At 35.3% G+C, this 230,686-nt stretch carries 182 protein-coding genes, 6 tRNA genes, 1 other RNA gene and 34 pseudogenes (1 of these 223 only partly in view); 123 read left to right on the top strand and 100 right to left on the bottom strand.

The annotated features are described in order from the left end of the window. From ACJZL3_RS04305 to wmk (ACJZL3_RS04295), 3 genes are all read right to left on the bottom strand, one after another. Positions 1–715: the 5' portion of a hypothetical protein gene (locus tag ACJZL3_RS04305; RefSeq protein ID WP_419198625.1), read on the bottom strand. Its footprint begins 473 nt before the window's first position; only the first 715 of its 1,188 coding nucleotides appear in the window; it begins with the start codon at positions 713–715; its stop codon lies beyond the left edge, outside the window. A 103-nt stretch (positions 716–818) separates the two neighbouring features. Further along, positions 819–1,475, bottom strand: a complete 657-nt coding sequence (locus tag ACJZL3_RS04300; RefSeq protein WP_419198624.1) for a JAB domain-containing protein — start codon at positions 1,473–1,475, stop codon at positions 819–821. Positions 1,476–1,645: 170 nt separating this feature from the next. Then, positions 1,646–2,557 (bottom strand): WO male-killing family protein Wmk, encoded by a 912-nt coding sequence (gene wmk, locus ACJZL3_RS04295; RefSeq protein ID WP_419198623.1) that lies wholly within the window; start codon positions 2,555–2,557, stop codon positions 1,646–1,648. A 128-nt stretch (positions 2,558–2,685) separates the two neighbouring features. Here wmk (ACJZL3_RS04295) and ACJZL3_RS04290 point away from each other — a divergent pair, with 128 nt between their 5' ends. After that, the gene (locus ACJZL3_RS04290; protein WP_419198622.1) at positions 2,686–3,627 is read left to right on the top strand and encodes an Rpn family recombination-promoting nuclease/putative transposase; all 942 of its coding nucleotides are present in this window, start codon (positions 2,686–2,688) and stop codon (positions 3,625–3,627) included. Between the two features lie 340 nt (positions 3,628–3,967). Here the strand turns inward: ACJZL3_RS04290 and ACJZL3_RS04285 are convergent, their stop codons facing one another. Then, positions 3,968–16,828 carry an ankyrin repeat domain-containing protein gene (locus tag ACJZL3_RS04285; protein ID WP_419198621.1) on the bottom strand — a complete coding sequence of 4,287 codons (12,861 nt, stop codon included), beginning with the start codon at positions 16,826–16,828 and terminating at the stop codon, positions 3,968–3,970. Positions 16,829–16,856: 28 nt separating this feature from the next. Next, the gene (locus tag ACJZL3_RS04280) at positions 16,857–18,149 is read right to left on the bottom strand and encodes a hypothetical protein (RefSeq protein WP_419198620.1); all 1,293 of its coding nucleotides are present in this window, start codon (positions 18,147–18,149) and stop codon (positions 16,857–16,859) included. A 1,284-nt stretch (positions 18,150–19,433) separates the two neighbouring features. Between ACJZL3_RS04280 and ACJZL3_RS04275 the strand changes: the two genes are divergently transcribed. After that, positions 19,434–19,787, top strand: a complete 354-nt coding sequence (locus ACJZL3_RS04275; RefSeq protein ID WP_419198619.1) for a hypothetical protein — start codon at positions 19,434–19,436, stop codon at positions 19,785–19,787. Here ACJZL3_RS04275 and ACJZL3_RS04270 read toward each other — a convergent pair. After that, a pseudogene (locus tag ACJZL3_RS04270) lies at positions 19,762–20,594 on the bottom strand (IS5 family transposase). The gene ACJZL3_RS04275 and the pseudogene ACJZL3_RS04270 sit on opposite strands and share 26 nt — an antisense overlap. Positions 20,595–20,709: 115 nt before the next feature. Between ACJZL3_RS04270 and ACJZL3_RS04265 the strand changes: the two are divergent. Beyond that, positions 20,710–21,678, top strand: a complete 969-nt coding sequence (locus ACJZL3_RS04265) for a hypothetical protein (RefSeq protein WP_419198618.1) — start codon at positions 20,710–20,712, stop codon at positions 21,676–21,678. Between the two features lie 444 nt (positions 21,679–22,122). Here ACJZL3_RS04265 and ACJZL3_RS04260 read toward each other — a convergent pair. From ACJZL3_RS04260 to ACJZL3_RS04170, 19 genes and pseudogenes are all read right to left on the bottom strand, one after another. Next, positions 22,123–22,305, bottom strand: a pseudogene (locus ACJZL3_RS04260) (hypothetical protein); the annotation flags it as partial. Between the two features lie 50 nt (positions 22,306–22,355). Further along, the gene (locus ACJZL3_RS04255; protein ID WP_007552506.1) at positions 22,356–22,532 is read right to left on the bottom strand and encodes a hypothetical protein; all 177 of its coding nucleotides are present in this window, start codon (positions 22,530–22,532) and stop codon (positions 22,356–22,358) included. Between the two features lie 12 nt (positions 22,533–22,544). After that, positions 22,545–22,592 (bottom strand): annotated as a pseudogene (locus tag ACJZL3_RS04250) (hypothetical protein); the annotation flags it as partial. An 83-nt stretch (positions 22,593–22,675) separates the two neighbouring features. Continuing rightward, the gene (locus tag ACJZL3_RS04245) at positions 22,676–22,795 is read right to left on the bottom strand and encodes an ankyrin repeat domain-containing protein (RefSeq protein WP_353285524.1); all 120 of its coding nucleotides are present in this window, start codon (positions 22,793–22,795) and stop codon (positions 22,676–22,678) included. A gap of 9 nt (positions 22,796–22,804) precedes the next feature. Next, positions 22,805–22,945 (bottom strand): hypothetical protein, encoded by a 141-nt coding sequence (locus tag ACJZL3_RS04240; protein WP_353277769.1) that lies wholly within the window; start codon positions 22,943–22,945, stop codon positions 22,805–22,807. 149 nt (positions 22,946–23,094) lie between these two features. Next, entirely contained in the window at positions 23,095–24,345 is a 1,251-nt protein-coding gene (gene ltrA / locus ACJZL3_RS04235; protein ID WP_419198617.1) for a group II intron reverse transcriptase/maturase, read from the bottom strand. Positions 24,346–24,388: 43 nt separating this feature from the next. Further along, positions 24,389–24,511, bottom strand: coding sequence for a hypothetical protein (locus ACJZL3_RS04230; protein WP_419198591.1), 123 nt, complete (start codon positions 24,509–24,511; stop codon positions 24,389–24,391). Positions 24,512–24,864: 353 nt separating this feature from the next. After that, a pseudogene (locus ACJZL3_RS04225) lies at positions 24,865–25,305 on the bottom strand (major capsid protein); the annotation flags it as partial. 24 nt (positions 25,306–25,329) lie between these two features. Further along, positions 25,330–25,689 carry a head decoration protein gene (locus ACJZL3_RS04220; RefSeq protein ID WP_419198616.1) on the bottom strand — a complete coding sequence of 120 codons (360 nt, stop codon included), beginning with the start codon at positions 25,687–25,689 and terminating at the stop codon, positions 25,330–25,332. After that, complete coding sequence (locus ACJZL3_RS04215; RefSeq protein WP_419198965.1) at positions 25,686–26,744, bottom strand: S49 family peptidase; 1,059 nt, start codon at positions 26,742–26,744, stop codon at positions 25,686–25,688. Before ACJZL3_RS04215 ends, ACJZL3_RS04220 begins: the two co-directional genes overlap by 4 nt. Beyond that, positions 26,744–28,141: a phage portal protein gene (locus ACJZL3_RS04210; RefSeq protein WP_419198615.1), complete on the bottom strand. Its 1,398-nt coding sequence runs from the start codon at positions 28,139–28,141 to the stop codon at positions 26,744–26,746. Before ACJZL3_RS04210 ends, ACJZL3_RS04215 begins: the two co-directional genes overlap by 1 nt. Beyond that, positions 28,142–28,366 (bottom strand): gpW family head-tail joining protein, encoded by a 225-nt coding sequence (locus ACJZL3_RS04205; protein ID WP_191110931.1) that lies wholly within the window; start codon positions 28,364–28,366, stop codon positions 28,142–28,144. Next, the gene (locus ACJZL3_RS04200) at positions 28,356–30,191 is read right to left on the bottom strand and encodes a phage terminase large subunit family protein (RefSeq protein WP_419198614.1); all 1,836 of its coding nucleotides are present in this window, start codon (positions 30,189–30,191) and stop codon (positions 28,356–28,358) included. The genes ACJZL3_RS04205 and ACJZL3_RS04200 overlap by 11 nt, the downstream gene beginning before the upstream one ends. Further along, positions 30,188–31,132, bottom strand: a pseudogene (locus tag ACJZL3_RS04195) (ankyrin repeat domain-containing protein); the annotation flags it as partial. The pseudogene ACJZL3_RS04195 and the gene ACJZL3_RS04200, both read right to left, overlap by 4 nt. 76 nt (positions 31,133–31,208) lie before the next feature. Further along, positions 31,209–32,456: a group II intron reverse transcriptase/maturase gene (ltrA, locus tag ACJZL3_RS04190; RefSeq protein WP_419198601.1), complete on the bottom strand. Its 1,248-nt coding sequence runs from the start codon at positions 32,454–32,456 to the stop codon at positions 31,209–31,211. A gap of 43 nt (positions 32,457–32,499) precedes the next feature. Continuing rightward, entirely contained in the window at positions 32,500–32,622 is a 123-nt protein-coding gene (locus ACJZL3_RS04185; protein WP_419198602.1) for a hypothetical protein, read from the bottom strand. 380 nt (positions 32,623–33,002) lie between these two features. Further along, a pseudogene (locus ACJZL3_RS04180) lies at positions 33,003–33,548 on the bottom strand (ankyrin repeat domain-containing protein); the annotation flags it as partial. A 19-nt stretch (positions 33,549–33,567) separates the two neighbouring features. After that, positions 33,568–34,038: a hypothetical protein gene (locus tag ACJZL3_RS04175; RefSeq protein WP_236514593.1), complete on the bottom strand. Its 471-nt coding sequence runs from the start codon at positions 34,036–34,038 to the stop codon at positions 33,568–33,570. Positions 34,039–34,170: 132 nt separating this feature from the next. Then, a complete protein-coding gene (locus ACJZL3_RS04170) occupies positions 34,171–34,641 on the bottom strand; it encodes a hypothetical protein (RefSeq protein ID WP_015587746.1) in 471 nt (156 codons plus the stop codon). 882 nt (positions 34,642–35,523) lie between these two features. On the opposite strand from ACJZL3_RS04170, the gene ACJZL3_RS04165 reads away from it, so the two are divergent. The 5 genes from ACJZL3_RS04165 to ACJZL3_RS04145 all read left to right on the top strand — a co-directional run bounded on the left by ACJZL3_RS04165 (position 35,524) and on the right by ACJZL3_RS04145 (position 40,624). Continuing rightward, complete coding sequence (locus tag ACJZL3_RS04165) at positions 35,524–36,015, top strand: RNA polymerase sigma factor (protein ID WP_236514589.1); 492 nt, start codon at positions 35,524–35,526, stop codon at positions 36,013–36,015. Positions 36,016–36,066: 51 nt separating this feature from the next. Continuing rightward, the gene (locus ACJZL3_RS04160; RefSeq protein WP_419198613.1) at positions 36,067–36,864 is read left to right on the top strand and encodes an ATP-binding protein; all 798 of its coding nucleotides are present in this window, start codon (positions 36,067–36,069) and stop codon (positions 36,862–36,864) included. Positions 36,865–36,887: 23 nt separating this feature from the next. Beyond that, a complete protein-coding gene (locus tag ACJZL3_RS04155) occupies positions 36,888–37,376 on the top strand; it encodes a hypothetical protein (RefSeq protein WP_264337671.1) in 489 nt (162 codons plus the stop codon). Between the two features lie 179 nt (positions 37,377–37,555). Further along, on the top strand, positions 37,556–38,602 hold the full coding sequence (locus ACJZL3_RS04150; RefSeq protein ID WP_419198612.1) for an AAA family ATPase: 1,047 nt from the start codon (positions 37,556–37,558) through the stop codon (positions 38,600–38,602). A gap of 15 nt (positions 38,603–38,617) precedes the next feature. Beyond that, a complete protein-coding gene (locus ACJZL3_RS04145; protein ID WP_419198611.1) occupies positions 38,618–40,624 on the top strand; it encodes an AAA family ATPase in 2,007 nt (668 codons plus the stop codon). Between the two features lie 12 nt (positions 40,625–40,636). Here the strand turns inward: ACJZL3_RS04145 and ACJZL3_RS04140 are convergent, their stop codons facing one another. Then, positions 40,637–41,623, bottom strand: coding sequence for a hypothetical protein (locus ACJZL3_RS04140; protein WP_419198610.1), 987 nt, complete (start codon positions 41,621–41,623; stop codon positions 40,637–40,639). Positions 41,624–41,711: 88 nt separating this feature from the next. Next, on the bottom strand, positions 41,712–42,908 hold the full coding sequence (locus ACJZL3_RS04135) for a hypothetical protein (protein WP_419198609.1): 1,197 nt from the start codon (positions 42,906–42,908) through the stop codon (positions 41,712–41,714). Positions 42,909–43,256: 348 nt separating this feature from the next. On the opposite strand from ACJZL3_RS04135, the gene ACJZL3_RS04130 reads away from it, so the two are divergent. From ACJZL3_RS04130 to ACJZL3_RS04115, 4 genes and pseudogenes are all read left to right on the top strand, one after another. After that, a complete protein-coding gene (locus tag ACJZL3_RS04130; RefSeq protein ID WP_419198608.1) occupies positions 43,257–44,912 on the top strand; it encodes a recombinase family protein in 1,656 nt (551 codons plus the stop codon). A 180-nt stretch (positions 44,913–45,092) separates the two neighbouring features. Further along, positions 45,093–45,878, top strand: a complete 786-nt coding sequence (dapB, locus tag ACJZL3_RS04125; protein ID WP_010962542.1) for a 4-hydroxy-tetrahydrodipicolinate reductase — start codon at positions 45,093–45,095, stop codon at positions 45,876–45,878. Further along, entirely contained in the window at positions 45,875–46,633 is a 759-nt protein-coding gene (gene pstB / locus ACJZL3_RS04120; protein ID WP_006280935.1) for a phosphate ABC transporter ATP-binding protein PstB, read from the top strand. The genes dapB and pstB overlap by 4 nt, the downstream gene beginning before the upstream one ends. A 78-nt stretch (positions 46,634–46,711) precedes the next feature. Continuing rightward, positions 46,712–47,798, top strand: a pseudogene (locus ACJZL3_RS04115) (IS3 family transposase). Positions 47,799–47,934: 136 nt separating this feature from the next. On the opposite strand, the gene prfB reads toward ACJZL3_RS04115, so the two are convergent. Beyond that, positions 47,935–49,039, bottom strand: a protein-coding gene (prfB, locus tag ACJZL3_RS04110) for a peptide chain release factor 2 (RefSeq protein ID WP_141456981.1) whose coding sequence is annotated in 2 segments (ribosomal slippage) — positions 47,935–48,963 and positions 48,965–49,039 — 1,104 coding nt in all. Because the reading frame shifts where the segments join, the coding sequence is not laid out codon by codon here. Positions 49,040–49,192: 153 nt separating this feature from the next. On the opposite strand from prfB, the gene mgtE reads away from it, so the two are divergent. Beyond that, entirely contained in the window at positions 49,193–50,563 is a 1,371-nt protein-coding gene (gene mgtE / locus ACJZL3_RS04105) for a magnesium transporter (RefSeq protein WP_006280192.1), read from the top strand. Between the two features lie 255 nt (positions 50,564–50,818). Here mgtE and ACJZL3_RS04100 read toward each other — a convergent pair whose 3' ends face one another. Beyond that, positions 50,819–52,279, bottom strand: a complete 1,461-nt coding sequence (locus ACJZL3_RS04100) for a TrkH family potassium uptake protein (RefSeq protein WP_095742676.1) — start codon at positions 52,277–52,279, stop codon at positions 50,819–50,821. Between the two features lie 141 nt (positions 52,280–52,420). On the opposite strand from ACJZL3_RS04100, the gene ACJZL3_RS04095 reads away from it, so the two are divergent. Then, entirely contained in the window at positions 52,421–53,479 is a 1,059-nt protein-coding gene (locus tag ACJZL3_RS04095; protein WP_244226868.1) for a hypothetical protein, read from the top strand. 72 nt (positions 53,480–53,551) lie between these two features. Here ACJZL3_RS04095 and ACJZL3_RS04090 read toward each other — a convergent pair whose 3' ends face one another. Further along, positions 53,552–54,568 carry a substrate-binding domain-containing protein gene (locus ACJZL3_RS04090; RefSeq protein WP_419198607.1) on the bottom strand — a complete coding sequence of 339 codons (1,017 nt, stop codon included), beginning with the start codon at positions 54,566–54,568 and terminating at the stop codon, positions 53,552–53,554. A gap of 141 nt (positions 54,569–54,709) precedes the next feature. Between ACJZL3_RS04090 and dcd the strand changes: the two genes are divergently transcribed. Next, entirely contained in the window at positions 54,710–55,267 is a 558-nt protein-coding gene (gene dcd / locus ACJZL3_RS04085; protein ID WP_006280485.1) for a dCTP deaminase, read from the top strand. On the opposite strand, the gene ACJZL3_RS04080 is transcribed toward dcd, so the two are convergent. Continuing rightward, a complete protein-coding gene (locus ACJZL3_RS04080) occupies positions 55,268–56,278 on the bottom strand; it encodes a hypothetical protein (RefSeq protein ID WP_419198605.1) in 1,011 nt (336 codons plus the stop codon). Between the two features lie 281 nt (positions 56,279–56,559). Between ACJZL3_RS04080 and ACJZL3_RS04075 the strand changes: the two are divergent. The 7 genes and pseudogenes from ACJZL3_RS04075 to ACJZL3_RS04045 all read left to right on the top strand — a co-directional run bounded on the left by ACJZL3_RS04075 (position 56,560) and on the right by ACJZL3_RS04045 (position 66,687). After that, positions 56,560–59,895, top strand: a pseudogene (locus tag ACJZL3_RS04075) (baseplate megatron protein TIM-barrel domain-containing protein). Positions 59,896–59,952: 57 nt separating this feature from the next. Next, positions 59,953–60,768: a hypothetical protein gene (locus tag ACJZL3_RS04070; RefSeq protein WP_419198604.1), complete on the top strand. Its 816-nt coding sequence runs from the start codon at positions 59,953–59,955 to the stop codon at positions 60,766–60,768. A gap of 394 nt (positions 60,769–61,162) precedes the next feature. After that, positions 61,163–62,326, top strand: a complete 1,164-nt coding sequence (locus ACJZL3_RS04065) for a multidrug effflux MFS transporter (protein WP_419198964.1) — start codon at positions 61,163–61,165, stop codon at positions 62,324–62,326. Between the two features lie 133 nt (positions 62,327–62,459). Next, the gene (locus ACJZL3_RS04060) at positions 62,460–63,791 is read left to right on the top strand and encodes an ankyrin repeat domain-containing protein (protein WP_419198603.1); all 1,332 of its coding nucleotides are present in this window, start codon (positions 62,460–62,462) and stop codon (positions 63,789–63,791) included. A gap of 368 nt (positions 63,792–64,159) precedes the next feature. Then, positions 64,160–64,282, top strand: coding sequence for a hypothetical protein (locus ACJZL3_RS04055; RefSeq protein WP_419198602.1), 123 nt, complete (start codon positions 64,160–64,162; stop codon positions 64,280–64,282). A gap of 43 nt (positions 64,283–64,325) precedes the next feature. After that, on the top strand, positions 64,326–65,573 hold the full coding sequence (gene ltrA / locus ACJZL3_RS04050; protein WP_419198601.1) for a group II intron reverse transcriptase/maturase: 1,248 nt from the start codon (positions 64,326–64,328) through the stop codon (positions 65,571–65,573). Between the two features lie 49 nt (positions 65,574–65,622). Beyond that, complete coding sequence (locus ACJZL3_RS04045) at positions 65,623–66,687, top strand: ankyrin repeat domain-containing protein (RefSeq protein WP_419198600.1); 1,065 nt, start codon at positions 65,623–65,625, stop codon at positions 66,685–66,687. Between the two features lie 25 nt (positions 66,688–66,712). Here ACJZL3_RS04045 and ACJZL3_RS04040 read toward each other — a convergent pair whose 3' ends face one another. Both ACJZL3_RS04040 and tkt read right to left on the bottom strand, forming a co-directional pair. Next, positions 66,713–66,919 (bottom strand): hypothetical protein, encoded by a 207-nt coding sequence (locus ACJZL3_RS04040; RefSeq protein WP_138264940.1) that lies wholly within the window; start codon positions 66,917–66,919, stop codon positions 66,713–66,715. A gap of 17 nt (positions 66,920–66,936) precedes the next feature. Continuing rightward, on the bottom strand, positions 66,937–69,009 hold the full coding sequence (gene tkt, locus ACJZL3_RS04035; protein ID WP_419198599.1) for a transketolase: 2,073 nt from the start codon (positions 69,007–69,009) through the stop codon (positions 66,937–66,939). Between the two features lie 113 nt (positions 69,010–69,122). Here tkt and rpsD point away from each other — a divergent pair, with 113 nt between their 5' ends. From rpsD to ACJZL3_RS03995, 8 genes are all read left to right on the top strand, one after another. Beyond that, positions 69,123–69,737, top strand: a complete 615-nt coding sequence (rpsD, locus tag ACJZL3_RS04030; protein ID WP_010962555.1) for a 30S ribosomal protein S4 — start codon at positions 69,123–69,125, stop codon at positions 69,735–69,737. Between the two features lie 9 nt (positions 69,738–69,746). Continuing rightward, a tRNA-Leu gene (locus ACJZL3_RS04025) sits at positions 69,747–69,833 on the top strand. Between the two features lie 30 nt (positions 69,834–69,863). Next, complete coding sequence (gene iscX, locus ACJZL3_RS04020) at positions 69,864–70,064, top strand: Fe-S cluster assembly protein IscX (RefSeq protein WP_010962556.1); 201 nt, start codon at positions 69,864–69,866, stop codon at positions 70,062–70,064. Between the two features lie 446 nt (positions 70,065–70,510). Next, on the top strand, positions 70,511–70,852 hold the full coding sequence (locus tag ACJZL3_RS04015; protein ID WP_419198598.1) for a DciA family protein: 342 nt from the start codon (positions 70,511–70,513) through the stop codon (positions 70,850–70,852). Between the two features lie 37 nt (positions 70,853–70,889). Beyond that, positions 70,890–71,204: a 50S ribosomal protein L28 gene (gene rpmB, locus ACJZL3_RS04010; protein ID WP_006279619.1), complete on the top strand. Its 315-nt coding sequence runs from the start codon at positions 70,890–70,892 to the stop codon at positions 71,202–71,204. Next, complete coding sequence (gene lipA / locus ACJZL3_RS04005) at positions 71,197–72,060, top strand: lipoyl synthase (RefSeq protein WP_419198597.1); 864 nt, start codon at positions 71,197–71,199, stop codon at positions 72,058–72,060. The genes rpmB and lipA overlap by 8 nt, the downstream gene beginning before the upstream one ends. A 53-nt stretch (positions 72,061–72,113) precedes the next feature. Then, positions 72,114–72,830 carry a bifunctional demethylmenaquinone methyltransferase/2-methoxy-6-polyprenyl-1,4-benzoquinol methylase UbiE gene (ubiE, locus tag ACJZL3_RS04000; RefSeq protein WP_010962557.1) on the top strand — a complete coding sequence of 239 codons (717 nt, stop codon included), beginning with the start codon at positions 72,114–72,116 and terminating at the stop codon, positions 72,828–72,830. After that, positions 72,827–73,942, top strand: a complete 1,116-nt coding sequence (locus ACJZL3_RS03995) for an FtsW/RodA/SpoVE family cell cycle protein (protein ID WP_010962558.1) — start codon at positions 72,827–72,829, stop codon at positions 73,940–73,942. The genes ubiE and ACJZL3_RS03995 overlap by 4 nt, the downstream gene beginning before the upstream one ends. Before the next feature lie 370 nt (positions 73,943–74,312). Here the strand turns inward: ACJZL3_RS03995 and ACJZL3_RS03990 are convergent. The 7 genes and pseudogenes from ACJZL3_RS03990 to ACJZL3_RS03960 all read right to left on the bottom strand — a co-directional run bounded on the left by ACJZL3_RS03990 (position 74,313) and on the right by ACJZL3_RS03960 (position 80,271). Continuing rightward, a pseudogene (locus ACJZL3_RS03990) lies at positions 74,313–75,052 on the bottom strand (Rpn family recombination-promoting nuclease/putative transposase). Then, positions 75,049–76,596 (bottom strand): group II intron reverse transcriptase/maturase, encoded by a 1,548-nt coding sequence (ltrA, locus tag ACJZL3_RS03985; protein WP_006280223.1) that lies wholly within the window; start codon positions 76,594–76,596, stop codon positions 75,049–75,051. The pseudogene ACJZL3_RS03990 and the gene ltrA (ACJZL3_RS03985) overlap by 4 nt, the downstream one beginning before the upstream one ends. A 37-nt stretch (positions 76,597–76,633) precedes the next feature. Continuing rightward, on the bottom strand, positions 76,634–76,777 hold the full coding sequence (locus ACJZL3_RS03980; RefSeq protein ID WP_173862902.1) for a hypothetical protein: 144 nt from the start codon (positions 76,775–76,777) through the stop codon (positions 76,634–76,636). Between the two features lie 454 nt (positions 76,778–77,231). After that, positions 77,232–77,477, bottom strand: a pseudogene (locus tag ACJZL3_RS03975) (PD-(D/E)XK nuclease family transposase); the annotation flags it as partial. Positions 77,478–77,784: 307 nt separating this feature from the next. After that, positions 77,785–79,605: a glutamine--fructose-6-phosphate transaminase (isomerizing) gene (gene glmS / locus ACJZL3_RS03970; RefSeq protein ID WP_010962662.1), complete on the bottom strand. Its 1,821-nt coding sequence runs from the start codon at positions 79,603–79,605 to the stop codon at positions 77,785–77,787. Positions 79,606–79,685: 80 nt separating this feature from the next. Continuing rightward, complete coding sequence (gene yajC, locus ACJZL3_RS03965; RefSeq protein WP_010081840.1) at positions 79,686–80,057, bottom strand: preprotein translocase subunit YajC; 372 nt, start codon at positions 80,055–80,057, stop codon at positions 79,686–79,688. Positions 80,058–80,194: 137 nt separating this feature from the next. Then, a tRNA-Asp gene (locus ACJZL3_RS03960) sits at positions 80,195–80,271 on the bottom strand. 191 nt (positions 80,272–80,462) lie between these two features. Here ACJZL3_RS03960 and rpsB point away from each other — a divergent pair. The 7 genes from rpsB to ACJZL3_RS03925 are packed head-to-tail and all read left to right on the top strand — an operon-like array spanning position 80,463 to position 85,058. After that, positions 80,463–81,311, top strand: a complete 849-nt coding sequence (gene rpsB / locus ACJZL3_RS03955; RefSeq protein WP_010962661.1) for a 30S ribosomal protein S2 — start codon at positions 80,463–80,465, stop codon at positions 81,309–81,311. Further along, positions 81,292–82,152 (top strand): translation elongation factor Ts, encoded by an 861-nt coding sequence (gene tsf / locus ACJZL3_RS03950; protein WP_070356839.1) that lies wholly within the window; start codon positions 81,292–81,294, stop codon positions 82,150–82,152. Before rpsB ends, tsf begins: the two co-directional genes overlap by 20 nt. 16 nt (positions 82,153–82,168) lie before the next feature. Then, complete coding sequence (gene pyrH / locus ACJZL3_RS03945) at positions 82,169–82,906, top strand: UMP kinase (RefSeq protein WP_369800793.1); 738 nt, start codon at positions 82,169–82,171, stop codon at positions 82,904–82,906. Between the two features lie 7 nt (positions 82,907–82,913). Continuing rightward, the gene (gene frr / locus ACJZL3_RS03940) at positions 82,914–83,471 is read left to right on the top strand and encodes a ribosome recycling factor (RefSeq protein ID WP_010962658.1); all 558 of its coding nucleotides are present in this window, start codon (positions 82,914–82,916) and stop codon (positions 83,469–83,471) included. A gap of 5 nt (positions 83,472–83,476) precedes the next feature. Next, a complete protein-coding gene (locus ACJZL3_RS03935; RefSeq protein ID WP_010962657.1) occupies positions 83,477–83,740 on the top strand; it encodes a hypothetical protein in 264 nt (87 codons plus the stop codon). Between the two features lie 6 nt (positions 83,741–83,746). Further along, positions 83,747–84,442, top strand: a complete 696-nt coding sequence (gene uppS, locus ACJZL3_RS03930; RefSeq protein WP_006279327.1) for a polyprenyl diphosphate synthase — start codon at positions 83,747–83,749, stop codon at positions 84,440–84,442. Next, positions 84,432–85,058 carry a phosphatidate cytidylyltransferase gene (locus ACJZL3_RS03925; RefSeq protein ID WP_010082212.1) on the top strand — a complete coding sequence of 209 codons (627 nt, stop codon included), beginning with the start codon at positions 84,432–84,434 and terminating at the stop codon, positions 85,056–85,058. Before uppS ends, ACJZL3_RS03925 begins: the two co-directional genes overlap by 11 nt. A gap of 16 nt (positions 85,059–85,074) precedes the next feature. Here the strand turns inward: ACJZL3_RS03925 and ACJZL3_RS03920 are convergent, their stop codons facing one another. Together ACJZL3_RS03920 and coaD are read right to left on the bottom strand one after the other, a co-directional pair. Then, positions 85,075–85,266, bottom strand: coding sequence for a zinc-finger domain-containing protein (locus tag ACJZL3_RS03920; protein WP_006279326.1), 192 nt, complete (start codon positions 85,264–85,266; stop codon positions 85,075–85,077). A gap of 68 nt (positions 85,267–85,334) precedes the next feature. Beyond that, positions 85,335–85,841: a pantetheine-phosphate adenylyltransferase gene (gene coaD, locus ACJZL3_RS03915; RefSeq protein WP_419198596.1), complete on the bottom strand. Its 507-nt coding sequence runs from the start codon at positions 85,839–85,841 to the stop codon at positions 85,335–85,337. A 79-nt stretch (positions 85,842–85,920) separates the two neighbouring features. On the opposite strand from coaD, the gene ACJZL3_RS03910 reads away from it, so the two are divergent. The 3 genes and pseudogenes from ACJZL3_RS03910 to ACJZL3_RS03900 all read left to right on the top strand — a co-directional run. Further along, a tRNA-Phe gene (locus tag ACJZL3_RS03910) sits at positions 85,921–85,993 on the top strand. Between the two features lie 218 nt (positions 85,994–86,211). Next, complete coding sequence (locus ACJZL3_RS03905; protein ID WP_022626263.1) at positions 86,212–87,075, top strand: gamma-glutamyl-gamma-aminobutyrate hydrolase family protein; 864 nt, start codon at positions 86,212–86,214, stop codon at positions 87,073–87,075. 221 nt (positions 87,076–87,296) lie between these two features. Continuing rightward, a pseudogene (locus tag ACJZL3_RS03900) lies at positions 87,297–87,675 on the top strand (IS4 family transposase); the annotation flags it as partial. Positions 87,676–87,721: 46 nt separating this feature from the next. On the opposite strand, the pseudogene ACJZL3_RS03895 reads toward ACJZL3_RS03900, so the two are convergent. Next, positions 87,722–88,815: pseudogene (locus ACJZL3_RS03895) on the bottom strand (IS3 family transposase). Positions 88,816–88,900: 85 nt separating this feature from the next. On the opposite strand from ACJZL3_RS03895, the gene ACJZL3_RS03890 reads away from it, so the two are divergent. The 5 genes from ACJZL3_RS03890 to ACJZL3_RS03870 all read left to right on the top strand — a co-directional run bounded on the left by ACJZL3_RS03890 (position 88,901) and on the right by ACJZL3_RS03870 (position 94,006). Next, positions 88,901–89,452, top strand: coding sequence for a hypothetical protein (locus ACJZL3_RS03890; protein WP_419198595.1), 552 nt, complete (start codon positions 88,901–88,903; stop codon positions 89,450–89,452). A gap of 565 nt (positions 89,453–90,017) precedes the next feature. Beyond that, positions 90,018–90,152, top strand: coding sequence for a hypothetical protein (locus ACJZL3_RS03885; protein ID WP_010962423.1), 135 nt, complete (start codon positions 90,018–90,020; stop codon positions 90,150–90,152). A 37-nt stretch (positions 90,153–90,189) separates the two neighbouring features. After that, the gene (locus tag ACJZL3_RS03880) at positions 90,190–91,368 is read left to right on the top strand and encodes a ribonuclease D (protein WP_419198594.1); all 1,179 of its coding nucleotides are present in this window, start codon (positions 90,190–90,192) and stop codon (positions 91,366–91,368) included. Positions 91,369–91,663: 295 nt separating this feature from the next. Then, a complete protein-coding gene (gene coaE / locus ACJZL3_RS03875; protein ID WP_006280338.1) occupies positions 91,664–92,251 on the top strand; it encodes a dephospho-CoA kinase in 588 nt (195 codons plus the stop codon). Positions 92,252–92,602: 351 nt separating this feature from the next. After that, a complete protein-coding gene (locus ACJZL3_RS03870) occupies positions 92,603–94,006 on the top strand; it encodes an NAD(P)H-dependent flavin oxidoreductase (RefSeq protein ID WP_419198593.1) in 1,404 nt (467 codons plus the stop codon). Between the two features lie 48 nt (positions 94,007–94,054). On the opposite strand, the pseudogene ACJZL3_RS03865 reads toward ACJZL3_RS03870, so the two are convergent. The 8 genes and pseudogenes from ACJZL3_RS03865 to mutL form a co-directional block, all read right to left on the bottom strand. Continuing rightward, positions 94,055–95,132: pseudogene (locus ACJZL3_RS03865) on the bottom strand (IS3 family transposase). A 156-nt stretch (positions 95,133–95,288) separates the two neighbouring features. Continuing rightward, complete coding sequence (locus ACJZL3_RS03860) at positions 95,289–97,082, bottom strand: reverse transcriptase/maturase family protein (protein WP_253309139.1); 1,794 nt, start codon at positions 97,080–97,082, stop codon at positions 95,289–95,291. Between the two features lie 553 nt (positions 97,083–97,635). Beyond that, a complete protein-coding gene (ltrA, locus tag ACJZL3_RS03855; protein ID WP_419198592.1) occupies positions 97,636–98,886 on the bottom strand; it encodes a group II intron reverse transcriptase/maturase in 1,251 nt (416 codons plus the stop codon). A gap of 43 nt (positions 98,887–98,929) precedes the next feature. Further along, on the bottom strand, positions 98,930–99,052 hold the full coding sequence (locus ACJZL3_RS03850) for a hypothetical protein (RefSeq protein WP_419198591.1): 123 nt from the start codon (positions 99,050–99,052) through the stop codon (positions 98,930–98,932). Between the two features lie 507 nt (positions 99,053–99,559). Then, the gene (locus tag ACJZL3_RS03845) at positions 99,560–100,744 is read right to left on the bottom strand and encodes a hypothetical protein (RefSeq protein ID WP_419198590.1); all 1,185 of its coding nucleotides are present in this window, start codon (positions 100,742–100,744) and stop codon (positions 99,560–99,562) included. A 170-nt stretch (positions 100,745–100,914) separates the two neighbouring features. Beyond that, entirely contained in the window at positions 100,915–101,589 is a 675-nt protein-coding gene (locus ACJZL3_RS03840; protein ID WP_419198589.1) for a JAB domain-containing protein, read from the bottom strand. 171 nt (positions 101,590–101,760) lie between these two features. Next, on the bottom strand, positions 101,761–102,687 hold the full coding sequence (wmk, locus tag ACJZL3_RS03835) for a WO male-killing family protein Wmk (protein WP_419198588.1): 927 nt from the start codon (positions 102,685–102,687) through the stop codon (positions 101,761–101,763). Positions 102,688–102,754: 67 nt separating this feature from the next. After that, entirely contained in the window at positions 102,755–104,551 is a 1,797-nt protein-coding gene (gene mutL / locus ACJZL3_RS03830; protein ID WP_419198587.1) for a DNA mismatch repair endonuclease MutL, read from the bottom strand. A gap of 428 nt (positions 104,552–104,979) precedes the next feature. Here mutL and ACJZL3_RS03825 point away from each other — a divergent pair, with 428 nt between their 5' ends. From ACJZL3_RS03825 to ACJZL3_RS03780, 10 genes are all read left to right on the top strand, one after another. Continuing rightward, positions 104,980–107,580, top strand: a complete 2,601-nt coding sequence (locus tag ACJZL3_RS03825) for an ankyrin repeat domain-containing protein (RefSeq protein ID WP_419198586.1) — start codon at positions 104,980–104,982, stop codon at positions 107,578–107,580. Positions 107,581–107,675: 95 nt separating this feature from the next. Then, positions 107,676–108,755, top strand: coding sequence for an ankyrin repeat domain-containing protein (locus tag ACJZL3_RS03820; protein ID WP_174516910.1), 1,080 nt, complete (start codon positions 107,676–107,678; stop codon positions 108,753–108,755). Positions 108,756–109,127: 372 nt separating this feature from the next. Continuing rightward, a complete protein-coding gene (locus ACJZL3_RS03815; RefSeq protein WP_419198585.1) occupies positions 109,128–116,552 on the top strand; it encodes an ankyrin repeat domain-containing protein in 7,425 nt (2,474 codons plus the stop codon). Positions 116,553–116,932: 380 nt separating this feature from the next. Beyond that, on the top strand, positions 116,933–119,773 hold the full coding sequence (locus tag ACJZL3_RS03810) for an ankyrin repeat domain-containing protein (protein ID WP_419198584.1): 2,841 nt from the start codon (positions 116,933–116,935) through the stop codon (positions 119,771–119,773). Between the two features lie 442 nt (positions 119,774–120,215). Then, the gene (locus ACJZL3_RS03805) at positions 120,216–120,407 is read left to right on the top strand and encodes a hypothetical protein (protein WP_419198583.1); all 192 of its coding nucleotides are present in this window, start codon (positions 120,216–120,218) and stop codon (positions 120,405–120,407) included. Further along, a complete protein-coding gene (locus ACJZL3_RS03800) occupies positions 120,365–120,670 on the top strand; it encodes an Hsp20/alpha crystallin family protein (protein WP_419198582.1) in 306 nt (101 codons plus the stop codon). Before ACJZL3_RS03805 ends, ACJZL3_RS03800 begins: the two co-directional genes overlap by 43 nt. A 212-nt stretch (positions 120,671–120,882) precedes the next feature. Beyond that, positions 120,883–121,971 (top strand): hypothetical protein, encoded by a 1,089-nt coding sequence (locus tag ACJZL3_RS03795; protein ID WP_419198581.1) that lies wholly within the window; start codon positions 120,883–120,885, stop codon positions 121,969–121,971. Positions 121,972–122,369: 398 nt separating this feature from the next. After that, entirely contained in the window at positions 122,370–123,734 is a 1,365-nt protein-coding gene (locus ACJZL3_RS03790; RefSeq protein ID WP_419198580.1) for an ankyrin repeat domain-containing protein, read from the top strand. A 136-nt stretch (positions 123,735–123,870) separates the two neighbouring features. Then, positions 123,871–124,703, top strand: a protein-coding gene (locus ACJZL3_RS03785) for an IS5-like element ISWpi1 family transposase (protein WP_264374449.1) whose coding sequence is annotated in 2 segments (ribosomal slippage) — positions 123,871–124,240 and positions 124,240–124,703 — 834 coding nt in all. Because the reading frame shifts where the segments join, the coding sequence is not laid out codon by codon here. An 86-nt stretch (positions 124,704–124,789) separates the two neighbouring features. Beyond that, positions 124,790–125,622, top strand: a protein-coding gene (locus tag ACJZL3_RS03780) for an IS5-like element ISWpi1 family transposase (RefSeq protein ID WP_094189578.1) whose coding sequence is annotated in 2 segments (ribosomal slippage) — positions 124,790–125,159 and positions 125,159–125,622 — 834 coding nt in all. Because the reading frame shifts where the segments join, the coding sequence is not laid out codon by codon here. 196 nt (positions 125,623–125,818) lie between these two features. On the opposite strand, the pseudogene metK reads toward ACJZL3_RS03780, so the two are convergent. The 6 genes and pseudogenes from metK to pheS form a co-directional block, all read right to left on the bottom strand. Continuing rightward, positions 125,819–126,990: pseudogene (metK, locus tag ACJZL3_RS03775) on the bottom strand (methionine adenosyltransferase). A gap of 57 nt (positions 126,991–127,047) precedes the next feature. Then, positions 127,048–127,124: transfer RNA gene (locus tag ACJZL3_RS03770), tRNA-Ile, on the bottom strand. A 9-nt stretch (positions 127,125–127,133) separates the two neighbouring features. Then, on the bottom strand, positions 127,134–127,403 hold the full coding sequence (rpmA, locus tag ACJZL3_RS03765; RefSeq protein ID WP_010082252.1) for a 50S ribosomal protein L27: 270 nt from the start codon (positions 127,401–127,403) through the stop codon (positions 127,134–127,136). Between the two features lie 10 nt (positions 127,404–127,413). Beyond that, on the bottom strand, positions 127,414–127,716 hold the full coding sequence (gene rplU / locus ACJZL3_RS03760) for a 50S ribosomal protein L21 (RefSeq protein ID WP_010082251.1): 303 nt from the start codon (positions 127,714–127,716) through the stop codon (positions 127,414–127,416). Positions 127,717–128,736: 1,020 nt separating this feature from the next. Next, a complete protein-coding gene (glmU, locus tag ACJZL3_RS03755) occupies positions 128,737–130,029 on the bottom strand; it encodes a bifunctional UDP-N-acetylglucosamine diphosphorylase/glucosamine-1-phosphate N-acetyltransferase GlmU (protein ID WP_010962387.1) in 1,293 nt (430 codons plus the stop codon). Further along, on the bottom strand, positions 130,030–131,073 hold the full coding sequence (gene pheS / locus ACJZL3_RS03750; RefSeq protein WP_010082249.1) for a phenylalanine--tRNA ligase subunit alpha: 1,044 nt from the start codon (positions 131,071–131,073) through the stop codon (positions 130,030–130,032). It abuts the gene before it with no gap. Positions 131,074–131,219: 146 nt separating this feature from the next. On the opposite strand from pheS, the gene ACJZL3_RS03745 reads away from it, so the two are divergent. The 16 genes from ACJZL3_RS03745 to ispG all read left to right on the top strand — a co-directional run bounded on the left by ACJZL3_RS03745 (position 131,220) and on the right by ispG (position 142,565). Beyond that, positions 131,220–132,950 carry a hypothetical protein gene (locus tag ACJZL3_RS03745; protein ID WP_419198579.1) on the top strand — a complete coding sequence of 577 codons (1,731 nt, stop codon included), beginning with the start codon at positions 131,220–131,222 and terminating at the stop codon, positions 132,948–132,950. A 181-nt stretch (positions 132,951–133,131) separates the two neighbouring features. After that, positions 133,132–133,728 (top strand): riboflavin synthase, encoded by a 597-nt coding sequence (locus tag ACJZL3_RS03740; protein WP_010082169.1) that lies wholly within the window; start codon positions 133,132–133,134, stop codon positions 133,726–133,728. A 57-nt stretch (positions 133,729–133,785) separates the two neighbouring features. Next, positions 133,786–134,376, top strand: coding sequence for a CvpA family protein (locus tag ACJZL3_RS03735; RefSeq protein WP_010962383.1), 591 nt, complete (start codon positions 133,786–133,788; stop codon positions 134,374–134,376). Positions 134,377–134,500: 124 nt separating this feature from the next. Then, positions 134,501–134,840: a transfer-messenger RNA gene (ssrA, locus tag ACJZL3_RS03730) on the top strand. A 21-nt stretch (positions 134,841–134,861) separates the two neighbouring features. Next, positions 134,862–135,299 (top strand): ClpXP protease specificity-enhancing factor SspB, encoded by a 438-nt coding sequence (locus ACJZL3_RS03725; protein ID WP_006279412.1) that lies wholly within the window; start codon positions 134,862–134,864, stop codon positions 135,297–135,299. 200 nt (positions 135,300–135,499) lie between these two features. Next, positions 135,500–135,718, top strand: coding sequence for a hypothetical protein (locus ACJZL3_RS03720; protein ID WP_006279413.1), 219 nt, complete (start codon positions 135,500–135,502; stop codon positions 135,716–135,718). Continuing rightward, on the top strand, positions 135,687–135,992 hold the full coding sequence (locus ACJZL3_RS03715; RefSeq protein ID WP_310732675.1) for a type II toxin-antitoxin system RelE family toxin: 306 nt from the start codon (positions 135,687–135,689) through the stop codon (positions 135,990–135,992). The genes ACJZL3_RS03720 and ACJZL3_RS03715 overlap by 32 nt, the downstream gene beginning before the upstream one ends. A 98-nt stretch (positions 135,993–136,090) precedes the next feature. Next, positions 136,091–136,312, top strand: coding sequence for a hypothetical protein (locus ACJZL3_RS03710; protein WP_095742622.1), 222 nt, complete (start codon positions 136,091–136,093; stop codon positions 136,310–136,312). Then, entirely contained in the window at positions 136,293–136,604 is a 312-nt protein-coding gene (locus ACJZL3_RS03705) for a type II toxin-antitoxin system RelE family toxin (protein ID WP_419198578.1), read from the top strand. The genes ACJZL3_RS03710 and ACJZL3_RS03705 overlap by 20 nt, the downstream gene beginning before the upstream one ends. 83 nt (positions 136,605–136,687) lie before the next feature. Next, entirely contained in the window at positions 136,688–136,909 is a 222-nt protein-coding gene (locus ACJZL3_RS03700) for a hypothetical protein (RefSeq protein ID WP_006279415.1), read from the top strand. Beyond that, the gene (locus ACJZL3_RS03695; RefSeq protein WP_007550684.1) at positions 136,900–137,175 is read left to right on the top strand and encodes a type II toxin-antitoxin system RelE family toxin; all 276 of its coding nucleotides are present in this window, start codon (positions 136,900–136,902) and stop codon (positions 137,173–137,175) included. The genes ACJZL3_RS03700 and ACJZL3_RS03695 overlap by 10 nt, the downstream gene beginning before the upstream one ends. A 171-nt stretch (positions 137,176–137,346) precedes the next feature. Then, on the top strand, positions 137,347–137,625 hold the full coding sequence (locus ACJZL3_RS03690) for a YggT family protein (RefSeq protein WP_419198577.1): 279 nt from the start codon (positions 137,347–137,349) through the stop codon (positions 137,623–137,625). Then, entirely contained in the window at positions 137,626–139,740 is a 2,115-nt protein-coding gene (locus tag ACJZL3_RS03685; protein ID WP_010962378.1) for an FtsK/SpoIIIE family DNA translocase, read from the top strand. It begins immediately after the preceding gene. 155 nt (positions 139,741–139,895) lie between these two features. Continuing rightward, the gene (locus ACJZL3_RS03680; protein WP_095742623.1) at positions 139,896–140,441 is read left to right on the top strand and encodes a hypothetical protein; all 546 of its coding nucleotides are present in this window, start codon (positions 139,896–139,898) and stop codon (positions 140,439–140,441) included. 197 nt (positions 140,442–140,638) lie between these two features. After that, positions 140,639–141,259 carry a TRP75-related protein gene (locus ACJZL3_RS03675; RefSeq protein WP_070356736.1) on the top strand — a complete coding sequence of 207 codons (621 nt, stop codon included), beginning with the start codon at positions 140,639–140,641 and terminating at the stop codon, positions 141,257–141,259. A gap of 25 nt (positions 141,260–141,284) precedes the next feature. Further along, positions 141,285–142,565 (top strand): flavodoxin-dependent (E)-4-hydroxy-3-methylbut-2-enyl-diphosphate synthase, encoded by a 1,281-nt coding sequence (gene ispG, locus ACJZL3_RS03670; protein ID WP_419198576.1) that lies wholly within the window; start codon positions 141,285–141,287, stop codon positions 142,563–142,565. Between the two features lie 186 nt (positions 142,566–142,751). Here the strand turns inward: ispG and ACJZL3_RS03665 are convergent. The 3 pseudogenes from ACJZL3_RS03665 to ACJZL3_RS03655 form a co-directional block, all read right to left on the bottom strand. Next, positions 142,752–143,846: pseudogene (locus ACJZL3_RS03665) on the bottom strand (IS3 family transposase). 72 nt (positions 143,847–143,918) lie between these two features. Next, positions 143,919–144,563, bottom strand: a pseudogene (locus tag ACJZL3_RS03660) (IS630 family transposase); the annotation flags it as partial. 42 nt (positions 144,564–144,605) lie between these two features. Then, positions 144,606–144,880, bottom strand: a pseudogene (locus ACJZL3_RS03655) (transposase); the annotation flags it as partial. Here ACJZL3_RS03655 and ACJZL3_RS03650 point away from each other — a divergent pair. Continuing rightward, on the top strand, positions 144,776–145,075 hold the full coding sequence (locus tag ACJZL3_RS03650; protein WP_156768666.1) for a hypothetical protein: 300 nt from the start codon (positions 144,776–144,778) through the stop codon (positions 145,073–145,075). The pseudogene ACJZL3_RS03655 and the gene ACJZL3_RS03650 overlap by 105 nt on opposite strands. 348 nt (positions 145,076–145,423) lie before the next feature. On the opposite strand, the pseudogene ACJZL3_RS03645 reads toward ACJZL3_RS03650, so the two are convergent. The 5 genes and pseudogenes from ACJZL3_RS03645 to ACJZL3_RS03625 form a co-directional block, all read right to left on the bottom strand. Continuing rightward, a pseudogene (locus tag ACJZL3_RS03645) lies at positions 145,424–145,546 on the bottom strand (transposase); the annotation flags it as partial. Further along, on the bottom strand, positions 145,543–147,090 hold the full coding sequence (gene ltrA, locus ACJZL3_RS03640) for a group II intron reverse transcriptase/maturase (RefSeq protein ID WP_419198958.1): 1,548 nt from the start codon (positions 147,088–147,090) through the stop codon (positions 145,543–145,545). The gene ltrA (ACJZL3_RS03640) and the pseudogene ACJZL3_RS03645, both read right to left, overlap by 4 nt. A gap of 37 nt (positions 147,091–147,127) precedes the next feature. Further along, positions 147,128–147,271, bottom strand: coding sequence for a hypothetical protein (locus ACJZL3_RS03635; protein WP_173862902.1), 144 nt, complete (start codon positions 147,269–147,271; stop codon positions 147,128–147,130). A gap of 256 nt (positions 147,272–147,527) precedes the next feature. Then, positions 147,528–147,725, bottom strand: a complete 198-nt coding sequence (locus tag ACJZL3_RS03630; protein ID WP_419198957.1) for a hypothetical protein — start codon at positions 147,723–147,725, stop codon at positions 147,528–147,530. A gap of 582 nt (positions 147,726–148,307) precedes the next feature. After that, positions 148,308–148,380 (bottom strand) — tRNA-Gly (locus tag ACJZL3_RS03625). Between the two features lie 180 nt (positions 148,381–148,560). Here ACJZL3_RS03625 and ACJZL3_RS03620 point away from each other — a divergent pair. The 9 genes from ACJZL3_RS03620 to radA all read left to right on the top strand — a co-directional run bounded on the left by ACJZL3_RS03620 (position 148,561) and on the right by radA (position 155,671). Continuing rightward, positions 148,561–149,181, top strand: a complete 621-nt coding sequence (locus ACJZL3_RS03620; protein ID WP_010962900.1) for a ribonuclease D — start codon at positions 148,561–148,563, stop codon at positions 149,179–149,181. 127 nt (positions 149,182–149,308) lie between these two features. Continuing rightward, a complete protein-coding gene (gene trxA, locus ACJZL3_RS03615) occupies positions 149,309–149,632 on the top strand; it encodes a thioredoxin (RefSeq protein ID WP_010962901.1) in 324 nt (107 codons plus the stop codon). A gap of 42 nt (positions 149,633–149,674) precedes the next feature. Continuing rightward, a tRNA-Ile gene (locus tag ACJZL3_RS03610) sits at positions 149,675–149,751 on the top strand. Positions 149,752–149,821: 70 nt separating this feature from the next. Then, positions 149,822–150,478: a CADD family putative folate metabolism protein gene (locus ACJZL3_RS03605; RefSeq protein WP_022626367.1), complete on the top strand. Its 657-nt coding sequence runs from the start codon at positions 149,822–149,824 to the stop codon at positions 150,476–150,478. Positions 150,479–150,517: 39 nt separating this feature from the next. Continuing rightward, positions 150,518–150,904 carry a dihydroneopterin aldolase gene (locus ACJZL3_RS03600; protein ID WP_007548841.1) on the top strand — a complete coding sequence of 129 codons (387 nt, stop codon included), beginning with the start codon at positions 150,518–150,520 and terminating at the stop codon, positions 150,902–150,904. Continuing rightward, complete coding sequence (gene folP, locus ACJZL3_RS03595; protein ID WP_419198956.1) at positions 150,901–152,181, top strand: dihydropteroate synthase; 1,281 nt, start codon at positions 150,901–150,903, stop codon at positions 152,179–152,181. The genes ACJZL3_RS03600 and folP overlap by 4 nt, the downstream gene beginning before the upstream one ends. Then, positions 152,178–152,657 carry a dihydrofolate reductase gene (locus ACJZL3_RS03590; protein ID WP_038199174.1) on the top strand — a complete coding sequence of 160 codons (480 nt, stop codon included), beginning with the start codon at positions 152,178–152,180 and terminating at the stop codon, positions 152,655–152,657. Before folP ends, ACJZL3_RS03590 begins: the two co-directional genes overlap by 4 nt. A gap of 1 nt (position 152,658) precedes the next feature. After that, positions 152,659–153,396: a putative folate metabolism gamma-glutamate ligase gene (locus ACJZL3_RS03585; RefSeq protein WP_010081866.1), complete on the top strand. Its 738-nt coding sequence runs from the start codon at positions 152,659–152,661 to the stop codon at positions 153,394–153,396. Positions 153,397–154,327: 931 nt separating this feature from the next. Continuing rightward, positions 154,328–155,671 carry a DNA repair protein RadA gene (gene radA / locus ACJZL3_RS03580; protein ID WP_070356933.1) on the top strand — a complete coding sequence of 448 codons (1,344 nt, stop codon included), beginning with the start codon at positions 154,328–154,330 and terminating at the stop codon, positions 155,669–155,671. On the opposite strand, the gene ftsY is transcribed toward radA, so the two are convergent. Further along, positions 155,658–156,569 (bottom strand): signal recognition particle-docking protein FtsY, encoded by a 912-nt coding sequence (ftsY, locus tag ACJZL3_RS03575; RefSeq protein ID WP_419198955.1) that lies wholly within the window; start codon positions 156,567–156,569, stop codon positions 155,658–155,660. The genes radA and ftsY overlap by 14 nt on opposite strands. A gap of 191 nt (positions 156,570–156,760) precedes the next feature. Between ftsY and iscU the strand changes: the two genes are divergently transcribed. From iscU to hscA, 4 genes are read left to right on the top strand one after another with little or no spacing between them, the layout of a single operon-like run. Further along, entirely contained in the window at positions 156,761–157,144 is a 384-nt protein-coding gene (gene iscU, locus ACJZL3_RS03570; RefSeq protein ID WP_007548853.1) for a Fe-S cluster assembly scaffold IscU, read from the top strand. Between the two features lie 12 nt (positions 157,145–157,156). Beyond that, positions 157,157–157,570, top strand: coding sequence for a HesB/IscA family protein (locus ACJZL3_RS03565; RefSeq protein ID WP_038199190.1), 414 nt, complete (start codon positions 157,157–157,159; stop codon positions 157,568–157,570). Beyond that, a complete protein-coding gene (locus tag ACJZL3_RS03560; RefSeq protein WP_010962909.1) occupies positions 157,563–158,021 on the top strand; it encodes an iron-sulfur cluster co-chaperone HscB C-terminal domain-containing protein in 459 nt (152 codons plus the stop codon). The genes ACJZL3_RS03565 and ACJZL3_RS03560 overlap by 8 nt, the downstream gene beginning before the upstream one ends. Continuing rightward, positions 157,999–159,747, top strand: a complete 1,749-nt coding sequence (hscA, locus tag ACJZL3_RS03555; protein ID WP_010082333.1) for a Fe-S protein assembly chaperone HscA — start codon at positions 157,999–158,001, stop codon at positions 159,745–159,747. The genes ACJZL3_RS03560 and hscA overlap by 23 nt, the downstream gene beginning before the upstream one ends. A gap of 7 nt (positions 159,748–159,754) precedes the next feature. On the opposite strand, the gene lepB is transcribed toward hscA, so the two are convergent. The 4 genes from lepB to ACJZL3_RS03535 all read right to left on the bottom strand — a co-directional run bounded on the left by lepB (position 159,755) and on the right by ACJZL3_RS03535 (position 163,567). After that, positions 159,755–160,501, bottom strand: a complete 747-nt coding sequence (gene lepB / locus ACJZL3_RS03550) for a signal peptidase I (RefSeq protein ID WP_010962911.1) — start codon at positions 160,499–160,501, stop codon at positions 159,755–159,757. Positions 160,502–161,273: 772 nt separating this feature from the next. Continuing rightward, positions 161,274–161,405 (bottom strand): hypothetical protein, encoded by a 132-nt coding sequence (locus ACJZL3_RS03545; protein ID WP_255317428.1) that lies wholly within the window; start codon positions 161,403–161,405, stop codon positions 161,274–161,276. A gap of 45 nt (positions 161,406–161,450) precedes the next feature. Continuing rightward, positions 161,451–162,338: an aspartate carbamoyltransferase catalytic subunit gene (locus tag ACJZL3_RS03540; RefSeq protein ID WP_006280416.1), complete on the bottom strand. Its 888-nt coding sequence runs from the start codon at positions 162,336–162,338 to the stop codon at positions 161,451–161,453. A gap of 203 nt (positions 162,339–162,541) precedes the next feature. Further along, positions 162,542–163,567: a Fe(3+) ABC transporter substrate-binding protein gene (locus ACJZL3_RS03535; RefSeq protein ID WP_010082338.1), complete on the bottom strand. Its 1,026-nt coding sequence runs from the start codon at positions 163,565–163,567 to the stop codon at positions 162,542–162,544. A 497-nt stretch (positions 163,568–164,064) separates the two neighbouring features. Between ACJZL3_RS03535 and ACJZL3_RS03530 the strand changes: the two are divergent. Continuing rightward, positions 164,065–164,608 (top strand): annotated as a pseudogene (locus ACJZL3_RS03530) (DUF6444 domain-containing protein); the annotation flags it as partial. A gap of 7 nt (positions 164,609–164,615) precedes the next feature. Here ACJZL3_RS03530 and ACJZL3_RS03525 read toward each other — a convergent pair. Continuing rightward, positions 164,616–165,023, bottom strand: a pseudogene (locus tag ACJZL3_RS03525) (IS4 family transposase); the annotation flags it as partial. A 216-nt stretch (positions 165,024–165,239) separates the two neighbouring features. On the opposite strand from ACJZL3_RS03525, the pseudogene ACJZL3_RS03520 reads away from it, so the two are divergent. Then, positions 165,240–166,171, top strand: a pseudogene (locus tag ACJZL3_RS03520) (IS110 family transposase). 193 nt (positions 166,172–166,364) lie between these two features. On the opposite strand, the pseudogene ACJZL3_RS03515 reads toward ACJZL3_RS03520, so the two are convergent. Both ACJZL3_RS03515 and ACJZL3_RS03510 read right to left on the bottom strand, forming a co-directional pair. Beyond that, positions 166,365–167,347: pseudogene (locus tag ACJZL3_RS03515) on the bottom strand (IS4 family transposase); the annotation flags it as partial. A 25-nt stretch (positions 167,348–167,372) separates the two neighbouring features. After that, positions 167,373–167,762: a hypothetical protein gene (locus ACJZL3_RS03510; RefSeq protein WP_179943772.1), complete on the bottom strand. Its 390-nt coding sequence runs from the start codon at positions 167,760–167,762 to the stop codon at positions 167,373–167,375. On the opposite strand from ACJZL3_RS03510, the pseudogene ACJZL3_RS03505 reads away from it, so the two are divergent. The 5 genes and pseudogenes from ACJZL3_RS03505 to ACJZL3_RS03485 form a co-directional block, all read left to right on the top strand. Next, positions 167,658–168,508: pseudogene (locus ACJZL3_RS03505) on the top strand (IS5 family transposase). The gene ACJZL3_RS03510 and the pseudogene ACJZL3_RS03505 overlap by 105 nt on opposite strands. Before the next feature lie 7 nt (positions 168,509–168,515). After that, a complete protein-coding gene (locus ACJZL3_RS03500; RefSeq protein WP_231115842.1) occupies positions 168,516–168,854 on the top strand; it encodes a hypothetical protein in 339 nt (112 codons plus the stop codon). A 12-nt stretch (positions 168,855–168,866) separates the two neighbouring features. Continuing rightward, entirely contained in the window at positions 168,867–169,139 is a 273-nt protein-coding gene (rpsO, locus tag ACJZL3_RS03495) for a 30S ribosomal protein S15 (RefSeq protein ID WP_006279944.1), read from the top strand. A gap of 14 nt (positions 169,140–169,153) precedes the next feature. Beyond that, positions 169,154–171,427, top strand: coding sequence for a polyribonucleotide nucleotidyltransferase (pnp, locus tag ACJZL3_RS03490; RefSeq protein ID WP_419198953.1), 2,274 nt, complete (start codon positions 169,154–169,156; stop codon positions 171,425–171,427). 205 nt (positions 171,428–171,632) lie between these two features. After that, positions 171,633–172,016: pseudogene (locus tag ACJZL3_RS03485) on the top strand (IS66 family transposase); the annotation flags it as partial. A 28-nt stretch (positions 172,017–172,044) separates the two neighbouring features. Here the strand turns inward: ACJZL3_RS03485 and ACJZL3_RS03480 are convergent. Both ACJZL3_RS03480 and ACJZL3_RS03475 read right to left on the bottom strand, forming a co-directional pair. After that, positions 172,045–172,896 (bottom strand): annotated as a pseudogene (locus tag ACJZL3_RS03480) (IS630 family transposase). A gap of 89 nt (positions 172,897–172,985) precedes the next feature. Further along, a protein-coding gene (locus ACJZL3_RS03475; RefSeq protein WP_264374449.1) for an IS5-like element ISWpi1 family transposase occupies positions 172,986–173,818 on the bottom strand; the annotation gives its coding sequence in 2 pieces (ribosomal slippage) (positions 172,986–173,449 and positions 173,449–173,818; 834 coding nt in all). 57 nt (positions 173,819–173,875) lie between these two features. On the opposite strand from ACJZL3_RS03475, the pseudogene ACJZL3_RS03470 reads away from it, so the two are divergent. Next, positions 173,876–174,476: pseudogene (locus tag ACJZL3_RS03470) on the top strand (transposase); the annotation flags it as partial. A 117-nt stretch (positions 174,477–174,593) separates the two neighbouring features. On the opposite strand, the gene ACJZL3_RS03465 reads toward ACJZL3_RS03470, so the two are convergent. Beyond that, positions 174,594–177,392 (bottom strand): WPE palindromic element domain-containing protein, encoded by a 2,799-nt coding sequence (locus ACJZL3_RS03465; RefSeq protein WP_419198952.1) that lies wholly within the window; start codon positions 177,390–177,392, stop codon positions 174,594–174,596. 99 nt (positions 177,393–177,491) lie between these two features. On the opposite strand from ACJZL3_RS03465, the gene ACJZL3_RS03460 reads away from it, so the two are divergent. From ACJZL3_RS03460 to ACJZL3_RS03435, 6 genes are all read left to right on the top strand, one after another. Further along, positions 177,492–180,569 carry a phosphoribosylformylglycinamidine synthase subunit PurL gene (locus ACJZL3_RS03460; protein ID WP_419198951.1) on the top strand — a complete coding sequence of 1,026 codons (3,078 nt, stop codon included), beginning with the start codon at positions 177,492–177,494 and terminating at the stop codon, positions 180,567–180,569. Between the two features lie 95 nt (positions 180,570–180,664). Then, on the top strand, positions 180,665–181,177 hold the full coding sequence (locus ACJZL3_RS03455; RefSeq protein ID WP_022626376.1) for a hypothetical protein: 513 nt from the start codon (positions 180,665–180,667) through the stop codon (positions 181,175–181,177). 616 nt (positions 181,178–181,793) lie between these two features. Then, entirely contained in the window at positions 181,794–184,589 is a 2,796-nt protein-coding gene (uvrA, locus tag ACJZL3_RS03450) for an excinuclease ABC subunit UvrA (RefSeq protein WP_095742771.1), read from the top strand. A 27-nt stretch (positions 184,590–184,616) separates the two neighbouring features. Beyond that, positions 184,617–184,958 carry a hypothetical protein gene (locus tag ACJZL3_RS03445; protein WP_265023648.1) on the top strand — a complete coding sequence of 114 codons (342 nt, stop codon included), beginning with the start codon at positions 184,617–184,619 and terminating at the stop codon, positions 184,956–184,958. 227 nt (positions 184,959–185,185) lie between these two features. Further along, the gene (locus tag ACJZL3_RS03440; RefSeq protein WP_208571762.1) at positions 185,186–185,911 is read left to right on the top strand and encodes a ComF family protein; all 726 of its coding nucleotides are present in this window, start codon (positions 185,186–185,188) and stop codon (positions 185,909–185,911) included. A gap of 67 nt (positions 185,912–185,978) precedes the next feature. Continuing rightward, on the top strand, positions 185,979–186,833 hold the full coding sequence (locus ACJZL3_RS03435) for an ankyrin repeat domain-containing protein (RefSeq protein WP_182282677.1): 855 nt from the start codon (positions 185,979–185,981) through the stop codon (positions 186,831–186,833). A 1-nt stretch (position 186,834) separates the two neighbouring features. Here the strand turns inward: ACJZL3_RS03435 and ACJZL3_RS03430 are convergent, their stop codons facing one another. The 5 genes and pseudogenes from ACJZL3_RS03430 to ACJZL3_RS03410 all read right to left on the bottom strand — a co-directional run bounded on the left by ACJZL3_RS03430 (position 186,835) and on the right by ACJZL3_RS03410 (position 193,761). After that, positions 186,835–188,409, bottom strand: a complete 1,575-nt coding sequence (locus ACJZL3_RS03430) for a UDP-N-acetylmuramoyl-L-alanyl-D-glutamate--2,6-diaminopimelate ligase (protein WP_070356941.1) — start codon at positions 188,407–188,409, stop codon at positions 186,835–186,837. Continuing rightward, a pseudogene (gene metC / locus ACJZL3_RS03425) lies at positions 188,384–189,617 on the bottom strand (cystathionine beta-lyase). The gene ACJZL3_RS03430 and the pseudogene metC overlap by 26 nt, the downstream one beginning before the upstream one ends. A 7-nt stretch (positions 189,618–189,624) precedes the next feature. After that, positions 189,625–189,909 (bottom strand): BolA family protein, encoded by a 285-nt coding sequence (locus ACJZL3_RS03420; RefSeq protein WP_010962929.1) that lies wholly within the window; start codon positions 189,907–189,909, stop codon positions 189,625–189,627. 79 nt (positions 189,910–189,988) lie between these two features. Then, positions 189,989–191,911 carry a molecular chaperone DnaK gene (dnaK, locus tag ACJZL3_RS03415; protein ID WP_010962930.1) on the bottom strand — a complete coding sequence of 641 codons (1,923 nt, stop codon included), beginning with the start codon at positions 191,909–191,911 and terminating at the stop codon, positions 189,989–189,991. An 86-nt stretch (positions 191,912–191,997) separates the two neighbouring features. Then, the gene (locus ACJZL3_RS03410) at positions 191,998–193,761 is read right to left on the bottom strand and encodes an Rne/Rng family ribonuclease (RefSeq protein WP_095742804.1); all 1,764 of its coding nucleotides are present in this window, start codon (positions 193,759–193,761) and stop codon (positions 191,998–192,000) included. A gap of 149 nt (positions 193,762–193,910) precedes the next feature. Here ACJZL3_RS03410 and rpmG point away from each other — a divergent pair, with 149 nt between their 5' ends. Continuing rightward, the gene (rpmG, locus tag ACJZL3_RS03405; protein WP_010082633.1) at positions 193,911–194,111 is read left to right on the top strand and encodes a 50S ribosomal protein L33; all 201 of its coding nucleotides are present in this window, start codon (positions 193,911–193,913) and stop codon (positions 194,109–194,111) included. 73 nt (positions 194,112–194,184) lie between these two features. Beyond that, positions 194,185–194,412, top strand: coding sequence for a helix-turn-helix domain-containing protein (locus ACJZL3_RS03400; protein ID WP_264339655.1), 228 nt, complete (start codon positions 194,185–194,187; stop codon positions 194,410–194,412). Between the two features lie 188 nt (positions 194,413–194,600). Here the strand turns inward: ACJZL3_RS03400 and ACJZL3_RS03395 are convergent, their stop codons facing one another. Next, a complete protein-coding gene (locus ACJZL3_RS03395) occupies positions 194,601–194,891 on the bottom strand; it encodes a hypothetical protein (protein ID WP_233641017.1) in 291 nt (96 codons plus the stop codon). Here ACJZL3_RS03395 and ACJZL3_RS03390 point away from each other — a divergent pair. Continuing rightward, positions 194,787–195,630: pseudogene (locus ACJZL3_RS03390) on the top strand (IS5 family transposase). The gene ACJZL3_RS03395 and the pseudogene ACJZL3_RS03390 overlap by 105 nt on opposite strands. 224 nt (positions 195,631–195,854) lie before the next feature. Here the strand turns inward: ACJZL3_RS03390 and ACJZL3_RS03385 are convergent. Continuing rightward, positions 195,855–196,736: a zinc ABC transporter substrate-binding protein gene (locus ACJZL3_RS03385; protein ID WP_010962934.1), complete on the bottom strand. Its 882-nt coding sequence runs from the start codon at positions 196,734–196,736 to the stop codon at positions 195,855–195,857. On the opposite strand from ACJZL3_RS03385, the gene ACJZL3_RS03380 reads away from it, so the two are divergent. Together ACJZL3_RS03380 and ubiB are read left to right on the top strand one after the other, a co-directional pair. After that, positions 196,728–197,468: a metal ABC transporter ATP-binding protein gene (locus ACJZL3_RS03380; RefSeq protein WP_038199232.1), complete on the top strand. Its 741-nt coding sequence runs from the start codon at positions 196,728–196,730 to the stop codon at positions 197,466–197,468. The two genes, ACJZL3_RS03385 and ACJZL3_RS03380, sit on opposite strands and share 9 nt — an antisense overlap. Then, on the top strand, positions 197,465–198,895 hold the full coding sequence (gene ubiB, locus ACJZL3_RS03375; protein ID WP_070356945.1) for a 2-polyprenylphenol 6-hydroxylase: 1,431 nt from the start codon (positions 197,465–197,467) through the stop codon (positions 198,893–198,895). Before ACJZL3_RS03380 ends, ubiB begins: the two co-directional genes overlap by 4 nt. A 416-nt stretch (positions 198,896–199,311) precedes the next feature. On the opposite strand, the gene ACJZL3_RS03370 is transcribed toward ubiB, so the two are convergent. From ACJZL3_RS03370 to ACJZL3_RS03355, 4 genes and pseudogenes are all read right to left on the bottom strand, one after another. Further along, entirely contained in the window at positions 199,312–199,647 is a 336-nt protein-coding gene (locus ACJZL3_RS03370) for a transposase (protein ID WP_049973597.1), read from the bottom strand. A 167-nt stretch (positions 199,648–199,814) separates the two neighbouring features. Continuing rightward, entirely contained in the window at positions 199,815–200,162 is a 348-nt protein-coding gene (locus tag ACJZL3_RS03365) for an IS630 transposase-related protein (protein ID WP_022626382.1), read from the bottom strand. Between the two features lie 177 nt (positions 200,163–200,339). Beyond that, positions 200,340–201,953, bottom strand: coding sequence for a hypothetical protein (locus tag ACJZL3_RS03360; RefSeq protein WP_419198950.1), 1,614 nt, complete (start codon positions 201,951–201,953; stop codon positions 200,340–200,342). A 157-nt stretch (positions 201,954–202,110) separates the two neighbouring features. Continuing rightward, positions 202,111–202,518: pseudogene (locus ACJZL3_RS03355) on the bottom strand (IS4 family transposase); the annotation flags it as partial. A gap of 216 nt (positions 202,519–202,734) precedes the next feature. Between ACJZL3_RS03355 and ACJZL3_RS03350 the strand changes: the two are divergent. Beyond that, positions 202,735–203,666 (top strand): annotated as a pseudogene (locus ACJZL3_RS03350) (IS110 family transposase). A 193-nt stretch (positions 203,667–203,859) separates the two neighbouring features. Here the strand turns inward: ACJZL3_RS03350 and ACJZL3_RS03345 are convergent. Together ACJZL3_RS03345 and ACJZL3_RS03340 are read right to left on the bottom strand one after the other, a co-directional pair. Then, positions 203,860–204,842: pseudogene (locus ACJZL3_RS03345) on the bottom strand (IS4 family transposase); the annotation flags it as partial. A 25-nt stretch (positions 204,843–204,867) separates the two neighbouring features. Further along, complete coding sequence (locus tag ACJZL3_RS03340; protein WP_179943772.1) at positions 204,868–205,257, bottom strand: hypothetical protein; 390 nt, start codon at positions 205,255–205,257, stop codon at positions 204,868–204,870. On the opposite strand from ACJZL3_RS03340, the pseudogene ACJZL3_RS03335 reads away from it, so the two are divergent. After that, a pseudogene (locus ACJZL3_RS03335) lies at positions 205,153–206,003 on the top strand (IS5 family transposase). The gene ACJZL3_RS03340 and the pseudogene ACJZL3_RS03335 overlap by 105 nt on opposite strands. A 348-nt stretch (positions 206,004–206,351) precedes the next feature. Here ACJZL3_RS03335 and ACJZL3_RS03330 read toward each other — a convergent pair. The 4 genes from ACJZL3_RS03330 to rlmB form a co-directional block, all read right to left on the bottom strand. After that, the gene (locus ACJZL3_RS03330; RefSeq protein WP_419198949.1) at positions 206,352–207,329 is read right to left on the bottom strand and encodes a quinone oxidoreductase family protein; all 978 of its coding nucleotides are present in this window, start codon (positions 207,327–207,329) and stop codon (positions 206,352–206,354) included. Between the two features lie 170 nt (positions 207,330–207,499). Beyond that, positions 207,500–208,036: a cytochrome c oxidase assembly protein gene (locus ACJZL3_RS03325; RefSeq protein WP_010082343.1), complete on the bottom strand. Its 537-nt coding sequence runs from the start codon at positions 208,034–208,036 to the stop codon at positions 207,500–207,502. Continuing rightward, complete coding sequence (locus ACJZL3_RS03320; protein WP_419198948.1) at positions 208,037–208,759, bottom strand: Bax inhibitor-1/YccA family protein; 723 nt, start codon at positions 208,757–208,759, stop codon at positions 208,037–208,039. Between the two features lie 79 nt (positions 208,760–208,838). After that, the gene (gene rlmB / locus ACJZL3_RS03315; protein WP_038199241.1) at positions 208,839–209,603 is read right to left on the bottom strand and encodes a 23S rRNA (guanosine(2251)-2'-O)-methyltransferase RlmB; all 765 of its coding nucleotides are present in this window, start codon (positions 209,601–209,603) and stop codon (positions 208,839–208,841) included. Between the two features lie 92 nt (positions 209,604–209,695). Between rlmB and ACJZL3_RS03310 the strand changes: the two genes are divergently transcribed. Next, on the top strand, positions 209,696–210,196 hold the full coding sequence (locus ACJZL3_RS03310; RefSeq protein ID WP_010082340.1) for a Smr/MutS family protein: 501 nt from the start codon (positions 209,696–209,698) through the stop codon (positions 210,194–210,196). A gap of 812 nt (positions 210,197–211,008) precedes the next feature. On the opposite strand, the gene ACJZL3_RS03305 is transcribed toward ACJZL3_RS03310, so the two are convergent. Beyond that, positions 211,009–212,043 carry an aspartate-semialdehyde dehydrogenase gene (locus ACJZL3_RS03305; RefSeq protein WP_010962945.1) on the bottom strand — a complete coding sequence of 345 codons (1,035 nt, stop codon included), beginning with the start codon at positions 212,041–212,043 and terminating at the stop codon, positions 211,009–211,011. A 140-nt stretch (positions 212,044–212,183) separates the two neighbouring features. Between ACJZL3_RS03305 and ACJZL3_RS03300 the strand changes: the two genes are divergently transcribed. Together ACJZL3_RS03300 and ACJZL3_RS03295 are read left to right on the top strand one after the other, a co-directional pair. Continuing rightward, entirely contained in the window at positions 212,184–212,636 is a 453-nt protein-coding gene (locus ACJZL3_RS03300; protein WP_015589289.1) for a hypothetical protein, read from the top strand. A 320-nt stretch (positions 212,637–212,956) separates the two neighbouring features. Next, a pseudogene (locus ACJZL3_RS03295) lies at positions 212,957–213,917 on the top strand (IS110 family transposase). Between the two features lie 213 nt (positions 213,918–214,130). On the opposite strand, the gene ACJZL3_RS03290 reads toward ACJZL3_RS03295, so the two are convergent. Then, positions 214,131–215,405, bottom strand: coding sequence for an APC family permease (locus ACJZL3_RS03290; RefSeq protein ID WP_010082345.1), 1,275 nt, complete (start codon positions 215,403–215,405; stop codon positions 214,131–214,133). Positions 215,406–215,540: 135 nt separating this feature from the next. Between ACJZL3_RS03290 and ACJZL3_RS03285 the strand changes: the two genes are divergently transcribed. Continuing rightward, positions 215,541–217,007, top strand: coding sequence for a hypothetical protein (locus ACJZL3_RS03285; RefSeq protein WP_419198946.1), 1,467 nt, complete (start codon positions 215,541–215,543; stop codon positions 217,005–217,007). Between the two features lie 114 nt (positions 217,008–217,121). On the opposite strand, the pseudogene ACJZL3_RS03280 reads toward ACJZL3_RS03285, so the two are convergent. Then, positions 217,122–217,298 (bottom strand): annotated as a pseudogene (locus tag ACJZL3_RS03280) (WPE palindromic element domain-containing protein); the annotation flags it as partial. A gap of 135 nt (positions 217,299–217,433) precedes the next feature. On the opposite strand from ACJZL3_RS03280, the gene ACJZL3_RS03275 reads away from it, so the two are divergent. The 5 genes from ACJZL3_RS03275 to ACJZL3_RS03255 all read left to right on the top strand — a co-directional run bounded on the left by ACJZL3_RS03275 (position 217,434) and on the right by ACJZL3_RS03255 (position 219,617). Beyond that, positions 217,434–218,600 carry an aspartate kinase gene (locus tag ACJZL3_RS03275; protein WP_419198963.1) on the top strand — a complete coding sequence of 389 codons (1,167 nt, stop codon included), beginning with the start codon at positions 217,434–217,436 and terminating at the stop codon, positions 218,598–218,600. Positions 218,601–218,691: 91 nt separating this feature from the next. Then, a complete protein-coding gene (locus tag ACJZL3_RS03270) occupies positions 218,692–218,895 on the top strand; it encodes an IS5 family transposase (RefSeq protein WP_007549940.1) in 204 nt (67 codons plus the stop codon). A 33-nt stretch (positions 218,896–218,928) separates the two neighbouring features. Next, positions 218,929–219,057, top strand: a complete 129-nt coding sequence (locus ACJZL3_RS03265) for a hypothetical protein (RefSeq protein ID WP_255317429.1) — start codon at positions 218,929–218,931, stop codon at positions 219,055–219,057. Further along, on the top strand, positions 219,000–219,311 hold the full coding sequence (locus ACJZL3_RS03260) for a transposase (protein ID WP_081420825.1): 312 nt from the start codon (positions 219,000–219,002) through the stop codon (positions 219,309–219,311). The genes ACJZL3_RS03265 and ACJZL3_RS03260 overlap by 58 nt, the downstream gene beginning before the upstream one ends. A gap of 162 nt (positions 219,312–219,473) precedes the next feature. Next, positions 219,474–219,617, top strand: coding sequence for a Putative reverse transcriptase (locus tag ACJZL3_RS03255; protein WP_022626389.1), 144 nt, complete (start codon positions 219,474–219,476; stop codon positions 219,615–219,617). A 223-nt stretch (positions 219,618–219,840) separates the two neighbouring features. Here the strand turns inward: ACJZL3_RS03255 and ACJZL3_RS03250 are convergent, their stop codons facing one another. Beyond that, on the bottom strand, positions 219,841–221,757 hold the full coding sequence (locus ACJZL3_RS03250; RefSeq protein ID WP_264338041.1) for an ATP-dependent helicase: 1,917 nt from the start codon (positions 221,755–221,757) through the stop codon (positions 219,841–219,843). Positions 221,758–221,884: 127 nt separating this feature from the next. Next, positions 221,885–222,313, bottom strand: coding sequence for a WD_0964 family protein (locus ACJZL3_RS03245; protein ID WP_010082321.1), 429 nt, complete (start codon positions 222,311–222,313; stop codon positions 221,885–221,887). Positions 222,314–222,525: 212 nt separating this feature from the next. Between ACJZL3_RS03245 and ACJZL3_RS03240 the strand changes: the two genes are divergently transcribed. Genes ACJZL3_RS03240 through ccmE form a run of 8 tightly spaced genes read left to right on the top strand, consistent with a single transcriptional unit; the run spans position 222,526 to position 229,642 of the window. Beyond that, a complete protein-coding gene (locus ACJZL3_RS03240; protein ID WP_010962952.1) occupies positions 222,526–223,113 on the top strand; it encodes an NADH-quinone oxidoreductase subunit J in 588 nt (195 codons plus the stop codon). Next, complete coding sequence (nuoK, locus tag ACJZL3_RS03235) at positions 223,104–223,412, top strand: NADH-quinone oxidoreductase subunit NuoK (protein ID WP_010962953.1); 309 nt, start codon at positions 223,104–223,106, stop codon at positions 223,410–223,412. Before ACJZL3_RS03240 ends, nuoK begins: the two co-directional genes overlap by 10 nt. A 4-nt stretch (positions 223,413–223,416) precedes the next feature. Next, a complete protein-coding gene (gene nuoL / locus ACJZL3_RS03230) occupies positions 223,417–225,264 on the top strand; it encodes an NADH-quinone oxidoreductase subunit L (protein ID WP_022626390.1) in 1,848 nt (615 codons plus the stop codon). A 3-nt stretch (positions 225,265–225,267) separates the two neighbouring features. Next, positions 225,268–226,710, top strand: coding sequence for a complex I subunit 4 family protein (locus ACJZL3_RS03225; RefSeq protein ID WP_010962955.1), 1,443 nt, complete (start codon positions 225,268–225,270; stop codon positions 226,708–226,710). Further along, the gene (locus ACJZL3_RS03220; protein WP_419198945.1) at positions 226,707–228,071 is read left to right on the top strand and encodes an NADH-quinone oxidoreductase subunit N; all 1,365 of its coding nucleotides are present in this window, start codon (positions 226,707–226,709) and stop codon (positions 228,069–228,071) included. Before ACJZL3_RS03225 ends, ACJZL3_RS03220 begins: the two co-directional genes overlap by 4 nt. A 17-nt stretch (positions 228,072–228,088) precedes the next feature. After that, positions 228,089–229,132 (top strand): biotin--[acetyl-CoA-carboxylase] ligase, encoded by a 1,044-nt coding sequence (locus ACJZL3_RS03215; RefSeq protein WP_419198944.1) that lies wholly within the window; start codon positions 228,089–228,091, stop codon positions 229,130–229,132. After that, positions 229,129–229,266, top strand: a complete 138-nt coding sequence (locus tag ACJZL3_RS03210; protein ID WP_010962957.1) for a CcmD-like small membrane protein — start codon at positions 229,129–229,131, stop codon at positions 229,264–229,266. Before ACJZL3_RS03215 ends, ACJZL3_RS03210 begins: the two co-directional genes overlap by 4 nt. Beyond that, complete coding sequence (gene ccmE, locus ACJZL3_RS03205; protein ID WP_010082373.1) at positions 229,250–229,642, top strand: cytochrome c maturation protein CcmE; 393 nt, start codon at positions 229,250–229,252, stop codon at positions 229,640–229,642. Before ACJZL3_RS03210 ends, ccmE begins: the two co-directional genes overlap by 17 nt. A 72-nt stretch (positions 229,643–229,714) precedes the next feature. Here ccmE and ACJZL3_RS03200 read toward each other — a convergent pair whose 3' ends face one another. Beyond that, positions 229,715–230,089: a hypothetical protein gene (locus tag ACJZL3_RS03200; RefSeq protein WP_010082372.1), complete on the bottom strand. Its 375-nt coding sequence runs from the start codon at positions 230,087–230,089 to the stop codon at positions 229,715–229,717. Between the two features lie 97 nt (positions 230,090–230,186). Beyond that, complete coding sequence (locus tag ACJZL3_RS03195; RefSeq protein ID WP_010082371.1) at positions 230,187–230,672, bottom strand: hypothetical protein; 486 nt, start codon at positions 230,670–230,672, stop codon at positions 230,187–230,189. Positions 230,673–230,686 lie beyond the last annotated feature (14 nt).

Below are 230,686 nucleotides of genomic sequence, written 5' to 3'. Positions count from 1 at the left end.
TATACGATGTTGTATTATCTATCTCAACATCTATTAATTCTCCTTCTTGCACAGCACTTTCGCCAGCCTTCTCTAGTTCTTCTAGTCTCTTATCTATCTGTGGCTGAACTTCTGGCTGTAGCTCATTATAGATTTCACCTATTAGTTTATTCTGCAATAAAGTATCATGAAAATCTGCACCACTTAGCATTAATTTACGCATTATCTTTTTTCGATCAGTCTTATCAAATTTATGAAAATGTATACCCAATACTACATACTCTGCAATGCTCCATTCCCCATCGTTATATGCATTTATTCTTGCTCCAGAAGCTAGTACTTGGTCTATAGTTTTGTGCAATTCATTTACGTTTTTTGCCTCTACCACTTCACTTTTAAACCAGCTCAACTTTTCGCTTTCGCTTATACTTGGCTTTATTTTTTGCAAAGCTGAAGCAAATGGATTTTTATCTTCTTGATCATTTAAAGGTTTTGTACCATATATGTAGTCGAGCCCTTTTCCGTAGTTGATTTGAACGTCTCTATCAGGGGAGGGCACTTCTCCAAGCTTTTTAGCCTTATTAATTTTGCTCACAAAGGTAGGCTGCTGGCTAGTACGACCAATACCTCTAATAGAATTTGATATTTCACCCTTCGATAATCTATCAAGATCAATGTTTAACTCGTAAGTACCTCCTTCTTGATCATCAAAAGGTACAATTATTTTCTTACCCATATTATCCTCACTATTAAAAATACTTTTTAAGTATATAAACCTTAGTTTATATATTCTATTACTCATTATAAATTATAGTGAGTAGATTTGCAAATACTTTCTACTATAACAATCCGTTTTCTCTAAAGCTAAAATAACCACCACTTGTGATGATAATGTGATCAAATAATCTAACGCTTACAGTACTACACGCTGCTGCTAAGCCCTTTGTTACTGCTTGATCTTCTTCTGACGGCTCTAAGCTTCCTCCAGGATGGTTATGTGACATTATTATTAATGTTGCATTTTTTATTAATGCTTTTTTTATAATCTCCTTTATGTATACCGGTGCTTTTTCCATTTCACCAATATAGGATTCTTCTCCGATTAATTGGCGCCTTTTATTCAAGTACAGTATTTTTACACATTCCCTTTCTGAGTGTCCTATACTTACGTTCAAATATTCTACTAGCCCTTGTAAGTCCATTATTGGCTCACTTTTGAGCTTTTCTCTCAGTACCCTTTCTAGTGTTTCCTTAACACACATAATCATTGCTACTGCAGAATCAGTTACTCCTTCTATAACTTTCAGGTCATCCATTTCTCGGCCTAAAATCCTTCCTACTCCCGTATAAGTATTCACCAGATTTTTAGCAATTTCTTGAGCTTGCGGCCTTTCATGTACTGCACTTAGAAACGTTTCCATTATTTCACGATCAAGTAGTGCTTTGCCTTTGCTTTCTAATATTCTGAATTCGATTTCTTCTTTACTTTTATTCATATAATTTACCCTTCACTAACAACAAACTTTTTTTAAATATTTACTGCTGTTTTTTTATCAGCATTGGCATAGAGCCATAGCTTCCGAGTGAAGTCAAATCAATTTTTCAATCTTTTTTACTTATTTTTTCATCAAAAAGTAAAGATGTTAATAGATACTGATTTTTTTACTTAAATTTGTTGAATTTCGTCTAAAGAGATGCCTATTGTTTTTAAAATAATATTGATAGAAATTCCTTTTTTTACTAAGTCTTTTGCAATTTTGATCTTTTCTGCTCTTTTCACTTTTTCTTCGCAAATCCGTATGCCTTCAAATAGAGATCTTATTAATGCATTACGTAGTTCTTGACTTTCAATCTTTTTGTATTCTTTTATTAAATCAGGTAGTTCATTTTCTACTATCTCATCTTCTGCTATGAGCAGATCTGTAATGCTAATTGATAATGTTTCTGCTATTGCATATAATTTTTCCAGTGGAATGGCCACACGTCCTTGCTCATAGTTGCTTATTTCATCACGTGTTGTACTCATTTTTTCTGCTAAATCCTTCTGAGTATATTCCCGCACTAGTCTCCATTCTTTTATCTTTTTTCCTATTTGGTAGTAGATAGAACCCGTTTTTTCTTCAACACATTCATCAGCAGATAGACCAATTGTTTTTGAAACAGTATCAACAGAAACTCCTCCTTTAACCAGACCTTTTGCAATTTTTATTCTCTCCGTTTTTTTACTACTTTTCTCACTAATTTGAACAAACTTGGTTAGTAAACAAAATATCTTACGTAACTCTTGATCATTAATCTTTTTATATTCTCTTACTAAATTTAATATTTCCTCTCCCTTATCTTCAAAACAGATTTTTTCATTTGATACAGGAATAAGATCCTTAATATTAATTGATAATACCTCTGCCATAGAGTATAACTTCTCAATCGAAATTTTTTGTGTTCCTTTTTCATATTGTAGTATTACCTGATATGTTACACCGATTTTCTCCGCTAAATCTTTTTGAGTATAACCTCGCTTTAACCTCCAGCTTCTTACTTTTTGTGCTATCTGATACCTTATTGAGATGTTTGCCATAAATATTATATAGGTTAATACTACAAAATAAAGATATACAAAAGGGATGCTTCTTTCTATGTTTGAATTTAGTTGAATATTTCTTCACAATTGTGTATAATAATTAATGCTTTTTATCTTACTTTCTCATGGCTCTTTCCAAGTTTCTCGATCCAAAAAATGATGTTGCGTTTCGGCGTATCTTTGGTACTGAAAAGAATAAAGATATCCTCATTCATTTCCTCAATGATATTCTGAGCTTTACTGGCAAAAACGCAATACAGGATATAGAGTTTTTAAGTACTATTCAAGATCCTGATATTGCCTCTAAAAAACAAAGTATTGTTGATGTCCTCTGTAGAGATTCTTCAGGTGTTCAGTACGTTTGCGAGATGCAGGTCGCTAAAACTAAGGGCTTTGAAAAACGTGCCCAATACTATGCTGCTAAGACTTACTCAAGACAGGCTGATAAAGGTGATCAATATCATGATCTTAAGGAAATTATCTTTATTGCTATAGCAGATTGTATCCTATTTCCTGATAAGTCCGAGTACAAATCAAAGCATACTATTCGCGATGAAGATACTAATGAACATGATCTGAAAGATTTTTATTTTATATTTATTGAGTTGCCTAAATTTCCAAAAACCAAAGAGGGTCAGCTTTCAAATATAGTTGAAAAGTGGGTCTACTTCTTTAGATATGCAGATGAAACTAGTGAAGAAGAGCTAGAAAGAATAATAGGAAGTGATCTAATAATCAAAAGAGCATATGAAGAACTAAATAGATTCAACTGGTCTGAAAAAGAATTTATCGCTTATGAACAGGAAATAAAACGTATTCTTGATGAAAAGGCTATCCTTGCTCAAAAACTCGATGATGCTACTCAAAAAGGTAGACAAGAAGGCATCCAAATCGGCCATGAAAAAGGTAAAATTGAAGGTAAAATTGAAGGTAAAATTGAAGGTAAAATTGAAGGTAAAATTGAAATTGCAAAAAACTCACTTAAGGCCGGTGTATCTATAGATGTTATAGCTCAAATTACCGGTCTCTCTCATTCTGAAATTTCACAACTCAAAGAAAAAGCATAATATCCCTACTTATTCACTTCAACATTTATGAAAACCCTCTCTAAGTTAGACATATCCCCTAATTAAGAATCTAGTGAACTGTCTAAAATGGCTATAAAGATTGCACATAGAATTATATAAATTACTATCATAACGTTACCCAAACTTCTATATCAAAGCTACGTGCTGTAAGCTCAATATGGAAAACACATCAACCATTTAGCATTTAATGTCTACTTCATCCATTTTAGTATTAAGACTATCAAACTTGCTACTGGTTGTTTCCCTAATTATTTTGGCTACCCTCACTTTAAATTTTCCACTACTTGGCATATTATAGCTCCACCTCTTATATTATAACCTACCTATTGAGATTACCTCCAAGCTTGGTTACTCCTATCTCAGAAAGACAAGTTGATACTTTATCCTTTGGTAGAACATTTGTACAAAAGCACTTCTTGCACTTTTCTAAAACATTATCTAACCCAACATTACCACTAAATTCAACTCCTCTTTCAAGACTTGCTATTATTTCTGGATACGCACCTTTAAGTTCAACACGTATTCTAGCTTGTTCTTTTGAGTCTAGGTTTCTTATTTTACCTTCTACAAATGAATCAAATTTCCTAAGAGCAAACTCAACTGCAACTGTTCTACTTGGTATAACTTCTATTCCTTTACTTATTAAATTTTGATAGCGTCTACTTGGAGTATTATCTAACGCATCGGCAACACAATTCGCAAGAGCAATATTTTCATTATTTAGGAAATTATTCCAACCAACAGATGATGTACTTTTTGGTATGTTTTTATTATCACTTTTTACATTATTCTTATCTGCAATGTTGTATTGAGTAGGTAATCCAGGAATTATAGAAAAAGTGCTAGCTGCTAAGTTTTTTGCCCAAGAAATACAACTACCCATCCATGAAGATGGTCTTATGCCACTACTTGCTGCTATCTCAGGTTGATCACTTAAATCCACGGCAAGACGACGGAGTTTGCGTTGCGCAGGGCTTCCTCTTTCTTGATTAAGCTCTTTCTCTAAATAATTGATAACATTATTATGTCCTCTATCTCTAGCAATATCTAGCGTTGTTTTACCAGCCTTGCACTTAGCATTAATGTTGGCTCCCTTACTTATAAGGTATTTTACTACATCTAAATAACCAACAGCAAGGTGCAGAGGGGTATCATCATTGTTATCTTTAACATTAACATTAGCTCCCTTGCTTATCAGATCTATAACTTTATTAAGATCACCACCTTTTGCTGCGATTAACAATTCTTTATTCAAATCTAATTGTGCTTGTTCTAGATATTTTACAACATCATTATGTTTTTGATCGATAGCAACATTTAACGGTATTTTACTGCTCTTATCTTTGGCATTAATATTAGCCCTTTTATCTACAAGATACTTTGCTACATCTAGATGACCACCCCAAGAAGCCCAATGTAGTGGTGTCCAGTAACCATTATCTTTTATATTAACATCAACTTTCTCTTCATCTATAAAATACTTTACCATATCTAACTTACCGTTGGAAGCAGCACAGTGCAGGGGAACTCTACCACTATTATCTCTAATTTCTAAAATATTTCTATTACCTATAGAACATTTCATTACATGTAAATGATTCTTTAAAGGAGCATTACATGGAAGAGTGCTACCATTATTGTATTTAAATATTGAATTAGCATATTCTTCTATCAAGAATTTTGCAACCTCTAAACGCCCTCTCCATGCAGCATAGTGCAGTGGTGTGTAACCTTGCTTGTCAGTATCATTAATACCTACTCCCTTGCTAAGAAAAAACTCTATGATATCTTTACTATTATTCTCAGCAGCAACATGTATAGGCTTTTTACCATAAGGGCCTTTATCTGCAGCATTAATATCAGCGCCTTTTTTTATCAAAAACCTTGCAATTTCTAAATGATCTTTAAATGTAGCCCAATGTAGTGGTGTCCAACTGTATATATCTGTAGTATTAACATTAGCATTCTGACTAACAAGATCCTCAACTTCATTGAGATTACCATCTCGTACTGCAGTCAACAATTCTTCATCTAAATCTGATTGTCTTTGTTCTATCATTTGTACTATGTTTGTGTAACCTTCTTGCTTAGCTAAATCTAAAGGTGTCCTATTACGGCTGTCTTTAACTTCAATACGAGCACCCCTATTAAGAAGAAGCTTGACTGTACTTGGTTTATTTCCTTGTGTAGCTACATGCAAAGGTGTTGAACCATTATTATTTACATCATTAATGCCACTAGCATTTTTATCTAAAAGAAATTCGACTATTTCAAGCTTACTATCATACTGAGCAGCCACATGTAAAGGTGTATTGCCATACACATCTTTAGCTTTGATATTAGCGTTCTTATCAAGAAGAAACTTAACTATGTCGAACTTGTTGCTAGAAGCAGCAAAGTGTAAGAGTGTCCAATCATTATTATCTTTAGTATCCAAGCTAGCACCTCGATTTGCAAGGCCTTCAACTTTATTGAGATCTCCATCTTGCACTGCAGTCAATAATTCTTTGTCTAAATCCAACTGTGCTTTTTTCAAAAATTCTATTGTATCTACGCAATTCTTTTGAACGGCTAATTCTAAAGATGTTCTACCGTCAGCAGTTAAAGCATTAATATTAGCACCTCTCTCAACAAGATACTTAACTACATCTAATGAACCCAATTGAACAGCCCAATGAAGAGGCATCCAACTTTCATTATCTTTGGCATTAATATCAGCACCGTTATTTACGAGAAGTTTAACTATATTTAAATTATTCTTTTGAATTGCCCAGAACACAGAGGCCCAACCCAGCCTACTTTGAGCATTAATATTAGCACCTCGTCTGATATTGTCTTTAACTTTGCCAAGATCTTCTTTTTCTACAGCAATCAATAACTCTCTATCCAGATTTAATTGTGTTTGTTTTAAAATTTCTACTATATCTGTGTAACCCTTTTGCTCAGCCAACTCTAAAGGTATTTTACCATCTTTATTTTTAGCCTTTAAACTAGCTCCCTTGTCGATGAGATATTCTACTACCTTCAAGTGACCATTACTACAAGCATTATGTAAAGCAGTATTATCGTTAGTCTCTAAGTTGGCACCTTGAGCGATAAGATCTTTTACTTTATCAAGATTACCACCCCTTGCATTAATTAATAACCCTTGATCCAACTCCGCCTTCTTCAAAATTTCTATCATATTTCCTTTAGTAGCTAAACCTAAAGGCGTTTGGCTATTCATGTCCGTAACGTTGACACTAGCACCTCTATCAAGAAGGAGTTTGACTACACTCAACCTGTTCGCATCAACAGCAAGATGCAAAGGCTTTTTATTATCTTTGTCTTGAGATTCAGTGTCAACACCTTCATCAAGAAGAAATCTGACCATATCTAAATTACCCTCTTGCACAGCAAAATGTAAAGGCGTTCCTTGAATCGTTATTTCATTATTAAATTTAGCACCGTTACTAACAAGAAATTTTACCACATTCCATTTACCTGACTGAGCAGCATAAAGTATTGGTGTCCAAGCAAGCTTGTCTTGAATTTCAATATTAGCGCCTCTGTCAAGAAGGAATTGAACCATATCTAAATTATTCCCTGACGCAGCAAAGTGTAAAAGTGTTTGACCTTTCTCATCTTGAGCATCAATATTAGCACCTCTATCAAGAAGAAGTTCCACTATACTCCATTTACCTGACTGATTAGCAAGAAATATTGGTGTCCACCCAAATTTATCTTGAACTTCAATATTAGCATCTCTATCAAGAAGAAGTTTGACCTTATCAAATTCACCCGCCTCGGAAGCAAGATGCAACAGTGTTCTGTCAAATTTACCTTGAGCATTTATGTCTCCACTGCTTGGAACCTCTAAATGTGTAGAACTCTCTTGTGAATTAACAATAGAACTCACATTATTTAATTTATCAATACTATCTGAATTATTTATTTTATCTATTTCGTTACTTAATAATATCTCTTTGTCAGTAAATTTTATAGTTAATGTTTTCATTTTAGATTCTTTATAGAAATCCTTAAACCGTATAATACATAACTCGCTTGCTTCTACACCAGCATTAAAGGCATTGGTAACTATCAAGTCGTACTTATCATGAAGATAGGTATACTGCCCTGCTTTTTTAGATATTACTAATTTATTCTTTTCTTCTATGTCTTGAGGTGCTACTACAATAATTTTTTCATCAGAAATAAAGAACGAAGACTTTAAACCTAAACTATCATCGATTTCCATCGGTGCATTATCAAAAATAATTTGTAATTTTTTATACCACTTATTTACAAGTGCATCTTTCAGCCTGACTGTTATTACATCTTGCTGTAAGCCAGTAGCTGATATAGATAACTTAATTAATAAATCACTTTTGCCTTTAATAACTGTTGGTATCGGTTTTATACTCAAATCCCTATTTATCTGCTGCACCAAATGATGTAGGTCTAATGTACTTCTTAAACTTTTCTTCCCATCAGCATCATCATTAATCACTACTTCTTGAATAGGGAAGTTTTCAATATCAAGCGTTTCATGACCTGAAGTAATTGCACATACATCGTTTCCGCTTAGAACAATATTTCTTCTTCCATTTGCATTGAGTTCACTACACGCATCTCTCCTCATAGAATCTGCAGCATTGCTTCTCCCTCTATTATTTAAATAACTATCTAAATCTAACTTATTTTTTGACTGATTTAAAAAGGTTTGCCTTTCAACATCTTCAACTATAGCAGATATTCTATTTGCTATTTGTTGACTATCTTCTTCAGCCAATACCGACTTATAGTCTACTACAGTTTGATTATAACCACTTGACTCTTGTATACTACGCCTATTGCGAGTAGATCCACAATTTTCAAACTTCCACTTAAATTGACCACTCCCTCCATTTGAAGGCCAGGTAAATACATACCGCCTGTCACTGTCAAATTGGAAATTACCAGCACTATTAGGTGAATATAAGTACCTTCCATGCTTAACATTCCGTAGATACACATTATCGCCATTAAGCTCAACTTTCCACTTACCATCGTCTCCCACTTTTGAAGACCAGGTAAACACATAACGCCTTTCATCGTCAAATTGGAAATTACCAGCACTATTAGGTGAATATAAGTACCTTCCATACTTAACATTCCGTAGATACACATTATCGCCATTAAGCTCAACTTTCCACTTACCATCGTCTCCCACCTTTGAAGACCAGGTAAACACATAACGCCTTTCATCGTCAAATTGGAAATTACCAGCACTATTAGGTGAATATAAGTACCTTCCATACTTAACATTTTTAATACATACCGCTGATGAAAATACTGCATTTCTGACTGATTCTGGTAATTTGTTTTTTAGCTTTTCAAGATCAGATTTCTCTTCTGAATTGACCCTAGGCATTTTCATGGTTTCTCTAATAGAGCAAGCTAATTTAAACATTGCACCATCATTCTTTGGTATTTTGTCAAACACAGCTATGTAACCTGGAATAAACTGACCAATATAATGGTGACTGCGTATAAACCTTAATACTTTTTCTACACCTACTTGCCAGTATACGTCATTTACAGCTTCCTTAATTGCCTCACCAAATAACTTTTTATCAAAATTATACACTCCATCCACAAGTTTAATGGTTGAAGCATTAAGATCGTTTAGCATACCGTCCTTTAGCACCTTTTTGGCTGCATTTTTTATTGAATCTCTTAAACTACTTATACAAGACTCTACCGATCTTTTTGCATTAGATGGAATATTTGCTTGGTTAACAACTTCCTTCTTTAAAAATTCAACCTGTTTTATCATTTTAAATGCATCATTACTTTTAGCCTTGATCCTGTTATAAAGAAGCTTGATTATATCTGAGTCATTATTGTAAGCAGCTAAGTACAGAGGTGTTCTACCATCGTTGTTTTTAGCCTCGATATCAGCACCTCTATCAAGAAGAAGATTAATTATGTTTTGCTTGGCTTCTTCAACAGCCAAATGCAGGGGCGTCTTACCCTCCTTACTTCTAATTTCAATATTAGCACCTTTATCTATAAGAAAACTAACCATATCAAAGTTGCTGTAATGAACAGCATAGTGTAAAAGTGCCCAATTATCATCGTTGCAACTAGTTAAGGCATTAATGTCACCTTTCTTCTCTAAAAATGACTTAAATAGACTTTCACTTAATTTCACATTACCGTTGTAAATAGCATAATGCAAAGGCGTCCATTTCTGCGAACACTGATTTTTATGTTCAATATCAACATTACTTTTTTTAGCAGTTTTATCAAGAAGAGTTTTAACTTCATCCCATTTACCTTCATAAATTGCCGTGCTTACCAATGGTTTTAATACCCCCAATCCTGAAGTTATCATCCACTTATTGCACTGATCTATTATGTTTGAATCATAACCATTCAGCAAAAGGTTGTTTTCTAACTTTTCAAGCAATGTTAAAATCTGATTACTATTTGACGTCATATTTTTGAGTTCCTCAATTTGCTCTAAACTACAGGAATTTTCTGTAAAGCTAACCCGGTCTTGCAGTGAAGGAAAACCAAGACATTGATGTGCTGGGTCTCTATTTTCTCTTTCAAAATCGTCAACTGATATTAAACATTTAAAGTCATTTTCTACCTTAGGGGTATATTTACTTCTATTTTGATAATTTTCTGAAGCTTTATCAATTAAAGCTTGTATTTTTCTTACCTCAGGCAAACTAAACCTATCTAACTTACGGATTGTTATTGGTTCTAAACCCAGATCGAATTCCAATGTGGAAATTCTATAAGATTCAGAATTATTCCAATTGTTTATGTTGATCGTATGATTAGACTTCTTATCACGAAATATCAAATCTGTACCACTACTAGAAACTTCAACCTGATCCGGAGTAATATTTTTTAGTACCATTACTCCTATTTGTTCCTCATCTTGTTCCACAGAAGTAGAGATATTTTTTTCTAATTTTTGATTGTGCTGAATGATACTAGTAGAATCACTAAAGTCTTCAATATATTCTTTTACAATTCTTTCATAATCACCTCTAAGTTTATCCTTATACTCCACTACATTATCAACATTTTCTAATAAGCCAGAAGATAGGAAAAGGTCATTATTATTCCATAAAGAATAAGAAATATTTTTCCATTTATTTCGGTTAGTATAAAACCCTTCTATTCTAATAATAAAAGGAATTTCATTTTCTCTCCTTTCTCTTATTAATAAGAGGTCATCTTTATCTTTATATTTTTCAATATCTTCAAGACGGGAATCTATTACTACATGATCACCTTGAAAATCTTTAGGTAACAAAAACATATTCTGAGTTTGTGTAGCCTGTAAAAAAGGAACTAATTTACCCTTTCCCGAAGAAGAGGGAGAACAAAGCATTGATTGTATATTGGGGATAAAAGTTTCTCCTTTTTTGTTCATAATTATAAGATGCCTATAATTAGGATCTTGAAAGTAGTTTTTCACTCGAATGCTACTATTATTATATTTTAAATACAGATCACATTGCTGGATTGAAAAATCTTTCTCAACTGCCGACATAAATAGTGTATCTAGTTTTTTATCACTTGAGTTATTATCAATTTTAACTTCTCTACTATTTATATCATTGCTAATAAAATACACATCACTTCCTCCTCCTCCCCTAGCAAACATAGTTCCTTGATCGAAGTTTATTACATCATTTTCCAGAGAACCAAAAACCATATGTGGAACTGCACTATTACCCTGATTCTGTACTCTATCTCTGATAACACTAAAGACTTTGTAATCCTTGTTATTGTTTAGAATTTTCTTATAATGACTTGCAACATCGTCAAAATTATCTAAGGAATGTTCTGAATGTAATTCAAATGAAGTAATTTTTATAGTTGATGAGTCTGATCTTTCAATCTTAGGAACAATATTACTACCATTTTTGTCTATTAGTGCAAAGTGAGGTTTATTACTGCTTTGCTCGACATAATTTTTTACATCAAGAGTAAATTGATTGTTTTGACCAAAATTTATTTTTAAAGATAAAGTATTACTATTTGTAGAGTAAGCTATTTGATCACAATCACCTAATAAATCAATTTCCGGAAAAATTACAGTTCCTGTTCCATCTACATCAATTTCTGAATATAAACCCTTACCTTTGTATTCTGCAGCTTTTACGTAAAAAGTATAATTGCTCTTTCCACCCTTAACTGTAGTATACGGCGAAATAATTACTTTTTTACAATTTTCAACTACATCTTTCTCATTTTTATTATAACCACCACTACTATCTATGATAACGTCACGATCATCAATTCCTGTAAAGTGTTCAGAGTAACCCATGCACGAAATCTCATCCACCTTGTTCTTTCTTCCAACATAGTAGTAATTAAAAATGCCATTATTATCAATTTGATCATTGATTAGCCAACGACCATTTACTCTTGCCTTTAATGACCCAGAGGCACTAGGCTTAAAACGATAGTTAACATTCACTCCTATAACTGTATCTTTCAATTGGCTCAAATCAAGTATATTAACAGAGTTACTTCCACCAATAATTTTACCTGAGAAGTCAACGTTATTTACAACAAACCTATTTACTACCTTATTACTACCACCAGTTATGTTTGCTGTACCTGAGCCAATTAAAAAATTATTGTTCCACTCGTTACTTCCAACGATGGTACCTCTGTCCACATTGCTTAAATCATAAATAATTGTTTTGTCCTTTTGCATCATATTTACTCTCTTATCATGGCTAATAACCATTGCATTATCACAATAGTACTTAGCCGATGGAACTGAGCTTTTAATACCCTTTTCGTAATCTTGACTAGTACTGTGTGGCAAACAAATCATGCTAGCACCTTCAATATAATCAGGTATAACACGCGAAAGATTTCTTGTATTGGCATTTTTCCCATTCATCATAATCGTTGCATAATCTGGACGAGGAGTATTACCGTTTATTTTTCCAAGGCCAATACCATAAGCAACAACATTACTAGGATCATTATTTAAAGTGTGCCAAACTCCTTTAGCTAGACTATTAACCATTTCCTTTCTAGCTGCAAGATGTTGTACATCTTGTGGTATAGGTTGAAAAGCAAATATATGCCAAAAAATACGCCAATTTTCATCATGGGTTGTATCATACTTTTTCTCGTACTCCACGATATTGCTAACACCACTATAAACCCCAGAAGCTACCATCAATGCAACTCCAACTGCAATGCCGATTCCAGGCATGCCAAGTGCTGTAAGAGCAACACCAGACACAAACGACATAGTGGAAAAAGATATAGATGCTATATTATCTCTTATTTCTTTCTCCCCACATGGATTATCACTATTCTCTCTTTTTTTACAATCAACAAGATTACTTGCTGACATACCTATCTCAACAATATCAAAAACACCAGCTATAGCTCCTGCTGTACCTTTCGCTATTGTACTTCCAAATTTTACTCCTGCAACTCGAATAGCAAATTTTGTCTGTTTACCTAAAGCACCTGGTATAACTTTTCCTACAACCTTTTCAGCTGATGTTACAACTCTTGGAGTAATTTTAACCATTACATTCTCAATTGGTTGAGATGCAAAAGACCATCCTATTCCGCCTAGATTCAATCCACAATCTGTGGCTGTTCCATCCTTACAAGACACAATGGCACCATGGATTCCTCTTATTAATTGTATCCCACCTGCAGCATTCATTAACCTGCCTTTTAATTTTGAGCCTTTTGTTGCACTGCTGGCCTGCTGTGAAATGTCACCGTGCGAATTCTTAATACGTTCATTTTCAATATAACGTCCGTACCCTTGGTCTTTAACTATCTTATCAAATAAGTACTTATGATTACCTTCGATATTTTTATCTCCAACGAACTCTATTAGCTGAGCATTTTTCCCTTCATTTTGACTACTTTTAACATAAGTTAGGAACTTTTCACTATCAACTATAATCTCATCTATATTATTTTCATCTACCTTTCCCTTACTAAACTTTTCTACATCACCCTTTGAAAATAAACAAGGATTAATACTTCTTCTACTTCTACCTCCTCCTATGCAATTATTTGGGTCAAATTTTGGTTGTTGTGTTTCAGCAAGTACAGCCTCTAAGTTAGCTATACGTTGTGGATCTATACTTAATGTGTTTGAAATACCTTCTCTCATACGTATAAAATGATTTTCTCTTCTTTGAATTCGCAGATGGTTACGTATTTCATCAGGAATATTACTTAATCTATTTCCTTGCAACACAGTATTAATATCTCTAGCGTTTTCTAACGCCCATAAGCCGCAATTATAACCATCTCTTTGTTGAGTAACAGAAACATCATTAATGGTAATTTGAGCCTGTTGTAAAACTTGACGAATATTATCTGGAACATTATTACCCAACGAGTCTACATAGTATCCATTATACTGCCCATTTTGGTGGGCGATGACTAACGTAACCCAGTGATTATTATCTAAATTAACAATTAAAGTTAATGGCCTTCTTTCACCTCTTGTTGTTACGCTATTCTGAAACTGTTGCAATTGATTAACTACATGTTCTGGTGATCCCGCTATTTCAAACAATGTATCAGCTCCATCAATTCCATAACCATATTTTATTCTTGCAATATCAGCTATATCATGTTGCTGCAGCCAATAATGATAATCTTGTTCTGCTGTTGCAGATTCTAATGTACGTAGATTCTCCTCTTGTATACCAAGATTTTTCAACTTCTGGATTACTTCTTGTCCTCCTCTTAAATGTTCTCCCTTAGATATATCAATAGATTGTGCTACTTGATCAGTAGGAATCACATGTACAGAACTGTGCACTACTATAACAGGAGTGAACTCATCTTTGCTTCCCAGAATAAGAGAATTTGCACTATTTGCTCCTTTATCGAATACAACACCCATAAAATCCACTTCATTCCCATCTGTAAGCGTTTTATAAGTAACACCCTTCGTATACTCATCAGCGATTTGTCTATTTGCCTCATCTTTTAACGCATCAGCTGTCTTGCCTTCCCTTGGTCCTTTAAGCTCTAACCCTACAGGAGTATATTCCTTAGCATTGCTATCATCACCTGCGAACTTAATACCATGAACTAGCATATCAATACGTTTTCCCCTTCCAGTTTGAAACTCTGTTAATACTAACGCCCTGTTTTCTTGTGATCCTCCTAGATTTATATCACTATAGTGGCTAAATGCTCCATGAAACACAGCTTGAGTATGTGCTTCTTTTTTTATTAAATCTTTAAAAGGTAATATTGCCTCGCCTACTTTGCCAAATAACTTCTTGTACTTACCTATTGATGAAGATTGATCTTGTAAAGAAGCAAGCTGAGATACTAGTACTTCATCAAATGTTTTCTTAAAATCCTTAGGGTAAGGAACATTCTTAAAATCACCTTTAAACTTATCAGATTTTTTACCATTATACTCTCCTAGAGAAATAGGCTCATTAACTTCAACACTAAAATATTTTTTAAAATCTGATTTTTGTTCTTTTATATTAAAATTAAGATTTAATTCTACTACCTTTCTATTTCCTATCTTTTGTTCAAGTTTATTAAGAGGAATGCCTTTTTTTAATATTTCAGCTCTTCCATCTGATTCAACAATATTCATTACATAAACTAATCTCTCATCATTTTCCGGAACAAATACCATTGTTACAACTGCATGGCTTTCATCAAGCTTGTTCGACTCAGCTAATTTTTTACCGGCTTCCTTAGCTGCTTGACGTTGAGGAACACCCCTTCCACTACCTTCAGAACGAGTTTCGGTAGGTATATTTTCACCATAAATAAAAACATGCTTTTCGAAATCGCTTTCCAAAGCTTTAACTTCGTTTAACAGTAATGATTGGCCTAATAAAAACCTACTGAAATAATGATTATCTCCCTTCTCTCCCGTACCAGGAAATGTATGATAGATACGCTCTATATTTTCTTGAATTCGTGTTTCTAATTGTTCTTGTGTAATCTCACCATTATTTCGTCCATCAATAGATATCAATATTTGGTTAAAAAGAGGAATTATTTTTTGATTGCGTGACTTATCCAAAATATCTGAAATAGGAGATGGATGGTCAAGATTTACACCAACACACAGAATATCATTTGCAGTAGTTAAAACTCTCATTACATTCGGTTGAAAATCTTTTGTATAATCCTCAGCTTGCTTTAAAGCAGCAGTTGGTGTAGTTCTACTCTTTTCTCCTATTTTACCTTCTTTTAACTCTGCTTTAGTAGCAGCCTTCATCTCTATAATAATAGGAACGGCATTCAATGACCTATCCTTACCACGAGGCACTAGAACAATATCAGCGTAACCTCTTCCTGCAAATTGCTCTAAGTAAACCCTAAGATTGTGTCTATAGCGGAAATTCACAAGAGCTCCTGCTATAAACCCATGATGTGCTGCTTCTCTTGTTTCTTGAGCACAGGTAAGTGAATTCTTATATTCAGAGTGAATTTTACTAACTTTTTTTAGAATATTTTCAACAGGCTTTTTCACTTTTTCCACATCAGGATTAGTCAGCTTAGCTATATCACTTTCTGGATTATTCCATAACCCCTTTTTTATTTCCTTAAACTCATGTGTTGCAGAAGTATTCTTATCCAACTTGTCATCTTTTACTTCAACAGATATTTCCCCTGTGGCTTTAACAATTTTTACTAATTTAACTTTAAGATCATCTTTAGCACTTCTCACATGTTCATTCTGTGCAGGTAAATTTGATTGACCCAGTATCTCTTCTAGCTCACCATAGGTAAATTTTTTACTCTTACTATCATTCTTACCAAACTCTGAAATCACAAAAAGATTTACCTTCTCAATCGCGCTTTTCTGATTTGTAATACCACCTTTTCTTATAACAGCCACTTTCAGAGTTTTCGAACCATCAAAACTAAAATATATTTTTTCAATATCTAGCTTTTTCGCAATCTCTGTATCTATCAAAGTAGAAAAGCTTCCTAAAAAGAAATGCGGAAAAAACCCTTCTTTACCTACTGAATGTAAATATGATGGAATTTGATCGATATATGACTGAAACCTTGCTTTGAAAGATTCAAAATCACTTCCTTGTTGAGTTGAAGTACTTGGGCTAGCTCCTGCATTTGAACCTACTTCTCGAATCAACAACTCTATTAATTCAAAACCTTGTGGTTTCTCTTGATTTGGCACAAAATCCTCCAACAATATATAATGTTTTTTACTTGCCTAGTCTTACATTGGACTTACCATACGTTTTTCTAACTTCTACTTCAACTAAATCACCACTTGGACCAGGTTTGTTCTTTTTATCAAGCCCTTTATCAGCAGACTTACCATAGGCTAAAAACTTACTTAATGATTCATTATCTCTTTGCTCTAATATAGAACGTATATCATTTGCTTTTTCGGAAGACATGAACTCCTTGATTTGTCTAGAACTAGCCTTATCTAACATTGCCCATACTGGCTCCATAAAACCTTTTTCAACCAAATGCACTGAAAATTTTCCTTGAAAAGAAGAATCTTCCATCATTTCCTCGTCCAATGTGAAAGTACGATGATTATCAAATCCTTCTTTTTTCCACATATGCATAAAAACTTCCACACCAGCACCTAAATAATGCTCTGGACAGTCCTTTATCATGAATTTCAACCAAAGAGAGTAATCATCTTCTGAAATTTCACTTGATTTTAAACAATCAAACAATTCCTGAAATTTACCAAAATTGGGCATGTCTTTCATTTTATTCAAAGATCCATAATGACGATTTTTCTCTAAATCTCTTCTTAAAAGCTCTGGATATCTATTAGGACTTACCTGACTCAGAAAAAACTCAAATATATCAGGATAAATGCGAAAACTAGATCCTGCCGTATAAGCTGCATTTTTCATCAAGATCTCATCCTTCTTTTGAACACTTATTTCATCTTCAGGCAAAGATTTTATCTTATTCCAAAAGAATTCCACTGCTTCTACTCTTTGCCAATCTACTGCACAATCAAGCCCATACTCATATGGATGACGGTCCCTCAAATCCAGTTTATCAAGATACCCACTAATGAAATGTGACCAAAATTGAGCTAAAGGACCTTCTCCATAGCACTTAACTAAGCGGCGATACTCAAGCAAACTGCCACCACCTTTAGCAGACAATTTCTCTTTTCTTTCCTCAAATATAGCTCGTATTTCATCCTCCAAACAACACTCACATGCAATTTGGTATCTAACAGTACCAAAAGGATTTGGATTACTATCTGAACTGGGTGCAATTAATTTTCTGCCTACCACTTGTCTATTAAGCTTCACTCCATGCAAATTATTGACTTCTTCCCAGCAATCTTTACTAGATAACACTCGTGCAAGAAAATTATTTCTTATTTCACCATACCCCTCATGTATCATCCAATGTGCATAGCACCAACGCTCAATCTGAAGGAGCTTAGATGCCCTATGAGGATCATCTTCCTTAATAGACGAAAACAAAACTTCTGAAATATCCCGACGGTCCATAATTACCTCCTTTTGAACAATGAAAGAATGTTGTACTCTTCACGTACCATAATGAATAAGTCCAATATATTTTGGGTATATTATCCCACCTTTAAAACTTGTCAATTACTATTTTAGAAAAATTTTCTAACCTAAAGTGGTTTTTAGTAAAAGGCTCTTAATAGGCTTATATAAGGTCTTTTGTTCACTTTTAAATTCTGTTTTTTATAAGTCTACCTTAATTATTATTCTAAAATAAACTGGTATTAATTTAACAATATATGTCATTAATAACTTAAATAATATGATCACTTCCGGCAACCAAAACCAAGGGCAGTGAGAAGTGTTTTTCTTGGAATCGGTTGGTCTACCATGTGTACCATACGAACTTTTTTATATGGTGATTCTACCATACGCTAAAATCAGCTATATTAGCCTACTTCATCCATATCTACATACGAACTGTTTTGCCTAAGCTTATGGAAATAATTTAAATCTTCTATTTTTATAACCTTATTTTTACGCAACTTGTTCTCAAAAATATACGATCTTTTTTGAAGGAGTAAATAATTCAATTCTTTATAACACTAGCTAGCATGGTATCTTCACTAAAATATTTTTTGAAAAAGTTAGTTGACTTATAAATAATTCTCTATTAATATTGGCATGTGTTTATTCATTTTGCTGAAGTTGCTCCTTACAAGTTTGTTGTAAAAAAACTTCAGCAGTTTCCGTACTCCTTTAAAGCATAATCCATCATGCTCTTATAGTAGTGATATCAAATATAGGTCTTAACCATGTTAATTTATAGTAAAATTAGCTCAAATTTGGAGTCATAAGCAACTTTTAACCTATCTACATACTCCATTGTTACTCACCATAAAAACTTAACAAAAATATAAGTAGTAAAAAGATTATGGTTATTGATTTAATGTTATATATTGCATATAATGTATTATTTATGTTTAGAGGGGTAAGTATGGGTGAGTCTACTGGAATGATAAAATCTATCATCATCTTTAATAGGCAACCATTTGCTTGTAATGTGTTGGCTTTTGTACTCTACTTTATCTCTTAGTGAAACTTTAAGTTCCATATCCTGCACACAAAGAAATCCATATTTATACCAACATTCGTTATGGGGAACACAAATGATAAATTTATTTAACTTCGCAATTATAGGCAAAAACAGCTCTTTTTCATGTGTTTCATAACTAACGGAAATTTGTATTAGAAAAATTATGCTTGCATCAGCCTTTATTCATGCTAGTTATTGTACATAATGTATTTATAGATTGAGGGAATATGGTGTTAGAATATATTTTAGATACTAAGCAAGTTTATAAAAAAAAGCCATTTGGTCAGTTAGCTGATGAAGAACAGCATACAGAACGTTTTGGTCAGTACACCATTGAAGGTAATGCATCATCGTTAAGTCAAGAACAAAGTGATGATGACTGGCATGAGTCCGTTATTGAAGACAAAAATACTGTTGTTGAAAGTTCTTTTATTCCAGAAAACTCAATTTTGATGAATTTAGCAAATCTGTTAACTGAGAGCGAAAAAGTTTCGATTGATGAATTTCATGAAAAGATGGAAAGTATAATGAGAGGTTGTCCGGAAACTAGTAAATTCAAGCATATTCCCTCTTTAACATAACCCTACTCATAGCTAGGTATATGAAATTCTCAGTGGATGTTGTGAGTAAATCATACTCCTTCGATAGCCTTCTATTCCTATTAACCCAAGCAAAAGTCCTTTCTACAACCCATCTTCTTGGCTGTACTTTAAACCCTTGTTCTCTTGTTGGTAGTAGCTCAGGTGGCGTATCTTTGTGCACCCAAAATCTACATGGAGGCCTTTTAACAATTTCAATATCTATGTCATATTCTTCCTTTATGTGATTCTTTAAATTTCTTCCTTGGTATCCCATGTCAGCCCACATTTTTTTAACTTTAGTATATTTTGTTCTCATATTGTTTAATGCTATTTTAATACCATCTCTATCATTTTCGTTAGCAGCGCCTACGTAACAACCTAGTATAAAACCCTGAGTGTCTGTAATTATATGCCTTTTTCTACCCTTTACTTTTTTACTTCCATCATAGCCTTTGATCCCCCCTTTTCTGTAGTCTTTACAGATTGACTATCTACTATACAGGCACTCGGCTGCTCATTCCTTCCTATTTTTCTTCTACTATATTTTGTAATTTCATAATTCATTTTCTCAAAAATTCCCTGCTTCTTCCATTGCCTGAACTGCTCATACACAGTCTTCCATAGCGGAAAATCATTTGGTAAATACCGCCATTGACACCCTGTACGCAATACATAGAAAATTGCTTCTAATATTTCTCTTTTGCTATACTTTGGCGGCCTTCCTCCTTTCTTGTATGATACTCTGAAGTGTTTTTCTATTCTTGCCCATTCCCTTTCGCTTAGATCTGTTGGATACTTTTTTCTCATCTTTACCCCGTACTAAAATTTCAGATATTATAGCCTTTTACTTGTTTCCGGACAACCTCTGAAACGGTTTCATGAAAATAGATACGAAAATTCTGCAAAGGTAACTCTAGAAAAGATGGAACGTTTAATAGATGAATATTTGAAAAGAAAAATAAAGCTAAATTTACGCTGTGATCAATATGAATGCACTGTGTCAAATTTTGTATTCAAAAAAATAATTGATATTGCTAATGCCAGTAGTGTTATGCGTATAACGCCTACTACTAGATCACGGTATAAAAATGATAGAGAAGAGGCAATAGATGAGTGGGAAGAAGCTTTAGAACCTTTATTCAATATTGTCAATAAGCTACTATCAGCAGGTGCAAAAATAGAGTCTGATTTTTACAATGATAGAATGATAGATGAAATTATGTGGGGAAGTGATGAGCCTATTTTTACAGAGTGTAAAAAAATTAAGGACAAACTGAAAAGTATCGCATATGAAGGTTTAATAAATAAGAATGAACAAGTTCAAGATGATGATCTGAAAGTAGAAGTAGATAACAATCTTGTTTTTTTCAGATGGCCACAAAATAGTATCGTTGAAGTTACAAAGGTTATGAATAGTAAGGTGAATGAAAATTTCAGTATAGAAAGTAGCATCTTACAGATCGGGGAAAGTATAATAAGAGTTGAAAGCATAGGAAGAAAAAGAAATTATACAGATGTCTTAGGAGGTGGCATTGAAATGTCCTTTATCACTGAAGTAGGCAAGATTAGTATTCATCTATGTCCTAGTGATGAAGGTAGTAATATAATAAAAGTAAATCTTGATGAAGAGAACCAGGAGAAGTTTGACAAATTAAAAGATCAATCAAGTTTAGGGGAAAGCTGCCTTTTAGGAGGGAAAAGTGTTCTACAAGCTATAAAAGATAAAGGTTTTGAAAGAAACGGTCAAATACTTATAGAGTTAGCTGAAACTATTAAACAATCAGATTTTGTAGTGAAAGAATCAGGTATTCCATCTACTCTTATGAGGCCAATCAATAGTTTAGACCAACTGCAAAAGATGGGGGCTTCGAAAGAAATAGCAGTGTGTTAATAAAGTCAACTAAAATTATTAAACAAAAGAAAGATCTTGGAGGGTAAAAAAATTGATGTATCTTCAAAGCAAGATTTTTTGAGGTATAAACCATACGCTCAAGGTGAGGAGAAATAGTAGGGGAATAAGTGTTGAGTTAATAATTTAGAGGTTCTTCTAAAGAAATTATTTTCCTTTCTTGGTATTTATTCTTTTATAGATATAGCCTTTTGTGTTTGATTCAAAAAAGACTGACTGCTCCACACTTTCTACTTTCTCGAATTTTGTGTTTGATTGAATTGACTTTTATGATATCTACAGAATTTCCTTTATCAAACCAACTACATGATTCAACGGAAGAAGGGCTATCAGAAACATTAGGCTGTTACGCAATAATTTTGAAACTCTGAGGTCGTTTCACATGTAAGTTAAGATTATCACTATTTTCATTATACAATTAAGCTTTTAACACTGATTTTCCTCAATTTCTAGCACATCTATCTCCTGTTGCTTTTGTAAATTAAGACCATAAAATTTCTCTAATTGCTCACTCCACAACACCGGTATTTCTCTCAAATCAACTAATTTCAAATTTCTTGGCTGCCTCCCATTTACTATATCTTCTTTAATCTTTGGTGCTAAATAATTTCACCTTTTCTTTCCCTATTAAGAACTTCACAAACTCAAGATTTTCATGGTTATAACTGACAGCATGGTGCACAGCCATCTTCTCGACGTACATAATTAACATTAGCCCCTTTATCAAGTTGAGCTTCTACTCCACTGCGGTCTTTTCTCTTGACAGCATCAAGAAGTAATTCATTTCTTAGTAAACTTTCAACTTCTTCATGTCCTCCATCATTTGCAAGTTCCAATGGTGATCTATTATTGGAATTTTTAATATCAATTCTTGCTCCTTTTTCTATGAGAAACTCTACAGCTGATAAATGTCCTTCCTTGGCAGCATAGTAGACTGATCTGTGGTTTTAGAATTAATAAATGATTCTTGTTGTTGCTTTTATATTAGAAGCTTTACAATCCCTAGATATCCTTTATTGGTAGCATAATGCAAAGGAGTCCAATTGTTTTTACCTTTTGTACCAACTTCTACTCCCTTATTAAGAGAAAACTTTACAATATCGATATTTCAAAAATCAGCTGCAATATGAATAGGCTTGTTTTCGTCATTAGTTTTAGTGTTAAACCCTACACCTTTATTATTTACTAAAAATTTTGTTACTTCTAAGCTATCAAACTTAGCTGGATGGTGCACAGCCATCTTGACCAAAAAATCATCCCCCTATCGCGTTCTTATCATTATGCCTTATACCCTGTATTACACCTTCAGATATAGTCATTTGGAGAGTAGACCGGCGGAACTTCCCCACCAGTCTCTCGCAGAACTGTGCATGAACCTCGCGACTCACACAGCTCCCATTATTCAGTCTTTTGACCTAAAGCTAGTGTCCAGTGGTAAAAAGTATTTGTCCCTTCTTTCCTCATTTTTCCTAGAAGTTGCCTCGCTAGTCTTCCATGATTTCGAAGCTTCTTATACTTTCTTCTGACCCACTTTTCTAGGTGCTGCTCTATGTTTCTCAGAGGTTTATATATCTCTTTCCTGTAAAACCTGCCATAGTACTGATACCAGCCTCTGACTATTGGATTTACTGTCTTTGATATTTCCTCTAATGTTTTGTGTGTATTTCGTAGTATTTTCCAGGACCTTATGGTTGTAGTAATATTTTTCTTGGCCTTGTTGCTAATTGCGGGAAGAAATGAAACAAAATGCTTTCCTATTTTATTTCTTGCTAACCTGGGTCTAAATGTGTAACCCAGAAAATCAAAACTTTGTTTAGGAAATTCATTTTTCCTATTGTCATCCTTGCAGTACACAATTTGTGTCTTTGCAGGATGTAATTTTAGCTTATACTCAGCCAGTCTTTCTTCAATTGCTACCCTCATAAATTCCGCCTGTCTACTACTCTTGCAGTGCACTATCGCATCATCTACATACCTCTCAAATGGTATTGTTGGGCACTTTCGTCTCATCCACTCATCAAATACATGATGCATAAATATGTTTGAGATCAGCGGGCTTATTGAACCTCCTTGCGGAACTCCTTTATCCCTAACTACCTTACTTCCATCTGCTTGCTGAATTGGCGCTTTCATCCATCTTTCAACATACAGTATGACCCATTTGCAGTCTGTGTGCCTTTTGATAGCTCGCAATGCCAACTCGTGGTCCAAATTGTCGAAAAATCCTGCTATATCAAGATCTATCGTCCAATCGTACCACCAGCATCTTTTCCTCGCAGTTCCTACCGCATCCAGTGCAGATTTGTTTGGTCTATAACCATATGAATCTTCATGAAACTTCGGGTCTACTAACGGTTCTAGATACATTGTAGCTGCTGTCTGCGCTATCCTGTCCGATACTGAAGGGACACATAAAATTCTTTGTCCCCCTTCTGTACCTTTTGGTATTGCTACAGCTTTTACAGGCTCTGGAAAATAACTTCCAGATGACATTCGATTCCATAGCTTGTACAGATTATCTTTTAGATTTTCTTCAAACTTTGTTATCGTAACCTCATCTACACCAGCAGCACCCTTATTTTTCGATACTTGTTTATAAGCTCTCCAAATAACTTGCTTCGGTATATCAAAAGACTTTGTTTTACTCATTAACTCCTCCCTTTCGGTTGATAAATAATTAAAACTGAATAACTCAGCCCCTTCGCTCCATTTCCATTACAGAAATTTCTTCACTACTACGAGCTGATCCGCCCCTGTTCTTCGCATCGGTACTCTCATCCTTGAAGTTTAGCTTCTTGGATTTCTCCCTTATCATCGAAATGACAGGTTCCCGCAGTTCTACACAATAGCCCAAAATGGATCCGCGCCACCTATATGCCGGACGCCATCTATCCAGTAAACAAGTTTCCGATAGATTTATCCCAGGTTAGGCTAGAACACCTGGTTTTGACATCTTCTATGAAGTTTCGACACTTCATCAGTGGTTCATTTGCATTCGCCTCTCCATTTTACACATGACGCATAATTGCGCCTTTTCCATAACGCTCACTACCATGGCTCTTTACCAAAGCAGCTTATGGCTGTTTGAAGCCTGCTCTTGTAAACCGGCTCCGAGGGACCTACCCTCATCTATTGTGCAGCTTCAACTGATCGCTTCTACGGCACACCTGACCCATCAGCATCTAAAATTATTCCTTTGAGCGCTCCCATCCGCAAATGTTCTAATGTTATCGCATGTTTGTTTCTCATTAGCTGTAAATGGTCGGTTATTACATCTGCCAGCGCTTTAAGTTCACTTTCTGATCCAAATGCCCTTATTCCTTGTACTTCTTCTGGCAGCACCACATCATCATGTGGAATATGTGGAATCGTAAATGTTCTTACCTTTCTTTTTCCTCTTTTTCCTACTGTTGCTGGTGCTCCTGGAACTTGTGTTGGTAATAGACTTAAAACTCCGTTATGTTCTTCTATGGTAATATGTCTAAATCTTACTGACCTACTTGGAAATAAATTTAAATTTTCAACACGTCCATAATTTATCGGCAATATATTCATCGCATTTGTTAGTGCCGTCATGCTAAATGCTGTATTTGTAAATGGATTTTGCATTCTTTTTCTCCTTATTAATTTTAGTTAAACTCCTTTGCGGATAATGATCCCTCGTCCTTCAAGTTGCTTTATTGCTGCAGTTTTCTGCTCTTCAGTGATATTTGCTGGCCAGACAACTGCATGATCAGCTAGCATTGCTATACGTGTAATGATTACTGCTTTGGTGTTTTCCGTTGCGTTTACATCACTTGTTATTACACCTATCGCTCCATCTGTGGCAGTTGGATTTATTATCTTAACCATGCTATCTTTATCGAGAGCCACTACTGTACCAAGCTTTAGGTTCTGCCCTTTTGCTACTGTTATCTGATCTCTTGAATATAGACTTGACACCTCATACTTTAATAGGTCACCAAGGTTATTTTGTTCTGTTATACTACTCATTTTGCTTTTCTCCCTTTGTTTAAATGCCTACGACTTTTTGCTACTTCCATCATCAAATCTTCTGATGAATTCTGTGGTATTGCACTCAGTATTTCTGTCTTCTTCGTTCGCTCTGCAAGTAACTCCATTAAAACTTCCCTGGCTTGCTCAACACTTACGCTTTGCTCAATAAATTCTCCTATCTTTTCTGGCATCTTCGATAAATTACATAAACGTATTAATTCAAGAACTTCATTACGATACTTAGTCAAATTATCAGTTTCTAGGTCAGTTGTAGTTTGTTCATTCATAGTAATACTCCTGTTTTTATTAATAGATGAAAGAATTGTCATTCCGTCTGCAAGACCAATATCCACAGCGTTCTTGCCAAAATATAGCCCTGCCTTTGTTGATCGAATTTTTTCAATTGAAAGACCTCTGTTCCTTGCTATTAGCCGCACAAACATTTCATATAGTCGGTCTACTTCTTTTTGTAAGCTTTCCAGACTTTCAGACGTCACTGGCTCATGCGGATTTAAATCATTTTTTCTACTTCCTGCAAATACTGTGGTATATTTTATTCCACATTTTTCATCAAATCCACTTTGATCTATATGACTTGCTATTACTCCTATACTTCCTACTCCTGAAGTTCTACTCAAAAATACCTTTTCAGCGCTTGAAGCTATAGCATATGCAGCAGAGTATGCATCATCATTTGCTATCGCTATTATCCTCTTTTTTCCTCTTGCACTATAGATAAAATCAGCCAAGTCGAAAATACCGTTTACTTCTCCTCCTGGGCTATCTATTTCCAGTATAATTGTCTCTATACTACTATCTGCTAATCCTTGTGTAATTTGTTCTTCTATTTGCTCATATGATGTCATCCCGAGCATTTCATCAAACGCACCTGGTTTTTTCGTCAAGATTCCATGAATTGGTATAATTGCAGTTCTTTCTACGTTACTTTTGATGGAGTGCTTTATGTTTTTAAACGTGGGATGTTTTTGATTGCTCAATGACAATAGCTCAAAACTTCTTGGCTCAAGCATTAATGGTTTTCCTAAGAGCATCATAATCCTTTACAATCAGAGTCAAACATTAAGTTGAGACTATTTGCACGTTTTTGATCTTCTGCTATTTCTTGGTCAATTTCTTCTACATCGTAACCCATTTCTGATACTACTTCTGCTCGACTCTTAAATCCATTCCTTACTGCCATCTGTTGTGCTTGCTGGTCTTTGAGTGGATCCACCCAATCAAATCCCTGTGGTATCCATTTTACATCTTTAAATATTTGATTATCTGTTGTAGAAAGCTCTCCAGATAAAGTGGCAAGTTCTAGCCATCTACTCCATACTGGTCTGCAAAATTGGAATACTATAATGTTGTGTTGCAGCATAGCACATCGACGACGAAACTCTATTAATCCCGCTCTGATTGATGAATAATTAACACCGGTTAAATCTCCTGTTAGTTGCTCATATGTTATCCCTGTACCAATCGCTATTGCCCTCAGTTGCTGTCTCATAAACGCTTCATAACTTCCTCCAACATCTGACGGTTCTGAAAATTTTATGTCCTCACCTGGGTCTAAAAGCTGCATTGTTCCAGGTTCCAGGCCAGATAGTGCTACTCCTTGCTCGTTTGATTCAGATTCTCCCATTATATTTGCTTCAGGGTCGAGCCTGGTAATAAATCCTGCAAACATTGCTGCTGTTTTTTTTCTTACCAGCTCTGCATCATCGTATTGATCAAGTTCGTAGAGCTTTAGCAGTATATTAGAAAGCCATGGCTCTCCTCTAATTTGCCCAGGTCTCAGTGGTTTATAGATATGTAAAACATCATTTGCTGGCACTCTCACTGATTCTCCAAACATACTTTCACCAGGGTGTTCTTTAAATAGGTAGTATGCTTCTCTTTGCCCAAGTCTATTGAACTCAATCCCGTTTCTTATTACATTACCATTGGCTAGTGTTTGATTACCCTTATTATCTAAATGCTCTGATTCCAGTACTTGCAATTGTAATGGTACAGAAAATCTATCTTCCAGCTTTCTTGTTCGGAGTCGTACAAAACATTCTCCTCCTTCTATCATGCTCCTACATACTAGAGCTTGTAATCCATAAAAATCACTTATTCCGCTGCTGTCTGCTTCATCTGTCCATTTTAGCCATAATTCTTGTACTTTCTTTCGAAATTCTCCATCCCTTGCTTTTGATTGCGGTTTTATTCCTGTTCCAATAGAGTTACTTACTATTGTATCAATGATATTTGCTGCATATGGGTTTTTTCTCACCATATCACGTGATCTACTACGTAAAGTTTCAAGGCTTTGAGACAGCAAATTGTTTATACTTCCTAACTCTGGTTGAAAGTGAAAAAATCTTCTTCCTGAGCCTGCTGCATCCCATGCAGAGCTTTTTATCTTTGGTTTGTTAAATAATTGCTTGAAGGTTTTGAGCAGCATTTATAAAATTCCTTTACTCGTTGAAAAAACAATTTTCCTCTTTGGCCTCATGCCTGCAACTTTTAACCCCGCTTTTATTCGTTGCCTGAGCTCCAATAAATCCTTTATTTGAACTTCCCCGTACCGCACAACATGGTCACCATATGCAATTGAGACAACTCTTTCTCCGCTTTGCAGTTTTTGAATTGCTTTCTCAACTTGAGTTAAATATTCTTCACTGTACATTTTGATTACCAAGCCACTTACTCTGTCTTACTTTTTTAGGCTTTTTGCTTTCCATTTTTCCACTCAAACTATTCCATTTACTCTCTGGCCAACGATCAATTCCAAGCGCAATAGATGCTGCTCTCGCATAAATTCGGCAATCTAGTACTTCATTTCTTTCTCTTACCTTTTGCCACTCTTGTTTGGTGTATCCTTTTACCACTTTGCTGACTAATTGTTCTGCCGTTAGCTGCTTAAAATATTCAGGTGCATACTCAGGAAAATGACAGTATCCAGGTAGAGCTTTTCCTTCTTCTTTCAAAATATTAAGTAGCTGAAAAAGCTCTGACTTTAATATCGATACTCCTACTGGCCAGAGCTTTATTCCTCTTTTCAGCTTTTGACCACCAACTGTTATATCTACTCTACTTGGGCTACTAAGTGGTACTAACGCTTTATTTACACCTTTCACTGCCATTACTCTTCCAGATCCTTGATGACCTCTTACCCAATTGTATACTTCCTGCGTCGCATACCCAGCATCAACCGCCATCATACTTATCATATATTCAAGCCCATTTTCACCGATAAAATGATGATTTAAGAGCTCAGAGAGTTTTCCCCATACTTCCCTACCTCCTGTATCTCCTTCAAATACTCGGTAGTCTATTGACCAACTTTCACGGCTTTTTCCCCATGCTACAACTTCTACTTCTAACCGATCTTTTTGTACATCTACTCCTGCTGTGAGAACTACTTCACCTTTTGGTACTGTGCCTACGGGAAAAAATTCTCTTCTGTTAAATAGTTGCTTCCAGTCCGGTACTTCTCCTTTATCTACCCAAGTTTCTCCAAGCGTTGTATTTATCCAAACTTTCAGTAATTGTTCACTCTCTTTTGCATGCAGAAAATCCTCTACTGCTTGTTGCCAACTATACCAACCTACTGGACTATAAAGACTTGAAAGATGAAATCCTTTTTTTTCACCTTTTACTCTATTAGTAGGTCTCCATTCTCCACGTTCAAGCATCTCTGTCTTTTGATGATTTTCTATCTTTTTACCACATTCTATACATATATAGTGTGCTGTATTTGGATTTTTATCTTCCCATTTTATTTGTGACCATTTTAAAATTTGGTAATAATTACAATACGGACATGGTACAAAAAAATATCTCTTATCTGTTGCTTCAAATTCTTTCTCAATTCTGCTTATTCCATGAATCGTTGGTGTTGACACTAAAAAAATCTTTCGCCTTGCAAAGGTATTAGTTCGAGCAATACTGAGCAGCACTGGATCTCCTTCTCCTCCTGAATCTCCTGGATAAGCATCAATCTCATCAAGAAAGAGATACTTTACTGGCATAGATCTCAGTCCTACACTGCTGTTTGCTCCAGTTATTACTACTATTCCACCTGGAAATTCCTTACTTTGTACAGTATTCCCTGAATCTCTTGATCTTGGGTCTTTTACTTTACTTTTTAAACATGGTGTACTTTCTATTAACGGCGCAAATCTTCCTTTTGACCAACGCTTTCCCATTTCAACTGTTGGCTGTACTACCAGCATTGGTCCTGGTGTCTGATCTATGATATAGCCAATCCAGTTATTACCAGCTTCTGTTCCCCCAATCTGCGCTCCTTTCATGAATACTACTTTTTCTGCTGGTGAGGACGGAGAAAGTGAATCCATGATTTCTTTAAGGTATGGCGTTCTTTCCGTTCTCCATTTACCTGGCTCTGATGCTGCAGTTGCTGCTAGAACTCGATACTCATTCGCCCACTCTGATACTTTAAGTTGCGGGTCTGGTCTTAAACCTTCAGAAAAAGATTTGGCGTATATCATTGTCTGCATCTACTCATAATTGGTTCTAACTCAACATCATTAACAGTAGAACTTATTTCTCCAGACTCCTCCAGTTCCATAAACATCTTTTTCTGAAATTCGTTTTCTATATATCTTTTGCTCATCTCACTTATGATTATTGCTATAATAAGCGCAAATATTCCTGTTATTGTTGCAAAAATGATAGCATTTCCCATTGTTGTTATTAACCCTATATATACTGCTACTGCTATTGCGCTGGCTGTAATGTAGATGCAGATAATATTGTTATGTTTTTTCATTCTTTTATCTGCTATTTCTCTCTGTACTATATATTTGTTATGAAGGGTTGGAAAATTAACAACGGTGTCTCTGCAGAGTAACGCTCCATTTTTTTCAGTAAATAAAACTTTAAGTAACTCTAAATTATTTGACTTGATTGCTAAATGTAAAACAGGTGTATAATTTGCTCCTTTTTTCAGTAGTAATTTTACTACATGTAAATGTCCTTTTTCTGCAGCAAGGTAAATTGGTGATAGACTTTTATTGTTTGAAATATCAATATCGATTTCTTCTTTTAAAATTGCATCTACAAGCTCAATTTCTCCTCTTTGTGCAGCTAAATGTAGTAGACTATTCTTCTCAGAACCATATTTATTACTCATCAAAGCCTTCTTTATCTCAGGTTTAGCATAATCGAATGGTGTCTTGCCGCTATCGTCTTTTACCAGAGGGTCTATATCTTCTCGCGTCAGTAAAACTTCTATTGTTTTAAGTCTTTCAGCGTAATGTAGTGGCGTTTTATTTTCGTAGTCTTGTAGATTCACTTGAGCATTAGGCTCCTTTATTAAGCATTTGAGGATATCAAGACATAAGTCTCTTTCATCATAATTAGTATTACTTACAGCTATATGAACAGGTGACAATTTCATTGAGTTTTGTCCCATGCGTGCGCTATTTAGGAGAGTAGACCAGTGGAACTTCCCCACCAGTCTCTCGCAAAACTGTACGTAAACCTCTTGATTTATACAGCTTCCATTATTCAGCCTTTTGGCCTAACCCTAGTGTCCAGTGATAGAAAATATCCGGAGACCTCTTTCTCACCTTTCCTAGAAATTGTCTTGCTAGTCTTCCGTGACTCCTGAGTCTCTTATATTTCCTTTTCACCCACTTTTCTAGATGCCGCTCTATATTCTTTAGAGATTTGTATACTTCAGTTCTGTAAAATTTGCCATAGTACTGATACCAGCCTCTGACTATTGGATTTACTTTTCCTGACATCTCCTCTAATGTTATATGCGTATTTCGTAGCATTTTCCATGACCTTATGGTTGTAGTAATCTTTTTCTTGGCCTTGTTGCTAATTGCTGGGAGAAATGAGACAAAATATTTCCCTATTTTATTTCTTGCTAACCTGGGTCTGAATGTGTAACCCAGAAAATCAAAACTTTGTTTAGGAAATCCACCACTCCTATTGTCATCCTTACAGTACACTATCTGTGTCTTTTCAGGATGTAATTTCAACTTATACTCAGCCAATCTTTCTTCGATCATTACTTTCACAAACTCTGCCTGTTTCTCTGTTCTGCAGTGCACTATCGCATCATCCACATACCTCTCAAATGGTACCGTCGGGTAGTTCTTTTTCATCCATATATCAAACACATGATGCATGAATATATTAGAGATGATTGGGCTAACTGAACCTCCTTGCGGAACTCCTTTATCCCTAACTACCTTACTGCCATCTGCTTGCTGAATGGGGGCTTTCATCCACCTCTCAACATACAGTATGACCCATTTGCAGTCTGTGTGCTTTTTGATAGCTTGCAATGCCAAGCCGTGGTCCAAATTGTCGAAAAATCCAGATATATCAAGATCTATCGTCCAATCGTACCTCCAGCATCTTTTACGAGCTGTATCTACCGCATCCAGTGCAGACTTATTTGGTCTATAACCATATGAATCCTCATGAAATTTTGGTTCTACCAGCGGCTCTAGATACATAGCAGCAGCCGTTTGCCCTATCCTGTCGAATACTGAAGGAACACATAAAATTCTTTGCCCTCCTGTATCTTTTGGTATCGCAACAGCTTTTACCGGCTCTGGAAAATAACTTCCGGATGACATCCTATTCCATAGTTTGTACAGATTATCTTTTAGATTTTCTTCAACCTTTGTTATCGAAACCTCATCCACACCAGCAGCACCTTTATTTTTCGATACTTGTTTATAAGCTCTCCAAATAAGTTGCTTTGATATATCAAAAGACTTTGTTTTACTCATTAACTCCTCCCTTTCGGTTGATAAATCATTAAAACTAAATAACTCAGCCCCTTCTCTCGATTTCCATTACAGAAACTTCTTCACTACTACGAGCTGATCCGCCCCTGTTTTTCGCATCGGTACTCTCATCCTTAGAGTTTAGCTCCTTGGATTTCTCCCTTATCATCGAAACGACAGGTTCCCGTAGTTCCACACAATAGCCTGAAATGGATTCATGCCACCTTTATGCCGGACGCCATCTATCCAGTAAACAAGCTCCCGATAGATTTATCCCAGGTTACAAACGACCCCCTGGTTTTGACGTCATTTAAAAGGCTTCGACACTTCATCAGTGGTTCACTTTCGTTCATCTCTCTATTCCTTACATGACATATAATTATGCCTTTTCCATAACGCTCACTACCTTGGCTCTTTACCAAAGCAGCTTATGGTTGTTTGAAGCCTGCTCTTGTAAACCGGCTCCGAGGGACCTACCCTCATCTACTGTGCAGCTTTTGCACTTAGTTTGCTCTTACTTGAACATTCTTTGTATCTCTACGGCACACCATCTGCTCCTAGCTTGAGCAGTAACTTTACTATCTCCAATTTTTTATTATTAACTGCATAGTGCATTGGTGTCTGATTTCGTGCATCAAAGACATCAATTTCAGCGTTTCCTTCTTTTACTAAAATTTTAACAACATTTCCATGTCCTATGCCTGCTGCTAGATGTAATGGCGTATGATGCAAAGCATTTCGTACATTAACGTCAATACCTTTTCCTATCAAATATTTAACTGCATTAACTTCACCTATCATTGCAGCTAAATGAAGTAAACTATCTTGTTCTGACCCGTACTTGTTATTAATTAGCGCTTGTAATATTTCTGCTTTTTTCCCTTCTTTGGCGTAATCAAGAGATGTTTTACCTTCATTATCTTCCACAAAAGGATTAATATTCTTCTTCGTGAGTAATAAATCCACCATGCTTAACTCGTCAAACTCTATAGCGCAATGCAGTGGAGTTTTTCCGTTTAACCCTCTGACATTAACATCTAATCCAGGTTGATTAATGAGGCATTTTATTAACTCTAAACTTAAGTTATCAGCCATTTTATATTCAAAATCTTTTTTATATTTGAAATTTAGTATTAGATAATTCTTGTAATGAGTTTGTAATCTCTTCGGTTAGCGCCATATGAATCTTTTCAGTGTCACTCAGTGATGCAAGCAATGCTGAAACTCTATTTGGAATATTAAGCAAATTATTACGAACAACTCTTGCTACGTTAAATGCTTCAGTTTTTACCTCTTCAATTGACACAAATTTGCCTATTTCAGCTTTCACTTTAGCTTCCAAAAGTTTACCACGCTCCGTTTCATTTTTTATTCGCGTTTTTAGCAATATCGTTGAAAGTTTTTCTCCGCGCTCTTTTCTCCTAAGTGGTTGACTTGGATCTCTTATTGCTGCTACCGCTTCATTTGCTTGTTCTCGGTCAATAAGTCCATCTTCCAGCTCAACTATTCCTTTTTTTACTAAAGAACAGACATATTGCCTCGAAAACCCTTTTTCCCTTGCCCACTCTGCTTGCGTAATTCTCACCTTTTTTTCTCCTTTTTAGCACTGCTCAGCTATAATTTCGTAAGTAGTTAACATTTGAAATATGTCTAACGCTAAAGAAGGCCTGAGGTCAGGACCACCAAATCCTCCAGCCTAGCTGAAAGGACCCACTTTTTATGATATTTCCAACGTATTGAAATCTTTACTAAAATTCATAACATAGAACATTAATGCTAAAGAATCTGCTTCATTATCATCTGTTGGACAAAAACCCTTTTCCTGCACTGCTTCAATTACATCAGCTTTACTTGCATTGCCCTTGCCAGTTATAAAACGTTTAATAGTCTTAACCGAAACACCTTGATAGGGAATATTACTTTCTTCGCACCAAGCAGAAAGGTGTGCTAAAAACCCTCCATAGATATGTGCAGCATCAGTTCCCAAGTGTCTTCTCACTTCTTCAAAGTATACAACTTCAATGCCTGGAAATTTATACTTAAGTGAATTAAGCCAATTACGAAAATTTAAAAACTGCATTCCACCACCACTAAACCTGCTAACATGAAAACTCTTACTTCCACTTTGCACTATTCCATCATTTAAAATAGTCCAGCCGGTTTGTTTGCCAAGATCTAGGGTGAGCATTTCCTTTCAATTGCCGAGTACATATATATACAAGATTTGAAAAAATTACGTCCAAAAAATCTTTAATTTTCGAAATTTAACAACTAACATAAAAACTCTTTTACAGCCAGTTTGTTTACCAAGATCCAGTGAGCTTTCAATTGTTGTGTACATATATACACAAGATTTGAAAAATTTTCGTCCAAAAAATCTTCAAATTTTTAGGAATTTTTTTTATAATTCTTGAATTTGAAGACCTTTCAAACGGGTTTCTCTACTTTTAGAGGTTTTTATTATTCTACTCTTATATTTTATATGTTTTTATATATGTGTATATTTTTATATATGTATTATATATATATTATATATAAGGGTTTCAGGAAGCTAGAATCCTCCATATTGGAGGACTTCAGATATGCCGTTCCTAGGAACGGTTTTAGGAACGCATGGTGAAAACCTGCCATACAGGCTAATTCTAGATTCCTGATTCCTAATTCCTGATTTAGGAAGCCAGTAATTAGGAACGGAACTTAAGGTTATAGAGAGCATACTTTTCAACTATTTTCCTCTTAAAAATTTAAGCTATTCTTTTAATAGCGAAATCCACATTTTTAGCTCTTTAGGTGATATTGAATTTCAAAATATGAAATTCTTATATATTTTTAATATAACTTTAGGAAGCCTGAGCTACCCATTCTTAAAAATATTGAAATCCATTTAAAATAGATTCCAAAAACCTAAACTGTATTATTTTAAATTGCATCAGTATTATTCTCAAAAAAAAATAACAGAATATCAATAGATTAAAAATCGCATCAGTATTATTTATTTTTGCTCCTGTCCTACATAATAGCATTAATAACTCTCATCCTTAAAAGCATCAATTTGTTTTTAAGGAAAGTTATGAAATTACAAAACTACCATATAGTTATTAAAAATGTAAAATATCAAGCTTATAGACTGAAACTTGCTAAGTGCTTTATTAATGAAGCTCACGAAGATCTTGAGCAAGAACTCTTCTGTGAAATTTGGCCATATCTTGACCAGTATGATGAAGACAAAAGTAGCTTTAATACCTTTGTAGCAAGATTAACTGAAAATAAAGCTATTAACTTGCTAAAGAAACAGCGATGTGCAAAACGTGATATCAACAATTACATTAGTATTGATGTAACAGAGCTATTTGAGGGTGAAATAACAAAACGCATTGATGTAGACTATATGATCTCGGTTTTACCAAAGGAATGGCAAAATATATGTGAGCAACTTAAATTTTTTAACTTACATGAAGTTGCCAAAATGAACAACGTTTCAAGAACCACTTTAAACAATATTATCAAGAAGATACGTGCCAAACTTTCTCCTATTTACTACGAAGGCAAAAAGAAAAATTGAACAAAATTTTTGCCTTTCTTGTATATATATACATCGTAGCATGGATAAATAATGGTTCTTAAAATTTTGAATAATAATGAAAGATTGCAAACAATATCAACTGTAAAAATGGTCATCTTTGGTCCTTATGGTATTGGTAAAACAAGTCTCCTAAAGACCATAGATGAACCAACACTTTGTCTTGATTTTGAAGCAGGGCTTCTTGCTGTTCAGGATTGGAAAGGAGATTCAACTGAGATTCGCACTTGGAATGAGGCCAGAGACATTGCTTGTCTTATTGGTGGTCCTAATCCTGCGCTGAAGTCTGATCAAGCATATAGCCAAAGACACCATGAACATGTATCTGGTAAGTACAAAGATCTTTTCTCTGAGTTTTCTAAATACCGATGCATTTTTGTAGATAGCATAACCGTTGCTTCACGTTTATGTCTTTTATGGGCAAAAATGCAACCTGAAGCTTTTTCTGAGAGATCAGGAAAACAGGACATGAGAGCTGCCTATGGATTACTTGCTCAAGAGATGATGGCCTGGCTCAATCAGTTTCAACATATCAGAGACAAAGACATCATCATAGTTGGGACATTAGGTCAATATCTCGATGACTGCAATCGTCCAACCTGGCTGCCTCAATGTGAAGGGGCTAAAACTGCTAGTGAGATTCCAGGTATTGTTGATGAAGTAATCAGTATGGTTGGAATCAAGAAAGATGATGGAACGGAGAAGCGCTCTTTTGTTTGCCATACTCTAAACCCTTGGAGATACCCAGCTAAGGATCGTAGTGGACGTCTGAGTATGGTTGAAGAACCACACTTAGGTAAGCTGCTTACAAAGATTAAAAGCAAGTTTTAAAATTTAAACATGGAGAGTGATATATGTTACAAAACCTATTAACTGATTTTAACACTGTAAAACCGCAAAGTAGACTAATACCTAAAGGTACAATAGTAAAGGTAAAAATGACAATCAAGCCTGGAGGTTATGAGCATTGGTTTACTAAAAGCCCCACTACCGGTAGCATTTATTTAAATACAGAATTTACCGTTATTGAAGGTCTATATGAAAAGCACAAGATTTACCAAATAATTGGTATTAAAAGTAGTAAAGCAGAAGATACTTGGGGAGAAATGGGTCGCTCTATGCTTCGCAGTATCTTGGAATCTGCGCGTGATATTCATCCACATGATAACTCAGAAAGTGCAATCCTTGCTCGTAAGCTAAATTCAATTGCAGAGTTAAATGGTTTGGAATTTACAGTAAAGGTAGGTGTTATAACTGATGAATATGGAGAGAAGAACAAAATTGCCTCAGTAGTTACTCCAGAATACCGCAAAAATTATGAAATTGACAGAGTACCATTTTGAAGTACGACGAGGAAAAGCTTTGGTCTGCTGTCGTTACTAGAGGTATTCAGGACGCAGTAGGAAAAAACCCAAAGCTAAGAGAAGAAGCAATTAATTGGCTGAATTCAAAATCTTTTGAAACTGTTTGTGAGCTAGCTAATCTCAACTTTACACGTATGAAAAATATGTATGGGAATTTTATGTCTAAAAAGCAAAAAGAGTTAAAGATGTTATTGATTGATAATATCAAGGAGTGTGTTTCTTACCTACTTCCAAATGGTGAGTTTTACCGAGAAAAAACTTATATTGGAGACTTAAATGGAAATACAATTACAGTTAAAATAGTAGGTGATGAAGCTGGTGATTGGCGTAATTTTATTGAAGGAACTGGTGGTGATATTATTGATCTTTGGGTTTTAATTAAAGGCGATATATATTCTGCTAGAAAGTGGCTCAATAAGAAATCACAAGGTGAAAAAGAAAGAGAGAAAAAGAGCGAAAAGATATTTTCTGTAAGGCAATATTTGAGTGATCAATCACCAATACCAGAAGATATAATAGCTCCACGAATTCTCACTCCAGGTGGTCTTTTAGTCATTGGTGGTACGCCAAAGGTTGGCAAAAGTTATTTTCTTCTCTCTTTGCTTGCACATCTTGCAGCAGGAGTGTCGTTTCTTAAGATGAAGTCAGCAAGGCCACTAAAAATAATCTATCTGCAAAATGAGATGGAGTACAATTACATCAGGGAACGCATACAGCAAATCATAACTAATCAAAGGCTACCAAATCTAGCAGAAGAAAACTTGATTGTTACCACAAAGATGAGATTAACTTTAAATGATGAAGGTATAGAGAAAATAAAAGATATTATACAAGAAAAGTTTGATATCAAAATGATAGACCTTATCGTTTTGGATTCTCTTGACTATGAAAATATATTTTCTGGCCTGCAAAGCAGAATAGAAAAACTACGTTCTGTAATTAATCCTACGGCTGGAATAATTATCACACGTCATACCAGAAAAGTATCCACAGCTACACTCGCAAAAAGTCCTTTTCAAGCTTTAATTGGTGCTAATGCTTTAAGAAGCTTTTATACATCTGGTATTGTAATGTTTCAACCAAGTAAACGTGCAAATGTCTTGCAAGTAGTATATGAGCTAAGAAACGGTAAATCAATACCAGCAAAATTTATTAGCAGAGTAAATGGGCGTTGGCAGAATTCTAAAATTATAGCTACGACTTAATTTGTCTGCAAAAACGTGAAAACTCAGCTTCTGCAAAACATCAGATCTTGTCTTTTTCACCTACTACCAAGAGGAACATTTCGTGGCGATAAGTTTTATGTAGGTGATGTACAGGGTAACAAAGGCAAAAGCACGGTAATAGAGTTAACAGGTGAAAGAGCTGGATTATGGAAAGATTTTGCAACAGGAGAAGGTGGTGACATTATTGACCTTTGGGCAACAGTACACGGGAAGAATGCGAAAACAGAATTTCCTGAAGTAATGCTCTCAATAAGTGAATGGCTTGGCATCAAAGAAAAAAATAATATTAGAGATCTAGAGCAATACCTGACTTGTAGTTGGAACTACTACGATGAAAATAACCAATTGATTGTAATAGTCTACCGTTATGATCCTCCTTTAGAGAAAAAACAGTTTAAACCATTTGATGTTAAAAAACAAAGATTCAAAGAGCCAGAGATAAGGCCACTCTACAATATTCCGGGTATTTTAAGGTCCGATAAAGTTATTCTTGTAGAAGGAGAAAAATGTGCAGAAGCACTTATAGAGAAAGTAATTACAGCTACAACTGCGATGTTTGGAGCAAATGCGCCTATTGATAGAACAGATTGGACTCCGCTTAGAGGTAAACATGTTATCATTTGGCCGGACAATGATGAAGCAGGTAATAAATATGCCAAAAACGCTGAAAAGAAGCTTTTAGAACTTGGTGTTGCATCACTTGCTACGCTTAGGGTTCCACCAGATAAACTAAGGAGTTGGGATGCTGCTGATGCTGTACAAGAGAATATAGATATTTTTGACTTCATCGAAAAAAACTCAAGAAAAATAATTATTAAATCACCGCTTGATATTTTTAGCTGGAGTGTGGAGCGTTTTGTAGGTCCAGTACCAAAGCAAATATTCTTAGTTGAAGGATTATTTCCTTTGGGTGTAACCTCCATTTTGGCTGCAATGGGAGATACAGGCAAAGGTATGCTTCTTCTTGACCTAGCCCTCAAGGTTGCAAGTAGCATAGACCAGGTGTGTGGATTTGGCCCACCTGTTACTGAACATGGTTCTGTGGTGGTATTTTCCGCAGAGGATGATACAAATGAAATACATCGTCGCTTAGAACGACTTGATCCAAAATGCGAGAGATTAAAATATAAAGATAGGCTATTTATTGTACCATTGCCAAATATAGGAGGATCATTTACCATACTGAAGAATGTTCGGGGTAAAGTTGTAGAAATCTCTCCAGAATTTGAGTCGGTAATGAAGCAGCTGAGCAGAATAAAGGATTTAAAGCTCATTATATTTGATCCCCTTGCTTCTTTCATTCATGCAGATTTAAACGCTGATCCAGCAGTAGGGGATTATCTCATGTGTTTATTATCTGATTTAGCATGTAGCACTGGAGCTTCAATAATTACTGCACATCATATGAGAAAGCTGAAGGGAGAAAAGCCTATATCAACAGTAGAGCAAGCACGAGATGCTATTCGAGGTACTTCTGCTCTCGTAAATGGAGTCAGGTGTTCTTTTGCTTTTTGGCCTGTTGAGGATATTACTAAACCAATGATTTTTAGGTCAGTTGGAAAAATTCCAAGACAAAATGCCTTATTTTATGGAGCAGTTGTTAAAGCAAACGGCCTAGCTGATCGTACCATACGTACTTACCTAAGAAATGAAGAAACAGGGCTATTGGAAGACATTACTGAACAATTAAAAGCTCAAAATATTAGCGATAAAGATCTTAAAATATATCTTATTGATTCAATTGCGCGAGCTGCTAGTTCAGGACATCCATTTACTCACACAGGAAGTGCAGGAATACATAAACAACGACATAGACTGCCTGAAGTTTTTCATAGTATGGGAAGAGATAGACTAGAGCGTATAGTTCAAGAGCTTTTACAAGCAAAGCAAATAGTTAAAGGAATGGCTAATGGTTCAAAAGAAGATAAATGGCTTGATGTCAAAACAGGACCATTTGCACGTGGAGTTGGAAAATTTACTCATGGAGCTGAAAATTTTTAAAATCAGGAAATTCTATTTTTTTATAGTTAAAGTAAAAGGATTAATACGATAACCATGTGATGATCTTTGCCAACCAAGTGTTTGTATTACATCATCACGTTCAATACTTAATCCTAATTTCTCAGCAAGCGTAGCTTTGATTGTTCTTTGCATTTTATTTAATGGTTTTCTGATTTGATGTTCTAAATCTGCTTCTAAACTAAGTCCCAAGAGTTTTTCTAACTGATTAATATTGAGAAGTGTATGTTTTTCAGGTGGTAATTCTTTCTCACAGTCATGTAAAAATTGCTTGAACAATATTCGAAAAATATTAAGGCATGATGCAGCTTTTTTATTTATAACTTCAATACTATTAACATATACCATACCTTTAACTACTTGTAACTCCAAAAGTTTTGTTGGTATAATTGGTTCAACACGTTTAAGCGAAATATATGAAGCTGGTAAAACTTGCAAAGAAGTATTTTCTACTACCTCTGGTACTCCTTTTTTAGCTGCCTCTTGGAATATCTCAGTTACAGTCTTAAGCTGACAAAACAGTTTCACCATTGGCACTACATATAGATTCAGTAATAGATTTGGTATATCTTTTTTTAGAGTGATGAGAACTGTAGGGTGAACTCTAAGTTTATCTATAGTTAAAAATATCGCATCAGTACAAAAATCAAGGATTATTAGGTTTACAATACGACCTTGATTACAAATGTAATAAACTCCTTTTTCCACTTTTTCCCACATAAGTCTTGAATCATTCAACTTTGCTTCAAACCATTCTATGATTCTCTCTGTATTTAAATATATCGATAAAAGATGAAATCTCTGTTTTTGATAAGTATTAGGCAAAATATGACGAGAGCAGTTTTCACAAATAGCGTCATCACATGCTTCATCAAAGTCTGAATCGATGAAAATCTCATTGCTACAACTTGGATCAATTACATTTGGCCAATCAAGATGATCTTCTTCATGAGAGCAAACAATATAGTACCTTTCTTGCATTTTTATCAATCCAAGATCGAATAAGTATCTTGCTGCTTTAATATGGTTTTGACTTGGATTGACCCAGGAATTATTGGAACTTAAAAGATCAGCAATTTGCTCGTGAAAGGATTTTAAGACCATAAGATTGTTCCATATATTTCTTTAGGTACTCTCTTTCTTTTTTATTGAGCGGATGCTCTGAATAATAAATTTCCCCACTTGATTTGAAAGAAAATGTTACCTTTTTGTTTTGGAACATTACTTTAGCTGATTGAATAGATTGTAGTACGTTGCCAATAGATGGCTTCAAAATATGTAACTCTGGTGCGATAGGATCATACGGCTTTACACTTAAAGTAAGATATGTATTACTATTTTTAAAATAATCTGACTTAAAATTTAACTCAAATATACAAATATTAGGATCAGAGCCCTCTATACATGTTTGAAGAAACTTGTGCACTTGTAGTGGAAAGTTCTTATCTTGTATATTCACAAAAGTACATTCGCAGTTAAAATACCCGCTTATAATGCTATTTGCTATTTCCACAGCTTTATTAGTATTTTTAGCACATAGATTCACCTCTGTACCATCGAGCGAAAAGTCTAAAATTATCCACTCAGGCTTATGACCATGAACAACTTTGTTTGAATTAAGTAGTAAATCCATGTCACTTCCTCGGCGTACAAACATATATATTCGATCTTGGTGATGAAAAAAACCCTGCAATTGGTTATCATCCCTAAGTATCTGCTCTACCGCTTCTGGTGACATAAATTCCTTAAATGAAGTTTTTATTTGTCTTGGTGGTTTCTGTAGAGCAAATGATACGAAACCTTTCTTTTGCACTTTATCAAAGTGATAGACAGATTTTAGAAGTTCACAATTTATGTGAAATAGTAAAAACAATAAGGATCTTTTATCATACTTGGTATTATTTTTTATCAGATACGACCTCATTAACTCTTGAGTCAGGGCAAATCTTGCTACTTCACTGACTGTAGCTTCAAGTTTTGTACGATCAAAGTAGCTAATGAGATAATAGTTAAAAAGAGAGCCAGAGTAACTAGCAAGCATCTTACGTTTTTGTTGAGTGGATCTGTCATCGTAGTCTCCATCTTGAAAAAGTTGTCCATTTAAATGATTTTTAAAGCAATGCTGAAAAATAATGCTCAGTTGTTTACCAGAAAGGGAATCTAACCAAGACTGACGTATATTAGAATCCTGAAAACGATCTAGTAAAAGGTTAACAGGAATTTCTAAATCGCTTTCCCAGAATTCATGGCTTGGATGAACATTCATATTACATAAAATAAGCTATATTATACATAATATGACAATTCAAGCAAAGATTTTTTGGACATAATTTTTTCAAATCTTGTATATTTAATTAGGGAGAATTTGTGTGAACTAGACAGCTACTTTGAATAAGGTATCCATTGATTTAGTTTAAAATGGCAAACGTTTTCTTTTAGCTGGTGATAAGAATTCTCCTAACCTATAAGAAAATTCACAGGAAGAAAAACATGCAAAAAGGGGATTTAACTATTTATTGCCGTTATGAGCCCAGTCGGTTGGCAGGTACATATTTGGCAGATGCTTATGAACAATTGTTGAAATATAAAACAAAGGAGGTAGAAAAAGATGACAATGGTAAGCTTGTATGTAAGAGTTTCATCAAGACAACAGGCACAGGAGAATACAATAGAGAGTCAGATTGTAGAATTGGAGCGTCGCATTGGTAGTGATGGATATGAGTTATTAGATGAGCACAGGTTTGTTGATAATGGCTACAGTGGATCAAACTTAGAACGTCCTGGTTTAGAGAGTTTACGTGATAGAGTAGCAGAAGGTAAGATTGATAAGATATACATTCATTCACCTGATCGGCTATCACGAAAATCTGCATACCAAGCGCTCTTACTCGAAGAGTTTAGAAAAGCAGGCTCAGAGGTTATTTTCTTAAATCATAAATTTGAGGATAATCCAGAATCCAATATGTTTTTAGGGATTCAAGGATTAGTAGCAGAGTATGAACGTGCAAAAATTATGGAACGTAATCGTAGGGGAAAACTTCACGCAGCTAAAACTGGCCGTATAAGTGTAATGAGTAATGCACCTTATGGTTATCGCTACATAGCAAAACATGTAGGTGAAGGAAGTGCTCAGTTTGAGGTTAATCAAGAAGAAGCAGATGTAGTGTACAAAATATTTAATTGGATTGGTCAAGAAAGAATGAGCATCAATGAAGTTATACGTAGACTTAGCGAGATACCAGTAATAACACAAACAGGAAAAGAATATTGGAAAAGAAGTACTATCTGGAAAATGTTAAGAAATCCAGCTTATATAGGACAAGCAGCTTATGGTAAAACTAAAGCATGCTCGAAGCCACAAGTAAGGAAATCAAAAAAAGGAACTTGTGGTAAACTTAAAAATGGTCATTTTAGTAATGATAAAGAAAACTGGATTTACGTTCCAGTGCCAAAAATAGTTAACGATAATTTATTTGATTCAGTGCAAGTACAGCTAACTGAAAATAGACAAAGGGCAAGAGCCCGAGAAAGAAAAGAAACGTTTTTGTTGCGAAGTTTAACAGTATGTCAGCGTTGCCAATATACTTATTGTGGTGCATATAGTAGAAATAAGCGGTATTCTTACTACCGTTGTTCTGGCTGCAGATTTAATGGCAACAGAGTATGTGACAACAAGTCAATACGTACTGATGTACTAGACACAGTTATATGGGAAGAAGTTAAGAGTATATTAAAAGAGCCAGATAGGATTGCAAATGAATATCAACGTAGATTATCAGAGAACAAAAAACCTTTACATAATCAAACACGTGAAAAGCAAGAAAGTAAGCTAAAATTAAGTATCAAAAAATTTATTGATAGCTATGCCAAAGGGTTTATAAGCCAAGAAGAATTTGAACCAAGAATCACAACAATGAAACAGCATTTAAAAGAAATTGAGGAGGAAAAAGAAAAAGTACTTGATCAAAAGAAATTACAACAAGAATTGAGCCTTGTTACAGATAACTTGAAAAACTTTTCCTCAAGCGTTGAGTCAAAGCTTGATCAAGTGGATTGGCAGACTAAACAAAATATTATTAGAATGTTAATTCATCAAATTGAAATCAATCACAATCACTTGTATATAGTGTTTCGCATAAAAAGTCTTGCAAATTTTGATCAAAATAGCCATAATAAAATTATGCAATGTTGTACTAGGAGTTCAGACACTGGGATCCAGAAAAGTTTGCTTGTAAGCAAGCAAACTAGCATAGAAAAACGTTTTCGATGAGATTGCAGAAAGGCTAGATTCCAGACTGGAATGACATCGTTCACTATGTACCATATTGCAATAGTTGTGGTCAAGGCACTGGGATCTGAAATTGCAGTGTTCGTACAGCTATAGAATATAGATCAGAAGTGACAGAGCTTAAAAAAAGGCCTAACATTCTTAATAAACGTAAAAAGCTTTATGAAAATCAGAGTTGGAGTAATAGGCTGCTTAGGCAGAATGGGCAAAAAAATACTCAATGAATTAATTACAAATACCAAAGTGGAAATAGCAGGTGCTGTTGCCCGTTCAGGTAGTAAGTACATAGATTCAGATATTGGACCAATTATAGCCAATCTAGGAATTAAAGTTACAAGTTCTATTAGTGGCATATTTGAGTCATCTGACGTTGTAATAGATTTTACAACTAAAGAATGTATGTTAGACTGCCTTAAAGCAGCTGTAAAATTTAAAACACCGCTGGTTAGTGGCACAACTGGAATAGAAGGTGTCGATTTGAAAGAATATGCTGCTGAAGTTCCAATATTATGGTCAGCAAATATGAGTGTTGGGGTTAATGTGTTGCTGAAATTGGTAAAAAAAGCTGCTGAGCTTTTAGGTAATGAATATGACGTTGAGATTTGGGAAATGCATCATAACTTAAAAAAGGATTCACCATCTGGAACAGCTATAGAACTTGGCAAAACAATTGCTAACGCTTCAAAAGTGGATTTTCAGTCCAATCAATATTTACATAGTGGTTCAAACATAAGGAAAAAGGGGGGAATAGGTTTTGCAGTATCTCGTGGAGGTGGAGTAATAGGAGATCACAGCGTGATGTTTGTTAATTCTGATGAACGGATAGAACTAAACCACAAAGCAATTGATCGCACAACATTTGCTAGAGGAGCTGTTCAAGCAGCAGTATGGCTATACGAAAATAAAAGAGAAATTCCGGGGCTCTATTCAATGCAGGATGTGATATGAGCAATACACGTGCCTCTGTTAAAGATTTAAATCTCTGGTACGGCTCTAAGCAAGTTTTATTCGATATAAATTTGAATATTTATAAAAGAAAAGTTACTACTTTTATCGGACCATCCGGGTGCGGTAAATCAACATTTTTGCGTTGTTTTAATCGTATGAATGACTATGTACCAGGTTGCAAAACTGTTGGTGAATTAGATATCGATGGGCTGGGTGATATATATTCACGCGATATGGATGTTGTACTACTTAGAGCAAAAGTTGGTATGGTATTTCAAAAGCCAAATCCTTTTCCAAAATCAATATATGATAATGTTGCTTGTGGGCCAAAATTGCATGGTATGGCGAAGGATAAGCAAAAATTGAATGAGATGGTGGAAAATAGTTTAACCAAGGTTGGTTTATGGGAAGAATTGAAGGACAGATTGCAAGATAGCGCACTCAATTTATCCGGTGGCCAACAACAGAGGCTATGCATCGCTCGCGCAATTGCAGTGAAGCCAACTATTTTATTAATGGATGAACCGTGCTCTGCTCTTGATCCGATGGCAACCAATGCAATCGAAAATCTTATACAAGAGCTAAAATTAAGATTTACTATAATTATGGTGACTCATTCAATGAAGCAAGCTAAAAAGTTATCTGATAGTGTAATTTTCTTTCATAATGGCAGAATTGTTGAGTCTGGAAGCACTCAAGAAATATTCGAAAATGCTCAATCTCCCTTAACAAAGGAGTATATCCTGGATCATTAAATTTCTGACCTTACCCAGAAAAAGTGGAGAGAAAGAAAAGAGTTTTTTTGGGTAAAATAAAATTTTGGAGGATTAGAAATGGTAAGAGAATATACGGCAGAATTCAAATTGGAAGCTGTTAAGCTGGCAAATGAACAAAGAAAGGTAGGTCAACCAGTTGCAAAAGTAGCAAGAGATCTAGGAATAAGGGATAGTGTATTAGGAAAATGGATGAAGAAATATAACGAAAAAAAGTCAGCGGCAAATGCATTTCCAGGTAGAGGTAACATGGCTCCTTACGACAAAGAGAGGTTTGATTTACAAAGCAAGAGTAACAAGGGAAAGAGACATTTAAAAAAAAGCCCTGGCCAGTCAAAAAGAGTAAAATATTTTTTTATATAGTAACTGCTATAAAGTACAGGAATTATGTAGGATTTTCTGCTAGTGGCTACTATAAGTGGACCACAAGAAAAATAAGCAGTAGAGAATCAGCAAATAAAGAGCTACTCGCAGCTATTCAAAAAATATATCAAGTTTCTAAATGTAGATATGGAGCTCCTAAAATTCATGCTGAATTGAAGGCTTTGGGTAAAAGTTGCAATTTGAAAACGGTGCAAAGTATTATGCAGAAAAATGACATCAGGGCTATACTGAGAAGAAAGTTTAAAATTAAAAAACAACAAGCAGATAATAGAGCTGTAGCTCCCAATATACTAGATCAAAACTTTATTGTTGATCAACCAAATAAAGTATGGGATTACTTACATCAAAACCAAGGAGGGATGGCTATATTTGGCAGCAATAATTCTCACGTATGGTAGTTAATGAGTAGTGCAATAAATAAACAATTGGTTATGAACTCTTTATTAATGGCCATTAATAGGCGTAAACCTGTTAAAAATCTACTGCTGCACAGTGACCAAGGTTCACAATATACTGCGCAAGGGTATCAATATCTCTTAGCTGTAAAGAATATAGATGAGTAATAAAGGCTGTTGTTACGACAATTCTGTTGCAGAAAGCTTCTTTAGCTCATTGAAAAGAGAAATACTTATTGATACTTCACAACACTCTGCTCAACAAACTAGAACTGCAATATTTGAATACATAGAAATTTTTTATAACAAACAACGTCACTATTAACTATTGCATTCCAGAACAATTTGATGCATCATTCTTTTTGTAAAAAACATTCCACACTTTCTCTCCACTTTTTCTGGGTAAGGTCACTTTTCCACTGATCATATTTAATCGCCATAACTTTACTCCTACTTTAACAATATTTTAATTATCATATATTATGGCAAGAAAGTCAACCCTACCTAATTTTGCTTAGTAAGCACACTAACTATGAAACAATCTATATTACCATCAAAAACAGAATTTATATTGCCCACTTCATGTCCGGTTCTTAAATCCTTCACCATTTGATATGGATGCATAACGTACGATCTGATCTGATTGCCCCAGCCTATATCGCATTTTTTACCATATTCTTCAGCCATTTTCTGTTCTTTTTTTTCCAGTTCAATTTGGTATAAACGTCCTTTAAGTAATTTTAACGCCTCATCTTTATTTCTGTGTTGAGAACGACCATTTTGGCATTGAACTACAACACCAGTTGGAATATGCGTAATGCGTACCGCACTTTCAGTCTTGTTCACATGCTGACCGCCTGCTCCGGAAGCACGATAGGTGTCGATCTTTAGATCCTTTTCATCCACAGCAATATCAATTGAATCTTCTATCACTGGAGTTACTCCTACACTTGCAAAACTGGTATGACGTTTACCATTTGCATCAAATGGCGATATTCTAACCAGCCTGTGAATTCCACTTTCACTTTTTGCCCACCCATAAGCTTTTTCTCCAACGATTTTTATCATTGCAGACTTTATACCAACTGACTCTCCTTCTAATTTTTCTACAACTTCAACTTTAAAGTTGTGATAAATTTCTGCCCACCTTATATACATGCGCATCAGCATTTCAGCCCAATCATTGCTCTCGGTTCCGCCAGCTCCTGAGTGGATTTCTAAAAAGCAGTTATTATTATCTGCTTCACCAGTAAATAAGGACTCTGTTTCTTTATACTTGATTAATTTCTCTAGCTTAGCTAATTCATTTTCAACTTCAGAGAAAAATTCTTCATCATTTTCATCAATAGCAGACTTCATTAAGCTGATGGCATCGTTGTAATCGCTTTCCAGCTTTAAAAACGACTCTACGTCATTCTTAATTTTAGAACGTTCTTTTAAAACTTCTTGTGCTTTTTGGTTATCTTGCCATAGGTCATCATTCGACGCTTGGGAGTCAAGCTCTTCAAGACGCAACTTTAATTTTTCTATGTCAAAGACACCTCCTGATAAGAGAAATACTTTTATTTAAGCTTTGAAAGTGTTCAAGAATTTCTGGATAAGTTTTCATTATACTTTAGATTTTAATATATTTACTATCAATAACAATAACAGTAAACAAAATAGAAATTTAACCATATGATAGTTAATTTAAATAATTTCATTATACTTTAATGTTTAAGGAAATCAAGCGCGTATATTTATTAAAAAACAAGGTAAAGTAATGAATATTGAAATAAGTTCCCATTATGGTTTAGACAAAAAGGCTATTGATGACTTAATAGAGTCACTTGATAACGAGGAGCTAGAGAATGTTCGTAATATTGTAAAAACGATAGACAGTGTTCAGTTAGCTTATTTTTTATCTACTTCGATCAGTGATCACAGGGAGAAATTAGTTAATATCCTCGATCAACATTTGTTAAGTGATGCCCTAGTGCATGTAGTGCCAGATTTACAAATAGAGATCATAGAAACATTGGGAATAGAAAATACAGCAAAGTTACTAATGCTCCTTGATGTAGAAGATATAGTAACCATAGTGAAAGATTTAGATAGAAAGTCTGTAGAAAATATACTTTACTATTTGCCCAGCAAAACTCAGAAATCGGTAGAGGAGTTGCTATCATATCCAGAAGAAAGTGCAGGAAGGTTAATACATAAAGATATGGTTATAGCTCCATATTATTGGACAATAAATCAACTGACAGAATTTGTGTGCAACTATAAAAAAATACCAGAAAAATTTCACCAGATATTCATTATCAACTCAAAATTAGAGCCTATAGGCAGTGTTAATTTAAATAAGGTAATATCTCACTCAGGAGACACAATAATAAAAGAGATAATGGATCATGACATAAAAATCATTAAAACTGGAATAGACCAAGAGGAAGTAGCAAGAATATTTAAAGATTACTCTCTATTATCGGCTCCGGTAGTAAATAAGAATGGTAAAATTATTGGTGTGATCTTAATTGAAGATGTGATAAAAGTTGTTCAACAAGAAACAGAAGAGGATGTACTCAAAATAAGCGGTGTATCTTCTAAAGCCGATATAAATGCCCCTATACATAAAACTATAATTAAAAGGCTACCTTGGTTACTGTTTAACCTCTTAGCTGCAACAATGTGTTCCATAGTAGTTGGCTTTTTCGATGATGTAATAAAAAGTTTTATAGTGCTGCCAATAATCATGCCGATAATTGCATCAATGAGCGGAAATGCAGGATCCCAAACAGTAACGCTAACCATCCGGGCAATCGCAACAAAATATCTAACTGAGCAAAATGCAAAAAGAATACTGATGAAAGAATTTTTAATAGGTCTTATAAACGGGGTGATCTTATCTACTATTTCATTAGTAGTGTTAGCAATAAGGTTTCACAACTTCAAAGTGGAGATGATTTTTGTGGTCTCCATGATTATGATGTCAATTATTGCAACGTTCATCGGAACTTTCATTCCTATAATGCTTCATCGCTTAAAGTCTGACCCTGCCGTTTCTTCTTCAATCCTAACATCGGCAACAACTGATATTCTCTCAGCTTTTATATTTCTTGGTTTAGCTACGATCTTTTTATTAAATAGCTAATACTATCTATAGCTATACCGCCGCGAACCGTCATGCCGCGATTCATTCGCGGTATCTCTTAGCATAGATCCCGCTAACAAGTAGCGGGATGACGAGAAAGGGGCTACTTGGATGACATTCTTCTTGGTGTGCCCAAATCACAATGTTCGTACATCTGTGGATTTATTCGCGGTATAGATATCGCTAACGAGTAGCGGAATGACGGTTTTTCAAATTGTCGTAAGTCAGTTTAGCTATAATATCAAGTTTCACCAACTATTTCTCTCTATTAAATAAGAATAAATTACCTATACAAAAATAGATTGGCAATATTTCAAGTCTGCCAAGCAGCATTAAAAACGATAGAAATAATTTTACTTCATTACTGAAAGAAGAATAGTTACCTGAAGGACCTATTAAGTTGCTGAACCCTGGACCAGAGTTTGTAAGCGTTGCAGAGACTGAACTGACGCTAGTTATAAAGTCTGCATTGCTTAAGTAAGACATCACTATTGATGAAATGGTAAACGTTAACATGAAAATTGCAAAAAATATAAAGACAGAGTGAATTTCATCATTCTCCAGGGTTTTTCCATTGAATTTTACTCCATTGTCTGCATCAGGGTTTAATAAAAGGTAAAAGTAATTTCTTATAGACCTTAAAAGAACAATCAAGCGGAAGATTTTGACACCACCACTTGAAGAACCACTACATCCACCAACAAAGGTGAGAAAAAAAGCTAAGACTGAAATGAAACTCCAATCTATATGATTACAGATTGCATAACCAGTTGACGTAATCAAGGAAGTGATGGTAAATGTGCTGCATCTAAATGATAATGACACTCCTAAATCAACATTTTTATACAACCAAAAACAAGCAAATAAAGATGAGATAGTAGCTATCTTAACAAAGTAAGAGACCTGTTCATCATAGCAAATGTCTAACCGTCTTATAATTTTTAAATAGCTAAGAAAAGGCAGAGAACCCAAAATCATAAAAATGATCGTTATGACTTCTAACATAGGGTTATTATAGTGCCCTATAGAATCATTATAGTTAGCAAATCCACCAGTTGATACAGAGGACATTCCGTGGCATATTGCATCAAACAGTGGCATACCAGCTAGATAATAGGAAAATATACATAACAAAATTAAGCCATAATATATTGCCGTAACATGAATCACTACGCTTCGCGTATTCGGCAACTTCCTTTTGGTAGCATCTGAATACTCAGAATAAAGTAAATTATTTAGGCTGAGAACCTTAAACATAGGAAAAACTGCAATTCCTAAAGTGATTACACCAAAACCCCCCATGCCATGTAGCATTGCTCTCCATAGCAGTATTCCTGGAGATTGTTTTTCAATATCATTAAATATAGTTGCTCCTGTGGTTGTGATGCCAGATATCGTTTCAAACAATGCATCAACATAGCTCAGATTATCAAAATAGAAAGGAATAGCTGCAAACAGAGACAAGGCAATCCAGGTGCAACTAGTAATCGCAAAAATTGCTGGCATTCCATGCAATCTACTTAATTTACCGAGTAAAATAAAAATTGCGCCAGATGTGCAGGTAATTATGAATCCAGCGAGGAAATTTTTCCATTTGTAGCTGAGACATTTATTAGTAATAGCAGGAATAAGCATTGCTAAGCTAAACAGCAATAGGAATATTCCCACAATAAATACAATTGAACGCAAATTTTGTAAACGTTGATGATTTTTCATAGAATTACTTCCTCGCTATACAAAGCCATAAAAGCTACTCTAACGTCAAGCATTTTGTTGGCCTTTATTAACAGTTATTAACAATATACTTGATTTACTTGTAAATATGTGTGATAATTAAATTTTTATTAGAGGTAAGATATGGTTGAATTAACTGATATACAAAAAAAAATTCGAGCTTCATTAATTATAGCAATTAGCAATAACTACCCTCAAAAGGTCCAGGGCATATTCGACAATAATGAATGTGATAATATACAAGCAGTTTTGAACCACGAGGGGATTGGGGCTGGTTACAAAGATAATTTTTTAGATTTTGCTATTATTGGTCTTGACGCTGGAGTTAAAGTTCAAGGAGAAATTGGAGAAAACGTAGAGATCATTAAACAAATTTGGAAAGTTGCTAATCAGAAAACTCGTGATTTTGTGTGTTGTCGTGCAATAGAGAGTTTTCGAGGATTTGGCCTTTATAACATACCTGCTCTTAAAACAGTTATTCAAGAAATAGAAGAGCACAAGAGGGTAATGGATCTTGATATGGCACTAAGGCGTGCAATAAGAAGTCTTAATGTTGATCAAGTTAAAACAGCACTAGAGAATTGCGGTGAAGATGTAGAAAGTGTTTTGACGCGAAATGTATATTGGAGTGATGCTACTGATATTGATTGCTTGTTAATTTATCCTCTGATGGTTGACTATGAAAGAAATCTTGGCAAAGAAGAATTTGAAAAGATAAAAGAGATCACTAAACTTCTTTGGGATAAAGCTTCCCCTGATGTTCGTAACTTCTGGCTTGAAGACCACATGGTTAATAGAGAAGGTCAAAATACAGAAGATAACTATATAATAGGTTCTCTTGAAAAGCAACAAAAAGAGTATGCTAATATAGCTGGTGAGGGATGGCTTGAAGACTTTATTCAAGAAGTTAAGGGTTATAAAAAGGACAGAGAAATAAAGCTTAATGAATACAAAGGGAAGATCGCTCTAGGCGTTGTTGGACTATGCGTAGTTGGTGCTATTGCAGCCTATGTGCTGGCATATCCTGTAGTTGCATTAGTTTTAGAAGTTTCAGCAGTTTCAGCATTGGCTGTACTAGCTTATATTGGAGGAGTTTGTGAGAAATCAGAAAGTCCAAATACGAAAAGTTTGAACCCGGTTGTTTCTGGGTGTTGCAACAACGCAGAACTGCCTAATCAGTAATCCATTGTCATCCCAGCGCGCCGCGCTGGGTCTGACTACGCTAGAACAAAGAATATAAAAGAAACGTTGCCGTCACGTTATATCATAAACCTTTGCTGAAGCTTTCTTTATATCTTCACTTGAAAGTGGAATTAGACCAAGCCTAGATAGGTACCCATCTTCAATGCCGATCGAATCTATAATTTCTTTTACGAATTCTCTTAATCCATCAACAGTATCCAAGTGTTCCCTCTTTATGTAAAGGTATAGAGGTCTTGCTAATATATATTTTCCCGATGATATATTTTCGTAAGTTGGCTCAATTCCTGCAATTGTGCTCCCTTGTATTTTATCTTGATTCCTCATTAAAAAGCTGAAACTAAATATCCCTAAGGCGTTCTTGTTACTTTTCAATTTTTGTATTATTATATTTTCATTAATTCCAACTTCTATATACCTTCCGTCATCCCTTATATTACCACATGCTTTCTTTCTTTCTTCCTGATCTTTATAATTCTCTTTGAAAATTCTCGAGTTCATGCATGAATATTGATCAAGCATAATAGAATTAACCAAAGTTTCGTATGTACCTGTATTTTGATGTGGACCATAAATTTCAATTTCTGTTTTTGGTAAGGCTTGATTGACATTAGACCAAAACTTCTTATTATTTTTTACTAATTTATCATTTTCTTGAGAATATGCAGATAAAGTTTCAAATAAGTCCTTCTTTGTGAAATCAAATCTATGGCTTTGATTTGAATTTGCAATGACAACTCCATCATAGCCAATGATGATTTCTATCACTTCATTAATTTTATTCCTTTTACATAGTTCTCTTTCTACTTCCTTCATAGGGCGAGATGAAGTGGTGATGTCTGGAGTCTCTTCCCCTATTCCTGAGCAAAACATTTTGAATCCTGATCCACTTCCTATCGATTCCACAACTGGAGTCTTAAAGGAGAATACACGGTTGAACTCTTCGGCTATAAACGAGATAAAAGGAAAAACAGTTGAAGATCCAACAATTCTGATGTATTTCCTGGCATCAGCATTTGATAGCGGCGTGAATAATACGAATACAAAAATCAGGAGAAAGTTTCTAAGCATTATTTTTAGTTAAGAACATAAATCTAATTATTGTAATAAAAAATCAAACTGAAAAGCTTTAATTGCATGACAAAAGCTACAGTTTACATTTAAATTTTATTTTATATTATTGTAAGTATTACACAACTTTAAGGGGCAATTATGGCAGTTATGCCAGATAAATGGATAAGAGAAAAAGCTGAAAATTTTGGAATGATAGAACCTTTTGTGAACCACAAAAGCAGCAAAGGTGTTATATCTTTCGGACTATCATCTTATGGTTACGATGCAAGAGTGGATAATAAATTTAAAATTTTTACTAACGTTAATTCAGCCATCGTGGACCCTAAAAATTTTTCTGAGAATAGTTTCATAGATAAGGAAACAGACGTATGTATAATTCCACCAAATAGCTTTGTGCTTGCAAGTACAGTGGAATATTTTCGTATACCAAGGAATGTACTGGTCATTTGTGTTGGTAAATCAACTTACGCAAGATGTGGAATTATAGTAAACGTTACTCCCTTAGAACCTGGATGGGAAGGTCATGTCACACTCGAATTCTCAAACACCACTCCACTTCCTGCGAAAATTTACGCTAATGAAGGCGCATGCCAATTCGTATTTTTAAGCGGCGAAAGTGAATGCGAGAAATCATATGATGATATGAAAGGAAAATATATGAATCAGCATGGTATTACTTTGCCGCTGGTGAAATAATTACTGCTTTCGTTGTGAGCTACCAAACTGCTCTATAGACAATATTCCACTATCACCAGATAGCAAAGTTCGCGCTGATTCACTTTGCTTAAGATGTTTAATTGCTTGCTTTTTGTCAGTTCCAGTGCGCATACTGCAGCCAAGTTGGAAATCTATTCCATTTTCAACAATGTTACATGAAAACCCCATAGCAGTAGCGAAACCTTCTTGTTTATTAGTAGCATTTCCGGTAACAACAACACAAGCAGTGAAGTTACGATCATTTCCAACTGTTCGCATCATCATTCCACCATCTCGTATACCATCATTATTTATATCCTTTGCTATAACAGTCTGGTCTACAAATCGCGTATTACCCACTTCTCGAGATATTACTTCTACAGTCGGTTGATTATGTAGTTGACCATTACTTACTAATGCTTGATTATATGCTGAATGGTGTTGTTCTGAATTACTTTGACTATTACTCCTTAGTTCATTTTGCTCGTGCTCTTCATTATTTTGATGTTGGTCAGTTCCTGATATGCTAGCTTCTTTTTCAACACGCTCATTGTATTCTTTATCATTACTTATCTCAACTTTATTTACTGGTTGACCTTGACTGTTTTCTATGTCTTTTTGACTAAACATGTCTTTATTAATGTAATAAAAAATAAGACCAGGTATCAGTGAAATTATTAGATTTAATACAATGCACGGAATTAAAACCACGGTAGCAGCTATATAGATTAGAGAGCTAACTATAAACTTTATTACTTTAGATAATTTAGAATCATCTTTTTGAACATTAACAGCATTCAAAAAAAGCATAGTTAAGCTAAGAGATAATGCTGTTATAGCAGTAGGCACGATGATTGGAACAAGTAAAAAAGCATTGATTAATTTTTTTCCAGAACTAGTTGGTTTAGTGCTATTATTCAGTGATGTAAGATAGTTTTGACCAACATTAGTAATCCATTTTGTACCAGACAAGACTCTTTTACTATTTTCTTCCGACATTTCAAATTTCATTGGCACCCCCAGATTATAATGCTAAATTGTACTAAAAATTAATATAAAATCAACATAAATTTTTCACTTCCGCACTTTTTCATTGTTGCTTACAATAACTATAGCTACACGATTTACTTGTGTGCTTTTCTTAATTAAAAACTTCAACTATCCATTGTAAGCTGCTGAATTTCTTATCATAGTATCTGTCATCCCAGTACCACTTTCTTGTCATCCAAGTAGCGTGACACTTGGATCTTCTCTCAACAATTTCAAAAAAATCTATCAAAAGGAGGATTACCATGTCTACAATAATTTTATCATCAATTTTTGGTCAAGCAGGCAGCATTTTTGGTCCAATTGGCCGGATTATCGGCTCAGAACTCGGTGCTCTTCTTGGTGCACAGCTAGATGGGGCAATGTTCGGCCTTGATGCCGAGCAAAAAGTAACGCATGGTGCGAGACTAAAAAATCTGCAAGTTCAAACCTCAACCTACGGCAGAACGATTCCAATTATCTATGGCACTGCTCGTGTTGCAGGGAACATTATTTGGTCACAGCCAATAAAAGAAGAGGCGATAACCACCAAAAGCAAAATTGGAAGAGGTATGAACGTTACATATAATTACTACGCAACGCTTGCAATTGCGATCTGCAAGGGGAAAGTAGAAAAATTAAACAGAATCTGGGCAGATACAACATCACTTAGCTTTGATGAAATAGATTATACTTTTTACAGCGGCAGAGAAGACCAAAATCCTGATCCATTTATGTCATCAATTGAAGGAGAGGGGAATGTGCCGGCTTATAGGGGAATATCTTACATAGTCATCAAGAATTTTCCTTTAGCAGACTATAACAATCGCGTCCCGATATTTACATTTGAAGTGCGAACTGCATTAAAGCCCGTTGGGTTTTCAATAGCGGAAAATATTCGGAATATCAATATCATACCAGGTTCAGGTGAGTTTGTATATGATACAAAAATACAGAAGAAAATCGCGCAAGAGAAAATAAGCAGCAACCAATATATCCCATATGGGCTGGCGCAAAGGGTAAATCACAACAACCACACTAAAAAGAGCGATGCAATGCTTTCTTTGGATCAATTAAAAGAAGATTTGCCAAATGTTGAGTTGGTGTCGGTGGTAGTCAATTGGTTTGTGAATGATCTGAACATTAAAGATTGTAAAATATATCCTGCAGTTGAATTTCAAGATGATTCCGCAATATTACCTGATGATTGGCAAGTAGGGGGTGTAACCAGAGATAATGCTCAGCTAATTTCAAAAGATGCGAGTGGAAACCCAAGGTATGGTGGCACAGTTAGTGATGCAGCGTTGATAAGATATATAGAAGAGCTACACAGCAGAGGCTACAAGGTGATGCTCTATCCAATGCCCTTACTTGACACAAAGAACAAAGAGTGGCGAGGAAAATTGAGCGGGACCCCTGGGGATATAAGTGATTTTTTTGAGAATCAATATAACAAATTTATAGAGCATTATGCAAGCATTGCCAAACAAACTAAAGTGGAAGGGTTTATCATCGGATCTGAATTTGCGCAACTTACCAAAATCAGGGATGAACAAGGGAATTACCCTGCCGTTATAGAGCTAGTTAAGCTTGCAAAGCGAATAAAACTTCAGCTTGGAAAAGAAGTAACGGTAACTTACGCTGCTGATTGGAGTGAATACCATTCATATGATGGTTGGTATAATATGGATGAGCTTTGGTCTTCAGAGTACATCGACGTTATTGGCATAGATGCTTATTTTCCACTGACTGATGGTCCAGAGCCTCCTTTTGGTTATTCCGCGGAAGATGTAATGGGTGGTTGGAGCAGTGGAGTGGGGTATGATTATTTCTATGATTACTCAAAGAGTGAACCTGAAAAAGTAAAGTATAACGACAGCAGGTATGCGTGGAAAAATATAGAGAAATGGTGGAGTGAAACTCACATAAACCCCAGTGGTAGTAAAACGAAATGGCAACCAAAAATGAAAAAAATATGGTTTACTGAGTATGGATTTCCCAGTATGAACGGCTGCACTAATGAGCCAAATGTGTTTGTTGATAAAGGCAGCATAGAGAGCAAATATCCACGATATTCAAACGGAGAGGTGAGCTTTCTTTCGCAAAAAATTGCAATTGAAGGAACGCTAAAGAAGTGGCAAAGCTCGGAAATGGTAGAAAAAATGTTTCTCTGGGCATGGGATGCAAGGCCATTTCCTTATTTCCCCAATTTGTGTGATATGTGGACTGACTGCCATAATTGGCAGACAGGACATTGGATTCAGGGAAAGCTTTCACAGCTTAATATTTCCGATGTTTTATCGGATCTATTACAAAAAGCAGGTTTAAAAAGCGATCAGTTCGATACGAGTGATGTTAAAGGATTATTGTCTGGATATGTAATAAATGACCAGCAATCGGTACGTTCAATTATTAAAATGCTGCAAAGTTGCTATTTTTTTGATGTGGTTGAACAGGACTCTAAACTGAAATTTGTCCAAAAGGGCAGGGGAGTTACGACTGAAATACCAATTGGTGAAACGGTTTTCAGTAACAATTCAAAACTTGCTAATATCAGTCAATTAGATTTAAACAATAAAGTTAACGTCGTTTATTTTAATCGCAATTTTGGCTATCCAATTGATGTTAAATATGCTGAGTTGCCAAAGCAAGGCGCTGCTATAACAGTTGAAATACCGCTCATTATGGAGGAGGGAGAGGCGCAAAATATCGCTGAGGTTTTACTTTATTCTTCGTGGCAAGAGAGAAATATATACAATTTCAAGCTACCGATAAAATATGCGTGGCTTGTGCCAAGTGATGTAATAACGATTTTAGACAGTGAGAAAAAACATACGGTGAGAATTATAAAAACGAAATTTGAAAGCATGTCCATTCAAGTAATTGGCGTTGGTTATGATCACTCTATATATAAGCTTTCTTTTCCTTCAACAAGGTCACTTATGCTGAAGGAATACCCTCCTTCTCATATCAGCAAAACCATCGTAGAAATGATAGATTTACCGGATATTAAAGGTAATAGTGCAAGCTTTACTTTAATTAGTGAGGAAAAGAATTGGAAAGGAGCAACACTCTTTATTTCGTACAACGATAAGGATTATAAGCCTATCGCAAACACAAACAAGCAGTCTACTTACGGATATGTAATGGAATCTACCGACGAGGGGCTTATAGTAGTGTTACGTTTTGGTGTATTGAGTTCTTCATATAACCATTATTTAAGTGATGGTGTCATTCCAGCGCTTGACCATATTTCTCCTGGATCCCAGTGTCTAGGCACTGGGATGACAGAAGAGGGTTTTACAAGCACTAATGTTAGTACTATAAATGTAAGCAATTTAGCACTGGTTGGAAAAGAGATAGTAAAATTTCAGAGTGCCTAACTTATAGATAAAAATAAATATAAGCTTAGCAACCTAATTAGAGGGCAAGAGGGCACCAAAGAGTATCAGCACACCGCAGGTGAAAAATTTACTCTGCTTGATGATTCAGTAATATCTTTCGAAGTGCAAAGGGGAAAAAAGTTTTACCTAAAAGCAGTGACTTACGGTGACTCGCTGGAAAATACGGAAGTGAAAGTGATAAATTCATTTAGTAATTGAAATTTAATAAAGTAAGTGCTAGAATTAATATACAGGTATTAATGGTAGAGATATAACATGTCAAAGGAAATGGTCAATGCGTTGAAAGCTGAAGTGAAGAAGCTCAAATATGCTGATTTCAAAGCTAACACTTGGGACGAAGTAATTTCTGGTGAGGGAACATATAAGGATCTTAATAGAACACACGGCCTTGCTATTAACGGACAAAAAATAACTAACGAATTTATTAACAATCTGTATTCAAAACATAAAAATCTAATTCTACGGGATGAAAACGGAAAAGGGAATTATCGTCCATTTCTCAGACAAATTTTTACAGAAATGTTTAAACACGTTGGTGCAACAATTCCCAATAACTCTATTATTGAGGAGTTAATAAATAACTATTATCAGGGCGGATATACTCATTTTCTTCCTAATGATATGAGTCAAGCTTTTGGATCTTTTCATTTGTCAACGCAAAGCAACTGTATGACAAGAGAGTATATTATGGATTGTCGTGAACCCAATTGTATAAAGCTTAGTTTTAGCATGAAATATACAAAAATGCTTAACTATGATGATTGTACATATATCGAAACACCAGGTTTTTGCAGTTCAGCGGAGTTTAAACTGAAATGTGAAGATAAAAATGTAACATATGAAGATGGTAAAGTACTTCTTACCATTCCTAAAGAGCTAAAAAACTACAAAGTAAGTGGTAAGAATTTGTTTGATGTTATTGTTGAATATTTTCAGAAGCTTTGCGAAAAATTGGGCTTTAAATTTGAGACAAAAGTGGAACATAGCCTTGGTGAACCACTAAAGGTAGTAAGTGAGGCAAATGCATCTTCTGTTCAAGACTTAAAGCTTAAAGTGAATAATCAAAGGTAAGATATTGAAATTCGTGCTTTTCATGATTTTAGCTTAAGATTTCAGTGTCAAAGCACATAACTGTACGAACATTGTGATTTGAATCCACTAGGAGGGTGTCATCTAAGTAGCCTCCTTCTCCTGTCATCCCAGTGCCATGACTACTTGGATCCAGAAACTTAATTGCAAGTAAGTAAACTGCTTTGATGAAATTGTATAATGGAAACTAGATCCAAGTAGTCATGGCACTGCCCTACTGGATAGAGCCTTCACAGGCTTTTTCTTGAATAGCTACTCTTAATTTCAGTAGTTAATTTAATATACTAATGAAAAAAATACATTATAATTAAGTATATTTAATCCAGTAAATCATTAAGTGAAAACAGCTCTTTCGCAAAATATCATCTCTCTTATTATGATATTGTCTGTAGCAATTGTCGATATGGCAACTGACCTATACTCAGTTGCACTACCAAGCATTGCCAATTATTTTAAAGTAGAAGGCAGTGTAGTGCAGCTTACAATTAGCTTAAATCTAGTTGGATTTGCGGTATCTGGCTTAATTTATGGTCCATTATCGGACCATTATGGTAGGCGTCTAATGATGCTGATTGGTATGACAATTTTTACTTTGGCAAGTGTCATGTGTTATATAGCCGACAGTATTATGCTCTTGATACTAATTCGCTTCATACAAGGGGCAGGAGCTGGTGTTGCAGGTGTTGTTGGGTATGCAGCAATAAGGGATATGTACTCGGGTAGTGAATACTCGAGAGTAATTTCAAAATTAAATATGGTTGTGGCACTCTCACCTGGAATAGCTCCAGTGGTGGGCAGTTATATAATTTCACATGGGTATCATTGGAAATTTTTGTTTTTTATTATGTCACTCGCGGCAATTGCTATACTTATTTTTATCTACTTTAAGTTACAAGAAACACTCACTGTAAATAAAAATGAAACCAGTATAACTAACATAACTACTAATATCTTCAAGCAATATATATCAATATTTAGAAATTATCGTTTCCTTGGGTTTTCAGCCATTCATGGATTAACTTTCATGTGGCTTTGGGCATACATTGCTAACTACCCGTTCATATTTGAATCGATGGGCATTGAAGTACAGTATTTTGGCTACCTCATATCGATCATAGTCATATTCTACATAATTGGAACTTTAATTAATAGAAGGTATGTACCAAAAGTAGGGGTTAGCAAAATGCTAATAATAGGTTTGGTGTTACCGATAATATCCGATAGTTTATTGGTATATTTTTATTTCGCGGACAAGTTGAATATATTCATTCTTCAAACTGCTTGGATTCCAGCCAATATCGGACTTGCATTAATAATAAGCAATAACGTAACTTCTGCTTTAGAAACGATCAAAGGTATAGGGCTTGGTAGTGCAGTCCTCTCATTCTGCAATATGATGTTTGGGGCTATTGGAATATATATAGTAGGAAAATTTTTTCGCTATGGTATTTTACCAAATTTACTATTAACAATAGCATGCTCTACAATTGCGATTCTTATGTACAGCCAGCTCAAATGTACTGAAAAACACAGGGAATAACCATTATTTGCGTGATCCAGAGCTCATGGGTTATTAATGACTTTATCATGATAATATAATTTTACAGGGGGTGAGAGCTCATAGATTATTAACGACTTTATCATAACAATATAGTTTTACAAAGAGGTGTAGGATGAGTAGTTCACAAAGTAGAGATAATTTTTTTAAGGCTGTTGAAAGAGGTGATATTGATGCAGTAAACCGTCTAATAAGTGAAGGAGCAGATGTTAAGGTAGAAAATGATAAAGGAGAGACTCCTTTACATATTGCTGCTGTATGGGGCCATAAAGAGGTAGTAGAAGCTCTATTGGACAAAGGGGCAAATGTTAATGCAGAAGATGAAGAGGGAAACACTCCCTTAGTTTTAACTACTGACGAAGAAATAAAAACTCTATTACAAAGCACAGCTAAATTACTTGAGGTTGCTAAAAGCGGTAATATTCAGGAAGTAAACAGTCTAATAAGTGAAGGAGCAAAGGTTAATGTAAAAGATCAAGATAACAAGACTCCTCTACATTGGGCTGCTGAAAAGGGCCATAAAGAGGTAGTAGACGCCCTACTGAAAGTAAATGGAATCAATGTTAATGCAACAGATTGGTCGCAAAAGACTCCTTTACATTGGGCTGCTGTAGAGAGCCATAAAGAGGTAGTAGAAGCCCTACTGAAAGTAAATGGGATCAATGTTAATGCAACAGATTGGTTGCAAGAAACTCCTTTACATTTAGCTGCTGTAAAGAACCATAAAGAGGTAGTAGAAGCCCTATTGGGAAAAGATGGAATCAATGTTAATTTACCAAATAACAAGAAAGATACTCCTTTACATTCTGTTCTTAAAAAGGACAACATAGATATAAATGTATTGAACGCTCTACTGGGAGCAGAAGGAATCAACGTTAATGCACAAGATGAATATGGCGAAACTCCTTTACATTTGGTCCTTAAAAAGGGCAATATAGACATAAATGTATTGAACGCTCTACTGGGAGCAAAAGAAATCGATGTTAATGCACAAGATGGAGATAGGGCTCCTTTACATTTGGCTGCTGAAAAGGGCCATAAAGATGTAGTAGACGCCCTACTGCAAGTAAAAGGGATCAATGTTAATGCAACAGATTGGTCGAAAAGGACTCCTTTACATATTGCTGCTGTATGGGGCCATAAAGAGGTAGTAGAAGCCCTACTGCAAGTAAAAGGAATCGATGTTAATGCAACAAATCAGCAGAAAGAGACTCCTCTACATTGGGCTGCTGAAAAGGGCCATAAAGAGGTAGTAGAAGCTCTATTGGACAAAGGGGCAAATGTTGATGCAGAAGATGAAAATGGAGACACTCCTTTAGATTTAGCCACTACTCAAGACATACGAACTCTATTACAAAACACAGATGAATTACTTAAGGCTGCTGGAAGAGGTGATATCGATACAGTAAACGATCTAATAAATCAAGGAGCAAGTGGTGTGCCGTAGAGATACAAAGAATGTTCAAGTAAGAGCAAACTAAGTGCAAAAGCTGCACAGTAGATGAGGGTAGGTCCCTCGGAGCCGGTTTACAAGAGCAGGCTTCAAACAACCATAAGCTGCTTTGGTAAAGAGCCAAGGTAGTGAGCGTTATGGAAAAGGCATAATTATATGTCATGTAAGGAATAGAGAGATGAACGAAAGTGAACCACTGATGAAGTGTCGAAACCTTTTAAATGACGTCAAAACCAGGGGGTCGTTTGTAACCTGGGATAAATCTATCGGGAGCTTGTTTACTGGATAGATGGCGTCCGGCATAAAGGTGGCATGAATCCATTTCAGGCTATTGTGTGGAACTACGGGAACCTGTCGTTTCGATGATAAGGGAGAAATCCAAGGAGCTAAACTCTAAGGATGAGAGTACCGATGCGAAAAACAGGGGCGGATCAGCTCGTAGTAGTGAAGAAGTTTCTGTAATGGAAATCGAGAGAAGGGGCTGAGTTATTTAGTTTTAATGATTTATCAACCGAAAGGGAGGAGTTAATGAGTAAAACAAAGTCTTTTGATATATCAAAGCAACTTATTTGGAGAGCTTATAAACAAGTATCGAAAAATAAAGGTGCTGCTGGTGTGGATGAGGTTTCGATAACAAAGGTTGAAGAAAATCTAAAAGATAATCTGTACAAACTATGGAATAGGATGTCATCCGGAAGTTATTTTCCAGAGCCGGTAAAAGCTGTTGCGATACCAAAAGATACAGGAGGGCAAAGAATTTTATGTGTTCCTTCAGTATTCGACAGGATAGGGCAAACGGCTGCTGCTATGTATCTAGAGCCGCTGGTAGAACCAAAATTTCATGAGGATTCATATGGTTATAGACCAAATAAGTCTGCACTGGATGCGGTAGATACAGCTCGTAAAAGATGCTGGAGGTACGATTGGACGATAGATCTTGATATATCTGGATTTTTCGACAATTTGGACCACGGCTTGGCATTGCAAGCTATCAAAAAGCACACAGACTGCAAATGGGTCATACTGTATGTTGAGAGGTGGATGAAAGCCCCCATTCAGCAAGCAGATGGCAGTAAGGTAGTTAGGGATAAAGGAGTTCCGCAAGGAGGTTCAGTTAGCCCAATCATCTCTAATATATTCATGCATCATGTGTTTGATATATGGATGAAAAAGAACTACCCGACGGTACCATTTGAGAGGTATGTGGATGATGCGATAGTGCACTGCAGAACAGAGAAACAGGCAGAGTTTGTGAAAGTAATGATCGAAGAAAGATTGGCTGAGTATAAGTTGAAATTACATCCTGAAAAGACACAGATAGTGTACTGTAAGGATGACAATAGGAGTGGTGGATTTCCTAAACAAAGTTTTGATTTTCTGGGTTACACATTCAGACCCAGGTTAGCAAGAAATAAAATAGGGAAATATTTTGTCTCATTTCTCCCAGCAATTAGCAACAAGGCCAAGAAAAAGATTACTACAACCATAAGGTCATGGAAAATGCTACGAAATACGCATATAACATTAGAGGAGATGTCAGGAAAAGTAAATCCAATAGTCAGAGGCTGGTATCAGTACTATGGCAAATTTTACAGAACTGAAGTATACAAATCTCTAAAGAATATAGAGCGGCATCTAGAAAAGTGGGTGAAAAGGAAATATAAGAGACTCAGGAGTCACGGAAGACTAGCAAGACAATTTCTAGGAAAGGTGAGAAAGAGGTCTCCGGATATTTTCTATCACTGGACACTAGGGTTAGGCCAAAAGGCTGAATAATGGAAGCTGTATAAATCAAGAGGTTTACGTACAGTTTTGCGAGAGACTGGTGGGGAAGTTCCACTGGTCTACTCTCCTTAATGCAACAGATCAAGATGGAAAGACTCCTCTACATTGTGCTGCTAAAAATAGCCATGAAGAGGTAGTAGAAGCCCTATTGGGAAAAGATGGAATCGATGTTAATTTAGCAGATAAGAATAAAGATACTCCTTTACATTCTGTTCTTAAAAAGGGCAACATAGATATAAATGTATTGAACGCTCTACTTAGAAAAGAGGGAATTGATGTTAATTTAGCAGATAAGAATAAAGATACTCCTTTACATTCTGTTCTTAAAAAGGACAACATAGATATAAATGTATTGAACGCTCTACTGGGAGCAAAAGAAATCAATGTTAATGCACAAGATAAAGATGACAGGACTCCTTTGCATTTGGCTGCTAAAAAGGACAACATAGATATAAATGTATTGAACGCTCTACTGGGAGCAGAAGGAATCGATGTTAATATAAAAGATAAACTTGCAGAACAGACTCCTTTACATTGGGCCGTTGTAAAGGGCCATAAAGAGGCAGTAGAAGCCCTATTGGGAAAAGATGGAATCGATGTTAATATAGAAGATAAACATGGAAACACTCCTTTCAAATTAGCCACTGATGAAGGAATAAAAACTCTATTGCAACCCGCAGAAAAATCTGATGATGGTTCAGCGGGTGGATCATCGACAGATAGTGAAGGGGGTCAAGAGGAAGAAAAACGAGTAGGTGATGATACTGAACTACAATCAGATAATAGCAAAGAAGGGGAAAAAACCAGCACCACCAGTGCAGAACAAGGAACTGATGTACAAGACAACGATGTAGGTCCTGTTGCTTCCACAGAACCTGCACAAACAGAAGAACAGCCGAGCTCTTTTTTTGGTAGTTTGTTTAGTATACTTATGAAGCCTTTTTCATTAATTGCATCATTTTTTGGTGGTTTTTTTTCATGGTTGTTTGGGTCTGACGAAGAAAAGTCTGACACACAACCTTATGATGATTCTTCTTCACCTGGGGTCGATCAATCAGTTGAACAAAATAATGGTGATCATAATGACCAGAGCAATGTGATTTGATAGTGATCTTCTACCGGAAAAGGTGTCATCCCAGTGCTTGACACTGGGATCCAGGAAACTTAATTGCAAGTAATGCATTGGGTTTGGTGAGTATGGGTTTTGCGTTATAGAATGAAGCACTTTTGGTGAATTTGTAAAGAAAACTAGATGCCAGTGTCAAGTGCTGGAATGACATCATCTTGGATGGAAATAACGTCACGTACTGGGATGACAAAGAAGAGTGGGCTTTCATATGGTTATGCAAGAAGTCTACTGAATGTAAACCAGTTTCTCACACACACATTTTACCACATGATCTGCGCTGATATTAAAATGCTCATAGAGTGTTTTATAAGGTGCTGATTCTCCGAAGCTTTTCATGCCAATAAATATACCGTTTGAACCTATATATTTATGCCAACCCATTTCACTTCCGGCTTCAATTGCAACTTTAATGCTGTCATTATTTAATATTGCCGCTTTATATTCATCGCTTTGCTCGTCAAAAAGCCTCCAGCATGGCATAGAAACAATCCTTGTACCTATACCCTTTTCCTGCAATTTCTCCCTTGCTTCAACTGCAATTTCAACCTCGGACCCCGTAGCAAATATCGTCACTTTTAATTCTTTTGAACATTCACACAAAATATATGCACCAAACTTCGATAAATTAGCAGATTGATCGATATCAGAGTAGAACTTGCGCATGTAACTTACGTTTTGCCTTGAGAGCGCAAACAGTGCTGGAGATTCTTTCTTTTCGAGTGCAATGCTAACACACTCCAGAGTTTCAACTGCATCGGCTGGCCTAAAAACATATAGATTTGGTATAGCACGCAAAGAGGCTAAATGCTCTATTGGCTGATGAGTCGGGCCATCTTCTCCCACTCCAATTGAGTCGTGAGTCATGACATACATAACCTGCTGCTTCATCAGAGCTGAAAGACGTATAGCAGGACAACAATAGTCGGAAAATACCAAAAAAGTGCCGCCATAAGGAAGAATCGCGCCGTGAAGTGCCATACCATTCATACATGCTGCCATAGCGTGCTCTCTCACTCCATAGTGGACATAAGAGCCACTATAATTATTGCTATTTATTACCTGCATGTGCTCATATTTAGTGCAATTTGACCCGGTAAGATCAGCAGAACCGCCGATTAATTCCGGCATAGACTCAGTTAAAAGTTCCATTACTCTGCCGAAAGAAGATCGAGTAGCTTCGTTTGGCATTAGCTCACATATTTGTTTCTTCAGGTCAGCTAAAACACCAGCGATATTATCTGGTAGATGTTTATCTAACCGTCTTTGAAGTTCTGCATGATACCCTGTCATCCCAGCATTCTCTTCTGTCATCCCAGTACTCTCTCTTGTCATCCCAGTGCTTGACACTGGGATCCATTCTTTTTCTTCTTTCCTGGATTCCAGCGTCACGCGCTGGAATGACATCGTGTAGTTTTGTTTTGCTCTCTCAACAGTTTTCTTCCAGGCATTTTTCACATCTTCTGGTACATGGAATGGTTCATAATTCCAGTTTAATTTCTCTCTCATCTGTTTTATGTCTTCCTCCGAAAAAGCACCACTGTGAGCAGAGGATGTGCCAGCACGGCTTGAAAATTTTCCGATAATAGTTTTGCAGCAGATCATTGTAGGTTTATCAGACTTTTTTGCTTGCTCTATTGCAAGGGATATGGCATCAAAATCATGGCCATCAATTTTGTCAACATTCCATCCATACGCTAAGAAGCGTTTCTCTACATCGTCAGAACAGGAAAGGCAAGTAGCGCCATCTATAGAAATATCATTATCATCAAAAAGAGCTATAAGCTTATTCAATTTAAGATGCCCAGCAAGTGATGCTGCTTCATGGCTTATTCCTTCCATAAGACAGCCATCCCCTAGCATCACATAAGTGTAGTGATTGATTCTAAACTGCTTTTCAAGTATCGATTCAGCAAGTGCCATGCCAACAGCAGCGGCAAACCCCTGACCGAGCGGGCCTGTTGTTGCCTCTACCCCGGAAGTCAAGCCGAACTCTGGATGACCTGGGGTCTTGGATCCCATTTGTCTGAAGTTTTTTAGCTCATCTACGCTAATATAACCTGTCAAATATAATATTGAGTATAGTAACATTGACCCATGACCGTTTGATAAAACAAAGCGATCTCTATTGAACCATTTAGAATCATCAGGATTATGATTCAGATATTTAGCAAACAAAACAGTTGCAACATCTGCCATGCCAAGTGGCATACCTGGGTGTCCAGAGTTTGCTTTTTGTACTGCATCAATTGATAAAAAACGGATGGCGTTTGCCATAGATTTTAAATGTGAATGATTCATGTGTTAATAGAAAAACTTAAAAATGAAGTATAAAAGATTATATCAGCAAAAACAAGTTGACACTGAGTGCTAAAATCCTTAATAATCTAAAGTTAAATCGTGAGAGTTTTTATATGACAACTGTTATCACTAGAAAGTATAGGATTAGCCGTAGACTTGGTGTAAATTTATGGGGTAGAGCTAAAGACCCAGTAAACAAAAGGAAATACCCTCCAGGTCAACATGGTATTCTTGGATTCAAGAAGTTATCCGACTTTGGTAAGCAGTTTGCTGCGCATAAGAAATTTAAGTTTTACTATGCGATTTCAAGTAAGCAGCTCAGACGTACATTTTTAGATGCTTATAACAGAAAGGGTTATACGGCTGATAATTTTATCGGTATCTTAGAATCGAGATTAAGTTCTGTTTTATACCACTCTGGTCTTGTTCCAACAATTTACTCAGCAAAGCAGCTCATATCTCACAAGCACGTTACAGTTAATGATAAGGTGGTTAACATATCGAGTTATCGAGTGAAGCCAGGTGATATAATAAAAATAAGAGAAAGGGCAGCAAAAATCCCTGTAGTAGTAGAGGCTGAACAAAAACAAGAGCGCAAGGCTCCGGATTATTTAGAAGCAGATAGTAAAGAGCATTCAGTGAAGTATTTGAGGTCACCTCAATATTCTGAGGTTCCTTATTCAGCAGACATGGAAGTCAATTTAGTAGTAGAGTTTTACTCTAGATAGATAAAAAAAGCCCGTGTGGCGGAATCGGTAGACGCAGCGGACTTAAAATCCGTGGGTTTTGCGACCTTGGGAGTTCAAGTCTCCCCATGGGCACCAATTTAACTTAGCAGATAAATACAAAAAAGTATGAAATGGCTTGATATAGAAGATATTGTAGAAGCTCTGGAAGAAAAATTTCCAGATGAGAATATAATTAGTATTAGATTCACTGAGCTTAAAAAAAAGGTATTGAGTTTAGAGGAATTTGATGATGATGAAAAACGCTGTAACGAAAAAATACTCGAAGCTATTCAAGCAGCTTGGATTGAGGAAAGATTAACTGCATAGCAATAAACCATACGCAAACGTGATTTCTATTGCAATTTGCATATTGATTATGCTATTTTTTGGATCTAGCCTGGCAAGTTAATAATAATTTAACCAATTACAATTAAAACAGCTATAAGGTTAATTATGAGGCAAAACAAAAATTTTTGAATGGAACGATCTTGACAAGTGCTACGTTGAGATAAGTTTTGCATAAAAATACTGCTTTTACGGTGTGAAGCCAGAGGGTAGAGCCTTTGTAAAGCAGTTAGAAGGTTGTCATCTAAGTAGCGTGACCAGAGCTAGATTCCGCGAACACGCCGCGGAATGACGACTATGCAATATGCGTTGCGGAGTGACGATTATGGTCATACCGTCACGGTATCTCACAAACATGTAGCAGTAATGACAAAATCTCAAGTTATATGTATACTTTTATATTATCTACTTACTAAAAAAACAGAAAAATGCTCAAACGTAGCGGTCCAAAAAAATTAAAGTCTATAATTGAAAACTATGCATTAAAATGCATGAAAAATAAGATTAGTAAAAATGAAATACGTCTTATTTTACACTGGCGAAATATAGTAGGGAAAGAAATAGCAGAGTGTACAAAACCGAAAAAGATCTCATATGCACAGAATATAAATTCGGGTGTGTTGCATCTGGTAGTAACAAATGGCAGCAAAGCATTGGAAATTCAGCATATGATTTCTCTTATAATAGAAAAAATTACGATATTTTTTGGTTATAAAGCAGTATATGGTATAAAAATTAAGCAAGAGAGTATTGACTATTTGACTATATAAGGTAATCTAAGTACATAGAATAATTTGGTATATTGAAGTGAGTAGAGTTTGTGAATTAACAAATAGAAAAAAATCTTTTGGTAATAAGGTATCACATTCGAATCGTAAAACAAAGCGTACCTTTCTTTTAAATTTACATAAGGTTACGTTGACAAGTGATATATTGAATAAAAAGTTTAGATTTCGTGTGGCAACAAGAACTTTGAGAACTATAGATTACAAAGGTGATTTAGATGCTTTTTTGCTCAACACAAGAACGATTAAACTAAGTGAGAAAGCGCAGAAGATAAAAAGAAGGTTGAAAAAAGTTTTAGTAAAGCAAGAGGTAGAGTTAGCAGTTTCAGATGCATAGCAAACCTCAATGGCTCAGAGTAAAAGCTCCGACCGGTGAAGTATTCAATGAGACCTTAAACATCGTTAAACTGCATAACTTGCATACAGTGTGCGAAGAGGCTGCATGTCCAAACATTGGTGAATGTTGGAATAAACGTCATGCTACTGTGATGATTCTCGGTTCTGTTTGCACTCGTGCTTGTGCATTTTGCAACGTTGCAACTGGCATTCCTGATAAACTAGATCCTCATGAACCAGAAAATTTAGCAAAAGCAATAAAAAAGTTAAACTTAAAACATGTTGTCATTACTTCCGTTGATCGTGATGATTTGCCAGATGGTGGCGCAAATCAGTTTATACAGTGCATAGAAGAAATTAGAAAGATAACTTCAGAAACAACAATAGAGATTTTAACTCCTGATTTTTTAAATAAGAAAGGAGCATTTGAAGCAATCGCTGTTGCATCACCTGATGTCTATAACCACAATATTGAAACAGTGCCGAGATTGTATGCAAAAATAAGACCACGAGCTCGCTATTTTCATTCACTATATTTGTTGAAGATGGTAAAGCAGATTAATCCTAAAGTTTTCACAAAGTCAGGGCTTATGGTTGGTCTTGGAGAAACAAAAGAGGAAATACTTCAGGTTATGGACGATTTGCGCAGTGCTGAGGTTGATTTTATTACAATTGGTCAATATCTACAACCAACTCCAAAACATGCAAAACTTGATAGGTATGTTACCCCAGAAGAGTTTGAGCATTATAAATACATTGCTTACTCCAAAGGTTTCTTAGTGGTTGCATCAAGCCCACTAACTCGGTCATCATACCACGCTGAAGAAGATTTTAACAGGCTCAAGGCCTGTCGTTGACATTTGTGTTAATTCAAATTAATTTTTACTAATTATAAAGGAGTTTTTACGTAATGTCTACTATAAAAATCGAGAAGAAATCACAATTAGTTAAAGAGGTATTCGATTCCGTGGCAAGTCGCTACGACACCATGAATGATATAATGAGCCTCGGAATGCACAGATTATGGAAAGATAAGATGGTAAATAGTGTGCATTTTACAAAAAACTCTAAGGTTTTAGATGTTGCTGGAGGAACTGGAGATATAGCAATAAGAGTAGTAAGAAAAGAGCCAAGTGCTAAGGTTACAGTATGCGATATAAATCAAAACATGCTAAACAGAGGACGTGATAAAGCTATAAATTCAAACCAAATTAATTTTGATTGGGTATGTGCAAGTGCAGAAAGTTTACCATTTGAAGACTCCGAATTTGATTATTGCACAATAGCTTTTGGCATTCGAAATGTTTCTGACCGCAAGAAGGCTTTAAATGAGGCGCACAGGGTATTAAAACCACATGGGAAATTTATCTGCTTAGAATTTGCCCCTATGCACTATCAAAATGAGATATTTACCAAACTTTATGACTTATATTCATTTAAAGTAATTCCTAAAATTGGCAGCATAGTTGCTAAAGACAAGAGTTCTTATGAATATTTAGTGAGGAGCATTAGAGAGTTTCCAACTCAGGCTGATTTTAAAATGGAAATTGAAGAGGTAGGCTTTAAGAATGTTGAGTTTCATAATATGAGCTATGGAATAGTGGCATTACACATTGGAACAAAATGAATATTAAACTCTGGTATAGAACGCTGGATTATTATCTCATCCTTCCAGTGTTTTTTTTGCTCACTATAAGCTTCATTCTTGTTTATTCAGCAAGCCCTGTAATTGCGCAGCGTCTTTCTCTACCACAGGATTATTTTATACGGCGCCATACAATTTATATAGTCCTGTCACTAATTACCTTGGTGACATTTTCTTTTCTCAACACAAGAACTATACTTAACCTCTCATTCGCAGGTTTCGCTTTATTTACTATTCTAGTAGCAACTGCGATAATACTTGGTATAGAGGTAAAAGGTGCGAAACGATGGTTACATATTGTCAAAATTTCTGTTCAACCATCTGAGTTCGTAAGGCCATTTTTTTCTGTTGTTATAGCTAGTATCTTGGCCAGCGAAATGAAGTTTAAAATACACATATCAATCATAATATTTCTGTTAGTTTTTGTGTTGTTACTTTTGCAACCTGATTTCAGTATGTCTATGCTTTTAACATATTCTTTTATCGGTCAAATGTTTATTGCATGTATACCATTTTTATACTTTCTATGCATAATAGGAATGGCCACAACTGGAACTACAATAGCTTACTTATGCCTCCCACATATAAAGCAAAGGATTTACAATTTTGTCTTTTTTACGCAGCGCGATAACTTTCAAGTCACAAAATCATTAGAAGCATTCAAAAGAGGTCAATTAACTGGAGTTGGACCTGGTGAAGGTAGCGTAAAAGCCTCTCTTCCTGATTGTCATACAGATTTTGTGTTTTCTGTTTTAGCAGAAGAATTTGGTTTGATTACGTGCTTAGCCACATTGATGTTATTTGGCATCATTTCCGCCCGCTTGCTTTACATTGCATATAGGGAAAATGAATTATTTAATCTGTTGGTGATTCTCGGTATCTCAATGCAATTCATCACACAATTCATAATAAACATAGGGGTAACATTGAGTGTTTTTCCTACCACCGGCATAACCCTGCCGTTACTTAGCTATGGTGGTTCTTCTCTTTTATCTTCGAGCATCGCACTTGGCATAATGCTGTCTTTCAGTAGAAACCAAGCTATCGCATTAAAGTTTCGTGAGCGTGTTATGCTTGGAAGGTATATGGACTAAACTTGTACCGCTCACAACTATTATTGGTATCCCTCCAAAATGGGTATCTGTTCAGATGAGTGGCAAAATAAGGTAGACGAGAAAAGCAACTATAGGAACAAATGGGTGTCATGCAAGTAGCTGACACTGGTATCCAGTCCTTTTGCACAGTTCCATCAAAAACGTTGTAAAGCGCTTTCGTGTTTACCAACTTAGTGCCCAATCTGGATCCCAGACTGGGATGACAAAAAAAGGAGCACTGGAATTTTTGTTTCAGCATTAGCCATGCATCTGAACAGATACCAGAAAATATTCCACTGACATGCTGAACAACAAATACATCACTATGTCGTTTATCGCAAAAACTTATATTTTTCGTAACCATTCACACTTAATTCTGCAATTCTTTGATCTCACTCATAGAAAGACCAGTAGTTTGAGCTATAATATTAAAAGAAACACCTGCTTTAAGTAGATTCTTTGCGACTTCAATTTCCCTCTCTTTTCTACCTTCCTCTTTAGCAAGATCAAGTCTGTATTCAAGAATGGCTTCTTCTTTGCGCAGATCCATTATTCTTTCTTCATAAGTTATTAGATCTTTTTCATTCCAGTGAAACTTATCTAATTCATCATATGCTAGCTTTATTATTGGTGATTTTTCCGCAATTTTTCTGAGATCTTCGTCCGTTGTTTCATCTGCATATTTGAAAAAAATAGCCAACGGTCTACTACACTTTCTAGTTGTTCTTCTCTACTCTTAGGAAATTTTGGCAGCTCTATGAAGATAAATTGAAAATCTTTTAAGTCATGCTCATTGGTTTTTTCATCTCTTATGGTATGGCTAGATATATAGTCAAGCTTATCAGGGAATAAGGTACAATTTGAAATCGCGATAAAGAAAATCTTCTTTAAATCAACGTATTTACCAGATTTATCAGCTTGTCTTGAGTAAGCCTTAGCAGCATAAAGTTGTGCGCGTTTTTCAAAGCCTTTATCACGAGCGAGCTGGTTAGGTAAGGAAGTAGTATTGCTACTACTCCCTCCCTTAGAAACGCAGCATGCAGGTTTCCCCACACTACGCTTGAGCCCCTTATCTAAGTCCTTCTTTTCTCGAACCGGCTTGTCCTTCATGATTCCTCAGAAAACATCATTCTTAATGGTGACACCAACAGTAGAGAACCTTCTCTTGAGAAAGAGCTTGCTAACATTTTTGTTTGTTTCACTCTTTCATCAAAATACTTTTTCCATTTTAAGTCAAGTGGATTTGCATCCGCCCTGATTTTAACATGTCGTCTGATAGGTATATCAATCAACCTAAGCAGTCTTAAATACCTTATCTCTTTCGGTTTGTTCTTGCATATGGGTGCAGCAAAGACCCATTGGCGTTGTTTCATTACCTTGAAGTAACGATTCTTTATCCAACGTAATCCTTTACGAGGATGTCTTTTCTTTGCCCATTTCCATAGAGCACACATAATTTCATGGTCTATTTTGTTAAAAGCTCTTTTCGCACACACATGGCTGTAGTAATTTCCCCATCCCCTTAATAGGGAATTGAGCAACTTGATTAGTACGGCCTGAGTGTTCGCTATGTTTGCCTTTATCAATGTACGTGCTTTATTAAGAAGTTTCTTAATACTTTCTTTTGAAGGTTTTATAATTAACTTCTTATTATACCTGCGTACATTACAACCAAGAAAGTCAAACCCTGTTGTAATAGATGTAATTTTTGTTTTCTCTTCGGAAAGGATAAGACCTCTCTCCTGAAGAAAGGACGATACTAGAGGTTTTACTTCATTTTCCAGTACTTCACGTGTGATTCCTGAAATGATAAAGTCATCTGCGTACCTGATTACATTTACTCCACTTCTGATTTTGCTTCTTCTTTTACTGCCAAGTTTACCAAATTGACTTTCCAATGATTTTTCAAGTCCATTTAGGGCTAGATTTGCTAGTATTGGAGAGATGATACTACCTTGTGGGGTACCTGCAGTTGTGGAATACAGAGTTTTTGATTCTAGGAAGCCAGCTTTTAACCAGCTATGAAGAATTTTCTTCTCCATAGGAATATGCTTCATGAGCCATTCATGGTTAATGTTATCAAAACACCCTTTAATATCACCTTCGAGTATCCATTGTAGTTGGTTACGGCTTGCCAGTAACAAGTGACAAGCCACAGTAGCGTCTGCGCAGGATCTTTTTGGTCTAAAACCATAAGAGTGACGATCACTGATCGTTTCAGCTATCGGTTCCAAAGCAAACAAGTATAATGCTTGCATGGCTCTATCTTTTATCGTAGGGATTCCAAGAGGTCTTCTTTTGCCATTAGACTTACTGATGTATATCCGTTTTAGCGGAGAAGGTTTGTATCCTCTTTGTTTTAATAGCTTTATTCCTTGAAATTTTGTGTTGCAAGTTGACCATATTTGACGATCTACACCTGCTGTGTTTTTTCCTTGGTTTTCAGTTACTCTCTTAACCGCCAAAGCTTTGCCGCTAAAAGAGCGTGTGAGAAGGTGTTGTAAAGTTTTCACCTTACCCCATCTGCCTTGTTGGACAGCCTTAACAATACGCCTCTGTAGCCTCATAACAACTTTTTGGCATTTCTTCCAGGGTAACTGGTTCCATGCTTCGGAGTTATTGGTAGGTGCACTTACAGTTGTACTTGTAATCATCTGCTTTCCTACCTTAAGTGGTTAACAAAGTTTCTTGTCATGAGGGACCAAATGGAAGTCTGCTCGTTTTCACGCGAATTAATGTTACAAATTCTATCCATTTCGTTACAAAATGGCATTCGCTTTCTCCATTATCCTTTACCTGCACATCCATCAGCATTCCTTGCGGGTTGCCTGCCATATAGGCGAAAATACAGGCTTATCCTGTTCCTTTTGTCATACAATAGTGGGTTAGGTGGCTTCTCTATACCGGTGGAATTATTATTTGCGTACATCCAGAAATGAAAAATGTAACTCATCCACATTACCTTTTGGTCGGAGCTTATCAGCATCTTTAGCTCTTTAATCGTTACGATACTTATGAAGCTTCACTTACGTTCACCATACCACTAAGCCTAGCCCTCCAACCACATGATGCTTGTAGTTTATGCTTTCTCTCACGATTGAGCATCTTCTTTATCAAGAGGAGGTTCATTGTCCGCGTCGCTCGGCACCAACTGGTTACCCAATTCGCACTGATGCGTAGACTCAGATGGCAAAACATCTGGTTCAATAAGCTTTAGAATCCTTTCAGTTTCTTTCTGAATGAATTCCTCTCCTTTTAAACAATATGACCGAAGGCTTTCAGGTCGCACCATTTCAATCACATACCTAGCCCCACTAGAGTCCCTGCAAAGAACATCAACTATACTTTGCTTATCAGAGGCAATTTCAGGATCCATTATAGTACTGAGGAATTCCACTTCTTGTATAGTATTTATCTCGGTAAACCCTAAAATATCATTCAAAAAATGTATGAGAATATTCTTATTTTTTTCAGTGCCAAATATTTTTTTGAAGGTTAAATCCAGCTTAGGGTCGAGAAACTTAGATAAAGCCATAGCCAAAGTGCTTAAAAATATTAATAATTATACACTATTATTAACAATTATTCAACCATATTTTTGAAGATAGCTATGCCGCCGCGAACCGTCATACCGCCGCGGTATCTCTAGATCCCGCTAACAAGCAGCGGGATGACGAATTACTTAACCGTCATACCACCGCGAACCGTCATACCGCCGCGGTATCTCGGCATAGATTCCGCTAACAAGTAGCGGAATGACGATTGTGTATCGTGTTTTGCTAAAAATCACAGAATGCAGTCTGGTCACCTTAATTAGAAGTTTAGCTTTAACTTTAAATGGACTACTCAACCGTGACAGACTTAGCTAAATTTCTTGGACAATCTGCATCTAACCCTTTTTTTGCTGCAGTAAAGTAAGCAAGGAATTGCATAGCAACACTGTAGATGATTGGAGAGATAAAATTATCAGTGTCTGGAAGTTGCACCACATCTGCGCAAACTCCCCTTAGGAATGGCGCTCCTTGTTTATCACTGAAGGCAATTACTTTGCCTTTTCTTGCAATAATCTCTTGTATATTAGATAGCGTTTTAAAGAATAAATCATCATAAGGGATAATTGCTATAACAAGCACAGTAGAGTCTATTAAAGCAATAGAACCATGCTTCATTTCTCCCGCTGCAATACCAGTTGTATTGATATATGAAAGCTCTTTTATTTTCAATGCGCCTTCCATTGCAACTCCGTATGAACTTCCTCTGCCGATTAAAATAACGTTATTGTGTTCTAATATACTGTCCGATATATGTTGTATTTTCATCACATTCAAAACGTGCTCAACATACTCGGGAATAGAGTTAATAGCGTTGCTTAGCTGTTTTATTCTCTCTCCACCCAGTACACCTTTTATTTTTCCAAGCTCCACGGCAAAGCATGCTAAAGTTGCAAGTTGCGCAGAAAAGGTTTTTGTTGAAGCAACACCAATTTCTGGCCCAGCAAGAGTATGTAACACAATATCTGAGATCTTTTCAATGCTGCTGCTAAATGTATTAGTTATACTAATGATTGTTTGCTTCTGTGATTTTGCATAACGCAGCGCTTCTATGGTATCTGCAGTTTCACCAGATTGAGAGATAAATAACCCAATGCTGCCTTCTTCCAGCTTGACGTTGCTATACCTAAATTCTGATGAGATTTCTAGATATACTCGAACTTGAGCGACATTTTCCAGCCAATACTTTGCTATTAGCCCAGCAAAATAAGATGACCCGCATCCAACTATAGTAATGTAACTCAGCTCAGAAAACAATTTTTTGTTAGCAAATATTACCTCTTTATATTGCTTGTAAAATTGATTTATTGTTTTGTTTAATGCACGCGGTTGCTCAAAAATCTCTTTTAACATGAAGCTAGGGTAACCATTTTTGCTAATTAGAAAATCACTTGGACTACTATTTTCTATACTGCGTTTAACTTGTGTACCATTGTTGTATATACTAACTCCACTAGATTTTATCACTGCAATGTCATCATCTTCCAAATGCGATATTCTTTCCACAAATGCACTTAAAGCATTAGAGTCAGATGCAGCAAACACTGTGTTACAGTTATAGCCTATTGCTAAAGGCAAATTTCTCTTCGCAACAAATAAGGCGTCTGGATATTCTGCAAATAATAAGACCAAGGCAAATGAGCCATGTAAGTTGTTTAAACACTTAAATAGAGAATCAATTGGCGACAATCCTTCATCAAGATATAAGGTTAGCATGTTTGGTATGATCTCTGTGTCAGTGTCAGTATGGAATGACATGCCCCTTTCTTCTAGACCCTTTTTTAGCAGATTGTAATTCTCAATTATGCCGTTATGAGCAACAACAACATTATTTGTACGAATGGGGTGAGCATTTTTAAGGCCTGGGACTCCATGTGTAGCCCAGCGAGTATGTGCTATACCAACTGTACTGTGAGACATCTTGCTGTCATCAACAACTTCACATAACCTTTCGACTTTACCTTCTGATTTTTTGACTTCTATCTTACCTTCGTTATTTATGATTGCTATACCTGAGGAATCATATCCCCTATATTCCAATTTTTGTAACCCAGTTAGTAAGGTTGGTATTACTGAATCACCGCTACTTACTACACCAAATATTCCGCACACAAATGGATCACCAAACAAACTTTTTTCTAAACATGTTAAGCATTTTTGCCTTTATTACTGGTTGATTTATATTCTTTTTATCATTCTTTCGATTTTACCTTTTTAATTGGTTTAGCTGCTACTTTTTGAGTTTCTTTGCTTAAAACCTCAGATATAGCGGACTTTAGAACTTTTATCTCAACTTTTGGTGCTATTTCTATTATAAATTGTGCATTTGCCTCATCAACTTTATTAACTTCACCTATTATTCCACCAGAAGTAATGACTGTATCACCACGTTTTATTTGATCTATCATCTTTCTATGTTCTTTTAGTTTTTTTTGTTGCGGGCGAATAATGAGAAAATAAAATACCACAAATATTAAAATCAGTGGAATAAAACTAGCAAAAGATGCGCCGATACTTGATGTATTGCTAGTTGCATCTGCTGCAAAAACTTCAGAAATGAGCATATTTAATCCTAATTGTTAATGATAAAAACAAACCTATTTAAGTATTAATTACAATACCATGCCATGTCAAGTTTGGTGAAGGCGTTTCTCAATACCGGCAATAATACTGCGAATTCTAAGTTATGCTAAAACTAACATGGCGGGAGTGATGAGACTTGAACTCACGACCTCATGCGTGACAGGCATGCGCTCTAACCAACTGAGCTACACCCCCCTAATTTCTTTTTAGCATTTTCGGGCTTCAACTTTAAAGCTAATAAACATGTTGCCCTTTGTCAATATTTTTTGTTTGCGCTTTGCTGTCTTTTCTATTACTATGTAAATAATTTAATTTCACACATGGCTTGTACAAGTAGTCCCATTAGGGTTATGCCATGGAAGATAAACTATTTGGAGGAATGATATATGACAAATTTGCCTAAAGTCACTGTGCGTGATTTAGCTGAATCTGGTGTACATTTTGGTCACAAAATTAGTCGCTGGAACGCAAAAATGGCTCCATACATATATGGAGTGCATCAAGAAAATCGTATACATATAATTGATTTGCGAAAAACACTACCATTGCTACAGGTGGCCATGAAGGCTTTATATGACGTTGCATTTCAAGGTGGTCGCATTCTATTTGTTGGTACAAAGTTTCAAGCTTTTGATATTATTGCAAGTGAAGCGATTCGTTGTGGTCAATATTATGTGAATCATCGTTGGCTTGGTGGTATGCTTACTAATTGGGGCACTGTTTCTTCTTCGATAAAAACCTTGATGCAATATGAGAAAATATTAAATGACGAGGATAGCATTTTAACAAAGAAAGAATTGGGAAACATTGAAAAGAAAAAGCAAAAGCTTGATAAGGCGCTTGGCGGTATTAGAGAAATGGGAGCAATTCCTGATATCTTATTCATCATTGATACTAATAAAGAGCATATAGCGGTTAAGGAGGCTAAGAAGTTAGGAATTCCAATAGTTGCAATACTTGATACTAATTCTGATCCAGATGGTATTACTTATCTAATACCTGGAAATGATGACTCAAGAAAATCAATAGAGCTCTATTGTAAATTAGCTACCGACTCTATATTAGCTGGAATAGAGTCTAGTCTAGCAAAATCTGGAGTTAAGATTGATGATATAAGGGGTGATGAGTTTATTCAAGAAAAAGAAGATGGTATTGTGCAAACTAAAAGGAGACGTAGTAAAGTTTACAAAGAAGAAGAAAGGGAGGTAGTAACAAATGAAGATGAATCCAGATGATATAAGAGAATTACGTGATAGAACAGGGCTTGGCTTAAGTGACTGTAAAAAAGCATTAGAAGAATGTGATGGTGACATTAAGAAAGCCGTTGATAAGTTACGTACAATAGGTCTTGCTAAAGCTGACAAAAAATCTGATAGAGTAGCTTCAGATGGGCTCGTTGCTATGTGTTTGACTGAAAATTGTGGTGTATTGATTGAACTCAATTGCGAAACCGATTTTGTCGCAAGGAATGAGAAATTTATAGAGTTAGTTTTAAATTTAGCATCAATTGCTCATCAAGAACGCTGTACTAGCGTTGATGAGTTAAAAAATGCCAAGTATGAAAGCATTGGCACAGTGCAGGAAGCTATTATGAATGGTACGTCAGTTCTTGGTGAGAAGCTAGAGTTAAGCAAGCTTTGTTACTTAGAAGCTAAGGATGGAGTTATTGCTGGCTACGTACATGGTGATGTGTGTGGCTTAGGTAAGATTGGTGCTTTAATTGCATTGCAATCATCTGGTGATAAGGCGAAGCTACAAGAGATTGGGAAACAAATAGCTATGCATGTAGTTGCTATGAAGCCTGAAGCTTTGTCTATAGATGATTTAGATCAAATGAAGTTGAACAACGAACGTTCTATAATTGAAGAGCAAGTGAGGAGCTTAAATAAACCTGAAGAAGTAGCAAAAAAAATAGTAGATGGACGAATGGCTAAGTACTATGAAGAAGTTGTTTTACTGGAGCAAAAATTTATAAAGGATGATAAGATGAAGATTTCTGATTTTATAAAATCAAGCGAGTTGAGTGCTGTTAAACTCTCTAATTACAAGTTACTTGTTTTGGGTGATGCAGATTAAATAGCAAAAAATGTTTATTTCAACAAATGAAAAAAGCGAAATAAAATATTCCAGGGTGTTATTTAAAATCTCTGGTGAGGCTTTGATGGGATCAAAGCAATTTGGTCACGATATGGAGACTATAGGTGAGTTATCTAAAGGCATAGTTGAAGTTTGTAATCTTGGAGTTCAGGTATGTATTGTTGTTGGTGGTGGTAATATCTTTCGTGGCACATCTGCGTCTTTAAGTGGTTGTGAAAGAGCAAGCAGTGATTATATTGGAATGCTTGCAACTATAATCAATGCTTTAATTTTACAAAACTTTTTAGAAAAAAATTTAGTAGCTTCTAGGGTATTATCTGCAATACCCATGGCCACTGTATGCGAACCTTACATCAGAAGGAAAGCTATTCGTCATTTAGAAAAAGGTAGAGTGGTAATTTTTGCAGCAGGCACAGGCAACCCATTTTTTACTACAGATACAGCTGCAGCCTTACGTGCTGTTGAAATGAATTGTGATGTTATTCTAAAGGGTACGCAAGTAAATGGTGTATACTCCGCTGATCCGAAAAAAAATGAGGATGCTGTAATGTATGATAGGCTTTCTTACACGGATTTATTGACTCGTGATTTAAAAGTTATGGATGCATCAGCAATTTCACTTGCTCGTGAGAATTCTATTCCAATTATAGTTTTTTCTTTGAAGGGAGAAAAAATAGTCAATATTATTAAGGGTCAAGGTACTTATACTATAGTTTCAGATTGTAAACAGTAGGTAATTTATGTTAAATGAAATAAAAGCTAAAACAAAAGAAAGAATGCTAAAAACTATTCAGTCCTTTCATGATGATATTAAAGGCGTACGCACTGGTAGAGCTAGTGCATCTTTGCTTGATGGTATAGTTGTAAACATCTATGGTGGGCATCAAAAGTTAAATCAAGTTGCAGGCGTTTCGGTTATAGATAACAAAACCCTATCAATTAAAGTTTGGGACATTAGTGTTGTAGGTGAAGTGAAAAACGCTATATTAAATGCTAACCTGAATTTAAATCCTGTTGTCGAGGGTAGCACCATACGTATAGCTCTTCCGGACTTGACACAAGAAACCCGTGAAAAATTAGTGAAATTATTGCATCAGTTTGCTGAAAATGCACGGATTGCCATTAGAAATATACGTAGAGATATTATGGAAGAAACAGAAAAAATGAAGGAAAATAAAGAAATCTCAGAAGATGATTTTCATGGTGCTAAGAAGGAAATACAAAATATTACTGATGATAATATAAAAAAGATTGATGGTGAATTGTCCATCAAAGAAAAGGATATACTGAATCACTAAATGATATGGAGAAAGCTTACATAGCAAATGATGTCATTCCAGTGTTTGACACTGGAATCCAGTCTTTACTATACAACTATCTGATGCACTTGTTTGAAATCAAATTTCCTGGATCCCAGTGTCGGAGCACTGGGATGACACCAATTTTGCATTCAAGTATCAACTATTGGTGTCACTACAGTAACTCTCTTCCTGTCATGCAAGTAGCTGACACCTTCCAGGTGTCCATTGAAATCCAAAAAATTTCACTCAAGTCAAAATTAGGTTAAATTTAAATGTTGAATCAAGAATCTTTACCGAAACATTTAGCAATTATTATGGATGGTAATGGTAGATGGGCGAACAATCAAGGAAGGGTAAAAATTGATGGTTATAAAAAGGGCAGTGAAGTTGCATACGATATTGCCAAGTATTGTACGGACTTAACTATACCCTACTTAACTTTGTATGCATTCTCTATGGAGAATTGGCTTAGACCTAAAAACGAAACTGACTGTCTATTTGATTTATTTTACTCCGTTTTAACTAATGAAGATAAAGTCAATTTCATTTACAATTGTAACATTAAGTTGAATTTTATTGGCAATTTAAGTCTGTTACCCAGTAAAATATTGGATCAAATTAAAAAAGCAGAAGAAATGACACATAAGAACGATGGTTTATTACTCACTGTGGCAGTCAGTTACGGAGCAAAGCAAGAAATTACACAAGCTATAAGCAATATTATAAAAGAAAATATTGCTTATGTATCAGAAGAGGAATTTGAAAAATTTCTGTATACTAAAGATTTGCCAAAATTGGATTTATTAATTCGCACTGGCGGCGAAAAAAGGTTAAGCAACTTTTTATTATGGCAAGCAGCTTATGCTGAATTGTATTTTTGTGATACTTTATGGCCTGATTTTTCTTGTCAAGATTTGAGTAAAGCATTAGAAGATTATACAAAAAGAGAGAAAAAATATGGTAGATAATAATTTTATAATTAGAATGTTGTCCTCAATAGTAATATTATTCATATTTTCCTTTGCTACATATTTCAGTGATTTATCGTTTTACCTATTGATTTTTTCGATAGCAGTTTTATCTTCTTTTGAATGGTATAATCTAACCCAGGGAAACAAAATTTTATACGTTTTTGCATTATTATTGATTGCACTACCAAGCGCCTCATTAATATATTTATATAATCTACCACAGGGAAAATACGCATTAGTATGGTTCGTCTTAACCATTTGGGGAATTGACGTTACTGCCTACCTGTTTGGCAAGAATTTTGGTGGAGCTAAAATTTGCCCAATTATTAGCCCTGGAAAAACTTGGGCAGGACTTCTTGGTGCGATTTTAGCTGGAGTAGTGTGCACAATTTTTGGATCAATATTTTTTGGTCTATTTTCAATTTTTTATTCTCCAATCATTGGCCTTGCAATTGCTATTCTAGCGCAACTTGGCGATTTCACTGAGTCGCTTGTTAAAAGAGCTTACGGTGTTAAAGATAGTGGAAATATGATACCTGGCCATGGGGGAGTGCTCGACCGTATGGACAGTTTCATTTTTACTGCCCCTCTTATTGCTATTTACATAAGCTAAGTCTGCAGAAGTGCCATTAGAGCTCATCCCTAGTCAGCTCCCCAACCGCTTCTACAGTGCAGTCATGGACAAACGTCTTTTCACAATAAGGGCAGGCTATTTCCTCTTCTTCTCCCATATCTAAATATATTAATGGATGGCCGGAACCCTCATCATTCTCATCACCATGACAACAAACTTTTCTATTATTAACCCTCACTTTTGACATGCTGCTCCTTTAGCTTATAACATTTTATATATTGAATATACCCATTCAGAAATAAAAAACAACAAGCACTATTCTCCATTTTTTATCCTATTCAGGTTAATCAATTCGTTTTGAACACCTTTTGATACAAATTTGCTAACATCTTCTCCTAATCTTGCTCTTTCCTTTACAAAGCTTGATGAGATAAATTGAGTATCTTCAGAAGCAGGAAGAAATATGGTTTCGATTTCAGGAAGAAGTTTATAATTTACCCAGCTCATTTGAAACTCGTAATCAAAATCCGATACTGCTCTTAATCCCCTAATAATAACAGAAGCATTCTGCTCTTTGGCAAACTTCACTAGCAACCCATTAAAAGATATAACATCTGCATCAATTCCTAGCCCTTTGATTTCATTTTCAGCCATGCTTGTGCGTAGCTTTGTGTCAAAGGCAGTATGCTTATTAACGTTTTCTGCAACTCCTATTATTAATTTATCGACTAGTTTACACGCTCTTTTGATTATGTCAAGATGCCCAAAAGTTATAGGGTCAAATGTGCCAGGGTAGATTCCTATTTTGTCATTAATGTTCATCCTTTATTTTTATAAACTACTTTAAAAACTTTTGATAGACATAATAACATTTTTTATCTAAAAATAAAAGTATACAGTTGGCCTGATAGCTCAGTTGGTAGAGCAAAGGACTGAAAATCCTTGTGTCGCTGGTTCGATTCCTGCTCAGGCCACCTTCTCTTTCTTGGCAAACTTGCCTTTTTGTTATAAAATACTCTATATCGTAATATAAATATTAGGGAGGCAAGTCATAGTATATAAATATTATAATAAACTATTTAATATCTTATTAATTATAGTTCTATTATTAAGCAATATTACTTATGCTGGCGTTAGTGAAAAACCGGCATCTCAACATGTAACCAGAAAAGAAGAACCAGCGTCAACTGTCTTGACGGCAGAAAATACAGTAAATAATGACATAGTTGTTGGTTTGTTGAAAACGGAAGAAGCACATGAGCTTGGGCTATCTCAAAATATCTACGAGATGTTTAATAACTTTGGAGTTAAAACCGTACTCATTGACTACAATAAAATAATTAACTTAAAAGAAATCCAAGAAAAGTCGCTTATCTTTGCAAAACAAGATGAAACATTGGCAAAGAAGCTAACATTAGACCGAATAAAAGTTGAAGTTGCAAAGTTTGTTAAAGAGCACAAAATAAATAGAATATTTATTCCGGATAATTTACACTCAGCACCCACTCCTTGTCGCCAGCTTGTTACTGAAGCAATTGTAAAAATAGTGGATGATAACCCTGCAATTCATTTACTTGGCATATGTGAAGGCATAATGAATGCAAAGGGAATTGAAGTAGTGAGTGTTGTGAGTGATGAAGAGAAACGAAGATCTCATTTAAAATCAGCACCTAATCCACAGAAAGAGGATCTACCTCTCCAGCAGATAAAGATCGTTCCAAATAGTCGTTTAGCAGAAGTAGTAGCCAAATTCCTAATACCTAATGAAAATGGCTGGTTTTCAACATATTTTCCAGATGCTCATTCAGGAGCAGTAAGTAATACACCAGAAAATAGAAGAAAATTGGAGTCACTTGGATATAAAGTTGCAGCATTTTCCAGTGAGGGGGTAATAGAGGCTATTGAAGATAAGCATGGTAATGTTCACTTTCAAAGTCATCCAGAAGCCCTTGTTGTGAAGTCAGATAAAAACCTCTATTTATCAAATCACAAGGAACGTCAAGTGTCTACACTAGTTGCTATAGCGATTATGAATGATTTTCTTTATCGTGCTTAATGGCTATAGCTTTAGGCTTACCGACGATTTGATAAACGATAGATTTGTCATGTATCCGTTCAGGCAATGGCGTCAACTTAAGGAAAAATATCAGCGATAGTGTATAAAATTTCTCTCCAAATTTTTTATCATTAAATTATCCAAAGAGTGCAAGGGACAGCACTTTTGTTTCTATTTTATTGCAACAAAAAAGTTTAAAATGTGTCTTTTTTAGGTGAGGCATGCAAAAAGGAAAAGATCTTATCTTACAAATTAAAAATGCAATATACTCGAAAACTTTTCAGAAAATCCATTGTGTTGAGTTTTACACGAACAAGAAAACTTCCTTTTTCGACAGTATTTTCTATGATTTTAAAGTTAGTTAAAAAAAGTTTGGGAATAGAATGTGAACTTATGGAGCCATTGACATGTACCCTCAAAGCAAGCTTTTTCTAAAGCAAGGTATAAGATTTGCCATACAGGCTTTCAAGAATTTAAGCATCCAAACAGCCTATCAGGATGAACCTGAGTTGGAGAGGCTATAGACTTATTGCAGCAGATGGTTCTGGTATGAGATTACCCAGCTCTGGGGAAATTGTATCCGAGTTTGAACCAAATGGAAACTGACCTTACCCAGAAAAAGTGGAGAGAAAGTTTGGAATGTTTTTCACAAAGAGAATGATGAATCAAAATGCTCAGGAATGCAATAGTTAATAGTGACGTTGTTTGTTATAAAAAATTTCTATGTATTCAAATATTGCAGTTCTAGTTTGTTGAGCAGAGTGTTGTGAAGTATCAATAAGTATTTCTCTTTTCAATGAGCTAAAGAAGCTTTCCACAACAGAATTGTCGTAACAACAACCTTTATGACTCATCTATGTTTTTTATGGATAAGAGATATTGATAACCTTGCGAAGTATATTGTGAACCTTGATCACTATGTAATAGTAGATTTTTGGCAGGTTTACGCTTGTTAACGGCCATTAATAAAGAGTCCATAACCAATTGTTTATTTATTGAACTGCTCATTAACTACCATGCGTGAATATAGATCGATTATTGTTGCCAAATATAGCCATCCTTCTTTGGTTTTTATATAAGTAATCCCATACTTTATTTGGTTGATCGACAATAAAGTTTTGGTCTAATATATTGGGAGCTACTGTCCGTTTGTTGTTTCTTAATTTTAAATTTTCTTCTCAATATAGCCTGAATACCATTTTTCTGCATAATACTTTGCACTGTTTTTAAGTTGCAACTTTTACCCAAAGCCTTTAATTCAGCATGAATTTTAGGAGCTCCATATCTACATTTAGAAGCTTGATATATTTTTTGAATATCTGCTAATAACTCTTTATTTGCTGATTCTCTACTGCTTATTTTCCTTGTAGTCCACTTATAGTAGCCACTAGCAGAAAACCCTACATAATTCCTGCACTTTATAGTGTTTACTATGCTCTTTTATGAAAAAATATTTTACTCTTTTTGACTGGCCAGGGCTTTTTTTAAAATGTCTCTTTCTCTTGTTACTTTTGCTAACTCTTTCTGTAAATCAAATCTCTCTTTGTCATAAGGTGCTACATCTGGAAATGCATTTGCCGCTGACTTTTTTTCGTTATATTTCTTCATCCATTTTCCTAATACACTATCCCTTATTCCTAGATCTCTTGCTACTTTTGCAACTGGTTGACCTACCTTTCTTTGTTCATTTGCCAGCTTAACAGCTTCCAATTTGAATTCTGCCGTGTATTCTCTTGCCATTTCTAATCCTCCAAAATTTTATTTTACCCGAAAAAACTCCTTTCTTTCTCTCCACTTTTTCTGGGTAAGGTCAGTATGGGAAAAGGTGAAAGATGTACTAAAAAACCCAGAGATGATAAAAAAGGAATACCAACGTAGAGTATTAGAAAATAAAAATGATGAATCATCAGAGAAAAAGTTTGCAAGAAGAGAAAATCAAATAAAAGAAGGTATCGAAAAATTAATGGAAGATTATTATAGTCAAGAAAATGCAGGAGAGAAAGGATATATAAGCGAGGAAGAATTTAAACAGACAATGAGAAAAATGAAAGAACGCTTACAAGGGATAGAAGAAGAGAAAAAAAAGGTAGTTGATCAGAAGGCAGTAGAAAAAGGAATAAGTCTTATTATAAATAGCATAAAGAATTTTTATTCTAGTGTAAAATCGAACCTGGAACAGCTAGATTGGCAAACTAAGCGCGGCATTATTAAAGCATTAATAGGACAAATTAACATTGGTTGTGATCAGGTAGAAGTAGGATTTCAGATCGAAGAACCAGCACAGGATGGGGGAATTCTTAATTTGTATCATTGTACTACACATCATGATAGTGAAGCTATTGTATTTGCTTTCGCCAATCTGCAGATTAAAAGGTAAGGATTACTTAATGTATCGGCGTCTTATGTTCAATTTTTTGCAGTATATAGATACTGTATGTCTTTACAAAACTTCATCTACATCTAGATTTTTATCTAAATAAGCTGAACGTGCTTATAAAGCGTTACAAGACATCAAAAAATGCCAATACTCGACAGAGATAGTAAAAGACTAGCTAACTCGGGGATTCTTTGTCTTTTTTTCTGCTTAGTAAATTTCTTAAACATTTGCAGCGTAAGTTAGTTGCAATTAAAAGCAGCTTAATCTTGCTTGTCAAGCGTTTAAAACATAAAAAACGCCAATATTTTAAAGCGGATAATAACCCCAGGGCTTCTTTTGCCTTTTTTTTTATTTGGTAAATTTCTTAATATTTATAGCTAAACGACAATCGTCATCCCGCTACTTGTTAGCGGGATCTAGAGATACCGCGGCGGTATGACGTAGGACTGCTGTCATCCCAGTGCTCCTTTTTTTGTCATCCCAGTCTGGGATCTATTTTGCATGTAACTCCAATTGTGTTTTGGCATAAAACGCGACGCGTATTAGACTTATTTGCAAGCAAAGCTTGCTAGATCCAAGTAGTCAGGGCACTGGGATGACAGGAGAAGGAAGCACTGGGATTGGGATGGAAAAGGCTATTTGTGTGATGCCAATGAGTGATAGAAAGTTCTGCAAGAAGTCATTAATTGCAAAAATTTAATATAAATTATAAAATAAATCCACTGAATAAAAAATATATGCTAATTAGTACAACATCAGAACTGGAGAATACATGTGAAGAGTTAATAGCAAAAAAGCCGAAATTTATAGCAGTTGACACGGAGTTCATTAGAAATAATTTAATCTACTACCCAAAATTATCGTTAATTCAAATTTCTTACGGAGAGAAGAGTTTTATTGTAGACGCATTAGTGCCAGAAATTGATTTATCATTCATTAAGAAAATAATGCTAAATCAGGGGATAACCAAAGTGTTTCATAGCTGCCGGCAGGATATAGAATCCTTACTCACTGTGTTTAAATGTATTCCCACTCCCATTTTTGATACCCAAGTTGCTGCTATGTTTTGTCATTATTATCATGACTTTATTGGTTACTCAAAAGTAGTGGAGCAATATCAAGGAATAGCACTGGATAAAATTAAAGCTAAAAATTCAGATTGGTTAAGGCGTCCGTTGTCCGAAGATCAGTTAGATTATGCAGTAAACGACGTGGTACACCTATATGACCTATACCAAATATTGTGCAATAAACTTGAAGAAAATAATAGGATGGGTTGGTTTCAAGAAGAGATGGAATCAATAGTTGATATAAATAAGTATTTACATAGCCCAAAAGATGCATGGAAGAGGATTAAATTTAATTATGAAGTAAATCCAAGATTGATACTAACTGTTAAAGCAGTTAGTGAGTGGCAAGAAACCTTAGCACAGCGCTATAATATGAACCGTAATAAAATAATCAATAATGCTGTAATAGCTGATTTTATTGAAAAAAATGTAGAGCATGTTGATGAGATTTTAGATGATCTCAAGAGGAATACAAAAAATATAAAAGATGCGGATTTACTAGAGTTTGTGAATATTTTTAATGAAAATGAGAGAAATTGGATGCAGCAAAACAACACCTTATCGAGTAATTATGACAAATCTGTACTTGATATACTCTCAATTATTTTAGATAGTAAATGTAAAGAAAGTAACATATCAAGGAAATTAGTTTCTTCAAAAGATGAGTTAACCGGGTCAATATCTGGACAGACAGATAAATTATTCAAGGGATGGAGATATGATTTTTTTGGCAGGTCAGTTGAATCATTTTTGAACACAAGCTCAAAACTTGAGATTTCAGCAGTGAAATCCGCAAATAATATAACCAAAATTCAGAGTAATTTAGTGGAGAATAACTGTTGCTAAAGTAACTTAGATTTATCGACAATCGTCATCCCGCTACGTGTTAGTGGCTAAGAGATACCGCGGCGGTATGACGGTTAAGTAGGGTGTTATCCAAGTAGCCCTGACTACTTGGATCCAGGAAAATTGATTGTGCACTATACAACATAAAAGCTAGATTCCAGACTGGAATAACACCACCTACAAATTGCAATGTTCGTATAGTTATGTGCTTGACACTGAGATCTAGAAAATCTAGTTAATATATATAGAGAAACCTTAGCTATAGTTTCAAAAGAAGTCGAATGTATTTTGTTATATGATTATAAGTCTAACAGGCGGAATTGGGGTAGGAAAGAGCTTTGTAGCTAATTGCTTTCAAGAGTTTGGTGCTGTTGTATTTGATGCTGATTCTGTTGTACACCAACTTTATAAAGTGGATAAAAGCATAATAAGTTATGCAGAGAAAAATTTTCCTGGAGTGGTAGTAAATGGTGAAATAGATAGAACAGTACTGTCTAAATATTTCTTAGCCTACGATGAAAATTGGAAACAATTTCAATCTTTGGTTCACTCTGCTGTGCTGCGTGAATTAGAATTTTTTATTGCCAAGGAAAAAAAGATCGATAGAAAACTTTTAGTTTTAGATGTGCCACTTCTATTAGAAACAAAATTTTATTTATATTGCGACCTTATTGTTTTTGTTCATGCAGATAGCGTTGTGCAAGCTCAAAGACTTAACGAACGCAACATAGATAAAGAAAAGCTTAATCTAATCTCCGATGTTCAGTTATCTATTGAGGAGAAAAGGAAGATGAGTGACTTTATTATCGATACCAGTGTAAGCAAAGAGTATGTTTTTTCTCAAGTAAAAGATATAGTGGATTCATTAAACCTAAACACGTAGCTCTACGTCATACCGCCGCGGTATCTCTAGATCCCGCTAACAAGCAGCGGGATGACGGTTGTCAGGATCCCAGCAGCCTCCCTCCCCTGTCATCCAAGTAGCCCCCTATGGTGTCATCCAAGTAGCCCAGACTACTTGGATCCAGGAAAATTGATTGTGCACTATAGCAACATTTTTGATCAAAAACTGGATTCCAGTGTCAAGCACTGGAATGACACCCTTCCGATGGGAACTGCTCTCAAACTACAACAGCATGAGTAGCTACAGAAGCTTTAATGATACAAGAAAAAATAAACAGCTATCATTTTTTTAGTAATTAAGTAAAATAGAGTGAAAGATTGCGAGGAAGTTTTGAAAAATAAGATAAAAAAGATAGTAATTTCAGGAAAGGAAGTGTGGCCAATCATCGAAGGTGGTAAAGGCATTGCAGTTAGTGATGGGAGATCAAGCGGAGCATTTGCTGCAGCAGATGCTGTGGGTACATTTTCTGGTGCAAATGCTAAGCTTATTGATGATAATGGCGAGTTAGTGCCACTAATTTATAAAGGCAAAACAAGAAATGAAAAGCATAGTGAATTGATTGAGTATAGTATTGAAGCTGGAATTAGTCAGGCAAGAATAGCAAATGAAATATCAAAAGGTCATGGAAGAATACACATGAATGTACTTTGGGAGATGGGAGCAGCAGAACGCGTACTTCATGGCATATTAGAAGGAGCGAAAGGTTTGATTCATGGTATTACCTGCGGTGCTGGTATGCCTTATAGGCTTGGAGAAATTGCAGCTAAATATCAGGTTTATTATTACCCTATTATCTCATCGGTGCGTGCTTTTAAAGCATTATGGAAGCGTGCTTACCAAAGAATATCTTCCTATTTGCTTGGTGGAGTAGTGTATGAAGATCCATGGCTTGCTGGAGGGCACAATGGACTGAGTAACAGTGAAGACCCAGAGCTACCACAGGCTCCATTTGAAAGAGTTGCAGAGCTTAGATCTTTCATGAACGAGATCGGTCTTTCAGAAACACCAATTGTTATGGCAGGAGGAGTGTGGCATTTGAAAGATTGGGAACATTGGTTTGACAATCTGCAAATTGGACCAATAGCTTTTCAGTTTGGCACTCGTCCACTTTTGACGAAAGAAAGCCCAATTTCTGCAGAGTGGAAAAAGAAGCTACTCACTTTAGAAGAAGGTGATGTATTTTTAAATAAATTCAGTCCAACAGGGTTTTACTCATCTGCGGTGAGGAATAATTTTATACGTGAGTTACAGGAACGAAAATTACATCAAGTAAATTTTTCAGAAAATGCCAGCGAAGAATCCAATAGTGAATTTGCAATGGGTAGCAGAGGTAGGAAGATCTACCTTACTGCAAAAGACAAAGAACTGGCAAATACATGGACTAAAGCAGGGTACACAGAAGCAATGAAAACCCCAGATTCAATTGTTATTTTTGTGACGCCAGATAAATTTAAACAAATAAGAGAAGATCAAATCAATTGTATGGGATGTTTGAGCCATTGTTTGTTTAGCAATTGGAAAGATCATGGTGACCATTCAACAGGACGAAAGCCAGATCCGCGTAGTTTTTGCATACAAAAAACACTGCAAAACGTTATACACGATGGTGATATTGAGAACGAACTCATGTTTTCCGGGCACAATGTGTACAAATTTAAGCAAGATCCATTTTATGAGAATGGCTACGTACCGGCAGTAAAAGAACTGGTGGAAAGGATATTGACTGGGTATTGAGTCAGTGACCTTACCCAGAAAAAGTGGAGAGAAAGTGTGGAATGTTTTTTACAAAAAGAATGATGCATCAAATTGTTCTGGAATGCAATAGTTAATAGTGACGTTGTTTGTTATAAAAAATTTCTATGTATTCAAATATTGCAGTTCTAGTTTGTTGAGCAGAGTGTTGTGAAGTATCAATAAGTATTTCTCTTTTCAATGAGCTAAAGAAGCTTTCTGCAACAGAATTGTCGTAACAACAGCCTTTATTACTCATCTATATTCTTTACAGCTAAGAGATATTGATACCCTTGCGCAGTATATTGTGAACCTTGGTCACTGTGCAGCAGTAGATTTTTAACAGGTTTACGCCTATTAATGGCCATTAATAAAGAGTTCATAACCAATTGTTTATTTATTGCACTACTCATTAACTACCATACGTGAGAATTATTGCTGCCAAATATAGCCATCCCTCCTTGGTTTTGATGTAAGTAATCCCATACTTTATTTGGTTGATCAACAATAAAGTTTTGATCTAGTATATTGGGAGCTACAGCTCTATTATCTGTTTGTTGTTTTTTAATTTTAAACTTTCTTCTCAGTATAGCCCTGATGTCATTTTTCTGCATAATACTTTGCACCGTTTTCAAATTGCAACTTTTACCCAAAGCCTTCAATTCAGCATGAATTTTAGGAGCTCCATATCTACATTTAGAAACTTGATATATTTTTTGAATAGCTGCGAGTAGCTCTTTATTTGCTGATTCTCTACTGCTTATTTTTCTTGTGGTCCACTTATAGTAGCCACTAGCAGAAAATCCTACATAATTCCTGTACTTTATAGCAGTTACTATATAAAAAAATATTTTACTCTTTTTGACTGGCCAGGGCTTTTTTTTAAATGTCTCTTTCCCTTGTTACTCTTGCTTTGTAAATCAAACCTCTCTTTGTCATAAGGTGCTACATCTGGAAATGCATTTGCCGCCGACTTTTTTTCGTTGTGTTTCTTTATCCATTTTCCTAATAAACCACCCTTTATTCCTAAATCTCTTGCTATTTTTGTAATTGTTTGACCTGCCTTTCTTTGTTCATTTGCCAGTTTAACAGCTTCCAATTTGAATTCTGCCGTATATTCTCTTACCATTTGGAGAGTAGACCGGCGGAACTTCCCCACCAGTCTCTCGCAGAACTGTGCATGAAGTAGAGTGGGCAGCCAGCGAGTTACTTGTTAAGTACTTTTCCAACAACCCCTCTCCGAACCACGCATGATCGTTTCCGTATCACGTGGCTCTCCAATAATCTAACGTTTTAAGGAGTCACCATCATATTTTCCATATTGGATTTTCTTATGGCATTCATGACAAACAACAAGAGTCTTCCTCTGTCGTTCAATCATTCTCTTTTTCCATTTCGGTAGCTCAGTATTACGTTTACCTAGCAAATCAGCAAGTTTACGTACGTGATGTACTTCAATCTGCTCTTGTGATTTACATAATTCACAAGTTTGTGCCAATAGTCTTTGCTCTATTTCACTACGCTTATTCCATATTGGTATAAGGTTATCACTTATACTTACCCATTTATTCCATTTTAGTGACACAGCACCAAAGTGTGTAATTAATGGTATCTTTGATGGTAAACGATCTACTCTGACTTGGATGACTTTTCGTTTTTCACCTTCGTCGTTTTCAATCATTGCACCAAATTTTCTATAAATTTTCCTGCAAGTTGTTTTGTATTTAGATGCTAAAGTCTTTACTAATGATACTTCCATCACATACTTCAAATAACTTAGTGTGTGAAGGTTGTAGGCCATTTTGTAATATTGTACAATTCCTCGATATTCAGTTTGATACTGAGCAACAATACTGTAAGCTGTATCAAGTGTACGTTGAGGTAAATGTATAGGCTTTCCACAACGCATATATTCAGAACACTTTTTCTGCTTTATATGATGTGGTACACGTAACCCAATACTACCGTTAATACATCGTTGTGTCCGATGATCATGTTTATCATCTGCATGCAAGACGTGTATTTTATAACCTAAAAAATTGGCTTTGCTATCACACGCGTGTGTAATAAGCGTTTTATCTTCATTAAGCATAAGTTTGAGCTCCTCATTGAGGAATTTAGCAATCTCATTTTTAATTTGTTCAGCTTCATTTTTTGGTCCTGCAAACCCTACCAGAATATCATCAGCATACCTAACATACCAAAGACGTCGATAATTTAGATCACAAGAATCCTTAGATGGCATACCCTGCACTAATTGACGCAGTTGTTTTGCTTGATCCCAGTTCCCTTGTTTTCTCATCATCGATACTTGCATGGTTAACCTTAAATATTTTGGATTTGTCTTTCTTCGCTTACCTCGGTTATTTGCTGGTATTAGTATATGTTCCACATGTTTATCTAACCGATCGAGTAATATGTTACTCAAAATTGGACCAATAATAGAACCTTGTGGTACCCCACTATGACTCTTATTGTACTTCCAATTTTCCATATATCCTGCTTTTAGCAGTCGATTGATTAGCTGAATAAAACGGTTATCTTGGAAGCTTTCACTCAGTATTTTCAACAACATAGTATGATCAATTGAGTCATAACATGCACTGAGATCTCCCTCTATAAACCATTTTGTACCTCTGCCTTTTTGCATTACTGCTCTTAATGCAGTGTGGCATCCACGCTTTGGTCGAAATCCATGTGAACATTCACTAAATTTAGGCTCATAGTAGGCTTCCAATATTAATCGGATTACTTCTTGAAGTAACTTATTTGACCATGTTGGCAATCCTAACGGCCTGCGTTTACCACTCTTCTTTAAAATATAGATACGTTTTACTGGTGTCCACCGATATCGCTCATAGCGTAAATCCTCTATGATTTTATCGATTTTCTCCAAAGACATACCATCAACTGTTTCAGTTGTCACACCTTCTGTCATAGCACCTTTATTACGACAAAGTTTGCCATACGCTCGAAGGTAAAGATCACGCTGATAAAGTAGGCGATATACGTTTTTAACCGGCAAATTTCTTTGTCCACGTTCACGTATAATGTTAAGTATTGTTTCAGCTTTCCGCATCTTGCGTACCTCCCAATTTCAACATTCAATTATCTGTCACCCTTTGCCCTGTATGTGGCTTTCCCACGCTCCCCGGTGATTCGTTACTTTCACGACTACTACGATGACTCCGTAACCATAGAACTCGCGTTCCTTAGGTCATCCCATGTTCCGTCACTAAGAACTGTTCTAGATCAACTTAGGTTTTCCATTCATCCTCTTAAATAAGTTCACTACTTATCGTTCTACAGCCAGAATGTCACACAAACGAAAGTTTAATCTGTGCTTACCGTAGACATGGGGTTTTAAATGCGATACCCATGGATGTGAAGTCCCACCCCTGAAGATTAGAATTCAAGCAGTTTAGCTTTAACCATATTGATCAGGTGTTGCAAGCCGTTATCTTACACATCTTCAGATAACTCTCGCTTTACATACATGCTCTTGTCCTCCTTCCCTTTCGGGTTAAAGTTAGTTGTTCACCTCGAGGCCATTTATTCTGAACCCCGCTTAGCTCTGCTAAGTATTTCTTAATGCGTACCACGGCGCACCCTCGCGACTCACACAGCTCCCATTATTCAGTCTTTTGACCTAAAGCTAGTGTCCAGTGGTAAAAAGTATTTGTCCCTTCTTTCCTCATTTTTCCTAGAAGTTGCCTCGCTAGTCTTCCATGATTTCGAAGCTTCTTATACTTTCTTCTGACCCACTTTTCTAGGTGCTGCTCTATGTTTCTCAGAGGTTTATATATCTCTTTCCTGTAAAACCTGCCATAGTACTGATACCAGCCTCTGACTATTGGATTTACTGTCTTTGATATTTCCTCTAATGTTTTGTGTGTATTTCGTAGTATTTTCCAGGACCTTATGGTTGTAGTAATATTTTTCTTGGCCTTGTTGCTAATTGCGGGAAGAAATGAAACAAAATGCTTTCCTATTTTATTTCTTGCTAACCTGGGTCTAAATGTGTAACCCAGAAAATCAAAACTTTGTTTAGGAAATTCATTTTTCCTATTGTCATCCTTGCAGTACACAATTTGTGTCTTTGCAGGATGTAATTTTAGCTTATACTCAGCCAGTCTTTCTTCAATTGCTACCCTCATAAATTCCGCCTGTCTACTACTCTTGCAGTGCACTATCGCATCATCTACATACCTCTCAAATGGTATTGTTGGGCACTTTCGTCTCATCCACTCATCAAATACATGATGCATAAATATGTTTGAGATCAGCGGGCTTATTGAACCTCCTTGCGGAACTCCTTTATCCCTAACTACCTTACTTCCATCTGCTTGCTGAATTGGCGCTTTCATCCATCTTTCAACATACAGTATGACCCATTTGCAGTCTATGTGCCTTTTGATAGCTCGCAATGCCAACTCGTGGTCCAAATTGTCGAAAAATCCTGCTATATCAAGATCTATCGTCCAATCGTACCACCAGCATCTTTTCCTCGCAGTTCCTACCGCATCCAGTGCAGATTTGTTTGGTCTATAACCATATGAATCTTCATGAAACTTCGGGTCTACTAACGGTTCTAGATACATTGTAGCTGCTGTCTGCGCTATCCTGTCCGATACTGAAGGGACACATAAAATTCTTTGTCCCCCTTCTGTACCTTTTGGTATTGCTACAGCTTTTACAGGCTCTGGAAAATAACTTCCAGATGACATTCGATTCCATAGCTTGTACAGATTATCTTTTAGATTTTCTTCAAACTTTGTTATCGTAACCTCATCTACACCAGCAGCACCCTTATTTTTCGATACTTGTTTATAAGCTCTCCAAATAACTTGCTTCGGTATATCAAAAGACTTTGTTTTACTCATTAACTCCTCCCTTTCGGTTGATAAATAATTAAAACTGAATAACTCAGCCCCTTCGCTCCATTTCCATTACAGAAATTTCTTCACTACTACGAGCTGATCCGCCCCTGTTCTTCGCATCGGTACTCTCATCCTTGAAGTTTAGCTTCTTGGATTTCTCCCTTATCATCGAAATGACAGGTTCCCGCAGTTCTACACAATAGCCCAAAATGGATCCGCGCCACCTATATGCCGGACGCCATCTATCCAGTAAACAAGTTTCCGATAGATTTATCCCAGGTTAGGCTAGAACACCTGGTTTTGACATCTTCTATGAAGTTTCGACACTTCATCAGTGGTTCATTTGCATTCGCCTCTCCATTTTACACATGACGCATAATTGCGCCTTTTCCATAACGCTCACTACCATGGCTCTTTACCAAAGCAGCTTATGGCTGTTTGAAGCCTGCTCTTGTAAACCGGCTCCGAGGGACCTACCCTCATCTATTGTGCAGCTTCAACTGATCGCTTCTACGGCACACCTAACCTCCAACTTTTCACTTTTTGCCCTACTTCATAGTCTAGACTTTTTTCCATACAAAGAACCATACATATAATATCTTCTACTATAGCTCAAAGGCTCCAGATATAACGGCAAGAAAAAACCTCTGGAACCTTAAAGTTGGCTGTAGACGCATTAAAGTTCTCTAAAGGTTTCTTTACTACCTGCACGTATTCTATTTACCCACGGAGACAATACTTCATTATTGCTAACCTCTTTTATAGCATACTTTTCATTCCATATGCCACATCTAGTGAAATTACCTTTCTCTACTGCTTCTTGAAGTTTCACTCCTCCAAAAAGACAATTTTTTCCTATTTCTTCTCCTCTTTCTTGTAATTTAGACCACATTTCCTTGTTTTCTACTCTGACTTGTACTTGATCATATTTTTTTACATCGTGGTACAATATAATATTTAGCTTACCAATGCTTGTAGGAAATTCTAACATGACAGAGCTGCCATCTGAAATATCGGTATAGTTTCTTATACCTCCCTTCTCACTTTTAACCTCAACTGCATCATTACCAATTTTTAAAATATTACTTCCTAACTCTCTCAGTATTTTGGCTACCTCTACCTTACTATTCCCAGAAAATTCTATGTACGATGTTGTATTATCTATCTCAACATCTATTAATTCTCCTTCTTGAAGAGCACTTTCGCCAGCTTTCTCTAGTTCTTCTAGTCTCTCATCTATCTGTGGCTGAACTTCTGGCTGTAGCTCATTATAGATTTCACCTATCAATTTATTCTCCAATAAAGTATCATGAAACTCTGCACCGCTTAGCATTAATTTACGTATTAGCTTTTTACGATCAACCTTATCAAATTTATGAAAATGTGTACCTAATACTACATACTCTGCAAAACTCCATTCCCCGTCATCACATGCATTTATTCTTGCTCCTGAGGCTAGTACTTTGTCTATAACTTTATGCAATTCATTTACATTCTTTGCCTCTACCACTTCACTTTTTAACCAGCTCAAAGTTTCTGCACTCGGCTTTATTTTTTTCAAAGCTGAAGCAAATGGATTTTTATCTTCTTGATCACTTACAGGTTTTGTGCCATAAACATAGTCAAATCCTTTCCCATAGTTGATTTGGTTTTCGCGAACTTCTCTACCAGGGAAAGGTGCTATTTCTTCAGGCTTTTTAGCCTTATTAATTTTGCTTACAAAGGTGGATTGCTCCTTAGTACGACCAATTCCTACAATAGCATTTAACACCTCACCTTTCGATAATCTATCAAGATCAATGTTTAACTCGTAAGTACCTCCCTCTTGATCATCAAAAGGTACAATTATTTTATTACTCATATTAGCCTCCGCTATTAAATATACTTTACTAAGTCTATAACCGACTTTATTACTTTATTATTAATTCAATATATACTTTTTCATTAATTATAAGCAATGATTAATGTATTTGCAAATACTTTCTTCATTCAAGTAGTTAAACAACTCATGAAAATCTTCAAACATCTCCTTTATAACAGTCCTTGCTCTTTAAAGCTAAAATACCCAACACTTGTGATGATAATGTGATCCAGCAACCTAATCCCTATAGTCTGACAAGCTTTAGCCAAGTCTTTAGTTACAGCTTCATCCTCATCAGATGGCTTTAACCTTCCTTCTGGGTGGTTATGCGATATTATTATTGACGTCGCTTTTCTTATTAATGCTTTTCTTGTTACTTCTCTTATGTAAAAAGGTACCTTATCCACTGTACCAGTAAACACTTCTTCCCCCTTTAAACGGCACTTTTGATCAAAATATATTATTTTCATCTTTTCCTCCTCTGAATAACCAATACTCACCCTTAAATATTTTACGATGGTTTCCAAGTTATCCATTACAGGTCCTTTTTTTAACTCTTCTCTTGGTACTCTTTTTGCAGCTTCCTTTAGGCATAAAATTACTGCTACTGTAGAGTCAGTTATCCCTTCTATAGTTTTTAAGTCATCTATTTCCTGACCTAAAATTCCTCCTATTCCAAAATTATCCATTAGCTTTCTAGCAATAACTCGAGCTTCTTCCCTGTCATGCACTGCACTTAGAAACGTTTCTATTACTTCACGATCAAGTAGAGCTTTACCGTTGCTTTCTAATGCTCTGAACTCTATTTCTTCTCTACGATCTCTACTACTTTTCTTATTATTCATAAAAATTACCCTTCACTAATAACAAAATGTTTTTATATATTTACTGCTGTTTTTTTGTCAGCATTGGCATAAAGCCATAGCTTTTAAGTGAAGTCAAATCAATTTTTAAATCTTTTTTACTTATTTTTTCATCAAAAAGTAAATATATTAATATGTACTGATTTTTTTATTTTAAATTTGTTGAATTTCGTCTAAAGAGACACCTACTGTTTTTAAAATAATATTGATAGAAATTCCTTCCTTAACTAAATTCTTTGCAATTTTCATCTTCTCTACTTTCTTCACTTTCTCTTTGCAAATTTGTATGCTTTCAAACAGAGATTTTATTAGTACATAACGTAGTTCTTGGCTTTTAATCTTTTTGTATTCTTCTATTAACCTTGATAGCTCTGCTTCACTATTCTCATTTTCTGTTGTTTCTGGAAGCAGATCTGTAATATTAATTAATAGTACCTTTGCTATTTCATCTAACATTTCAAGTGAAACAGCAGACCGTCCTTGTTCATATTCATATATTCTTTGATTTATTACGCCCACTTTGCTTGCTAAATCTTCTTGTGTGTATCCTCTTCTCAACCTCCATTCTTTTATTCTTTGACCTACTTTATACGGAATAGAAATTTTTTTCTCATCATTATCATATTCATCAATAGATAAACTGGTCGTTTGAGAGATAACATGAGCAGAAACTCCTTCCTTAACTAAACCCTTTGCCACTTCTATTTTTACTGCCTTTCCACTTTCTTCCTCACTAATACGGATGAATTTAGTTAATAAATAAAACGTTTCACGTAATTCTTGATCCTTAATCTCTTTATGTCTTCTTACTAGATTTAATACCTCTTCTTCCTCATTTGATACTTCTTGTTCGCAAGCTAGATCTCTAGCAGTTGTTGATAATGCTTCTGCTAATTCATATAACTTCTTAATTGAAATTCTGCGCGTTCCTTTTTCATATTGCAGTATTACCTGATATGTTGTTCCGATTTTTCCCGCTAAATCTTTTTGAGTATACCCCTTTGCTATCCTACAACTTCTTACTTTCTGTCCTACTACTTTATAATATAAAAAATTAGAGTAATTATTCTCTTTTTTCACATTTTATACTCATAATCAGAAGAGCCGTTACGTATACCTAATTGGGAACCTTTTTGACAAACTGAACTCATCTCCTTTCAAACAATTTTTCTATATCACTTAGTTTCATTTCTATATACGTTGGTCTTTCATGACCAGAATATGGAGTTTTCTCAATTTGTCTTAGTATCTCATTCATCTCTTCCAATTTCATTTTTCTTCCTGCTCCATGGCAAGCGATTGTGGCTGATATTTTATTCACCTTATCCTCTATTGGCAACGTATCTTCCATTTCCATTAACTTATCTACTATATCAACTAGCATCTCTTTTATATCTATTGTTCCCAAGATTGCAGGTATTTCTTTTATCGTTACTTTATCTTCTGATTGTATTTCAATATCAAAACCCATTTCAAAAAGCTCATCTTTATAAGTTTTAACCATCCCCATTCCAGCTTGGTTTTTAATTTCAACTGTTTCAGGAAGAAGTTTTTGTCTTTTTATGCTTGATTTTTGCTTTAAGCACTCGTACATCAACCTCTCATAGGCTGCATGTTGATCTACTATAATCAGCCTATCTCCAGCCTCAGCAATAATGTAAGTATTGTGGACCTGACAACGTGCATATCCTAGGGGATGATCCTCTACCAAATCAATTTGCTTCCTTTCTAGAACTATCGCTTCCTTTTGGGGTGGAGATTCTCCATACTTAAACGTTTCTGGTAAGCTTTGCCTTCTTTCATCTGGTGCATTGAATTCTTTCATTAGACGATTTTCTAAAAGACTTGGTCTCTTTTCATAAAACTCTTTTTGATCTTTTTTCTCTTGACTATCAACCTGCTCTTGGCTTTTACTATCATTAAAAATTAGCTCCTCTTCAATACCTTGATCACCCGCTGCAAATCTCGTTGATAGTGTTTTTATTATCCCTCTTCTCACTATTTCATATATTAACCTTTTATTCTGAAATCTTACTTCCGATTTATTTGGATGCACATTTACATCTACTTGGTCATATGGTACTTCTAAATGCAACACTGCAAAAGGATACCTATTGTTTGGAATAAAATCGTGATACGCATATCTAATTGCACCAACAAGTAGATTGTCTTTTATTGGTCTTCCATTAACAAACGTATAGATTTGAGTTGAATTGCCACGACTAATAGTTGGTTTACAGATGTGTCCCGTAAGTTTGATGCCGTCTTCTTCCTCTTTAACTTCCAGCGAATTGCTCTGAAATTCTTCTTCTATTTCACATAATCTGTTGAACAGCGAAGTTTGCTTAACATATTTTAAGAGCTTTTTATTACCAGAAGTGAGAGTAAACCCAATACTATAATTAATCATCGCTAAGTTATTCACAATATCAACAATACTTTGTGTTTCTGCCCTTTCGGTTTTTAGAAACTTTAGTCTATTTGGTGTAGCAAAAAATAAGTCACGAACTTCAATATATGTACCTTGCACCAAAGAACAAGGGGTAATCTCTCTTATTTTTTCTCCTCCCTCATACCTTATAGACCACGCTTCCTTTGCTCCACTTGCCTTAGACGATAATGTCATTCTACTGACTGCTGCAACTGAAGGTAGAGCTTCTCCTCTAAATCCGAGATGCTTGATTTCTATTAACTCACTATCGCTTAATTTTGAAGTAGCGTGGCGCATAAATGCAAGTTCCAAATCTTCCTTTTCTATTCCATTTCCATCATCTATCACAGTAATGAGGTTACGCCCACCACTCTCTATCTTGATCTCTATTTCTGCACTTCCAGCATCTATTGCATTTTCTACTAATTCCTTTACTACACTTGCTGGCCTCTCTATTACCTCTCCCGCTGCTATACGATTTATAGTTTTTGTGTCTAAAAGAATTATTGCCATATTTTCAACTCTCAGTCTGATCAGTTTAATATCAATTAAAATCAGATTGTCTATTAAATTCTATTCTAAGCCCTTTCATGAAGATCATTAGAATTATGTATAATTATTAATGCTTTTTAAGTGGATTTCCTATTGTTCTTTCTAAGTTCCTTGGTGCACGTAACGATTATTCTTTAAAAAGAATATTGGCTACTGAGAAGAATGAAGACATCTTCATCAGAAAAAAAAGGGGCAAAAACAGAGAAAATTGATGTAACTACTTAAGGAAGGTGTCTCTATTGCAGATGAGACAGCTGATCACTCATGATCAAATAAAAAAGTTATAAGCACACAGATTGGATTACAGTATCTTTTTTAAGAAGAAGATTTATCTTGCTTAAAAACTTGTAGATACTATATTTTACATAAATTCTTCATGCGAGGCCTTTATGTTTACTAATAGAATATCTAATAATCTGGATCAGCTACAATTTTTTGTAGAGTTTTTAAATGAAAATTATGAAACTCAGAAACATCTTAGTCTTACACCACTACATTTAGCAGCAGGAAATGGTCAGTTGGATTTAGTCAACACTTTATTAGGAGAGGGTTTAGATATTAACTCAGAGATTAAGTACGATGGCTTTACGCCACTGTATTTTGCAATTGCAAAAAATCGCTTAGAGATGGTTAACTTTCTTATTGCTCATGGAGCAGATGTAAACCATAAGACCATTCTAGGCTTTACACCTTTAAGTTTTGCATCCCAGCAAGGATATTTAGATATAGTCAACACCTTGATTGCAAATGGAGCAGATCTTAGTACTAAAACAGATAAACTTAATACACCTTTACACCTAGCAGTAGAGAATGGTCATCTAGATATAGTAAATGTTTTTATTGAAAAGGGATTAGATGTTAATGCTGTAAATAATGATCGAGCAAGACCTTTGCATTCTGCAGTACAAAATGGTAACCTCGAAATAGTTAAAGCTCTTATTTCACAAGGGTCTGACATTAACGCTGGATCTTCAGGCATAGGTAATCGTAAAGTTGATGCAAACATTACACCCTTACATCTGGGAACACAAACTGGTAGGTTAGATATAGTTAAAGTTCTTCTTGAAGCGGGAGCAAACGTTAATGCAAAAACAGATGATAAGATTACACCTCTACATTTAGCGTCTCAAAATGGCTTTTTAGAGTTAGTAGACATTTTACTAAAAGCAAAATCTAATGTTAATGCTAAGGATTATGAGAATCTTACACCTCTGCATTTAGCAGCAGAACGTAATCACTTTGGAGTAGTTAAGTCTCTTCTTCTCGTAAAGGGAATTGATGTTAATGCTAAAGGCCACGATAATTCCACAGCTTTACATATAGGATCTCAGAATGGTCACTTAGAAGTAGTGAAGCTACTAATAGAGAAAAAAGCCAATGTTAATGCTAAAAAAAACGAAGGTTTTACACCTTTGCATCTAGCAATGCAGCAAAGTCATTTCGAGGTGAGTGATTTTTTAATTAAAAATGGAGCAAACATTAACACCGTGGATGATCAGAATTGGACTCCTTTACATAATGCAGCATATAATGGTTTTTCTTTAAAAATAGTAGAGAGCTTAATTGCAAAAGGAGCAAATATAAATGCAAAGATGGATGATGGTAGAAGAGCTCTACATTTAGCAGCAGAACATAATCACTTGGAAATAATGAATTTCTTGATTGAAAATGGAGCAGATATTAATGCTCTAGATAACAGAAGTTGGACTCCTCTACATTGTGCAGCATATGATGGTAATTTAGAAGTTGCTAAATCTTTGCTTGAGAAAGGAGCAGACATTAATGCTAAAACAGTTAAAAGTACTACACCTCTACACTTTGCAGTAGACCATGATCATTTAGAGGTGGTTGAATTGCTCTTAGAAAAGGAAGCAGATATTAATGCTCTAGATCACACAAATTGGACTCCTTTACATTTTGCAGCAGAAAAAGGTTATGATCAGATAGCAACCATTCTATTGAAACATGGTGCTGATGCAAATGTAAAAGAAAATCAAAATAAAGGCACAGCCCTACATCTTGCAGCTCAATATGGTCATCCTAAGGTAGTCAAAACCCTTATTATAAGTGGAGCAGATGTTAATGCAAAAATGGATAAAAATGCTACACCTTTACACTTAGGGGCACAAATTGGTAATTTAGATATAGTTAGGTCTCTACTTATGAGCGGAGCATACTTTAATGCTAGAGCTGAAGGAGGTAGATATGTTTTACCATTACACTTTGCAGAAAGAAGAGGAAACCCAGAAGTAATAAAATTACTAAAATTGGTTGAGAAGTTATTTAAGGCTATAGAAGATAATAATTATTTAGGAATTGAGAGTTCCATTAGAGATGGAGCAATCATTGATTCGAAAAACGTGGATGGAAGAACGCCATTACATTATGCTGTTAATAATGGGCACATAAAAGTTGTAAATATCTTGCTAGCAAATGGAGCTGATGCTACTAAAGTTACTAACAAAGGTAATACACCATTACACACTGCTGCTTCCAAAGGTCATAAAGAAATTATTGAAGCTTTGTTACAACGTGTAAGCCACAATAAATTGAGTGATTTTATTAATGCTAAAACAATAGTTAAAGGCACTACATCGTTGCATGTTGCTACTGAAAATAGCTTTTTTGAAGCTGTAAAGTCTTTGTTAAAACATGGTGCAATTTATAACATTAAGAATAAAGAAGGTAAAACACCACTTGATCTTTCTCGAGACCAGAATATTACTAACCTATTGAAATTAGTAGAAGAGCTATTTGAGGATGCAAAAAATGGTAATGTTGAAATTATCAGTAAGCTGAAAGCAATAAAACCCGATGAGTGCGTAGCTGTAACAAATGCTCGTGATGATCAAGGCAAGTCATTAGTCCAGGTTGCAGTAATCAATAAACACTCAAACCTTGCAAGTAGATTATTAGAAATATTAAAAAGTCCAGATCAGAGTTTACAAGATGTCAGCGTAGAAAATCGAGTAAAGAGTTTGAAGTTATAGCTTTCTTAAATGAAACTCTAATGAGGGTGCCAAGATCTAGAAAATATACAAAAATTTTGTTACAAAATAGTGAAATTTAGGAGGATTTTAAAAATATGCTAAATAATAATATTAACAAAGAATTAGAAAAAGCAGTCTATGAACGAAACTTAGAAAAAGTTAAAGCTCTTTTGTCTGCAGGTGCTAATGCTAACCTTAGAGTAGAAAGGAATAGAGATACGTTACTTCATACTACTAGTAGTGTAGAAATTACTAAAGAGCTTTTGTTAGGTGGTGCCGAAGTCAATTCAAGAAACATGTATAGTGAAACTCCACTACATTCTGCTATAACACTGGGGAAGGAATTAGAATTAGTTAGAGAACTTCTGAAACATGGTGCTGATGTAAATGCAACAAACCGTAAAGGCAATACTGCACTGAACCATGCTGTAAAAAAAAGTGGTAAAAATCTGGAAGTAGTTAAAGAACTATTAGAATATGGAGCTGATATTAATATAAGAAATCGTGAACGACGGCTTTATGATAATTGTTCCACATCTTTAGATAACGCTGTAAGTGATCTAGCATGCGCTAAATTGTTGATTAAATTTACTTTAGTAAGGAACTTCAATAAGGATTACGGAAAAATTATTGACTTATCTCCTTATAAAGGATGCAGTAATTACAGTAAATTATCAAGTTATCTAGATGACTGTGTTTGTGAAATTCTTCAAATGAAAACAGATGAAATAAAAGATAGCCTTCCACTATATGAATTTGTTACAAATAATTTCAACATACATGTACTATATAATAATCAATTATCTGTAAGACTAGCAAAAATTGATTATTCCATACGCTATCCTATATATAATGATATCATATTAGATAAGGTAAAACCTTTTTTAGAAAGAGCAGATTTGTTAAATAAGTTAAGTAAGATACAATTTTATACTAAATTAGATGTGGCAGATCAAGATGCCAAAGAAAAGAAAATTATTCTGGATCATGATTCTACATATAATATAACTGAATATCTATCTAATGATAACTTGTTAAACTTTATAGTAGCGTTTGATGATTCCAATAAACGTACTTTTCAATCTTTAAGTTCCTTAAATAATCTCGTAGAGCCTGGTACAAGACTTTATGAAACTTCTATAAGTAATGATACCAAACGTGCAAGATTAGAATAAATACATTTTTTGTCAGTACTAGAGTTTTTTATGAACAACAATTAGTCGTATGGTTCCAGAGAGGTGATACATAAGAGATTGCTATAATGCCAAAACACTAAACTTAGTGCTTTTTTATGTAAGTTGATCATCATTTCTCTTTGTTGTTTTCAAACGGGTTATTATTAGTAGGTGTTACTAAAAATTTAAACAACCAACACATTTCCCACACCCAAAATCAAATGTTGTGAAGGCTTTTCGTCCTGAAATTGCAGAATTAGTAGATATTCTCTCAAAAATATTTTATTAACAAAAGATGCTATTTTAATTTTTGCCATATTAAGTAAACTTTGCTATTCTAATACTGGTGTAAATATATCTCAGAGAGGGTTTATGCATGTACCTAAACAACAAACCAGTTTTTATCAAGAAGATAAACAGTTTTTATCACGTTCTTACACATCAAAAGAGGAGTTTATTAGAGAATATAAAAAGCTCTACCGCAGAAAAGCAAAAGCTGAAGAACTTTATCTCCTGGTTTTAACTGAACTCGAAGAGGCAATATCAGATGGTAATGTCGACAGCTTAAAAAAATTAAGCAATTTTATTGATTACATAAGTGATGCAGAAGATCAAGTAACTTTGAGAGACTATTATGATAATGCTAACAATCCTGTTAAGAGTACTAACTTAGTTATCTTAGCTTGTAAACACAATAAGGTAAAGATTTTAGAATACCTACTTGGCAATAATAGTAAAATTCTCAGTAATTTATCTGTTGGCATCAGAGAAACTACTATATTACCAGATGATGAGGATGAAACATGCCATAATGCGTTTTATTATGCTATACGTTCAGGTAATGTTGAACTTCTTGATACACTCATTAATAAATGGCCAGGCAATTATTTTGCTGTTCATTTCAGGGAATTAGATGAAATTCTTTCACGAGCTTATGAGGAATTAAAACTAAAGAACGTATTCTTGTCAGAAGAGATAGAAATTTTTGTTGAAAATAAGTTGATAAACCTCCGTTTTTTCTCTAGTGCTTCTGGACAAGATCAGAATGTGAAGAGTTATCTTAATAACATAAGAGAGCGGATTGAGTTAGTACTTCAAAATATTAGCCTGTTAAAGGCAGAGTATTCAAACACAGAAAAAGTAGATGAAAAGTTTTTATTCATAGCAAAGTTTATTGCACAAAATATTCATATATTAAAGCGGCAGTTGAAATCAACCTACGATAGACTACCTTGGGAAGAAATGGAATTTTGTTTGATCAGTTTTGTTTCTTCTCACATAAAACGACAGGAAATGAATCTATTCTATAATGCCACATTGAATAAAAGTAAAATACTAAACCACTTAGAAAATTTTGCAAAGAAACTTAAAGAAGAAAAAGATATTATAGAAGGTGTGGACATTGGTAAATTTGCTGATCTCCCAAAGTTAAAACGTGAGAGGGTTGTTGCAGAGATCGTTAGAAATTATCCTCAATTTGGAGAGTTGTATAGCGATTATCAACAAATTAGAGATATTCATTCTTTAGAGAAAATAAGTGATTATATAAAGTTGGCGTTATCAGCTGATCCTAAACAAAGGGAAGGGCAGTTAATTATTACAAGGGTTTTACAAGTTATTGGTGAATATTTAAAAAACACCCTAGAATCTCCTAAGTTATCTAGCACTACAAGCGAGCTTCTTCTACTATCATTACCAAAGAACACAAGAGAAGTCATTATAGATTTACGTAATTCACTATCACATGCTTACTCGCTCTCTAAGAGAACAGAGATTGAAGAAAATACAGATGTTAGCTTTTTTATTGGTGTTCAAAATAATACTAAAAGGATCGATAATGTAATTACTGGCATTCTTTACAATAACAAGATTAAAATAATCATAATGTTGCTAAAGAAAATTACCAGTAGTGAAAACTTAGACGAGATAAAAGAAGTTGCTGGAATATTTAGTAACGTTGAATTAGATGAAATGATTACAGAGAGTTTTAAAGTGATGGAACATGATAAGCTTGAAAAACTCATAAAAGAATTAAGCAATAATATAACTGACAAGACGAATTATGAAAAGGAGCTGTTTAATAAAATTGATAACATAATCAATTTTGCAAAAACTAAATCAAAAAATATCAGAACTGATTATGTTACGGCGTTTATATCATTAAAGAGCTTAGATGTTGGTTTGAATGACAATAAGATTGACCATAATGTTATTAGAGGAATAAAATTCTTTGCTAATAAAGCACTAGAGAATATTCCTTTCCAAATAGAGTCTCACAATCTTAAAGAAATAGCCGAACTATCAATGAAAATTTCTCATAGTGTTAGGTCAAGAATACAGGATGACAACCTTGATAAAGTAAATAGATTAACTTGTGAGATTTTTTACATTGCTGAACTTGGAACAGGTGACCTTAAATGGATTGAGGAATTAAGAAACAAGTTGAATGAGAAAGGTGCGTTTATTCCTACATATAAACAAAGGAAGGCTTACAACATAACAGAAGAAAAATACAATAACCAGCTTGAACTGAAGTTATCTGAACTGAAAAGTATTTTGAGGAATAACGCATTAAGTGGCAAGTTAACTGAAAAGCTCCCTTCCTACAAGAGGAATAAAAAGTTGCAAGCAGTAGTAGAAATGCTTGTTCTGGATATAATGTCAATCTTAGGTAGATCAGAGAAGCATCTAGAAAACAATCTACTTTTTTTAGATGATAACACTCCTTTATTAACTGGAAAATGTTTGCGTAATCATTTAGCACACGATAATACCTTAGTTGATGTATTGTTATCTGATCCCTCAATAGCAGTTATCTTGAACGCTAAAAAACTTATTTCAGAAAATGTAATAAAAAGTAAGAAGAAAATTGGCAAGTCGGTAAGAGATGATCCTTCCAAGCTGAAAGATAAATACGATCAAAACCTTATCACTATTACTAATCAGGAAAAAATGTTTGCTGCGTTGGAAGAAGGAAATCTTGAAGACTTAAAGAGTTATCTCAAAAAAGGAGCAGACATCAATGCTAGAAGTATTAACTCATGGACTACATTACATTTTGCTGCTAAGGGACCTAGTCTTGAAATTATAAAATTTGTTCTTAATCAAAATTTAGACGTTAATGTTAAAGATATTAATGGTCAAAGCCCACTACATATTGCTGCTGCATATGGAAGGAAAAATATTGTGGAATTTTTTATAGGAAAAACAGGTGTATATGTTGATGATCTAGATAATAGTGGCAAAACATCACTACATATTGCAGCTAAAAATGGTCACAAAGATGCTGTTGAAATTCTACTAAAAAATAATGCTAATACTAATACCAAAGATATAGCTGGTTTTTCACCTTTACACTATGCAATAAAAAACAATCATATTGATGTTGCTAAGATTATGCTGGAAAAAGAAGCGAATGTTGACATCAACGAAACTATGGGTGGCTTTACTTCACTACATATAGCTGCAGAAAGTGGTTATCTAGAGCTAGTTAATTTTTTACTGAAAAATGAGGCAAATGTTAATGCAAGAAACGATAAGGAGGGAATACCATTACATACAGCAGCACTAAATGGCCACCTAGAAGTAGTGAATGCTTTAATTCTCAAAGGAGCCGATGTTAACTCCAGAGTTATAGATGGTTGTACACCATTACACTATGCAATAGAAAACGGTCATGAAAAGATAGCTAATATTTTATTGAAGCATGGAGCTAATGTTAATGTTGTTGACAAAACCTATAATAACACACCTTTGCACTACGCAGCAAAAGATGGACATGAGAAAATTGTTAAGGCTTTACTGACAAATAAGGCAAATGCTAGTATTGCCACTGTGGAAGGTATAACCCCACTACATTTTGCAGTGCAGAGTGGCCACTTGAAGATAGTTGTTGCTCTTCTCGAGCATGGGGTTAACATTCGCGCTAAAGATAAAAATAATGCTACGCCATTACACTATGCAGCAGAGAGTGGTCATAAGGCAGTTGCTGAGCTTTTAATAAAAAATGGAGTAGAAATCAATGATAAAGCCAATAATAATCTAACACCATTACATGTAGCTGCTCTGAAAGGTCACAAAGATATTATTGAACTCCTAATAAGAAATAAAGCTGAAGTTAGAGCTCAAGACATTAAGGGTAGTACACCATTACATGCAGCTGCGATGAATGGTAGCAAAGATATTATTGGTCTTCTAATAAAAAATAAAGCTGAAGTTGATGCTAGAACTAATGATGGCATGACGCCATTGCATGTAGCTGCTCTAAGTGGACATAAAGACGTTATTGCTTTTCTAATCAAAAGTAAAGCTGAAGTCAATACTAGTGCTAATTATGGTCTTACACCTTTACATGCAGCTATTGTAGGGGGTCACAAAGATATTGTGAACCTTTTAATAAAAAATGAAGCCAAAGTTAATATGGAAGGTATTGCAGGTAGTACACCATTACATGTAGCTGTGGAGGGAGGTTATAAAGAAATCGTTGGAATTTTGGTAGCAAATAGAGCCAATGTTAATGTTAAGAGTAACAACCTAACACCATTGCTTTCTGCTATTAAGCATAATCATAAGGAAATCGTTGAAGTTCTTGTAGAAAATGGAGCTAGTGTTAATGCAGAAGGTGGTGAACCTTTATCATTAGCAGTGCTCGCTGGTTATAGGGATATTGTAGAGATTTTGCTAAAAAACAAGGCCCGTATTAATATGAAAGGTCCTGAAGATGCTACACTATTACATTTGGCTGCTAAAAGAGGTCACAAGGAAATAGTAAATGCTCTGATAGCAAGGGGAGCCAATGTTGATGCTATGACTATTAATAGTACAACACCATTGTATCTTGCGGCACAAGAAGGCCATGAAGAAGTTGCTGAAATTTTGATAGCAAACAGGGCTAACGTTAACGTTGTAAATGTTGAAGGTGCTCCACTACATATAGCTGCAGGACACGGCCATGTTAATGTTATTGAAGTCCTATTAAGTAATGGAGCAAAAGTTAATGTTAAGGACAATAAGAGCAGAACACCTTTAGAATTAGCAGTTGCACATGGTCATTTGCAAGTGGTGAAAATGTTACTGCAGTATAAAAAAGTAGATATGAACGCTAAAGGCAACGATGATTGGACGATACTGCACATTGCTTCACAGGAAAATAACTTAGAAATGGTAAAATGTCTAGTAGATGAAGGATCTAATATTAATGCTAAAAATGCCTCTGGATCAAAGCCTATACACATTGCAGCTAGAGAAGGTTATAAAGATACCGTAGAGTTTTTTCTTAGCAAGGGGTTGAGTATTAATGAGCTTGGTACAGCTAACCAGACATTACTACACTATGCTGCAATGAAAGGTCGGTTAGAAGTTGTAAAGTATTTGATAGCACAAGGTGCTGACGTTAATGCTAAAGATACTAATGGCTTAACCCCTATGCATATTGCTGCTAATTTTGGTTATAAAGACGTTATTGAAGTTTTATTAAAAAATGGTGCAGTTTATAACGCTGTTGACAAGCTTTGTAGAAGACCATTAGAAATGACTAACGATAAAGACGTTATCAATCTATTAGCATCAACTGAGAAATTATTTGAGGCTGTAAAACGTAATAGCTCTTCAGAGGTTGAGAATTACATTAAAGCAGGAGCGTTTGTTAATGCCAAAAATGCTGATAGTGTAACACCATTATATTATGCTGCATGGAAGGGCTATGATGGAGTTGTCAATATTCTATTACAAAATAAAGCTAATCCTAATGTGGTTGGTAACAAGGGATTTACTCCTATACATTATGCTGCTAAGTTCTCACATTTAAAAATTGTAAAAGCTTTACTGTCCCATGGTGCAGTATATAATGCTGTTTCTGACAGCGGTAAAACACCATCAGACTTCACTGTAGATAGAGATATAACTAGTTTATTTAAGTTAATTAGTGAATCATTTAAAAAAGTTAAAGAAGGTAATGCTCAAGTTATTAATGACCTAAATAAGATAAAGGATATTGATACAGTAAAAGCAGTGATGAGTGCTCGTAATAGAGAGAACAAAACGTTAGTAGTTGCTGCAGTACATAGTAACTTTTCAAAAGTCGAGCAGTTAAAGCAGATATTGCAAAGAGACGTATCTGCTCAGATTGATACAGCTTTAGTGCTCTTGAATCAAGGTAATTACCAAAAAGCCTTAAGTATTTTCAGAAGCGCATTTGAAAGAAGAAAAGAAATACTAGGACCAGACAATCCTGGTACTTTAGATATTCAGACATATATAGCCAAAGTGCTATATAAGCAAGGAATTTATCAAGAAGCTTTAAGTATGCTTGAAGAGATTTTTCAGAAACAAAAAGAAATTCTGGGTTTAAACGATAAGGATACTTTAAGTACAAGAAGTACAATCGCTTTAGTGCTGCATAGACAGGGGAAAGATGAAGAAGCTTTTAATATTTATCAAGAAGTCTATCAGAGACAAAAGGAAATACTAGGGTCAAATCATTCAGATACCTTAAATACTCAGTTTCACATGGCATTAGTATTAGATAAACAGGGAAAATATGAAGAAGCGTTAAATATCAATAGGGCAGTTTTTGAAAAGAGGAAAGAAACACTAGGTACACATGATCTAGCCACTGTGAGTGCCAAAAATAATATAGCAATGGTACTAGCTAACCAAGGTAAATACGAAGAGTCCTTAAAAATCTATAAAGAGGTTTTTGAAAAGAAGAAAATAATTTTAGGTATTAATCATGCTGATACCTTGAGAACGTTACATAACATTGCTGGGGTACTCTTCAATCAAAATAAATATCATGAAGCCTTGAAAGCTTTTCAAGAGGTTTTAAATATCCAGAAAAAAGCTTTACAACAAAATCACCCAGAAACCTTGAATACTCAATACAACATAGCAAATGTACTTTTTGCTCAAGGGAAATGGATCAGCGCACTTAAAGTCTACAGAGAAAGTTTTGATCAAAGAAAAGCTGTTTTTGGACCAAGTCATCCGAGTGTTTTAGATATTTTAAAAAAGATAGAGATGATTAATTTTAGATTTAAGCTTGAGGGTAGCGAAGCATCAGAGGTTCTCCAGCATCTGCAGAAAGATATCAACATTGCTGCTAGTAAAGGTGATATACGAACTGTTCAGCGTCTGTTAAAAGATGGAGCTGATGCCAACGATAAAGATATTGATGGAAGAACACCGTTGCATTACGCTGTTAGCAATGGACACATAGATATTGTAAACATCTTACTAACAAATGGAGCTAATGTTAGTCAAGTTACTAATAAAGGTAATACACCATTACACACTGCTACTTCCAAATGTTACAAAGAAATTGTTGAGGTTCTGTTACAACATATCAGTCATGATAAATTAAATGACTTTGTTAATGCTAAAACTACTTCTAGTGGTACTACATCACTTCATGTTGCAGCTAAAGGTGGCTCCTTGGAAGTTGTAAAATCTTTATTAAAACATGGTGCAATTTATAACATTGAGAACAAAGAAGGTAAAATACCTATTGATCTTTCTAAGGACCAAAAAGTTACTAACCTACTGAAATTAATTGAAGAATTGTTTGGAGATGCAAAAAAAGGTAATGTTGAAATTATCAGCAAGCTTAAAGCAGTAAAACCTGATGAGTTTATAGCTGTAACAAATGCTCGTAATAATCAAGGGAATACATTATTGCAAGTTGCTATAGCCAATAAACATAAGAATATTGCAACTAAATTGTTAAAAATGCTGAAGGAGCCAGATCAAAATTTACAAGACGTCAATATAGAAAGTGGAGTTAAAAGTTTGAAACTTTGAATAATACTATTGAAATATTTATATATAACCTAAGTTAATATTATACTTAAATCAGTTACAATATCTGAGTTTCAGCAAGCCATAGAGTCAAATTAAGGAAAGTAGATATAGAAAAAAGTACAAATTTTTGGTACATGGGCTACTTTATACTCCACATCACAGCTACAAGTTTACCATTTTATTCTATTAGACATATTTATTGCGTTAAAGGAGAGTATATGTAAACACCTGGATTTATTACAGAAACTAAAACACTGCAAGATAGTAAAAATATTATGTTTAAACTAGTTTGACTTATATTATATACTGTGGATAATATATCATCTATTTATGATTATATTAATATAAGGAAAATGTTATAATCTGGAGGGTAAGTAGTTATGCTAGGCAATGATAATACAAGCTACAGTTTAATTTCTGCAGTTCGTGAAGGAAGACTAGAAAGAGCAAGGGAGTTAATTAATTCTTTTGGACTATCTTATTCACAAGCATGGTCAGAAGGATATGTTTTACTTCGTGATGCTATTGAGAATAAACATACAGCGGTTACTAAACTACTTTTAACAAACGGTTCTAAAGTTAACAGCAAAAACAAAAGACCTTCTAATACTCCACTTCATTTTGCTGCTATAAATGGTGACATAGAAATTGTTAAGATGCTTCTAGACAGAGGTGCTAACATTGATGCTAAAAATCAGTATGGCAGAACTCCGCTTCACAATGCGATTGAAAATAAGAAAATGGAAATTACTAAACTACTTTTAAATCGTGGAGCTAACATTAACGTCAGAAGCAATGATGGTATCACTCCTCTTCATATTGCAGCTGAGAGAGAGTATTTACAGATTGTTGAGCATCTTTTAAAATATGGAGCTTATGTTAATTGTGTGTGTACTTCAACATGGAAAAAAGGTTATGCACCACTGCACTTTGCTGTTGAAAAAGGTAGTAAAGAAGTTATCACGTTGCTTTTAAGTAGAGGTGCTAATGTTGATGTTAAAGGGGAAGATAGTATAACCCCTCTTCATATTGCTGCTAAGAAAGGATATATGCATATTGCCGAAGATCTTCTAAACCATGGTGCTTGTATTCATTCTTTCACATTGAAGGAAGGATATACGCCACTACATTTTGCTTCTGAACTAGGCAATGAAGAAGCTATGAAATTATTCTTAAATAAAGGTGCTGATATTAATGCTAGCACAAATAGTAATTTAACGCCACTTCATATTGCTACCAAAACAGGACGTAAAACAGTTGTAAAGCTGCTCTTACAACATGGAGCTAAAGTTGATAATCAGGACAAAGATGGCAAAACCACACTACACCTCGCTGTTGAAAAAGGATATTTAATGATTGTTGAGGATGTTTTAAAGTATTGTCCTGATATTAATCATCAAAGTAACAGAAGCTCTCTTAAAATCGCAGTGCACGGCTATGGAGAAGAGTATAAAAAGATAGTTGAGGCTCTTCTAGAATATGGCCTTATTGTTAACCCAGAAGATGCAAATAATCCTAAGTTATTACATGCTGCTGTTGAAAAAGGATATTTGAAAATTATTGAAGACCTATTAAAGTATGGTGCTGACGTTAATACGTTATACAATTCAACATTTAAAGAAGGTTTTACACCTTTACATAGTGCAGCCAAAAACAAACAGGAAGAAGTAGCTAAATTGTTGATAAGCTATGAAGCTGACATAAATGCTCAAGATAAAACCGGAAAAACTCCAATATTTTATGCTATTGAGAATGCTGATTTAAAAATTACCAAGCTACTTTTAACTAATAGAGCTAATATAAAAGATAGTCCTGATCTATTGAATATTGCTGTTAAGAAGGAATGCATAGAAATCGTTGAAGCTCTTTTGCAACACGATACTGATATTAACGCTAGTGATAAATATGGAAGAACAGCATTGCATTTTACTGCTTTAAGTGAGAGTGAAGGTTTTTTTGGATTTCTTACTAATGAAGATCCTGATATTAATATTAAGGGAGAAATTGCTAAACTGCTTCTAAGTAAGGGAGCTAATATAAATGCTCAAACCAAAAATGGTATTACGACGCTTCATGCTGCTGCTCAGAAAGGATATACGAAAGTTGTTGAAGCTCTTTTAGAATATAATGCAGATGTCAATTCTACAGTTAAAAGTGATATAACACCTCTCCATCTTTCTGCTCAACAAGGAAATGAAGTAATTAGCAAAATGCTCTTGAACAAAGGAGCTAACGCAAACGCTAAGCAAAAAGATGGAATAACTGCACTTCATATTGCAACTCAAAAAGGCCATAAAGAGGTTGTAAAAGTATTGCTAGAATGCGGTGCTAAAGTTGGTTCTAAAATTAAAAGTGACATAACACCACTGCACCTGGCTGCTCAAAAAGGTTACCAGGAAATTATTGAGACTATCTTGAAATTTGGTGCTGATATTAACTCTAGGGATGAGTATGGCAGAACAGCACTTCACATTGCTTCTAAAGAAGGACATGAAGAAGTTGTTACAACTCTTTTAGAATATGGCTCTGATATTAATATTACGAGTAGAAATAATCATACACCACTTGATTCTGCTATGGCTGGTATAAGGTCATTCTATAGTCAACTCAACAACTATGACTCTGATGATGATGGTTATTACGATCCTGATCGTGGTGTCTGTTCGTGTGAAGTAACTGCTGAAGCTCTTAAACGCCACATAGTTAAAATGAAAACCGCAAATTTATATGTGAGTGAAAAAAATTTACTATCAATGAGTATCAGTGGTGAAATAAGTGGCTTTCAGGATGAATGTGAGGAAGAAATAGCAAGGATGAAGAGTGAGAAGATTAATAATCCTAACATTTCATTTTATGATATCTTGGCAAAAGGTACAAGCTCATTAGCAATATATATGAGGAATAAAAATATAGTGCAGGTTTTAAAATCAGACGACTATAAAACAAAATTTCCAATATATGCTAGTATGATCGAAAGTCATTTCAGAAAGGGTATGGAAAGAAAAGAGTTACTTGAACAAGGCAATAAAATTTTCCATTTTCTCTTTAACAATTTTCCTGAGTTACCATATGACTGTACTGAAAAAATATTTAGTTACCTGAGTAACGAAGACTTAAGAATTTTGATAGATGCTTGTAAATCTCTTAGCATCAGTAATCCTAATACTAATATTAACAATGTAGTGATTACCTCAAGTACATCTCAAGTACAGTACGTTTAAGTTAAGGAAAAATAGCAGAACAAGCTACTTTCAACATTAAGTAATGGCTTTAGTAATTTAAAGATTATTTTAAAGGTTTTATGGGAATATTCAAAAAAGTATACGTGTCAAGTTAAGGGAAAATGAGCAAATTTAGTGCACTCAAAGTTGGGGAATATTAAATAAATCATTGGAGGTAAGTTTGGAAAGTAAAATACTTATCAAATGAAGATGAAGAAAATAATCGCAGAAATGGGAGGAATGCAATAACTCTACGTACTACAATTAATCTAGTTTATAGCATTACCCATGGTAATCCAAATAAGATTTTTTTCTCATAATCAAGTCATAGTAAATTGGAACAACTTTTCATATCTAACAAAAGCTCTGACTTTAGATTTAGGATTGAAATTAGTAAGTAGAATGATTATGTAATGCATATATTAGTGAAAGGAGGTACAACATGAGTAATATAGTTCATTCAAATAAAAACAATAACTGTGATAACTTTAGTGTAAGAGGACTACAAAGAGCCGTTGATAACATATTTGATAGCTTCTTTACAGGATGGGACTCAGAGCTTTCAAGAAGAGGTAGTAGTCTATTACCAGCTTGCGATTTTATGAAACAAAAGAAAGCTATTGTCTCTCGCTAGAGCTACCAGGTATTTCCAAAGAAAGCATAGACATTAGTATATCTGGCGACAGCTTAATAGTGAAGGGTGAAAAGACGTGTAATAACGAGTCAAAAGATAAGCAGTTTTACCATCGAGAAAGATACTATGGATCTTTCTATAGGTCTATTCAGCTTCCAGTAAATGTAGAGCAAGATAAAGTGTCTGCTAATTTTTCAGATGGAATATTGCACGTAACCATACCTAAGTCGGAGAAACATATCAAGAGAATTGATGTAAAGTAACCAGTAAGTAATAGCAGGCTTCTAGTTTGAGGCTTGCTACTTTAAATTATTATAGATGGAATGTAATAAAGTTCAATTATCTTTTCTAGATCTAAATTTTTGTCTTAGCGTATTTATTATACAGATAGTGTAAAGCCTTTGTTAAGCTTACATATTGTCAATAATCTATTAATAACTCTTATGGTATAATTGACTTTGAAGAAAGAGGGAGTATGAGTGAGGCAAATCCAATAGTTACATTGAAGGCTAAAATTAAAGAATTTGGTTTTAGTGAATTAAAGGCTGGTGAGAGCAATAAATCAGCAAACTCTGGTGAAACAATGTATTTCGATTTTCCAAGAATGAACTTTGTTATTAATGGAAAAATTATAGATACAGTTTTAACCTTTGCATTAATTGAAGGAGCTCAATATCGCAAAAGCAACCTTTTTAATAGTTATGATATATACAGTAGTGAAACCGCAAGAGAAAAACAAAGAGAAATAGATACAGATTATGGTAGAGCTTTTGTTGATTCAGTCCTCAAGGATCTTGAAAAGGAACTTGCACATAATGCGTTATGTGAATTATGGAAAAGTCACTGCAAAAATTCTGAAATTCCTGATTATCAGAAAACCACCTCATATGGGAAAGATTTTGAGAGATTTTACAATGCTGGAAGAGAGCATCTGCATCTATTACTAAAAGTAGGAGATGAGAATAAGAACTATCGCCCATTTGTAAAAGAAGTCTTTAAGGAAATGTTCCAATACGCAGAAGCAAGTGTTCCGAATGACCCTATTTTAGAAGAAATAATCACTAATTGTAACCAAGCGGGGTATGAATTTGCTGTAAGCATCCCTATTCTTGAAAGTTCACTCTTGGAATATGGATTAAAAGGGGAATATAGCAAGAATAAAACAATGTGTATTGATTGTGCTGATCCAATCAGTACAAAAGTAAAATCTGATATGTTAGTGTTCGTAACGAAGTTTGATAACCCAGGAGAAAAAATATTCGATCTATCGACTTCACTTGAATTTGTACTTGAGTCTCAAGATGGTAAAGATGGTGTAACCTATAAAGATGGCAAATTATTACTTACTATTCCTAAGGAACTAAAAAATTATAAAGGGGAAAGTAGAAACTTGTTTGATGTTATTAAAGAATATTTTCAAAAATTCTGCGAAAAATTAGGATTTAAATTCGAGATAAAAACACAAAAAATAGAGCATGATTTGGACGATTCGCTGAAAGTAAATAGTCATCTTGAAAGCCTAAGACCACCTATTTGTAGTAATAATTATGCTCTTGGTCATTAAGTACTTTAAACCATAAGCTCAAGTTAGAGAGAATGGCACAAATGTTATTAAACAATAAAAGTTATAGTTGTATCTGGTTACTTAAGTTAGCTATAGAATGCCTTTTGTGTATATTAAAAGGGTATTTATTTTGTTATTTAAGTTTCCTCTTTTGGAACATAGAAACATCCTAGGAATAATCCTACTGAATTCTATGATATTATTTTTTGTAACATTGTTATATACTTCATGATAAGAGGGCTGGCGGAGTTTGTCAAGTAAGTTTTTCGTTTCATCCAATGCGCTGCCAAAAGTTTGTTATGCAAGAATGCACTAGCCATTTCTCACAGATTCATTTAAACTTAATCAAGTAGGAGTATTATTAACGCGAAAAGAGTTTAATTAGAGATTTAAGTGATATGGCGCGTGAGGAAGATATAAACCAATTAGTAGAAAATGGATTTGATATTAACTCAAAAGATGCAAGTGGAATCACTCTCTTGCATAAGTTCACAAAAGAAGGCGATTTAGTTGGAGTAAAGTCATTACTAGAGCACGAAGCTGATTTCAATGTCGTAGACAACGAAAATAGAAACCCTCTGCATTACGCCATTATGCATGGACACAAGAAAGTTGCTAAACTTTTTGTTAACCAACTGACAATTAATTCCAAGGATAAAAATGGATTCACTCCACTGCACCTTGCTGCACTACAAGATGACACGGAATTAATAGATTTTTTGATAACAAAAGGCGCAAAAATTAATGAAAAAGATGCCAAAGAGGGCTATACTCCTCTTCATATAGCTTCACTATACGGTTCTAAAAAAAGCGTCCAAATTTTAATTGATAGCGGAGCAAATCTCGAATGTGAAGATAACAATTTTCGTACTCCTTTGTTTTTAACCATTTATCAATGCACCGCACATTATGACAGCAGAGCAGAAATTATAGAATATCTGATAAAGAAAGGTGCAAATATAGAAGCCAAAGATGCAGAAAATAACACTACGCTTTTCCTAGCAGCGTATAACAACAAAATGCAAATAGTAAAACTTATTGCAAAAAAACAGCAAGCAAGTAACGATAAAATTAAACTTAAAGAGTTTTTTTGCACAAAAAACAACCATGGTTTTGATGCGTTAGATTGCGCTATTGAGCATAATAATAGAAAAATGGTAACATTTCTTGTTTCAAAGGGAATAGAAGCAAACGATCAAGATTTTAATGGTAACGCTAGGCTGCATAAAGCTAGCCATAATGGTAACACTAAAACAGTTAAGCTCTTATTGAAGCTTAAGGTAAACGTTAATGCTGTTACTAAATGTAACAGAACTCCCTTGCTACTCGCAGTTAAAAAAGGCCATACACAAATTGTGAAAATGTTATTGGAAGTTAGAGCCAATATGAACATTTGTGAGCAACAAGGTTTTGCACCTCTACATCTTGCTGTTCAAAAGGATTATTTTGATATAGCTCAGTTGTTAACAGAAAAAGGTGCAGACCTTAACATTAAGTGCAATAACGGTCATACCGCAATAGATATGTTCATTAGCAAGGCTCATAGCAAAAAAAACATCGAAGAAAATTACAAAAAATTTTGTAGATTTTTGATGCTTTATCTGAAAGAGCTACATAGTAAACACAAAGCCTGTTGTATACTTTCAACCCTAGCTCTAAGCTTAACAATTATAGGCTTACCATTTATTTTCAAGCCTATTATTAAATACAGAGAAAGAAATACAATATATAAAAAAATTAGGGCTATGCTGGTCTACATTTAAGTACAAGAAGAGTATACAAAAAATACATAGCCAAAGCTAATACACGACAATTATCTGCTCGATGAAAATGAGATTAAGAGGTTGTCCGGAAACAAGTAAAAGGCTATAATATCTGAAATTTTAGTACGGGGTAAAGATGAGAAAAAAGTATCCAACAGATCTAAGCGAAAGGGAATGGGCAAGAATAGAAAAACACTTCAGAGTATCATACAAGAAAGGAGGAAGGCTGCCAAAGTATAGCAAAAAAGAAATATTAGAAGCAATTTTCTATGTATTGCGTACAGGGTGTCAATGGCGGTATTTACCAAATGATTTTCCGCTATGGAAGACTGTGTATGAGCAGTTCAGGCAATGGAAGAAGCAGGGAATTTTTGAGAAAATGAATTATGAAATTACAAAATATAGTAGAAGAAAAATAGGAAGGAATGAGCAGCCGAGTGCCTGTATAGTAGATAGTCAATCTGTAAAGACTACAGAAAAGGGGGGATCAAAGGCTATGATGGAAGTAAAAAAGTAAAGGGTAGAAAAAGGCATATAATTACAGACACTCAGGGTTTTATACTAGGTTGTTACGTAGGCGCTGCTAACGAAAATGATAGAGATGGTATTAAAATAGCATTAAACAATATGAGAACAAAATATACTAAAGTTAAAAAAATGTGGGCTGACATGGGATACCAAGGAAGAAATTTAAAGAATCACATAAAGGAAGAATATGACATAGATATTGAAATTGTTAAAAGGCCTCCATGTAGATTTTGGGTGCACAAAGATACGCCACCTGAGCTACTACCAACAAGAGAACAAGGGTTTAAAGTACAGCCAAGAAGATGGGTTGTAGAAAGGACTTTTGCTTGGGTTAATAGGAATAGAAGGCTATCGAAGGAGTATGATTTACTCACAACATCCACTGAGAATTTCATATACCTAGCTATGAGTAGGGTTATGTTAAAGAGGGAATATGCTTGAATTTACTAGTTTCCGGACAACCTCTAAGAGGTTGTCCGGAAACAAGTAAAAGGCTATAATATCTGAAATTTTAGTACGGGGTAAAGATGAGAAAAAAGTATCCAACAGATCTAAGCGAAAGGGAATGGGCAAGAATAGAAAAACACTTCAGAGTATCATACAAGAAAGGAGGAAGGCCGCCAAAGTATAGCAAAAGAGAAATATTAGAAGCAATTTTCTATGTATTGCGTACAGGGTGTCAATGGCGGTATTTACCAAATGATTTTCCGCTATGGAAGACTGTGTATGAGCAGTTCAGGCAATGGAAGAAGCAGGGAATTTTTGAGAAAATGAATTATGAAATTACAAAATATAGTAGAAGAAAAATAGGAAGGAATGAGCAGCCGAGTGCCTGTATAGTAGATAGTCAATCTGTAAAGACTACAGAAAAGGGGGGATCAAAGGCTATGATGGAAGTAAAAAAGTAAAGGGTAGAAAAAGGCATATAATTACAGACACTCAGGGTTTTATACTAGGTTGTTACGTAGGCGCTGCTAACGAAAATGATAGAGATGGTATTAAAATAGCATTAAACAATATGAGAACAAAATATACTAAAGTTAAAAAAATGTGGGCTGACATGGGATACCAAGGAAGAAATTTAAAGAATCACATAAAGGAAGAATATGACATAGATATTGAAATTGTTAAAAGGCCTCCATGTAGATTTTGGGTGCACAAAGATACGCCACCTGAGCTACTACCAACAAGAGAACAAGGGTTTAAAGTACAGCCAAGAAGATGGGTTGTAGAAAGGACTTTTGCTTGGGTTAATAGGAATAGAAGGCTATCGAAGGAGTATGATTTACTCACAACATCCACTGAGAATTTCATATACCTAGCTATGAGTAGGGTTATGTTAAAGAGGGAATATGCTTGAATTTACTAGTTTCCGGACAACCTCTTACAATTACGTTGTACAGTTCTCCTTCTATTTCGTTATACACTTTATAAGCCTCACAATAAAAATTGAATATAAAAAAAATTATTACTAATATGGTATAATTATTATGAAAAAGCGTGCTATGCTTTAACAATAAGCTAGTATATAAATATGGGGCTGTAAATCAAAAATTTTAGCAATCTAAAGAAATTTTACTATTACCTTCTATATTGAATTCTCTACGAAGATCAGCAGACAAGTTTATGCTTTCCCAAGAAAATCCACCGTCACTTTCTGACTCTTTACCAAAATGTCCATAACAGGCTGTACGTTTATATATAGGATGATTAAGCGATAAATGCTTGATTATGCCTTTTGTTGATAAATCTATATTATTCTCGATAAACTTTTTAATTACTCTTTCCTCTACCTTATTCGCACCAAATGTATCAATATAGAATGAAGTAGGTTTTGATACACCAATTGCATAAGAAAGCTGCACAAGACAACGTTCAGCCAAACCTGCAAAGACAATATTTTTAGCAAGATATCTTGCCATATAAGCCGCAGATCTATCAACTTTGGTTGCATCTTTTCCGGAAAACGCTCCTCCACCGTGTGGAATATAACCTCCATAAGTATCAACCATAATTTTTCGTCCGGTTAATCCACAATCACTAACCGGTCCACCAATAACAAATCTACCAGTTGGATTGACTAAGAGATTTTCCTCAGGACACATCCATCCTTCAGGTAAAGATGAAACTATGTAAGGGTAAATTATTTCTTTTACTTTTGATTGATCCAAATCCTCAGGGTGCTGTATTGAGACAATAATACTTTCAGCACGTACCGGGAGGTTATTCTCATATGCCAAAGTGATTTGTGACTTTGCATCTGGACCAAGTTTTGCTTCTTTAACTGCGCTCATGATATTTTTCAGAATCGAGTGTGCATAAAAAATGGGTGCCGGCATAAGGTTTTCTGTCTCTGTTGTTGCATAGCCATACATTATGCCCTGATCTCCAGCACCTTGATCCAACCCTATTGCAATGTCATTTGATTGCTCATGCAGCAATATATTTACTTTCACTTTTCTCCAGTGGAACCCATCGTGCTTGTAACCAATATCTTTTATTGTATTCCGTACAATACTTTCATCCTGCTATTTTTGATGTTAGGCCCAAACACTTCCCCAGCTATAATAACGTTATCTTTGGTGACTAAAGTCTCTATTGCAGCTCGCGCAAAAGGATCAGTAAAAAGGTACTCATCAAGTATTGCATCTGAAATTTGATCTGCTACTTTACCTGGATGACCAGCCGCCACTGATTCACTGGTTACTAAATTTTTATATAAACTCATGTTTTTGCTTATACAATATCAAAACCGCTATAGAAAACACAGTTAGTAACTACTAAATGGTGGGTCTGGGAAGAGTTGAACCTCCGACCTCACGCTTATCAGGCGTGCGCTCTAACCACCTGAGCTACAGACCCCTGATTTATTCAAGCTGAAGCTTTCATATTATCTGTAGGCAAGATATCAATAAAAGTCTTTTTATTTGCTGATCTTCTAAAGCTGACCCAGCCTTCTATTTTAGCAAAAATCGTATGATCTTTACCTATACCAACATTCTTTCCAGGATGGAATTTTGTGCCTCTTTGGCGCACAATTATGTTACCAGGAATAACCTTCCCATTCTTCTTTATTCCTAACCTACGACCCGCTGAATCTCTACCATTACAGGAACTACCACCTGATTTTTTAGTTGCCATATCTTACCTCTTACTTTTGAAGACTAATTTCATTTATACGAAGAACAGTTATATACTGCCTATGACCAGTTTTCCTACGGTAATTTTTTCTTCTTTTCTTCTTAAAGATTATAATTTTTTCCCCCCTGCACTGCTCCAACACTTCAGCTTTAACAGTAGCATTAGATGAATAAGATAAGCCACTATTTGAAATACAAATCACCTTATTGATTTCCACCTCTTTTTTTTCTTCAGCTTCTAACTTCTCTACCTTTATTATACTACCTTCTTTTACTAAATATTGCTTTCCACCAGTCTCAATTACTGCAAACATGATAAATATAAATTATTGTTATTAACTTTAATCGTAAACGATGTCATATACGCTGTCAATATAAATAAAAAGCATGACTTAACGTTCTTTTTGAGCTACTAAAATACTTCTATCTGTTTTCATCTTTTATCTACCTTTTCTCAGACAGTAGACTTCTTGCATAACCTAAGCAGAAAAAAGGCAAATAGTTATTATAGCTCTAAGTTTACCGACACCGTCATGCAAGTAGCCCCTTCTCCTGTCATCCGAGTAGCTTGACACTGGTTCCTTTATGACGATGTCATCCAAGTGTCAGCTACTCGGATGACAAAAAAAGGAGCACTAGGATGACATCATCCTTTTTTGGGATTCCAGTGTCACGCACTGGGATGACAGCAGTCCTACGTCATACCGCCGCGAACCGTCATACCGCGATTCATTCGCGGTATCTCAGCAATAGATCCCGCTAACAAGCAGCGGGATGACGATTGTCGTTTAGCCATAAACATTAAGGAATTTACCAAATGAAAAAAAAGGCAAAAGAAACCCTAGTCATTGTCTATTTTCAGTATTGGCGTTTTTTAAGTCTTAAACACTGCAATTTAGCTGCTTTTAATTGCAACTAACCTACGCTGCAAATGTTTAAGAAATTTACTAAGCAGAAAAAAAGACAAAGGACCCCCGAGTTAGCTAGTCTTTTACTATCTCTGTCGAGTATTGGCATTTTTTGATGTCTTGTAACGCTTTATAAGCGCGTTCAGCTTATTTAGATAAAAATCTAGATGTAGATGAAGTTTTGTAAAGACATACAGTATCTATATACTGCAAAAAATTAAACATAAGACGCCGATACATTAAGTAATCCTTACCTTTTAATCTGCAGATTGGCGAAAGCAAATACAATAGCTTCACTGTTATGATAAGGGGGCTGGCGGAGTTTGTCAAGGAAGTTTTTTTGTTTCTATTCCCAATAAAAGTTTGTTATATGGTTATGCAAGAAGTCTAATATTAAAAATGACACAACAACATAATTAAATTAGACTACTTTATTCTCTTAGTTACTTGCTTTTCTCTTGCTATTGCAAGGCTTTTTTCTGGTACATCCTCAACTATAACACTACCTGCTGCAATTACAGATTCATCATGAATATTAAGCGGCGCAATTAGTGAGCTATTGGCGCCAACAAAGCAATTGCTCCCTATATTCGTTTCATGTTTATTTTTCCCATCATAATTACAAACAATAGTGCCTGCTCCTATATTACTCTCCTGCCCTACTTTAGCATTTCCTATATAACTTAAGTGTTTTATTCTAGTGTTTTGACCAACTTCACTTGTTTTCACTTCCACAAAATTTCCTATTTTTGCCTTATTACCAATTGTTGTGTTTCCGCGTATTCTGGTAAATGGACCGACCTCAGCATTACTTTTAATTAAGCAGTTTTCTAAATGCGAAAATGGCAGTATTTTCGCACCAGACTCTATTTTCACTCCAGTACCGAAAAAAACATATGGGTAAATAACTGAATCTCTGGCAATTTGCGTATCAAGAGAAAAGAAAACAGTCTCTGGTGCAACAAGCGTTACTCCGGAGTCGGTAAAAATTTTTCTTTTATTTTCTTGAAAGTAAAACTCAGCTTTTATAAGGTCATTTCTGTTATTTATTCCCGTTGCTTCTTCTCCACCGGTAATAACGTAACCGACATTTAAATTACTCTTCACTGCAATGGAAACTATATCGGTCAAGTAATATTCATGAGTTGAGCTATTGCACTCTATTTTCTCCACCAATTCACGTAAATTCTTTGCACATGCAACCATTATTCCAGCATTTGCAAGAAATTCTTCATGATTATTTTTATCACTCTTTGCTTCTACGATTTCTCTTAAGGAACCATTCTCAATAATTAACCTACCGTATTCTTTATTGCTTGTCCTAAAACCTAGGCAAACTAGAGCCTTGCCTTCTAAATAACTAATCATTTTAGTTATTGTGCTGCTTTTTATGAGCGGAGTATCCCCATACTGCACAACAACTATGCTTGAATCTGGCAATTCTCTTAGGTTTCTCATCGCAGTTTTGACCGCATCTCCCGTGCCAAGTGTTAATTCTTGTGTAATTAACTGTATATCCTTAAAACACTTTAGTCTTTCAATTAAAGGCTGATCAACTACAACAGCAATATTTTCAGGATTTAACTGTTTTGCATTGTAAATGACATGCTGGAGCATGGAAAAACTGCCTATTTTGTGTAGGACCTTAGGCAAATCTGAATTCATCCGCCTGCCATGCCCTGAAGCAAGTATAACGAACGTATGAGTTTTACTTATCACTTATCTTAAAGATGAAAAATGAAAACCGTAATGATCAAGCCAGCTGATTTTGTTGTCATAAAAGCTCCTCAAGTCGCTAATTTGATATTTTAGCATTGCAAGCCTTTCTATACCAATGCCAAACGCAAAACCGTTGTATTTAGTATGGTCTATTCCAACATTTTGAAATACATTTGGATGCGTCATACCGCATCCCAGTACTTCTATCCATTTACTACCTTTATAACTTATGTCCACTTCCGCAGAAGGCTCGGTAAAAGGGAAAAAACTATTACGAAAACGTATCTTCAGCCCTTTATCGCCAAAGAACTTATTAAGGAAGTGATGAATAGTAAATTTTAACTGGCCCATATTGACATTCTCATCGACATATAACCCCTCTATTTGATGGAACATAGGGGTGTGAGTTGCATCAAAGTCGTTTCTGTATACTCTACCTGCGGCTACTATTTTAATTGGGAATTTTTTTGTTTTTTCCATGGTTCTAATCTGTACAGATGAGGTGTGAGTGCGCAGTACCATTCTTTTATCATCTATTTTATTCTTTAAGTAGAAGGTATCTTGCTCCTCTCGTGCAGGATGATGACTTGGAGTATTCAGTGCATCAAATACATGAAATTCATCTTCAATGTCAGGGCCATCAACTGCCTTAAAACCCATATGTGCAAAAATAAGCTTTACTTCATTTAGAACCTTACTGAGTGGATGGACCTTGCCAATTTTTTCTGGCCTCGCAGACAACGTGATATCAACTGCCTCGTTCTGCAATTTAAAGTTAACTTCTTCGGCTTTTAGTATATTCTCCTTATTCATTATAAGCTGATCTAGCTTATTACGTAAAACGTTGATAACTTCGCCTAAATTGCGCTTTTTTCCTGCGTCTTCTATCTCTTTTAAGTTGTCAAAATAAGCTTTAATTACACCCTTTTTTCCCAAATATGATAGCCTAACTTTTTCTAAATCTTGTAAAGAAGAAGCATTCTCAATTTCGGAAACTGCTTTATCTTCAAGTGAAAGTATGTCATCTAATAACTCTTTATTCATCTTAAAAACGCTGGCTTAAACTTTCATTATAGTGAAATTTTAAATATCATCAACAATCCGAAAAATTGCCCTATTCTGATTATTAATTTATTGACTGATTAATCTTTTTTATTTACCTTTGCGTTGATGAATTTGCTGTATCAACTATGCACAACAGTAATACTGAAACTAAGAATAAGTATAAAATAGAGGATTTACCTAAGCTCTTTAAGGAAAAATCCAGAAACATAAGTAAAGCATTTTCTAGCGAAACAATTAAGATCAGTACTATTCGCTCGAGAAGTATTGAAAGTAATATACAAGAATTTTCATTTGAGCTAACAGCAACAGATAAAGACACCTTTAATATAAGATTATTTCGAATAAACTCTTTAATTAATTTTTTCAAAATCTGCCTTTCCCGGGAAAAAAATTTTACAGCCAACATAAAAGTGCCCAAAGAAAGCAGTGAACTATATAATAACTACTGTAAAACTAACAGTTATAAAACTGTAGAAGAATTCGTAAATAGTGCTCCGCCTCAAATCCTTCTGCAGGGCACAACGATAACGCTACAAATAGACGTTGAAAACATTAACCTGGACAACTTGTACCAAATCGAGTTATTTCTAAATGAAAAGCTACAACATGCAGAAAAAACTGAAAATGAAGACAAAAAAGAACAGAGTGAAACTAACCAAAAAAATGCACAAAATAAACAAATCGTACCAGTTACAGGCTCATTTGGCTTCGATGTAACAAATAATGGAAAACAAGTTACACGTGTTTCGATAGTAGTTGCTGCAATGCATGAAAACGTTTTCTGGTTTAGATCTTTTTTCTGTCTACCCAATTTTTTTAATACGTCACAATTCTTTTCCCAACAATTGCCAAAATTTTCTATACAGAGCAACAATATACCATTTGGTGTTATTCCAGCGTTTGACCAGGAAAAAAGAAACATGGATCCAAGTAGTCAAGCTACTCGGATGACAGGGGGTAGTATAGAAAATCCAATACCTCAAGAAGCAGAACAGAATGTAGGTCAAACTACTTCGCACACAGAGTATTTTAAGGCTAACAGAAAAAAGAAGTCAAAAAAGCAGACCAAAGAACTATCAGAGAAAGAAAAACCATTAGCCATAAAACAAGCACAAAATGATGCTAGAGTAGCTATGATAGATAACCAAATTGAGCACAGGGGGAAAAAACTCGATAAAATATTTATTGAAGTGATGAGTGGATACAAAAATCAAGATCCAGAAACATTTTGCAATATTTTCAGCTCAGTATTCAATATTGTTTACTTTCAAGATAAACAATTACATGCAATATTAGAGCCAGGCGAGATATCAGAAGTATTACAGATACTCGAAAGGCCACAACCTCTTAGTAACTCACTTTTAGGTAAAGAATATTTACAAAAACAAGTATATAGAAAAAAAGAGCAATTGCTTAAATTAGTTTCAGGTGTTTATATACAACAACCTTCTCCACAACATGAAAATACTCCTCATAAATCTACAAACCCTTTACCAATTAAAGATCTTTCACCAGCAACAAATGAAGCTAAAACTCTACCACCTACTAACATTACACTCAAATCATCATTAAAAACTGTATTTTCCTCAAAAAAGGCTTATTTTTGTCTATTTATAATAGTAGCATCTGCATCAACACTTTGCTTATGGCATTTTCCGTTAGGAAAAGTGTCAATGTTAAAAGGATTAGTGCCACCAGAAAAAAGAGAAAGTATTGGGCTAGCATTGAACATAGGGTTACCAATATTAACTGCATTATGTGTTCTGAGTTTGGCTTATTTCATATATTCTGAATATTCTATAGAATCTATTGAACAAGTAAGTGAAAACGATCCCCTTTCTCGCGCCTATAGCTAGTGCAGGCTCAGTTTTCCTACGTCATACCGTCACGGTATCTCTAGATCCCGCTAACACGTAGCGGGATGACGAATTTGTCGTTTTTTAAATTGTCGGTAAACCAGAATTACTTTAGCTATAACAAAATAGAAATAAGTTGTTGTAAAAAATTTTTCATGGTAAAATTATTTATTTTCACCATATGTTTAAAGGAATTATCACGGATATCGGGACTATAACTGATACTACCACTCACTCCAACTCTGATCAAATTTTCCATATCAAGACACAAAATTTATCCTCTATAAATAAAGGAGATTCAATAGCTTGCTCTGGTGTGTGTTTAACTGTTGTTGATATAATGAGCGATACATTTACAGTCCAAGCATCTCAAGAAACTATGAAGGTTGCTAACTTAAATACGTGGAGAATAGGAAAAAAAATAAATCTCGAACAAGCAATGAGATTAAGCGATAAGATCGATGGCCACCTGGTTCAGGGTCATGTTGATGGGATAGTAAAATTTTTAACAATTAATCAAAATTTAGATTCTCATGAAATCAAACTATCGTGCCCACAAGAATTAATTAAATTTGTTGCAAAAAAAAGCTCCGTTACACTAGATGGGGTTTCCCTCACAGTGAATTCAGTTATTAATCAGGAATTTACAGTAAATATCACTCCCTATACATGGGAAAATACAACTTTTCAGTACAACAAAGTAAATGATTATTTGAATTTAGAAATTGACATGATCGCTAGGTATTTAGATCAATTGATGCAGCATAAATACAATTAATTTTACAACCTTGTTATTTACAACTATTATATCTTGAAAACCATATAGATATAAAACATGCTTTTCGATAGCCTAATTATCTTCATTGTTGTTCTATGCGTAATAATCTCGGTAACTAGAGGCTTTATAAAAGAGCTATGCGCACTAATGTTTCTATTTTTATCGGTCTTTCTGACAGCTAATCACTATGATTTTTTCGCTCCAAATTATAGTAAATATTTTGATTCTAAAGTTACACTAAACATACTTTCTACAATCTCTGTATTTATTATACTTAATCTTATATTCATGATAATAAATAACTGGCTAATGTACATATTATCACCCATAAGGTTGGGGTTTATCGATAGAGTTACTGGAATCTTTCTCGGAGTGCTTAAAGGAATATTGCTCTCTTATGTATTATTTTTTGCTGTGCACTTATATTGCTACACAGTATATGACAAAAAAGAGGGAGAGTATAAAATAGAAGCAGAAGACATATTGCCTAATTGGATAATAAATTCACACTCTTATCAGGCTTTATTTGTGACAGCAGAAGAAGTAATTGACATGTATGTACCAGAGTCGTTGATACTAAAAATAAAAGAGATCGGTGGAGAAATGGTTGATCAAGAAAAACCTAAAAACAATAAAAAAGAAGAGTAAATATTTATTTATAAATATTTTCATTGGGAGTATTCAAAAAGCCATATGTGTCAGGTTAAGAGCACAGAATTTTTTACTGGAAATATTAATTTTGTTTTAGCAATAAATCAACTTAAGGTCATAATATCTTGACATTTATTTAATGTTGCTATATAATAGCTATGTACATTTTGTGTACTATAGCAATAAAATTACCTTGTAATAGGTGTATTGGACCCGAGGGCAGTACTCGGCGTCTCCACCATGTTTTTTAATTTATATGGGGACGAATAAGGATCGACATGCATAGTAAAGATGGTAGCTTTGCTCGGTTAGACACCACCGCTAAGAGTTCATAATTTAAATGCAAACGATAATTTTGCTGCTGAAGACAATGTCGACGCAATAGCTGCTTAATTTAAGCACTATAACTTCATTGCTATAAGCACGGTTCAGGGAACGCCGGGTAACAGAAGTTCCCCAAAATTTACGTATGTGAAAGTTATATGGAGCAAACAGATTACAAAAAACTGCTTAATTCTGCTAAGTTTCAAGTTATCAAAAAGACTTTAGATGTTATATCAGGTAATGGTTTTATCCCTCACTTAGAAATATTATTTTTCACATATTTTAATGGTGTGACCATGCCAGATCGTTTGAAAAAGTCATACCCTACTCAAATGCTTATTATATTACAGCATCAATTCTATGATTTAAAAGTTTCTGAGGATAAATTTAGCGTCAGTTTGAGTTTTCAAGGAAAACAAGAGCGAATTACTATACCGTTTTTTGCTATTAGTGAGTTTCGTGATAAAATTTCAGGAGATGTTTTAATATTTGACAAAATCAGTATCGACTCTGATAAAGAATACAAAAGTGAAAAATGTACTGAAAAACTATCAAACGGTAGTATTATATCCATAGATCAACTGCGTGATGAGTAACTGCTCATCTTTATAAACAAAAAATATTAATAGAAAAAAGTGGTCTAACTTAAGTAATAGAATAGAGGGTAGATAAATATGCTAAATCTTTAATTATTTATTAACGCAGGTGGCAAAATTTTTCTTACATATCATCAACTTCCTTTATTGAAAAATTCAGAAAAATGTTGTATAATTATTAGTAGACTTTGGTAAAACATATGACAGATTCAGGAATTAGTATAACTTTTGACCCAAAAACTTCACATAACCTTACTAAGTTAGCTGAAATCACCAAGGAATCCGTTCAAGAACTAGCAAAAAGGTTAGTCATCGAAGGAATCGAGTGCGAAGTAGAAGATATTGCGTTATATAAAACTATTAAGGAATGTGAGGATGTAGACTGGAATACAGTACTATCTGAAAGGGAGAGGACATAAACTGAAATACGATATTGTCTACTCAAAAAACTTTACTGAAAGAGATTTTCTAAATCTTCCAAAAACAATAAGATCAAGGATTACAAAAGCGATAAACGAGCGGCTTACAACTGATCCAATTAAATTTGGTAAACCATTACGTGGCAGGCTAAAAGGGTATAGAAGAATAAGGGTTAGTGATTATCGAATTATTTATACTGTAAATATTGCAAAACATAAGGTATTTGTTGCTACAGCAGGACATAGAGACACCATTTATGAGAAGGCTACTTGATAAACATTAAATATATTTTTATACAGCCCTCCTTCCTTTATTGAAAAATTAAAAAAAATGTTGTAAAATAGCTATAGTAGTAGACTTTGGTAAAACTGATGGTAAATTCAAAAGTTAGTGTAACTTTCAACCCAGAAACTTCGCAGCATCTTGTTGAACTAGCTAGAGCCACCAAGCAGTCTGTTCAAAAATTAACAGAAAAGCTAGTCAAGGAAGCAATCGAACTTGAAGCGGAAGATATTGCATTTTCCAAAATTATTAGGGAGTTAAATTCTGATGATGCAGAAGAAGTAGAGGATAGTGAAGACATCTGGAAATAAGCAATACACCATTAAATATCTAAAGCATGTTCTTAAAAGAAATTTGCCTTCCTTGCCGGAAGATGTAAAGCCAAGTATTAAAGATGCAATAAAAGAGTATCTTGAGACTGATCCTATTGGTAACGGTGTGTTGCTATGCAAGAGATTAAAGGAACATAGAAGAATAAAAGTTGCTGATGATTATCGTATTGTCTACCGTGTAAATACTGTAAAACGTATAGTAATTATTGTTTCAATAGGACACAGGGACAATATTTACAAGCAGGCAATATTGGACCTACTGAAACATTAAATATATTTTTATACACCACTCCTTTCTTTATTGAAAAATTAAAAAAAATGTTGTATAATTATTAGTGGACTTTGGTAAAACATATGGCAAATTCAGGCATTAACATAGCTCTTAGCGAAGAAACTTTAAAGCATCTTGCTGAATTATCTGAATTTACTAAACAGCCCGTTCAAGAATTAGCAGGAAAACTATTTAGAGAAGCAGTTGAGCTTGAAATGGAGGATTTTTTAGTATCTAAAATTTCTGATGAGCGTGATGTTGAAGGTGCAGAAACAGTTGATTTTGAAGATATTAAGTGGGATTAGAGCGTTACAAGGTTAAGTCTCTAAAGAGTGTTGTTGAAAAAGATTTACCAAACCTTCCAAAGATAATAAGGCTAAGAGTTCAAAAGGCTATAAAAGAACGTCTTACAGTTGACCCAATAAATTTTGGTGAACCACTACATCATAACTTAAAAGGATGTAGAAGGCTAAGAGTTGGTGACTATCGTGTAATTTACAGAGTAAATCAATTAGATCATATAGTAACTATCACAGAGATAGGACATAGAGATGATATTTATAAGAAATAAATATCAACATTAATATATATTATACACCCCTCCTTCCTTGTCCATTCTCTACTTTAGGTGGCTTTGCGCAGCTCAAAAAATGAAGTTTTTTTTGGTTCAGCAAAAACAACATTTTGAGTTTGAAAAGGCTAAATACTTGTCTTTTATATAACTTTCGTGTAATAGATATGTATGCATCCAATCATATATCTACTCAATACGTTACTTGATCTTTATAGCTTCATTCTAATATGTTGGGTTGTCCTAAACTGGCTGGTTAAACTTAATATGGTGAACATATATAATGAAACTGTCAGTAGCATAATGCACATCTTGAACCAATTGACATATCCACCACTAAAGATTATTAGAAGATATATACCACCGTTCAACGGATTAGGTTTATCTATAATGATATTGCTAATAACAATTCACTTTGTAAAATATACAGTAGCTTACTACTTTAGGTAGATGTTAAAAAAATATCTAAAATCAGCAATATATCTATCCCTTTTAATATATATATATATATCAGTTTTTAGCTATAACTATAAAGATCCTTCCTTAAACACAGCTACAAATGAGGAAGTGACAAATTTAGGTGGAATAGTAAGTTCATATTTAGCTGATATATTGGTTCAATTTCTTGGATTAACTAGTGTTACAATAGCTACAACCATAGTTTACTTGTTGATCTTCAGGCCATCAAAAAGGCTGCTAAAAATTCTCTATTTAATATTAATCAATTTAGGGATATGTGCTATACTACCACAACTTTCGCTAGGCATCACTGCAAGGTACAGACACAGTGGAATAATAGGGAATGCACTAATTAATAACTGCCCGTTTTATATATTTGTGATAGTAACATCAATAGGTCTTGTAGGATCTGTTGGTTGGAAGAGAACAATTTACTCTCTATTCTTCTTATGTAAAAAAATAGCTTGCTTATTTGTAAATGTTCCATTCTTCAGATCACATAAAACTACTGAGTATTCAATTGCACCATTAGTAGTAGAAGAAAAACATAGAACTAAAATCACTACTAAACAACAACCAAAAGAAAGACAGAAAAAAGCTACCGAGGAGGTTTTAAGTGAGTTTAAGTTTCCAAGTATCCATTTACTTTCTAAAGCAGAAGAGTCTTTGCAGAGAAAACAGCTAAATGAAATGGAGAGCAATAAAAATTTATCTCTGCTGGAACAAGTCCTGAGTGATTTTGGCGTGCAAGGAAAAATTATCAGTGTATGCTATGGGCCGGTTGTGACTTTGTACAAACTTGAACCACAAGCTGGCACGAAATCTGCAAGAGTAATTGGCCTTGCAGATGACATTGCACGTTCGATGAGTGCACTCTCTGCACGTATTTCAATAATTCGTGGGCAAAATGCTATGGGAATAGAGTTGCCGAACAAGGAACGGGAAATTGTAATGCTGCGTGATTTGCTTGAATCCCCAGAATACCAAAATGCAAACTTAAATCTCCCAATTGCGCTTGGCAAAGAAATAAGTGGAAAACCAGTTATTGCAGATCTCACTAAAATGCCCCACTTGCTCGTTGCTGGAACCACAGGGTCTGGTAAATCAGTTGCGATTAACACTATGATTCTTTCACTCGTTTATCGATTAAGTCCTGATGAATGTAAGATGATAATGATCGACCCAAAAATGCTTGAGCTTTCAATATATGATGCAATACCGCATCTAATAACGCCAGTGGTAACAGAGCCAAAAAAGGCTGTAGTCGCTCTTAAGTGGATAGTGAAAGAAATGGAAAATCGCTATCGCATGATGTCCTATTTAAATGTGCGCAATGTAATAAACTATAACCAAAGAATCACAGAAGCGATGAATAGTGGAATAGAATTGGAGCGCGTTGTGCAGATTGGCTTTAACTCAACAACAGGCAAACCTCTGTTTGAAAAAATACCAATCAAGATGGAAACATTTCCGTATATTGTAGTGATCGTGGATGAAATGGCAGATTTGATGCTTGTTGCCGGCAAAGAAATAGAGTGCTCTATTCAACGCTTAGCTCAGATGGCTCGTGCTGCAGGAATACACATCATAATGGCAACACAACGCCCATCTGTGGATGTGATCACAGGTGTGATAAAGGCGAACTTTCCAACGAGAATCAGTTTTGCTGTTACTTCTAAGATAGATAGCCGTACAATACTTGGCGAACAAGGGGCTGAACAATTGCTCGGCATGGGTGACATGCTCTATATGGCCTCTGGTGGTAAGATCATTCGAGTTCACGGCCCATTTGTAAGTGATAATGAGGTGCAAGATATAGTTGATCATCTGAAAATGCAAGGTGAGCCAAACTACATGGAGGAAATCACTAAAGAAGATGAAAATTCTTCTACAGAGTCACACGATGAAACGGAGGATGAAGAAAATGACCTCTATAACCAAGCAGTGGCCATCATTCAAAGAGATCAAAAAGTTTCAACCAGTTACATTCAAAGGCAGCTTAGAATAGGCTATAACAGAGCAGCAAACATCGTTGAAAGAATGGAAAAGGAAGGTATTGTCAGCGCTCCAAATTACTCAGGGAAAAGAGAGATATTGGTTGAATAACAATCTTGTAATACCTTAATTTAAGTTTTCGCACTTTCAAAAAGCAAGTCAAACGAAATTATTAAAAGATCAATACATAATGACAATTGATTTAATAATAATTTAAACATTTGGAATGTAAAATTATAATATATTAATTAACTAGGGGGTTAAAAATGGGTATAACTAAATGGGTACTTGGCTTTGATGAGTCAGATATAACAGCATTGCAGGAAAGTCAACAAATTGATGCTGAGCAGTTTGAAAAAGTTTTTGGTGCATTAAAAGAATGGCAAGAAGCTCAAAAGATAGATGCTAAACAGTTTGAAGAGGTATTTAGTGCATTAAAAGAATGGCAAGAAGCTCAAAAGATAGATGTTGAGCAGTTTGAAAAAGTTTTTAGTGCATTAGAAGACAAGATTGGTACTAAGCAGTTTCAAGCTATGCAAGAGCACTTAAACGGCCTGCAAGAAAAAGTGGAAACACTTGCAGAGGCAGTAGCAGATCAACAAAAAATAATGGCAATTTGTATCATAGTCAGTGCTGTTGCCGCAATAGCAATAACTAGTTTTGTTGCATTCTGTATCTATCAGGGAGTTAAGCTTGATAAAGAGAAAAAAAACGACTTATCTAAAGATACGCCAGACGCAAAACTTAATAATGTAGATACTACCGATGGTACTGAAAAACTACAGAATAACTTAAAAGTTGCAAACATATAGCTGCATAACACTTTTCTTGAAAAGGTGTTACGCAACTTGTAACACCTTACTCTTCTCTTAGTCTGCGTAGGTTTTTTTGATAGCAAACATATCACTTTTTAGAAAAATATTTGTATTGTAAAGTTAGTAAAGATTCTGGTTTACTTAAAGTTTGTTAATTGCTATCTTTTAAAACACGATATTTACTATAGCACCATATGCTTAGGGTTTTTTCTAAAATTTTATTTATATTAATGTTTTTGGTTTCTAGCTTTTTTACTGTGCATAGTGCTGAAGCTAAATCTAAGCTCAGTAAGAGATACATACCTCCTGGTAACCCTGGTGGTGCAAACTTTCATACAGATGAGGATTTTGCTGAGTCATATAAACTGTATGAGAAGCGTAGGGAATTGCTCAAGAAAAAAAAATTACAAGATCGAGCTATAAATAAAGAAGATCTAATCAAAAAATTAAAAGAGAAAAAAATTGCTAGTCTTGATAATGAGCCAAATGACATGGAAGCTTGCATAGTCGACGATGAAGAGAGCACTATGATAAATCAGCATGGTATTAATATCGCACGTTTAAGGGGTGCTGTATTTATAGATCAAGAGTCAGTTTTCCAGTATGAAAATAAGCAGCATGAAAGTGAACAACAAGAAGAGAAGAAAGTTACTTCAACACGAGAAAAGAAAGTTTCTCCTATAAATGTCACTATAAAAGAAACTCCATCAAGAAGAACGTGCTCACATGATTCTATTGCTAATTTGGATAACGTAGATGCTTATAGTTTGAATGGTTCAAGTTCATTTGGCAGTGTAGCTGACACAGTAAAATAGTATCACAATATTGGCCATTAATAATATGCTAGATAAAGACCTGATATTGAATGATAATACATATGAATTATCGCAGATTTCCAGGCACAAAACTCATGTTGTAGAAGTTGGAAAAGTAAAGATAGGCGGAAATAATCCTGTAGTTGTACAATCTATGGCGCTTGGCGTGCATATAGATGCTGATAATATAAAAAGTAGCGCAAAACATTATGCAAAAGAGATAACAGAACTAGCGCGTACAGGTTCAGAATTGGTGCGAATTGCCTTGAACTCAGAGGAGGTAGCAAGAGCAATACCTTATATAGTAGAAGAGATAAATAAAGAAGGTTTTGACGGTAAAATATTGGTAGGCTGCGGTCAATATGAGCTAGATAAATTAGTTCAAGATTATCCAGACAACATCAAAATGCTGGGTAAAATTAGAATCAATCCAGGCAATATAGGCTTTGGCGACAAACGTGATGAGAAGTTTGAAAGGGTGATAGAGTATGCAATAATGCACGATCTTCCGGTTAGAATTGGGGTAAATTGGGGTAGTCTTGATAAATACCTTTTGCAAAAATTGATGGATGAAAACTCTTCGCTTAGTAATTCAAGGCCTTCTGATGTTATACTGCGCAAAGCACTTGTAATGTCTGCTCTTGATAGTGCAAAAAAAGCTGAAGAAATTGGTCTAAATTCAAACAAAATAATCATTTCATGTAAAGTTAGCAAAGTACAAGATTTAATTTTAGTTTATATGGCACTTGCAAAATCTTCCAATTATGCGCTGCATTTGGGTTTAACTGAGGCTGGTATGGGCAATAAAGGTGTGGTAAATACCGCAGCAGGGCTTACTTATTTATTGCAAAATGGCATTGGAGATACAATACGGGCTTCTTTGACTCAACGTCCTGGTGCATCGCGTACTAATGAAGTGGTGGTGTGTCAGGAAATATTGCAGTCTATAGGCTTGCGACACTTTAACCCTCAGGTTAATTCATGTCCTGGTTGTGGGCGCACGAGTAGCGATCGTTTTCGTATATTAACTGAAGAGGTGAATGGCTATATAAAAACTCATATGCCGATGTGGAAGAAAAAAAATCCAGGTGTAGAGCATATGAACATTGCTGTTATGGGATGCATAGTAAATGGTCCTGGAGAAAGCAAACACGCAAATTTGGGAATCAGCTTACCTGGATATGGAGAAAAACCTGTTTCAGCAGTCTACAAAAACGGCAAATATTTCAAAACTTTACAAGGTGATAATGTCTCTGAAGAATTTAAGGCAATTATTGATAATTATGTGAAGAAGCATTACACGTAACCTTTCACGGTTAATTAATAGATAAATCGCAAATAAAAAAGAAAATTAAACCTTGTTTTTCTTTTTTCGTTGGGAATGTTCAAAAAAGTGTGTCAAATCGAAAAAAAAGTAATAAATTGATATAAAAAAAATGGAGGTTTGACTGACCTTACCCAGAAAAAGTGGAGAGAAAGTTTGGAATGTTTTTCACAAAGAGAATGATGAATCAAAATGCTCAGGAATGCAATAGTTAATAGTGACGTTGTTTGTTATAAAAAATTTCTATATATTCAAATATAGCAGTTTTGATATGCTGTTTAGAGTGCCGAGAGGTGTCTATTGGTAACTCCCTTTTTAGAGAACTGAAGAAGCTTTCCACAACAGAATTGTCGTAACAACAACCTTTATAACTCATCTATGTTTTTTATGGATAAGAGATATTGATAACCTTGCGAAGTATATTGTGAACCTTGATCACTATGTAATAGTAGATTTTTGGCAGGTTTACGCTTGTTAACGGCCATTAATAAAGAGTCCATAACCAATTGTTTATTTATTGAACTGCTCATTAACTACCATGCGTGAATATAGATCGATTATTGTTGCCAAATATAGCCATCCTTCTTTGGTTTTTATATAAGTAATCCCATACTTTATTTGGTTGATCGACAATAAAGTTTTGGTCTAATATATTGGGAGCTACTGTCCGTTTGTTGTTTCTTAATTTTAAATTTTCTTCTCAATATAGCCTGAATACCATTTTTCTGCATAATACTTTGCACTGTTTTTAAGTTGCAACTTTTACCCAAAGCCTTCAATTCAGCATGAATTTTAGGAGCTCCATATCTACATTTAGAAACTTGATATATTTTTTGAATAGCTGCGAGTAGCTCTTTATTTGCTGATTCTCTACTGCTTATTTTTCTTGTGGTCCACTTATAGTAGCCACTAGCAGAAAATCCTACATAATTCCTGTACTTTATAGCAGTTACTATGCTCTTTTATAAAAAAATATTTTACTCTTTTTGACTGGCCAGGGCTTTTTTTTAAATGTCTCTTTCCCTTGTTACTCTTGCTTTGTAAATCAAACCTCTCTTTGTCGTAAGGAGCCATGTTACCTCTACCTGGAAATGCATCTGCTGCCGACTTTTTTTCGTTGTGTTTCTTTATCCATTTTCCTAATAAACCACCCTTTATTCCTAAATCCTTTGCTATTTTTGTAATTGTTTGACCTGCCTTTCTTTGTTCATTTGCCAGTTTAACAGCTTCCAATTTGAATTCTGCCGTATATTCTCTTGCCATTTCTAATCCTCCAAAATTTTATTTTACCCGAAAAAACTCCTTTCTTTCTCTCCACTTTTTCTGGGTAAGGTCAGTCTGTCCAGGTTCCAAGATCGGTGTCAAAAATTGCTCAAACCATCCATTAAAAACATCCATATTACAGTGGCCTTCAAAGGTTAACGGAACAACTATCTTTCTTCCACTTAAGGCTGCAACCATACTGATTCGTTGAGTTTTCTTTCCAGATTTTAAGGCATAAAACCGCTGTCCTTTCTGGCAATATCCGTAGTTCGGTGTTATCAATGCCAGACTCATCTATATACACTAAGTTTTTAGGTTCTTTTGTCGCTATAATTTTCAAAAATTCAGCACGTTTTTCTTCGTTTCTTTCCTTGTATCCATATGTCTTTTTTTGCGCGTAAATCCAATTTTTTTAAGGGCTCGATAGATCGTTTGGATACTAACGTTGTTCCAAAGTTTAGCCATTTCCGATAGAGTCTTTCCTCCGTGTTCTCTGGCAAATTTGGCAAAGGTATCCCAGTCGGTAATTTTGTGATTGTAACCCCCATTTCCAAGTTTTTTTGATTGAAAGTCTCCTGTTTCTTTTCTTCTTTGCTGCCACTCCCATAAAGTAGTTCGTCCAATCTTAAATCTTGCTGCCACTGTTTCTCTGCTTTCTCCTTCGTCTAGCGCTTCCATTGCTTTTTTTCTTAAATCATAACTATATGCTGCTGGCATTCAACCTCCTTATCATCATCTACCCTTATCCTATCACATCCGGACTTTTATGGAAAGAGCTATATTTTTATCAATTCTGCAATCATTTATCTTAATATTAAGTTTCTTTTGATGCTTGTGAATAGCTGCAAATCTCTTCCTATTTGTTGCAAATACCCTTTTATAAACCCGACTGTTTGTCTTAAACCAATTCTAAAGAAACTGACGATTATATGCACCAAAATCACAACTTTATCACTATAAATATAGTTGCCGCCCTGCATTTTTGGACAATTCTCGTACCAATTTTCTATGGCGTCATTGATATAACAAAAAATGCTTCCTCTTTCTTGGAGAAATTTGTTATATTCATGGCAGTTACTGACTCTCATTTTTTGTGGCATATTTTTTCTTCAACAGTTAAATGGCTATTTATAATGAATTTTGTCAGTAACTGCCAGTTCTTTTCGCTTGAGCGATGCAACAAAGCCCACTGGGATCCAGGAAAGTTTGCTTGTAAGCAAGCAAACTAGCATGGAAAGTTTATACTAAATGAATGTTTTTGATGAGGTTGCACAGAAGCTGGATCCCAGTGTCAAGCACTGGGATGACATCATCCTTTTTTGGATTCCAGACTGGAATGACAGCAGTCCTACGTCATACCGCCGCGGTATTTCCAGATCCCGCTAACACGTAGCGGGATGATGGTTGTCAGGGTGTTGTCCAAGTAGCCTCCTTCTTCTGTTATCCAAGTAGCCTCTTTCTTGTCATCCCAGTGCTCCTTTCTTGTCATCCCAGTGCCCAGACACTGGGATCCAGGAAACTTAACTTTACACCAGGTAATAAGAACTGGATTCCAGCGTCACGCGCTGGAATGACAGGTTAGGTAAGGAAGTAGTATTGCTACTACTCCCTCCCTTAGAAACGCAGCATGCAGGTTTCCCCACACTACGCTTGAGCCCCTTATCTAAGTCCTTCTTTTCTCGAACCGGCTTGTCCTTCATGATTCCTCAGAAAACATCATTCTTAATGGTGACACCAACAGTAGAGAACCTTCTCTTGAGAAAGAGCTTGCTAACATTTTTGTTTGTTTCACTCTTTCATCAAAATACTTTTTCCATTTTAAGTCAAGTGGATTTGCATCCGCCCTGATTTTAACATGTCGTCTGATAGGTATATCAATCAACCTAAGCAGTCTTAAATACCTTATCTCTTTCGGTTTGTTCTTGCATATGGGTGCAGCAAAGACCCATTGGCGTTGTTTCATTACCTTGAAGTAACGATTCTTTATCCAACGTAATCCTTTACGAGGATGTCTTTTCTTTGCCCATTTCCATAGAGCACACATAATTTCATGGTCTATTTTGTTAAAAGCTCTTTTCGCACACACATGGCTGTAGTAATTTCCCCATCCCCTTAATAGGGAATTGAGCAACTTGATTAGTACGGCCTGAGTGTTCGCTATGTTTGCCTTTATCAATGTACGTGCTTTATTAAGAAGTTTCTTAATACTTTCTTTTGAAGGTTTTATAATTAACTTCTTATTATACCTGCGTACATTACAACCAAGAAAGTCAAACCCTGTTGTAATAGATGTAATTTTTGTTTTCTCTTCGGAAAGGATAAGACCTCTCTCCTGAAGAAAGGACGATACTAGAGGTTTTACTTCATTTTCCAGTACTTCACGTGTGATTCCTGAAATGATAAAGTCATCTGCGTACCTGATTACATTTACTCCACTTCTGATTTTGCTTCTTCTTTTACTGCCAAGTTTACCAAATTGACTTTCCAATGATTTTTCAAGTCCATTTAGGGCTAGATTTGCTAGTATTGGAGAGATGATACTATCTTGTGGGGTACCTGCAGTTGTGGAATACAGAGTTTTTGATTCTAGGAAGCCAGCTTTTAACCAGCTATGAAGAATTTTCTTCTCCATAGGAATATGCTTCATGAGCCATTCATGGTTAATGTTATCAAAACACCCTTTAATATCACCTTCGAGTATCCATTGTAGTTGGTTACGGCTTGCCAGTAACAAGTGACAAGCCACAGTAGCGTCTGCGCAGGATCTTTTTGGTCTAAAACCATAAGAGTGACGATCACTGATCGTTTCAGCTATCGGTTCCAAAGCAAACAAGTATAATGCTTGCATGGCTCTATCTTTTATCGTAGGGATTCCAAGAGGTCTTCTTTTGCCATTAGACTTACTGATGTATATCCGTTTTAGCGGAGAAGGTTTGTATCCTCTTTGTTTTAATAGCTTTATTCCTTGAAATTTTGTGTTGCAAGTTGACCATATTTGACGATCTACACCTGCTGTGTTTTTTCCTTGGTTTTCAGTTACTCTCTTAACCGCCAAAGCTTTGCCGCTAAAAGAGCGTGTGAGAAGGTGTTGTAAAGTTTTCACCTTACCCCATCTGCCTTGTTGGACAGCCTTAACAATACGCCTCTGTAGCCTCATAACAACTTTTTGGCATTTCTTCCAGGGTAACTGGTTCCATGCTTCGGAGTTATTGGTAGGTGCACTTACAGTTGTACTTGTAATCATCTGCTTTCCTACCTTAAGTGGTTAACAAAGTTTCTTGTCATGAGGGACCAAATGGAAGTCTGCTCGTTTTCACGCGAATTAATGTTACAAATTCTATCCATTTCGTTACAAAATGGCATTCGCTTTCTCCATTATCCTTTACCTGCACATCCATCAGCATTCCTTGCGGGTTGCCTGCCATATAGGCGAAAATACAGGCTTATCCTGTTCCTTTTGTCATACAATAGTGGGTTAGGTGGCTTCTCTATACCGGTGGAATTATTATTTGCGTACATCCAGAAATGAAAAATGTAACTCATCCACATTACCTTTTGGTCGGAGCTTATCAGCATCTTTAGCTCTTTAATCGTTACGATACTTATGAAGCTTCACTTACGTTCACCATACCACTAAGCCTAGCCCTCCAACCACATGATGCTTGTAGTTTATGCTTTCTCTCACGATTGAGCATCTTCTTTATCAAGAGGAGGTTCATTGTCCGCGTCGCTCGGCACCAACTGGTTACCCAATTCGCACTGATGCGTAGACTCAGATGGCAAAACATCTGGTTCAATAAGCTTTAGAATCCTTTCAGTTTCTTTCTGAATGAATTCCTCTCCTTTTAAACAATATGACCGAAGGCTTTCAGGTCGCACCAGTCCTACGTCATACCGCGATTCATTCGCGGTATCTCAGCCGCTAACAAGAGATCCCGCTAACAAGTAGCGGGATGACGGTTGTCGTTCAGCCACAAACATTAAGAAATTTACCAAATGAAAAAAAAGGCAAAAGAAGCCCCGTGGTTATTATCCGCTTTAAAATATTGGCGTTTTTTATGTTTTAAACGCTTGACAAGCGAAGTTCAGCTGCTTTTAATTGCAACTAACTTATGCTGCAAACGTTTAAGAAATTTACTAAGCAGAAAAAAAGACAAAGAATCCCCGAGTTAGCTAGTCTTTTACTATCTCTGTCGAGTATTGGCATTTTTTGATGTCTTGTAACGCTTTATAAGCGCGTTCAGCTTATTTAGATAAAAATCTAGATGTAGATGAAGTTTTGTAAAGACATACAGTATCTATATACTGCAAAAAATTGAACATAAGACGCCGATACATTAAGTAATCCTTACCTTTTAATCTGCAGATTGGCGAAAGCAAATACAATAGCTTCACTATCATGATAAGGGAGCTGGCGGAGTTTGTCAAGGGATTTTTGACGAAATGATTTTGAAAGCAAAGAGCGGGAGAAGGGGTTCGAACCCTCGACCTCAACCTTGGCAAGGTTGCGCTCTACCAACTGAGCTACTCCCGCAATTAAATTAACCTAAATTTACTTAATTATAGGCATATACAGCGATTTGTAAACCCCGTGTACACGAAAAATGTGAGAGCCCATAAATTTGCGTGGTTCCTTCTATGATCTTTTCGTATACTTAAGACTCATTTTTGATTATCATAGGTTTTCAATTGTGCCAAAAAATGTATTAATTTTATGGGAATATTTTTATATAAAGACGACTTGCCAGCTAGTTCAATACCAGATGATATAAGGTCTATAGCTGTTGATACCGAGGCAATGGGGCTACTTCATAGCAGAGATAGATTATGCCTTGTGCAGCTCTCTTTTAATGATGGCAACGCTCACTTAGTTCAACTCAAGAACGATTATACAGCGCCAAATTTAAGAAAAATATTAGAGGATAAAAATATAACTAAAATATTTCACTTCGCGCGATTTGATGTGAGCATAATACGTTATTACTTGGAAACTTGGGCACTTCCGTGCTATTGCACAAAGATAGCTTCACGTTTAGTTCGCACTTACACAGATAATCATAGCTTAAAAGAGTTGTGCTTAGAGCTGCTTGATACCAAACTAAATAAGCAGCAGCAATCTTCTGATTGGGGAAATGAAAATTTAACAGACAAACAAAAAAGTTATGCTGCATCTGATGTTTTGTATCTCCACAGGATAAAGGAAAAGCTAGACTTAATGCTGGAGCGTGAAAATAGAAAAGAATTGGCCCAAAAGTGCTTTGAATTTCTTCCTACTCGTATTGAATTAGACTTAATGGGTTGGGAAAACGTGGATATCTTTAACCACCAGATGTAATAGAAGTTTTTTGTTTGTGCAAAACACTTTAGGGCAATTTTTCAAGCTCTGCGGTAAGAATTTAGTTGATTAACTGCTAATAGATACGCTATATTTTACAAGCAATCGTTTTAAGTTTAGGTATTTTATGAGTGATGATATTACACCGGTAAATGATCAAAATTTCAAATCTGAAGTCACTGACTATAAAGGGTTTGTTCTGGTAGATTTTTGGGCAGAATGGTGTGGGCCATGTAAAAGTCTAATGCCGCGTATTGAACAGTTGGCTAAAGACAGAAAAGGCAAGATTAAGATCTGCAAGTTCGACATAGATGAAGGGACTGAAGTGCCAAGTAAGTATGGGGTTCAATCTATACCTACTTTGATTATATTTCAAGATGGTAAGGAAATTGCACGCAAAATTGGTGCAACAAATGATCTGCTAAGTTGGGTTGATAGTGAAATAAGCTAATAGACAAATTTGCTTTTGTGTGTATTATAAATATTGATAAAAGGGATTGTAGCTCAGTCGGTTAGAGCAGTTCGCTCATAACGAATTGGCCGTAGGTTCGAGTCCTACCAATCCCACCATTGTTAGCATGATCGTAACAATGAGAAAACTATAGTATATGAACTATATATTAATGTAATGGGGGAAATGATGGAATTTACTAAGTCTCTAAATAACAAGTTAGATGAATTGCACTTACTAAATCATCCATTCTACCAATCATGGAATACAGGAAGCTTAAGCTTGCAAGCTTTACAAACCTATGCTAAAGAATATTATCACCATGTTGCTGCGTTTCCTCGTTACATCAGTGGTATACATTTTCTGTGCCCAGATCTAAAAATGCGACAGGTTTTACTTGGTAATTTAATAGAAGAGGAACAAGGTGATGAAAATCATCCAGAGTTATGGAAACGTTTTGCTGAAGGGCTTGGCGTTGCGCGATCTGATCTTCGTGAAAGTGCACAGATTAAGGAGACACAAGAATTAATTGATGGTTACTTTGACATTGTAAGATCAGGTTTTGCAGCAGGTCTTGGAGCCTTGTACGCTTACGAACGTCAAACTCCAGAGGTTTCCAAGTCTAAAATTGAAGGTTTAAAAAAACACTATTCAATAAGTGATGAGCGTTCTCTTCAATTTTTTACGGTCCATATGCATGCTGATGAATGGCATTCTGAGGAATGTGCAAATCTTATTGAAGATCTAGATGAAAAAGAGCAAGATAAAGTTATGCAGGGTGCTCAAAAGGGAGCAAGGCTCTTGTGGGGTTTTCTTGATGGAATGATGAATGCTAGCGTGTGTTAGTAGTTGTAAGTAGCTTAAACTCAGTGATGTTGGAATGCAATGTCTGCATGTAATCTTCTTATATCTGACTTACGGCTTTGGGTTCATTTAGGCTATAGTGCAGAAGAGAAGTATCATTCTCAATTAGTTAGTGTTAATATTGATTTTACCTTTAAATCCCCCCCTTTAGGACTTACAACTGACCGGCTTGAGGATACTATATGCTACTTGGAGGTAGTTCAGAGTATTCAATCTCTCGTTCAAAGCAAGCAATTCAACTTAATCGAGCATTTAACTCATGATATATACAGGACCATTAATAACCTTGTGATGCAAAAAAAGCTTATTATTTCTTCTATAGGCGTAACTATTCACAAAGTTGCACCACCTGTCCCCAGTGTGCATGGAGGTGTTTTCTTTACTTATCGTAATGCGTTGCAAGAATGATTTACATTTCTGTTGGCTCAAATATAGGAAATCGCTTTTCCCATTTACAAAAGGCTGCTCAGTTACTGCAGGAGCGCTATTTTAAAAATTTAAAATCTTCAATTATTCTGGAAACTAAGGCTATTTTACCAAATGATGCTTCACCTGGGTGGGACAGGCCATTTCTAAATATGGTTGTGTATGGAAGTTGTTCTTCTTCTCCTGAAGAGCTGTTAAAGGGCCTTAAACAAATTGAATGTGACATTGGCCGTCTGCAGGTCTATGAAAAATGGGCACCTCGCGTTATTGATTTGGATATTTTGTTATGGGATGACCTGACACTTGATACACCCTACCTTAAGATTCCTCACCCAGAATTGATAAACAGACCATTTTTGCTTCACTTGATGACAATGCTGAACCCTATGGCAGTAGTTAACAAAACGTTTGGTACTGTTAACCCTAACATTAAGGATTGCTTTTTAAGGAGTTTTACGCTTTCACCAGAGCTTGTAGGTATTGTCAATATTACTCCTGATTCATTTTCAGATGGTGGTCTTTATTATGATGCAGATCAAGCAACCAAGCAGGCACTGCGGCTGTTATCAGATGGTGCAAGCATAGTTGAACTTGGTGCTCAATCAACAAGACCTGGCTCCTCAATACAAACTCCAAAAGCAGAATATGCACGCTTAAAACCAGTGCTTGATAATCTCAATCAGTATATGAAAGTTGGTGACATTAAAGTCAGCATTGATAGTTTCTGGCCAGATGTTATTTTGAATGTTTTGGAGCACTACAACATTGCCTGGGTAAACGATCAGAAGGGAGATCTAGATGATAATACCTTAAAAGCGATTGCTAGCAGTGGATGTAGTATCGTTATTATGCATTCACTCTCCATACCACCACATAGTGACAACATTATCCCAAGTGACATTGATCCAATTGATACCATAAATAATTGGGCAGAAAGGAACATTAATAGATTACTAGCTCTAGGTTTTGATCAAAGCTCGATCATTATTGATCCTGGTATTGGTTTTGGCAAATCTATGTACCAGAATATCCAGATTTTACGCAGTATAGAAACGTTACAAAATTTTGGCTGCAAAGTTCTGGTTGGCCATTCTAGAAAGTCATTTATTTCTTCTTTTTCTACAGAACCTGTCTTTAACCGAGATTTAGAAACAATTGCTACATCATCTGTATTACACAACAAGGTTGATTTCCTTCGAGTGCCTAATGTGCGTGATCACATGCGATTTTTTGTAGCTCAAGCTGCTTTACAGGGATGATAGTTATCGGAATTATGGCTGTTGATCCCAAGGGGGTAATTGGAATAAATAATGGATTGCCCTGGCATTATCCAAGTGAGTTAGATCATTTTCGTCAGGTGACTGAAAAACAAGTTATTGTTATGGGGAGAAAGACATTTGAAACTATGCCTCAAGACATATTAGGGAATCGTATCCCTGTTGTTTTTTCTCGTGACAAATTAAATTCTTGTTTTAACAGAGGAGTAAAATGCACTATTATTTCTTCTATGCAAGAGTTTTTGTCAATCCAAAGTAATTCTAAAGTCTTCATGATTGGTGGAGCACAAATAGCGCATCTTTTTTTGGAGTATGATCTAATCTCAGAATTTATCATAACAGAAATTCACAAACCCTATAAAGGTGATGTATATTTCAACTTAACACTTCTTGATGGATGGCATAAAACTATTCTCACCAAAACGAAAGATTATACTATATGCAAGCTGACACGTTAATATGCATGTTGAAGCAATTTATACCCACCGCATTGAATGTGGAGAAGTATTAGAGCAGGTTCTTGATCGCTATGTTTCAGAGTTGCTAAGAGAGGAAGTTGTTCTTGCTATCACATCAAAAATCATTTCTATTTGTCAAAAACAAGTGGTTTGCAAAACTGCTTGTTCTAAAGAAGAGCTAATCAAAAGAGAAGCTGATGCAATTGTTGATGTAGACCATAATTCTTACGGCATCTATTTAACAATCAAAGACAATATCTTAATTCCATCTGCTGGTATTGATGAATCAAATGGTAATGAAATGTATATTTTATACCCAAAGGATGTTCAGAAAACAGCTCTATCAATATGGAACTATCTCAAGACAAAACACTGCATAAAACATCTTGGTATTTTGATTACAGATAGTAACATAACACCTATGCGCCTTGGGGTTACGGGCGTTGCTCTTGGTTGGTGTGGATTTGAACCATTTTATTCCTATATAGGCAAGCCAGATCTTTATGATCAACCACTGCAAGTAACACAAGTCAATCTTCTTGATGCGCTGGCAACGTCTGCTGTTTTAGTTATGGGAGAAGGGGCGGAGCAAACACCAATGGCAATAATTAGTGGCGCACCAAAGATTCACTTTCTTACTCGTCCGCCAACTACAGAAGAAGAAAAAAGTGTGAAGATATCTATGGAAGAGGACCTTTACTCTCCTCTCCTCATGCGAGCCCGCTGGTTAAAGAGTTAAAGAGGAACTTAAAAATTTGCTATTAGACTTCTTACATAACCATATAACATTGGGAATAGAAACAAAAAACTTACTTGACACCCTTCACCAGCGCCCTTATCATGATAGTGAAGCTATTGTATTTGCTTTCGCCAATCTGCAGATTAAAAGGTAAGGATTACTTAATGTATCGGCGTCTTATGTTTAATTTTTTGCAGTACATAGATACTGTATGTCTTTACAAAACTTCATCTACATCTAGATTTTTATCTAAATAAGCTGAACGCGCTTATAAAGCGTTACAAGACATCAAAAAATGCCAATACTCGACAGAGATAGTAAAAGACTAGCTAACTCGGGGATTCTTTGTCTTTTTTTCTGCTTAGTAAACTTCTTAAACATTTGCAGCGTAAGTTAGTTGCAATTAAAAGCAGCTTAATCTTGCTTGTCAAGCGTTTAAAACATAAAAAACGCCAATATTTTAAAGCGGATAATAACCCCAGGGCTTCTTTTGCCTTTTTTTTCATTTGGTAAATTTCTTAACGTTTGTAGCTAAACGACAACCGTCATCCCGCTACGTGTTAGCGGCTAAGAGATACCGCGGCGGTATGACGGTTTGCGGTGGCATGACCTCGTCATCCCGCTACGTGTTAGCGGGATCTATGCTTTGAGATACCGTGACGGTATGACGGTTCGCGCGGTGGCATGACCTCGTCATCCCGCTACGTGTTAGCGGGATCTATGCTTTGAGATACCGCGAATGAATCGCGGTATGACGGTTCGCGGCGGCGTGACGATAAGCTCGTCATCCCGCTACTTGTTAGCGGGATCTAGAGATACCGCGAATGAATCGCGGTATGACATAGGGAACCCTTTCTTGGGTTAGCTATAGATTTACTTCGCATATTCAGCTAATTTTTATTACAATTACAACAAAATAATTTTGGCTTTGATGAAAACTGTATATGTATGTCAATCCTGTGGTCACAGCACTGGTAGGTGGGTAGGGAAGTGCATCGCATGTGACAATTGGGATACAATTGTTGAGGAAATAGCAGTAAAAACGGGCAAAAGAAGTATATCTGCACCAATTTTAATAAAGACGTTATCGGGTAGCGAAATTATCACTCCAAGTCGTTTTTTAACAGGAATAGAAGAATTAGATAGAGTTTTTGGTGGGGGTATCGTTCAAGGTGCTAGCATTTTAATTGGTGGCGAACCTGGTATTGGAAAATCCACCCTTTTGCTTAGAATTGCAGCTAATGTTGTGCAACTTTCCTCTTTTGAATGTCTTTATGTATCCGGCGAGGAGTCTTTAGAGCAGGTGAGTCTCAGAGCAAAGCGTCTTAAGATAAATGAACCTAAAATTAAGCTTTTATCTACAGTGTCTTTAACTGATGTAGTAGCAACAATAAAGGAAAACAAAAGTATTAAATTCTTAGTAATTGACTCTATACAAACAATGTATGATAGCAGAATTACATCGGCACCAGGAACTGTAACTCAGGTTCGTACTTGCGCACATGAATTAACTATTCTTGCGAAACAATATGGTGTTTCTCTTTTAATAGTTGGTCATATAACTAAGGATGGACAAATAGCTGGACCCAAAACTCTGGAGCATATGGTGGATACGGTATTATATTTTGAAGGTGAAAATAGCAATCAATATCGCATTTTGCGTACTATTAAAAATAGATTTGGCCCTGCAAATGAAATTGGTGTTTTTGAGATGTCTGAAGCAGGACTTGTGCCTGTTGATAATCCATCATCATTGTTTCTGATGGCCCATGACAGAGAAGTAGTTGGCAGCGCCGTATTTGCAGGAATTGAAGGTTCAAGACCAATTTTAATGGAAGTGCAAGCATTAATAGCAGGGACTAATATGGCAACCCCAAGAAGGGCAGTAGTTGGGTGGGATATTAATAGATTGGCTATGATCATCGCGGTGCTAAATGCTCGTTGCAAAATGTTTTTGCATGATAAAGAGGTATACCTAAACATTGCAGGGGGACTCAAAATACAGGAACCATCGGCTGATCTTGCTGTTGCTGCTTCCCTTATTTCAAGTATAGTAAATTTACCGCTGCCAACTTCTTCAATAATCTGCGGTGAAGTTGCACTTTCAGGAGAAATTAGGAACATCTCGCATGCTGATCTCAGACTAAAAGAAGCACAAAAGTTAGGATTCAAAAAAGCAATTATGCCTAAAAATGGTAACTATTCTTCTCATGATATTGAAATAATCAAGCTTGGTCACGTAAGGGAATTAAGAGAAGTCTTTAATTACAATTAAATAACGCTTCAGCAAATTCTTTGCTAGTAAACTCCCTTAAGTCCTCTATATTTTCGCCAATTCCTATAGCATGTAACTTTATCTTATAAGCTTCTGCAAGTCCAATTACCACTCCGCCCTTAGCAGTGCCATCTAACTTTGTTACGATTAGCCCGGTAACATTAACCATTTTGCTAAATGCTTCTAATTGGCTATAAGCATTTTGGCCGGTAGTTGCGTCAAGAACTAAAATAACGTCATGAGGGGCAGTGTCATCCAATTTCTTTATCGTTCTATATATTTTTGATAACTCCTCCATAAGGTTCACATTATTTTGCAGCCTTCCTGCTGTGTCAATTAGAACAACATCAACGTTATCTTTTATAGCTTGACTTACAGCTCTATATGCCACACTTGCAGAGTCGCTACCGTACTCTCCAGTAACAATCAAGCAATCAGAACGTTCTGCCCAAATGTTTAATTGTTCACTAGCAGCAGCTCTAAATGTGTCGCATGCAACAAGCATAACGGATTTTCCCATTTCCTTATATTTATATGCGAGCTTACCTATAGTCGTGGTTTTACCGTTACCATTTACTCCGCATACCATTATTATATGTGGTTTTTTGTTTAAAATTAGCGGTTGCACAGCAGGGTTCAATATCGATTCTATTTCGCTCATTAGCTGCTGTGTGATGGTATTATACTCAACTTCCTTGTCAAATTTGATGCTTGAGAGCCTATCGATAATCAACTTGGAAGTTTTATGACCAATATCCATGCTAATTAGCAATTCTTCTAATTCATCTAAAAGCGACTGATCTAATTTTTTTTTGCCAGAAAAAATACTTTTCACCCCGTCGCTAAAGCGAGAAGAAGTTTTTAACAGGCCCTGATAAAGGTTACTAAACAAACTCAAGGGATACTCCTTTTTAAATTATAAACTTAATTACAATATAAAGAATGACATGCACTACGCGAATTTGTAAAGTAAAATGCACTCAAAAACTACAATTTTACCTTACAAAAATTACACTTTTTGAGTGTATTTTACTTTAGTTTTTAACCTAAATATGTTATAATGTAGAATAGCGGTTCACAGGTAATTTTATGAGTTATAATGAGAAAATTTTAGATCATTACGAAAATCCAAGGAATGTTGGCTCTCTGGATAAAAATGATCCAAATGTTGGTACTGGCCTAGTTGGTGCACCATCGTGCGGTGATGTAATGAAATTGCAGATAAAGGTCAATGACAAAGGTGTTATTGAAGATGCAAAATTTAAAACTTTTGGTTGTGGTTCTGCCATTGCTTCAAGTTCCTTGTTAACAGAGATGATAAAGGGAAGAACCATCAGTGACGTTACACAGATAAAGAATACTCAAATAGTGGAAGAGTTGTCTTTACCTCCAGTGAAGATACACTGTTCGGTACTTGCTGAAGATGCTATAAAGGCTGCTATTCATGACTATCAAAGTAAACAAAAGAATTAAGAAGCTACGAACATGGGTGAATATCAAGAAGTAGGCGGAGGTGAAACTGTAAAAAAGAATAAAAAACTTATCACTATAACTGCGGAAGCAGTAGAAAGGATAAGGTATTTATTGGACCAAAAGAAGCATACTAACCTTGAGAAACCGGAAGAAGCAATAGGAATAAGAGTGCTAATTAAGCAAAAAGGATGTTCTGGTTTAAAATATGATATTGAATATGCATATGATACTCGTCCTTTAGAGTCGGTAATTGAAGAAAACTGTAGTGATGGCCAAAAAGTTAAAGTGTTGATCGACCCAAAATCCGTCATGTTTATTCTTGGCTCTGAAATGGATTATGTAGAAGAAAAATTTTCATCGGGTTTTGTTTTCAAAAATCCTAATGAGAAAGGAAAATGTGGTTGTGGAGAGAGCTTTCATGTCTAGCAACTATTTTGCATTGTTTGAAATTGAACCAGCTTTCAATATCAGCTTTGATGAGTTAGAGAAAAAATATATTGAGCTAAGCAGGACTGATATAAATGAAAGACAGTCCCAAAACATGGAAAATATTAACAGAGCTTATCAGATACTAAAGTCACCGCTAAAACGTGCTGAGCATTTGCTGGATTTTTTTAATGTGAAAAGCCAAAAGGACCACTTAAATTCTGAAATATTAAGTGAATCAATGGAAATAAGAGAGTACTTACTAGACTGCGACGATCTACAATTTGCAAGTAGGATGATCGATGAAAAAATAAAAGGTTGCATTAAAAATCTAATTAACACTTTTGCTGTAAAGAATTTTGATAGAGCTGCTACACAAGTCTTAAGATTGAAATATTTATACAAGTCATTTGAGGAGATGAAGAAAAATGCAACCAATTCAAATTTCTGAACCAAATTCAAATGAAGTAGTTTTTGGTATAGATCTTGGCACTACCAACTCTTTAATTGCTATGGTAAATAAAGCTGGCAACGTGGAGATATTTAAAGATGAACAGGGAAGAGAGCTATTACCTTCTATCATTTCATGTGAAAATAATACATTGAAAACTGGCTATGATGTTGGCTCAAATGCAATCCACTCAATAAAACGTTTAATGGGTAAAAGTGTTAAAGATTTGAACAAGATGGGTGTTTATTTTGAAATAGATAACGAAAGTGAAAAAGTTATTAGAGTAAAATGTTCGGAGGAAAAGTATCTTACTCCTGTTGAGATTTCTGCTGAGATATTAAAAGCTTTATGTGAGAGGGTAAAAAAGTCTAAGGGGCTGGAAGTAAAAAAAGCAGTAATTACTGTGCCAGCTTACTTTGACGATTCAGCACGTAACGCAACTAAATATGCAGCAAAATTAGCTGGCATAGAAGTTCTTCGCCTCGTTAACGAGCCAACCGCTGCAGCGCTTTCTTACTCCATTGAAAAGAACAATAACAGTGGAATATATGCAGTTTATGACCTTGGTGGTGGAACATTTGATATTTCGATATTGAAATTGCATCAAGGAGTGTTTCAAGTTCTTGCAGTTGGTGGTGATACCAAACTCGGCGGTGATGATTTTGATCATTTGCTGAGTTCAATTGTGATTGATAAGTATAGAGAAAAGACGGCTAAGCAACTAAATTCCTTACTTATCGAATCACGCTCTGTGAAAGAGTACCTAAGCAATCACACTATAGGTATCTTCGAATTTAATGTTAACGGCAAGCCATTTGAGTGCGAAATTACCAGAGAAGAATTCGAGCAGGCAATCAGTTCTTTGGTCAATAAGACTATCAATATAGTCACTCGTACTATAAGTGATATAGATCTTAAAATTGATGATATAAAAGGAGTAATTTTAGTTGGTGGTGCAACTAGAACACCATTGGTTCAAAATTCACTAGTCAAACTCTTTGGAAATAAAGTACTAAATGACGTGGATCCAGATAAAGCAGTTGCCATTGGGGCAGCTCTGCAGGCTCATGATTTAACTTCGAGCTCAAAAGATAGGAATATTCTCCTGGATGTTTTACCTCTATCACTTGGCATAGAAACTATGGGAGGCATAGTTGAAAAAATCATACCAAGAAATACGCCACTGCCAGTTTCAGAAACAAAAGAGTTTACAACTTATATTGATGGGCAAACAGCAATGAAAATTCATGTTTGTCAGGGAGAACGTGAAATGATAGAGGATAACAAATCTCTAGCGCAGTTTGAACTAAAAGGTATACCGCCACTGCCTGCAGGTTCTGCAAGAGTTGAAATAGAATTTACAGTTAACGTTGACGGAATCTTGACTGTTACTGCAAGAGAAAAAACTACTGGAATTGAGCAGACAGTTAAAGTAAATTCAAGTTTTGGCTTGAGTGAAGCTGATGTTCAAAATATGGTTAACCAGTCAATAAACAGTTTTGACGAAGATATGAAGGCTCGTTCCCTTGCAGGTGCTAAAATTAATGGAAATAAACTCATACACTTGGTTGAAAACAATAATAACCTTTCCACTGATCAAAAGTTGAAAAACCTATTACAAAATGCAAAAAACGCTTTACAAGGCAATGACTTGAATGAAATTAACAACACTATCGCCGAGTTAGAAAATTCTTCTTTAGAGTTGTGTGAATTAACAAATAGGTAGAAAAAGCTTACACAACCTTGTGCAATACCCTATTTAATCTCAAAGCAACAGGTAACCTGAAATTAAATGGTAACCAATCGACCTTTCCTAATTTAAATGATAAACCAACTATGCTTACACGCCCAATGATATTTTCCATTGGTACAAAACCAACTTCAGGAAACCTACTATCTAAAGAATTATTTCTATTGTCTCCCATAACGAAAAATTGATCGTTAGGTACATAATAAACCGGAGTGTTATATGATAGCTTATTAGAAATGTCATCTACCAAAATCTCATGTTCCTTGCCACTTAAAAGCGTTTCTATATATCTTGGTATGTTACGATTTGACTCATAATCAAAAAAACTTTCAATTTGCCTTCGCTCTACTTTCTGATCATTTAGGTATAATTCTCCCTCTATCATTTGCACTTTGTCACCTGGTGTTCCTATTACTCGCTTAACAAACCTGATGCTGTCATTTCTTGTGGGTTTGAAAACTACTATGTCGCCACGCTTTGGAGGGGTATAAAAAATCCTGCCGCTAAAAATGTTTGGAGAAAATGGAAAGGAGTGTTTACTGTAACCGTATGAATATTTACTAGTAAAAATGTAATCCCCTTCAAGTAGGGTGCTTTTCATTGAACCAGAAGGTATATGAAATGGCTCGAATAAAAAACTACGTATTGATAGCGCAATCAACAGTAAAAAAAACAATGAAGATAAAAATCTTCCCGTTCTTATCACCCAGTTTTTGCTTAGTTCTTCCAACTTTTCCAACTTTGTTTTTCTTATAGATTAAGCTTATTATAATACATAAATTAAAAAATGGTAATATGAAATTTTACTTGTGAATGTTATTCCTCTATTCAAAACAATTTTGAAAAGGCGGTTCATTTCTTTCAACGGTGTCATCCAAGTAGCGTGACACATAACTGTACGAACATTGCAATTTGCAGGTGGCAGATGAAAGTAGCTGATGCACATCTGTACGAACATTTGCTTTTGTTAAGGTAATATGGTGTTATGAAAGTAGCTGACACTGGAATGGCTTTGTTGCATCGCTACTTATGAAAGGCTAACTATAGTTAGGATTATAAGCAACCTATTGAAAATCTTGTTTTTTTGCAATCAATCTGATCAAATTTAAGAATAGTAATTTGTTATTTATATTAATAAATTTAATTCTATTGAAAATAGCTAAAGCATTGAAATTCTTGAATTTTAGCCGGATTGGTAAATGGTAGTGAAATTTCTTTTACTCAAATTTAGGTATTCATTGACCGTTCTTGTTATAAATACCAGAATAATAAGCTACTGATATTCCCTATCTTTTTTATCTTTAATCCATCATAGCTAGCGATGCAACAAAGCCCACTGGAATCTAGGTTGTAACCGTTCACGGATTGTGAGAATGAATAAAGAACTAAGCAGTCGTAACTTTTGGAAGGGATTTTGGCCATTGAGACGTGATGTCAAAAATATCGACAACATTCTTTCCACAAATCTTTCTCCATGTTCCGACCAGGTGAAAAAGCTGTTTTTACGATAGCCGTCTAATTTGCCGTTCTGCAAGGTTGTTGATTGACTTCAGGCTTTCGTAAAAACTTCCACACCATATCCTCGGCCTTAACATCTTAATGGCCATTCTCAAACCATTTACAAGCCTTGTCATTTCATGCCCCCCCTTTTTGCATTAGTTGTGTAGCATCTTTTAATATTAGCAAGGCCTATAATAGTGCAACACTGCCTTACGTATTGCCAATCCAAATTCTACTTGCTGTAAAATAACACAATCTGCTACATCGCTGCTAATCTCAATCCCTCTGTTTATTGGCCCTGGGTGCATAACAATCGCATCTGGTTTTGCGTATGATAGCTTTTGTGAATCAAGTCCATACAAATAAAAATATTCTTTCTCTGAAGAACTATTATTCATGCGCTCTTTCTGCAATCTCAAAAGCATAATTACGTCAGCATCCTTTATACCTTCAATTAATGAATAATGGACTGAATCTACTTCAGGAAAATGCTTACAAATCAAAGTTGGTGGTGCGACCAAGTTTATCTCTGCTCCAAACATTTTTAGCAATCTTATATTTGATCTTGCAACTCTACTGTGCAGAATATCTCCACATATCACAACTTTGAGGTCCTTTATTTGCTTTTTGTGATTGCTGATTACAAGATAGTCTGCAAGAGCTTGAGTTGGATGTTCACTACTTCCATCGCCTGCATTGATTAGCGAGCAGTTAACATACTTTGCCAGTGTATTAATGATACCACTACTTTTATGCCTGATTATTATGTAATCAGGATTCATTGCATTTAATGTTTTGATCATGTCTTTTAGATCTTCTCCCTTGTTAATAGAAGAAGATCTTATTGGCAAAGTTACAACATTTGCTCCAAGGCTTTTTGCTGCTATTTCAAAAGACGCAAGTGTACGCGTTGAATCTTCAAAGAATAAATTTATTACTGTCTTATTTTCCAAGATATGACTATTTGCAACTTCTTTTTTAAGGTACTGGTTGGCCAACTTAGTTATATTTTCTACATCATCGACTGTAAGGTCTGAGATGTTTAACAAATTCCTTCTCTTGTTCATAGTTTCCTTTTCAACTACTTGAACCTATTCTACTTTCTTATTACCTTTTTTCAATAGACTTCTTGTGCAGCAATTGTTTTGGTGAAAGAACGGAAAAAGATAGTAAAGTCAAAATTAAGTTAGAAGGAAGAAAAAGTTCAGCGAGTCAAGAGTAAGGTATATTAGCATAAATCTTTCATCCCAATGTTTAGTGGCGCTGGGGATTACTTCCACTTACACTCATCCGCTATCATAACAGCCTCAAAAAGATGCTTCTCAAGTTCACTTAGAGGCAAATCACTTTGTGAATAATTTCCCCAAGATTTTAGTATATCGGAAGTTTCAACGCCTTCAATAATAGGATATTCTTGGTTTTTTTTAGCGTATAACTCTTGAGCCTGCTTGCTTACTAAAAATTCCAATAAGACTATAGCATTTTCCCTGTTTTTTGCGTTTTTTGTTACTGCTGCACCACTGATGTTTACCATTACACCGTGATCGTTGCGATTAGGAAAAAAAGCCCCTAGCTTGTCTGCAACATTCTTTTTATTTTCTGATGAAAGAATTCTCGCAAAGTAGTAGCTGTTTACTATTGCAACATCTCCCTCACCCGCTGCTACGGCGTAAATTTGATCAGTATCACCACCACTTGGTTTTCTTGCCATATTGCTCACAATTCCGCTTACCCATTCTTTCGTCTTTTCAAAACCATTATTTGCAATCATAAAAGCAATTAACGATCTGTTATATGGACTTGTAGAAGAACGCACTAATATTTTTCCTTTCCATTTTTCATTTGCTAAATCTTCATAAGTACTTAAGTCCTTAGGGTCTACTGACTCTTTATTGTAAACCAATATCCTAGCTCTTTTTGTAAGACCAAACCAATAATCTTCACTGTCTCTAAATCTTGCAGGTATAACACTTTTTAAAACCTCTGAATCTACTTGAGATAAAAGTCCTCTTTTTTTTGCTAGAATTAAGTTGATTGCATCAGCAGTCAAAAATAAGTCAGCTTCACCACCGTTTTCCATTCGTGAAAGTAGCTGAGAATAATCATCAATGATGTAACGTACTTTAATACCTGTATTTTTCGTGAATTCATCAAACAAAGTACGTACTAATTCTTCTTTGCGCGATGAATAAACATTTACCACTTGTGAGTCATTAGTTCCGTCGTTTCTGTATAAATAAGTAATAACTATCAATATAATTGCTATTAAGGATGTGAATATAAAGGCTTTTTTCATATTGGATAAAAAATAACTTCTTTCAGTTAAAGTTACCAAGATGGTACAACTTTAGCAAGTGTAAAGTTCGTTAGATAAATCATAAAAACTTCCTTGACAAGCTTCGCCAGCCCCCTTATTATAACACTGAAGCTATTTATTTATCTTCGCAATCTCTGCAGTGGATTAATGACAAAAAACTTAATGTATTTGGCGTAAATCATGCTTAATTTTTTGCACTATGTGCACCTTATTTCTTTATAAAATTTCTAGGTTTTTACCTAATATAAGCTGAAATGCGCTATTTAAAACATTAAAAAACGCCAACTTAAAAAATGGATAGTGAATAACTAGCTACCCTAGGGTTTCTTTTGCCTTTTTTTCTGTTTAGTAAATTGTATCCGTTCAGCGGAGTGGTAGAATAAGGTAGACAAAGCAAGATAATAAAGATAATCATAGAGCAAAAGTGAGGTAATGTGGTAAACCTTTGAGAACTTTGCAAAAATTTACAGCAAAAAATAGAAAAACTGAAAGCAGAGATAGAAAACTTAAAAGCAGAAAATAAAGCTTTAAAGATAGAGAACGCTGAATTAAAGGAAAGGCTCGGTTTAAATTCAAAAAACTCATCCCTGCCCAGCTCAAAAGAGCTATACAAAATAAAAAAGGACAAGCCAAAAAGCGAAAGGAATGTTGGCGATCAGGTTGGGCATAAAGGAAATTTTCATGCCACAATGGAAGCGGATAAAGTAGTAAAAATAGAGTTGCCTAATATTTGCGAATGCGGAGGAGAGCTTGTAATATGCGAAAAACCTTATGTTCACCAAAAAGTTGATCTTCCGGAAATTAGGCCTTATGTAGTAATTGGAACATGGTCGTTGTTGGAGATGCAGAAAAAGAAAAAGTAGCAAGTTACCAGAAGGTGTTACGCCAGATACATTTGGTCCAAGGGTTAAGTCTATAATTGCAGCACTCAGCGAATTTTACAAAAACTCAAAGCGTGAAGTGGCTAGTATCATAAATGACATTTTTAATTTGAACATAAGTGTTGGCAGCATATCAAATCTTACTATTACCCACAAATATGAGGTTCGTGAGCAAGTCGCCATCCTTCTGCTAAATCAAAGAGACGTTTATATCCTTTCCAAAGAGTAATTGGTCCTGGTTTTGGGTCATTTTTTCTTGCTAAATGGCCTCCAAGTTCATGAAACAGCTTCTTTTATGTTGGGAACTACACTTGGACATGGTTTTCTGTGTATTTTAACGTATAAAACTTTCCATTCTTCTTCAGCTAATAAGGTAGTACATGGTAATGTTGGGTTAGCTCTTGCAATTGATGTAATAAAGAAGATCCTCCAAGCAATAATACTCATAACTGTTAGATATCTCATTAGTCTTTCTGCTATTCCAAGCCTACATTCTTCAACTTTGAGACCGGATTTAAAATTTTATGTAATATCTCTATTTTCCATCTAAGGCAATTGTAAGTTAAAAACGTGATATAAAAGAGATAAGAGAGAAAGATAACCCTGCTCACTAGGAATAGCGGGCGTGCGCGACCGAAAGGAAATTGGTATTACAACCGTTGGTATCAAGGTACGCTAGCCCTATCTCTCGATACGTTTGAATAGTTGCTTGGGACATATATATGCACCCGTTTACAATCTTAAATTAACTAAAACTATCGAGGTTTATTATGGTTACATCTTATCAAAATTTTATTGGCATTGACATCGGAAAATTTAAAAATATCGTTGCAATTCACAAACAGAAGAATGCTGTCGAATTTGATAATAATGCTTCTGGTTGGCAACAATTATTTCAAGAGTTTTCAGATATTCTACCTAATGCTTTAGTGACTTTAGAAAATACAGGGAAATATGAGCTTGGCTTATCACATTTTCTTACCGACAAAAATATTGCCGTGCATCGAGCTAATACTCGTAAAGTAAAAAGCTTTATTTTATCTCACGGAACTTTAGCAAAGTCTAGATGCAAGAGCTCTTGCTCAATATGGATTTGAACGCCATAGAACTATCTCTCTATTTGTACCTACCTCTACAGAACAATCAACTTTGGCTGCACTTTGTCAACGTCGTGATGATATTACGCAAATGAGAACTCAAGAAAAATGCAGACTTGAAGCACCGGAAAATGATCATATAAAAGAAAGCTGTCAAAAGACCATTGAGTTTTTCGATAGTCAAATAAACGAACTCAATGATACTATACAAAAGATTATTGATGAAAGCCGCGAATTACAACAACGCCAAAAAATTCTTAAAACAGTTCCTGGAAAAGTTATCACAAGATTTTTTGTGTTTAATGCCAGAGCTTGGTTACTTAAATAGAAAAGAAGTAGCAAGTCTTGCCGGAGTTGCACCGCATCCAAAAGAAAGTGGTAAAGCTGTTGGTTACCGAAGGATTACAGGTGGTAGAAGTAACGTTCGTTCAAAGCTCTTTACAGCCGCTATGGCTGCTACAAGGTCAAAATCTATACTTGGCGCCTTTTATTCTAAGCTTGTTGAAAGTGGTAAGAAGAAGATGGTGGCTATAACAGCCCTAATGCGTAAAATTATAGTAATTGCTAATACAAGACTTAAAGAAGCAATTAATTTGCATACTTAAAAATCTTCACAACGGTAACTGAAATTGGCTAATGAATATGTGCGTCCACACAGACTTAAAGCACATATCCATTAGCTTAAGCAGAAATTGCTGTGGTAGCTGTTTGATATAAAATTCTATTTCTATGACAAACGGGTTTTTATTGCCCATATAATTTGCAAAATTACACAAATAAAAAAATTTTTAAAAAACATAGTTGATACCAACTAATTTTTTCAACAGCTTCATCGAAAGTATTAACTGAAAGATTCGTTAATAGCATCCATTCTAGCGGTTTTTTTTAAGGGAAGGGGAGTTTTCTCAACAACATAAACTGCATAAAGTGGTAATTTAGGTAGTTCTTCCGTCTTATGCCTAATATTATTCTTAGATGGATTCATCATAAACTTTCCAAATCTAACTTCCAAACGTGCTGTTCTTTTTGGCTTATTATCTTTTACAGGAACTTCAACTTCTACCGTACCTGCACAATGAGAGGATTTAATAAATGCCCATAACTTCTGCTCACCTTTTTCAGGATATCGAGATTTTCTATTTACTGCTCTATCTCTGCATGCTCTAACTAGCACTGCCGAATTAAGATTATGTGCAAGCTCAAAAAAGTCATATATATCTGCTTCTCTATCGCATACAGTTATAGTCTCAGTTTGAGTTGGATCAATAATATTATTTGTTTTTCTTAAAGTTTCCAACCACTTTACGCTTTCTTTATCTTCAATGCGATCGCTCTTTTTTTTAAGGTTCTCAGTTTCTTCAGGTCTTGAATAAACTTTTTGATCTAGTATCCCTAGTACCAAACCTTCTATACTAACGGCAAGAGCTGTATGCATTATAATACCTTTTGCAGTATCATAACTGGACAAATTTGCTAATCCGCTTGTTTTTTTATGGTTATTATATACAATGTAACTGGTATCTTGAATGACAAGAACCCTCTTGTGAGCTTTTGTTCTCTCAACCGTCTTATTAATATGTGTAGCTAAAATATCACTTTCTTTTACATTCTCATTTTGAAAAAAACGTTATGCTGTTTTTGCTTCTGACCAACTTTCACATGCTTGATTAATCTAACTTTCAGGTAATTTTGTCAAACATATCAGCAATCTTTACTAATCGCTCAGTTAACCTTTTATCTCCAAATTCATTTTTAGCCCATTCACTACTTTTACTTGCCATTTTACACCCTCAATATTTGCAAACTTTAATATTGTAATATTTTACTTTTTAGTCCATTTATATTTGTGGGTAATAGTAAGGAATGACACCGTCTTGGATGGAAACCAGTGTCAGCTACTTTCATGACACCATCACAAGGTGAAACTGGATCCCAGTGGGCTTTGTTGCATCGCTCAAGCGAAAAGAACTGGCAGTTACTGACAAAATTCATTATAAATAGCCATTTAACTGTTGAAGAAAAAATATGCCACAAAAAATGAGAGTCAGTAACTGCCATGAATATAACAAATTTCTCCAAGAAAGAGGAAGCATTTTTTGTTATATCAATGACGCCATAGAAAATTGGTACGAGAATTGTCCAAAAATGCAGGGCGGCAACTATATTTATAGTGATAAAGTTGTGATTTTGGTGCATATAATCGTCAGTTTCTTTAGAATTGGTTTAAGACAAACAGTCGGGTTTATAAAAGGGTATTTGCAACAAATAGGAAGAGATTTGCAGCTATTCACAAGCATCAAAAGAAACTTAATATTAAGATAAATGATTGCAGAAAATAATATGGAAGATATCGAAATTGCTATAGACAGTACAGGAATTAGTATATACAACAACACACAGCAAGGAAAATAGCACTGACAGAAAATATCGTGGCTATGAGCAAACGAGAAAATTGCACGTAATGTTGAATATAAACAACAAAAAAGCCATAGCTGTAAAATACAGTAACGGCTGATCACTATGGAGCTTGTGATTTGCTAAAAGAAGTCGATTTTCAGTATGTCATAAAAGTACTATATGCAGATAGGGCATATGACAGAGAAAAGCTCTATAAGCTGTGTAATCAATATGGTATAAAAACGAAAATTCCTCCGAAAAACAACGCAGCAGAGCATCCAAAGTTAGACTATATGGCTGAGAGAAATTCTGCAGTCAAGCTCATAAAGTCATATGATGAAGATGGTATAAAGAAGTGGAAAAAAGAGATGAGTTATGGAAAAAGATCTTATATAGAAAGTTTTTTCTCGCAACTGAAACAAACATTCGGGTTTAGTTTTAGGAATAAATCTGAGACAAATAGAGAGAAGGAACTACTTGTTAAATGCTATTTGCTCAATAAGTTCACTGATATTGGTATGGCTAAATTTGAGATAGCTTCATAAATTTATTGTGCGTTACCTACTATCCGAAGAGCGATGCAACAAAGCCATCCCAGTGTCAGCTACTTGGATGACAGAGGGGGGTGGAATGACAGAAGATGATGGAGTGACAGGGAGTAATACAAAAAGTTTCGTCATCCCCATTGAATCGGCTTTAAAATCGATGTTCAAAGTTGAAATTTCCCTAGAAGATGCGGGGAAAATCAGAAAAGGTCAGGAAGTTGTATTAAATAACTTGCGTAATTTAAAGAATCATGATATTTGTTGTACGGTGGTGGGTAGTGTACCTATTGCAATCTGCAGTTTTATTTATGGTTGTGTGAAACCTATTCGTGTTTTTAATATTTAAAATGAGGTTTAGATGTCGATAACATCCGAAAAGAAAAAGAGTTTGATAAATATATATGCAATTAAAGAAGATGATACAGGCTCATCTTTTGTACAATGTGCAATTTTGACCGAGAGGATCAGTAACTTAACTGAGCATTTTAAAGTGCACAAGCATGACCATCACTCTAAGCGTGGTTTACTTATATTGATAGGTAGAAGACGCAAGCACTTAAATTATATAAAGCGTAAATTTGGTAATGAAGCCTATCAGGAATTAATAGAGAAGTTAGGCATTAGAAAATAATCGAGGAATTTAATATGTTTAAAATTATAAAAAAATCTATAGAGTGGGGTGGTCGTGCCTTATCTTTAGAAACAGGAAAAATAGCACGCCAAGCTCATGGTTCAGTAGTTGTAAATTACGGTGATACTTCTGTTTTAGTAACTGTTGTACGTAAAAAGAAGGAAGAAAGCGTTGATTTCCTACCTTTAAATGTGCAGTTTATCGCAAAAAGCTATGCCATGGGTAAGATCCCTGGCGGGTTTTTTAAAAGAGAAGGCAAGCCATCTGATAGAGAAACTTTAATCTCAAGAGTAATAGATAGAAGTATAAGACCACTATTCCCAGAAGGATTTCATGATGAAATTAGTGTGGTGTGCAATCTATTAACTTATGATACAGTCAATCCTCCTGAAGTGCCAGCATTGATTGGTGCTGTTGCAGCTCTTGCAATTTCTGGTGTTCCCTTTCACTTTACTATAGCTGGAGTGATGGTTGGTTGTGATGAAAATAATAACTATATACTCAACCCTTCTGTTCAAGAGATGAAAGCAAGCAGCTTGGATCTGTTTTTGTCTGGTGATGAAAATTCAATTTTAATGGTTGAATCAGAAGTGAAAGAGCTCTCTGAAGGAAATGTTTTTAATGCAATAAAATTTGGCCATGAACACCTTAAGCCTGTCATTAAGCTCATAAAAGAGTTTGCTGATACAATTGGCAATAAACCTGAGAGCTTTGCCCCTATTGATGCATCAGATATAACACAAGAGCTCGAAAAATACGGTAAAGATTTTGAAAAAGCATATTCGCAAACAGTAAAACAAGAGCGAGTTCAAGCTCTAGAAGCGATCAGAGAGAATATATTGAATACTCTTAAAGAAACTGGAAAAGACGAAAAGTTAATTACGTATGCAGTAAAAAACTTTGAAAGATCTTTAGTACGTGAAATAATTAGGAAGAAAAGTGTAAGGATAGACGGTCGTAAGCATGATGAGATACGTCAGATAGAAGTTGAAGTTGATATTCTGTCCAAAACTCACGGTTCTGCACTATTTACAAGAGGCAATACTCAGGCACTGGTTGTTACTGCTCTTGGCACCACTCAAGATGAGCAAATTGTGGATGATATTGAAGGGGATAGACGTGAGCATTTCATGTTGCATTATAACTTTCCCTCATTTGCTGTTGGAGAAACTTCTGCTGCGCGTGCACCAGGAAGAAGAGAAATCGGTCATGGCAAACTTGCTTGGAAAGCAATTCATCCTGTTTTACCCGATAAGTCTGAATTTCCTTATACAATAAGAGTAGTGTCCGAAATTTTGGAGTCTGATGGTTCTTCTTCTATGGCAACAGTTTGTGGGACTTCTCTTGCTTTAATGGATACGGGTGTGCCAATAAAGGCCCCTGTTGCTGGAATTGCTATGGGTCTCATCAAAGATAAAGACGAGTATGTAATACTTTCCGATATACTTGGTGATGAAGATTATCTTGGTGATATGGACTTTAAAGTAGCAGGAACTAGTGAAGGGGTTACGGCGCTACAAATGGACATGAAAATTTCTGGTATAAGCTTTGAAATTGTTGAAAAATCTTTAGAACAGGCAAAAGCTGGAAGATTACATATTTTAGAAAAAATGAATGCAGTGATTTCAGAACACAGTGATGATGTCAAAGACCATGCACCAAGGATGTTATCATTTTACATAGATAAAGACAAAATTTCTGCTGCTATAGGTTCTAAGGGGAAAAATATACGCAGTGTGTGTGAAAGAAGTAATGCAAAAATTGAAATAGGAGATGATGGTAAAGTTTCTGTTTTTGCTACGAGTGGCACTGAAGCTGAAATTGCAAAGAGTATGATGATTGATTCAATAACAGAACTAGAACAAGGTTCTATAGTTGATGTCAAGGTTGTAAGAATAGAGAAGTCTATTGTAGAGCTTGAATTTCTTAATGGCAGAAAAGGAAAAATGCACATAAGTGAAGTAGCTAATGAACATATAGATTCTATAGAGAGCGTACTTAAACAAGATGATACTTTCAAAGCACTAGTAATTGACTTCGAAAAAGGTGGGTGTCCAAAGTTGTCAAGACGTCGGGTTGATCAAGAGACGGGAGAGTTTTTTGAAGGTGAGCTTTACAACGAGGAAAGGAAAGATGGTCCAAATGACAGGGATAATTATTACAATAATTCATTTAGTAGAAAACCTGGAGGAAGTCACCATAAGAGACCTCCTCGTCCTCGTTCTGGTTTCAGCAACAGAAATAGGCCGAAATTTGGTAATAATGATTCATCATCAGGTTTTTATTAAGAGTAAACTTCTTGCGTTACCTCTCGTCATTCCAGTGCTTAACACTGGAATGACACCCTTTCTGGTGAAGGTTGTTCTCAAATCACAATGTTAGTACAATTGTGGTGTTAGCTATAGCTAACCCAAGGTATCCGTTCAGCGGAGTGGTAGAATAAGGTAGACAAAGTGATCTAAAAAGATAATCATAGAGCAAAAGTGAGGTAATGTGGTAAACCTTTTAGAACTTTGCAAAAATTTACAGCAAAAAATAGAAAAACTGAAAGCAGAGATAGAAAACTTAAAAGCAGAAAATAAAGCTTTAAAGATAGAGAACGCTGAATTAAAGGAAAGGCTTGGTTTAAACTCGAAAAATTCATCTCTACCGAGCTCTAAAGAATTGTACAAAACAAAAAAGGACAAGCCAAAAAGCGAAAGGAATGTTGGCGATCAGGTTGGGCATAAAGGAAATTTTCATGCTACAATGGAAGCGGATAAAGTAGTAAAAATAGAGTTGCCTAATATTTGCGAATGCGGAGGAGAGCTTGTAATATGCGAAAAACCTTATGTTCACCAAAAAGTTGATCTTCCGGAAATTAGGCCTTATGTAGTATAGCATTTCTCATAATAGTCCGAACAGGTCATAGGAAGGCAGAATCAACAGCACGACGAAAGGATTCGAATAGAGGAATGTTTTTCCTGGCTCTGTTTTTTATAGCAAACCAATGATGCTCAATTTTGTTGAAATCTGGAGAATAAGGCGGCAGATACAAAATTTCTGCACCAACCCCTTTAGCAAGCTCGATAATCTTATCAGACTTATGAAAAGTAGCATTGTCAAGAATGACAGTCTGTCCAGGTTCCAAGATCGGTGTCAAAAATTGCTCAAACCATCCATTAAAAACATCCATATTACAGTGGCCTTCAAAGGTTAACGGAACAACTATCTTTCTTCCACTTAAGGCTGCAACCATACTGATTCGTTGAGTTTTCTTTCCAGATTTTAAGGCATAAAACCGCTGTCCTTTCTGGCAATATCCGTAGTTCGGTGTTATCAATGCCAGACTCATCTATATACACTAAGTTTTTAGGTTCTTTTGTCGCTATAATTTTCAAAAATTCAGCACGTTTTTCTTCGTTTCTTTCCTTGTATCCATATGTCTTTTTTTGCGCGTAAATCCAATTTTTTTAAGGGCTCGATAGATCGTTTGGATACTAACGTTGTTCCAAAGTTTAGCCATTTCCGATAGAGTCTTTCCTCCGTGTTCTCTGGCAAATTTGGCAAAGGTATCCCAGTCGGTAATTTTGTGATTGTAACCCCCATTTCCAAGTTTTTTTGATTGAAAGTCTCCTGTTTCTTTTCTTCTTTGCTGCCACTCCCATAAAGTAGTTCGTCCAATCTTAAATCTTGCTGCCACTGTTTCTCTGCTTTCTCCTTCGTCTAGCGCTTCCATTGCTTTTTTTCTTAAATCATAACTATATGCTGCTGGCATTCAACCTCCTTATCATCATCTACCCTTATCCTATCACATCCGGACTTTTATGGAAAGAGCTATAAGAGGTTGTCCGGAAACTAGTAAATTCAAGCATATTCCCTCTTTAACATAACCCTACTCATAGCTAGGTATATGAAATTCTCAGTGGATGTTGTGAGTAAATCATACTCCTTCGATAGCCTTCTATTCCTATTAACCCAAGCAAAAGTCCTTTCTACAACCCATCTTCTTGGCTGTACTTTAAACCCTTGTTCTCTTGTTGGTAGTAGCTCAGGTGGCGTATCTTTGTGCACCCAAAATCTACATGGAGGCCTTTTAACAATTTCAATATCTATGTCATATTCTTCCTTTATGTGATTCTTTAAATTTCTTCCTTGGTATCCCATGTCAGCCCACATTTTTTTAACTTTAGTATATTTTGTTCTCATATTGTTTAATGCTATTTTAATACCATCTCTATCATTTTCGTTAGCAGCGCCTACGTAACAACCTAGTATAAAACCCTGAGTGTCTGTAATTATATGCCTTTTTCTACCCTTTACTTTTTTACTTCCATCATAGCCTTTGATCCCCCCTTTTCTGTAGTCTTTACAGATTGACTATCTACTATACAGGCACTCGGCTGCTCATTCCTTCCTATTTTTCTTCTACTATATTTTGTAATTTCATAATTCATTTTCTCAAAAATTCCCTGCTTCTTCCATTGCCTGAACTGCTCATACACAGTCTTCCATAGCGGAAAATCATTTGGTAAATACCGCCATTGACACCCTGTACGCAATACATAGAAAATTGCTTCTAATATTTCTTTTTTGCTATACTTTGGCAGCCTTCCTCCTTTCTTGTATGATACTCTGAAGTGTTTTTCTATTCTTGCCCATTCCCTTTCGCTTAGATCTGTTGGATACTTTTTTCTCATCTTTACCCCGTACTAAAATTTCAGATATTATAGCCTTTTACTTGTTTCCGGACAACCTCTAATATGGAAGATATCGAAATTGCTATAGACAGTACAGGAATTAGTATATACAACAACACTCCTGAAGGAAAATAGCACTGACAGAAAATATCGTGGCTATGAGCAAACGAGAAAATTGCACGTAATGTTGAATATAAACAACAAAAAAGCCATAGCTGTAAAATACAGTAACGGCTGATCACTATGGAGCTTGTGATTTGCTAAAAGAAGTTGATTTTCAGCATGCCATAAAAGCACTATATGCAGATAGAGCATGTGATAGGCACAAGTTTTATAAGTTGTGTAACGAATATGATATAAAGACAAAAATTCCACCAATAAACAATGCGGCAGAACATCCAGAAATAGATTATATGTCTGACAGGAATGCTGCTATTAGGTTAATAAAATTATACGGTGAAGATGGCATGAAAGAATGGAAAAAAGAAGTAAATTATGGGAAAAGATCTTATATTGAAGGGTTTTTCTCAAGATTAAAGCAAATATTCGGATTTAGTTTTAGGAATAAATCTGAGATAAATCGAGAAAAAGAACTAAATGCTATTTGCTTAATAAATTCACTGATATTGGTATGGCTAAATTTGAGATAGTTACATGAATTTACCATAAATCACCATCTCATAAAGTGTGATGCAACAAAGCCATCCCAGTGTCTGGGCACTGGGATGACACCCTTTTGGATGGAAACCAGTGTCAGGTACTCGGATGACACCATTTACAACCACTCTCCTACCCTTTCTAGCTGTTTATAGCTGTTAAATCTCAGGAATTTATCAAAATATGGAGAGGCAATAAAGGGTGTGGAATTACTTAAATAGTGAGATAAAAAACCAGGCAGATCATTTTTTAATTCTTGCATTTTGTATCTATAATTTTGTATAGAAATAACTTTTATTTTATCATAATCAAGTTTCCAATAAGCAAGTTCTGAGACTTCTCTTTTTGTTATATGTTCTACCGCTAAGGCTTGTAAAATTAATTGCGGAAAAAATCCCGACATTACTTCTTCATTGGAAGGTGGTGTACCAAGCTTATAGTCTATAATTGCCACTTGCCCACTTGGTAGATACTCAACTCTATCACATCTTGCTATCAGTGAAATTTCTTGTGGCTTATTTGTCATCCAAGCAGTTTCATACTGATCACAAGAACCAGTGTCACGCGCTGGAATATGAAATATCGGACAGGAAAAGTTCTTTTCCAACTCAACATAATTGCTTCGAGTTTCATCAAATTCGACAAAAGATTGAATTATCTTTTGTAGTCTTACCCACCACATATTTGAAAAATTAAACTGACTAGTCGAGAATGCTTCTCGTGCAATGCTCATTGGAGATTTTTTGTTGCGTAAATATCTTGCAAGAATGTTGTGTACCATAGTGCCAAATTCCAATATCGATGGCTTGAAATTCAAGTCTCTTAATTGTTTAAGACCCAGTATATATTCAACGTAAAATGAATAAGGATTACGAATTAGCTTTTCTATTGCACTGCAAGACATCACCTGCATTTTTTCTTTTCTAACTTCGGTTTGAGGTTTTGGCATAGGCTGAGTACATGGAACAGTACATTCAGGCGTATTTAATATCCTTAGCCAATCACGATACGGCTGCTTCCCCTCCTTGAGTAGAATTTCCAAACGCTGCAATAGAATTGGCTTTCTATGGCTTAGCGATCTTGTAATATAAACCTTACTTGCACAAAACAAATTGTGTAAAGTATAAAAAAAATACCCCTGCTCTTCTTGTGCAGAAGGAAGATTAAATTTTTCTCTCGTAAGTGCATTCAAAAGCGGACTTTGAAAGCTTGGCGCTTCATTAAATCCAGCAAGTATTACAACTTTGTTGTGATATAAGCTGAATTTATTCAAGTCACTTGCTACAAAGAAAAACTCTTTCTCTAAAAATAAGGTCAGAATTTGGCTATATAACTCTAAGGAGCATTTAATTCCTACACCCTCACATGCATTTGAGAAATTACAGGTAAAATTACCTATTTCACTATTTAGCTCTGAAAAATTTATACCAGATAATATATTAATACACTGCAAATGAGTTGCTACCACATCGAAAATAGAGCAATTTATAGAACGAAGTAAAGGATTAAATATAACCTCTAACTTACTGATAATAAGTAATATATCTTCTTTGTATTTTAGCTTTTTATGGGCATTGATAGCATTTATAATATCGCTCAGACCATTTGTACTAAAGTTGCGTAATATCTCTATTTCAAATTCAGATAAAATCCGAGTGTACTCTTCTTGAGTGTAACCAAAAGTCACTAGCCTATGTTTAAGGAGCGAAAGTAATGACACACTGCTCCAATTTGAGGTCAAAACTTCGATACTATAAAGCAGAAGCGTTATATAAGGGTAATTTTCCGGTATGGCACTGTGTTGCCTTGATAAACATGCTATACGAGCTGCAAGTAATTTATCAAAGACGACCAAAGAAATGTTTTCATAACCTTCATTTTCTATAATTAATGATGTCACTTGTGCTTCTTCCTCTCTGGAATCACAAGTGATGACTTCAATATTGCCAACATGTCCACTACTAACTTTGCTTAGATCGGCAGTTGTATCAAAGACGTAATCTAGATATTCCTCAGGACTTCCTGTTATCCCAGCCCTTTCTTCTGTCATCCAAGTAGCTGACACTGGGATCCAGTTTTCATTATACAGCCACCTGGTGCGCTCATTTAAAGTTAAGTTTTCTGGATCCCAGTGTCTGGGCACTGGAGAACACGCTTCTGGCAGAAAACTCACATCCCTTCTATCCACTTTTAAATAATCGAGCAGATCTTTCAGGCAATATTGATAATGTTTTTTATCAAGCGATTTCCAGTCTTTCTCTTTAATTTTCAAATTCAAGTTAGGCAAAATTATTTTTCCAAATGGCAGATCATATATAGCCCTAATTAACGACTTATCCTTTCCAATTCCAACAAAGATTATATATTGGTCTTTTTGTAAAGAGATTATCATATTGTTTATGTAATCACTCTTATGTTTTAATATATCTACTACTTCTAAATCTTTTAAAGTTTTACTCCAAGTCTCAGTGAGTAAGCTTATGAAATTCTCTATTTTTTTTGAATGTTCATCAAATTGATAACAATCCGTTGTTTGGGTAGATTGAATTTTATCAAGCAGTGATGGCAGGCTATAAGCTAAATCAATTGGAAAATTATCATTATTTTTTCTATTCCACTCCAATATGAATTGAATGAGTAGCAGTGTCCTTTTTGTTGGCTTGATAACTTTAACCCTATCAAGATTTAATATTAAATCTTCCTCATCAATATTCTCTAGCGAAACTATCTCTGGCAAAATTATGCATTTTTTAGCGTTATGATTCTTGAATGCACTCAGCAGCGCTATCACATCCCTCTTGCAAGGAAGTATGATTTTTACTTCAGGAATTTTTTCTCTTTCATATTCAGAAAATATGTGCTGAACCAGCACATCAAAAAGAGATTCATCCACATTAACGGTAAAAACTCTTCCCACTAACAGTAACAATTAATACAATATTTTATTGTATAGAAATTATTCAAAATATAAACGTGCTTGTATGCTATTATATATTAAAATTTTTTATAACATTACATGGCAAACATTAGAATAGAAGTTTTAAATAAATGCGAGCAAATTGGCTGCAGATGGTTAGTCAACGTTTACTCGATTTACATACGCAAAGAATTACCATCCAAATTATATGAAGAAATTTGCGGGCTATTTTATAATAAAGTCATACAAGACTGCCGTTATTATTCCTACAATGAAAACCTTGAAGAAGTTCCGTATGATTTCATAGAACCACAAGCAAAGTGGGGCTTGGAAATAAGCTTCCTACCTGGCATGACCGATAATGTAGGCAACACAGTGAAACAAATTGTTAGAGAGTATTTAATAAGCAAAGGCTATATCGACCAGCCTGTCATCCCAGTGCTTGACACTGGGATCCAGAAAGAGAAAACGCAGATTCCAGCGTCACGCGCTGGAATGACACCAATTGAGATCAAAGCAAGAAGTTCAAAATTGATTCTAAGTCAAGGAGATTTACCAACCGAAGATGATATAAAACAAGGGTTCAACCCCATCACTGAGTATTGCACACTTATCTGTAAAGAAAATAATAACTATAGCTGGAAATATTATGGTAAATATAAGTCATTAAATACCTACTCCGGTGTCATTCCAGCGCGTGACCAGGAAAAAAAAGAATGGATCCCAGTGTCAAGCACTGGGATGACAGAAAAAAAGGCTGGGATGACAAAAGAGAGCACTGGAGTGATATCAAGTAGTAATGGGGCTAAATCTGTTGATTTAAATGTAAGTGACCAAGAACTTGAAAAAATCAGCAGAGATGGAATCGATGGTAATGGCACTTTAGGGCTCTCGCTGGCAGCAATGAAAGCTATAAAGGATTACTTTAAAAAACTTGGTAGAAATCCATATGATATTGAACTTGAGTCTCTGGCACAGACTTGGTCTGAACATTGTAAACACAATATTTTTTGCTCCCCTATTGATGAAATAAAAGACGGTCTATATGCTCATTATATTAAGCGTGCAACGCGTGAGATAAATTCTGACATATGCGTGTCAGTTTTCTCCGACAACGCAGGAGGAATAATTTTTGATGACGATTACTTGATTGTAGATAAAGTTGAAACTCACAATAGCCCTTCAGCTCTTGATCCATTTGGTGGAGCAATGACCGGAGTGCTTGGAGTTAATCGCGATATAGTGGGTTTCGGGAAAGGCGCAGAGCCTATAATGAATACCTATTACTTTTGCTTTGCCAAAGAAGCAAAAGGCAAATTTTATAGGGATAAAGAGCGCACTGATGAGATCTTACCGCCAAAATATATAATGAAAGAAGTGATTCACGGTGTTAATGTTGCTGGTAATTGCTCTGGTATTCCAACACAACTTGGATCGGTATATTTCGACGATAGATTTTGTGGCAAGCCATTAGTTTTTGTCGGAAGCATTGGAATTATTCCACGCAATATAAATAATGCACCTTCACACATTAAAGGACCAAAAAATGGCGATAAGATTGTAATTATTGGCGGAAGAGTTGGAAGAGATGGAATTCACGGTGCAACGTTCTCTTCAGAGGCTTTATCGGGAAATAGCCCTTCAACAATTGTGCAAATTGGTGACCCTATAACACAAAAAAAATTATCCAATGCCGTCATAAAAGCAAGAGATCTTGATCTTTATAATGCAATAACGGATAACGGAGCAGGTGGGCTGTCGTCGTCTATTGGTGAAATGGGAAAAGACGGATTTGAAGTTGATTTGAGCAAGGTTCTCCTTAAAAACGATGGTATGGCTCAGTGGGAAATATGGATATCAGAATCACAAGAGAGAATGACCTTAGCAGTGCCAGAAGAAAATCTCCCTATGTTTAAGCAAATCATGAAAAAACATGATGTGGAGGTTTGTGTGATTGGAGAGTTTAATGAGAGTGGTAAAGCTGTTGTTAAATGTCCTGAAGGGACAGTAATAATGGACATCGAAACTGAATTTCTGCATGATGGTAATCCCAAAGTGCATTTACAGACGAAACCGTGGTCTAAGGGGCTTCCAGCGCTATGCGCTGGAATGACAACAAGTTCGCCTTCTTTAGCAATTGAACTAAAAGAAATGCTGAGCAGACCAAACATTTGCAGCAAAGAGTTCATAGTGGTGCAATATGACCATGAGGTTCAAGGGTCGTCAGTGCTGAAACCACTGCAGGGCAAGGGAAGAGTGTGCAGTGAAGCTATTGTTTCAAGGCCAATCCTTTCTTCAAATAAAGGTGTTGTAAAATCGCAAGGATTTGGCTCAAGTTATGGAGAAATTGACACCTACCACATGGCAGCATGTGCAATTGACACCGCGATACGCAACTATGTAGCCGCAGGAGGAAATATAAATCATCTAGCGTTGCTCGACAATTTTTGTTGGTGTGATGCTTATAATCCAGAAAGGTTGTGGCAACTAAAGAAAGCTGCAGAGGCTTGTTACGACTTCGCAACTGCATTTAAAACACCATTCATATCCGGAAAAGACAGTATGTTCAATGACTTCAAGGGATATGATGAAAATGGCGAGAAAGTGATAATCTCTGCACCACCTTCATTACTCATCTCAGCAATTGGAATTATAGAAAATATTGAAAATGCGGTATCGCTTGATGTAAAAATGCCAGGGGACTTGATATATGTGCTTGGAGAAACACTTGATGAACTTGGTAGATCTGAATATCAGTTATATAGTGGAATAGGTAATAACAACGTACCAAAAGTTGATGCAAAGAGCGCTAGGAAGTTGTATGAGCGTTACAACCAGGCAATAAAAGATGGCATAATTGCCTCTGCAATTGCACCAAACTTAGGCGGATTAGTTATTGCTCTGGCAAAATCGCTAATTGCAGGAGACCTTGGTGCTGAAATCGATCTTTCACTAGTGCCAATAGGAAAAATACAAAATACAGACATAATAAACAAGATAATAATGTTTTCTGAATCGCAAAGTAGAATTTTGGTTACTATTGCACCACAAAATCAGAAGAGGTTTGAAGAATTGTTTGAAGGTGCAGTTTATTCATGTATTGGCAAAGTAACAGAGAAAAAGGTGCTAAACATAAAGGATGTTTTAAAAGTAGATCTGAAAGATGTGGCATGCTAATATAAAATATTTTTCTTATTATGCTAAATAACTCTTTTACTATATGTAATGTTTATTTAGAATGAATGTATGTTATTAATTTTGGGTAGGTAATTATGTCTATTTTATCGATACTCCTGTTTATCAGTCTTTCTTTACTCAACACTTCAAATAAATTGATGATATGTGCTGCCTTATTTGTGGGAGCTGCTTTAGTTGTAAATTCAATGGTTGAATTTTATGGCAGAAGCAAAGCTACGTACAACTTAATAGTGTGTACAGCGCTATGTTGTGTTTTTAAATGGCAAAGTTTTAATTTGATGATATTGATTTCATATACTGCAATTTTAGTATCTCTTCTCTCAAGCATAATTATTTTTGAAAAATTGAAGTCCAAGTTGAATTTTCATATGGCAAATTTCATTACTTTAATTATAGCATCAGTGGTTGATAGTGCCGTTGTATGTGTTGGATTACTATACAAATTTTCTGCAGGTAAATGCCTATCAATATATACTAGAGACTTAATTTTTAAGTTTTCTTATGCGTCAGTATTGAGCATCTGTTTGTTTGTAGGAATGTATTTATTTTGCTTGGCAAACAAGAAGTATTTTAAGATTTCCACATAACCTGTTTTCTGATATAGCTAAACTGACTTTGGGTCCTAGGGGTGTATTTGGTGCGTAACAACAGTTTAGAATTTATAGGTAGCCTAAACCCACAACTGTACAAACATTATGATTTGAGCCTATCAGGGGGGTGTCATTCCAGTCTGGAATCCAGAAAAAAGAATGGTGTCATCCCAGTGCTTGACACATAGCTGTACGAACATTCATTTTTGAAGGTAAATTGCACAGCAAATGGTGTCATTCCAGTCTGGAATCCAGAAATTTTGCTTATAACTGAGCTGATGAGCTAAAGGTAGTTGTCTTACGCTAAAACAAACGTTTTTAATTAAGTTGCATAGAACCAGTGTCTGGGCACTGGCCCACTGGTGGGAATTGCTCCTAAACTACAACGTTCGTACAGCTATGTGCTTGACACTGGGATGACATCATAGGGGCACTGGCCTACTTAACCGTCATACCGTCGCGGTATCTCAGCCGCTAACAAGTAGCGGAATGACGATTTATCAAACGCTGCCTAATTTTCCGTAACAGTTGAAAAAATCAATAGAAAATCAATATATCACTATAAATTCACGTATTTTGAGGCTATAATGGTTAATACGTTATATGGTATAATATGGACGATTTTATCAGAGTTAAGGGCGCAAGGGAACATAATCTGCAAGGTGTAGACGTCAATATACCGAAAAATAAGCTAGTTGTTATAACTGGGCTAAGTGGTTCTGGCAAGTCTAGCCTTGCATTTGATACGATTTATGCAGAAGGCCAACGCCGGTACGTTGAAAGCCTGTCAGCTTACGCGCGTCAATTTCTCAACATTCAGGATAAACCAGATGTTGAGTCGATTACAGGTCTCTCTCCTGCAATATCTATCAACCAGAAATCGATCTCAAAAAATCCAAGGTCAACAGTTGGAACTGTTACCGAAATTTACGATTACTTGCGCTTAGTATATGCACGAATAGGAGTTCCTTATTCACCTGCAACTGGATTACCAATAACAAAACAAACGGTGTCTCAAATTGTAGACACTATAATTGCGTTACCTTTAGAAACTAAGATATATATACTTGCCCCTGTTGTGCGTGGTAGAAAGGGAGAACATCTTAAAGAGATATTGGAAATTAAAAGACAAGGTTACGTAAGGTTCAAAATAGATGGTGAAGTGTACAATGTAGATGACTTGCCTAAACTCGATAAGAACAAGAAACACGACGTTTTTGTGGTTGCAGATAGAATATCAATATTGGGCGATATAGGAAATCGACTGCCAAGTAGTATAGAATCCGCACTAAAACTTGGTAATGGTCTAATGTATGTAGAAATAGTAAACCTACCTGACAACCATAATTCCGAGTATAAAAATGGTCAAATTCTGACTTTTTCAGAGAATTTTGCATGCCCCGAGTCTGGTTTCACTCTTGAGGAAATAGAACCAAGATTATTTTCTTTTAACAGCCCTTACGGTGCATGTGGTTCGTGTAATGGGCTTGGTAAAAAACTAAGTGTTGATATAAAGCTAATAGTACCGGATGAAACTCTTTCAATATCTGAGGGTGCTTTAAAGCCAGTGGGATCAATGTTCCGCCAAGTGCACACAGGTTATGGATTTCTAAAAAGTGCAATTCTATCACTGGCTGAAAACTACAAATTTAACCTTGATATTCCGTGGAAGAACATAGATCAAGAAGTAAAAGATATGATACTCTTTGGCTCTAATAAATTTCAAGGTTTGATCAGTATCTTGGAGAACCAGATGGATTATGATGAAACACTTGTTGAGCGATATTGCTCTGTCACTCACTGCAGAGAATGCACTGGCTATAGATTGAGAAAAGAAGCGCTTACAGTAAAAATTGATAGCAAACATATAGGTGAAATATCAGGGCTTAGTATCGATGAATCCCTTAAGTGGTTTGAAAATTTGCCAGACAAGCTCACAGAACAACAGAAGCAAATCTCAAATAAAATACTAAGTGAAATAATCAAGAGGCTAACATTTTTAAAGAATGTAGGGTTGAATTACCTAACGCTTGATCGAGAATCTAGCACTCTCTCTGGCGGTGAGAGTCAGAGGATCAGACTTGCTTCGCAAATTGGCTCAGGATTAACGGGGGTTTTATATGTTCTTGATGAACCCTCGATTGGCCTTCATCAATGTGATAATGATCGGTTAATTGCCACACTAAAAAACTTAAGAGACATGGGTAACACTGTAATCGTTGTTGAGCATGATGAAGATACAATAATGGCTGCTGATTATGCGATTGATATTGGTCCTGGAGCTGGCGTAAATGGTGGAAAAGTTGTTGCAGAAGGAACACCAGACCAGGTGCAAAGAAATTCAGGGAGCATAACAGGGCAATATTTGAGTGGAGAGAAAAAAATTTTAATTCCAAGGAGAAGAAAGCAAGCAACTCAGTTCATAAAAGTAATAAATGCATGTGAAAATAACTTAAAAAATGTAAACGTTAAATTTCCTATAGGGAATCTTATTTGTGTTACTGGAATATCAGGAGGGGGAAAATCAAGTTTAGTCATAGAAACGTTATATAAATATTCAGCACATAAGATACATCATTCGTCTGCAAGGTATGGTCAGTGTGATAGAATAGAAGGCCTTGAATATATAGATAAAGTTATAGAAGTTGATCAGTCGCCAATTGGTAGAACTCCTGCGTCAAATCCAGCAACATATGTTGGTATGTTCACTCATATAAGAAATTGGTTTGCAGGTCTTTCGGAGTCAAAAGCAAGGGGATATAATATAGGCCGGTTTTCATTTAATACCAGAGGGGGAAGGTGTGAGGCTTGTAAAGGTGATGGGCACTTAAAGATAGAGATGCATTTTCTACCGGACGTTTATGTGAAGTGTGAGCAATGTAAAGGGCGAAGGTATAATCGGGAAACATTGGAAGTTACTTATAAAGAAAAATCAATCTCTGATGTGCTTGATATGACGATAGATCAGGCTTGTGATTTTTTTGAAAACCTTCCAATGGTAAAAGAAAAGTTGGTTTCTTTGCAGGAAGTAGGGCTTGGCTATATAAAACTCGGACAGTCGTCAACAACGTTGTCTGGGGGTGAAGCACAACGAATAAAGCTGTCCAAAGAGCTATCAAAACGATTTACCGGAAGAACATTGTATATTCTTGATGAGCCAACAACTGGATTACACTTTGAAGATATAAATAACTTACTAAAAATACTCCATAGATTAGTCAATCTGGGAAACACTGTTATAGTTATCGAGCACAATTTGCACGTTATAAAAACTGCAGATTATATAATAGACATCGGACCAGAGGGCGGAATAAAAGGCGGAGAAGTGATTGCTACTGGAACTCCAGAAGAAGTGGTAAAAATTCCAGAAAGTGTTACAGGCAGGTATCTTAAAACGTATTTATTATAAACTATTTCTTAATTATATTAGGCTAGGTTGCATATTTATGATTTGGAGATAAGAATGTCAGTATATCGATACTTTAGAAGGTACGTTGAATATGGAGTTGTACCTGCTAAGAAAGCAGAAGATAACACACTAGTTCCAGAAAATAGTTTCTATAAATCTGTACGTTACGTTGATAATGTGCTAGGACCTGTGAAAGATGTAATTTGTGGAGTTGAGAGTAAAGACAATTATAACAAGTATTATCAAGATAATGATAAACGTGGGTCACAGGGCAGAGAAAGTGTATTCATTGTGTGCACTTGGTGCTATTTTAGCAGCCAACATAATATTGCAACCTTTATGTTTGATACTATAACTAAAGTGACTTAGGTTTACCGACGATTTGATAAACGACAAATTCGTCATCCCGCTGCTTGTTAGCGGGATCTAGAGATACCGCGGCGGTATGACGTAGGAAAACCTGACTTGCACTAGCTACAGCACCCAGCAGTGGCTCAGTTTGAACTATATTGAAATGGAATAAAAAGTGAAAGAGTGTAAGCTTAAGTTACTTTAGCTATACTATATAAATTATTTTATAATATATTTAATGAGTTGTGAACCTTCTCTTACTAAAAAAAGCTACAAATCTCATATTTCCAAGCGTATGCGTAAGTTGCGAATGTATCATTGATGAAAATCTTAATCTGTGTAGTGAATGCAACAAAAAAATCAATTTTCTAACTAAGCATTACTGCAATGTTTGTGGCGTAGTAATCTCAGACAATATTTATACGTGTGGTAAGTGCATCATCAATCCTCCACCGTTTAAAGTATTAAGATCAGTTTTTGCTTATGATCAACATAGTAGAAACATGATTATAAATTTCAAATTTTTTGATAATTTGAATTACGTAAAAATCTATGCAAAGTGGATACACCAAGCTAATCAGGATACATTTCAGAACGCAGAGATCATAATCCCTATACCGTTACATAAAATGCGCTTGTTTAAACGTAAATATAATCAAGCAGCACTGCTTGCAAAAGAATTGAGTAAGTTGTCCAATTTATCCTATACGCCATTTGCAATAAAACGCCTTCGCCATACTGCGCCTCAAGCTGGTCTTTCACTTAAACAGCGTGAAAAAAATTTAAAGAAGGCTTTTAAAACAAGCAACAAGAAAATTATCGAAAATAAAATCGTGATATTAGTTGATGATGTGGTAACAACCGGAGCAACTGTAAGATCTTGCTCTCAGGAAATTTTAAACTCCGGTGCAAAAGAAGTGAGAGTGCTATCACTTGCAAGAACGGTGAATGATTGTGAGGCTATTACATAAAATCTTGGCTTGCTTTTACTATATCCATAAAATTATAATTTATAGTTGAATAGTTGTTGGGGAGCGTATGAGTATAAAAGAGCAAGAAATTGATGCTATATTCCAAGAAATAGAGCAAGAATCAAAAGAAAGTGACATAATTGAAGAAATTAAGCAAAAGCTGCTCGCATGTAACCAAGATACATACAATCAGTGGAAAAGACTTAATTTTCACATAGATCATTTATTTGAAATACGGCAAGAGATTACCCATGCTTCTAGGTATTATACTACTGCGTTAAACATTGCTGCTCATAAAGGCTTAGTAAAAACAGTAAGACGTCTACTGGAGAAAGGTGCAGAGGTTAGTACACGCGATGGTGGTGGACACACTGCTCTGCATTGTGCCGCTAGCAGCGGTAATACGGAAATAATAGAATTACTACTGGAGCAAGGAGCACATATTCACTCATGTTCTAAACTTGGCTCAACACCGCTGCATTTTGCTGCTACTAATAATCATATAAATGCAGTGAGGTGCCTGTTAAATAAAGGAGCTAGTCCTTTAGCACTAGATAATAATAATTCCATTCCCAGTATGTTTGCTACAGACAAAGAGGTGATTGCTGTCTTGGAGAAAGCAGAAGAAGAGAAGCATAAGGAAAATGCTGCTGCTTTAAAGAAAGCAGAAGAAGAAAAACATAAGAGAGAAATGGAATGTAAGAAAAAAAGGCAAGCAAAAATGATTGCTGTAGGTGGTATTGCAACTGCATTGATAGTGGCGGGTATTGGATACATTGTTGAATTACCTATACTAGTAACTATTGGTATATCTGTATCCATTGCATTAGTATCTGTTTGCATTGCGTACGTAATGTCAAAACCTAACACTAAAATGGAAGGAACAGAGAGCTCTGTACAGGAAATTGGTCAGAGTATATAGGTCAAGATAAAACTTTACTTTTAATAACCTCAACATCACTAAACTCAAAGGTTTGATTCCCTATGATTTGAAATTTCTCATGTCCTTTTCCTGCAACCAGCAGAATCATACCCTCGTTATAGGCAATATCTATGCCTTTTTCTATGGCTTCTTTCCTGTCCCCTATCTCCAGTGCACTAGGACAATATAGCAAAATATCGTGGCGAATTTTTGCAGGATCTTCATCACGCGGATTGTCATCTGTGATTATTACTTTGTCTGCATACATTTGTGCTATTTTACCCATTTCTGAACGCTTCTTCCGATCACGATTGCCACCGCATCCAAAAACTAGGACTATTTTTTTGTTGAAGTGCCATTTTAAAGACAACAGGGCTTGTTTAAGCGCACTTGGAGTGTGTGCGTAATCCACGAATGCAAAAGGTTTAACTTTTTCCATTCTTCCTGGTGGAGAAACGAGTTTACCTATAGATATTTCTCTGTAATTCAGTCCAGACGAGGTAACTATACCAATTGCACACAACAGATTATATGCTTGAAATTGCCCCAAAACTGGAAAAAACATGTTATAAATTTCATCGCCAATTTTAATTGTAAGGTATTGACCATTAGGGGTTGGTGTTTGCTCTAATAAAGTAATATCAGAACCTGTTTTTCCATAGGTGATAACTTTGTTGCTGCGTTTTTCAGCTATTTTAAGCAATGCATGGTACTCATTTATATCCGCATTTAAAATTACTGTTTCTCCCTCTGGTAGTACCTCATAAAATAACCTTTTCTTAGCCTCAAAATACTCATCGATACTCTTATGATAGTCCAAATGATCTTGCGAGAAATTAGTAAAAGCTGCAGCAGTGAACCTAAGTCCATGAATTCTGTATTGGTCAATTCCATGGCTTGAAGCCTCTAATGCTAATTGTTCTACGTTCTTACTATTTATACCACATAATGTGGAATAAAGGTCATCTGCGCCTGGAGTGGTAAGATTATCGCTATTATCTTCTCTGTCATTATTGATGCATGTTCCAAGTGTTCCAATAGACGCAGCATTATAGCCAGAGTTTTGCCAGATCTGGCGGCAAAATTCTACTACTGAAGTTTTACCATTTGTACCAGTTACAGCAGCAACATATTTGGGCTGTTTGAATTGATAAAACCTGCTGACTATTTCTCTGTATATTTCTTGAGGGTTTGGGTGGTCAAGCACTGCAAAACTCGGAGTATTTGTCATGCAAGTAGCTGACACTGGAATCCAGTTTTTATTATGCAATTGCTTAGTGTGTTCATTTGCAATTAAATTTTCTGGATCCAAGTAGTCAAGCACTGGGATGACATCTTTTTTGGTTCCTTGTATGACAACGTCTACACAGTCGTGTGCGTGATACTGGGATTCAGTAGGAAAAATCTGGATACATGCTGGTTTTCTAGATTCCAGCGTCACGCGCTGGAATGACACCGCAGACACACAAACAAAAAGATAACCTTCCTTTACTCTATTGGGATTACATGTAACGCCCTTGATTTCAATATCAAAGTTAACATCAATAATGTTATGCAGTAATTCTCTCAGTTTCATCTGCCAGTTTTAGTGTTCAAACATGGCAACCTTGCTAGTGCAGCATTTAAATCAGAGATTAAATCTTCAGGATCTTCCAGTCCACAAAATATCCGTATAAAACTTCCACCATAATCTGAATTCATTACAGATCTTGACATAGATCTACGATCTATTGGTAATATCAAACTGTCGCATCCTCCCCAAGAAGCACCGATACCAAAAATTTTCATGTGATCAACCATGCAGCTTAGTTCTTCACATGAATATTCTCTATCTAGTGCTATACTGAATGTGCCGCTTGCTCCTTTGAAGTAACTTTTCCATAATTCGTGTTGAGGATGGGAGGGAAGTGCTGGATACAAAACTTTTTTGATTTTTGAATGTTTTTCTAGCCACTTTGCCACTTCCATTGCTGTATTTTGGTGCCTTTTCATACGTGTGTACAATGTTCTAAGTCCCCTATGTGCAAGGTAGCAGTCGTGCGATTGAATGGTTACCCCATAATTTTTATAGCTCTCATAAAGCAATTTAAAAATTTCACCTTCAGCAATAATAGCCCCCATCACTAAATCTGAGTGACCGGCTAGATACTTTGTCACCGCATATAGTGCAACATCAACTCCATAATCAAGCGGCTTAAATAACAAAGGAGTGGCCCATGAATTGTCACAAACGGTCACAATTTTATGTTCCTTAGCAACTTTTACTATATGCTCTATATTCGAAATCTCAAACGTTACAGAACCAGGAGTCTCGATCATTATCAATGAAGTATTACTCTGAATTAAATCAGTTATATCCTGTGTTGGATCATAAAAAGTTACTTCTGTTCCTCTTTTTGGTAGCTCATTTTCTGCAAACCTCCTAAGCCTATAATAACTATTATCTTGAATTAAAACGTGCGAGCCTGCTTTAGCGAAAGTTAGAATAGCAAAAGTAAGTGCAAATAGTCCGGAAGGATAAATAAGCGCTTGTCCACTCCCTTCAATTTCAGCCAGTGCATTTGAAAGATAATGAACAGTAGGAGTACCAACATTACTGTAGCTATAATCCCTTGCAACACCATCGTTGATTACATCGTATATACTTTCTCCATTTGCTGCATTTAAGTAGTCCTTGTAAGTAGGGAATAATATGGTAGAAGAATGATAAACTGGCGGGTTCATGGAACCTTTATAGTCATTAAATTTTCTTCCTGCTTTAACTAATATAGACTCTTCCTTCACATTTTTATTATTTATTTTTTAAATTGTACTCATCTTGCGTATACAAGTGAAGAGAAATTGCATGTATTAGCTCTATCTCACCCTTCAATAACTCATAAATCAACTTGTGTCTTTTTAGAACGCTCATTCCAATAAAGCCGTCAGATATTAATATTAATTTAATGTGCGAAGGTAATGTTGAAGATGAAGCAAAATAATGATCAGCATGCTTTGCTGATTCATCGATAATGTTGATATCAATTACATCTATCGAATCGCGTATCTTTTCTTCTATTGCCTTAATAATGTCCATAATGGTTTCTTTAAGCAACAATATGCTCCTCCTGTCATCTCAGTGTCAGCTACTCGGATGACAGGAAAAGTGATCACAATTATTTATTCTCTTCTTTATTATCTATGTCTTGATAATCAGAATCTACTACTTTTTCCTCTTTATCATTTGGATTTCCTTCTGATGAAAAGCCATTTTCAGCACTATTTTGTTGAGATGTTTGATACATAGCTTCTCCAAGTTTCATAGATAATTGAGAAAGATTAGTAACTTTCTGCTGTATTGAATCAGCGTCATCAATGTTATCAGATTTACTAACTTCTTTTAATTCGTTAACTGCATTTTCAATAGCAGATCTATCTTCTGGTGAAACTTTATCACCATACTCTGTCAGAGACTTTTCTGTAGAATGGACTAAGCTATCCGCTTGATTCTTCACTTCAATAAACTTTTTGCGCTTTTCATCTTCTTGCGCTTTTTCTTCAGCTTCTTTTACCATGCGATTTATTTCATTATCAGATAAACCACCTGAAGATTGAATGCGTATTTTTTGCTCTTTTCCAGTAGCTTTATCTTTTGCAGAAACGTGTGCTATTCCATTTGCATCTATATCAAATGTCACTTCAATTTGTGGCCTTCCGCGCGGAGCAGGAGGTATCCCTTCCAAACTAAACTGACCGAGTAGCTTATTATCAACTGCCAGTTTTCTTTCACCCTGATGCACCTTAATTGTAACAGCTGTTTGGTTATCTTCTGCAGTTGAAAACACCTGAGATTTTTTAGTAGGAATTGTAGTATTACGCTCAATAAGTGGAGTGAATACTCCTCCTAGAGTTTCAATACCAAGAGAAAGTGGGGTCACATCAAGTAGTAACACATCTCTTACATCACCTTGAATGATCCCCGCCTGTATTGCAGCTCCAATTGCTACAACTTCATCAGGGTTAACTCCTCTATGTGGATCTTTGCCAAAGAATTCTTTAACTTTCTCTATGACTTTTGGCATACGAGTCATGCCACCAACAAGAACCACTTCGCCAATTTGACTAGCAGATAAACCAGCATCCTCAAGAGCTTTTTTACAAGGAGCCATAGTTCTTTCGATTAAATCATTCACTAAGCTTTCAAGTTTTGCTCTCGTTAATTTCATATTTAAGTGTTTTGGACCACTTGCATCAGCTGTAATAAACGGTAGATTTATTTCCGTTTCCATTGCACTTGATAATTCAATTTTCGCTTTTTCAGCAGCTTCTTTGATTCTTTGCATAGCCATTGGATCATTTTTCAAATCAATGCCATTACTTTTCTTGAATTCATCTAGTAAATAACTCACTACTCCATTATCAAAGTCTTCACCTCCAAGATGGGTATCACCGTTTGTTGCTTTCACTTCGAAAACTCCATCACCTATTTCAAGTATTGAAACGTCAAATGTACCACCACCAAGGTCATATACTACTATTGTGTGCCCATGTTTCTTATCAAGACCATAAGCAAGTGCTGCAGCAGTCGGTTCATTTACTATTCTGAGTACATTTAATCCGGCAATTTTTCCTGCATCTTTTGTTGCTTGACGTTGAGAGTCGTTGAAGTATGCTGGCACTGTTATCACAGCATCTTTTACTTCCTCTCCAAGATAAGCTTCTGCTGCCTCTTTCATGTTTTGTAGTATAAATGCACCAATTTGACTAGGAGAATATTCTTTATTATCAGTTGTTTTAACCCATGCATCACCACTTTTTGCTGCAAATACTTTGTATGGTACACTTAGATTTTTCATCTCAGGATCACTATATTGACGGCCTATTAATCTCTTAGTAGCAAAAAAGGTATTACTTGCATTGGTGGTTGCTTGCCTTTTTGCTGGAGCACCAATCAACCTTTCTCCTGAAGAAGTCAATGCAACTATAGATGGAGTAGTTCTTGCCCCTTCTTTATTTTCTATTACCTTTGTATCCTTGCCCTGCATTATTGCAACACAAGAATTTGTTGTTCCGAGATCTATGCCTATTGCTCTTCCCATAATGAGTACCCCATTGTAAATATTATCTGATATAAGAATATATAAGTATAGGGCTCATTAATTACAAGCCCAATTTAGGTTTCTAATTAGTTATTAGAACTTAAAAGGCGCGAAAGCCACTTAGTCAGCCAAAAATTGCCTCGTAGTTTATTTGAATTATCAGCTTCTTCATTGCTGCTATCCCCAATTTGGTATCCAGAGTTCTGTAATGGCTTATAACCGTTTAAATTAACATCATCTCCTTGTTTTAAAACAAATGTATTTACATCTAAACTGTTATCAATACTAACGTTCAATGTAATATTAAACTCTTTTTCGATTGTAGAAACTGTATTGCGTTTGTTATTAAAAATGTGCGCTATAACTGCACTGTGTGCTACTAAATCAAAAGACTTATTTCGATTCTTGTTAGCAATATGTTGTAAATCCCTTAGTATTGATGAAACAATTACTTCGTTTGATTTTACTCTTCCAGTACCTTTGCAGTGTAAACACTCTGTAGTATTAATTTCTTGTATGTTTGGTTTAATTCTTTGCCTTGAAAATACCATTAAACCAAAGTCATTTATGTAGCTAAATTGAACTTTAGCTTTATCATCTTTAAACGCTTGCTTTATAGCAGACTCAACAGCTCTGCAATACTGATATTTCAACATATCAATAAAATCGACTACTATTAATCCTGATAGGCCCCTAAGATTCACCTGTCTTGATATTTCAGGTACTGCTTCCATGTTGGTTCTATAAGCTGTTTCTTCTATGCTATCTTCTCCTGTCATCTTTCCTGAATTTACGTCTATTGAAACAAACGCCTCAGTTAAAGTTATTATCAAAGACCCACCAGATGGCAATTCTACTCTATTGCTATATAACTCAGAAATTTGATCTTCGATTCCGTAGTAAGTAAAGATCGGAGCATAACCTCTATACAATCTATAGCGCAACTTACTACCTTTTAGTGCATTGTTAGCATATTGCCTAACTGCCTCAAAAGCTTCCTTTCCAGACACTATAACTTCTATACCATCGCTACAAAAATCACGAACAGATCTCATAATTACATCTGCTTCATTGTAAATTAATGATGGAACGTTTACAGAGAAGGCATTTTTTTGAATGCTCTGCCATAATGAGGATAAGTAATTGTAATCCTGCTCAATTTCTTTCTTATTTTTTCCTGAACCAACAGTTCTTACTATTAAACCTGATCTTTTTGGCAAGTTTATTGAACTCAGTATCTCCTTTAACTGCTTTCTGACATTAGCATCTTCAATTCTGCGGGACACTCCACCTTTGCTCATGGAATTTGGCATGAAAACACAGTATCTACCCACTAAAGTTATGTATGTTGTAAATGAAGCTCCTTTATTGCCTCGTTCCTCTTTAGTTAGCTGGACCAATACTTTTTGATTTACTGAAATAACATCTTGTAATTTGTATTTTTTATATAAAGGTACCTCTCTTACAAAACCACTACCTGATCCGTTGACATTCTTACTAGCTGCAGAATCTGAAGAAACATTTGCTGAGGCTTCTTCTATACAATCGTCATTTGAGTAGCCCTCAAAGATAGTTTCCTTTTCTTTTTCTGGAATGTTGAAGTAATCTAGAGATATCTCGGAAAAAGACAAAAAACCTTGCTTATTTTTCCCATATTCAATAAATACGGCTTGCAAAGAAGGCTCTATACGCTTTATATAAGCAACGTATATATTACCTCTTAATTGTTTTTTTTCCTTGAATTCTTGTTCAAATTCTACAACCTTGTTATTAATTGACAAGGCAACCCTTACCTCATTAGAACAGATAGAATTTTCTATCAATAATACCCTTTTACCACTATTTGTCACTTATTTACCGTTTGCTTTTTATTCTGAAGTTAACTTTATGCTACTTAATGCACTGTTGATTGTCAAGGATTTTGCAATCTGCATTATTCGATTGACTTTTAGTATTTTGCGTAATAAACTCGCATAGAATTTATTATATCATTATAAGTATGGCGAAAAAAAATGCTTCTTTGCTCGTTAAGTTAGTCAGCACTGCAATCAAGATAACAAAAACTGGTGAAGAAAAATCAACTGGCTATTTTTATGTAAAAAAGCGTAATCCAAAAAAGCTCACCAAAAAACTGGAGTTTAGGAAGTATGACCCAGTAGTCAGAAGGCATGTGTTATTTAAAGAAGAAAAACTAAAGTAATTTTTTTATAAGGAATTTTATTATTATGCAAAATTTACAATTAAGTTATCCTATAATAGTAGAGTTGGGGGATGTGAAAGATACAAAACTGAAATTAATAAAGGTCATTGCACAATTAATAAGTAAGAAGTACACAACACAGAAAAAAGCAGCAAACGCTCTAAAGATTGATCAACCTAAAGTATCTCAAATCAATAGGTCAAAAATCGAAGGGTTCTCCTTAGAATACTTGCTTAACTTATTGATTGTATTGGGCCAAGACATAAACGTAAGAATAAAGCATAATTCTAAACCTGCATAATATGGTATCCGTTCAGCGGAGTGGCAAAATAAGGTAGACAAGATAAATCAATCTCGGTGTCAAGCACTGGGATGACAAGGTATAAACCTTATCGTCATGCCGCCGCGAACCGTCATACCGCGATTCATTCGCGGTATCTCTAGATCCCGCTAACAAGTAGCGGGATGACGGTTATCAGGCCAGCACCCCTACGATGTCATCCCAGTGCTTGACACTGGGATGGCTTTGTTGCATCGCTCAAGTGAAAAGAACTGGCAGTTACTGACAAAATTCATTATAAATAGCCATTTAACTGTTGAAGAAAAAATATGCCACAAAAAATGAGAGTCAGTAACTGCCATGAATATAACAAATTTCTCCAAGAAAGAGGAAGCATTTTTTGTTATATCAATGACGCCATAGAAAATTGGTACGAGAATTGTCCAAAAATGCAGGGCGGCAACTATATTTATAGTGATAAAGTTGTGATTTTGGTGCATATAATCGTCAGTTTCTTTAGAATTGGTTTAAGACAAACAGTCGGGTTTATAAAAGGGTATTTGCAACAAATAGGAAGAGATTTGCAGCTATTCACAAGCATCAAAAGAAACTTAATATTAAGATAAATGATTGCAGAAAATAATATGGAAGATATCGAAATTGCTATAGACAGTACAGGAATTAGTATATACAACAACACTCCTGAAGGAAAATAGCACTGACAGAAAATATCGTGGCTATGAGCAAACGAGAAAATTGCACGTAATGTTGAATATAAACAACAAAAAAGCCATAGCTGTAAAATACAGTAACGGCTGATCACTATGGAGCTTGTGATTTGCTAAAAGAAGTTGATTTTCAGCATGCCATAAAAGCACTATATGCAGATAGAGCATGTGATAGGCACAAGTTTTATAAGTTGTGTAACGAATATGATATAAAGACAAAAATTCCACCAATAAACAATGCGGCAGAACATCCAGAAATAGATTATATGTCTGACAGGAATGCTGCTATTAGGTTAATAAAATTATACGGTGAAGATGGCATGAAAGAATGGAAAAAAGAAGTAAATTATGGGAAAAGATCTTATATTGAAGGGTTTTTCTCAAGATTAAAGCAAATATTCGGATTTAGTTTTAGGAATAAATCTGAGATAAATCGAGAAAAAGAACTAAATGCTATTTGCTTAATAAATTCACTGATATTGGTATGGCTAAATTTGAGATAGTTACATGAATTTACCATAAATCACCATCTCATAAAGTGTGATGCAACAAAGCCCACTGGGATCCAGGAATTTTATTAAGTTAGTAAGCATAAAAGCAGCCATTTTATGTTAAAATACAACGTTTTGATGATTATGAAAAAGCTGGATTCCAGACTGGAATGACACCATTTGTTGTAAACTCACTTCTTCTTGATTTGTAGAACAATAAAACAGTAAGCTAAAAGGGAACTTATTACTCAACAAAACAAGACTTAAAATTTTGTGCAATGCTATTGATTATAGCTAGATATGCATCTTTTCCAGGCTCTATGTCTGATCCAATAGGATCAAGAACTACCATTTTTGCGTCATTAGAAAGGGCGTTAGGCTTTATGCTATCTTCCTGTGAATGAGCAAATATACATTTAACGTTTTCTTCCTTCATTATCTTTTTTAGCTTCATTAAACTCTTCATACCTATGTAAGAATCCTCTTCTATGGAAAGAATAGCGCTTGGATGATTTAGACCGAAATATTTTTCAAAATATTGATAAGCATCATGAGTAACGATGTATTTTTGATTTTTAAAATCATTCAGTTCTTTCATGATTTCTTTTACTTCTTGGTCTATTTTTTTTATAGCTTTTGTTGCATTAGAACTGTATCGATGGGAATTTCCTTTATCTATGTCAGACAATGTTGCACTTATAGAAAGTATCATGCTCTTTGCATTTTCGGGACTCAGCCACATGTGTAAATCTTTTTCATCTTGAATGTGAGTGATTTTTCTAGAAAATGAATGTGGCCGAGTAGGAAGTAGGTTGATTGCCTTTGACAATTGCACTAGTTCTTTATTATTTTTGGCGAAAGTTTGAACAAACGTCTCTAAGTTATCGTCAACATAAAATATAACGTCACTTGATTCTAAATTACTCGCATCAGATGGCTTTAATATATAATTATGTGCAGATGTTGCATAGCCAAGCAATTCCGGTTCTAAAATCCCTTCTGTAACAGAAGCTACAAGTGAGTGGATAGGTTTGATTGTAGCTACAACTTTTAAATTGGATGAAAAGGCAATATTATAGTATAGTGTAAGTGAAAGTAATAGAAAAAAAGCCAGTAAATGTCTCATATAAACGTTGAGAAGAAGTTAAATTTTGTCAATAAATTGAATAATGTCAATAATCGTGTTCTAAAAATAGAAAATCTTGCTCTCGCATATGATGGTAAAAGAATCCTTGACAATATCAATATGTTCATGGAAAGAGGAGACATAATTACAATACTTGGTCCAAATGGTGGAGGTAAAACCTCTTTAGTGAAAGCAATTGCTGGTATAAATAAAAATTATACTGGAAATATTGTGTTAGCTGAGAACACAAAAATTAGCTACATGCCGCAAAATTTTAGTATTAGTAATTTGATGCCAATAACAGTTGAATATTTTCTTTTAAATAGCTCCTTGAAAAGACTAAAGAAAAATCAATCCATTATTACAGAAACGATAGAGTTGGCTGGTATCGGTAACATTTTGAAAAATCAAGTGTTAGAAATTTCTGCAGGGCAAACACAATTATTACTGCTTGCACGTTGTTTAATTGCAGAGCCTGACTTGATCATTCTAGATGAACCAGTTAGTGCAATGGATATTAACGCGCGGGCTAAATTTTATGATATTATAAATAAAATAGCAAAAAAACGATTGGTATCGATTCTTATGACTTCTCATGATCTTAACTCTGCTCTACCATCCTCAGATTACATAATTTGTATAAATAATACTATCTATTGCCAAGGCAAGCCTGATGAGATTATGAAAAATAGAACCCTAAATGAAATATTTAGCAGTTACGCAGCGAAATGATTCAAAATATTTTGCGTCTTCTGCACATAACTACGGTGCTGACGCGTTACAATATATTACCTTATTTACTTCCACCATCAAAAAAATCAATAAATAAAATACAAGGCCACAAGCTAAAGTGTGCTCTTGAAAAATTAGGTCCGGTGTTCATTAAGTTTGGGCAGTCTATCTCATCACGTACTGATGTTTTAAATGAGGATATAACAAATAACTTGTTATTGATATGTGATAGATTGCCATCATTTTCACATAAAATAGCAGTTAAAACTATAGAAAGTGAGTTTAATTGTAAATTGAGCGACATTTTTTCAAGCTTTTCTGAAAAGCCAATTGCAGCAGCATCGATTTCTCAGGTGCATAGAGCGGTTACAACTGAGGGTAAGGAAGTTGCTGTGAAGGTTTTAAGGCCAAATATTGAGAAAACATTCTCAAGGGATATAAAAATGCTTTCTTGGCTTGCAGAAATTGCAGAAAAATTTAGCGAACAATCAAAAAGGCTGAGGCCAATTGAATTAGTCAAAACTTTTGCTGAAATTTGCCGATTAGAGTTAGATCTACGTTTTGAAGCTGCTCACTCTTCGGAACTAAAGGAAAACACAAAAAATGACAGAGGTTTTTACGTACCTGAAATAGATTGGAATAGAACTTCGAAAAAGGTTTTAACATTAGAATGGATAGAAGCAACGCCAATATACGAAGTTGAAAAACTGAATAATCGTAAGCAAATAGCTATCAATCTTATAGAATCGTTTTGCAATCAAGTATACAGGGATTGTTTTTTTCATGCTGATATGCATCCTGGAAATCTAATGGTTGATAGTAATAACAATATTATTGCCCTGGATTGTGGAATCATGGGTAGAATAGATCGTGAGACATGCTATTACGTTATAGAGATACTCAAAGGCTTTTTAAATCGGGATTATGATCACGTTGCAAAAATGCACTTTAGGGCTGGTTATGTTTCATCACAGCATAGAAATTTTGTCACAGCTTGCAGGGCAATAGGTGAACCCATTATTGGGCAGCCTATACAGAAGATTTCATTTGCTAGTTTACTTGCTCAGCTATTAAAAATAACTGGTGATTTTGATATGAAAGTTCAAACACAATTGTTATTGCTGCAGAAAACTATGATTTTACTGGAAGGGACATGTAGAAAGATCTACTCAGAAATCAATATGTGGAAAGTAGTTGAAGCGTGGATAAGCAGTCAACATGAAAATAAAATAGGGTATAGGGAAAAAATTAGAAGTTCTTATCCTGTAAAAACAATCCAAGGGATATTTAGCCTTATAGAAAAATTAAACCTAATAGCTGATAAAAAATTAGAAAACATCCAAATTAAAAATAAATCAAATGGAAAAGTCTATTTTTTATTGTGGTTTGTAATTATAATTCTAATCGTTAAACTTTTAATTTCTTAAACTATGGGAAAAAACTGCGTCAAATCCAATTTTTATTCAACTTAATTTTTAATCTGCAGGAGCCGAGTTGAGAATGTCCAATTTTCCACTTTCTTTATGTATCTGTTCAGCAGAGTGGCAAAATAAGGTAGACGAGAAAAGACAACTATAGGAACAAATGGGTGTCATGCCAGTGCGTGACACTGGCCTCTTGTTTCAATGTTAAACAAAATACCATAGAATTCAAAAAGACAATTCCTAGAAAATTTCTACATCCAAAAAAGGCATAAGTTATGTTAATGCTGTTTGAATGAGATGATATAAAGATAAGCCAAATTTTTACAAAGAAAACATTTCAAGCAGCAAGACACCTTTGATTGAAAGAGAGCACCAAATTTATGGGGTGAGTAACTGCGCTATTTCAACTATAGTATTTTCTAAAACGAATGATAAACGTCTAAAATGGTATTACCAACTAAAAGGTGTAAGTCTGTACATTGATGCATTAGAGGTCTGAGGCAACTTTTGATGGTGTGCCAACAATGCTCTATCGGATTTAGATCAGGTGAATATGTTGGAAGATAAAGCAAATGACAGCCAAAAGACTCTATTAATGACTTTGTTTTGGGAGTTTTATGGAATGTAGCATTATCCATAACTATGGTTGTATCACGCTGTAATTGTGGAAGTAATCTTCGCTCTAACCATACATTAAATATATCTTTATTACACCCTCCTGTGAAGGTCATTGGTGCAATAAACTTCTCATCCACCTATTATACTCACTCTTTCCCGCTTTTTTCCTGGAACATCAGCATATATTTTTTCTCCTCTTGGAGCTCGTGCATATTCTCGGTATAGTCTATTATCAACTCCTGCTTCATCTATATATAAAATGCTACAGTGGTCTATTTTTGAGACTTTATCGATAAATTGCTGCCTATCTTCTTGATTGCGCTCTTGATAGAATGTGACTTTTTTTAAAGGTTATTTTTAGCTGTCTTAATCTATACCAAATTGCACTTATCCCAAAGCCAAGGTTTTGTTTCATTTCTGCTAGTGTGTGATCTGGGTGTTTTTTGACATATTCTTTGAGTATTTCTGGATCTATTTTTCGAATAAAACCAGTACTTTTTACCGCTTTGAGACCTTGGCCAGTAGCTTTCTTTTTTAGCCATCTATATAGTGTTGCTATCCCTATCTCAAAAACCTCTGCAACTTCAACCTTTGACTTTCCTTTTTCTACCAAAGACACTGCTTTTTCCCTTAAATCTACACTATATACCATCGCTTTCCCTACTTTAAAAAAACATATTATACCTTTATCATTCGCTTTTGAAAATACTATAGTTAGCGGAATGACGGTTTTTCAAATTGTCGGTAAATCTAAGTCAGTTTAGCTATAATTTCCTAAATTTGCTCACAATCTCTTGACTTGACACATATGTTTTTTTCCCAAATGTTACTATCTTCCTCCTTTTCCTTTCTCAATTTGTGCAACCATTTCCTTTACATTTGCATGCGTGAGAAGGGAATTTTTGCTGACATGAGATTTTGGATCAGATTTTGCTGTTACGTGTTTCGTTGCAGATCTTTTATTCTCTGTTAGAAATGAATGAGATTGTTTTTTCTTCACACCGATATCCGCTTGTGCTGCTGGAGTGGTTTTGCTTTCAGCAAACTGTACATTAGCATTTCCTTTTGCTTGATTTTGCTCAAATTTTTCTTTTAATGCCTTTACTTTACTGCCCATCTCGCGATTAGCTCCTCCTTTCATAGTAGCTGCTGCTACTTTTGGTATCGCCTTACCAGCAGCTTTTTGTGCTGATTTCCTATTGTCTTGATTTTCAGATTTTAGTGGTACTCTTTCAGCTGATTTTTTAAGAATTACTCCTACTACTTTTGGCTCTGTGCTTACTTTTTGATTAGCACGGCTTAGATTTTTAGGCTTTGGCGGTACTGCAGGTTTATCTTTGATTACCACTTTCGATTCTTGTCTAACTTCTTGACCAGTAGTAAACATTTTTTTTGGCACTTGCGGTGGTTTTGGTGGTACGAGGGATTGAGGTTGTTGTTTCTGCTTACGTTCTCTTTTTGCTTCTATATGTTCTTTAGGAACTGTTGCATAAATTGGCTCTTCTTTGGGCGATTTTGAACTCTGCGAATTTTCTATTAAAATTTTACTCTTCTTCTCTTGATAATTTGATATCTCTTTGTATACAGACTCTTCATTTAATGAACTTCCATAGCCTGAATCTTCTCTCTGCTCATATAAAGGATTTTCCTTTTGCTTTTTCTCTTGATAATTTGATATGTCTTCATATTCAGACCCCTGATCTAATGAACTTTCATAGCCTGAATCCTCAGAAGGATTTTCCTTAGCATCAGGCATACTAAAACTATTAGCTCCTTTTAGTAAAGAAGATGTAGACTTTGCCTTGCTTTCTCCATCTGAGGATATTTCTGATTTAAAGCGTACCTTCCTCGAATCTGGAGCAGCCGGAGGTGCTGTTGTTGGTCGCTTTATTTGCCTCATGCGATTACCACCTAATTTTTCTTTCGGCTGTTCTTCTTTTCGCAGCTCAAAAGTACCTTCCTTTTGCTTTCTACCTTCCAAACTCACTTCGTGTGATCTATCTTTTCCTTGACTCTTTTCACTTTGTTCTAAATTTAAAGAATCTTTTAAAATATTATTTTTTCTGAAATCTTTTTCTAATTGTTCCAAGAGATCAATTTTTTTTAAAATTCTTGTATACTTAGCTGCTGTTTCTAAAGTGAAACTTGACAACTCATCATTTACAAAATTACTTATACTACTGTTCTTGGTTGGAAAATTTTTTCCCAAAATTCTATTCATTAATGTTTTAAAAAGACCTAATGGCTGTTCTACATAATTGTTCAAGTCAGTATATATAACAAACTCAGCTATACCTTTTGCCTCACCTGTAAAACCTTCTAATGCATGAGATAAATCCCTTAACGTTTTGTTATATTGTTTCTCTGCATTTCCTAGCTTTACAGCTTTGATCAGAGAATCGAGATTTTTTTTATAGTTCTCACTTTTAAATGGATTATTCATACTAATTACAGCTCATTATTTATTAAAATATAGATCTAAAATATTAAGATCTAGTAAATATTACTTTTGTAATTCATGTAGAACTATAGCTATAATAAGTAAGATTTCCCTACGTCATACCGCCGCGGTATCTCCAGATCCCCCTAACAACTTACTATTACCCACAAATATAAAGTTCGTGAGCAAGTCGCCATCCTTCTGCTAAATCAAAGAGACGTTTATATCCTTTCCAAAGAGTAATTGGTCCTGGTTTTGGGTCATTTTTTCTTGCTAAATGGCCTCCAAGTTCATGAAACAGCTTCTTTTATGTTGGGAACTACACTTGGACATGGTTTTCTGTGTATTTTAACGTATAAAACTTTCCATTCTTCTTCAGCTAATAAGGTAGTACATGGTAATGTTGGGTTAGCTCTTGCAATTGATGTAATAAAGAAGATCCTCCAAGCAATAATACTCATAACTGTTAGATATCTCATTAGTCTTTCTGCTATTCCAAGCCTACATTCTTCAACTTTGAGACCGGATTTAAAATTTTATGTAATATCTCTATTTTCCATCTAAGGCAATTGTAAGTTAAAAACGTGATATAAAAGAGATAAGAGAGAAAGATAACCCTGCTCACTAGGAATAGCGGGCGTGCGCGACCGAAAGGAAATTGGTATTACAACCGTTGGTATCAAGGTACGCTAGCCCTATCTCTCGATACGTTTGAATAGTTGCTTGGGACATATATATGCACCCGTTTACAATCTTAAATTAACTAAAACTATCGAGGTTTATTATGGTTACATCTTATCAAAATTTTATTGGCATTGACATCGGAAAATTTAAAAATATCGTTGCAATTCACAAACAGAAGAATGCTGTCGAATTTGATAATAATGCTTCTGGTTGGCAACAATTATTTCAAGAGTTTTCAGATATTCTACCTAATGCTTTAGTGACTTTAGAAAATACAGGGAAATATGAGCTTGGCTTATCACATTTTCTTACCGACAAAAATATTGCCGTGCATCGAGCTAATACTCGTAAAGTAAAAAGCTTTATTTTATCTCACGGAACTTTAGCAAAGTCTAGATGCAAGAGCTCTTGCTCAATATGGATTTGAACGCCATAGAACTATCTCTCTATTTGTACCTACCTCTACAGAACAATCAACTTTGGCTGCACTTTGTCAACGTCGTGATGATATTACGCAAATGAGAACTCAAGAAAAATGCAGACTTGAAGCACCGGAAAATGATCATATAAAAGAAAGCTGTCAAAAGACCATTGAGTTTTTCGATAGTCAAATAAACGAACTCAATGATACTATACAAAAGATTATTGATGAAAGCCGCGAATTACAACAACGCCAAAAAATTCTTAAAACAGTTCCTGGAAAAGTTATCACAAGATTTTTTGTGTTTAATGCCAGAGCTTGGTTACTTAAATAGAAAAGAAGTAGCAAGTCTTGCCGGAGTTGCACCGCATCCAAAAGAAAGTGGTAAAGCTGTTGGTTACCGAAGGATTACAGGTGGTAGAAGTAACGTTCGTTCAAAGCTCTTTACAGCCGCTATGGCTGCTACAAGGTCAAAATCTATACTTGGCGCCTTTTATTCTAAGCTTGTTGAAAGTGGTAAGAAGAAGATGGTGGCTATAACAGCCCTAATGCGTAAAATTATAGTAATTGCTAATACAAGACTTAAAGAAGCAATTAATTTGCATACTTAAAAATCTTCACAACGGTAACTGAAATTGGCTAATGAATATGTGCGTCCACACAGACTTAAAGCACATATCCATTAGCTTAAGCAGAAATTGCTGTGGTAGCTGTTTGATATAAAATTCTATTTCTATGACAAACGGGTTTTTATTGCCCATATAATTTGCAAAATTACACAAATAAAAAAATTTTTAAAAAACATAGTTGATACCAACTAATTTTTTCAACAGCTTCATCGAAAGTATTAACTGAAAGATTCGTTAATAGCATCCATTCTAGCGGTTTTTTTTAAGGGAAGGGGAGTTTTCTCAACAACATAAACTGCATAAAGTGGTAATTTAGGTAGTTCTTCCGTCTTATGCCTAATATTATTCTTAGATGGATTCATCATAAACTTTCCAAATCTAACTTCCAAACGTGCTGTTCTTTTTGGCTTATTATCTTTTACAGGAACTTCAACTTCTACCGTACCTGCACAATGAGAGGATTTAATAAATGCCCATAACTTCTGCTCACCTTTTTCAGGATATCGAGATTTTCTATTTACTGCTCTATCTCTGCATGCTCTAACTAGCACTGCCGAATTAAGATTATGTGCAAGCTCAAAAAAGTCATATATATCTGCTTCTCTATCGCATACAGTTATAGTCTCAGTTTGAGTTGGATCAATAATATTATTTGTTTTTCTTAAAGTTTCCAACCACTTTACGCTTTCTTTATCTTCAATGCGATCGCTCTTTTTTTTAAGGTTCTCAGTTTCTTCAGGTCTTGAATAAACTTTTTGATCTAGTATCCCTAGTACCAAACCTTCTATACTAACGGCAAGAGCTGTATGCATTATAATACCTTTTGCAGTATCATAACTGGACAAATTTGCTAATCCGCTTGTTTTTTTATGGTTATTATATACAATGTAACTGGTATCTTGAATGACAAGAACCCTCTTGTGAGCTTTTGTTCTCTCAACCGTCTTATTAATATGTGTAGCTAAAATATCACTTTCTTTTACATTCTCATTTTGAAAAAAACGTTATGCTGTTTTTGCTTCTGACCAACTTTCACATGCTTGATTAATCTAACTTTCAGGTAATTTTGTCAAACATATCAGCAATCTTTACTAATCGCTCAGTTAACCTTTTATCTCCAAATTCATTTTTAGCCCATTCACTACTTTTACTTGCCATTTTACACCCTCAATATTTGCAAACTTTAATATTGTAATATTTTACTTTTTAGTCCATTTATATTTGTGGGTAATAGTAAGGAATGACACCGTCTTGGATGGAAACCAGTGTCAGCTACTTTCATGACACCATCACAAGGTGAAACTGGATCCCAGTGGGCTTTGTTGCATCGCTCAAGCGAAAAGAACTGGCAGTTACTGACAAAATTCATTATAAATAGCCATTTAACTGTTGAAGAAAAAATATGCCACAAAAAATGAGAGTCAGTAACTGCCATGAATATAACAAATTTCTCCAAGAAAGAGGAAGCATTTTTTGTTATATCAATGACGCCATAGAAAATTGGTACGAGAATTGTCCAAAAATGCAGGGCGGCAACTATATTTATAGTGATAAAGTTGTGATTTTGGTGCATATAATCGTCAGTTTCTTTAGAATTGGTTTAAGACAAACAGTCGGGTTTATAAAAGGGTATTTGCAACAAATAGGAAGAGATTTGCAGCTATTCACAAGCATCAAAAGAAACTTAATATTAAGATAAATGATTGCAGAAAATAATATGGAAGATATCGAAATTGCTATAGACAGTACAGGAATTAGTATATACAACAACACACAGCAAGGAAAATAGCACTGACAGAAAATATCGTGGCTATGAGCAAACGAGAAAATTGCACGTAATGTTGAATATAAACAACAAAAAAGCCATAGCTGTAAAATACAGTAACGGCTGATCACTATGGAGCTTGTGATTTGCTAAAAGAAGTCGATTTTCAGTATGTCATAAAAGTACTATATGCAGATAGGGCATATGACAGAGAAAAGCTCTATAAGCTGTGTAATCAATATGGTATAAAAACGAAAATTCCTCCGAAAAACAACGCAGCAGAGCATCCAAAGTTAGACTATATGGCTGAGAGAAATTCTGCAGTCAAGCTCATAAAGTCATATGATGAAGATGGTATAAAGAAGTGGAAAAAAGAGATGAGTTATGGAAAAAGATCTTATATAGAAAGTTTTTTCTCGCAACTGAAACAAACATTCGGGTTTAGTTTTAGGAATAAATCTGAGACAAATAGAGAGAAGGAACTACTTGTTAAATGCTATTTGCTCAATAAGTTCACTGATATTGGTATGGCTAAATTTGAGATAGTTACATGAATTTACCATAAATCACCATCTCATAAAGTGTGATGCAACAAAGCCATCCCAGTGTCAGCTACTTGGATGACAAGAAAGGGAGCACTGGAATGACAGGAGAAGGGGGGCTACTACCGTCATAAAGGAACCAGTGTCAGTTACTCGGATGATACCTTTTTCTACTTAATTTGGGTTATGCAAGAAGTCTATTCGCGGTATAGATTCCGCTAACACGTAGCGGGATGACGGTTGTCGGTAAATCTAAGTCAGTTTAGCTATATGCTTTTAATTCCCCCAAAAGGAGAATTAAATATGTGAAGTTCTAGTTGATATGACTTAATGAATGGTTAGTTTAAATTACTAATTTATTTAAGAGATTTTGATAATATTTAACCCACTCGCTTTTCTATTTTCCATATCACGATGTGCTTGAATTATTTCATCAAATTTATATTTTTTATTGATCCGTACAGTTAAAAGTTTTTTTCTTATCATCTCGAAGATTTCCATTGTGGTAAGCACTAATGTGAATCTATCATGCTTATAATGGTATATTGAGGTTCCAGTTGCAAATAACGAACGTGAACTAAGTAAAGAAAAACTAATAGGAGCGTTACCTGATATCTGCCCATAGGAAACGTATATGCCGAACCTGCCTAAAGATTCAAAAGAAAGCTTGCTTGTAGCGTAACCTATAGGGTCATACACTGCACCTACTCCTCTGTTTTGCGTAATCTCCATAACTTTAGAAACGAAGTCTTTATCATTGTAGTTTATTGCGTATGTGCAGCCACTTTGTAAAGCTATCTTCATTTTTTCATCAGAGCTTACAGAACCTATCACTACACCTTTTTTATCCTTTGCCCATTGGCATATTATTTGTCCTAAACCACCATTAGCCCCATGAACTAGCACGAAAGCACCAGGCCTAACTTTATAAGATTGATTAACTAAATAGTGAGCTGTCATACCTTTAAACAGCACTGCAGCAGCAACTTCATCAGATATGTCATCTGGAATTTTTATCAGATATTTCTGGTGTATAATGCGCTTTTCACAATATGCCCCTGGAGGAGCTGTGCAATATCCAACTCTGTCTCCAACCTTCAATCCATCACTGATTTTTTTACCAAGCTTTTCAATAACTCCCACTGCTTCTACCCCAAGCACTGATGGTAAATTTTTAATTTTGCGCGTACCTTTTCTGTGCTCTAAATCATAACGATTTAAGCCGATAGTTGTGTGACGTACTAAAACTTCCTCGTCTTTTGGCTCACCTATACTCTTATCTACAAATTCTAATACTTCTGGTCCCCCAGTTTTTTTAATTTGTATAGCTCTAACCATGATGAATATTAAGATAAAAACTTTGATCATGTTATCTAACAATTAATATTTTGCAAAGTTATTGTTTTCACAATCAATAGACTTCTTGCGTTACCTCCTGTCATTCCAGTGTCAGCTACTTGGATGACACCCTATTGATTACTGAAATGACACGGTTTGCAAACATTCTGTTACTTAAGCTTAAAGAACGTGTATGATAGTGTTATTTCGCCCAAATCTTTTGTATTACTATCAAGCATTATCTCAGGATCTATATAGAAAGATACGGGCATAGCTGCTTTTTGTTTTGGTAGCAACATTTGCTCTTCAAAACAAAAGCATGCAACTTTATTGAAATACTTACCTGCTTTGAAAGGCGTAACATTATACACCGCCATACCAAATGAAGGCTGATCAGATAGATTTTTTGCGTAATAAAACGCTAAACTTTGTTCTCCTATGTTTACGTCAACGTAGTTAGTTTCTGATTTAAACTCCCAAGGTAGATCGGACATTATATCAGCATTGAAATGGACCCTGATCTTTTGGTTAGTTATATTTGTTGTTGTGTTAGTTACTTTTCTTATTGTGCCACCATACCCAGTAGCTTTACAGAAAATGCTATATAGAGGTACCGATGCATATGCAAGACATATCATCGACACAACTAAAGATACTAAAAAGAAAACTATAGAATTCTTACTGCCTTTCCTTAAAAAGGAAAACATCTAATCCCTATTGTTGAACAAGTTAAGTAACCTGAGTAGATTGAGAAATATATTAATAAAGTCAAAATAAAGATTAGTTGCACCGAGTATTGCCAATTTAGTAGTAGCAACTTCTGATCCGTCATTATGTTTATAATAAACGTCCTTGATTCTTTGAGCATCATACGCAGTCATTAAGGTAAAGACTATTACTGATATGAACGATATTGCAAAGTGGAGAGGACTACTTCCAAGAAATAAATTTACTATAGACGCAATGATTAACCCCCAAACTCCCATAATCAAGAAAGAGCCCATACTTGTAAGATCTCTTTTTGTAGTATTGCCATATAAAGCCATAGAGCCAAACATGATTGATGTAATGAAAAACGCCCTTGCTATATTTTCTGCAGTATAAACTATAAAAACATAAGATAAGGAAAGCCCCATTAACACTGAGAACGAGAAAAATATAGTAACGGCAGACTGAGCACTTAGGTGTTGAATTCTATAAGACATGTAGAACACCAATGCAACCGGAGATAACATTACCACAAGCGATAGAACGGGATTAGAATAAATTACTTGAAAAAGACCAGAAAATACTGTTAAAAATGCAACAAGCCCTGTGACGCCCAAAGCTAAAGCCATGTAATTATATACTTTAGTTAGGTATCTTCTAAGCCCAGCACTATAATAAACGCCTTGAGAGCGAATATCCTGTTCATTTCTCATATAAGACATAATATAACTCCTTTTATCCATTACTTAACACATTATAATATAAAACCATATTTTTATCAAGTGTTTTTATTATAAACAGCTATGCGCTGGCATTTGTTTTAATATAAATAGAATATAGGCCTATTGCTGCTGCGTTTGAAACATTTAAACTGTTAATTGCATTTGACATTGGGATTTTTAAAAGATAATCACAATTTTCTTTAACTAACCTCCGCATTCCTTTCTCTTCAGAACCAAAAATAATTACTCTTTTTTTCTCAAAACTCTTTATTTCATCTATATTTTCTTTAGCATTGCAATCAAACCCGTAACACCAGTAGCCGACCTTTTTTAAATACTGCATAGTTTTTACTATATTTGTAACGTATATTAGCGGAACAATATCTAAAGCCCCACTTGCTGCTTTTGCAATAGATGCATTTTCACTCGGTGAATGGTTATGTGGTAAAACCAATGCGTCGACATTAAAACAAGCTGAAGTTCTTAAAATTGATCCAATATTGTGCGTGTCAGTGACTTGATCTAAAATGACTATAGTAGAACTGTCGTTTGAGCTTTCAGCTACTTCTTCGATGCTTAAGTTATAAAGAATAGGGGCAACATTTAAAGCAATTCCTTGATGGTTAGCACCTTTGGGTAAAACGTCATTAAGTATTTTGTTTTCTACTAATCGAACTTTAATGCCCTTACTATTTGCATATTGCTTAATTTCTTTTTCGTGTTCTCTATAGAAATTTTCTGTTACTAACAGTTCTATACACCGCCTATTTTTATTCTTCAGTGCTGACATGCAGGTGTGCTTTCCATACAGCCAAAAATTCTCATTAGTTTTTGACGATTTCATCGTATTATTGAAAATCGGGTTTTTATAGAATAAGCAACATTTTACTATGTTTGAATATTGTTGTAAAATTATACAATTCGATTAATGCGTTTATGTCGGACGATGAGTTGGATTGGCAAAAAAATGTTAAGCCAATAAAATGTGGAAAAGTTACTTTGAAAGTTGATCATAAAGTAAATATAAAGTCTATGGTTGATAAAGGTACCTCCGACTTACAAGGGAATTTTCTTAATACCAATAATAGTAACTCATCATTTTGTCTTGACCAAAACACAAAATCAAAAGTTGATAGGGGTAAATATTTTATAAGCGATAAGCTCGATTTGCATGGCTATAATATAGAGGATGCTTACTGTAAATTGATAGATTTTATTATCAAAAATTATCGAGCAGGAAATAGATGTTTATTGGTAATTACGGGATACGGCAGTGCAACAAACAAAACAGACACTATAAAGAGTAACTTAAATAAATGGTTAAATGACACTAAAATCCAGCATATGGTTCTATACTACCAACAAGCTACGAAAAAACATGGTGGTAAAGGGGCTTTTTATGTTTTATTAAGAAGGAATAAAAACCTTGAGTCCTGATACTTAAAATTCCTTTTAAGCCTTAATTTTTCTTGTATAACCATACAGTGTTCGGCAGCGCGTGACGCACAACTGTGCGAACATTGTGATTTGGGTCTACCAGGAAGGATGTCTCCCAGTACCTCTTTTCCCGTCATCCCGCTACGTGTTAGCGGGATCTCATTTCACTTTATGAGGGTGTCATCCGAATAGCTTGACTACTTGGATCCAGATTGGATACTGAGTTGGTGAGTATAAAAGTATAGCTTCTACGTCATACCGCCGCGGTATCTCAGCCGCTAACAAATAGCGGGGTGACGAGTTACTATACCGCTGCGAACCGTCATACCGCGATTTATTCCATAGCTGTACGAACATTCATTTTTGAAGGTAAACTGCACAGCAAATGGTGTCATTCCAGTGCTTGACACTGGAATCCAGCCGGCTTTGTTGCATCGCTAGCTATGATGGATTAAAGATAAAAAAGGTGGAGAATATCAGTAGCTTATTATTCTGGTATTTATCACAAGAACGGTCAGTGAATACCTAAATTTGAGTAAAAGAAATTTCACTACCACTCACTAATCCGGCTAAAATTCAAGAATTTCAATGCTTTAGCTATTTTCAATAGAATTAAATTTATTAATATAAATAACAAGTTACTATTCTTAAATTTGATCAGATTGATTGCAAAAAAAACAAGATTTTCAATAAGTTGCTTATAATCCTAATTATAGTTAGCCTTTCATAAGTAGCGATGCAACAAAGCCATTCCAGCGTCACGCGCTGCCATGTGATATACAATTTCCTTCGAATTACAACGTACGTGCGCTCTATATGCACTTGATTGACAAATGCTCTCTTATCAAAATCTCAAGAATCTGCACTATATTTAATGCTGCGCCTTTGCGCAGGTTGTCAGCCACTATCCACATATTTAATCCGTGCTCAACAGTATTGTCTCTTCTAATACGCGATACATATACAGCATTCTCCTGTACAACATCAATTTGAGTTATGTATTCACTATCTTCACGCCTGTTGTACACTAAAACTCCACTATCTTCGGCTTCACTTAGCACTTCACGAGCTTGTTCTTCAGTGATATGTTGATCAAATTCCACATTTACTGCCATAGCGTGACCGATAAAGACGGGTACCCTTACACAAGTTGCAGTAACTTTTATATCTTCCTCTAAAATTTTTTTTGTCTCCTCTTGCATTTTCCATTCCTCTTCTGTAGAGCCATTTTCCATGAATTCTCCTACATGGGGAATGCAATTGAATGCTATTTGCTTAGAGAATATCTTGGGTTTTTTAGCTTCGTTCATAAAGATTTTTTTTGTCTGGTCATAGAGCTCATCCATTGCTGCTTTGCCTGCACCAGAAGTTGATTGATAAGTTGAAGCAACGATTCTCTTTATTTTTGCTTTTTGGTGTAATAGATGTAGTACTAGCAGCATCTGTATTGTAGTACAGTTTGGATTGGATATTATGTTGTGGTTTTTATATTCCATAATTTTTTCTTTATTAATCTCTGGAATAATGAGTGGCACACCCTCTTTCATTCTAAAATGGGAACTGTTATCTATCACGATGCATCCAGCCTGTGTTGCAATTGGTACATACTCTTCAGAAACATGAGATCCAGCACAGAAAATGGCTACATTAGTTCCAACGAAGTCATAATCCTCAAGGCATAAAACTGTTAACTCTTTGTCACCAAAGCTCACCTTCTTCCCTTCTGATTTTTTCGATGCAAGTGCAATAACGCAATCTATCGCCTCATCTTGAAATTCAGCAAGCGTGCTTAATACCTCACGCCCTACTCTTCCGGTTGCTCCAATAACAGCAATTTTGTATCTCATATAGATGAACCTCTAATTTTAAAGTTCTATTATATTTTTACTGACAAAATTTACAATTGTTTTAATATTTTTACCTTGCAATTAATTGTAATTTAGCTATTATTATGCAATATTAGTAATATTACATAATGAAATGAAAGATGAGTAAGGAATACGATGAAACTAAGGTTAAACCTGCAATGTCTACACCTCAAGGGCCTGAAGGAACCAATGGATCAAAGGCCCAAAGTGTTCTTTCGAATAAAAGAAAGCCTACAATAAATTTTGATGATAAAAAGTATGGTGTAAAAACCTCTAAAATAGACCAACAGTCTCTAAACAAAAGACAAGAATCTTCAAAGCTAAGAGATCTCTTAAGGTCAATACCAATAATAAGGAGATTTTTAGCAAGGATTTTCACACCTGAAAAAATAGAAATCATCAGTAACCCTATATATGACAACATGGAAGCATATAAAAAATCGCAGGAAGATTACCCTAGTAAGATAAAAGATGAAACTAGTATAGATGATGAACACACAAAAGAAGTAGATAGTAAACTTGAGAAGGGTAATGTTGAACAAGTGGACAACAAGAAAAGTCGTAGTTCATAAATATCAATCATTTAAAAATTATCTCTAGTTATAACATTGTATCTGTTCAGATGCATGGCTCATGTACAAATATTGAAACAAAAATTCCAGTGCTCCTTTCTCGTCATCCCAGTGCGTGACACTTGTATCTTTATGATGTGAGGCATTAGAGCTAAAATACCTCACAGGGAGGGTGAAGCTGATGCGACACTAATGCCATTAAGCCAGATTTTGCTTCCCTCCCATAGAGTTAAAGACTGAACAGTATCTTTTGGAATTATATCCCGTATTACAAGGTTAGTCTAAACTCTCAGTTTATTTATAGTCTTGGAGGCAATTTTATGCAAGTAAATGCTATTTTGGGTGTGGATATTTCAAAAAAGAAATTTGATGTTTGTTTGTTAGTGGACAGTAAAAAACGACACAAAGTCTTTCAAAATAATCAAGATGGTTTTGCAAAACTTGTAGTTTGGTGCAATGGCCATGGAGCAAATCTTACTCATTTATGTCTTGAAGCAACTAGTTGGTATGGAGAAGATTTGGCTACTTTTATGCACGATTTAGGACATAATGTCAGTATAGTAAACCCAGAAAGCTTTTGGCAAAAGTGAGCTGCTCAGAAATAAGACAGATAAATCAGATGCAGCTATGATAGCTAGATTTTGTATCGCCAACAAACCTGCTCTTTGGAAGCCCATTGCACCTGAAATGAGGCATTTGAGGGAGCTTTACCGTTGCATGCAATCGCTAAAAGATGATAAGGTGCAACAGACAAATCGCTTGGAAAACAAAAATATGCATTCCAGTTGCAAAGAAGCTATATCTAAAGTAATTTTGGCAATAGAGGAGCAAATTATTGTTCTCGAAAAAGAAATTAATGAGCATATAAATAACTATCCACATCTAAAAAATATGGTGGAAAACCTTAAGACTATAAAAGGTATAGGATATCTTACTGCTGTTGCTGTTGTCGCAAAAATGCCATCAGTTGATAACTTTGACAATGCTAAACAATTTACAGCTTTTGCTGGTCTAAATCCAGGACATTATCAATCGGGATCGTCAGTAAGTAAGAGAAGTTGCATATGCAAAATAGGATCTGAGCGTATTCGAAAAGCTCTTTATATGCCAGCTATAGTAGTCAAAAACCATAATAATCATTTTCAAAAGTTTTGTCAGCGTCTAGCAAGTAAAGGCAAATGTCCAAAAGTCATAGTTCTTGCGTTAATGCGAAAATTAATGCATGTCTTTTTTGGTATTCTTAAAAATAATCAACCATTTAATTGTAATTTTGTTGGATAATTTGTTTGACAGCAGAGACAGTATCTGGGATCCAGATTGGGCACTAAGTTGGTAAACACGAAAGCGATTAATCCTTTACAACGTTTTTGATGGAACTGCGCGAAAGAACTGGATGCCAGTGTCACGCACTGGCATGACACCCATTTCTTCCTATAGTTGTCTTTTCTCGTCTACCTTATTTTGCCACTCTGCTGAACAGATACATAACATTTGCTATACAGAAACTCTGCGATACCAAAATAAATAAAGAGGTACGCCACTTGCAGTGAATAAGCTTGCGATCAGCAAGGTATTCACAGAAGTTTCAAATATTACCCAGCAGCAAAAGGTTGTTGCTATACTGCCAATTAAAAATTTGTAACAACTCTTTTCTTGCACAATAACTTTGAGAAAAGCAAGACTGCATGCAAGGTAAACAAATAAAAATGAAACTACAGAAAAGTCGATAATTGATGTGATCTGCTTAGCAAAATTGTTGCTTGAAGTGAGGATTAGTAAAGTTGCAGTTCCAACTGAGCTAGTTGTTATGCCCCAGAAAGGAGAACCGTGCTTGTTTCTTTGAGCAAAAAACTGTGGCATCAGTTTATCTTTTGCAAGGCCAAGGGCCACTTGTCCACTAGCTAGTACCCAAGCGTTTAAAGTACCAACACAAAAAATGAACGCAGTTATAGAAATAATCAAGTGCCAATTGCCAGAGGCCATAATTTTTATTGCGTCAACATATGGTGCTCTTGAACTTGCTAAATCATTGCCATTTATTAATCCCATAATTGCAAGATTGTTGATAAAATACACAACAGCAACAGAGATTGTTCCAAGTACCACAGCTCTTGGTATTGTTCTAGCTGGATTATCAACTGACCCTGCAGGTGCTGTTGCCAATTCAACTCCAATAAAACCCCATAGAGTAATAAGTGTAGAACGGGCAAGAATCTGCGATGTTGTAAGATTTGATATTTCTTCACTTATGATGAAGTTATTTCTATCAAAAAAAAACAATGCTGCTATAGGTATTACAAGCAATACAGAAATTTTTATCACCGTCAATAAAAACTCAACACGTCCAGCAGTAGCTACTCCTCTAAAATTTATTAGTGTAATAATTGTAAGTAATAACATCTCTAAAAACAGATGTACGTTTTGAATATCTTCATGGAAAAATGGTGTAAGATAACCAACACCCACAACTATTACGGCTGTTGTGCTAACCCATGAGATCACCCAATACGTCCAACCAACAAAAAAAGCTGCAGCAGGGCCAAAAGCATGCTTTACATAGACGTGAGGGCCACCCGTTTCCGGAAATTTTGCGCAGAGTGAGGCAAAAACTAAAGCAAGAGATATAGCACCAAGCCCTGATATTATCCAGCTTATAAGGCTATACATGCCATATGGAGCAAGGCTAATTGGAAGCATAAAAATTCCAGAGCCAATTTGGCTGCTAATCACTAAGGCAAAAATAGCCCAAAAACCTATTTTATTTGACACAATAATTCTTATCTAAATAGATTAACAATATACCCTAAACTCAGAAATTTCAATTGATCTTTTAACATAAAAACTTGCATTTTTTTCAATTTATTCCTAAAATAGATTATATTAACAGATTATTAAGAGGGGGTTATGAATCCGAGATTAAAAGCATTTTTGGTTGTTTGTAGTATTATTGCATTTTTGATTGCACTTTTGTTTCTCGTGTATTATTTAAATCTTCTTGTTAACTATATCCTTGACCCGATTCTAGTTCGTCCCTTTGAAAGATTATACAAAAACTTAATTGTTGATGGTCTTTATGCCTATTTATCTACAAGCACTTCTAACCCTGCACTAGCATTTTTGGCTACAGGTTTTATTGTTATTGCTGCGTTTATTTGCCTGAATAAAATGCTTCTTCCCTTGCAAGAGAAGATCATAAACAACTATACCTCCTTTAAAAACAACAATATTGATAGCAATAGCATGTTGTTTGAGGTTTATAAAGATCCAACAATAAAATTAAAGGACAAAATCTTATTCTTCAGTATACACTTGATATATTACCTACAGCTTCCATTTTTGTATATTGCATCAAAGGTATCAGCTCTACGTGGGTTTCTTATATTTAATTTTGGTTTATTATTGTTAAATTATGCACTGCTAATTCCAGTAGCACTTCTTGAGTTAATAAAATATCCATCAGTAAAACTCTTTTCACCTTTGGGTTTGAATGTAAAGCAGCTAAGCTTTTTGTTTAATGTAAGTGATGTGGGTACTAGTAGTCAGAGCGTTCATACTAGAAGTTTTCAGCAAAGCGTTATTGAATGTGCCAAAAAATTAAAGGAAGAACATGGTACGCCGTTAAATGAGTTGGATGAAGAGTTTAAAAGTTATATAAGCGGTTTAACAAGTCAGCAAAAACGAATGATAGAACCTTATCTAAGATTGGATGGTTATGAAACTGGGGAGTGGGTAAATTGGGCAGATTCACAAACCGGATTGACATTGACACAGGCTATAAATTTAGTTTTAATTGCGGCAAGAAAGCAAAATGCAGATATAGAATTATTGAAGTCTATATTACTGGTTCGCTTTGAGGAAAGTAATCGCCAATGTGGTCCTGGAATGCTCAACCGTATCATTTATGCATTAAGTGGTCTTAAAGCGGAAAATAATTTTGCAGCTCAACTAGAGCCTCAGCCAATAGGAAAGTTGGCTAGTGATGCTACTAAAAGATTTCTTGAGAAATATGTGGATAAGCACTACCATAAAATAAAAGTTTTGAAAGAAAATTTTGATAATTTGTATTCACCAAGTTCTGGGGTGGATTTGAGCAGCGTGAGTGATGAAGTAAAGGATGGCATTTCTTATACAAGAGATGCTATAAAAGAATTTGTGTTTAAGGAATTATATGTAAAGTTTTATAACGACTATGGAGAACATATTCGGAGAGGGCAAATAAAACAAAGGCTAAGAGAATTAATAACAGATGAAGTCATAGATGCAGCAATATCTTATAAGATAGACGAGATAGAAATTCCTGCAGAACCACTTACTTATCTTGAAAGAGTAAAAACATTTTTTGGAGGTCATGCAAGGTCTTCTGCTGCTTAGTGGTTTAGTTCGTGCTATATAGCTAAACTGACTTAGATTTACTGACAATTTTAAAACAACAAATTCGTCATTCCGCTACTAGTTAGCGGAATCTATACCGCGAATGAATCCATAGCTGTACGAACATTGTGATTTGAGAGCAATTTCCACAAGGGAGGGTGTCATTCCAGTGCTTGGCACTGGAATCCAGCCTTTATTATGCAGCCACTTGGTTGAAATTAAGTCTTCTGGATCCCAGTGTCTAGGCACTGGGATGACACCATTTGCTGTGCAATTTACCTTCAAAAATGAATGTTCGTACAGCTATGGAATGAATCGTGGTATGACGCGTTAGCTATAGCTTTGTCTTCCCTTTTCTGAATGGCTTGCAAGCTGCTATCTCTACAAAAACTATATTTTTCTTCAGAAGAGAGTTATATTGTAACTATGGACAAAATAATCATAAAAAAATTTGGTGGGACTTCGCTAACTGATTTAAACCGAGTTGCAAATTTGATAAAAAACGATATTGAGAAAGGTTGTAATGTAATCGTTGTTGTATCTGCTGTTGCAGGATTTACTGACCAAATGGTTTTTCAGGCTAGGCAAATCTCAAATTTAAGTTATAGACAAGAGTTATCAGAGTATGACGTTATGCTTTCAGCAGGAGAACAAATCTCTTGCGGTCTATTAGCTATCACTCTCCAATCGATCGGAGTTAATGCTAAATCGTGGCTTGCCTGGCAGTTACCAATTGTAACTGATGATTTTTATTCTGAGTCTAAAATAAAAACAATAAAGATTGAACGTGTGAAAAGATCTTTTGCTGAGGGTTGTACTGCTGCGATCATTGCTGGTTTTCAGGGTATAAATGATGATAGAATCACTACTTTTGGAAGAGGAGGCTCTGATATATCAGCAGTTGCCTTCGCGGTAGCCTTTGGTGTTAGAACTTGCGAAATTTTTACTGATATTGATGGAATATATACAGCAGACCCGAGAATTGTTCCAAAGGCACGCAAGCTCAAATTTATCTCTTACGATGAAATGTTGGAAATGTCGTCATCTGGTGCTAAAATACTGCATAATCGTTCAGTACAACTTGCAATGAAACATAACATTAAAGTGCAAGTGCTATCCACTTTTAAGGAAGTAGAAGGCACCACAGTGCTACACAAAAGGGATGTACTAGAGAGATACTTAATTACTGGAATAACTTATAGCACTAATGAAGCTCTTGTAACTTTCACTAACCTTGCAAATAACTTGCGTACTTTAAGAGATATAGCAGGAGCAAACGTTAAAATTGATATGATACATGGGTCAAGTTTTGTTATCTCCAAATTTGATATTGATTTAATGGAAAAGTTACTGAATAAGAATGAAAATTATGCTATAAACGATAATGTAGCTAAAATTTCAATAATTGGTATTGGTGTTATGTCTAACACTGAAGTGATGCACCGCACACTCAAGGTTTTAAGCGAAAAAAAGGTAGAAATACTTGCTATCACAACATCTGAAATCAAAATCAGTATAATTGTTCAAAAAGAATGCGCTGTAGCTTTAGTCAAAGATTTACATACTGAGTATGAGCTTGATATGCAGCACTAGGATAGGCTTGACGTCCAGTTGTCTAAGAGTATGTCTTAAAAAGGAATGAGGAAAAAAATATGATAGTGTAAGTAAAAAATAGGAGGGAAAATTGTATCCAAGTGATATAAGTGATAAGGAATGGGAAATTTTGGAGCCACATGTTGCACAAGGAAAGATAGGGAGGCCAAGAAAGCACAATATCAGAACAATTATTAATGCAATAAGGTATATAATGAGAGGTGGTTGTCAATGGAGAATGCTGCCGAAAGATTTTCCTCCATGGAAGACGGTGTATGACTATTTTCTCAGGTGACGTAGTAATGGCAAATTGGAAAAAATACATAATATGCTAGTAAAAGAGGTAAGAAAAATGTTTGGTAAAAATGAAACACCTTCAGTAGGGATAATTGACAGTCAATCAGTAAAAACCACTCAAAAAGGGGATCCAGAGGATATGATGCTGAAAAAAAAATAAAGGGTAGAAAACGTCATATTGTTGTAGATACAGTGGGCTTAATTATTGCGGCTGATGTTCATAGTGCAAGTGTTCAAGATCGTGATGGTGCTCTAAATCTTTTCACTCAAGCTAAATACAAGGCTCCAACTTTACGTAAGTTTTTTGCTGATCAAGGATACATAGCAAAACCGCTGTTTATTGGAGACAGGATACGATTACCAAGAAAGCTGTTGATGTTACAGGATTTTTCGACAATCTGGACCACAATTTAGCACTGCAGGCTATCAAGAAGCACACAGACTGCAAATGGGTCATACTGTATGTTGAAAGGTGGATGAAATCCCCTATTCAGCAAGCAGATGGCAGTAAGGTAGTTAGGGAAAAAAGGAGTTCCGCAAGGAGGTTCAATAAGCCCAATCATTTCAAACATATTTATGCACCATGCATTTGATATATGGATGAAACAAAATCACCCAACAGTACCATTTGAAAGATATGTGGATGATGCGATAGTGCACTGCAGAACTAAAAGACAGGCAGAATTTATGCGAGCAGCAATTGAAGAAAGATTGGCATAATGTAAGCTAAAATTGCAACCTGATACCAATGCCATTCCAAAACTCCATCATTATACTGCCTTAGTATAACCTTCTCACTTCTATTGTCTATTTGTTTGTTATGTAATAGAAATTGGTATGAGATTGAAGAATTAAGTGTGAACGGTTACAGAATTTTTGCCAGGAGAAACATATAGTTAAAGTAATTCAGATTTGTAAGATATGTTTATCTGCAATTATAGCTTCAACAGTAGGCAATGTTGCTTTTAATTACCTCAACATTTTCTCTTGGCAATTCTTTAATGAACCGAGAAGTGCGCATCGGTTGCCACTGGTTGTTAATTTCCCTCCTATCTGCACATGAAATGATTAACCTTTCTTTGGCTCTGGTTATGCCAACATATGCGAGTCTCCTTTCTTCTTCTAAAGCTTTACCACTTTTGTCATCAAAAGATCTTTGATGAGGAAATAATCCCTCTTCCCAACCAGGTAGAAACACGCACGGGAATTCAAGTCCTTTGGCTGCATGAAGAGTCATAACATATACAGTGTCATCGTTATTCATATTATCCACTTCCATCACCAGACTTATATGCTCCAAGAAAGTTGTGGCATTATCGAAATTTTTTAAAGATGAGATGAGCTCTTTAACATTTTCTATTCGTGCTAAGCCTGTTACCTCCTCATTTTCAAGCATTTCAATATATCCTGATTGGTTTGCTACGATTTTAACGAATTCATGCAGTGGTTTTACGCTTACTATTTCTTCCCAAGCTTTAATTTTATTTAAAAAATCGTTGAGTGAGAGTTTAATTCTTTCGGTTACCTGATTACTATTAACTAATATTTTTGCTGCCTCAAAAAAAGAAATTTTGTTATCCTGAGCAGTCGTGTATATTTTCTTTAGAGTTGTAGCTCCTATGCTTCTTTTTGGCCGATTTACTATCCTTTCGAAAGCTAAGTCATCGTTATTGTTTGTAACAAGTCTTAAATATGCAATTATATCCCTGACTTCCTGACGTTCGTAGAATTTTACGCCACTTATAATCTTGTAGGGAATTGAATATTTTATAAAATACTCTTCGAGAACTCTAGTTTGAAAAGTGGCCCTTACCAGCACTGCAATGTCACTAAATCTGTATTTATTGAGTTTCAATATCTGTTCGCTTATGAACCTTGCTTCAGCTTTCCCATCCCATAATTTTATTAGATTTACCTTTTCCCCTTCAATGTTTGTTGTCCACAATTTTTTTTCTAAGCGAGTCTTATTGTGATTGATAACATATGACGCAGTTGCAAGTATGTGGGATGTTGACCTGTAGTTACACTCTAGTTTAACGGTTTTTGCATTTTTAAAATCATCAGAAAACTTCAAAATATTTTCAACTTCTGCACCACGCCAACTATATATCGACTGGTCATCATCTCCTACACAGCAAATATTTGAGTGCTCTTTTGCAAGGTATTTTAGCCAAAGATATTGTATCGCATTTGTATCTTGATATTCATCTACCATAACATATTTAAACTTGTTTTGGTAGTAGGACAGAACTTCGGTCTTTTGATTAAAGAGCTGTATGTTATATAGCAATAAGTCACCAAAATCGACAGAATTAAGGAATTTCAACCTTTCCTGATACTGGTGATAGACTTTGAGTGCAGTTACATATACTGGCCTAAATGATTGAATATCTTCCACTTCAGATGGCAATAAGCACTTCTCTTTCCATTGCTGAATAATATTCATAATGGTCTTACATTTTTCTGATAGGTAATCAGGATTTATTTCATTGATAATATTTTTTATTACCTGTAATTGGTCATCCACACCAATGATTGTAAAATTGGGGTTTAAGCCCACAATTTCTGCGTGCAGGCGCAAGATTTTTGCTGCAATTGCATGGAAAGTGCCAAGCCATGGTATGTTTGTGCCCGTTAGCTCAAGTACCCTTGATACCATCTCATTTGCTGCTTTATTTGTAAATGTAACTGCTAATATCTCATCAGAATAAGCGTGACCGTTTCTAATTATGTGTGCTATTCTTGAAGTAATCGTTCTTGTTTTTCCCGTCCCGGCTCCTGCCAGTATCAAAACTGGTCCATCTATGTTAGTTACAGCTGATTGTTGTTCTGGATTTAGCAGTGAGAGATAATCGTTCATCGTAGCCCTATAGATTATAACTTCGTAAAGTTAAACCTATGATTGAAATATTGTAAAGGTTTTATTGAATAGAACAGTTAAAGAATGCTTCACTCAAGTACTACATATTTAAACGTAGGTTTTACATCTATTTTGTTTTAGTAGTTTCAGGTGTATGTCGAGTAACAACAACTTGATTTGAGGTATTGGCACCAGAACTTCTGCTTGTTGGGTGGATAAGTGGAGTTTGGAATGGCTTATATGTACGGTTTAGTTCCTTCATTTCTATTTCTTCAACTTCAACAAGGGGTTTTTCTTTTGGGGTATAGCGATTATGCGTTGCAGGTCGTTCAGTGAGATTTTCATATGTTTCTTTCAACCAAGTTCCGATATCATACATAAATCCATACGCTTTTTCTTTAAATTCTCTCAATGATCTACTGAAACTTGCTAGTGTGTTATTAAAGTAAATTGTCATATAGTCTCTTGTGGTGTATTGATAACTTTCTCCATCTAGTCTGCTACTTTGTGCGTTAGAACTATTGTTGCTTTTAAAATAACCAAATATGTTGTACATTTTGAGCCGCCATTAATTACTAACATACACATATTATATATTGATAAATTAAGGACTTAGTGTATTGATTAAGCACTTAGAAAGCGCTCTGTATAATAATTTAAAATGGAGCTGGAGCTTTGTAGTACAATGTTTTCAAACGTTTAATATAATATTGACTTTACAACGATAGTCACTTTAAATTAGTAACTATTGTTGCAGTTAAAGTATCAATGCCTTTTTTCTTTTATTTTTTTGCAATTCTTAGCATTTTATCTGCTGTATGCGTAATTAGTGTAAGAAATCCTGTGCATGCAGTATTATTTTTAATTTTCACCTTCGTTAACTCTGCAGTGCTTTTCATTCTCCTTGGAGCTGAATTCATCGCTATGATGGTACTGATAGTATACATCGGTGCAGTTGCAGTGTTGTTCCTCTTTGTAGTTATGATGCTCGATATTGACTACATAAGATTGCGCCAGGGTTTTGCGAAGCATTTCACTCTTGGTGCTATATTGTGTGGTGTGTTTTTTTTGATTATCAGTTTTGTAATCCGCAGCTCAACGCTGAATATAAGTAATGTTATAAACTATAATGCCAATAACGTGAAAGCTATCGGTAATTTGCTCTACACTGACTACATGTACGCTTTTCATCTTTCTGGAATTTTGCTACTTGTTGCAATTGTCGGTGCAATTGCTCTTACTTTGCAGGACAAGAAAAAAGGAGTTAAAAAACAGAATGTATTAAAGCAATTGACGCAATCTTCATCTGTAAAATTGGTTAAGGCTAAATTTGGAAAAGGAGTGGAATGGAAATAGGATTAAATCATTTTTTGATAGTTGCTGCTATTTTGTTCACTGTTGGGGTGTGCGGTATTTTCATCAACCGTAAGAGCATAATCAATATATTGTTATCAATAGAAATATTATTGTTGGCGATTAACATCAATCTAGTTGCTTTTTCTGCCTTTATGAATGATATAGTTGGGCAAATTTTTGTGATGTTTGTGTTGACTGTTGCGGCAGCAGAGTCAGGAGTTGGGCTTGCAATATTGGTTGTATATTATAGAAGCCGTGGCAATATAGATGTTGAACAAGCAAATTTAATGAAAGAATGAAAGTATGATGGATATACTGAAATTAATAGTATTTTTGCCACTTTTTGGTTCGCTATTTGCAGCACTTTTTAGAAAAAGTCAGTTAGTTACAACGGCAGGGATTGGAATATCTGCAGTTTTATCTTGGTATGTTTTTCTCACCTTCTCTGAAAATTATCACTTGAGTTTATTTCCTTTGTTTTCATTGAGCATCTTAAAAGTAAATTGGGCAATTAGTGTGGATGCTCTCTCATCCTTAATGCTTATTGTTATTACCACCGTTTCACTGGTAGTACATCTCTACTCTATCGGTTATATGGAGCATGATAAGGGGAAGTCGAGGTTTTTTTCTTACCTATCGCTATTTACGTTTTGCATGATTGTGCTGGTTGTAAGCGATAATTTCGTGCAGCTTTTTTTTGGCTGGGAAGGGGTTGGCCTATGTTCTTATTTACTCATAGGATTTTGGTTCCAAAAATATTCTGCAAATAATGCAGCAATTAAAGCATTTGTTGTGAATAGGGTAGGAGACTTTGCACTATTGATTGGAATCTTTCTTATTTATTATACATTTCACTCTTTGAATTTTACTGAAGTTTTTGACACAACTGATCTTCTTGGCACGCAGAACATTAGGGCATTCTGCTGTGAATTCAAAGTAACTCATATAATATGCATATTACTTTTTATTGGCTGTATGGGTAAATCTGCACAGCTTGGTTTACATGTTTGGTTGCCAGATGCAATGGAAGGGCCAACTCCTGTTTCTGCACTTATTCACGCAGCAACGATGGTAACAGCAGGTATATTTTTAGTAGCAAAGTGTTCTCCATTGTTTGAGTTATCAAATGTGGCACGAGAATTAATAGTTATCGTTGGAGCACTCACTGCTTTTTTTGCAGCCACCGTTGCAATTACTCAGAACGATATAAAGAAAATAATTGCTTATTCAACCTGCAGTCAACTTGGTTATATGTTCATGGCATGTGGGCTTTCTGCTTACAATGTTGCTATTTTTCATTTAATGACACACGCTTTTTTTAAAGCTCTACTATTTCTTGGTGCTGGCAATGTGATTCATGCAATGCATCATGAGCAAAACATTCAGAAAATGGGAAATTGCTGGAAGAAAATCCCTTGCACTTACGCTCTCATGTGGATTGGATCTCTTGCGCTTTCTGGGATATTCCCATTTGCAGGTTTTTATTCAAAGGATTTGATAATTGAACATGCTTATAGCACGGATAGCTTTGCTTTTGTAATAAGCTTAGTTGTTGCATTCTTCACAGCGTTTTACTCTTGGAGGTTATTGCTTCTTGTGTTCCACAGCCAAAAACAAAGTAAAATTAATATACATGAGGCACCAAAGATTATGCTTATACCATTACTGATACTCGCTTTTGGATCAGTATTTTCTGGAATATGGGGAGCAAATATTTTGAACATAACTAGTAATGCGTTTTGGAAATCAAGTTTAGTGATGATTGATGAGCATGGAGTTCATAATTTCTTTATAAAACTACTGCCAACCTTAGCAAGCCTAAGTGGAATAGCACTTGCGTACCTAATTTACCAATATCAAGTAATTAGGCAAATTAAGAGTAAATTTTTACTTAAGTTTTTGCAGAATAAATGGTACTTTGATGAGGTGTATGAGTTTGTTATAATTGCACCGATAAGGTTTATATCTAGGCTTCTATGGAAGTTTGATGTTAAGGCTATTGATTCATTTGGACCAAATGGTGTTGTAAGGTTGGTTAATGAATGTTCAAAAAGTTCTATAAAGTTACAAACTGGTTATATATTTGATTATGCATTTATTATGTTTGTTACTCTAATAATCGGTGCTTTATATATTATTGGAATTAAATAGAAGGTGTTGTTACTTAGTATATTCTTGCTTCCACTGATAGGAGCGTTGATTTTATCCTTAATCAGGATTAATCATCAATCTATACACTTAAGATTCCTTGCTCTATTTTTTGCTGTACTTCCATTTTTGCTTAGCATTGTAGCTTGTATAGAATTTGATTATAACAATGCGGACTTTCAGTTTGTCAGCTACCCAATTAGAAATGTTGGAATAGGGATAGATGGTATATCGTTGCTTTTCCTTCTGCTTACAACTTTCTTGTTTGTAATTTGTATACTCTACAACTGCAAAATGAGTTATACGACCCTAAAAGCCTATATGGCATTGTTTCTACTGCTTGAGAGTTTTGTAGTCGGTTTTTTCGTTTCACTGAATGCTATAAGCTTTTATGTGTTTTTTGAAGCTGTTTTAATACCAATGTTCTTTATTATTGGCATCTGGGGAGGAAAACACAGGGTATATGCAACGTTTAAGTTGTTTCTTTATACATTAACTGGCTCATTATTATTTCTACTTGGATTGGTTTACATCTATAACATTTTTGGAACGTTTAATATACAAAAATTAGCTACATTAGTGCCAAGCCTTGATCTTGAAGTGCAGTCATTGCTGTGGATTGCATTTTTTATTTCTTTTGCAATAAAAGTACCGATGTTTCCATTTCACACTTGGCTTCCTGATGCACATGTGCAATCACCAACTTCTGGATCTGTGATTTTAGCTGGCTTGCTTATTAAAATGGGGGGATATGGATTTTTAAGGTTTTCTATTCCAATGCTTCCTCAGGCAAGTTTGTATTTTTCAAATTTCGTTGTTGTGCTGAGCATTATTGCGGTGATATATGCTTCTCTAGTTGCGTTTGCTCAAGATGATATAAAGAAGTTAATAGCTTATTCTTCAATAGCACATATGGGGATCGTTACTGCTGGCCTCTTTTCATTTTGTGAGGAAGGAGTACTGGGTAGCATATTTCAAATGATTAGTCATGGCCTTATTTCTGCTGCTTTATTTTTATGTGTTGGAATGCTATATACTCGAACTGGAACTTTGGAGATTGCAAAATATTTTGGCATAGTAAACACAATGCCAAAATTTGGTTTTATGTTCATTTTATTTTCAATGGCTTCAATAGGGCTACCTGGAACATCTGGGTTCGCAGGTGAGTTTTTGGCTATGGTTGGAATGTTTAAGAGCATAGGGTTTTTTACAGGATTTATCGCACTTGGCACTATTTTAAGCGCAGTTTATATGCTGAATTTATGTAAGCAAATAATATGGGGGGTTAGCTATTCTAAATTATTAAATAACCGTTTGGATAGCATAGAATTTTCTGTCTTAATTCTGCTTGCAGTGTTTGTTATTTTGCTTGGATTTTACCCAACCCTTGCACTGAATTATTTGAAGCCATGTATGGCAAATTTGTTAGTCAAATATAATGCGCTATGAATTATATACAGATATTGCCGGAAACGTTCTCTATTATCTCCTCGTTAGTGTTGCTGCTGCTTGGGATTATATTTAACCGCAGAACTATCAACTTATTAGCACTTGGCTGCGCAGTGGTAACTTTGATTATTTTAATTCTTTCGGCAGAAAACAATGAAATTTTTCTCTTTAATTCGTTGTTAAAACTCAATTTATACATCAGGTCAGCCCAAGGGTTAATTCTCAGCACAGGAATTTTAATACTTTTGATGCTGAATTTATCAAAATATGACTATAAGTATGAATTTTCAATGCTGATTCTTTTTGCGCTATTTGGCATGATAACTTTGGTTTCAGCAAATAGTCTGATTTCTTTTTATTTAGCTTTTGAGTTGATGAGTATATCTTTGTATGTTCTTGCGAGCTTTAATAAAGATTCGATTTATTCATGTGAAGCAGGAGTGAAATATTTTACACTCAGTGCATTATCTTCCTGCATTATGCTATATGGAATGTCGCTGCTTTATGGATATACAGGACAAGTCAATTTCTCTGAGCTCGGTTCATTCTTGCAAAACCATCAGATAACTTATGGAATAGTTTTTGGGTTAGTCTTTGTCCTAATTGGTTTGTGTTTCAAGCTTGCTATTGCTCCTTTTCATATGTGGGCTCCAGATGTCTATCAAGGTGCACCTACCATAGTAACTGCGTTTTTTTCTACGGCCCCAAAAGCTGCACTTGTAACATTTTTAATTCGATTGATGAATGAAGAGTTAGTAAATGTAAAAAGTTATGTTCAGCCTATTTTCTTATACGTTTCAGCATTGTCTGTTCTTATCTCAGCTTTTGGGGCCTTACGTCAGCAAAACTTAAAAAGGCTGCTTGCTTACAGTTCAATTGGTCACATTGGTTTTATATTTGCTTCACTTTCTATTTTTACACAAGCAGGAACAGATAGTGCCTTAATGTATCTGGTGATATATATCATCACAAGCATAGGGCTATTCTCATATCTTGTACAAATTGACGATGAAGATTGTGATATTGCAAATTTATCTGGTATAGGGAAGAAACGCCCAATTGTAGCATTTCATCTTTCTGTACTGTTACTCTCGATGTCGGGAATACCTCCACTTGCAGGTTTTATCGCTAAATTTTTTATATTCAAAAGTTTAATAAATTCTGGCTTTATCAGCCTGTCTTTGACCCTTGTGGTGGCGAGTGTTGTATCGTGTTACTATTATCTAAATATTATAAAAGCTATGTATTTCGATAAAGCTAGTGGTAATAAGGTTGCTTATTCTAAGGGCCTATTCATTATCACTTCGGTGGCTTCGCTGATCAACCTCGTTCTTTTCTTGTACGTTTTACTCACTCATTGAACTAAAGGGCTGACAAGGTGACCCCTGAGGGTTTTCATATTCATCATTACAAAAAAGTTTCAAGCACTAATAAAGAAGCGTTGGATTTAATTGATAAAGGAATATCAAATGAAACTATTATTGTTGCTGATAAACAAACAGAAGGCAGGGGGCGCACCGGAAAAAACTGGATTTCTCCAGAGGGTAATTTTTATGCAAGTTTGGTAATAAACCTCTTTAACGATTATCTGAATGAAAGCCAGCTTTCGGTGTCATTCCAGCGCGTGACGCTGGAATCTAGAAATCAAGAAGAATGGTCAAGCACACAACTGTACAAACGTTGTGGTATTCCCACCAAGGATGATGTCATCCGAGTAGCCTGGCACTGGGATCCAGAAAACTTAATTACAAATGGGCAGATCAGGCAACTGTGTAATAAGAACTGGATTCCAGTGTCACGCACTGGAATGACACCACATACCACCTGCAAATTGCAATGTTCGCATAGTTATGTGTCAAGCACTGGGGAAAATACTGGGATGATAGAAAGAGGTTTAATGAATCAAGTTAGCAAATTAACAGAATTGACTTTTGTTACTGCTCTTGCTGTTGGAAATGCTATACTGTCATTTATAAATGGTCTAAATCTCCAGTATAAATGGCCAAATGACATTCTAATCGATGGCAAGAAAATAAGTGGAATATTGCTTGAAAAAAGATCCAATTCGAATTGGCTCATTATAGGAATTGGAATTAATGTCAGTCATGCACCACTTCCAGGAACAACGTGCATTAGCAATTACGGTGAGTCTGTGTCTAACATAGATCTGTTAAAGAAATTAATAATAAATTTTAATAAGCTAAGAAAGCAATGGCTACTTGATGGGTTTTATGCTATAAGAGAAATGTGGTTAAAAAAAGCATTCAAAATGAATGAGCAAATCAGTGTAAAGTTAGCTGACAAATTGTATGAAGGAATTTTTGCTGATATAGATAAAAGTGGTAAATTGGTGTTGCAGCAAAAGGATGGAAGCTTAATTTATTTTGATGCAGGTGAGTTATTTATTGATAATGCATTATGAATACATATGTAATTTTTGCTTACCTTATTAGTTTCACGCTGATTGCTGGAGAGCTAATTTTTACCATTTCTTGTTATACTAAAAGTAAAAAAATTCTAGAAAGCCTGAAAGATAATCATGAAGAAGAAACATAAGCGATTACTTATAACTTCAGGAATTTTCTGCTTTTTAAGTTGTGCAGTTTTTTTTATTTTAACAACGCTCAAAGAAAATATCTCATTTTTCTATACAGTAAGTGAGGCAATAGTTTTACCAAATGGTCAAAAACTAATCCGTGTTGGTGGAATGGTTGTTGAAAATAGCGTGATACGCAACGAAAGTGAAGTGATTTTTCAAATGACAGATTTTAATAAGAGCGTTATGGTGAAATATCAGGGAATACTTCCACCAATGTTTTCAGAAAAAAGTGGTGTTGTTGTGCAAGGTAAAATGTTTGATAATAGTACTTTTCTTGCAGATACAGTGTTTGCAAAACATGATGAGAACTATATGCCGAAAGTTTTAAAATAGATTCCTTAACCTGGCTGTATTGAAACGGTATGTAGAGAGAGTCACAGCCTAGAGACTATTACTCTTTCCAGTTTAACCCCAATCTGGTTCATTAATGGTATTGTTTTCTAATTCCTCTACTTTTGTCTGTAAGTTATTCAGGCTCTGTACTAAACCACTATTTTCATTACCAACCTTTGTAATTAGCTCGTCAAGCTTACTCCTTTCTTCTGTTAGCATGTCATTTAATTGACTGATAGAGTTGCTATTGTTATGCAATACATCATCCAATTCAGGAACGAATTTCGTGTTCAGCTCTGCGATTAATTTATCTAAAGCTTTGTGGACATAACCAAGCTGCGCTGGATTTCGCGCAACTGTTTCATCATAACCTTTAGGTTTGGTGTTAACTTCTATTTTGCTTATTACTTTAAGTTCGTTTTTGCTTTCTTGTTTACTATTATTCATGCTAACTCCTATAAAAAATTATAATTTTAAAATCAATTCAGCTACATTGAAGTGGTATGTGGAAAGAGTAACAGCTAGCAAGCTATTACCTTTTTTATTAAAGCAACCCGTTCTCTTCGCCAGTAGCATGAGGGAATATGGAAGCTTCTGCAATGCCTGGCTGATCATCACGAAATTCCTGAAGCTCATCTCGAAGAGTTTGAAGTTGACTTTTTATTTCAGTTGTATTGTTCCCTATATTTGATATAGTTGTTGACAGTGGCTCCACTATGCCAGTTGTAATGTTACTGCTTAAACTTGTGTTATACTCATTAATACTGTCTATCAAGCCATCATAAACCTTTTTAAGGTATGTTATAGCTGCGGCTGTTTGCTTCATTTCCGCTATAGGTATTTTTTCCAGTGGCTGATTTATATCAAAATCTAACTCCTTAGCACCTTTTTCTTTATTCTGAATTTTTACTGAATCTATACTTGGTTTTACAAAATCTGGTTTTGTAAAAACCGGGCTCTCAAGTTTTAGTAATTTACTTTGGTCTGAAGGCTCGTCACCAAAATATAATTCTACATTGTTTTTACTCATAATAAGTTACCTCC

The organism is Wolbachia endosymbiont of Rhagoletis cingulata, assembly GCF_048537655.1.
In the GTDB taxonomy this organism is placed as follows: Bacteria; Pseudomonadota; Alphaproteobacteria; order Rickettsiales; family Anaplasmataceae; genus Wolbachia; species Wolbachia pipientis.
Note: the sequence above shows the minus strand (reverse complement) of the source record. Positions and strands in the feature narration are given on the sequence as shown.

Coding starts and splice junctions, on each gene's coding strand:
- ACJZL3_RS03240 (WP_010962952.1), top strand. CDS start 222,526: ATGCCTTTTTTCTTTTATTTTTTTGCAATTCTTAGCATTTTATCTGCT.
- ACJZL3_RS04275 (WP_419198619.1), top strand. CDS start 19,434: ATGGTGTTAGAATATATTTTAGATACTAAGCAAGTTTATAAAAAAAAG.
- ACJZL3_RS04265 (WP_419198618.1), top strand. CDS start 20,710: ATGGAACGTTTAATAGATGAATATTTGAAAAGAAAAATAAAGCTAAAT.
- lipA (WP_419198597.1), top strand. CDS start 71,197: ATGCATAGCAAACCTCAATGGCTCAGAGTAAAAGCTCCGACCGGTGAA.
- ACJZL3_RS03605 (WP_022626367.1), top strand. CDS start 149,822: ATGGAATTTACTAAGTCTCTAAATAACAAGTTAGATGAATTGCACTTA.
- ACJZL3_RS04155 (WP_264337671.1), top strand. CDS start 36,888: ATGTTACAAAACCTATTAACTGATTTTAACACTGTAAAACCGCAAAGT.
- ACJZL3_RS03320 (WP_419198948.1), bottom strand. CDS start 208,759: ATGTCTTATATGAGAAATGAACAGGATATTCGCTCTCAAGGCGTTTAT.
- ACJZL3_RS04210 (WP_419198615.1), bottom strand. CDS start 28,141: ATGCTGCTCAAAACCTTCAAGCAATTATTTAACAAACCAAAGATAAAA.
- ACJZL3_RS03275 (WP_419198963.1), top strand. CDS start 217,434: ATGGACAAAATAATCATAAAAAAATTTGGTGGGACTTCGCTAACTGAT.
- uppS (WP_006279327.1), top strand. CDS start 83,747: ATGTTGAATCAAGAATCTTTACCGAAACATTTAGCAATTATTATGGAT.
- ltrA (WP_419198601.1), bottom strand. CDS start 32,456: ATGAGTAAAACAAAGTCTTTTGATATATCAAAGCAACTTATTTGGAGA.
- ACJZL3_RS03330 (WP_419198949.1), bottom strand. CDS start 207,329: ATGGTTAGAGCTATACAAATTAAAAAAACTGGGGGACCAGAAGTATTA.
- ACJZL3_RS03430 (WP_070356941.1), bottom strand. CDS start 188,409: ATGAAACTGAGAGAATTACTGCATAACATTATTGATGTTAACTTTGAT.
- ACJZL3_RS03535 (WP_010082338.1), bottom strand. CDS start 163,567: ATGAAAAAAGCCTTTATATTCACATCCTTAATAGCAATTATATTGATA.
- rpsB (WP_010962661.1), top strand. CDS start 80,463: ATGACAAATTTGCCTAAAGTCACTGTGCGTGATTTAGCTGAATCTGGT.
- ACJZL3_RS03795 (WP_419198581.1), top strand. CDS start 120,883: ATGAGTGAGGCAAATCCAATAGTTACATTGAAGGCTAAAATTAAAGAA.
- ispG (WP_419198576.1), top strand. CDS start 141,285: ATGCTAGATAAAGACCTGATATTGAATGATAATACATATGAATTATCG.
- ACJZL3_RS03720 (WP_006279413.1), top strand. CDS start 135,500: ATGACAGATTCAGGAATTAGTATAACTTTTGACCCAAAAACTTCACAT.
- ACJZL3_RS03325 (WP_010082343.1), bottom strand. CDS start 208,036: ATGTTTTCCTTTTTAAGGAAAGGCAGTAAGAATTCTATAGTTTTCTTT.
- ACJZL3_RS03195 (WP_010082371.1), bottom strand. CDS start 230,672: ATGAGTAAAAACAATGTAGAATTATATTTTGGTGACGAGCCTTCAGAC.
- rpsD (WP_010962555.1), top strand. CDS start 69,123: ATGACAACTGTTATCACTAGAAAGTATAGGATTAGCCGTAGACTTGGT.
- ACJZL3_RS04220 (WP_419198616.1), bottom strand. CDS start 25,689: ATGAGTAGTATAACAGAACAAAATAACCTTGGTGACCTATTAAAGTAT.
- ACJZL3_RS03250 (WP_264338041.1), bottom strand. CDS start 221,757: ATGAACGATTATCTCTCACTGCTAAATCCAGAACAACAATCAGCTGTA.
- ACJZL3_RS03245 (WP_010082321.1), bottom strand. CDS start 222,313: ATGTACAACATATTTGGTTATTTTAAAAGCAACAATAGTTCTAACGCA.
- mgtE (WP_006280192.1), top strand. CDS start 49,193: ATGAATATTGAAATAAGTTCCCATTATGGTTTAGACAAAAAGGCTATT.
- ACJZL3_RS04300 (WP_419198624.1), bottom strand. CDS start 1,475: ATGAATAAAAGTAAAGAAGAAATCGAATTCAGAATATTAGAAAGCAAA.
- dnaK (WP_010962930.1), bottom strand. CDS start 191,911: ATGGGAAGAGCAATAGGCATAGATCTCGGAACAACAAATTCTTGTGTT.
- ubiE (WP_010962557.1), top strand. CDS start 72,114: ATGTCTACTATAAAAATCGAGAAGAAATCACAATTAGTTAAAGAGGTA.
- ACJZL3_RS03790 (WP_419198580.1), top strand. CDS start 122,370: ATGGCGCGTGAGGAAGATATAAACCAATTAGTAGAAAATGGATTTGAT.
- ACJZL3_RS03585 (WP_010081866.1), top strand. CDS start 152,659: ATGCATGTTGAAGCAATTTATACCCACCGCATTGAATGTGGAGAAGTA.
- ACJZL3_RS03380 (WP_038199232.1), top strand. CDS start 196,728: ATGTCTCATATAAACGTTGAGAAGAAGTTAAATTTTGTCAATAAATTG.
- ACJZL3_RS03740 (WP_010082169.1), top strand. CDS start 133,132: ATGTTTAAAGGAATTATCACGGATATCGGGACTATAACTGATACTACC.
- ACJZL3_RS03840 (WP_419198589.1), bottom strand. CDS start 101,589: ATGAATAATAAGAAAAGTAGTAGAGATCGTAGAGAAGAAATAGAGTTC.
- ACJZL3_RS03600 (WP_007548841.1), top strand. CDS start 150,518: ATGTCTGCATGTAATCTTCTTATATCTGACTTACGGCTTTGGGTTCAT.
- ACJZL3_RS03385 (WP_010962934.1), bottom strand. CDS start 196,736: ATGAGACATTTACTGGCTTTTTTTCTATTACTTTCACTTACACTATAC.
- ACJZL3_RS03560 (WP_010962909.1), top strand. CDS start 157,563: ATGTCTAGCAACTATTTTGCATTGTTTGAAATTGAACCAGCTTTCAAT.
- ACJZL3_RS03200 (WP_010082372.1), bottom strand. CDS start 230,089: ATGAATAATAGTAAACAAGAAAGCAAAAACGAACTTAAAGTAATAAGC.
- yajC (WP_010081840.1), bottom strand. CDS start 80,057: ATGCTCATTTCTGAAGTTTTTGCAGCAGATGCAACTAGCAATACATCA.
- ACJZL3_RS04080 (WP_419198605.1), bottom strand. CDS start 56,278: ATGAAATTTGAAATGTCGGAAGAAAATAGTAAAAGAGTCTTGTCTGGT.
- ACJZL3_RS03735 (WP_010962383.1), top strand. CDS start 133,786: ATGCTTTTCGATAGCCTAATTATCTTCATTGTTGTTCTATGCGTAATA.
- ACJZL3_RS03285 (WP_419198946.1), top strand. CDS start 215,541: ATGAATCCGAGATTAAAAGCATTTTTGGTTGTTTGTAGTATTATTGCA.
- ACJZL3_RS03435 (WP_182282677.1), top strand. CDS start 185,979: ATGAGTATAAAAGAGCAAGAAATTGATGCTATATTCCAAGAAATAGAG.
- nuoL (WP_022626390.1), top strand. CDS start 223,417: ATGATGGATATACTGAAATTAATAGTATTTTTGCCACTTTTTGGTTCG.
- ACJZL3_RS03300 (WP_015589289.1), top strand. CDS start 212,184: ATGAGTAAGGAATACGATGAAACTAAGGTTAAACCTGCAATGTCTACA.
- ACJZL3_RS04205 (WP_191110931.1), bottom strand. CDS start 28,366: ATGTACAGTGAAGAATATTTAACTCAAGTTGAGAAAGCAATTCAAAAA.
- ACJZL3_RS04160 (WP_419198613.1), top strand. CDS start 36,067: ATGGTTCTTAAAATTTTGAATAATAATGAAAGATTGCAAACAATATCA.
- ACJZL3_RS04140 (WP_419198610.1), bottom strand. CDS start 41,623: ATGCAAGAAAGGTACTATATTGTTTGCTCTCATGAAGAAGATCATCTT.
- ACJZL3_RS03725 (WP_006279412.1), top strand. CDS start 134,862: ATGGAGCAAACAGATTACAAAAAACTGCTTAATTCTGCTAAGTTTCAA.
- ACJZL3_RS04230 (WP_419198591.1), bottom strand. CDS start 24,511: ATGATAAGGGAGAAATCCAAGAAGCTAAACTTCAAGGATGAGAGTACC.
- ACJZL3_RS03365 (WP_022626382.1), bottom strand. CDS start 200,162: ATGGTATATAGTGTAGATTTAAGGGAAAAAGCAGTGTCTTTGGTAGAA.
- ltrA (WP_006280223.1), bottom strand. CDS start 76,596: ATGATTACAAGTACAACTGTAAGTGCACCTACCAATAACTCCGAAGCA.
- ACJZL3_RS04060 (WP_419198603.1), top strand. CDS start 62,460: ATGAGTAGTTCACAAAGTAGAGATAATTTTTTTAAGGCTGTTGAAAGA.
- ACJZL3_RS03935 (WP_010962657.1), top strand. CDS start 83,477: ATGGAGAAAGCTTACATAGCAAATGATGTCATTCCAGTGTTTGACACT.
- tkt (WP_419198599.1), bottom strand. CDS start 69,009: ATGAATCATTCACATTTAAAATCTATGGCAAACGCCATCCGTTTTTTA.
- rlmB (WP_038199241.1), bottom strand. CDS start 209,603: ATGAAATCGTCAAAAACTAATGAGAATTTTTGGCTGTATGGAAAGCAC.
- ACJZL3_RS03310 (WP_010082340.1), top strand. CDS start 209,696: ATGTCGGACGATGAGTTGGATTGGCAAAAAAATGTTAAGCCAATAAAA.
- ACJZL3_RS04070 (WP_419198604.1), top strand. CDS start 59,953: ATGTCAAAGGAAATGGTCAATGCGTTGAAAGCTGAAGTGAAGAAGCTC.
- ACJZL3_RS03690 (WP_419198577.1), top strand. CDS start 137,347: ATGCATCCAATCATATATCTACTCAATACGTTACTTGATCTTTATAGC.
- ACJZL3_RS03265 (WP_255317429.1), top strand. CDS start 218,929: ATGCTAGTAAAAGAGGTAAGAAAAATGTTTGGTAAAAATGAAACACCT.
- ACJZL3_RS04200 (WP_419198614.1), bottom strand. CDS start 30,191: ATGATATACGCCAAATCTTTTTCTGAAGGTTTAAGACCAGACCCGCAA.
- ltrA (WP_419198958.1), bottom strand. CDS start 147,090: ATGATTACAAGTACAACTGTAAGTGCACCTACCAATAACTCCGAAGCA.
- ACJZL3_RS04165 (WP_236514589.1), top strand. CDS start 35,524: ATGAAATTACAAAACTACCATATAGTTATTAAAAATGTAAAATATCAA.
- ACJZL3_RS03360 (WP_419198950.1), bottom strand. CDS start 201,953: ATGAATAATCCATTTAAAAGTGAGAACTATAAAAAAAATCTCGATTCT.
- dcd (WP_006280485.1), top strand. CDS start 54,710: ATGGCAGTTATGCCAGATAAATGGATAAGAGAAAAAGCTGAAAATTTT.
- rpmA (WP_010082252.1), bottom strand. CDS start 127,403: ATGGCAACTAAAAAATCAGGTGGTAGTTCCTGTAATGGTAGAGATTCA.
- coaE (WP_006280338.1), top strand. CDS start 91,664: ATGATTATAAGTCTAACAGGCGGAATTGGGGTAGGAAAGAGCTTTGTA.
- ACJZL3_RS03545 (WP_255317428.1), bottom strand. CDS start 161,405: ATGACAAGGCTTGTAAATGGTTTGAGAATGGCCATTAAGATGTTAAGG.
- pnp (WP_419198953.1), top strand. CDS start 169,154: ATGTTTAAAATTATAAAAAAATCTATAGAGTGGGGTGGTCGTGCCTTA.
- ACJZL3_RS03565 (WP_038199190.1), top strand. CDS start 157,157: ATGGGTGAATATCAAGAAGTAGGCGGAGGTGAAACTGTAAAAAAGAAT.
- ACJZL3_RS04055 (WP_419198602.1), top strand. CDS start 64,160: ATGATAAGGGAGAAATCCAAGGAGCTAAACTCTAAGGATGAGAGTACC.
- ACJZL3_RS04170 (WP_015587746.1), bottom strand. CDS start 34,641: ATGCTCACCCTAGATCTTGGCAAACAAACCGGCTGGACTATTTTAAAT.
- ACJZL3_RS03925 (WP_010082212.1), top strand. CDS start 84,432: ATGGTAGATAATAATTTTATAATTAGAATGTTGTCCTCAATAGTAATA.
- dapB (WP_010962542.1), top strand. CDS start 45,093: ATGAAAATCAGAGTTGGAGTAATAGGCTGCTTAGGCAGAATGGGCAAA.
- ACJZL3_RS04135 (WP_419198609.1), bottom strand. CDS start 42,908: ATGAATGTTCATCCAAGCCATGAATTCTGGGAAAGCGATTTAGAAATT.
- ACJZL3_RS03635 (WP_173862902.1), bottom strand. CDS start 147,271: ATGGCAGGCAACCCGCAAGGAATGCTGATGGATGTGCAGGTAAAGGAT.
- nuoK (WP_010962953.1), top strand. CDS start 223,104: ATGGAAATAGGATTAAATCATTTTTTGATAGTTGCTGCTATTTTGTTC.
- ACJZL3_RS03620 (WP_010962900.1), top strand. CDS start 148,561: ATGGGAATATTTTTATATAAAGACGACTTGCCAGCTAGTTCAATACCA.
- ACJZL3_RS03590 (WP_038199174.1), top strand. CDS start 152,178: ATGATAGTTATCGGAATTATGGCTGTTGATCCCAAGGGGGTAATTGGA.
- ACJZL3_RS03340 (WP_179943772.1), bottom strand. CDS start 205,257: ATGCACCAAAATCACAACTTTATCACTATAAATATAGTTGCCGCCCTG.
- ACJZL3_RS03980 (WP_173862902.1), bottom strand. CDS start 76,777: ATGGCAGGCAACCCGCAAGGAATGCTGATGGATGTGCAGGTAAAGGAT.
- ACJZL3_RS03540 (WP_006280416.1), bottom strand. CDS start 162,338: ATGAACAAGAGAAGGAATTTGTTAAACATCTCAGACCTTACAGTCGAT.
- ACJZL3_RS03860 (WP_253309139.1), bottom strand. CDS start 97,082: ATGCGGAAAGCTGAAACAATACTTAACATTATACGTGAACGTGGACAA.
- ACJZL3_RS03220 (WP_419198945.1), top strand. CDS start 226,707: ATGAATTATATACAGATATTGCCGGAAACGTTCTCTATTATCTCCTCG.
- pheS (WP_010082249.1), bottom strand. CDS start 131,073: ATGAATAAAGAGTTATTAGATGACATACTTTCACTTGAAGATAAAGCA.
- ACJZL3_RS03880 (WP_419198594.1), top strand. CDS start 90,190: ATGCTAATTAGTACAACATCAGAACTGGAGAATACATGTGAAGAGTTA.
- ACJZL3_RS03850 (WP_419198591.1), bottom strand. CDS start 99,052: ATGATAAGGGAGAAATCCAAGAAGCTAAACTTCAAGGATGAGAGTACC.
- ACJZL3_RS03920 (WP_006279326.1), bottom strand. CDS start 85,266: ATGTCAAAAGTGAGGGTTAATAATAGAAAAGTTTGTTGTCATGGTGAT.
- ACJZL3_RS03650 (WP_156768666.1), top strand. CDS start 144,776: ATGCACCAAAATCACAACTTTATCACTATAAATATAGTTGCCGCCCTG.
- wmk (WP_419198623.1), bottom strand. CDS start 2,557: ATGGCAAACATCTCAATAAGGTATCAGATAGCACAAAAAGTAAGAAGC.
- ACJZL3_RS03995 (WP_010962558.1), top strand. CDS start 72,827: ATGAATATTAAACTCTGGTATAGAACGCTGGATTATTATCTCATCCTT.
- ubiB (WP_070356945.1), top strand. CDS start 197,465: ATGATTCAAAATATTTTGCGTCTTCTGCACATAACTACGGTGCTGACG.
- ACJZL3_RS03825 (WP_419198586.1), top strand. CDS start 104,980: ATGTTTACTAATAGAATATCTAATAATCTGGATCAGCTACAATTTTTT.
- ACJZL3_RS04150 (WP_419198612.1), top strand. CDS start 37,556: ATGTCTAAAAAGCAAAAAGAGTTAAAGATGTTATTGATTGATAATATC.
- folP (WP_419198956.1), top strand. CDS start 150,901: ATGATTTACATTTCTGTTGGCTCAAATATAGGAAATCGCTTTTCCCAT.
- frr (WP_010962658.1), top strand. CDS start 82,914: ATGTTAAATGAAATAAAAGCTAAAACAAAAGAAAGAATGCTAAAAACT.
- ACJZL3_RS03675 (WP_070356736.1), top strand. CDS start 140,639: ATGCTTAGGGTTTTTTCTAAAATTTTATTTATATTAATGTTTTTGGTT.
- ACJZL3_RS03820 (WP_174516910.1), top strand. CDS start 107,676: ATGCTAAATAATAATATTAACAAAGAATTAGAAAAAGCAGTCTATGAA.
- ACJZL3_RS03845 (WP_419198590.1), bottom strand. CDS start 100,744: ATGAGTAATAAAATAATTGTACCTTTTGATGATCAAGAGGGAGGTACT.
- radA (WP_070356933.1), top strand. CDS start 154,328: ATGAAAACTGTATATGTATGTCAATCCTGTGGTCACAGCACTGGTAGG.
- ACJZL3_RS03745 (WP_419198579.1), top strand. CDS start 131,220: ATGCACAACAGTAATACTGAAACTAAGAATAAGTATAAAATAGAGGAT.
- uvrA (WP_095742771.1), top strand. CDS start 181,794: ATGGACGATTTTATCAGAGTTAAGGGCGCAAGGGAACATAATCTGCAA.
- ACJZL3_RS03255 (WP_022626389.1), top strand. CDS start 219,474: ATGCACCATGCATTTGATATATGGATGAAACAAAATCACCCAACAGTA.
- ACJZL3_RS04290 (WP_419198622.1), top strand. CDS start 2,686: ATGGCTCTTTCCAAGTTTCTCGATCCAAAAAATGATGTTGCGTTTCGG.
- ACJZL3_RS03455 (WP_022626376.1), top strand. CDS start 180,665: ATGTCTATTTTATCGATACTCCTGTTTATCAGTCTTTCTTTACTCAAC.
- ACJZL3_RS04095 (WP_244226868.1), top strand. CDS start 52,421: ATGGTTGAATTAACTGATATACAAAAAAAAATTCGAGCTTCATTAATT.
- hscA (WP_010082333.1), top strand. CDS start 157,999: ATGCAACCAATTCAAATTTCTGAACCAAATTCAAATGAAGTAGTTTTT.
- ACJZL3_RS04040 (WP_138264940.1), bottom strand. CDS start 66,919: ATGAAAGCCCACTCTTCTTTGTCATCCCAGTACGTGACGTTATTTCCA.
- ACJZL3_RS04065 (WP_419198964.1), top strand. CDS start 61,163: ATGATATTGTCTGTAGCAATTGTCGATATGGCAACTGACCTATACTCA.
- ACJZL3_RS04090 (WP_419198607.1), bottom strand. CDS start 54,568: ATGCTTAGAAACTTTCTCCTGATTTTTGTATTCGTATTATTCACGCCG.
- ACJZL3_RS04215 (WP_419198965.1), bottom strand. CDS start 26,744: ATGCTCTTAGGAAAACCATTAATGCTTGAGCCAAGAAGTTTTGAGCTA.
- ACJZL3_RS03685 (WP_010962378.1), top strand. CDS start 137,626: ATGTTAAAAAAATATCTAAAATCAGCAATATATCTATCCCTTTTAATA.
- rpsO (WP_006279944.1), top strand. CDS start 168,867: ATGTCGATAACATCCGAAAAGAAAAAGAGTTTGATAAATATATATGCA.
- mutL (WP_419198587.1), bottom strand. CDS start 104,551: ATGGCAATAATTCTTTTAGACACAAAAACTATAAATCGTATAGCAGCG.
- iscU (WP_007548853.1), top strand. CDS start 156,761: ATGAGTTATAATGAGAAAATTTTAGATCATTACGAAAATCCAAGGAAT.
- ACJZL3_RS03510 (WP_179943772.1), bottom strand. CDS start 167,762: ATGCACCAAAATCACAACTTTATCACTATAAATATAGTTGCCGCCCTG.
- ACJZL3_RS04185 (WP_419198602.1), bottom strand. CDS start 32,622: ATGATAAGGGAGAAATCCAAGGAGCTAAACTCTAAGGATGAGAGTACC.
- ACJZL3_RS03210 (WP_010962957.1), top strand. CDS start 229,129: ATGAATACATATGTAATTTTTGCTTACCTTATTAGTTTCACGCTGATT.
- ACJZL3_RS04130 (WP_419198608.1), top strand. CDS start 43,257: ATGGTAAGCTTGTATGTAAGAGTTTCATCAAGACAACAGGCACAGGAG.
- ACJZL3_RS03710 (WP_095742622.1), top strand. CDS start 136,091: ATGGTAAATTCAAAAGTTAGTGTAACTTTCAACCCAGAAACTTCGCAG.
- ACJZL3_RS03305 (WP_010962945.1), bottom strand. CDS start 212,043: ATGAGATACAAAATTGCTGTTATTGGAGCAACCGGAAGAGTAGGGCGT.
- ACJZL3_RS03395 (WP_233641017.1), bottom strand. CDS start 194,891: ATGCACCAAAATCACAACTTTATCACTATAAATATAGTTGCCGCCCTG.
- ACJZL3_RS03810 (WP_419198584.1), top strand. CDS start 116,933: ATGCTAGGCAATGATAATACAAGCTACAGTTTAATTTCTGCAGTTCGT.
- ACJZL3_RS04100 (WP_095742676.1), bottom strand. CDS start 52,279: ATGAAAAATCATCAACGTTTACAAAATTTGCGTTCAATTGTATTTATT.
- ltrA (WP_419198601.1), top strand. CDS start 64,326: ATGAGTAAAACAAAGTCTTTTGATATATCAAAGCAACTTATTTGGAGA.
- ACJZL3_RS04015 (WP_419198598.1), top strand. CDS start 70,511: ATGCTCAAACGTAGCGGTCCAAAAAAATTAAAGTCTATAATTGAAAAC.
- rplU (WP_010082251.1), bottom strand. CDS start 127,716: ATGTTTGCAGTAATTGAGACTGGTGGAAAGCAATATTTAGTAAAAGAA.
- ltrA (WP_419198617.1), bottom strand. CDS start 24,345: ATGAGTAAAACAAAGTCTTTTGATATACCGAAGCAAGTTATTTGGAGA.
- ACJZL3_RS03700 (WP_006279415.1), top strand. CDS start 136,688: ATGGCAAATTCAGGCATTAACATAGCTCTTAGCGAAGAAACTTTAAAG.
- pstB (WP_006280935.1), top strand. CDS start 45,875: ATGAGCAATACACGTGCCTCTGTTAAAGATTTAAATCTCTGGTACGGC.
- coaD (WP_419198596.1), bottom strand. CDS start 85,841: ATGAACATTAATGACAAAATAGGAATCTACCCTGGCACATTTGACCCT.
- ACJZL3_RS03805 (WP_419198583.1), top strand. CDS start 120,216: ATGAGTAATATAGTTCATTCAAATAAAAACAATAACTGTGATAACTTT.
- trxA (WP_010962901.1), top strand. CDS start 149,309: ATGAGTGATGATATTACACCGGTAAATGATCAAAATTTCAAATCTGAA.
- ACJZL3_RS03460 (WP_419198951.1), top strand. CDS start 177,492: ATGGCAAACATTAGAATAGAAGTTTTAAATAAATGCGAGCAAATTGGC.
- ltrA (WP_419198592.1), bottom strand. CDS start 98,886: ATGAGTAAAACAAAGTCTTTTGATATACCGAAGCAAGTTATTTGGAGA.
- ccmE (WP_010082373.1), top strand. CDS start 229,250: ATGAAGAAGAAACATAAGCGATTACTTATAACTTCAGGAATTTTCTGC.
- tsf (WP_070356839.1), top strand. CDS start 81,292: ATGAAGATGAATCCAGATGATATAAGAGAATTACGTGATAGAACAGGG.
- rpmG (WP_010082633.1), top strand. CDS start 193,911: ATGGCGAAAAAAAATGCTTCTTTGCTCGTTAAGTTAGTCAGCACTGCA.
- ACJZL3_RS03815 (WP_419198585.1), top strand. CDS start 109,128: ATGCATGTACCTAAACAACAAACCAGTTTTTATCAAGAAGATAAACAG.
- iscX (WP_010962556.1), top strand. CDS start 69,864: ATGAAATGGCTTGATATAGAAGATATTGTAGAAGCTCTGGAAGAAAAA.
- ACJZL3_RS04280 (WP_419198620.1), bottom strand. CDS start 18,149: ATGGACCGTCGGGATATTTCAGAAGTTTTGTTTTCGTCTATTAAGGAA.
- ACJZL3_RS03420 (WP_010962929.1), bottom strand. CDS start 189,909: ATGGACATTATTAAGGCAATAGAAGAAAAGATACGCGATTCGATAGAT.
- ACJZL3_RS03680 (WP_095742623.1), top strand. CDS start 139,896: ATGGGTATAACTAAATGGGTACTTGGCTTTGATGAGTCAGATATAACA.